Origin of the sequence: Xanthomonas hortorum (genome assembly GCF_011305375.1) — a bacterium.
GTDB classification, from domain to species: Bacteria; Pseudomonadota; Gammaproteobacteria; order Xanthomonadales; family Xanthomonadaceae; genus Xanthomonas; species Xanthomonas hortorum_E.
The window spans coordinates 57,672-223,992 of sequence record NZ_VCME01000018.1 but is presented as its reverse complement, the minus strand read 5'-3'; the positions used below and the strand labels follow the sequence as shown (position 1 = coordinate 223,992).

Sequence of the window (166,321 nt, the reverse complement as noted above, 5' to 3'; positions counted from 1 at the left end):
CGGTGGGCGGGCAAGGACCCGTCGAGATGGTCGGTGTGCATGGTTTTAAACAAAGCAACCGATCAACTCTCTGGTGCGGTGTCCTCGCCGATTGCGGGACCGTGTGGCGGCATGGATGCCGCTACCGAGCCTCCAGGGATGGATTCACGGCGTGTCCCGCGAGCGGTGAGGGCACTGCGCCCTCGGTGATGCGGGTTTGCTGGAGGGGCCTTGCCCGCATGGTCGCGAGCAGTACACGCCGCGAGACTGTCCGATGACGGAAGATCCGATTAGCTCCGTCAAAAAATTTGCCAGCCACTCAAGCCGGTTGAATCGCCACCGCTTTCAGCGCAGCTTGCAGCTTCGCGCGTAGTGCATCGTTTTCGCCCTGATCAAGGGCGTTTTGCAGCACTGCACGCGCCTGGTCATCGCGGCCGAAACGTTCGGCCAGTAGCAACCCTGCGTCGAGCGACCACACCGGTAGCATCGCATCGCGCGGCCATGCGCCGATGGCAGCTAGCAGGCCGTCGGTCGCCAGCTTGAATTGCCCGGCCATCTTGGCGCGCTCGGCCAGCAGCGTGGCTTGCTCAGGCGTCAGCGGTGTAAATGCGGGATTGCTGTCCAATGCTTCGCGTTGCAAGGCGAGCGCGCGGCGCTCCTGTTTTTCCTGCAGCAAGCGATTGATGTAGTGGCGCGTGTGTTCGTGCAGTTCGTCGTTGCGATGATGTTGCCGTAGCAGACGCTGATACAGCTCATGCACGGCAAGGCTCACTGCGCGTGATCGCACCGCGCCGCGCAACGCTTGAAAGGCTTCGTCGGCATGTCCGTCGCGCAGGTACTGCTCTGCTTCGTCTAGCAGGCGTTGATCCGGGTCTTCGCGCTCGACTGCCGCGCCACTGCTGGGCAGATAGCCGAGTTCTTCGTGGTACTGGTACACCAGATAGCCCATCAGATGGAAGCTGGCGAACAGGCTCCAGATCGAGGCAATCACAACGGTCGCTTCGCGCACGAGCGGTGGCAGATATTTCACCGCAATGAACACCGCTGCCGTGCCGCTGCCCTGGATCACATACAGCAGGCCGTAGGCGGCCAGGTACGGCCAGCCGATGCGCAGCGCCATGTCGATCGACACTGCCGGGTTGAGTGCGCGGCGCAGGCTGCCGTCGATGGCCAGCGCAATCATCATGCCTGGCAGCAACAGCTGCACCACCAGATACGCAATGGTCAGGCCGGGCTTGCCGGCCAGCACGCCGGCCGCAGCAATGACGATGCCCAGCGCAAGCGCCAGCAGAATCAGCCTGAGTACGGCGCTATCGAACGTGTTGTAGCCGAGTCGCGGTGCGTCGGCTTGCCCATCTGCGCTGTGGCGCAGGATGTCGAAGGCATAGGTGTAGGTCGCCATGCCCAGCACGCCGGCGATCAGCAGTTTCAGGATGCCTGGCAACACCAGCAGCGCGCTGCACAGGGTCAGCGCAATCAGCGCGTACAGCGCAGAGCCGCGTAGCGGATAAGTGGCGATGGCGGGAATGCGGGTCCAGAACGGTGCCGGCGCGGCCTGCGCCGCAACCTTGCGTGCGCGAAAACGGTCTTCCATGACGCTCCCCAAGCGTGTGATGTGAAGGGATTGTGCGGTGGCGCGCGTCGCCGTGCAATTGGGATGTAACGGCGCCTGCCTGTTGAGCCCGGTGGTGCACGGCAGCGGGTGGTGGCTTGGCGCGTAGCCGCATGTGGAACGGCACGAACTGCCCAAGGTCGGGCGTCGGTACCGACGGGTCAGTGGGCCGTGCGCTATCGAAGAAAGCGTCTGGCTCGATGAGCAAGTGATGGCAATTAGAGGTTTTGCAAAGCGATGCCGGCGTTGCGTATGGATATGTGGTCGCGACAAATTGCCGGTCACGCGAGCATTGCCGACGTCGCGGTTGTGCGGTTCGTCATCCTGATGACGTACGCGCTCCGTGCTTCAGTCGACCGTGCGGCGTCGCGATCTGAATAACCAGCAGCGTGGAAGTCATTGGCGTAATACGTATTGATCGCAATGCAAGCCTTTACGTATCGATATGCGACACCTGCAGTGCTTCAGTAGATGAAGTAATGCTCAGAATCTTGTTGATCGGTAGACTGTCTACCCGCCGCAGTCATTGCGGATCTTCCGAGCGACCAGACGCGCTACGTTCGTGGTACTACCGTCGCTCGCATCACAAGGAGTGTCGCTTGAATCCATCCGCCACCGGAAACCCGCAGGTTCGCATTCGCAGCATCGATGTGCTGTCGGACAACTGGTATGTGCTGCGCAAGGTCACCTTTGATTTTCAGCGCAAGGACGGCCGCTGGCAGACCTTGTCGCGCGAAGCCTACGACCGCGGCAATGGCGCCACCATCCTGCTGTATAGCCGCGCCAAACAGACGGTGATGCTGACCCGCCAATTCCGCTTGCCCACACTGCTCAACGGCAACGCCGACGGCATGTTGATCGAAACCTGCGCCGGCCTGCTGGATATGGATGATCCGCAGACCTGCATCCGCAAGGAAACCGAAGAAGAAACCGGCTACCGGATCGACAACGTGCGCAAGGTGTTCGAGGCGTTCATGAGCCCGGGCTCAGTCACTGAGCGCCTGTACTTTTTCGTCGGCGAATACTTCGACGGCGACAAGGTCAGTGACGGCGGCGGACTCGAAGAAGACGGCGAAGAGATCGAGGTGCTGGAACTTTCGCTGGATACAGCGCTGGCGATGATCGGCTCAGGCGACATCGCCGATGCCAAGACCATCATGTTGCTGCAATACGCCAAGTTGCATGGCGTATTGGGGTAGCACGGTGCGATTTGGCCGGAGCGGCTCGGAATCGTATGCCACAGATCGAGGGCGGTTGCACCTCAACGCACGCGTTTGAGGATTTTGTTCTGGTATTCGGATGCTCCGCCGCTCTGACAGTGGCCGCCATCCTGGGACAAGAGTCCAGCTACACCGAGCTTAGGGTTATCGGTTTCATCAATCCGGAAACCGTAGAGTGGAGAGGGATAGGAAAAGCGTGGGTCGGGCTCTGCTTCTAAAATCAAGCAGCTGCCCGCGATCTCATCCACCCACCACGTACTACGCAATGTCACTGTCCGTCTGTGATGGTTCGGGTCTTGTCCCGACAGACAGGTGTACTTCAACGTGTAGCGATGACTTTTCTGATCTCCGACGGCGGCTTCCAGCCATAATTCAGCGCGTGCACTTGCGCACTCGGTGCGTTCGACCTCTATCTGTAAGAGGCCTGAGTAATGGCCTGCAAGAAGATGCTGGCTGCGTAATGGCCACTTGATCGGGCCATAGCCAGGATCGTGGTAGTCATAGTTGGAGTTACGTGCTTTTTCCTGTGCTCCGCACGCTGCAGCCATAACAAGCAGTGCGAGCCCACCAAGATGTATCCATGTCTTGCGCATAGCGTTCGTCCCTGTGGTTATTCGTTTTACTCAGCGCTTCCCACCAAAAATACTGCCGAAAATACCGCGCACGATCTGCTGGCCGATCTTGTTGCCCACCGTGCGCGAGGTCTGCTTGGCCATCGCTTCGAGCATGCCCTGGCGGCGGCTGGTGCCGAACACCGCGTCCTTGACCGCCTTGCCGAAGCCGCTGTCTTGCGCGTCGTCATCCTCGCGGGTGCGCGCCGGTGGTGCGGCGTTGTGCTCGGCCACCTGTTCGACGCGGCGTGCCAGTCGTTCAGCGGCCGATTCGCGGTTGATCGCGGTGTCGTAGCGGGTGCCGACCGGGCTGGCGGCACGCACCTGCGCGCGTTCGGTCTCGCTGATGGCGCCCATGCGGCAGCGTGGTGGGGCGATCAGGGTCTGCTGCACCGGCGCGGGCACGCCCTTGCCTTGCAGCGGCGACACCAGCGCCTCGCCGGTGCCCAGGCTGGAGATCGCGGTGGCGACATTGAGTTTGGGATTGGTCACAAAGGTCTGCGCCGCGGTCTTGACCGCCTTCTGGTCGCGCGGGGTGTAGGCGCGCAGCGCGTGCTGTACGCGATTGCCGAGCTGGCCGAGGATGTTGTCCGGAATATCGTCGGGAAACTGCGAGCAGAAGTACACGCCCACACCTTTGGAACGGATCAGCCGCACCACCTGTTCGATCCGCTGCACCAGCGCGGCGGGCGCGTCGTCGAACAGCAGATGCGCTTCGTCGAAGACGAACACCAGCTTGGGGTGTTCCAGATCGCCCACCTCGGGCAATCGCTCGAACAGTTCCGACAACAGCCACAGCAAAAAGGTGGAATACAGTTTCGGCTTCAGCACCAACTGGTTGGCCGCCAGGATGCCGATCACGCCGCGGCCGTCCGGCGCCACGCGCATCAGTTCGGCCAGTTCAAGTGCGGGTTCGCCAAAGAACTGCTCGCCGCCGTCCTGCGCCAGACGCAGCAAGGAACGCTGGATCGCGGCCACCGATTGGCTGGAGACCATCCCGTAACTGGTGGACAGCTCCTTGCGTTCTTCCACCACCAACGCCAGCAGCGCGCGTAGGTCGTCCAGATCCAGCAACAGCAGTCCACGGTCGTCGGCCAGCTTGAACACGATATCCAGCACCCCGGACTGGGTGTCGTTGAGTTCCAGAATGCGCGCGAGCAGGGTAGGGCCCATTTCGCTGACGGTGGTGCGCACCGGGTGCCCGAGCTGGCCGTACAGATCCCAGAACACCACCGGGCTGGCGGCCGGCGCGTAATCGGCAATGCCCACCTCCGTGGCGCGCTGCAACACGCCGGCCGCGCCGTCGCCGGCCACTGCAAGGCCGGCCACGTCGCCTTTCACGTCGGCCAGAAACACCGGCACGCCCAGCCGCGAGAAGCCTTCGGCCAGGGTCATTAGGGTCACGGTCTTGCCGGTACCGGTGGCGCCGGCGACCAAACCATGGCGGTTGCCGAAGCGTCCTTCCAGCATCACCGCGATGTCGTCGGTGACGCCTTTGCCGAGCAGGAACGAGGCCATTGCGCAGATCCGGTGGGGAAAACGCGATTCTATCTGGCAATGCTCGCCGGCAATCCCGGTGGGTCATCGTGGTGGCATCTCGAGCCCGCACGCCGGAGCGAAAACGTCAGTCGGCCATGCCGCCGGGCAATTCGCACAAGCAACGGGCGCGCATCACGGGCACCAGCCAGCAGCCATTCCAACCACCCGAATCCATCGAACAATCTAACGGCCCACTGACCCTGCCGGCGGTGCCGCCTTGCCCCGGTGTCGCCCCGGCGGCTACCCTGCCTGCCTTTCCGCTGTACTGCCTACGATGCCGCTCGCTCATTTTGCTTTGCGCCCATGGCCGGTTCTGGCACTGGTGGCGCTGATGTCTGTCGTCCCCGCTGCCCATGCCATCTCCAAACGCGACACGGAGAAAGCCGCCGTGCTCGATACCCGCATGGCCGCCGCCGAAAAGCGCTACCGCGACGCGCTGGTGCTGGTGAACAACTCCGACCCCAAGGGCACTGCCGAAGGCGATGCCGCGCTGGAGGACATGGAAGACGTCATCGACGCCTGCATCAAGCAGCGCGGCTGCCTGGTCGCCAATCAGCTGGCCACCTACAAGCGCCTGCTGAAGGCGCGCGCAGACGCCGAGGCCCCGGCCGCCGAAGACCCGGAGGACGACGACAGCTTGCTGCAGGCCGACCCGGACCATCTCGGCCCGGCGAACAACGGCGTGCCGGAAGCCGCACGTGCGGCCACGCTGCTCAACGACCAGCGCCACGATTTCGACAAGATGGTGCAGTACAACCCGGCGGTGCAGGCCGGTATCCGCCGCTGGCTGACCGACATGCGCCCGGCGCTGCTGACCAGCTACGAGAACTACAGCAACCTGCGCGGGGTGATGTGGCCGGAATGGCAGAAGCGCGGCCTGCCCGAGGCGCTGCTGTTCGGCATCATGGCCAAGGAATCCAATGGCAAGGTGCACGCCAGTTCGCGTGCCGGCGCTGCCGGCTTGATGCAGTTCATGCCTGCTACCGGGCGTCGTTTCGGGCTGGGCCCGGACGGCACCGGGTTCGATACGCGCTTCGATGCACGCAGCGCCGCCGAAGCCAGTGCCGCGTATCTCAACGAGCGTATGGCCGGGCTCAACCGCAACATCGAATTGGCGTTGGCCGCCTACAACGGTGGCGAAGGCCGCGCGGCGCGCGTGTTCTCGCAGAGCGGCGGGCGCGGGTTCTGGGAACAGGACGTGTACAACCAGTTCCCGGCCGAAACCAAGGACTACGTGCCGATGGTGATCGCCGCGGCCTGGATCTTCCTGCACCCGCGCCAGTACGGCGTGGACTTCGCCAAGCTCGATGCGCAGCCGGCCACGCTCAAGCTCGCCAAGTCGACGACCATCTACGAGCTCACCATCTGCCTGGGCAGCATGGGCACGCGCGACGGCTATATGCGCGCGTTGCGCAACCTCAATCCGCGCTACGAATCCGATGGCTGGATTCCGGCCGGCACCGTCATCAATGCCACCAACCGCATCGCCAGCCTGTACACGCGCTACTGCGTCAACGGCCCGCGTGCGGACCTGGCGCGCACCTTGATCACTGCCGACCTCAACAGCGCGATCGTGCGCAGCAGCAGCGCCCCCGAGTACGTGCCCAGCGTGGCAGTGGGAGATGTCAGCCCGATGGCGGGCGTGCCGACCACCGTGGCCACCGGCCAGCCGGTCGTCGCCAAGCCCAAGGCCAAGCAGGCGCGCAGCTACACCGTCGCCAAGGGCGACACGCTCGGCCGCGTGGCGAATAAGTACCAGTGCGAGATCAAGACGCTTGCCAAGGCCAATGGGCTGAAGGCGCCGTCGTACGCGCTCAAGCCGGGGCAGAGCATCAAGCTGGCCGGCTGCGATCGCTGACCAGCGCGGGCGGTATCGCGTCGGCGAGTCGCGCGCTGGCCTCGCTCCTGTAGGAGCGGCCCCAGCCGCGATGAAGCCGTCCCGGTAGCTCCGCGGCGGGCGAGAGCGCGCTAAATCGGAGGCTGGGAGCACGAAACGCGCCTGCGCACGAAACGTCATCGAGAAGGCCTCATCGCGGCCAGGCCCCCTCCTACAACGGCATCGCTAGCCGCATTTGCTGATCGCTGCATCTGGAGTGCGGGCGGTATCGCGTCGGCGAGTCGCGCGCTGGCCTGGCTCCTGTAGGAGCGGCCCCGGCCGCGATGAAGCCGTCCCGGTAGCTCCGCGGCGGACGAGAGCGCGCTAAATCGAAGGCTGGGAGCGCGAAACGCGCCTGCGCACGAAACGCCATCGAGAACGCCTCATCGCGGCCAAGCCCGCTCCTACAACGGCATCGCTAGCCGCATTTGCTGATCGCCGCGTTGGGTGTGAAGCCGGGATCGTCGGCGCGCCGCTGTGATCAGCTCACCTGGCGACGTGCGAGTGTCTGGCCTAGCCGCACGGATGTCTCTGCAGCAAGTGCGCCATCGAGTTTTGCAACGCCTGGCGGGAGCAAGACAATGACGGTCGAGCCGTAATTGAAGCGCGCCATTTCCGCAAACCGCTCCAGCACGATGCCCTTGCCGCGATAATCCTTGCGCGTGATGCGATCGCCATAGCGCGGAATCTCCACGCCGCTCCACACCGTCTCCACGCCGGACACCAATAGCGCGCCCACCATCACCGAGGCCATCGGGCCGAAGTCGGTGTCGAAGTGGCACACCAGACGCTCGTTGCGCGCGAACAGGCGCGGCACATTGCGCACCGCATCCGGGCCTACGCTGAACAAGCGGCCGGGCACGTGCACGGTTTCGCGCAAGGTGCCAGTCCACGGCATGTGCACGCGGTGGTAGTCCTTGGGCGACAAATACACCGTGGCAAACAGCCCATCGTTGAACGGCAGCGCGGCTTCGGCATCGCCCAGCAGTTCGGCAGCGGTAAACGACTGCCCCTTGGCCTGGAAAATGCGGCCGTTCTCGATCGGGCCAAGCTGGCTGATACGGCCATCGGCCGGCATCAGCACGGCTGCGGGGTCGGCATCGGGCACGCGTGCGCCCGGCTTCAAGGCACGGGTGAAGAACGCATTGAAGGTGGGGTAGGCGCGCGGATCCGGCTCCAATGCCTCGCTCAGGTCCACGCCGAACTTGCGCGTCACCGTGTCGATCAACCATTGCTTGGTGGACGGCGTGTCGGAATAGGCCAACGCGCGCGCCATCGAGGACAACAGCCGATGCGGCAGCACGTAGGTCAGGGAAGTGACGAGACTCACGGAGCGGTTACCTTGGTCAGCTGTTGGAGGTCGGCGGCAATCGCCTTCGGGTCGAGCGGGGGGCGGATCAAGCCGGCCAGGCGGCCTTGTGGGTCGAGCACCGCGATGCCGGCCGAGTGATCCATGCTGTAGTCGTTGGGATTCTGCGCGAAGCCCTTGCCCGGCACCTTCTGAAACACGAAGCCCAGCGCGGTGGCGAAGCGCTCCAGCGCTGGCACATCGGCGGTGGCCGCCAACGTGTCCTTGTGGAAGGCATGCGCGTATTCGCCCAGGCGGGCGGGCGGATCGCGATGCGGGTCCACCGAGACGAACAGCACGCGCGGGCGCAGCCCATCCGGAATGCTTGCCCACTGCTGCTGTGCCACCGCCAGATCGGTCAAGGTGGTGGGGCAGACGTCCGGGCAAAAGGTGAAGCCCAGAAACACCAGCGTCCAATGCCCCTTCAGCTCACCGGGCACCAGCTGGGTACCATCGGACTGGCGCAGGCTGAACTGCGGCAGGGTGCGTGGCTGCGGATAGAAGGTGATGGTCTTGGTGGGCGGCCACGGCGAGCTGGGCGCGGCGCCGAGGAACTTCTGGCCCAGCAACAGCCCCAGGCCGGCGGCCAGCGCCACCAGCAGCACGATGCCGGTATTGCGATTGAACATGGCGGTTTCCACTGCAACGGACGCTCATGATACCGATCCGACCTCTATAATCGTGGGCCGATTCCTCTTTAGTTGTTGCCATGACTGCCGCCGCGGCCGACGAACTGCACACCATCATCGACCTGATCCGCTACGGCACCAGCCGTTTCAATGCAGCCGGTCTGACCTTCGGCCACAGCTACGACAATGCGCTGGACGAGGCCACCCAGCTGGTGCTGCACAGCCTGCATCTGCCGCACGATCTCGGCCCGGCCTACGGCCAGGCGCGTCTGCTGCGCTCGGAAAAAGAGCAGGTACTGGGCTTGTTCGAGCGCCGCATCAGCGAGCGCGTGCCGGCGGCGTATCTGACTGGCGAGGCCTGGTTTGCCGGCCTGAGTTTCAAGAGCGATGCGCGCGCATTGGTGCCGCGCTCGCCGATCGCCGAGCTGATCGAAGCCGGCTTCGAGCCCTGGCTGGGCGGCCGCGAAGTCACCCGTGCGCTGGACCTGTGCACCGGCTCGGGCTGTATCGCGATCGCCATGGGCCACTACAACCCGCAGTGGGACGTGGACGGCGTGGACATCAGCGACGACGCGCTGGCACTGGCGGCCGAAAACAAGGCACGCCTGCACGCCGACAACGTCACTTTGCTCAAGTCGGATCTGTTTACCGGGCTGGGCGGTCGCCAGTACGACCTGATCGTCACCAATCCGCCGTACGTCACCAACGACGAAACCGACGCACTGCCGCAGGAGTATTCCTACGAGCCGGAGCTGGGCTTGCGTGCGGGCGACGATGGCCTGGACCTGGTGCTGAAGATCCTGCGCGATGCGCCGCAGCACCTGAGCGAAGACGGTTTGCTGATCTGCGAAGTGGGCGAATCAGAGCAGCACCTGATCAAGCTGCTGCCGGAAGTGGATTTTGCCTGGGTCGAATTCAAGGTCGGGCAAATGGGCATCTTTGCGGTGGAATGCCGCGAATTGATCGCGCATGCTGCGCGTATCACCGAGTTGGCCAGTGCACGCTGAGTCGTCCACACCGCGGCCGCAGCTGAGCGATCTCCTGTTGCTGGTGCCGGTGTCGATCTTCGGTGTGGGCATTCCGCTCGGCTTGCTCGACGTGGTGTATCGCTTGTTCGACCCGATGTACGGCGGCCCCTCGCCACAGCGCTGGTTGAGCGCGGCGGCGGAGATTGGTTTTGGCCTGATGGCGTTTTTCGGCCTGGTGTCGGCATGGATCGTGGTGGTCAGTTCGGATGCGGCCTTGCGCGCGCATCGGCGCCGCACGCTGATCGTGGCACTCGGCCTGCTGGTCGGAATCGGCGTTGCGCTGTACCTGCTTGCAGATTGGCTGCTTAGCGGGCGTGACGAGCTGGATGTGTTTGTGCTGGTGTTCAGCGGCTTGTTGGCAGTGGCGCCGATGCTGGTGGCGGCACGTCATCTGCCGCGCATCTTGCGCGCCATGCCACCTGCTGCATTGTTGAGAGGATGCCGTCATGGGCAGTAACAGTTTTGGTCGCTTGTTGACGGTCAGTACCTTCGGCGAATCGCATGGGCCGGCGATCGGCTGCGTCATCGACGGCTGCCCTCCGGGCCTGGAGATCGCGCCGGAAGAATTCACCCACGATCTGCAGCGGCGTGCCAGCGGCAAGAGCCGGCACACCTCGGCCCGCCGCGAGGCCGACGAGATCGAGATCCTGTCCGGCGTCTATGAAGGCCGCACCACCGGCACGCCGATCGGGCTGCTGATCCGCAACACCGATCAGCGCAGCAAGGACTACAGCAACATCGCCCAGCAGTTCCGCCCCGGGCATGCGGACTACACCTATTGGCAGAAGTACGGCATCCGTGATCCGCGTGGCGGCGGGCGTTCGTCCGCGCGCGAGACCACCATGCGCGTGGCTGCTGGCGTCATTGCCAAGAAGTGGCTCAAGCAGCGTTACGGCGTGCTGGTGCGCGGCTTTTTATCGCAGTTGGGCGAGATCCGTCCGACCGGTTTCGACTGGAATGCGGTCGAAGACAATCCGTTCTTCTGGCCGCATGCCGAGCAGGTGCCGGAGCTGGAAACCTACATGGATGCGCTGCGCAAATCCGGCGATTCGGTCGGCGCGCGCGTGGACGTGGTGGCCGGCGGCGTGCCGCCGGGCTGGGGCGAGCCGATCTACGGCAAGCTCGATGCCGAACTGGCTGCCGCGCTGATGAGCATCAATGCAGTCAAGGGCGTGGAGATCGGCGATGGCTTTGCCAGCGCTGCGCAGAAGGGCACCGAACATCGTGATCTGATCACCCCGGAAGGCTTTCTCAGCAACCATGCCGGCGGCATCCTGGGAGGCATTTCCACCGGCCAGGCGATCACCGCTTCGATGGTGCTCAAGCCGACCTCGAGTCTGCGCCTGCCCGGCGCGACGGTGGATGCCGAGGGCGCCGTGGTGGATGTGATCACCACCGGTCGCCATGACCCCTGTGTGGGCATTCGCGCCACCCCGATCGCCGAGGCGATGATGGCGTTGGTGTTGATGGATCAGGCCTTGCGTCATCGCGCCCAATGCGGCGATGTGGGTGAGGTGTCGCCACGTATTCCCGGTCAACTCGATGTCTGAGTCGCGGCGCGCCAAGGTGTGGGTCAGCCAGCCCCTGTTCGACGACGTCGTCGCGCAGTTGGGCGAGCATTTCGAGCTGACCACCACCGAGCGCGTCACTGCCTATTCGCCGGCCGATCTGGCTGCGCAGCTGGCATCGCTGGATGGTGCGTTGATTACCCTCAACGAGCGTATCGGTGCGGCAGAAATCGCGTCCGCACCGCAGCTGCGCGCCATCGCCAACGTCGGTGTGGGCTACAACAATCTGGATCTCGATGCGTTGAGTGCGGCCGGCATTCTGGCCAGCAATACGCCGGACGTGCTGACCGAAACCACTGCCGATCTCGGCTTCGCATTGCTGATGGCCACCGCGCGTCGCATCACCGAATCCGAGCGCTGGTTGCGCGACGGGCAGTGGGGGCAATGGTCGTTCAAGACCATGCTCGGCGCCGATATCCACGGCAGCACGCTCGGCATCCTGGGCATGGGCCGGATCGGGCAGGGCATCGCCCGCCGCGGTGCGCACGGTTTCGGCATGCGCGTGCTGTATCACAACCGCAGCCAGTTGCCGGCCGAGACCGAACAAACGCTCGGCGCGCAGTACGTGGATTTCGACACCTTGCTGGCGCAGTCCGATCACCTGGTCCTGGTGCTGCCGTACACCAAGGCCTCGCACCACATCATCGATGCTGAAGCGCTGGGCAAGATGCGCACCACCGCCACGCTGGTGAACATCGCGCGCGGCGGCCTGGTCGATGAAATTGCGTTGGCCGATGCGCTCGCCAATGGGCGCCTGGCCGGTGCCGGCCTGGATGTCTACGAAGGCGAACCTGCAGTACGTCCCGAGTTGCTGGCCTTGCGCAACGTGGTGCTCACCCCGCATATCGGCAGTGCCAGCCTGGCCACGCGCCGCGCCATGGTGCAGCTGGCAGTAGACAACCTGATCGCCGCGCTGGGCCACGGCCCCAACGCCGGGCATCCCCCCAGCGCACTCAATGCCGATGCGGTGGCCGCTGCCAAACAGGGCGGTGCGCGCGTGGGCGCCAGCGATGGCGAAGCGATCAAAACCGGCGCCACCAAAACCACCACGACCAAACGATAGGGAACCTCCGCGGCCAGCTTTGGAGGTTCCCCGAACCCACTGCGCAAGCGCGTTCCCCACTTTCCTCTTTCGATAAAGACAATCTCATGAGCAACGAAAACCGTCGTTTCAACGTCGCGGTCGTGGGCGCCACCGGCGCTGTCGGCGAGACCATGCTGAGCATCCTGGCCGAGCGCAACTTCCCGGTCGCCACCCTGTATGCGCTGGCGTCGTCGCGTTCGGCCGGCGGGCAGGTGGAGTTCAACGGCGGCAAGGTCGACGTGCTGGATCTGGCCGACTTCGATCCCACCGGCGTGGACATCGCGCTGTTCTCCGCGGGCGGCAGCGTGTCCAAGGAATACGGCCCCAAGTTCGCCGCTGCCGGCGCGGTGGTGATCGATAATTCCTCCGCGTTCCGTTACGACGACGATGTGCCGCTGGTGGTGTCGGAAGTGAATCCGGAAGCGCTCAAGCAGCGCCCGCGCGGCATCATCGCCAACCCCAATTGCTCGACCATGCAGATGCTGGTCGCGCTCGGCCCGATCCACCGCAAGTACGGCATCGAGCGCATCAATGTGGCGACCTACCAGTCGGTCTCCGGCGGCGGGCGTTCGGCGATGGAAGAGCTGGGCAAGCAGACCAGCGAACTGCTGGGCTTCCAGCAGATCGAACCGCAGCGTTTCCCGGTGCAGATCGCCTTCAATCTGATCCCGCACATCGACGACTTTCAGGACAACGGCTACACCAAGGAAGAGATGAAGCTGGTCTGGGAGACCCGCAAGATCCTGGGCGACGAGACGATCATGGTGAATCCCACCGCAGTGCGTGTCCCGGTGTTCTACGGTCACTCCGAAGCGGTGGCGATCGAAACCCGCGACAAGATCACTGCTGTGGAGGCGCGCGCGTTGCTGGAGGCTTCGCCGGGCGTGGAAGTCGTAGACGAGCACAAGCCCGGTGGCTACCCGACCCCGGTCACGCACGCCTCCGGCAAGGACGCGGTATTCGTCGGACGTATCCGTGAGGACCTGTCGCATCCGCGCGGTCTGAATCTGTGGATCGTCTCGGACAACATCCGCAAGGGCGCCGCGCTCAACGCCGTGCAGCTGGCCGAGCTGGTCGCACAGGAAGGCTAAAGCACGGTCGTTCGGTAGGAGCGCGCTGGCGCGCGATGAAGCTTTCCCAGTGAAGCCTCATCGCGCACCAGTGCGCTCCTACCCATGCGCTGCCGATGGCCTGTTGCAGGAATGCCGCATCGCGACGGCCTGTGCACTCCGCGCGAGCTGGCCGACTTTTTCGCTCATTCAGCGGCTATATTGATGCCCATGAAACATAGGGGCGGGGGCGCGATGCGTCCGATACAAGCGATAGGTGCGTTGCTGCTGATGGTCTGCAGTGGCACCGCCATGGCGTTGGGGTTGGGCGATATCCGGGTGCTGTCCAAGCCTGGGCAACCGCTGGTGGCCGAGATTCCGGTCATCTCCAACGAACCGGGCGAACTCGACAACGCCCGTGTGGCGCTGGCATCGGCGACCACCTTTGCGCGGGTTGGCCTGGAGCGCCCGCAGGGATTGGTCAGCAGCCTGCAGTTCCAGTTCGCCCAGGACGCGCGCGGGCGTGCGGTGATCCGCGTAACCAGCAGCCAGGTCGTCGACCAGCCGGCGATCAACTTCCTGATCGAAGTGGAGTGGGGCCAGGGTCGGCTGGTGCGCGAGTATTCTGCGCTGGTCGATGCGCCCAACACCGCGGCTGCGATCGCCGGGCCGGCCATCGAGGCGCCGCGCGCCGGTGCCAACAATACGATCCCCCGCCAGTCCCCGGTGTCGACGCCGGCTGCCGCAGGCGCCGATCAAAACACTGCCGCTACCGCACCAACTGCACGCCGCAGTGCAAGCGCTGCCGCTGCCGCGCAGGCCGGCGATGCGTTGCCGGCGGTGCGCTCCGGCCAGACCTTGTCGGAAATCGCCGCCGCCGTGGCGCGCTCCAGCGGGCATTCGCTGGATCAGACCATGCTGGCGTTGTTGCGGACCAACCCCGACGCCTTCATCGGCGGCAACATCAATCGCCTGAAGCAGGGCGCAGTGTTGCGTACGCCGCAGGAAGAGGCGCTGGCACAGGTCGGTGCGGCCGAAGCGGCGGTGATGGTGCGCGAGCAGGCTGCGCAGTGGCGGCAGGCGCGTTCGGCGATTCCGCAGCCGGCCGAAGCCGGCGCGACTGCCGCGACACCGCCTACATCCGCAGCACCTGCTGCGCCCACCACTGCGGGGGCCGGCGCGCGGCTCGAGATCGCCCCGGCAGTGGCGATTCAGACCAACACCGCCGGCGCCACGTCCGGCACCAGTGCCGAAGGCGAGGGCGAGATGGCGGCCAACCAACAGTTGCAACAGGCCAAGGAAGACATCGCCACCCGCGATGCGGAATTGCAGGATCTACGCACGCGCGTGGCCGATCTGGAAAAACTCAAGCAGCAACAGCAAGCCTTGATCGCCATGAAGAACACCGATCTGGCAGCCGCGCAGAAGCGCCTATCGGAGACGCCGGCTGCAGCGGAGCAGGGTGGCGGTTTCCCGCTGTGGTTGATCGGCGGGCTGGTGTTGATCGTTGCGGCCGTGGTCGCATGGCTGGCTGCGCGTCGCCGCAAGCCCTCGCCGCTGCCGCCGTTGCCGCGTCGTCAGTTCGACTTCGTGCCTGTGGGTGCTGCAGCCGAGACGGACGAGTCGCAGGATGCCGAGCTCACCACGCAGCCCAGCGAATACGACGTGGTGCATGAGACCGAATTCGAGCAGGCCAATCTGCGCGAAGACGAGCGCGCTTACGATGCGCAGCAGCCGCTATCGGAGGTGTTGCGCCGCGAGCCGCTGCTGTCTGAGCCAGCGCCTGCGCCGGTCGTGGTCACCAGCGAGGATTGGCGGTCGTTGCGTGCAACGCCGCCGGCTCCGGCCCCGGTGGCTGTGCCGGAGTACGTCGAGCCTGCGCCTGCGCCTGCGCCGGAACTGGAGCCGGAGCCGGAGCACGCAATCAGCGATCTTCCGCCAGTCGCGCCGTCTGCAGCGGTTGCCACCCAGGACAGCCTGGATTTCGCGCAATCTCCGGTGGCTCCCATCGCTCCCGTCGCCGCGCCTGGCGTAGAGACGTACAGGGAATTCACGTCCGCAGGCCGCGATCGGCTGGAGCTGGCAGTGGCCTATATGGATCTGGGCGACAAGGACACCGCACGCGGCCTGTTGCTGGAAGTCGCCGCCACCGGCGATGAGGCCACCCGTGCCGAAGCGGCCGAATTGCTGGAGCAGCTGACATGAGCCCGGCCATGGACAGCCTTGCCGCAGACAAGCGTGGCGCACGCGAACGTCGCATCGATTACGTGGAGTTCGCCTCGATCGATCCGGACGCCAGCCGCGCGTTTTTCGAACAGGTCTTCGGCTGGCAATTTCAGGCCTATGGCCCGGATTACCTGGCCTTCAACGACGGGCGCCTGGACGGTGGTTTCTACCGTTCCACTACGCCGGCAGCGGCCGAAGCGGGTCCGCTGGTGGTGCTGTATGCCGACGACCTGGCACCAGTGCTTGAACGTGTCCGTGCTGCCGGTGGCGAGATCGTCAAGCCGGTGTTCGGCTTCCCGGGTGGGAGCCGATTTCATTTCCGCGAGCCCGGTGGCACGACGCTGGCGGTGTGGTCCGAGCGCGCCGCCGCGCAGGGCGACTGACAAACCACTGCGCTCAGCGTCAGGTGCGCGCGGTCGGTGCTCGGTGCGGCATCGCCACTCGGCACACTGAGGTGCTTGCGCGCGGTCGGTGCTCTCACTGACGATCGCTCGCGACGCTTTGCCGGCCGCACACTCAATCGATTCAACAACAGGCAGGTTCCGATGCGTTACGCGCTGGGCGTGGAGTACGACGGCAGCGAGTTTCAAGGCTGGCAGCAATTGGGCGAACACGGCGGGCCGACGGTGCAGGCCAGGTTGCAGGCGGCCTTGTCGTCGGTCGCCGATGCTCCGGTACAGGTGATCTGCGCAGGCCGCACCGATGCCGGCGTCCACGGCGAATGCCAAGTAGTCCATTTCGACAGTGACGCACGCCGCGACCCGCGCAGCTGGACGTTGGGTACCACCGCGCGGCTGCCGCCCTCGATCGCGGTGCGCTGGTGCGTGCCGGCGGCGGCCGACTTCCATGCGCGGTTTTCCGCACGTGCCCGTCGTTATCGTTATCGCCTGCTCAATCGTCAGATACGCCCCGCGCTGTATCGGCAGACCTTGAGCTGGGAGCGGCGCCCGCTGGATGCAGATGCCATGCACACAGCGGCGCAGGCCTTGTTGGGCGAGAACGACTTCAACGCATTTCGCAGCGTGCAATGCCAGGCGCCGCATGCACGCCGCAACCTGCAGGCCATCAGCGTGCAGCGGATTGGCGAAGTGGTGGAGATGCAGGTCCAGGCCAATGCATTCCTTCATCACATGGTGCGGAATATTGTTGGCTCGCTGATCCTGGTCGGAACCGGAGAACAACCGGTCGACTGGATCGCGACGTTGCTGGCCGGACGCGACCGCTCTGTGGCCGGGCCGACGGCGCCGCCACAAGGCCTGGTGTTTGTCGGGCCGTTGTATCCCGCAGAGTGGCATCTGCCTGCTGAGGTCACCCAATGAATCGATCGCTGTACCGCACCCGTATCAAGTTCTGTGGCATGACCCGCGCCGGTGATATTCGACTGGCAGGCGAGCTGGGTGTGGACGCGGTAGGTTTCATCTTTGCGCACGGCAGCCCGCGCCGCGTGGCACCGGCCGAGGCGCGCGCGATGCGTCAGGCCACCGCGCCGATGGTCGATGTGGTGGCACTGTTCCGCAACAATTCCAAGGAAGAAGTGCGCGAGGTGGTGCGCACCGTACGCCCGACCTTGCTGCAGTTCCATGGCGAAGAAGACGACGCGTTCTGCCGTAGTTTCAATCTTCCCTATCTCAAGGCCGTGCCGATGGGCAGCACCGGCGTCAATGGTGAAGACGCCAACGCGCGCACCTTGCAGCTGGCCTATCCCAATACAGCCGGCTTCCTGTTCGACAGCCATGCGCCCGGCGCAGGCGGCGGCACCGGCAAGACCTTCGACTGGTCGCGGTTGCCGACCGGCCTGCATCGCCCGTTCCTGCTGGCCGGCGGTATCAATGCCGATAACGTGTTCGACGCCATCGTGGCGACGCTGCCTTGGGGCGTGGACGTGTCCAGCGGCGTGGAGCTGGCGCCCGGCATCAAGGACGGGCACATGATGCGCAAGTTCGTCGAAGAAGTGCGCCGGGCCGATTGCCACGAGATGTCGTGAGTTTCGGGATTGGGAATTCGGGACTAGGGATTAGGCAAGCAGAGCTACGGGCTTGTGCCGCTGTTTTGGAGCGCTCGTCGCCGCTACACATTGCTCTTGGTCGCTCGCCTTTCCGGCTAACCATCGCTCAGCCGCTTGCTTCTTGAACGACGCGGTTGCTTGATGGCTGCACTTAGCCGTGCGCGATATCTATTGCAGGTGTCTGCACCTGATCTTCAGTCAGTGCACTGCGTAGCCAACCAGCAAGCCGCTCGATCCGCGGATCCGGATTGCGCTTTGCAGCGCACAGCACCCAGCGCCCGCGCGTCGGCGTGAATCCCCAGGGTGCCAGCAGGCGGCCGGCGGCCAGATCCGCTGCAACCAACGGTTGCGGTGCGATCGCAATCCCCAGGCCGGCGGCAGCGGCTTCCAGTAAATAGACCAGGTGTTCGAACTCGGTCCCGAAGTGCAGCGCCTCGGGCGCCACACCATGTGTTTGCGCCCACTCCGGCCACGCCTGCGGGCGCGAGCGGGTGTGCAGCAAGGCGTGATCGAGCAGGGCGGCAGGGTCGTTTCCGTCGAGCTGCGTCGTGGATGCAAGCTGCGGGCTCAGCACCGGGCCGATCCATTCCACGCCCAGCTCGTGCACCTGCCACTCGCCGGGCCAGGGCGGTGTGTCCAGCAGCAGTGCCGCATCCAGGCCATCCAGGTCCGGGCCTGGCGCTTGTTCGTTGGCCGACAGATGCAGGCGCACATCGGGTAGGTCCTGCTGCAGCCGGCCCAGGTGCGGAATGACCCAGCGCGCCAGCAGACTGCCCGAACAGCCCAGCACCAGCGGCGTCTCGCTGCCAGGGCGCCTTAACAGCCCAGCCCAGGTCTCGCCGATCAAGGCGAAGCCTTCACCGGTCGCATCGCGCAAACGCGTGCCCGCTGCCGTCAATACCAGGCCGCGGCCCTGGCGGGTGAACAGGGCAGTTCCAAGTGACTGCTCCAGGGTGCGCACATGCCGGCTGATGGCGCCATGGGTGACGTGTAGTTCCTGCGCAGCCCGGCTGACGCTCTGCAGGCGCGCGGCAGATTCGAAGGCGCGCAAGGCTGCCAGCGGCGGAAGCGGGTAACTCATTGTGTGAGTCCAGATCACAGGTTGCGGCAATCTTATCGATTTATCGCACCGGCTGGCTGCGCTAAAGTGCGTGCTTCTCGTATGACCGCATTGCTGCAGAGGATTCCCATGTCGGCCCAGCCCATCAGTGACTTTTACGCCTATCCGGACGCTGCCGGCCACTTTGGCAAATTCGGCGGCCGGTTCGTCGCCGAGACCTTGATCGGCCCCTTGCAGGAACTGTCCGCAGCCTACGACCAGGCGCGCCAGGACCCGGCCTTCATCGCCGAGTACGACAAGGATCTCAAGCATTACGTCGGCCGGCCCAGCCCGATCTATCACGCCGAGCGCCTGAGCCGCGAAGTGGGCGGGGCGCAGATCCTGCTCAAGCGCGAAGACCTCAACCACACCGGCGCGCACAAGATCAACAACACCATCGGCCAGGCGCTGCTGGCCAGCCGCATGGGCAAGACCCGCATCATCGCCGAGACCGGCGCCGGCCAGCATGGCGTGGCCAGCGCCACGGTTGCTGCGCGGCTGGGCCTGGAGTGCGTGGTCTACATGGGCGCCACCGATATCGAACGGCAGAAGATCAACGTCTACCGCATGAAGCTGCTCGGCGCCACGGTGATCCCGGTGACCTCCGGCTCGGCCACGCTCAAGGACGCGCTCAACGAAGCGATGCGCGACTGGGTCACCAATGTGCAGGACACCTTTTACATCATCGGCACCGTCGCCGGCCCGGATCCGTATCCGCGCATGGTGCGCGACTTCAACGCGATTGTCGGCCGCGAAGCGCGCGCGCAGATGCTGGAAGACTACGGCCGTCTGCCGGATGCGCTCAGTGCCTGCGTCGGCGGCGGCAGCAATGCGATCGGCTTGTTCCATGCCTTCCTCAACGACCCGGGCGTCAAGATCTATGGCGCCGAAGCGGCCGGTGACGGTATCGCCACCGGTCGCCATGCCGCCTCGATCGCAGCCGGTCGCCCCGGTGTGCTGCATGGCAACCGCACCTATGTGATCTGCGACGACGACGGCCAGATCACCGAGACCCATTCGATCTCCGCCGGCCTGGATTACCCGGGCGTCGGTCCGGAGCATTCGTTCCTGTCCGACAGCGGTCGCGCGGTCTACCAGGGCATCACCGACGACGAGGCGATGGCCGCGTTCCATCTGCTGGCGCACACCGAGGGCATTCTGGCCGCGCTCGAGTCCAGCCATGCGGTGGCGCAGTCGATCAAGCTCGCCCGCGAGATGCCCAAGGACGCATTGATCCTGTGCAACCTGTCCGGCCGTGGCGACAAGGACGTGCACACCATCGCCGCGCGCGAAGGCGTGCAAGTCTGATGCCGCTGCGGCGCGTCACGGTGACCGCGCTAGCCGACCAGCCAGGCGAACAGGACCTGCTGTTCGCCTGGCTCGACCGCTGGGCGCCGCAGATCCGCACGTGTTCGGAAAATACCGGCTGCGGCTGTTGTCTGGACAGTTTCGACGTCGAGGTGGACGCGCAAGCGTTGACCGAACTGCCCGCAGCCATGTACCAGGACATCCATTGATGCGGTCGTACCGCAGCTAACTTCTTCAAGGTCTTTCAATGCGTCGTATCGACGAAACCTTCCAACGTTTGCGTGCCGATGGCCGCAAGGCGCTCATCCCCTTCATCACCGCCGGCGATCCCTCGCTGGAAGCCACCGTGCCGGTGATGCACGCGCTGGTGCGTGCCGGTGCCGATGTCATCGAGCTCGGCGTGCCGTTTTCTGACCCGATGGCCGACGGCCCCACCATCCAACGCAGCTCAGAACGCGCGCTTGGTCGTGGCGCCGGCCTAGCCTATGTACTGGAAGCGGTGCACGAATTCCGCCGCGAAGACCCCACCACCCCGGTGGTGCTGATGGGCTACCTCAACCCGATCGAGATCCACGGCACCCGGCGCTTTGCCGAAGCCGCCGTCGCCGCCGGCGTGGATGGCTTGCTCTTGGTGGATCTGCCACCCGAAGAGGCCGCCGAGACCCGCGCCATCTTCACCGAGGTGGGCCTGGCCCTGATCGCGCTGGCCTCGCCGACCACCAGCGAGCAGCGTCTGGACATGCTGTGCAGCAGCGCCCAGGGGTATCTGTATTACGTCAGCTTCGCCGGCGTCACTGGCGCTTCGAATCTGCTCGACACCACCGCGGCGGGCGATCGCCTGCGCCAGCTGCGCCTGCGTGCCGGCGCTCCGGTGGTGGCCGGTTTTGGCATCAAGGACGCGGCCAGCGCCGCCGCAATGGCCGTGGATGCCGACGGCGTGGTGGTCGGCAGCGCCCTGGTCGCCGCCCTGGCCGAAGCCCCGGACGTCCGCACCGCCCGCGAATACGCCGAAGCGTTCCTGACCCCGCTCCGCCAGGCGCTGGATCACCCCTGAAACCAGGCCAAAGCCCCTCTCGCGTTCGTGCACGTGGCTTCGCCCTCACCCTCACCCCAACCCCCGCTCCGCGCCCCGGCCCGCGCTTGCGGCGCGGGCGCTCCAAGGCACGCGCGCCAGTGGCGCGCAAGCCGTGCCTTCTCGCCCCGCAGGAGAGGGGCTTTGATCCTTCTCCCGTCGGGAGAAGGTGCCCCGCAGGGGCGGATGAGGGTACGGGCGAAGCCACGTGCATCCCAACCACAGGTGCACGCCAACCAGAGTGAGGCGCAGCACAACAAACCGACCTTCACTCCAAACACCCGCGCAACCACCTAGAACCAAGCTCGCAGCCAGTCCTCCGAACTGCCACCAAGTCCCACATTCATCCCCCGCGCTACCTCGCTTTTCCCGCAGCGCGTTAGACTTACGCCCCTCTGCGGCCCGTAAGGCCGCCCTGCATGGATTGTCATACACGCATGAGCTGGCTCAGCAAATTGATGCCCTCCGGCATCCGCACCGAGAACACCCCGGCCAAGAAGCGCAGCGTCCCCGAGGGCCTGTGGGAAAAGTGCAGCAATTGCGGCAGCGCGCTGTACGGCCCCGAGCTCGAGGAGAACCTGGAGGTGTGTCCGAAATGCGACCACCACATGGCGATCCGCGCCCGCGCGCGCCTGGCCGCGTTGTTCGATGTGGATGCCCCGACCACCGAAATCGCCGCCCAGCTGGGCCCGGTCGACGTGCTCAAGTTCAAGGACCAGAAGCGCTACGGCGAGCGCATCAAGGCCAGCCAGAAGGCCAGCGGCGAGTACGACGCATTGATCGCCATGCGCGGCACGCTCAAGGGCAACCCGTTGGTCGCCGCCGCATTCGATTTCGCCTTCATGGGTGGCTCGATGGGCTCGGTGGTCGGCGAGCGCTTCGCGCGTGCCGCCGAAGTGGCGCTGGAAGTCGGCTGCCCGTTCGTGTGCTTCTCCGCCAGCGGCGGCGCACGCATGCAGGAAGGCCTGTTCTCGCTGATGCAGATGGCCAAGACCTCCGCCGCGCTCGGCCGCCTGCGCGAAGCCGGCCTGCCGTACATCTCGGTGCTGACCCATCCCACCACCGGTGGCGTGTCGGCCTCGTTCGCGATGCTGGGCGACATCAACATCGCCGAGCCGCATGCCTTGATCGGCTTTGCCGGCCCGCGCGTGATCGAACAGACCGTGCGCGAGACCTTGCCGGAGGGCTTCCAGCGCTCGGAGTTCCTGCTCGACCATGGCGCCATCGATCAGATCTGCGACCGCCGCGACATGCGCGACCGCCTCGCCGATCTGACCGCGATGATGATGCGTCAGCCGCATCCGCAAGAGGCGGTGGCGTGAGGTTGGTGTTCGTGCTGGCGGTCCCCGGGAAAAACGTGGTCTGCGACCTGTGGACTTCCGTCGATGGCTGCTCCTTCCAGGCCCCTGCTCCCTGGCCGCAGGTCCCGACGCTTCCGGTCACGGCTCCATGAGCGCCCGCAAGTATTTCGGCACCGACGGCATCCGCGGTCGGGTCGGGCAGGGCGTGATCTCTGCCGATTTCGTGCTGCGCCTGGGCAATGCGCTCGGCCGCGTGCTCACCGCCGGGCGCAGTAAGCGCCCGCTGGTGCTGATCGGCAAGGACACCCGCATTTCCGGCTATATGTTCGAAGCCGCCTTGGAAGCCGGCCTGGTCGCTGCAGGTGCCGACGTGCAGTTGATCGGCCCGATGCCGACCCCGGCCATCGCGTTCCTGACCAACACGCTGCGCGCCGATGCCGGCGTGGTGATCAGTGCCTCGCACAATCCGCATTACGACAACGGCATCAAGTTCTTTTCCGCCGAAGGCGAAAAGCTCGACGACGCCACCGAAGCGGCGATCGAAGCCGCGCTCGACGAGCCGTTCCACACCGTGGAATCGGAGCGTCTGGGCAAGGCGATCCGCACGCGCGATGCGATCGGCCGTTACATCGAGTTCTGCAAGGCCAGCGTGGCGCGCGGCTTCACCCTGCATGGCTTGCGGATGGTGCTGGATTGCGCACACGGGGCGACGTATCACATCGCCCCGATGCTGTTTCGCGAACTCGGTGCGGATGTGGTGGTCATCGGCGCTGCGCCCGATGGTCTCAATATCAACGCCGGTGTCGGCTCTACGCACATCGACAACCTCGCCGCCAAGGTGCGTGAGAGTGGCGCGCAACTCGGCATCGCCTTCGACGGCGATGGCGACCGCGTGCTGATGGCCGACGACCAGGGCAACCCGGTCGATGGCGACGATCTGCTCTACATCCTGGCGCGCTCCTGGCAGGCCAGCGGCCGGCTCACCGGCACCGTGGTTGGCACGCTGATGACCAACTACGGCCTGGAACAGGCGCTGGCTGGATTGAGCATCCCGTTCCAGCGCGCCAAGGTCGGCGACCGTTACGTGCACCAGGCGTTGGTGGAAGGCAGCGGCACGCTGGGTGGCGAAACCTCCGGCCATCTGCTGTGCCTGGATCGCGCCACCACCGGCGATGGCATCGTCAGCGCGCTGCAGGTCCTCGAGGCCCTGGGGCGCGATGGACAGAGCCTGCGCCAGGCCTTGAGCAGCCTGAGCAAGGTGCCGCAGAAAACAATCAACGTGCGTCTGGATGGCGGCGCTGCCAAGGCGATTGTGGAAGCCGCTGGCGTGCAGCAGGCGTTGCAGCAGGCGCAAGCCGCCGTGCAGGGGCGTGGCCGCGCGTTTCTGCGTCCTTCCGGCACCGAGCCGGTGGTGCGCGTGACGGTGGAAGCCGACGACGCCGGTCTGATGCAGGACACGCTGGACAGACTCTCGGGTGCCGTGCGTGACGCGGCGTGAGTCACTGATCATTGGCGTGTGCGTGGTCTTTGCCAAGGCCGCGACGTTCTACCTGTTGTATCGCCTGCTGTCCTGAACAGCAGGCCTTCCTTTTGACTCCTCGACTTCGACTGCAGATATCCGTATGAGCGCCCGCATCCCGACCCTGGACATCACCCGTTTCGACAGCGACCGCGACGCCTTCGTCGCCGAGCTCGGTGCGGCCTATCGGCAGTGGGGCTTTGCCGGCATCCGCAATCACGGCATCGCGCAGGCCGATATCGATGGCGCCTACGAGGTGTTCAAGGCGTTCTTCGCGCTACCGGAAGAGGTCAAGCAGCGCTACCACGTCAAAGGCAGTGGTGGCGCGCGCGGCTACACCGCGTTCGGTGTGGAAACGGCCAAGGATTCCAAGCATTTCGATCTGAAGGAGTTCTGGCATATCGGCCGCGAGATTCCGGACGATTCGCCGTATCGCGAGGTGATGACGCCGAACCTGTGGCCCGAAGAGGTGCCCGGTTTCCGCGAACGCGGTTACCGCCTGTACCAGCAGCTCGATCACCTGGGCTCGCGCGTGCTGTCGGCGCTGGCGCTGCATATCGGCCTGCCGCAGGACTATTTCGTCGACAAGACCAACAACGGCAATTCGATCCTGCGGCCGATCCACTACCCGCCGATCACCAGCGACGACATCCCCAACGTGCGTGCCGGCGCGCATGGCGACATCAACTTCATCACCTTGCTGGTCGGTGCCAGCGCGGCCGGTCTGGAAGTGCGTTCCAACGATGGCGAGTGGGTGCCGTTCACTGCCGATGCCGACACCATCGTGGTCAATATCGGCGACATGCTGCAACGCCTGACCAACCATGTGTATCCGTCCACCATCCATCGCGTGGTCAATCCGCCGGGCGAAGCAGCGCGCAAGCCCCGTTATTCGGTGCCGTTCTTCCTGCACCCGAATCCGGACTTCCTGATCGACGTGCTGCCTTCGTGCATCACTGCCGAAAACCCGAGTCGCTATCCCGAGCCGATCACCGCACACGGCTTCCTGGAAGAGCGTCTGCGCGAGATCAAGCTGAAGTAATCCAGCACGCGGTCCCTATCAGCGTGCGCAGCGAATAGTCGCGCTCGCAACACAGGGAATGACCGACACCACAGTTCTGTTCAAAAAATTCCGCTCGCGTCTGGTTAAAGCTTGCGTTCACCTCAGCCGATAACTCAGTCTGATCGCTAGCGCGACGTCGGATTCGCCTGGCGCCCGCTGCCGATTGCACTAGGTTTGGGGGGCGCATGCGGACGCAATGGTTCAAACGGATAAGTGTGGTTTCGGTGTTGCTGGCGTACTGCGCCGCAAGCGCCGTGGTGGCAACGCCGGTCAGCGTGACCGTGGCCGATGCCAACGGCATGTTGGTCGATGCGGTGGTCAGTCTGGAGCCGGCGCGTCCGGCGCCACCCACTGCTTCCAAGACCGCGGAAATGGATCAGGTCAATTCGCAGTTCGTGCCCGCCGTCCTGGCGGTGCGCACCGGCACCTTGGTGCGCTTTCCGAATAACGATCAGATCCGCCATCAGGTCTATTCCTTTTCGCCTGCCAAGCGTTTCGAATTGCCGCTGTTTCAGGGTACCAAGGCCACGCCGATCCGCTTCGATCAGGCGGGCCTGGTGACGATTGGCTGCAATATCCACGACTGGATGCTTGGCTATATCGTGGTGCTGGAGACGCCGTATTTCGGCAAGACCGGCAGCGACGGCCGCGTGCAACTGGATGCACCGGCAGGCACCTACACGCTGCGGGTCTGGCATCCGCGCATCAAGGGTGCCGTGGTCACCGAGCCGTTGCTGCTTGCGCGCGATGCAGTGCAGCGTCGCGTGACCCTGCAGACCACCGGCGCTGCGCCGATGGCAGCACCACCGGATGAGCGCGTGCGCGCGCTGCAGGACAAATTCCGTCGCGCCGACCCGAAGAAGCCGCATCCATGAAGGCGATGCGCCTGCATACCCGTATCGCGGCCTTGGTGGTCCTGGTCGTGCTCGCCACGCAAGTGCTGACCTTCATCGCAGTGCAGGTCGCCACCGAGCGCAGCGTCAAGGCGCAACTGGGCGAAGAATTGCAGATCGGCGAACGCGTCTGGCAACGCATCAATGTGCGCCGCGACGAGCAGCTGCTGCAGTCGGCCTCGGTGCTGGCCGACGATTTCGGTTTCCGTGCGGCAGTGGCCAGTGGCGATGTGCCGACCATGCAGTCGGCATTGCGCAATCATGCCGCGCGCATGTCGGCGCAGACTGCGGTGCTGTTGTCGCCGGATGGCGAGTTCCTGACCGGGCTGGCGGATCTGCCGCAAGCCGAGCAATTGCGCGCCGTGCAGGCCCTGCTGCAGCAGGCGCAACGCGACGGGCACGCGGTCGGGGTGGTGGCACTGGATCAACGCATCGTGCGGCTGGCGGTGGTGCAGGTGCTGGCGCCGAACCGGGTGGGCTGGATCGCGATCGGCAACGAGTCCGGCGATGGGCTTGCGCAGGACTTTCGCACCACCACCGGGCTGGATGCGACGTTTTTTACCGATGGCCCGCCGGTGCGCGTGCTTGCCTCCACCCTGGAGCCGGCTGCGCGTGCCGAGTTCCCGCAGCAGCTGCCCGCCGCCGAAGCGGGGCAGGGCGAAGCGATCCCGCTGACGCTGGCCGACGCGCGTTACCTGGTCAAACTGCAATCGATCCAGGGCGACAGTCATGTGCGGGTCGCCTTGCAGGCCTCGCTGGATCGTGCGGTCGCACCGTATCGCATCCTCAAGCTGCGCATTCTGTTGTTGGCCGGTCTGGCCACGGCCGCCGCACTCGGTGTGGCGATTTTTCTCGCGCGCAGCGTCAGCAAGCCGGTCGCGCAGTTGGTGCAGGCAGCACGACGCATCCAGCGCGGCGATTACCACACCGCGGTGCAGGTGCCGCCCGGACGTGAACTGGCCGAGCTGGCCGACAGCTTCGGGCGCATGCAGCAGCAGATCGCCAGCCGCGAGCAGCACATCCTGCATCAGGCGCGCCACGATGCCTTGACCGGCCTGCCCAATCGCATCTGGCTGCTGGAACGGCTGCAACAGGTGGTCGACCAGACCGTGGCCTCCGGCGGTACGGCCGCCGTGCTGATCCTGGATCTTGAGCGCTTCAAGGAACTCAACGACAGCCTGGGGCACGACTTCGCCGATCAGGTTCTGGTCGAAGCAGGGCGCCGCCTTGCCGAGGTCGTGCAGGAGCCCAATGTGGTCGGGCGGCTAGGCAGCGACGAATTCATGGTGGTGGTGGCGCAGGCCGATATGACCAGCGTGCAGCAGGATGCGCAGCGATTGCTGCTGCAGCTGCGTCGCCCACTGGCGTTGCCGCAGGCGCGCATCCAGCTGGAAGCCAGCATCGGCATCGCCTTGATCCCCGAACACGGCGCCGATCCGGATACCTTGCTGCGACGCGCCGATATCGCACGTCGCCAGGGCGGCAATGTCATCACCATCGGTGCCAGCAGCGTGTATCGCCTGGGCCAGGACGAGCAGCATCTGCGTCGTCTAAGGCTCACTGGCGATCTGCGCCAGGCGATTGCCAGCAACGAACTGACCTTGCGCTTCCAGCCCAAGATCTGTTTGCGCAGCGATCGCGTCGAACAGGTCGAGGTGCTGGTGCGCTGGCATCACCCGGTGCTGGGGCCGATCGGCCCGGACGAATTCATTCCGCTCGCCGAGCACTCCGGGGTGATCCACCCGCTGACCCGCTATGTGCTGGACGAAGCGCTGCGGTGCCAGGCGCAATGGCGCAGCCAGGGCCTGGAGCTGGGCATGGCGATCAATCTCTCTGCGCTCGATCTATCCGACCCCGGCCTGCCGGATTATGTGCGCGGTCGTCTGGAGCATCACGCGGTGGCGGCCGAGCGGGTCACGCTGGAATTGACCGAAAGCGCCTTGATGCGCGATGTCGAATTCGCGCTGCACATGCTGCATCAGCTGCGCAGCGTCGGCGTGCGCCTGTCCATCGACGACTTCGGCACCGGCTATTCTTCGCTGGCGCAGCTCAAGCGCATGCCGGTCAACGAATTGAAGATCGACAAGAGTTTCGTCATGCAATTGGCCGAAGGCACCGACGATGCATTCATCGTGCGCAGCACGATCGATCTTGGGCATAACCTTGGATTGAGCGTGATCGCCGAAGGCGTGGAAAACGCCACAGCGCTCGGGCTGCTGCGCAGTTATGGCTGCGACATGGTGCAGGGCTATCTGTACGCGCCGCCGCTGGAAGAAGTGCCGTTTGTGGCCTGGTGCATGCGTCAACTCGATCTGGGTCAACTCGATCTGGTGCCGGCCGCGCAAGCAGGAGCGCAACGATGAGCAAGTGGGTGCGGGCTGCGCGGTCTGCTGCAGTGTTGGGTTGTTTGGCACTCACGCCGACACTGGCGATTGCTGGAGAAGGGCGTCTGCTTGCCACCGGCGGTGTGTCGATGATCGAAGGCAGCAGCGGCGGCGGCATCGTGCCTTGGGCCACGCTGTCGGGCTACGGCACGCGCGATGAACTTGCCACCGTCGTGTTCGCCACGCACGTGGACAGCGGCGATTACCGATTGGATGTGCAGGGCGCCGCGCTCACCGTCGGCAATCGGCTGGAGCTGTCGCTCGCGCGGCAACGCCTGGATCTGGGCACGTTGCAGGACCGATTGGGCTTGCCATGGAATGCGCTGGGTCAGGACGTGTTCGGCGCAAAGCTGCGCTTGCATGGCGACCTCGTGTACGGGCGTGCGCCGCAAGTCAGTTTGGGCGTGCAGTACAAGCGTTTGCGCAACGGCACGCTGCCCCTGGCGATCGGTGCGCGCGACGACCACGGCACCGATGTGTACGTCAGCGCCAGCCGGCTGTTGCTGCAAGGCGTTGGCGGTTATCAGCTGTTGCTCAACGGTACCCTGCGCGCCACCCGCGCCAATCAGACCGGCTTGCTCGGCTTCGGCGGCGATCGTCGCAACAGCTACCGGCTGGTGGGTGAGGCCAGCGCTGCGGTGATGCTGTCGCCCTCCCTGGCAGTGGGCGTGGAATACCGAGACAAACCGAATAACCTGGGCTTCGCGCGCGAACAAGCCTGGGCAGACGCATTCGTCGCCTGGTTTCCCAGCAAGCATGTGTCGTTCACCGCGGCCTGGGCAGACCTTGGCGACATCGCCACGCTTACCGATCAACGCGGTCCCTATCTTTCCTTGCAGGTGGCGTTCTGATGAACCGATGGCTGCGCTGCTGCCTGCTTTGCGTGCTGGGCCTGGTGAGTGCCTGCGCCACCACGCCACCGCGCCAGACGCTCTACGACGAACTCGGCGGGCAAGCCGGGATCGAAGCGCTGGTGGAAACCATGCTCTCGCGCATTGCCGACGATCAACGCATCGTCGATAAATTCGCGCGCGTCAACATCGTCATGCTCAACGAGCGTCTGGTGCAGAAGTTCTGCCACGTCAGCGATGGGCCATGCCCGGATACCGCCAAGTCGATGAAACAGGCGCATGCGCATCTGGCCATCCGCGAAGGCGACTTCAATGCATTGGTCGAAGATCTGAACTGGGCAATGGATCAACGCAAGATTCCGCGCAGCACGCAGAATCGCCTGCTCGCACGACTGGCGGCAATGTACGGCGACATCGTCAATCACTGACATCCCGTGGGGCATGCTCATGCAGTCGTGCAGAGCCGTACGCACACACGCTGATCGACCGCCCAAGCGCCTCAATCCAGCGGGCGCACCCGGTGCGATCCGCGCGCCATCAACCACAAGGTGGTCGCGTGCGGCAGCAATCGTAACCCGGCATTGGCCAGGCGATAGCGCCAGCCCGGCACTGCCAGCACCTGTCCGCGCTCCAGTGCTTCGATGCCGTATTCGGCCACGGCATCGGCCTGCAGCCACGCCCAACCGGGCAGGGTAGACATCGCCTCGCGTGTGCCGGTGATGTCGTGAAATTCCGACCACGCAAAGCCCGGGCACAGCGCGCAGACCCTCACTGCACAATCGGCGTTTTCCAGCGCCAGCGATTCGCTGAAGCGCAGCAGGAAGCTCTTGCTTGCCGCATACAGCGTTTGCCCGTCGGCACTCGGCGTCAGCGCCGCAAACGAGGCCACGTTGAGAATGCGGCCCTGGCCACTGGCGCGGATCATCGGCAACAGCCGCCAGGTCAGCTCGCACACCGCGCCCACCATCACCTGCAGAAAGCGCGCATGCGTGGCCCAGTCGTTGTGCAGATAGCGGCCCGGCACACCGTAGCCGGCATTGTTGACCAGTGTGCTTACGGTCCAGCCATTACGCTGGATCTGCGCAACCAGCGCCTCTGCCGCTGCGGGGTCGGCCAGATCGGCCGGCAACACGTGGACCTGTACCAACGCGCTCAACTCGGCTGCCAGTGCCTCCAGCCTATCCACCCGGCGCGCAGTCAGGATCAACGGCACGCCACGCATGGCGTAAGCACGCGCAATCTCGCGGCCGATGCCGCTGGAGGCGCCGGTGACCAGCGCGAAGACAGGCGAAACGGACATGGCAGGTTCCTGCTGAAGAGGGGATGGGACAGGCAATGGACAGAAGTGTGCCGGCTGCCGACAGGGCATGGGCTATTCTGTCGCCTGTCTTCCACTCAGGAACCTGCGCCTGATGCGTCGAAAACTCGTTGCCGGAAATTGGAAGCTGCATGGCAGCCGCGCCTTCGCCACCGAACTGGTGGCCCAGATTGCCGCGCACATGCCCCTGGAGGGTGTCGATGTCGTCATCCTGCCGCCACTGCCTTACCTCGGCGATCTGATCGAGGATTTCGAGGAGCATCACCTGTGCTTTGGTGCGCAGGACGTCAGCAGTAACGAGAAGGGCGCCTACACCGGCGAGGTCTCGGCCACGATGCTGGTCGATGTCGGCGCCGAGTACGGCCTGGTCGGCCACTCCGAGCGTCGCCAGTACCATCAAGAGAGCAGTGAGCTGGTAGCGCGTAAATTCGCGGCCGCCATGCATGCCGGGTTGATCCCTGTGCTGTGCGTCGGCGAATCGTTGGAGCAGCGCGAAGCGGGCCAGACCGAGGCGGTGCTGCGCGCTCAGCTCGAGCCGGTGCTGGCCCTGGTCGGCAGCGAAGGCTTTGCGCGTGCCGTGCTTGCGTATGAACCGATCTGGGCCATTGGTACCGGCCGCACTGCCAGCCCGGAGCAGGCCCAGGCTGTGCACGCCTTCCTGCGTGGCGAAGTCGCAAAGGCGGATGCTAGAATTGCCGATTCGCTGCCCATCGTGTACGGGGGCAGTGTCAAGCCCGACAACGCCAACGAGCTGTTCGCACAGCCCGATGTCGACGGCGGGCTGGTCGGAGGCGCATCACTGGTCGCCGAAGATTTCCTGGCCATCGCACGTGCGGCGGCCGCTTGTTAACCCATTAAGTTTTGTCCGGGGACGGATTTCGAAATGCTGATGTTGATCCTCAATGTGGTCTACGTGCTGGTCGCGCTGGCGATGATCGCGCTGATCCTGATGCAGCGTGGCGCGGGTGCGGCAGCGGGCTCCGGTTTCGGTGCTGGTGCCTCGGGCACCGTGTTTGGTTCGCAGGGTGCGTCGAACTTCCTGTCCAAGTCGACCAAGTGGCTGGCGGTGGTGTTTTTCAGCATCAGCCTGTTCATGGCGTGGTACGCCACCCATGGTGCGCGTCCTACCGATCAGAATCTTGGCGTGATGTCGCAGTCGGCCACCCCGGCACCGGCCGCCGCCGGCGAGCTGACTCAGCCGTTGCCGCAGGCGCCAGCCGCGGGCGCAGTGCCCACCGCTCCGTCGCAGCCGTCGCCTGCCGCTGTTCCGGCCGCAGCGCCAGCGCAGTCCGCACCGGCGCAACAAGCGCCTGCGGCACGCGAAGAAAACGCTTCAGAACCAGCACAAAAACGCTGAAGCCGGTTACAATACGCTGCGCACTGGGATGCCCAGCGGCGCAACGTATGCCCAGGTGGCGGAATTGGTAGACGCACTACCTTGAGGTGGTAGCGATTTAGGTCGTAGGGGTTCGAGTCCCCTCTTGGGCACCATTGTTTGGCTGCAGTTCCTGCGCATCGTGGCGATACCACGCGCGGGTCCTGCTTATACCCCATGCCGGCACGCGGCGCGTGCGGGCAAAGGCAAGAGAGAATCGCTGTGCTGGCCGAATATTTGCCGAGTCTGCTGTTTCTGATCGTCGCCACCGGTATCGGCATCACATTGATGTTGATCGGCCGGTTCCTCGGTCCGCGTAGCCCCGATGCACGCAAGCTCTCGCCGTACGAGTGTGGCTTCGAGGCATTCGAAGACGCGCGCATGAAGTTCGACGTGCGCTACTACCTGATCGCGATCCAGTTCATCGTGTTCGATCTGGAAATCATCTTCATCGTGCCGTGGACGCAGGTGTTCATGGAGATCGGCGCACGTTCGCTGGTCACCATGGGACTGTTCGTCGGCATGCTGTTCCTCGGTTTTATCTACGTCTGGAAGAAGGGAGCGTTGGAATGGGAGTGATTCAGACCCTCGATCGTCTGATGACCAATCCGATGCCGGAAGGTCGGTTGGACGACATCCTGCGCCCGGAAGGCGAGAACCCGCTGCTCGAAAAGGGCTACGTGACCACCAGCGTCGATGCGCTGTTGAATTGGGCGCGTACCGGTTCGATGTGGCCGATGACCTTCGGTCTGGCCTGTTGCGCAGTCGAGATGATGCACGCTGGTGCGGCGCGCCTGGACCTGGACCGTTACGGCGTGGTGTTCCGCCCGTCGCCGCGCCAGTCCGACGTAATGATCGTGGCCGGCACGCTGGTCAACAAGATGGCGCCGGCGCTGCGCAAGGTCTACGACCAGATGCCGGATCCCAAGTGGGTCATTTCGATGGGCAGCTGCGCCAACGGCGGTGGCTATTACCATTATTCGTATTCGGTGGTGCGCGGTTGCGACCGCATCGTGCCGGTGGACATCTATGTCCCGGGCTGCCCGCCGACCGCCGAGGCGCTGGTCTACGGCATCTTGCAGCTGCAGAAGAAGATCTGGCGTACCCAGACGATCGCGCGCTGATACCCGTCTTCTTCTACCGAGAGCAGCCAAGCCCCCATGGCAGAGCAAGCATCCTCCTTCACTGACCGACTTGCGGCACGTTTCGCCGGTGCGCAGATTGCCGTGGCCTTGCCGCGCGGCGAAGTGACGCTGGAAGTCGCTGCGGCCGATTGGCACGCCACCTGTCTGGCCTTGCGCGACGAACTCGGTTTCGAGCAGTTGAGCGACCTGTGCGGCGTCGATCACCTGGGCTATGGCAGCGACGAGTGGGATACCGCGGACGTGTCGTCGCAGGGTTTCAGTCGTGGTGTCGAAGGCAAGGCGGTCGGTCGTTTCGCCTGGGGTGAATTTCCCAGCCAGGAAAGCTCCGATGGCGCCCACCCGCAGCACATGCCCAAGCAGCGTTTTGCGGTCGTCGCCCAGCTGATTTCCTACCAGCACAACCAGCGTCTGCGCGTACGTTGCTACGCCCCGGACGAGCAGGTGCCGGTGGTGGCCTCGTTGACCGATATCTGGCCGGGCGTGAACTGGTTCGAGCGCGAAGCCTTTGACCTGTTCGGCATCGTGTTCGACGGTCACCCGGATCTGCGTCGCATCCTGACCGACTACGGATTCGTCGGCCATCCGTTCCGCAAGGATTTCCCGCTGATCGGCAACGTCGAAGTACGTTACGACGAAGAAAAAAAGCGCGTGGTGTACGAGCCGGTCACCTCGGTCGAGCCACGCGTCGGTGTGCCGCGCGTGATTCGCGACGATGCCCGTTATGAGACTGCCGCTGGTGAAGTGGGCAAGTCGGAGACTGCCAAGTGAGTGAGTTCCACCAGGCGACTGCCGCCTTCGCTAGCAATCCTGTCGAAAGCAAGCAGGAAATCCGCAATTACACGATGAACTTCGGCCCGCAGCATCCTGCGGCGCACGGCGTGCTGCGCTTGATCCTGGAAATGGACGGCGAAACCGTGGTGCGTGCCGATCCGCATATCGGCCTGCTGCACCGTGGCACCGAGAAGCTGGCTGAGTCCAAGCCGTTCAACCAGTCGGTTCCGTACATGGATCGCCTGGATTACGTGTCGATGATGTGCAACGAGCATGCTTACGTGCGCGCGATCGAGTCCCTGATGGGAATCGAAGTGCCCGAGCGTGCGCAGTACATCCGCACGATGTTCGACGAAATCACCCGCATCAAGAACCACCTGATGTGGCTGGGCTCCAACGCCCTCGATCTGGGTGCGATGGCGGTGATGCTGTATGCGTTCCGCGAGCGCGAAGAGTTGATGGACGTTTACGAGGCGGTCAGTGGCGCGCGCATGCACGCTGCCTACTATCGCCCCGGTGGCGTGTATCGCGATTTGCCCGATCGCATGCCCAAGTACAAGGAATCGCGTTGGCACAAGGGCGGGGCGCTGAAGAAGCTCAACGCCGCGCGCGAAGGCTCGATGCTGGATTTCCTCGAGGACTTCACCAATACCTTCCCGTCGCGTGTGGACGAGTACGAAACGCTGCTGACCGATAACCGTATCTGGAAGCAGCGTACCGTCGATGTCGGCATCATCAGCCCGGATCTGGCCCGTGCCTGGGGCATGACCGGCCCGATGCTGCGTGGCTCCGGTATCGAGTGGGATCTGCGCAAGAAGCAGCCGTATGCCAAGTACGACGCGGTGGATTTCGATATCCCGGTCGGCACCAACGGCGACTGCTACGACCGCTATCTGGTCCGTGTTGCCGAGATGCGTGAATCCAACCGCATCATCAAGCAGTGCGTGACCTGGCTGAAGGCCAATCCAGGCCCGGTGATGGTCACCAATTTCAAGGTCGCTCCGCCAAGCCGCGAAGGCATGAAGGACGACATGGAAGCGCTGATCCATCACTTCAAGCTGTTCAGTGAAGGCTATTGCGTGCCGGCTGGCGAGACGTATTGCGCCGTCGAAGCACCCAAGGGCGAGTTCGGCTGCTACCTGATGTCCGATGGCGCCAACAAGCCGTTCCGCCTGCATCTGCGCGCGCCGGGCTTTGCGCATCTGTCCTCGATGGACGCAGTGGTGCGTGGCTATTTGCTGGCCGACGTCGTGGCGATGATCGGTACTTACGATTTGGTTTTCGGTGAGGTTGACCGATGAAGGCGACGGGTAATTTCGAAGCGGCGCGCGACGTCGATCCGCAGGTAGTGCTGAGCGAGAAGACGCGCGCGCACATCGATCATTGGCTGAGCAAGTTTCCGCCAGACCGCAAGCGGTCGGCGGTGCTGCAGGGCCTGCATGCTGCGCAAGAGCAGAACCAGGGCTGGCTCACCGATGAGTTGATCGTCGGCGTGGCCAAGTATCTGGAACTGCCGCCGGTGTGGGCCTACGAGGTCGCCAGCTTCTACTCGATGTTCGAGACTGAAAAGGTCGGCCGCCACAACGTGGCGTTCTGCACCAACATCAGCTGCTGGCTCAACGGCGCCGAGGATCTGCTGGCGCACGCCGAGAAGAAACTGGGTTGCAAGCTGGGGCAGTCGACGGCCGATGGCCGGGTCTACCTCAAGCGCGAAGAAGAGTGCCTGGCGGCCTGCTCTGCAGCGCCGATGATGGTCATCAACGGCCATTACCACGAGCACCTGACGAAAGAGAAGGTCGACGCGCTGCTGGACGGGCTGGAGTAAGACATGGCACATCATCACGCACCCTCAGGCCCGGTCGGTCCGGCGCCGTTGCCGCATCAGGTCGTCTACACGACCCTGCATTACGACACCCCGTGGTCGTACGAGAGCTATCTCAAGACTGGCGGCTACGCCGCGCTGCGCAAGATCCTCGAAGAGAAGATCGAGCCGGCCGACGTCATCGAGATGGTCAAGGCCTCCAATCTGCGTGGCCGTGGCGGCGCGGGCTTCCCGACCGGCTTGAAGTGGTCGTTCATGCCCAAGGGCACGATGCAGAAGTACATCCTGTGCAACTCGGACGAATCCGAGCCGGGCACCTGCAAGGACCGCGACATCCTGCGTTACAACCCGCATTCGGTGGTGGAAGGCATGGCGATCGCCTGCTACGCCACCGGCTCGACCGTGGGCTACAACTACCTCCGTGGCGAGTTCCACCACGAGCCGTTCGAAAACTTCGAGCTGGCGCTGGCCGATGCGTATGCCAATGGCTGGCTGGGCAAGAACATTCTCGGCAGCGGCGTGGATATCGACATCTACGGTGCGCTGGGTGCCGGCGCCTACATCTGCGGCGAAGAAACCGCGCTGATGGAATCGCTGGAAGGCAAGAAGGGCCAGCCGCGCTACAAGCCGCCGTTCCCGGCCAACTTCGGCCTGTACGGCAAGCCGACCACCATCAACAACACCGAGACCTATGCGTCGGTGCCGGCGATCATTCGCAACGGCCCGGAATGGTTCCTGGGGCTGAGCAAGACCAAGAACGGCGGCCCGAAGATCTTCTCGGTATCCGGCTGCGTGCAGAAGGGCGGCAATTTCGAAGTGCCGCTCGGCACCACCTTCGACGAACTGCTGGAAATGGCCGGTGGCCTGCGTCCGGGCCGCACTCTCAAGGGTGTGGTGCCTGGCGGCGTGTCGATGCCGGTGCTGAAGGCCGACCAGGTTGCCGGGCTGCAGATGGACTACGACACCTTGCGTGCGCTCGGGACCGGTCTGGGGTCGGGCGCGATCGTGGTACTGGACGACAGCGTCTGCTGCGTGCGCTTCGCCTGCCGCATCTCGCAGTTCTTCCACAAGGAATCCTGCGGTCAGTGCACCCCGTGCCGTGAAGGCACCGGCTGGATGCACCGCGTGCTCGAGCGCATCGTCGCCGGCAAGGCCACGATGGAAGACCTGCACCAGTTGCGCACCGTTGCCGGCCAGATCGAAGGGCACACCATCTGTGCGTTCGGCGAAGCCGCAGCGTGGCCGATTCAAGGCTTCCTGCGCCAGTTCTGGGACGAGTTCGAGTACTACATCGTCAACGGTCGTTCGATCGTCGACACGCACGTCGGAGTGGCCGCATGAGCGCCCAACCAGTGAACCCGAACGTGCCACCGGACCATGTCACCGTCGAAATCGACGGGCAGAGTTTGGTGGTGCCGAAGGGTTCGATGATCATCCAGGCGGCCGACAAGGCCGGCATCCCGATCCCGCGCTTCTGCTATCACGAGAAGCTGCCGATCGCGGCCAACTGCCGCATGTGCCTGGTGGACGTCGAAAAATCCCCGAAGCCGTCGCCTGCCTGCGCCACGCCGGTGATGGACGGCATGAAGGTCACCACGCGTAGCGAAAAGGCGCTGAAGTACCAGCGCAGCGTGATGGAATTTTTGCTGATCAATCACCCGCTGGACTGCCCGATCTGCGATCAGGGCGGCGAGTGCGAGTTGCAGGACGTTTCGCTTGGCTATGGCCGTTCGGTCAGCCGCTTCAACGAGCGCAAGCGCGTGGTGCCCGACGAGGACATCGGTCCGCTGGTCGCCACCGAGATGACCCGCTGCATCCAGTGCACCCGTTGCGTGCGCTTCACTGCAGACATCGCCGGCACCTACGAGTTGGGTGGCATGTATCGCGGTGAAAACCTGCAGATCGGCACCTACGACGGCAAGCCGCTGACCACCGAAATTTCCGGCAATGTCATCGACGTCTGCCCGGTCGGCGCGCTGACCAACAAGGTGTTCCAGTTCCGTGCCCGCCCGTGGGAGTTGATGGCGCGCGAATCGCTCGGCTATCACGATGCGATGGGCTCGAACCTGTTCCTGCACGTGCGTCGCGGCGAAGTGCTGCGTACCGTGCCGCGTGAGAATGAGGCGGTCAACGAGTGCTGGCTGTCCGATCGCGATCGTTATTCGCATCAGGGCCTGTACGCCGACGACCGTGCGGTCAAGCCGCTGAAGAAGGTCAACGGTGAGTGGACTGAGGTGAGCTGGGCCGAAGGGCTGGCTGCCGCCACGCAAATCCTGCGTGACAACGCTGGAGATCAGCTCGGCGTGCTGGTGCATCCGTCCACCTCCAACGAGGAAGGCGCGCTGCTCGCACGTCTGGCCGAAGGACTGGGCAGCGGCAATTTGGATCACCGTCTGCTCAACCGCGATTTCTCCGATGCTGCGGTGGCCGAAGCGTTTGCCACGCCGTTGGCCGAGATCGAGCAGGCCGATGTGGTGGTGCTGTTCGGCACCAACGTGCGCCACGAACTGCCGCTGCTGCATGCGCGTCTGCGCAAGGCCAACATCCAGAACGGGACCAAGATCCATTCGGTCAATCCGGTCGATTTCGATTTTGCCTTTACCCAGGCGAGCCGCACCGTGGTCGCGCCGTCGCAGCTGGCTGGCGCGCTGGACGATGCGGCATTGCGCGATGCGGTCAAGGGCGCCACGCGTGCCGTGATCGTGGTCGGCGCATTGGCCGAAAATCATCCGCAGGCTGCCGCATTGCGTGCTGCCGCACGTGACTTCGCTGCTGCAACCGGCGCTTCGCTGTGCCGTATTCCGCAGGGCGCCAATGCTGTCGGTTTGGTCTCGCAAGGTGTATTGCCGAGCGCACGTGATGTCACCGGCATGCTGGCGCAGCCGCGCCAGGCCTATGTGTTGTACGGCATCGAGCCAGGTCTGGACTTCGCCGATGCCGCCGCTGCCCGCAGTGCGCTGGCCGGTGCCAAAGTGGTGGCCTTCAGCCAGTTCGCCTGTGCTTCCACGCGCGATGTGGCCGACGTGATCCTGCCGATCGGCGCATTGCCGGAAATCGATGCATCGCTGACCAATCTCGATGGTCGCGTGCAGACCGCACGTGCCGCCGGCCGCTTGCCGGTGGAAGCGCGCGAAGGTTGGCGCGTGTTGCGCGCACTTGGCGGCGAGCTGGGTCTGGCCGGTTTCGAATTCATCGATCTGGTCGGCCTGCGTGCCGGCATGCAGAACCGCAGCGTGACGCCTGCAACCTCCGCACAGCCAGTGGCTGCGAGCGAGGGGCTGGAAGTGGCCGCGACCGCTGCGATCTATCGCACCGACGCAGTGGTACGCCGCGCCGCTGCACTGCAGTCGCATCCGCTCAACATCGCGCCGTGTGTGGCCATGCATCCGGAGCAGGCAGCGCAGTTGCAGATTGGCGCAGGTCAGATGGTCAAGGTCGGTACCGATGCCGGTAAGGCAACGCTGCCGGTGGTACTGGACAAGCGCGTCGCGCCGGGGACGGTGTGGATCGAATCCGGCCATGGCGCGACCGCGCCGCTTGGTGCCGGTCGGGTAACGGTGGTGGCTGCATGAACGAATTGCTGTTGAATCTGGTCAATCCTTTGCACCAGTGGTTCGTCGGACTGGGCGATGGCGGCGTGGTGTTGTGGACCGTGCTGAAGATCCTGCTGATCGCGGTGCCGGTGATCGTGGCGGTGGCGTTCTTTGTGGTCTGGGAGCGCAAGCTGATCGGTTGGATGCACGTACGCCACGGGCCAATGTACGTGGGCATGGGCATCTTTCAGGCCTTCGCCGACGTGTTCAAGCTCCTGTTCAAGGAGATCGTGCAGCCGAGCAGCGCGCACAAGGCGATGTTCATCATCGCTCCGCTGCTAACGCTGGCGCCGGCCTTCGCCGCCTGGTCGGTGGTGCCGTTCGATGCGCAGCTGGTGCTGTCCAACGCTAACGTCGGCTTGCTGTATCTGCTCGCGATGACCTCGCTGGGCGTGTACGGCATCATCCTGGCCGGTTGGGCCTCCAACTCCAAATATGCGTTTCTGGGTGCGATGCGCTCGGCCGCGCAGGTAGTCAGCTACGAAATCGCGATGGGCTTTGCGCTGGTCGGCGTGATGATCGCGTCGGGCAGCGTCAACCTGAGTCAGATCGTGTTTGCGCAGGGCGGTAGCTCGGGCGTAGGCGATTGGTTCCTGATCCCGCTGTTCCCGTTGTTCATCGTGTACTGGGTGTCCGGCGTCGCCGAAACCAATCGCGCGCCGTTCGACGTGGTGGAAGGCGAATCGGAAATCGTTGCCGGCCACATGGTGGAGTACTCGGGCGGTGCGTTCGCGCTGTTCTTCCTGGCCGAATACGCCAACATGATCCTGGTCAGCTTCCTGATCTCGATCTTCTTCCTTGGCGGTTGGTTGAGCCCATGGCCGCAGGCCTGGGGCAATCCGGATATCTCGCCGTGGGTCGATTGGCTGTGGAAGGGCGGTTGGCCGTGGCTGCTGATGAAGGTGTTCTTCTTCGCCAGCGCTTACATCTGGTTCCGTGCCAGCTTCCCGCGCTACCGCTATGACCAGATCATGCGTCTTGGCTGGAAGGTGTTCATTCCGCTGACGATCGTGTGGATCGCAGTGACGGCGTTGATGGTGTTTTACGGCGTGATCCAGAAGGGCGTGTAATTGATGAACAAGATCACCCATTACTTCAAAAGCTTGCTGCTGCTCGAACTGCTCGGAGGTTTGTGGCTGACGTTTAAATACACGTTCAAGCCCAAGTACACCGTGCTGTATCCGATGGAGAAGTTCCCGCAGTCGCCGCGCTTCCGTGGCGTGCATGCGCTGCGCCGTTATCCCAACGGCGAAGAGCGTTGCATCGCCTGCAAGCTGTGCGAAGCGGTGTGCCCGGCACTGGCGATCACCATCGACTCGGCCAAGCGCGAGGACGGTTCGCGTCGTACCACCCGCTACGACATCGATCTGTTCAAGTGCATCTTCTGTGGCTTCTGCGAAGAAAGCTGCCCGGTGGATTCGATCGTCGAGACGCACCTTCTCGAGTATCACTTCGAGAAGCGCGGCGAAAATATTCTTAACAAGCCGCAGCTGCTGGCGATCGGAGACCGGTTCGAAGCCGAGATCGCCGAGCGTCGCGCTGCCGATGCCGCCTTCCGTTGAGGTCATGATGGACTGGGTCAAAATTGCTTTCTACGCGTTCTCCGCCGTCGCGGTCGTCTCTGCGGGTGCGGTGATCAGCGTGCGCAATCCGGTGTACGCCGTGTTGTGCCTGATCCTCACCTTCTTCTCGATGGCGTGCATCTGGTTGCTGGTCGGCGCCGAGTTCCTTGGCGTGACGCTGGTGCTGGTCTACGTCGGCGCGGTGATGGTGCTGTTCCTGTTCGTGGTGATGATGCTGGACATCGACACCAGCCGCCTGCGCGAGGGTTGGGTCAAGTACATGCCGGTCGGCGTCATCGTGGCGGTCGCCATGTTTGCGCAGATGGTCACCCTGATCGGCGTCAAGGCACGTAGCGCCACGCCGTTCCCGGCAGACAACGCTGCCGCGCAGGCGGCCGACGTGTCGAACCTGACCTGGTTGGCCAAGAGCCTGTACACCGAGTTCCTGCTGCCGTTCGAATTTGCCGCGGTGATCCTGACCGTGGCGGTGGTGGCCGCCGTGATGCTGACCTTGCGCAAGCGCACCGGCATCAAGCTGCAGAACGCGGGTGATCAATCGCGGGTGAAGGCGGGTGATCGCCTGCGCATGGTCAAAATGGCGGTTGAAAAGCCGGTACAGGTCGCGCCGAAGCTCGATGCGGCCGACGGACAGGAGGCGAAGTCTTGATTACCTTGGGCCACCTGCTTGGACTGGGCGCGGTGCTGTTCTGCATCTCGCTGGCCGGCATCTTCCTCAACCGCAAGAACGTCATCGTGTTGCTGATGTCGATCGAGTTGATGCTGTTGTCGGTCAACGTCAACTTCATTGCGTTCTCGCGCGAGCTCGGCGACCCCGCAGGTCAGTTGTTCGTGTTCTTCATCCTGACCGTTGCCGCTGCGGAGGCTGCGATCGGCCTTGCGATTCTGGTGACTCTGTTCCGCACGCGCCGCACGATCAATGTGGCCGAAGTCGATACGTTGAAGGGCTGACCTGTAGATGGAAATCACTCTCTCCAAGAGTCTGTTGATCGCAGTGGTGCTTGCACCGCTGGTCGGCAGCATCATCGCCGGCCTGTTCGGTCGCCAGGTAGGGCGCAAGGGCGCGCAATACGTCACCATTCTGGGCGTGGCGGTCAGCTGCGTGCTGTCGTGCCTGACGCTGTACCAACTGGTGGAGCAGGGCGCCAGTCCGTTCAACCAGAACCTGTACACCTTCTTCGACGTCGGTAACTACTCGGCGCATGTCGGCTTCATGGTCGATCGCCTGACCGCGATGATGATGGTGGTGGTGACCTTCGTGTCGCTGCTGGTGCACATCTACACCATCGGCTACATGGAAGAAGATCCGGGTTACCAGCGCTTCTTCAGCTACATCTCGTTGTTCACCTTCTCCATGCTGACGCTGGTGATGAGCAACAACTTCCTGCAGCTGTTCTTCGGCTGGGAAGCGGTGGGCCTGGTGTCGTATCTGCTGATCGGCTTCTGGTTCAAGCGCCCGACTGCGGTGTTCGCCAACATGAAGGCGTTCCTGGTCAATCGCGTCGGCGACTTCGGCTTCATTCTCGGCATTGCCGGTGTGCTGCTGTGGTTCGGTTCGCTGGACTACTCCACCGTGTTCGCCAACGCGACCACCATGGCCGGTGCCAAGGTGCAGCTGTTCGCAGGCCACGAGTGGAGCGTGATGACGCTGATCTGCATCTGCCTGTTCATCGGTGCGATGGGCAAGTCGGCGCAGGTGCCGCTGCATGTGTGGCTGCCGGACTCGATGGAAGGACCGACGCCGATTTCGGCACTGATCCACGCCGCGACGATGGTGACCGCCGGCATCTTCATGGTCGCGCGCATGTCGCCGCTGTTCGAGCTGTCGGAAACCGCACTCAACTTCATCCTGTTCATCGGTGCGACCACGGCCTTCTTCACCGGCCTGATCGGCATCGTGCAGAACGACATCAAGCGCGTGGTTGCGTATTCCACGCTGTCCCAGCTCGGCTACATGACCGTGGCGCTGGGCGTGTCTGCCTACTCGGCGGCCGTGTTCCATCTGATGACGCATGCTTTCTTCAAGGCGCTGCTGTTCCTGGCAGCCGGCTCGGTCATCATCGGCATGCACCACGAGCAGGACATGCGCAAGATGGGCGGCCTGCGCAAGTACATGAAGGTGACCTACTGGACCAGCGTGATCGGTACGCTGGCACTGGTCGGGACGCCGTTCTTCTCCGGCTTTTACTCGAAGGACACCATCATCGAGGCAGCTGCGCATCATGCCCACGAGTCGCATAGCTGGATCGCGACCTATGGCTACTGGGCGGTGCTCGGCGGCGTGCTGGTGACCAGCTTCTACAGCTTCCGCCTGCTGTTCCTGACCTTCCACGGCAAGGAGCGCTTCCGCGACGCGCATGCGCATGCGCATGATGCCCATGCACACCACGACAGCGCACACACCGATGCCGAGGCGCAGGTCCACGCGCACGATAGTCATGCGCACGACGCCCATGCACACGATACGCATAGCCACGATGACCACGGTCATGGCCATCACGGTGCCCATGAGCCGCACGAATCCAAGTGGGTGGTGACGCTGCCGCTGATCCTGCTGGCGATCCCTTCGGTGGCGATCGGCTTCTTCACGATCGGCCCCATGTTGTTCGGCACCGATTGGCAAGGTCACCACGCGGCGCATGCCATCAAGGGGCAGGCGGTCTCGTTCTTCACCGGCATCGTCGATTTCTACGATCCGGCACGCGACACCGTCGGTGCACTGGCCGAAGAGTTCCATGGTCCGGTGGCCTTCGCGCTGCACGGCATGATGGCTGCGCCGTTCTTCCTGACCGTTGCCGGTCTGTTGCTGGCCGCGCTGTTCTATCTCTGGAAGCCGGAGCTGGCCACCAAGTCGCGCAAGGCGTTCGCGCCGGTCGTGTGGCTGCTGGAAAACAAATACGGCTTCGACAAGCTGTGGATCAATGGCTTCGCCGGTGGCGGCGTGGTCCTTGGCAAGGCGTCACGTGCCATCGATACCCATGTGGTCGACGGTGTTGTCGTCAATGGTTCTGCCCGACTGATCGACCTGGCTGCAAATCTGCTGCGTCGCACGCAATCCGGTTTCCTCTATCACTACGCCTTCGCAATGATCATCGGTTTGATCGCCTTGTTGGCGGTACTGATGCATTTCTGGCGTTGACCTGTACGGAATAAGAAAACGTGTCGAACTGGCCTTTACTGTCTATCTTGATCTGGCTGCCGATTATCGGTGGCGCCCTGATCCTTGCGTTGCGCAACGCCGAGACTGCCCGCTGGGCATCGCTGGCGGTGGCGGTGGCGACCTTTGTGCTGAGTCTGCCGCTGCTGGGCTACGACACGGCCAATGACGCCATGCAATTCGTCGAACTGCATGCCTGGATCCCGGCCTACAACATCGGCTACAACCTGGGCGTGGACGGCATCGCGGTCGCGTTGATCGTGCTGACCACACTGGTGACGGTGCTGGCCCTGATCGGCGCCTGGCGCTCGATCGACAAGCGCGTCAATCAGTACGTTGCCGCCTTCCTGATCCTGGAAGGCGTCACGCTGGGCATCTTCGCCGCCACCGACGCGATGCTGTTCTACGTCTTCTTCGAAGCCATGTTGATTCCGATGTTCCTGATCATCGGTGTTTGGGGCGGCCCGCGGCGTATCTATGCGGCGATGAAGTTCTTCCTGTACACCTTCCTCGGCTCGGTGCTGATGCTGGTGGGCCTGGTCTATCTGTATCTGAAGGGCGGCAGCTTCCAGCTCGCCGACCTGTACGCGCTGCAGCTGACCGCCAAGGAGCAGACCTGGATCTTCTTCGCGTTCCTGATCGCCTTCGCGGTCAAGGTGCCGATGTTCCCGGTGCATACCTGGCTGCCCGACGCGCACGTCGAGGCCCCGACCGCCGGTTCGGTGATCCTGGCCGCGATCGCGCTGAAGATCGGTGGCTACGGCTTCCTGCGCTTCAACCTGCCGATCGTGCCGGACGCCAGCCATGAGTTCGCCTGGTTGGTGATCACGCTGTCGCTGATCGCGGTGATCTACGTCGGCCTGGTGGCGTTGGTGCAGGACGACATGAAGAAGTTGGTGGCGTATTCGTCCATCGCGCACATGGGCTTCGTCACTCTCGGCACCTTTATCGCCTTCACCCTGGTGCGCGACTACGGCAGCACCGACGCCGCACGCCTGGGCCTGCAGGGCGCAATGGTGCAGATGATCTCGCACGGCTTCGTCTCCGGTGCGATGTTCTCCTGCATCGGCGTGTTGTACGACCGCATGCATACCCGCCGCATCGCCGATTACGGCGGCGTGGTCAACGTGATGCCGTGGTTTGCCACCTTCGCCATGCTGTTCTTCATGGCCAATGCTGGCCTGCCAGGTACCAGCGGTTTCGTTGGCGAGTTCATGGTGATCCTGGCCAGCTTTCAGAAGCACCCGTTGATCGCCTTCGGCGCTGCCACCACGTTGGTGATCACTGCGGCTTACACCTTGTGGCTCTACAAGCGCGTGTTCTTCGGTGAAGTGGCCAACGCACACGTGGCCGAGTTGAAGGACATCAATGGCCGTGAGGCATTCGTGCTGGGGGTGTTCGCCGCTGGCGTGCTGGCCCTGGGCCTGTATCCGAAGCCGCTGACCGATCTGATGGAACCATCGATCGCCAAGCTGGCTACCCAGATTGCCGCGACCAAGCTGTAACTGCTTGCCGTACGTACCGATTTTCAGGATTTGATGATGACCACGCCAACGCTCGCGCCGTTGACCACCGCTGACCTGGCTCCGCTCGCACCGGAGCTGGTGCTGATCGGCGGCGCCTTTGCTCTGTTGATGCTCGATCTGTTTATGAGCCAGCGGCACAAGGTCTGGACCCACCTGTTCTCCGTGGCCGTGCTGGCCGTGGTGTTCGCGTTGCTGGCGACCGGAACGGGCGGGCAGGGCGAAGCCTTCCACGGCATGTTCGTCCGCGACACCGCCGCCGACGTCATGAAGACGGTAATCGTGCTGGTCAGCGGGTTGAGCCTGGTTTACGGCTGGACCTACCTGCGCGAGCGCAATCTCTATCAGGGCGAAATCCCGGTGCTGGTGCTGTTCGCCACCGCCGGCATGATGCTGCTGGCCTCGGCAGGCAGCCTGCTGATGGTGTATCTGGGCCTGGAACTGCTAGCTCTGTGCTCGTACGCACTAGTCGCGTCCAATCGCGATAACGGCCTGGCCACCGAAGCGGCGATGAAGTATTTCGTGCTTGGTTCGCTGGCGTCGGGTCTGCTGCTGTATGGCATGTCGCTGGTTTACGGCGCTACCGGCACGTTGAGCCTGGCGGGTATCCATGACGCGATCGAAGGCTCCAACGAGCGCACGCTGCTGCTGACCGGCACTATCTTCATGATCGCCGGCGTGGCCTTCAAGCTGGGTGCTGCCCCGTTCCATATGTGGTTGCCCGACGTGTATCAGGGTGCGCCCGCACCGATCGCGTTGTTCATCAGTTCTGCGCCCAAGCTCGCTGCCTTCGGTATGGCCTATCGCCTGCTCGAAGTCGGCATGGGTCCGTTGTCGCCGCAGTGGCATCTGTTGATCGGCGGCCTGTCGGCACTGTCGCTGGTGATCGGCAACCTGATGGCGATTGCGCAGACCAATCTCAAACGCATGCTCGCGTATTCGACCGTCTCGCATATTGGCTTCCTGCTGATGGGCGTGGCCGGTGGCGGCGAAGAAGGCTATGCCGCGGCGATGTTCTACGCAGTGAGCTACACCATCATGTCGACCGCTGCGTTCGGCGCCATCATCGCGTTGTCGCGTAATGGCTTTGAAGCCGAGAACATCGACGACTTCAAGGGGCTCAACGCACGCAATCCATGGATGGCCGGCCTGGTGCTGTGCATCATGGCTTCGCTTGCAGGTATTCCGCCGTTCCTCGGCTTCTGGACCAAGCTGGCCGTGTTGGGCGCCGCGGTCAAGGGCGATATGTTGTGGCTGGCGTTGGTCGGCGTGCTCTGCGCGGTGATCGGTGCGTACTACTATCTGCGCGTCATCAAGGTCATGTACTTCGATGAGCCGGTCGGTGAGCCGTTGCCGGCCAACAACGACCGTGTGCTTGGCACCGTCCTCGGCGTCAACGCACTCGCACTGCTGGCACTCGGTCTGGCCTGGAGCCCGATCATGGTGTGGTGCCAGCGTGCATTTGCGGGCCTTGCGTAAGACTTACGTGCCTGCATACCGTTATGGGCGTGTGCGTCAGGCGCGTCCTTGACGCGTTACTGAAATAAAGTCGTGATTGCTGTTTCGTTTTTGTTGCAATGCGGTTATCATTTGCCGCGACGTTGAAGACCTCCAAGGTTTTCAATCGATGAAAAACTAGGGCTTGCAATTGCCGCTCAAGTTCTTCATAATTCCGCTTCTGCTGCGGGGTGGAGCAGTCTGGCAGCTCGTCGGGCTCATAACCCGAAGGTCGCAGGTTCAAATCCTGCCCCCGCTACCAAGTTTGAATTGCTGCTTTAATGCAGTTTGCCTTAGGGCAGCAGTTCATGTTCTTGGATCGCAAAGACGCATGTTCCCGTCTTTGCGCCGACCCTGAGAGGTCGGGCTTTTTTCACGCAAGGGGCCCATCGGGCCCCTTGTTTTTTCCGGAACCGGAAAGTTTGCTGCCGGTTGCCGGGGTTCTACTGGCAATCATTTGATCAGGGCAGTCTGTGAGCGAAAAAGCGACCGAAATCGCGAATCTGCTGAGTCCAACGGTTGAGTCCTTGGGCTTGGAACTGCTGGGTGTGGAATATCTTCCCGCTCCAGGTGGCGCCACGTTGCGTCTGTATATCGATGTGCCGCTGGCCGAACAGCCCGAGCGTGTGATCAACGTCGATGACTGCGAGCGCGTGAGCCGCGAAGTCTCCGCCCAGCTCGACGTCGAAGATCCAATCACCGGTAACTACACGCTTGAAGTGTCTTCGCCGGGTGTGGACCGTCCCTTGTTTACGCTCGAACAGTTCGCACGTCATGTCGGCGAGTCCGCAAAGATCGTGCTGAAGCTGGCGCAGGATGGTCGGCGCCGCTTTCAGGGCAAGATCCTGCGGATCGAGGCGGAGGCCGACGCCGTGGTGTTTGCCATCGACGGCAAGGACGTGCAGATCGGCTTCGACAACATCGACAAGGCGCGCATCCTGCCGGATTGGGTCGCTTTGGGCCTGGCGCCGCAAAAACCGAATAAGCCCGGCCCGAAAAAACCCGGGCACGAGAAGAAGAAACCATCCAACGAGTCGGCGGCTGGCAAGCCGCGCGCGGAGTGACTAAATGAGCAAGGAACTTTTGCTGGTAGTGGATGCGGTGGCCAATGAAAAGGGCGTGCCGCGCGAAGTGATCTTCGATGCGATCGAGGCCGCGTTGGCTTCCGCAGCGAAGAAGCGCTATCCCGACCAGGACGTGCTGGCGCGCGTGACCATCGATCACAAGGACGGTAACTACGAAACCTACCGTCGTTGGGAGGTGGTTGCCGACGATGTGGTGATGGAGTCGCCGGATCGCCAGGTGCGTCTGATGGATGCCATCGACGAAGCCGACGGCGTGGATGTGGGCGACTACATCGAAGAACAGATCGAAAACCCGGATTTCGGCCGTATCGCCGCGCAGGCCGCCAAGCAGGTGATCGTGCAGCGTGTGCGCGAAGCCGAGCGTCAGCAGGTTGTGGACGCATGGAAGGATCGCGTCGGCGAGTTGATCACCGGTGTGGTCAAGCGTGCCGAGCGCGGCAATATCTTTGTCGATCTGGGCGGCAATGCCGAAGCCTTCATTCCGAAGGACAAGGGCATCCCGCGCGATGTGCTGCGTCCGGGCGACCGCGTGCGCGGTTATCTGGCCGAAGTGCGCTCCGAACCACGTGGCCCGCAGCTGTTCATCAGCCGCGCTGCGCCGGAATTCATGATCGAGCTGTTCAAGCTCGAAGTGCCGGAAGTGGGCCAGGGCCTGGTCGAGATCAAGGCCTGCGCCCGCGATCCGGGCGACCGCGCCAAGATCGCGGTGATCGCGCACGACACCCGCACCGATCCGATCGGCGCGTGCATCGGTATGCGCGGTTCGCGCGTGCAGGCGGTGTCCAACGAGCTCAATGGCGAGCGCGTGGACATCGTGTTGTGGAACGAGAATCCGGCCAACTTCGTCATCAATGCGATGGCGCCGGCCGAAGTGCAGTCGATCATCGTCGATGAAGACAAGCATTCGATGGACCTGGCTGTGGCGGAAGATCGCCTGGCCCAGGCGATCGGCAAGGGCGGCCAGAACGTACGTCTGGCCAGCCGCCTGACCGGTTGGCAGCTCAACGTGATGACCGCCGACCAGGTGGCCGCCAAGTCCGAAGCCGAACAGACCTCCGCGCGCCAGTTGTTCATGGATCGCCTGGAAGTGGACGAAGAAATCGCAGCGATTCTGGTGACCGAAGGTTTCAATACGGTCGAAGAAATCGCCTACGTGCCGGTCGGCGAGTTGCTGGCGGTGGAAGGCTTCGACGAAGACATCGTCGAAGAGTTGCGTGCCCGTGCCCGCGATGCGCTGCTCAACGCCGCGCTGGCCGAGGAAGAAGGCCTGGAAGGAACTCAGCCCACCGAGGACCTGCTGGCGCTGGAGGGGATGGACGAGGAAACGGCCTTTGCTCTGGCCGAGCACGGCGTGCGCACCAGCGAGGACTTGTCCGACCTGGCAGCGGACGAGATCGTCGACTTCGGCATCGAGAGCTTGACCCAGGAGCGCGCCGCGGCGCTGATCCTGGCGGCCCGCGCCGAGGAGATCGCCCGTTTGGAGCGCGGCGAATGAGCCGGCAATGAACCGCGCCCTGACCCCATCAGGGCTTAGAATCAGCGCTTCCCTTGCTCTGGGCGAGGGGGCGCCAACCAGATCATAGGATCCGAATGTCGCAGCAAACCACCATCCGCAAGCTTGCCGAACTGGTCAATACGCCGGTCGATAAACTGCTGGTTCAACTGGCCGAGGCCGGAATGAAGTTCAGCGGTCCCGACCAGGTCGTGACCAGCACCGAGAAGATGAAACTGCTTGGCTTCTTGCGTCGCACGCATGGCAAGGCCGAGACGCCTGCCGAAGCGGCAACCGAAGCAGCCAAGAAGATCACGCTCAATCGGCGCAAGCTGCAGGAAGTCACGGTCAGCGCCGGCCGCACCAAGACCACGGTCAACGTGGAAGTGCGGCAGAAGCGCACCTACGTGAAGTCCGAAAATGAAGGCAGCGGCCGTGCCGCGCCGATGACGCCGGACGAAGAGCGCGCTGACATCCTGGCCAAGCTGGCCGCATCGCGTCAGCGCAACCTCGACGAGCAGCAGGCGCTGGCCGAAAGCGACCGCGTGCGCGACGAAGCGATTCAGCGCAAGCGCGATGAAGAGCAGGCCGCGAAGGACCGTATCGAAGCCGAGCGCAAGGCTGCCGAGGAAGCCGCTGCGGCTGCCAGTGCGCCGGCGCCGGTTGCCGCCGCGCCTACGCCGTCTTCCGCTCCTGCAGCACGTGCGCCGTCGTTGCCGTCTTCTGCACCGCGTCCGGCCCGTCCGGCTGGCGCATCGCCCGCCTCGCGTCCGGCCACGCCGGCACGTCCGGACGATCGCAATAATGCGGCCAAGCACAAGACGCGCGGTTCGCACGTCATGGTGGCCGGCGTCGAAGACGACGATGCGACCAAGCGCTTTGCCGGGCAGTTGCATCTGTCCGCTGCCGATCGCGCGCGTCGTTCCAATGTGCGTAGCAAGCCAACCGGTCGTCCGGGTTCGTCTTCTTCGCGCCGTGGCAACGACAGCGGGCGGGGCGGCAACCAGGGCAACAGCGGCCCGCACGGGTTCGAGCGTCCGACCGCACCGGTGGTGCGTGAAGTGGCGATCGGCGAAACGATCACTGTGGCCGATCTGGCGCAGAAGCTCGCGCTCAAGGGCGGCGATGTGGTCAAGGCATTGTTCAAGATGGGCGTCATGGCGACCATCACCCAGAGCATCGACCACGACACCGCGTCGCTGGTGACCGAAGAACTCGGCCACAAGGCCACGCGCGCCGACAATGCCGACTTCGAGGATGCGCTGCTGGCGCATGCCGAAGGTGCCGAAGGCGATGCCGTGCAACGTCCGCCGGTGGTGACCATCATGGGTCACGTCGATCACGGCAAGACCTCGCTGCTGGATTACATCCGTCGCACCAAGATCGCCTCGGGCGAGGCCGGTGGCATCACCCAGCATATCGGTGCGTATCACGTCGAAACCGGTCGTGGCGTCATCAGCTTCCTGGATACGCCCGGCCATGCCGCGTTTACCTCGATGCGTGCACGTGGCGCCAAGATCACCGATATCGTGGTGCTGGTCGTCGCTGCCGATGACGGCGTGATGCCGCAGACCAAGGAAGCGGTGGCGCATGCCAGGGCGGCGGGCGTTCCGTTGATCGTGGCGGTGAACAAGATCGACAAGGCCGGCGCGGATCCGCTGCGGGTCAAGAACGAATTGCTGGCCGAAAACGTGGTGGCCGAAGACTTCGGCGGCGACACCCAGTTCATCGAAGTGTCGGCCAAGCTTGGTACCGGTGTGGACACGCTGCTGGATGCGATCTCGCTGCAGGCCGAAGTGCTGGAACTGAAGGCGCTGTCGGAAGGCCGCGCCAGCGGTACCGTCATCGAGTCGTCGCTGGACAAGGGCCGCGGCCCGGTCGCCACGGTGCTGGTGCAGCAGGGTGCGCTGAAGAAGGGCGATTACCTGGTCTGCGGTATCCAGTACGGCCGTGTGCGTGCGTTGTTCGACGAGACCGGTCATCAGCCGACCTCGGCGGGCCCGTCGATCCCGGTGCAGGTGCTCGGCTTGTCCGGCGTGCCGGAAGCCGGCGACGACTTCGTGGTCGTCGACGATGAGCGTCTGGCCAAGGATGTGGCGCAGCAGCGCGAAACCAAGCGTCGCGAGTCGCGTCTGGTGGCCTCGGCAACCAACCGCATGGAAGACATCCTGGCTCAGATGGGCAAGGGCGAAGGTCAGCAGGTGTTGAACCTGGTGATCAAGGCCGACGTGCAGGGTTCTGTGGAAGCGCTCAAGCAGTCGCTGGTGGCGTTGTCCAACGACGACATCCGCATCAACGTGATCCACTCCGGCGTCGGCGGCATCACCGAGTCCGATGCGAATTCGGCCGCCGCTTCCAAGGCGACGATGATCGGCTTCAACGTGCGTGCGGATGCATCGGCACGCAAGATCGTCGAATCCAATGGTGTGGATCTGCGTTACTTCTCGATCATCTATGACGTGATCGATCAGGTGAAGCAGGTCGCCTCCGGTCTGCTCGGCGTGGAAATCCGCGAAGAGATCATCGGTATCGCACAGGTCCGCGACGTGTTCCGCAGCTCGAAGTTTGGTGCGGTTGCAGGCTGCATGATCATCGAAGGCATTGTGAAGCGCAGCAAGCCGATCCGCGTGCTCCGCGACAGCGTCGTGGTGTTCGAAGGCGAGTTGGAATCGCTGCGTCGCTTCAAGGAAAACGTCGAGGAAGTGCGCAACGGTACCGAGTGCGGTATCGGCGTGAAGGCCTACAACGACGTCAAGGCCGGCGATCAGATCGAGTGCTTCGAGCGTATCGAAGTCGCGCGTACGCTGTAACGGCTGCGGCTGTCATGGCTACCGGGGCCTGCGGGCTCCGGAGTCGGCAAGCTGGAGTCGGTAACGCCCGATTTTTGGACAGCACGTTTTGCAAGGCGAGGGCGGCATGGCCGCCCACGTTCGTTTTTGGCTTCGGTGCCATCTGGCCCTCCGAATCAACCAGGTCCACGACCATGCCAACCAAATCATTCCATCGCACCGACCGCGTCTCGGCGCAGGTGCGTCGCGACCTCGGCACGATCGTGCACGCGGCCGTGCGCGATCACGGCCTGCCATCGGTCAGTGTGTCCGATGTCGAAGTCACCCGCGACCTTGCGCATGCCAAGGTGTTCGTCACCGCGCTGCAGCAGGAGCGCTCGGTCGAAGCGGTCAAGGGGCTCAAGGAAATCGCCGGTCAGCTGCGCACGCAGTTGGCGCGTGCGATGAAGCTGCGCCACGTGCCCGAGCTGCACTTTCATTACGACGATTCGGTCGATCGCGGCGAACGCATCGACAATCTGCTGCGTGACCTGGACGACATCGGCCCCGAGGCCGCCTCCAGCGACGAAGACGCCGAGCAGCGCTGAGCGCTGTCTGGGCCGGCCGCCTCTTTCTATGCGGCCCTGATTTCAACGGGCGCGCATGGCGCCCGATTCGAGCACTGATCTTTTGAAACCCCGCATCGTCTATCGCCCGTTGCACGGCATCCTGTTGCTCGACAAGCCGGCTGGAGTCAGCTCCAACACCGCATTGCAGTCTGCACGCCGTTTGCTGCGCGCCGAAAAGGGCGGCCACACCGGCAGCCTGGATCCGCTGGCCACCGGCTTGTTGCCGTTGTGTCTGGGCGAGGCCACCAAGATCGCCGGCGTGTTGCTTGGTTCGGCCAAGGCCTACGACGCCGAGGTCGTGCTGGGCGTCACCACCGATACCGACGATGCCGATGGCGAACCGCTGCGTGAGCGTGCGGTGCCCGAGTTGAGCGAAGACGCCCTGCGTGCGGCGCTGGCGCCATTTGTCGGCCGTATCGCCCAGCAGGCACCGATCTACTCGGCCCTCAAGCAGGGCGGCGAGCCGCTATACGCCAAGGCACGCCGCGGCGAGGTCATCGAGGCACCGGTGCGCGAAGTCGATGTGCATGCGATCGAACTGATCGGATATGCAGCGCCACGCCTGCAGCTGCGCGTGACCTGCGGTTCGGGCACGTATATCCGCAGCCTGGCGCGCGATCTGGGCGAGGTGCTTGGCTGCGGCGCGCATATCGCCTCGTTGCGTCGGCTCTGGGTCGAGCCGTTCCGCAGCCCGCAGATGATCACGCTGGAAGCGCTGTCTGCGGCGCTGGATGCCGGCACCGATGCGCAGGAATTGTTGCTGCCGATTCGGGCCGGATTGGCCGATTTTGCGCGGATTACCCTGGACCAGGCACACACGGCCCGTTTTCGCATGGGTCAGCGCTTGCGCGATGCCGCATTTCCGGATGGCCAGGTGGCCGTGTTCGGACCGGACGGAATCCCCTTAGGTCTAGGCCTGGTGGACATGGAAGGGCGGTTGTCGCCTCAGCGCTTGTTCAATGGAATGAACGAAGCCCAGGCTTGTTAAGTTTTAGTCAACTTGTCCCCGGGCTCGCACGACGTTACAATTTCGCGGCCCCGTTCGGGGCACCTCCAGCGCCAAGCGCGCTCATCCCAAGCAAACGGCGAGTCCGGCGGTGCGTCATGCACGTTCCTGTCGACCACGCATCTATCGAGAAAACACATGTCCGTCGACACCCAGAAAGTTATTGAAGACAACAAGCGCAGCGCCCAGGACACCGGCTCCCCGGAAGTGCAGGTCGCTCTGCTGACCGCCCGCATCGAGCTGCTGAGCGGTCACTTCAAGACCCACAAGAAGGATCACCACAGCCGTCGTGGTCTGCTGCAGATGGTCAACCGTCGCCGCAGCCTGCTCGACTACCTGAAGAAGAAGGACAGCGAGCGTTACAAGTCGCTGATCGAAAAGCTCGGCCTGCGCCGCTAATCGAGTCCTACCACCGCGGTGCAGCGATGCGCCGCGGTTTTGTTTTGGTCATTCGTACTTTCGTTATTTGCACCAAGTAATTCATGGGCCGGAGCCTCCCGGCCGCCCGTTCTCGGCATGGGTCGACGACGGTCCAACGAAGACAGCAACACCTAAGGAAAAAACCTCCGTGGCAAAAATCACCAAAACCTTCCAGTACGGCAAGCACACCGTCACCCTGGAGACGGGCGAAATCGCTCGCCAGGCAGGCGGCGCCGTCATCGTCAAGTTCGACGACACCGTACTGCTGGTCACCGCCGTCGCCGCAAAGAGTGCGCGCGAAGGGCAGGACTTCTTCCCCCTGACGGTTGATTATCAGGAGAAGTTCTATGCCGGCGGCCGCATCCCGGGCGGCTTCTTCAAGCGCGAAGGACGTGCGACCGAGAAGGAAACGCTGATCTCGCGCCTGATCGACCGTCCGATCCGTCCGCTGTTCCCGGAGGACTACAAGAACGAAGTACAGATCATCGCCACGGTGATGTCGATGAACCCGGACATCGACGGCGATATCGCCGCGCTGATCGGCGCATCGGCCGCACTGTCCCTGGCCGGTACCCCCTTCAACGGCCCGATCGGCGCCGCCAAGGTGGGCTACAAGAACGGTGAGTACATCCTCAACCCGACCATCTCCGAGCTGAAGGATTCGCAGCTGGAGCTGGTGGTTGCCGGTACCGCCAATGCGGTGCTGATGGTGGAGTCGGAAGCGGCGCTGCTGTCCGAAGAAGTGATGCTGGGTGCGGTCACCTTCGGTCACCGCGAGCTGCAGAAGGTCATCAACGTCATCAACGAGCTGACCGTCGAAGCCGGCACCAAGCCCAGCACCTGGGTTGCGCCTGCCAAGAACACCGCGCTGATCAATGCACTGAAGGAAGCGGTCGGCGCGCAGCTGTCCGGTGCCTTCCAGGTGCGCGACAAGCTGCAGCGTCGCGACGCGATCTCCGCGATCAAGAAGGACGTGCTCGAGTCGCTGGCCGGCCGGGTTGCCTCGGAAGGTTGGAGCAATGCCGAGCTGTCGAAGGAATTCGGCGAGCTGGAATACCACACCATGCGCGACTCGGTCCTGGAGACCAAGGTGCGTATCGACGGCCGTGCACTGGATACCGTGCGTCCGATTTCGGTGCAGGCCGGCATCCTGCCGCGGACCCACGGCTCGGCGCTGTTCACCCGCGGCGAGACGCAGGCGATCGTGGTCACCACGCTGGGCACCGCCCGCGACGGCCAGGTGATCGACGCGGTCAGCGGCGAGTACAAGGAAAACTTCCTGTTCCATTACAACTTCCCTCCGTACTCGGTGGGCGAGTGTGGTCGTTTCGGTGCGCCCAAGCGTCGCGAAATCGGTCACGGCCGTCTGGCCAAGCGCGGCGTGCTCGCGGTGATGCCGAGCCTGGAAGAATTCCCGTACACCATCCGCGTTGTCTCGGAAATCACCGAGTCCAACGGTTCTTCGTCGATGGCTTCGGTGTGCGGCAGCTCGCTGGCGCTGATGGACGCCGGCGTGCCGGTCAAGGCACCGGTGGCGGGTATCGCCATGGGCCTGGTGAAGGAAGACGACCGCTTCGTGGTGCTGTCCGACATCCTGGGTGACGAAGATCACCTGGGCGACATGGACTTCAAGGTGGCCGGTACTGCCGAAGGCGTGTCCGCGCTGCAGATGGACATCAAGATCGAAGGCATCACCGAAGAGATCATGAAGCAGGCATTGCAGCAGGCCAAGGCTGGCCGTCTGTACATCCTGGGCGAGATGTCCAAGGCGCTGACCACCCCGCGTCTGGAGCTGAGCGACTACGCGCCGCGTCTGCTGACCATCAAGATCCACCCGGACAAGATCCGCGAAGTGATCGGCAAGGGTGGCTCGACCATCCAGGCGATCACCAAGGAAACCGGTACGCAGATCGACATCCAGGACGATGGCACGATCATCATCGCCTCGGTCAATGCCATCGCCGCGCAAGCTGCGAAGTCGCGCATCGAACAGATCACCTCGGATGTGGAGCCGGGCCGCATCTACGAAGGCAAGGTCGCCAAGATCATGGACTTCGGTGCGTTCGTCACCATCCTGCCGGGCAAGGACGGCCTGGTGCACGTCTCGCAGATTTCCAGCGAGCGCGTGGAGAAGGTCGGCGACAAGTTGAAGGAAGGCGATCTGGTCCGCGTCAAGGTGCTGGAAGTGGACAAGCAGGGCCGCATCCGTCTGTCGATCAAGGCAGTGGAAGAAGGCGAGGGTTTACCGGCTTCGGCGGAGTAATCGCTGCGGGTTGATGCATCACGTGCGTGATGCATGACGAAAAAGCGGGCTTCGGCCCGCTTTTTTGTTGTGTGCGATAGCAACACGTTCCTTCTCCCTCCGGGAGAAGGTGCCCCGCAGGGGCGGATGAGGGTACGTGCGAAGCCTCGTGCAGTTGGAGCGACGCGAGGGCTTCGCCTCGTACCCTCACCCCAACCCCTCTCCCGCAGGAGAGGGGCTTTGATTCCTTCTCCCATCGGGAGAAGGTGGCGCGTAGCGCCGGATGAGGGTGCGGGCGAAGCCTAGTGCGGTTGAAACGACATAAGGGCTTCGCCACGTACCCTCACCCCAACCCCTCTCCCGGCGGGAGAGGGGCTCTAATCCTTTTCACTGAGGCTGCTGCGTCGGCGTTGGCTGCGCTTCCGGGCGAGGTGGCACAACACGCGGAAAACCCGGCGGCATCGGTTGATCTGCGGGCAAAACGGAAGGCGTAGGCAACGGCTCACTCGGTGGTGGCGCAGTCATTACCGCATCAGGACGCAGCTTCAGCAAGGCCGCCCAGTCACGACGATTGAAATCGCACAGTTCTTCGTGCGCTGGCGTGCATTCGCTGGCGATGCCCAGGCTGTCTTCGTTCTGGTCCTGAGCCGTGTCGGACTGCGGCGTCGGCAACACCACGCGGCCAGCGCGATCCAGCGGCATCTTGCGCATCATCACCGTGTTGAACACATTGCCGCCGATCAGATACAGCGTGCGGTCGCCACCGACGTTGGCAGCCACCACCACATCGCAATGCGATTGCCACGGCATCGGTGCGCTACCGCCGAGCGCGGCCTTGAGGCCGGCATAGCCGAGCGACACAGTGCGTCCACGCAGCAGGCAAAGCATATCGCCGGGCGCGGGTTTTTCCACTGCAGGATCTGTGAACTGGTACGGCCCGCTGGCGCCGTCGTTGTAGGCGCTGCGGATGTAATCCAGATGACGCGCGGAGCGATGAAAGCCGCTCAAGCCGGCTTGCGTCATCACCCATGAAATGAAGGCCGCCGACCAGGGATTATCGACCACAAACGCGCGGCACTCGCTGGCGGTATAGCGCGTGCCATCCAACGCTGCGCAATTGGATGCGCCGGGGCGACCGCCCATCGATGCCAGCGTGCCGCTGTCGCGCCAGTAGCCTGCCACGCGTTGCCATGCGACCACGCCATGGTCGGCGAGATAGCCCGATTCGGCTTCGGTCACGCCAAGACTGGCCAGGCGACCTTTGGTATCGATGAAGGGGTGTTGCCACAAACGGTGTTCGTTGCAGGCGCTGCGCACGATGGCGATCGCTGCCGGGCTGGTGCCGAACCGTGGCGGCATGTCGCACACTTCCGCGGCAGCCGCGCTGCCGCCCCATCCTGCCAGCAACACGCAGATCCACGGCCAAGGTTTTACAGTCATCGCAGATCCTGTACTGAACAATCGCAGCAGGCTGACAGAGCTGCCTGCGGGCACACGTGAAATCAGTGTGGCGGCGGGCCGAGCTTGAGCGACAGATCCACCGCCTGCACGTGTTTGGTGAGGCCGCCGATGGAAATGCAGTCCACGCCATCGTTGGCAATCGCGGCAATGCCGGCCAGATCCACGCTGCCGGAGACTTCGAGCGGAATGCGTTGTGCCGCTGGCAGGGCCGCGACGATACGCACCGCTTCGCGGCGCATTGCCGGGTCAAAGTCGTCGATCAGGATGCGCGTGCAGCCCACCTGCAATGCTTCGCGCAGTTGCTCCAGCGTTTCCACTTCGACCACTAGGGGCAACTGCGGTTGCTGCGCACGCGCGGCATGCACGGCGGCGCTCAACGAGCCGGCGGCGCGGATATGGTTTTCCTTGAGCATCACCGTATCGAACAAGCCGATGCGGTGATTGTCGCCACCGCCGCAACGCACCGCGTATTTCTGCGCGGCGCGCAGTCCCGGTAGCGTTTTGCGTGTGTCCAGGATGCGCGTGCCGGTGCCGGCCACCGCAGCGACGTACGCAGCGGTCGTGGTCGCGGTAGCCGAGAGCGTCTGCATGAAATTGAGCGAGGTGCGCTCAGCGCTGACCAGGCTGCGGCTACGGCCATGCAGGATGGCCAATACCGTGCCGGCACGCACGTGCTGGCCTTCGTGCACGTGCCAGTCGATGCGTACCTGCGGATCGAGCGCGTGATGGGTGGCGTCGAACCATGGCCGGCCGGCAATCACCGCATCCTGCTTGCACAGCAGATACGCACTGTCGGCCTGATCAGGCAGCAGCGCGGCGGTCACATCGCCAGTGCCGATGTCCTCGGCCAGCGCGCGTGCCACATCGGCGTCCACCAGCGCGGCAGGTGGCGCGTCCGGCACGGTCGTGTGCGCGGAAGAACTCACTTTTCGGGGAAGTCTGCGATCTGCGCAGTGCCGATGGCTTCCTCGGCCAGCAGCACCGGAATGCCGTCGTCGACGCGGAAGATCTGCTTGCGGTCACGGGTGATCAGCGCCTCGCGCAGCGGCTGTGCCTGCACGGTGCCGTCGGCACGCTGCAGGTTTCCGCCGGCGATGGCGGTGTTGAGTGCTTCCAGGCCCTTGCCGTCGAGCAGCGAGAGCGGTTGGCGGGTGTCGGGCGAGCACAGCAGGTCGAGCAGTTTGCGATCCATCGAAGTCTTGTCTTGCGTGGAGATTGGCTAGAATACGTCTTTAACGCAGGGCAGGGCCATGACCTCCAACCACTCCGCGCCGCTGGTCGGCATCGTGATGGGCTCCCGTTCGGATTGGGAGACCATGCAACACGCGGCTCAAAAGCTCGATGCGTTGGGCGTGCCTTACGAAGTCAAGGTGGTCTCGGCGCATCGCACCCCCGATGTGTTGTTCACCTATGCCGAGCAGGCGGGTGAACGCGGCCTGCGCGCGATCATTGCTGGTGCCGGCGGCGCAGCACACTTGCCGGGCATGTTGGCGGCCAAGACGGCGGTGCCGGTGCTGGGTGTGCCGGTGCAATCCAAGGCGCTCAACGGCATGGATTCGTTGTTGTCCATCGTGCAGATGCCGGCCGGGATTCCGGTTGCCACGTTTGCCATCGGCAATGCCGGCGCCGCCAATGCCGCATTGTTCGCAGCCGCGATGCTGGCGCCGGAGCAGGCGCAGATCGGCCTGGCATTGGCGCAGTTCCGCGCCAAGCAGACCGACGATGTGATGGCCAGCGACGACCCGCGCCAATGAGCACGGTTGGCATTCTGGGTGGCGGCCAACTGGCACGCATGCTGGTGTTGGCCGGCGCGCCGTTGGGGCTGCGCTTTGCGGTGTTCGACCCGTCCGCCGATGCCTGCGCAGGGCAGGTGGCAGCGCTGCAGGTCGGTGCATTCGACGAGACGGCTGCGCTTGCCGCATTCGCCGCACAGGTGGATGTGATCACCTTCGATTTCGAAAACGTGCCGGCCGCCAGCGCGCAGCAGTTGGCCGAGCAGGTGCCGGTGTTTCCCAGTGCTGCCGCATTGGCGGTGGCGCAGGACCGGCTCAGCGAAAAAACCTTGTTCCGCGAGCTTGGCATTCCGGTTCCCGAGTTCGCTGCTATCGATGACCGTGCTGGACTCGATGCGGCATTGGCCCGCATCGGTACGCCTTGCGTGCTGAAGACGCGCCGCTTCGGCTACGACGGCAAGGGCCAGTTTCGCATCAGGACGCTGGCCGATGCCGATGCCGCGTGGGATGCGCTGGGTGCGCAGGCGGCGAACGTCGGGCTGATCGTGGAAGCCTTCGTGCCGTTCCAGCGCGAGGTCAGCGTGGTGGCGGTACGCGGCCGCGATGGCGAGTTTCGCGCCTGGCCGCTGACCGAGAACTGGCATGTGGACGGCGTGCTGTCGGCCAGTCTGGCGCCGGCAACTGTGGATGCCGGATTGCAGGCTGCCGCAGATGCGCATGCGCGCGCGATTGCCGAGCGCCTGGACTATGTGGGGGTGTTTGCGCTGGAACTCTTCGTGCGCGATGGCGAGCTGCTCGCCAACGAGATCGCGCCGCGCGTGCACAACTCCGGCCATTGGACCATTGAAGGCGCAGAGACCTCGCAATTCGAAAATCATGTGCGTGCGGTGCTTGGTTTGCCGCTCGGCAGCACCGCAATGCGCGGTCACGCCTGCATGCTCAACTGGCTGGGTGCGATGCCGGATGCGGTTGCGTTTCTTGCGGTGCCCGGTGGGCATTGGCACGACTACGGCAAGCAGTCGCGCGCCGGTCGCAAAGTCGGCCATGCAACGCTACGCGCCGATACGCCGTCGCTGCTTGCGCGCGCACTGGTCAATGCGGGCAGTGCCTTGCAGCGTGAGACGCAGGTTGGGCCGGTGGTTGCACGCTTGAGCGAAGCGTAATCTTCAAGGCGTATGAGCGGTGACGCGGCGAAATAGCGTCAAAACGCGTGACTCGTAAGTAAGCTTTGTCGAACAGATCGATGGCCGCCACGCGCGGCTCTGCAGCAGTCGATCGATCTAATAAACGCTGCGACTACTAATGAACGCCAAGACCAACTGCATGGCTAACCCAACCGGCTAGCCGCAAAATCCCAGTTGATCAGCTTCCAGAACGCGTCAAGGTAGTGCGCGCGATCCTGCTGATAATCCAGGTAGTACGCGTGTTCCCACAGGTCGCAGACGAGCAGTGGCGTGTCCGGCCCGGTCAGCGGCGTGGACGCATTGGGCGTGGCAACGACCGCCAAGGCGCCGTCCGGGCGCTGCACCAGCCACACCCAGCCCGAGCCGAACGTACCCAGCGCGACACGGCTGAATTCCTGCTTGAAGTGCGCGAAGTCGCCGAACGATCTGGCGATGCTGTCGGCCAGCCGGCCCAGCGGCTCGCCGCCACCGCGTGGGCGCAGGCATTGCCAGTAGAAATTGTGGTTCCACACTTGCGCGGCCAGATGAAACAGCGTGCCCTGCGCCCGTGCGATGATCTCTTCCAGCGTCAGCTCGGCGAACTCGCTGCCTTCGATGCGCGCATTGAGCCGTTCGACCTCGCTGCGATGACAGATGCCGTGGTGCGCCTCCAATGTTGCGGATGAGAGATGCGGCTCCAGAGCGGCGCGGGAGTAGGGCAGTGCAAGGTGTTCGATCGGCATGATGGCAAGGGCAGCGAAGGGAGTGCGGCGACAGGTCGCGCTGAAGGCTTACAATGCGCGCCTTTGCGGAAGTCTATCCGACCCGGCGGTCGGGCCTGCCGCTCCCAGTCAGGAGAGTCCAATGCCGGTGATGGAACGGATCCAGGCCGAAGTCGAACAACACCCGATCGTGTTGTTCATGAAAGGCACCCCGCAGTTCCCGATGTGCGGGTTTTCCAGTCGCGCAGTGCAGGCATTGGTTGCTGCCGGCGCCGACCAGCTGCGCACGGTCAACGTGTTGGAAGAACCCGAAGTGCGCGCAAATCTGCCGCGCTATTCCAACTGGCCGACCTTCCCGCAGTTATTTATTCATGGCGAGCTGATCGGCGGTTGCGACATCACGTTGGAGCTGTTTGAAGCCGGCGAACTCAAGCGCATCGTCAGTGAGGCCTATCAGCCGTGAGTGCGTTGCAGGGCCAGCCCGAAGTAGCTGCGTTGGCTGAGCGCGTGGTGCTGATCACCGGTGCTGCCGGTGGTCTTGGCGCTGCCGCTGCGCAGGCCTGCGCGTCTGCCGGCGCGACGGTTGTGCTGCTCGGTCGCAAGTTGCGCCCGCTGGAGCGGGTCTACGATGCGGTCGCCAGGCTGGGTTCGGAGCCGTTGCTGTATCCGCTGGATCTGGCCGGTGCTACGCCAGACGATTACATCGCACTTGCGCAACGGCTGCAGTCCGAGCTGGGTGGTCTGCACGGCCTGCTGCACTGCGCCGCCGACTTCGCCGGCTTGACGCCAGCCGAGCTCGCGGCGCCTGCGGATTTCGCACGCAACCTGCATGTCAACCTCACCGCGCGCGCCTGGTTGACCCAGGCCTGTCTGCCACTGCTGCGCCAGCAGGACGACGCAGCAGTGGTTTTCGTTGTGGACGATCCGGCGCGCGTTGGTCAGGCCTATTGGGGTGCCTACGGTGCGGCCCAGCATGCGCAGCGTGGCCTGCTTGCCAGCCTGCATCACGAAACCGCCTCCGGCCCGGTGCGCATCAGCGGGCTGCAGCCCGGCCCGATGCGCACCGCCTTGCGCGCACGTGCTTTCACCCATCAGGAAGATAGCGAGGCGGTCGACCCCGTGCGCTATGCGCCTGCCTGCGTCACCTTGCTGTCCATGGCGGGCGCTGCGCACCGTGGTGCGATCTGGAGTCCTTCCGCATGACCATCCTGTCGGCAGCCTTGCTGCTGTTCCTGATTCTCGACCCGCTGGGCAATATCCCGGTGTTTCTCAGCGTACTCAAGCCGCTGCCGCCGAAGCGCCAGCGTTTCGTGCTCGCGCGCGAATTGTTGATCGCCTTGTTCGTGCTGATGGCGTTCCTGTGGGGCGGCAAGTACGCGCTGGAGTTGATGCATCTGCGTCAGGAATCGGTGGCCATCGCCGGCGGCATCGTGCTGTTCCTGATCGGCATCCGCATGATCTTCCCGCGCCCGGAAGGCCTGATGGGCGAGATCCCCGATGGCGAACCCTTCATCGTGCCGCTGGCGATCCCGCTGGTGGCCGGCCCGTCCGGCATGGCTGCGGTGATGCTGATGGGTAGCAACGAACCGACTCGACTGTGGGACTGGAGCCTGGCGCTGATGATTGCCTGGATTGGTGCATCCACGATCCTGGCCTCGGCCCCGCTGCTGTACAAGCTGCTCGGCCACCGTGCACTGACCGCGATCGAGCGACTGATGGGCATGCTGCTGGTGGCCATTTCGGTGCAAATGTTTCTAGATGGCTTGGGCACTTACTTCAAGTTGCCGGTGTCAATTTAGGGCGAGGCGAGGCAGGACAGTTGGCATGCTTGGAAAGGAGTTGGCTGCGGCGTGTGGTTTGACTGGAACCTCAAGGGCGCACGATTGAACCTGCGGACTTCCCGTTTCCTAATGCTCAAGCCGAAATAGCTCGATCTAACGATCTAACGATCTTGGCCTAGCCCGGCTCGGTTGAAGGCTAGCAATGAGCGGTCCGCGATATGGCATGACTACCGCGCCAACTTGGTAGACGGCTTCACATCGCATCCGATGCGCAAAGCGACGCCCATTCGACATCGCAAGCGTCGAATCACCCGCGCGCTTCATCCGAGACCCGCGTCTCACTCCCTCTGCGACTTTGCACGATGGCGTTTGCTCCTTCACATGCGAAGTTCATGTTGCACTGCGCGAAGTTTGTCACGCCGCCGTCACAATCAGGCCTTAGCGTGTTAATCTGTTGTTAACCGTTGCGGCAGCAACCAGCCGCGCGGCGAGGGACCCCAGATCATCGGCAGCCCATCCCCGGGAACGGTTGGGCTGACTGCGCCTTTTTGTCACTGCCCAACCTGTATCGAGGCTACCGAAATGACCCACCCCCGTTGTCTTCGCATGTCCAAGCTGACGCTTGGCCTTGTTGCCGCACTTGCCGCTGCTCCCGTATTTGCCCAGAGCACCTCTGCCGGCGTCGCTGGCCTGGTCACCAGCAGCGGCGGTCAGCCGGTGCCGAATGCCGAAGTGACGATCACCCACGTCGAATCGGGCACCGTCAGCCGCGCCACCACCGATGCCAGCGGACGCTACAACGCGCGCGGCCTGCGTGTGGGTGGGCCGTATACGATCACCATCACCAAATCGGGTGAAGGCACGAAGACCGAAGAGGGCGTGTACCTGAACCTAAATCAGGTCAATAGCGTCGACGCTTCCCTGGGTGGTGACGTCACCACGCTGGGTGCTGTGCAGGCCATTGGCGGCGACTACGGCTCGGCCTTGTTCAGTGCCAACAAGATGGGCACCGGCACCAACGTGACCCGTGAGCAGATCGAATCGCTGCCGTCGATCAACCGCAACCTGCAGGACTATGTGCGCCTGGATCCACGTGTGGCGCAGACCGACAAGGCACGCAACGAGATCTCGGTGGGCGGTCAGAATCCGCGCTTCAATCTAATTCGCGTGGACGGTATCAGTACCAACGACGCGTTCGGCCTGGAATCCAACGGACTGCCGACTCCGCGCCAGCCGTTCTCGATGGATGTCATTGACGAAATCTCCGTCGATGTAGCGAACTACGACGTGACCATCACTGGTGCCACCGGCGGCGTGATCAATGCGGTCACCAAGTCCGGTACCAACGAGTTTCACGGTTCGGTCTACGGCACCTACCGCGAGAACGATTGGTCGGGTAAGAACCAGAACGATATCCGCCCGCAGCTGTTTGATAACGAGTCCACCTATGGCTTGACCCTCGGCGGCCCGATCATCAAGGACAAGCTGTTCTTCTTCGCGAACTACGAAAAGTACAAGGGCAAAGGCGTGTTTACCGGAGCCTCTGGCTACGGTCCGACTGGCTCGGGTGAGAGCAATATCGTTCCGATCTCGCAGGCACAAGTCGATGAAATTATCGACATTTCGCGTAATGTCTACGGATTCGATCCAGGTACTCTCGCACTGCCGGCACTGGATTCGGATTCGGAAGAAAAGGGTTTCAAGCTTGACTGGAATATTTCCGACAAGCACCGTGCGTCCTTCCGCTACGGCGAGACCGAGCAGAGCACTGCGAACCTCAACGGTTTTGGCAATCAGGCGCTGTCGCTGAATTCGTATCACTATGTTCGCGATTTCAGTCTCAAGACCTACACCGCGCAGTTGTTCAGCGATTGGACCGACACCTTCTCGACTGAAGCCAAGGTGTCGTACCGCGATTACTCTGCGGTGCGTACGGCTGCTTCGCAATTGCCGGCCGTGGCTGTGCGTATCGGCAACAACACCGTGAACCTGGGCACCGAGCAAAGCACCCAGGCCAATGAGCTGCGTACCGAAACGTGGAACGCCTTTTTCGCGGGCACACTGTTCTTGAACGACCACACCGTCAAGTTCGGCTTTGACTATGAAGACAACGATCTTTTCAATCTGTTTGGACAGCGCGTCTTCGGTTCTTACACGTTCAATTCGATTTCGGACTACCGTAACAATATTGCCCAGAACTATCGTTACTCGGAGTCCAACAGCGGAAATATCGACGATATCGCTGCCAAGTGGGGAATGCGCAACGTGGGCGTCTTTGTGCAGGACACCTGGGCAGTCAATAACAACCTGACGCTGACCTTCGGTCTGCGTTACGACGAGCCGATGGTGAAAAACAGTCCTGCCTACAATGCGACGGCATCCTCTGTGTTCGGCTTCCGCAACGACCAGACCATCGACGGGAATGGCCTGTTCGAGCCGCGTTTTGGTTTCAACTATACGTTTGATAGTGATCGCCCGACTCAGGTGCGTGGTGGCGTAGGCCTCTTCCAGGGCGCAGCGGCAACGGTTTGGTTGTCGAATCCATACTCCAACACCGGTCTGGCTTATACGGACTACAACTTCTCTAGCCCGGCACTGGTACGCGACAATGGCATCCGCTTTACTCCGGATATCAACAATCAGCCGCGTGGCACGACTGTCGCCGGGAGTACGCAATCTGTCGATTTCGTTGATGGCAAGCTGGGGCAGCCCTCAGTGTGGAAGGCGAACCTCGCCTTCGATACCGAACTTCCTTGGTATGGCATCGTTGCATCTGCCGAAGCCGTAGTTACCCAGGTCAACGAGGCTATCTACTACCAGCAGCTGAACCTAGGTGCGGCGAGTGCAATCGGACAGGATGGCCGTAATATCTATTGGAATGCAAATGGTCTCCGTCCTAGCAGCTGGGACAGGAATGGCCTGCAGCCGAGTGGCGTTTCGGTGGATGCACGCGGTAATCGTGACCGCCGGTACAACGATGCGCTCATCGCACGTCCAACCGACAAGGGTGGAAGCGAAAGCTTCACCGTTGGTCTGAACAAGCCGTTCAACGGCGGCGACTGGTCTTGGGGCCTTTACTACACGTACACCGATGCCGATGAAGTCAGTGGCCTGACCAGTTCGACCTCGGGTTCGCAGCTTGGCAACAACGCGGTGTTCCAGGCGAATGAAAACGTAGCCTCGACTGCGGCGTACGAGATCAAGAACAGCATCCTCGGTACGCTGAACTGGAAGCATGCGTTCTTCGGCGACTACGAGACCAAGGTCGGTTTGATCTACCAAGGTCGTAACGGTCGTCCATACAGCTACACCTTCGACAACGATGCCAACGGCGATGGTCGTCTGAACGATCTGCTATACATCCCGAATGGCCCCGGCGATGTGCAGTTCGGCACAGCTGCGGAAGCGCAGGCGTTCTGGGCTTACGTGGAAGGCAACGAGTATCTGTCTGCACGCCGTGGCCAGGTTGCCGAACGCAACGGCGCACGCAACTCCTGGATCAACCAGTTCGATCTTCATATCGAACAGGAAGTGCCGGGCTTCTTCAAGGGCAACAAGGCATCTGTGTGGCTCGACGTCATGAACGTCGGCAACCTGCTCAACAAGAAGTGGGGCCGCGTTGAAGAGTATGGCTTCCCGGGCATGCGTGGCGTTGTCGAGTACGGCGGTATCGATCAGACCACTGGAAAGTACGTCTACCGCTTCAACACCCCGGATCAGTCGACCGTTTACGACGATCGCGGCATCTCCCGTTGGGCGCTGCAGTTGGGCTTCCGCTACCAGTTCTAAAGCTGGCTAGAGTGTCGAAGTTTGCAAAAACGGCCGGGTTTTCCCGGCCGTTTTCTTTTGTGCGGGTGAGTACGCTAAAGTTCTGAGATACGACAGGAGCAAGCTATGGAACTCAGCAGTACGGCAGCACGGGCGCTGCCGGTGGTGGATGCGCGGATCTATCCGCGTGGCGGTCTGGATGTGTTGTCCAAGGCGGAAGTGGCGCGCTTGCGCGATGCCTCCAGTGGCGGCATGCACGAGCTGTTGCGCCGTTGCGCGCTGGCCGTGCTCACCAGCGGTAGCGCTTCGGACGACCCGCGCGCCGCGCGCGATCTGTATCCGGATTTCGATATCCAGGTGAACCAGCAGGATCGTGGCATCCGCATCGATCTGAGCAATGCGCCGGCGATGGCGTTTGTCGATGGCGAGATCATCCGAGGTGTGGCTGAGCTGCTGTTCGCCGTCGTGCGCGATCTGGCCTACATGGCGATCGAGCTCGAAGCGCAGCGCGCCGATCTCGATACCAGCGAAGGCATCACCAACGCAGTGTTCGGCCAGCTGCGCAACGCACGCATCCTGCAGCCGTCCGACCCAAATCTGGTCGTGTGCTGGGGTGGCCATTCCATCTCGCGCGACGAATATCTCTATACCAAGCAGGTGGGCTACGAGCTCGGCCTGCGCGGCCTGGACATCTGTACCGGCTGTGGCCCGGGCGCGATGAAGGGGCCGATGAAGGGCGCCACCATCGCCCACGCCAAGCAGCGCAAACACCACACCCGCTACATCGGCGTCACCGAGCCAGGCATCATCGCCGCCGAGTCGCCGAACCCGATCGTCAACCACCTGGTGATCATGCCGGACATCGAGAAACGCCTCGAGGCTTTCGTCCGTATCGGCCACGGCATCCTGGTGTTCCCCGGTGGCGTCGGCACGGCGGAGGAAATCCTCTATCTGCTCGGCATCCTGTTGCGCGAAGAGAACGCCGATTTGCCGTTCCCGCTGATCCTGACCGGCCCGACCATTGCCGCGCCGTATTTCGAGCAGATCGACCGCTTCATCCGGCTCACCCTGGGCGAAGCTGTCGCTTTGCGCTACGAGATCATCGTCGGCGACCCGGTCGCGGTGGCGCGTCGCATGGCCGAAGGCATCCATGAGGTGCGCGCGCACCGCAAGGACCAGAAGGACTCGTACTACTTCAACTGGTCGGTGCACATCCCGCTCGAGTACCAGCAGCCGTTCGAACCCAGCCACGAAGCCATGGCCGCCCTGGACCTGCACCACGGCCGCCCCGCACCCGCGCTGGCCGCGGACCTGCGCCGCGCCTTCTCCGGCATCGTCGCCGGCAACGTCAAGGAAGACGGCATGCGCCGCATCGAAGAGTTCGGCCCCTTCGAGATCCACGGCGACCCGGACATCATGCAGGCGCTGGACGAACTGCTGCGAGGATTTGTCGAGCAGCGCCGGATGAAGATCTCGGGGGATTACCGGCCTTGTTATCGGGTGGTTACTTGATCCGCTAGCTGCGGGACTGACGTTCGTCGGTCAAGAGAGCCGCCTGTCGGTAGGGCGCTTGTCTTTACCGTTATGGCCACTCATGCTCCTCAGCACTGACGCTGGGGAGCGTATTGATGTCTTTCTGCCGTGCCCGCGGGTTCACGCTGGTTGAGTTGATGACTACGGTTGCGGTCCTTGCGATCGTGGCCGCTATCGGTTACCCGAGTTTTCAAGGCGTCATTCGGTCGAATCGAGCTGTTACCGCAAATAATGAAGTGGTCGGGTTGCTCAACCTCGCCAGGAGCGAAGCATTGCGTTCTGGTCAGAGTGGGGCGATCTGCGGAAGCAGTAATGGCACTGCCTGCGATGGGAGCTGGGGCGGAGGCATCCTTGCATGGAGCGATGTCAATGCAAACGGTGCATTGGATGGCGGAGAACCGGTCCTGCGCTACTGGCTTGGCAATCCCAAGCTTGTTGTTCAAGGCCCGAGTAGCGGTCTAGTGGCTTTTGACGGCCGAGGACGCCGAATTTCAGCTGCCGACCAGCAGATCACTGTGCGTCCGGATCAATGTGCCGGCCAGCAATTGATGCGAACGCTGCTCATCAATGCAGCTGGGCAAGTCAGAAGCAGAAAGGACACCTGTCAATGAGACAGCACGGCACTAGGCGGGAAGCATCTGGGTTTACATTGATCGAGGTATTGATAGCGATCATTGTTCTCGCGTTCGGGCTGCTTGGCTTTGCGCTGCTACAAACGATGAGCGTGCGTTTCGTGCAAAGCGCCAACTATCGAACACAGGCGACCAATCTCGCCTATGACCTTATCGATCAAATGCGCTCGAATCGGTACCAGGCTAGTCAGTACACAGCGGCCAGCTTCGCCGCGGGTTCGGTGACCGCAAGAGGAGCCTGTAGTCGCCCGACCGGCGAGACCGTGTCCATCACCCAAAATATTACTCGCTGGAAATGTCAGGTTGCCAAGGCATTGGGAGACTCTTCATCGGCAAATGTTGTGGTCGCCAACGGACAGGTCACTGTGTCCATCTCCTGGGGTGATCAGAAGTGGAATGCAACTGATCCGGACACATCGACGACATTCGCATTGCAGACAGAGATTTGATCATGACCGCACGTACCAGGGCGGCGGGTCTGTCGCTTATTGAAATGATGATTGCGCTGGTCATTGGCCTTGTGCTGCTGCTCGGGGTGATCCAGGTCTTTTCCGCTTCGAGGACAGCATTTCAGCTGTCTGAAGGAGCGTCCAGAGCCCAAGAAAATGCACGGTTTGCCCTGGATTTTCTGGCGCGTGACATCCGGATGGCGGGCCACTTCGGTTGCGTCAACGATCAGGCGCATTTTGTGAAAGGCCAGGGGGATCCTCGCGTCAGCTTATCTGCGACAACCGGAAGTGGCAGCCCACTGGACTTCTCTGTATCGATTCAAGGGTATGAAGCGACGGGTACATCGCCGGGAGCCCAGCTGCGGCTCGGCGGAACGTTGTCCGCCGCCGCTGGTGTGCCTTCGCAAATTCAAGCACTCAATCCTGCTCCGTTGCCAGGCAGCGATATTCTTGTACTACGTTTTCTTTCCCCTGAAGGTGTGCCGGTTACTGGACTGGTACGTACAGGCAGCAACTCCATCGCCAGCTTTGATGCAGGGCGTTTGTCACGCTTAACCAGCGGAGGCGTTGGAACACCGACCTTATTTGGAATCGCCGACTGCTCGCATGCAGACGTGTTTACTGGGACATCTGCTGCGAGTTCTGTAACGACCAGCGTAGATCTGTCGCGCTATACCGCGCAGCCGACGGGGCAAACAATGCTCTACCGTGCCGAGTCACTGGTGTACTACGTCGGCACTGGAGCCTCCGGTGAGCCTGCGCTGCGTCGAGCACGCGCAGCGAGTGATGGCACATACGCTCAGAACGAGGAGCTCGTCGAGGGAATTGAGAATCTGCAGCTGCTATACGGGCTGGATTCCACAGCCAATATCTCAAGTGCTACTCCGCCAGTGGGGAATATAACGTCTCAATTGACGGCATCAGGGTTGGGAGCCAGTGCAGATGCGGCCGGCGCCAACCAGTGGCGACGGGTTGGGGCGGTCCAGGTAGGAATTTTGGCACGCAGTCCCAATACGGCGAACGCTATTGCCACGGCTAGTGACGATCCCGTGGGTGTACTGGGAGTCAGCATGCAACCGCCATCTGCACCTGACGGCCGCTACCGAGCCAGTTATGAACTATCCATCGCACTTCGCAATCGCTTGTTTGGCAACTAATCATGAATCGTCATCGCAACCTCGTGAATAAAGTACGTTTGTCCTCGCGCAGTCGGCAGAAGGGCGCTGTTCTGTATGTTGCCCTGATCATGTTGATTCTGCTTGCGTTGTTGGGTATCTCTGCAATGCAGGTAGCAGGGATGCAGGAAAAGATGGCATCCAACTACCGTGCTGTTAACCGTGCTTTCCAGCAAGCGGAGGGTGTCGTGCGTAACAGCGAGGCGTCAGTTGAGGCGATTTCCAACCGCACCACGCTACCGACTGGCAGCACGGTTACCTCTGCCAGCATAAAGCGTGGATGCGATGATGGTTTCGACCCGGTGCAGTGGGCCCGCGAGCAGACCTCGACCGAAGCCACGAATGTACGCCAAATAGACCAGTGCATCGAGGGCGAGGCGAGCATCGGGATGGGGCCGCCGATGGATTCGGCGTCACCAATTTTTCAAATCACAGGCGTTTCCGTGGACGATGAGACAAACGCCTCGTCGAGGTCCGCCATTGATACCGTCTTTAAGCTTTAAAGGCCAATGTTATGCTATCGCGTAAAGTAAAGCTCATTACTGGTTCCAGTATGGTCTGCCTTGTCGGGCTGGGCTTGGTCTATATGCTGGTTGCTGCACAAGGCCAAGGGCCGCTTGCGCAGGAGCCGCTCAATAATCAGCTGCCTATCCCGCCAGCCTTTATTATGGCCGTGGACGATTCGGGCTCAATGACGTTTCAGACACAGTTTCCCGGTGCTGATGGGCAGGGGTGCTGGAGTGAAGATCGACGAAGTTTCTTCTCATCCCCGGGTGTGCTCAATCGCTCTGGTGATGCGTGTGGGTATAATCATGTGATGATTGGTCCTCGTCTCGAATTGGGTCGGCTTGGGATACCGCCTCTTGATATCTATGGGTTTGCAAAATCGGCTGCCTACAATCCAACTTACTATAATCCTCAAGTCAAGTACGATCCCTGGATTGGTGCTGACCGAAAGGCGTATCCTGATGCGGATACTGGGTTAACAAAAATTGACCCGCGTCTGGATACGGCTACTAATCTTGTCAATTTGACTGATGATTTATTGGTAGCTAATTGGCTTGATGCAGGACTTATGCAGGACGGAATGGTTATTCCGAGCGGGACACGTTATCGGCGTGTTTTGTTGAATAATCGGGGTGCTGTGTCTGGGTATGGATCAGTCCAAACTGCTAATGGCACAGCATGGAGTGGCGGTGAAGTCCATATAGTGATTTCGCATAGACGAGCAGTGTTTTTTGTGCCTTATACGTCAAATAACGATCCACGTCCCGTTCTTCCCGGAGCGCCTAATGCCTATGATGGGGTTGCGCGCGTGCGTGTGGCCAATGCATGCGGGCAAGGGTGCGACCTTTGGAAGTACACGATTCCTGCAAGCGCGACAGCTGCTTTAAAAAACTTTGCCAATTGGTTCTCGTTTTATGGAAACCGGAACAGAGCGATGATTGCAGGGATGACACGCTCCTTTGATGCGGTAGAGGAAAATCTTCGCGTTGGTTATTTCCGAATTAACCAAAATACAAGTTTTGATTCGGTCGATGAACGCTTGGTGATGAGGAATATAGGCGTCACGGCGGACCGAAATTCCCTCAATAGTGAAATGATTAGTCTTACTGCATCGGGTGGTACGCCAAATCGGGAGGCAGTAAATGCAGCGGGAATTCAGTTCACGCGCTCGGATTCAGGAGCGCCAGTTCAATTGGCGTGCCAAAAGAATGCTGTAATGCTTTTTACCGATGGATTTAGTAACGACATCGATAATAATTTCGCTGCTGTCGATAATGCCGATGGCGATGGCGGAATGGGTATTCCGTTTGCTGACACTTATTCCAACACTATGGCGGATATCGCTGCGCGATATTACAATAATTTCAATGGCGCGTCGCCGCTTCGTCCAGACCTCACGGCTGGGCAGGTTCCTGTTCCCAGCGAATGTGCGTCGGCGCCAAGTGTAAGGCTTGATTGCCAGAAAAATCTGCATATCAATTTCTTCGGTATAACGCTTGGGGCGAGGGGTAATATTTTTAACCCCGATATAGTGCAGGATGCTTACGCGAATCCGACCATCTATCAGAATTGGCCGGCCCGCTCCGATAATAATCCCTCAACTGTTGATGACATATGGCACGCTGCCGTTAATACGCGAGGCGAGTACATCAATGCACGTACTCCTGCCGATATCACAGCCGCGATCGATCGCGTCCTTGCGTCTGTGACTCAGGGTGAGTCCCCATCGGGCACTGCCGCGCAGACTGGCGCGCGGATCGGAAATGGCTCGTTTGCTGTTACGCCTTCTTACCGGATCGCGACTGACGGCACTGACTGGTACGGCCGCCTGGAAGGTAATCGTGTGGCGATTGATCCTCAATCCCGTTTGGCTACGACGACGCTGGTCTGGGAGGCCAGCGCCCGTCTTGGTGGGACTAGTCAAGAAGCGCGAAACATTGTTGTGAACAAGGCGGGTAGTACGGTTAACTTCAATGCCACTAATGTTTCGCTCTCTGATTTGTGTACCAAACCTGCTGGACTCTATCCTGGAATTGCCAAGTGCACGGAGCTTGGTTTGACGCTGATTGGAGCAACTGCTCAGTCTGCCCTGTATTATCTCAGAGGAGATCGAGGGAATGAAGTTAAAAATCAGGGTAGGTTCCGTGATCGGACTTCCTTGCTTGGTGATATCGTCAACTCGTCTCCAGTCATCAGCGCTCCGACCGATGACTATGGCTATCGGGCGCTTCAGGGTGCATTAGGAACGACCTATGGCACTTACCTCGCTACAAAGACGACATCTGGACGTTATACGGTATACGTCGGTGCAAACGACGGTATGCTGCACGCGTTCGATGCGGGTATGACTGCAGATGGCTCAGTGGACGTCAATGGAGGAGCCGAGCGTTTTGCATATATTCCTGCAACTGCACTAGGACACATGGGGGATCTCCTCTTGCCTTCGGATCCCACAAATAGGAATGTCGAGTACGAGCATCGTTATTATGTAGATGGTCCCGTTGTGGTAGGTGACGCTAATTATGGTGGTGGCTGGAAGACGGTTGCCGTCGGAGCCGCGGGAGCGGGAGGGCGTAGCGTATTCGCACTTGACGTGACGAATCCCACGGCCTTCTCGACGTCTAGCAAGCTTTGGGAAATTAGTGACCTTGATACCAGCCTTTCGGCTGCTATCAGGAGCAATATCGGTCATGTGCTCGGAAAACCCGTCATCGTCCCGGTTAGAGGTGCTGCAGGAGCTGTCACTTGGAAGGCAATTTTTGGTAACGGCTACAACAGTCAGAGCGGGAAAGCAGTATTGTTCGTGGTGGATATCAAAGCAGGTGCGCCTGCCGTTACGATGATCGAAGCGACAGAGGCTGGTGCCGCAATTGCCGGCACCAATGGGTTAGGGAACATAGTTGTTGTGGATCGGTGGGGTGGGGTCTCTCAGGCTGACGCGGTTCGCGATGGGTTAGCAGACACTGTCTACGGCGCTGATCAAAAGGGTGCTATTTGGAAATTCGATCTTCGTAGTACGGCTGCCTCTATCACGGTGCCATTTTTTACTGCGAGAACCTCCGCAGAGAATGGGCAGACTTATCGCCAGCCGATTACCGGAGGGCTTGTAGCGACCGCTGGAGATGCCGGTGGCGTGATGTTGTTCTTTGGAACCGGGAGTTTTTCGTTCACGAGTGATCCCAGGGATGAATCGATCCAATCGCTTTATGGCATTAACGATCTCTCCAGAGGCGCACCGGTTGCCGCGCTCACTCGAGCAAACCTTCAGGGCAGTACGGTCGTTCAGAACGGTGATCGGACTCTGAGCCGTGCTGCAGCTCCTGCGAGTTCGCGGGGTTGGTACGTAGATTTACCAGCGAAGGAGCGGATGGTTGGCAACCCCTCGATTGCTTCGGGAATCGTGTTTATCCCAACGTATACACCGGCCGTGGTCAGTGCGGGTTGCGAACCAGCTGGTGCAAACTGGTTGTTCGGCTTGGATACGCGTACTGGAGATGGTGCTTTGATGGATGCACGCAAAGGATCTCCCACGGGCGCCAGCTTTGGCGCAAGAACGGCTGCAACACCGCTGACCACGGGCGGTACTGCTCCAGTCAAGGATGTTGGAGTCTCCGCGATTCCCCGGCTGTCCCCGGCTGAAAGTGGTAGTGTGCCTGGCGGGCAGGCCTGCTGGATGGTCGTCACTGCCGCAGGCTCTGGTCCGCTCTATATATCTTACCCATGCGGCAGGCAGTCCTGGAGGCAGGTCCAATGACAACTTTCTTGCAGGCATTTAGGGGGCGTGCGGCGTCAGTGCGTGAACAGGGACGAGCCGTTTCCGGGTTCACATTGATCGAGTTGATGATAGTTGTAGCGGTAATAGCGATCTTGTCTGCCATTGCGTATCCGAGCTACGCCGAGTACGTTCGTAAGTCCCGAAGGGCGCAGGCTAAAGCTGATCTCGTCGAGTATGCGCAGTTAGCGGTGAGGTTCTACACCGTACGAAATACCTACGTTGATTTTTCGCTGCCAACGCTAGTTTCGCCTCGGGAGGGAGGAACAGCCGCGTATCGGCTTGCTCTTCAAACCACCCAGTCGACCTTCTCGATCTCTGCAACTGCACAGGGCAATCAAGCGCAAGACAAGTGCGGGGATCTTGGCATTGATCAAGCCTCAAGGAAGTCCAATTCCAAGGGAACCAAATCCGACTGTTGGTGATGTAGAGACTGGTAGATTAGGGGTTGCATCTTCCGGGTAGCCTGTCTAGAATACGCCTCCCCGCCCGAATAGCTCAGCCGGTTAGAGCACTTGACTGTTAATCAGGGGGTCGTTGGTTCGAGTCCAACTTCGGGCGCCAAGATGTTAAAAGAGGCCGCGACTAGTCGCGGCCTCTTTGTTTTTTAGCTGCAGCTCAGCGCGTAGGGCAGCTGGTTGGCTGCCTATAGCGGACAGATCGCGTTCTTCCGGAGTTGTTTACCACGACGTCCGCTAGGTGCTGCGCGCGCGCGCATAGGCTGATCGTGATGTTGGTGCCGCCATTGCGGCCGTTCGGAAGAAATCTGACAAGCGATCTGCCAATCGTTCCAGTGATGCTGATGTTGTCGCTTGCCGCGTAGTGCTCAACCCGCAGGATCGAGGCTGCTTCTAAAGGCTGCTCGCTACGCACTGGATCTCTGAAGAGGATCCATCCCCTGCTCCAGTCCCCGTCGGGCCGACAGCTGTCGCCATCGCCTGAAGGGCAGACACTGACCGGGATGCGATGCGTGACAGCAAGACTCCTGGCCATCGCCAGATGGGCCGTAAGCAAGTGAACCCGTGTCTGTGCTCGCTGCCACTCGATCAGCGTTCTGAAGCTAGGCAGGCCAACGGCGGCCACAATTCCGACAATCGCCATCACGATCAGCAGTTCGACCGCCGTGTACCCTTTCGCGCACGAATGAGTTCCTGCTTGCATCGCGCTCCTCCTTGACCCGGAGCAAGCAGTCTCTACGGCGATCACATCTCAAGTAACGTCTTCCCCACTCAATGGGGTGTCAGACTTTTACCGGCAGTGAGTTCCGTTATTTCGTGCAGTCCTCCCCCGAGATCCGCTCCATGACCGACCTTTTTCAGCTCGTATCCCCGTACTCCCCAGCCGGCGACCAGCCCGCAGCTATCGACAAGTTGGTGGCCAATTTCGAGGCCGGCCTGGCTAAGCAGACCTTGTTGGGCGTGACCGGCTCGGGCAAGACCTACACCATCGCCAACGTGATCCAGCAGGTGCAGAAGCCGACCCTGGTGATGGCGCCGAACAAGACGCTGGCGGCGCAGTTGTACGGCGAGTTCAAGTCGTTTTTTCCAAACAACGCTGTGGAGTACTTCGTCAGCTACTACGACTACTACCAACCCGAGGCCTACGTGCCGTCGTCGGATACCTTCATCGAGAAGGACAGTTCGATCAACGAGCACATCGAGCAGATGCGGTTGTCTGCCACCAAGACCTTGCTGTCGCGTCGCGATTCGTTGGTGGTGGCTACGGTCTCGGCGATCTACGGTCTGGGCGCGCCGGAAGACTATTTGTCGCTGCGCTTGATCCTCTCAGTGGGCGAGCACATCGATCAGCGGAAGTTGATCCGTCATCTCAGCGATCTGCAGTACACGCGCAACGAATTCGAGCTGACGCGCGGCGCGTTCCGCGTGCGTGGCGAGGTGCTCGATGTCTTCCCGGCCGAGTCGGACACCGAGGCATTGCGTATCGAGTTGTTCGACGGCGACATCGAGCAGCTGACCTTGTTCGATCCGCTCACTGGCGAAACGTTGCGCAAGTTGCAGCGCTACACCGTGTATCCCAAGACGCATTACGCGACTACGCGCGAGCGCACGCTCAGTGCCGTGGACACGATCAAGGACGAGCTAAAGGAGCGGCTGGAGCAGTTGTATTCGCAGAACAAGCTGGTCGAGGCGCAGCGCCTGGCCCAGCGCACCCAGTTCGACCTGGAAATGATGGCCGAGGTGGGCTTCTGCAACGGCATCGAAAACTACTCGCGGCATCTCACCGGCAAGGCGCCTGGCGAACCGCCGCCGACCTTGTTCGACTACTTGCCGCCGGATGCGCTGCTGGTCATCGACGAGTCGCATGTGACCATTCCCCAGATCGGCGCGATGTACAAAGGCGATCGCTCGCGCAAGGAGACGTTGGTGGAGTTCGGTTTCCGTCTGCCTTCGGCGCTGGATAACCGGCCGCTGCGTTTCGAAGAGTGGGAGGCGCGCTCGCCGCGCAGCATCTACGTGTCGGCCACACCAGGTCCCTATGAGCTGCGCGAGTCTGCAGGCGAGATCACCGAGCTGGTGGTGCGCCCGACCGGACTGATCGATCCGGTGGTCGAGATCCGCCCGGTCGGCACGCAGGTCGACGATCTGATGTCCGAGATCCATGAGCGCATCAAGCTCGGCGATCGCGTGTTGGTGACCACGCTAACCAAGCGCATGTCCGAGAACCTCACCGAATACCTGGGCGAGCACGGCATTCGCGTGCGCTACCTGCATTCGGACATCGATACTGTTGAGCGGGTGGAGATCATCCGCGATCTGCGCCTTGGCAAATTCGACGTGCTGGTCGGCATCAATCTGCTGCGCGAAGGTCTGGACATGCCGGAAGTGTCGCTGGTGGCGATCCTGGATGCCGACAAGGAGGGCTTCCTGCGTTCGACTGGTTCGTTGATCCAGACCATCGGGCGCGCCGCGCGCAACCTGCGTGGCAAGGCCATCCTGTATGCCGACAAGATGACGCGTTCGATGCAGGCGGCGATCGACGAAACCGACCGTCGTCGCGAGAAGCAGGTCGAGTACAACCTCGAACATGGCATCACGCCGAAATCCGTGCAGCGCCCGATCTCCGACATCATGGAAGGCGCGCGCGAGGATGCCGCCGAGAAGAAAGCCGGCAAGGGTCGTTCGAAGTCACGTCAGATCGCCGAAGACACTGTCGACTACCGCGCGATGGGGCCGGCCCAGATTGCCGGCAAGCTCAAGAGCCTGGAGCAGAAGATGTACCAGCACGCCAAGGATCTGGAGTTCGAGGCCGCAGCGCAGATTCGCGACCAGATCCAGAAATTGAAGGCGGCGAGCCTGGCGTAGGGCGGGGCAGGGTGCTCACGTGCAGGGAGGGCTTGTGGCCCGCAAAACCCTGCGCTAGAATGCGCGCCCTGCACAGCGCAATGCTGACGCAGGAAACGGGCGGTTAGCTCAGCGGTAGAGCACTACCTTGACATGGTAGGGGTCACAGGTTCGAACCCTGTACCGCCCACCACTCCAAGTCCGGATACACGGCGACTTGAGTGGTTTGAACACAATCATCTTGCTGCGATCTCAATCTAGCCATCGACACGCGTCGTTTGCATAAGGCTGGTCTGCGGATCTGTCAGCGTTGTTGAAACCGCTTTCTCCATCACACGTCTTGCTTTAGCATCGCTTCCGCGCTGACGAAAGGAAGGCTGGCAATGGACGAGTATCAGCACACCGTGCTGACCAGAGGGGGATACCGTGTGGTGGCAATCACCCGGGAAGAAATCTACGCGCCTGACACGGTGGTGGCATATGCCGTTGTGACAGACGCCGGCACCCGGATAACGCCGGATCTCTCCCTGGATCAAGCCAAGGTCTGGATCGACTCGCTGGTCGAGAGCGAAAGCGGCGGGCGCAAGTCCGATCTGATCGATCACAAGCCGGTTGTCCGTCGCTAGACGGCCGTCGAGATGTAAGCCTAAGGAGTAGGGTCGCGTGTCCAAAGCTAAAATAATTGCAATCGCCACTGCGGTGACGTTGCTCGTTGGATATGCCCTGTCCGGGTATCTGACATTGCTGCTGTTGCGACTCGATACCGGGTTGTATTCCTGGGACACCTACTACCGCTACGTCAGCGCGTTGGGATTGCCGGAAGTGGCGCCTTACGCGACCAAGATCAAGATGTCTGGCGTGCTCGGCTTTGGTCTGCCGGGGATCGTCTGGGCCATTACGGTTGTGCTTGTGCTCAAGCCAAAGCCACGTGCGCTGCATGGTGACGCGCGCTTTGCCGGAGCCGCAGATCTTTCCAAGCACGGGTTGTTCAAGCCGAGTGGCAACGGCATCGTCGTCGGCAAGTTCAACGGCAAGCTGGTGCGACTGAGCGGGCAGCAATTCGTGATCCTTGCCGCGCCCACGCGCTCCGGCAAGGGCGTTGGTGTAGTCATCCCCAATCTGCTCGAATATCAGGAATCGATCGTTGTCCTGGACATCAAGCAGGAAAACTTCGACCTGACCAGTGGCTGGCGCGCCAGTCAGGGGCATGAGGTCTTCCTGTTCAATCCGTTCGCCGAAGATCGCCGAACGCATCGCTGGAACCCGCTGACCTACGTCTCCAACGATCCGGCATTCCGCGTCTCGGATCTGATGAGCATTGCGGCGATGTTGTATCCGGACGGGTCGGACGACCAGAAGTTCTGGGTCAGCCAGGCGCGCAACGCCTTCATGGCCTTTGCCTTGTACTTATTCGAAAATTGGGATGAGGAGCTGTCGCTCGGCTTCCCGGGCGGGGCAGGGGCGCCCACACTGGGCGGAATTTACCGCCTGTCTTCGGGCGACGGTACCGACCTCAAGAAATACCTGAAGTCGCTGTCCGAGCGCAGGTTCCTGAGCGGCAATGCCAAATCGGCCTTTGCCAACATGCTGTCACAGGCGGATGAGACCTTCGCGTCCATCATGGGCACCCTGAAAGAACCGCTCAATGCGTGGATCAACCCTGTACTGGATGCGGCCACCAGCGCCGACGATTTCATGCTGACGGATCTACGCAAGAAGAAGATGACGATCTACATCGGCATCCAGCCCAACAAGCTGGCGGAGAGCCGCCTGATCATCAACCTGCTCTTTAGTCAGATCATCAACCTCAATACGCGCGAGCTGCCGAAGTCCAACCCCGAGCTCAAGTACCAGTGTTTGCTGCTCATGGACGAATTCACCTCGATCGGCAAAGTGGACATCATCGCAACGGCAGTAGCCTATATGGCCGGCTATAACATCCGTCTGCTGCCCATCATCCAGAGCATGGCGCAGCTGGACGCGACCTATGGCAAGGACCTGTCGCGCACCATCATCACCAATCACGCCCTGCAGATCCTGTACGCACCGCGCGAGCAACAGGACGCGAACGACTACTCGGAGATGTTGGGCTACACCACGATCAAGAAGAACAACGTCACTAGGGGGCGCGAAACAACGCGCAGCGTGTCGGAGGAGCGGCGTGCATTGATGTTGCCGCAGGAGCTGAAGGCGATGGGAAACGACCATGAAGTGTTCCTCTACGAAGGAATCCCGCATCCGGTCAAATGCCAGAAAATAAAGTACTACCAAGATAAGCACTTTACTTCACGTCTCTTAGACAAAGTGGAAACCCCAATCCTCGATCTGAAAATGTGATGAATTGCACACTTTTATGATAAATTCTCATAAATTAGAGACTTGTATCACTTTCAGCTTGACTGTTGGTCGACAAGGAGGCAGATTGCACTACGTAGTGGCAGCCTGACGATAGTCTGATCTTCTGGTTGCTCAGGAATGGGGTTACATGGAGCGTAAAAGTGTTTATGTGTGACGAAACATTCTTGCCCGGATCTCTTAAATACGTTCGCCCTCTCGGCGAACGATTTGCTGTGCCTGAAATATTTCGACGATTACTGGTTTTTAGGCATGGTCCTTTGGGCGCTAAATGTAAGATGTCGCAGGCGCGAAAGAAAAATGGCTTATTAGTTATGGAGATTAGGGCGTGAAGAAGGGGCATACCTTGAAAATTACATGTCTTGTGCTGACCATGCTCGCGCTGGCTTCATGTGCAACAAAGCCTGCCGCAGATTTCGGCGGGCGATGGAAGCCGGTGAATCGTTTTGCAGAGACACCGATGGAGTTGCCGCTGCACGCTTCCTACGTCTATCAAGCTACTCCGATGGACGGTACGCTAAAAACAATGTTGGAGCGTTGGGTCAAGGACTCCAATATGACGCTTGCTTACAACATCACCTCTGATTACACGCTATACGCCGCAGTCGCAAAAATAGAAACAACTAGCGTAAAGCAAGCGGTGGATGAGCTCAGTGCGGTTTATGCGACACAGGGAGTACACGTAGCGATTGTTGGAAATCAGATAGTCGTTCAGCCTGTTTCTAAGTCGGCTGGTTGATGCTTTAGCCCTCGTCTCTGCGCTAATAAAATACGCAGCATTTTTGTAAAATAGGTGGAAGCGGATTACTTATGTTCCGTAAGAAAGAACCCAGTCACCAAGTTGATCAAGTGGTTGCGAAAGCGGTCAACTACGAGCTGACAATTGCAGATCTTGCGCAACGTAGCCAACGGCGTGCCTGGATGGTTGCAACTACTTCTTTGGCGGTATCTGTCATGTTGGCGGGTGGTTATTACTACATGCTGCCGCTTAAAGAAAAAGTTCCGTATCTTGTAATGGCCGATGCTTCCACCGGGACTGCTACTGTTGCCAGGCTTCAGGGTGACTTCTATAACCAGCAGATTACATCTAGTGAGGCGATCAATCGGAGTGATGTTGCGCAATATGTAACGGCACGCGAGTCCTATGACTCCGAGATCATGACATTGCGTGATTGGAATCTCGTTTTTATCATGTCTACTACGCAGGTCGGCGCAGGGCATAAGCAACTGTACATGGAGACTAACCCGGATAATCCTTTTCTAAAGTACGGAAAAGCAAAGTCGATCCGCGTTAAAATTCTCAGCATCACTCCTCTGGGGCAGCGAGCCTCCGGCGGATTTAGGGGGGCTGCTGTCAGAATACAGCGTAACCTGTATGAAAAAACGACTGGCATCTCGACTTTTATCGACAACAAGTTGATCACCCTTGCTTTTGATTACAATAATAATCTAAAGTTGGATGAGCAAGATCGGTTGCAAAATCCTTTAGGATTCCAAGTGACCGAATATCGCGTCGACAACGACTATGATAAGGCCCCGCCAGACGTCGGGTCGTCTGCCACTGGCCCCAGCGCGTCGGTTAATAGCGCCCAGCCTCAGGTTATTGCAAACCCGAATCCAGACTTGGCTGCTCCGGCGATTGGCGTTGCAGTACCCGCAACGACAGGGCCTGATGCGGCAGGGTCGGCCGAAGGGATCTCGATTGGAACTGACGGAGCAAGAGGTCAATGAAGTATAGGAATAAATTGATAGTGTGGCTCTTGGCCGTGATGTCAGCAGTCGGGTCGTCGGTTAGCGTTCATGCGCAAGCGGTCGACTATTACGATTATAAGTCTGATCAGATCTATCCGATCCGCACTGGCTTGGGGATTACAACTCAGATCGAGTTGAATCCTAACGAAAAGATTCTCGATTACAGTACTGGTTTCAGTAGCGGTTGGGAGCTGACTCGGCGAGATAATGTTTTTTATCTAAAGCCTAAGAACGTCGATGTTGATACCAACATGATGGTCAGAACCGAAACGCACTCATATATTTTTGAGCTCAAGGTTGTTGCTACTGACTGGCGCGAACTTGAGCAGGCGCGTCGCGCGGGTGTTCAGTACAAGGTGGTTTTCAATTATCCTAGCGACTCGCAGTTTTCGGTCGCAAAAGACACAGTTGAAGAAGATGCGAAGCCTTTGCTCAGTACTGAGCTATCCAAAGACAGACAGTACTATTTTGACTATTCCTACGCCACGCGTAGCCGTCTAGGGTGGCTTGTACCAGTTAGTGCATATGATGACGGTCGATTTACGTACCTAAAGCTTACTGATTCAAGTAAGTTCCAGACAGGAAATTTTCCGGCAGTGTTCGGTCGTGAGAAAGAGCATGGCGAAGATTTTGTAGTCAACACTACAGTTGAAGGAAATGTGCTCATTGTCCATGGTACATACCCCTATTTGGTTATCAGACATGGAAGTAATGTCGTCGGTCTTCGGAGGAATGTAAAGAAATGAGCCAAAATAATCCTCCCGAGAACAATGAGGGTCGCCAGGACAATGGCGATAACGATCGCCCGCAGGCTCCAAATAGCGGTCAGGATCCTAATAACCCCTATTTTGCTCGTACTCAAGCGCAGCCGCTGCCAAACCTGGATGCCTCAGCGCCTGAGCTTCGTTCGGTAGAAGATCAGCGGCTTAATAGAAAAGCGCTATTTTTCCTTGGTGCGATTGTGCTGGTTTTGCTTGTGCTCGCTTTTTTTCTTTATAAGAGCGCTACTAACCGAAATGAAGCGGAAGCAAAGAAGGAGCCTACTGCTACCGTGACCGCGCCCAGCCTTCCTAAAATGGCAAATGCTCCGGCGCAGGTCGAAGTTCAGCAAGACGTTCCGCCTATTTCGCTCGCGCCACCACCCCTTCCGCCCCCGCAAACTCCGGATTATCCGCAGTCAGTTTATCCAGCAAGCAATCGTCCAGCTGGTCCGACACTTGCTGAGCGGCGGATGGCCTCTGCTGGAGGTAGCGGCGCTGCGGGTTCTGGCGGCAGCGGTCCAATGAGTGCCGAGGAGTATTCCAATTCGATCTTGGCTGGTCTCAATCCAGCAGGTGAAGCAGGGGCAGCTGGCTCGGAAGACGGTAGCGAGGCTGACAAGCAGAAAGTAACAAGCGCACAATTCATTCGACATCCGGATGCGTTGCTCGTACGCGGCACTTATTTGCGCTGCATTTTGGAAACGAGGGTGATTACTGACATCCCCGGTTTCACGTCGTGCCTTATCACTGAGCCGGTTTATTCAATAAATGGTCGAACGTTGCTGCTGCCCAAGGGCTCAAAAATTTATGGTAGCTATAGTGGAGGTCCGACTGGACAGCGTGTTTCCGTTATCTGGGATCGCATCACTACACCAACAGGCATCGATGTATCTATGTCGAGCCCTGGGATAGACGGCTTGGGTGGTGCTGGACATCCGGGGCAGTACGATGCGCACTGGGGGCAGCGCTTGTCTTCTGCTTTGATGATTAGCCTGTTGGCGGATGCCTTCAAATACGCTGCTGCTGAATACGGTCCCGAACAGACCACGGTATCTCAGACTGGTGTTGAAGTTCAGTCCCCTTATGAAAGCGCTACCGCTAGAACAATGGAGCGTATTGCAAACGATGCGGCAACAGAAAGCATGAGGCGGCCAGCCACTGTCACTATCAACCAGGGTTCGCTGGTTAATGTTTATGTTGCCAAAGATGTCGATTTTACAAACGTATTGCCAAGAAGGTAACGAGAGCGCACGTGGACGTAGAAGTTTCGCCCGTCTCAAAGGCATCCAGCGAATTTCTTGAGTACCAGTACAGTGTGCTTGGTATTCAGGAATATATGCTGTCTTCAGAAGTGACCGAGATCTGCATAAATCGTCCGGGGGAAGTGTATCTGGAGACCCGCGGTGGTTGGGAGCGGGTAGAGGTGCCCAGCTTGACGTTCGAGCGTGCGCGTCAATTCTGCACAGCGGTGGTGAATGAAAGTAACACGGGTCAGCGCATCACCGACGCTGATCCGGTTGTTTCACTAACCTTCCCCACGGGTCAGCGCGCACAATTTGTGGTTCCTCCCGCATGTGATGCCGGTAAAGTCTCGATTACAATTCGCCTGCCCTCGAAACACACAAAAACGCTTTCTCAATATCAAGAGGATGGATTCTTCGATCAGATATTGGAGCACAGCGGAGAGATCAGTGAGCATGACAAAGAGCTTCTGATGCTTCGCCAATGCCGGCAGTATGCCGAGTTTTTCAGGCAAGCTGTTCTCTACAAGAAAAACATCGTTGTGTCTGGAGCGACCGGTAGCGGTAAAACGACCTTCATGAAGTCGCTGGTCAACCACATTCCCGGAAGCGAGCGTCTTGTGACGATCGAGGACGCGCGCGAATTGTTTATTTCGCAGCCGAATGTAGTTCATCTCCTCTACTCAAAGGGTGGGCAGAGCGCTAGCAACGTGACAGCCAAGAGCTGCATGGAGGCCTGTTTGCGCATGAAGCCTGATCGAATCATCTTGGCTGAGTTGCGCGGCGATGAAGCGTTTTATTTCATAAGAAATTGTGCATCTGGACATCCTGGATCTATTACCAGTTGTCATGCCGGTAGTCCAGAGCAGACTTGGGACCAATTGGCATTGATGGTGAAGGCTTCAGCCGAGGGTTCTGGTTTGGAGTTCAATGTGATCAAACGGTTGTTGATGATGACAATCGATGTCGTTGTCCACATTAAAGCGCACGAAGGTCGTAGATACATCACCGGCATTGATTTCAATCCAGAGAGGAGTTTTCAGTCATGATGAGAAAAAGGAGTTCGCCTTTTCCGGTCTCGACTGAATTCGCTTCAAATATTTCTTTGCGCGAATCGAAAGTCTGCTTAAATTTTGATGAAGAGAGAGGGGTGTAGCGTGCTCCCTGGAATTGAAATGATGGCATGTGGAGAAATGGCTGCTCCGCTTTCGGTGATGCAGCACGTCGTCCACGTCGAGTCCTCTCATAATCCCTATGCGATTGGGGTTGTGGGTGGCAGACTTATGCGACAGCCGAAGAATCTGGGTGAGGCGCTTTCCACTGTTCAGATGCTCCAGGAAAAGGGCTACAACTTTTCACTGGGGCTTGCTCAAGTAAATCGCTACAATTTGTCGAAATATGGTTTGCAGTCTTATGAGCAAGCGTTTCAGCAGTGCCCAAACTTGAAAGCTGGCTCCGCTATACTTTCAGAATGCTATCAGCGATCTGGGAAAGATTGGGGGAAAGCGCTTAGCTGCTACTACTCAGGAAATTTTGTCACTGGTTTTCGGCATGGCTACGTGCAAAAAGTGTTCAACTCGATGGCACAAGCCAATGCGCAGTCGAGCGCTGCTCCTATCCCTTTGGTAGGCGAAGCGCAGAGCCAGGTCCGTCACCCGGTGAAGTCAGTCAAAGCATCCCTCCAGTCGTTGCCGGATCGTCTTTTGTCACGTGTGATAGACGACCGTCTGCAGAGCGCTAACCCACTGTCTCAGCAAGATGCGGCTCAGGTTTTTCCTCAAGGCGCCGCGGGCATGGAAGCCGGGTCAATGCGTTCAGATCAAGGCGGGGCACTGGGCTCGATGCCCCAAGTTCCCCGAAGCGCGGGGAGAGATGCGCAATTGGCTGACTCAAGGCATGCAAACTCTTCACGATCGCCCAATGGCTCCCAAGCATCTCCAAATATCTCGAGTGACGGAGAAGTTGCCGTATTGATGAGTTCACGGGTACCGGTGATACTAGGTGCTCCTCAAAAGCAAGCCGCCCCAAACAAGCCTGCTCCTGCAGCCGCCCCTTCACAGCAGCAAAGCGTGAAAGTAGGGGATGCGGCGTTTGTTTTCTAGCCTCCGGCATGGCCGATCCGGTAGGTGCACCACCATGTTGGGCCTTAATAAGGAGATTTACAATGAAGCATGCCAAACTCACTTCCCCCGAGATCCAGCGCACAGCAAAAACCGTTTTCAAGTCTGCAATATTTGTAGCGGCCTTGTCTGCATCCTCAGCTTTTGCGCAAAATTTTGGTGGCACCGATACAAAGACCTGTGAATTTTTCACAAGTATCACTGGACTTCTTAACATCGCCTCCATTGCAGTGGTTACCATTGCAGTGATTTTTGCAGGTTATCAAATCGCGTTTGCACACAAGCGGATTGGTGATGTGGCGCCGATCTTGATCGGTGGTGTTCTGATCGGAGCAGCTGGGCAGATTGCCCGCATGCTCTTGGGTACGGGAGCTGGTGGCTCCTGCGGAGCGGTGAACGCTTTTGTCACCCACAGCCTGCCTTTCTTGACCGCCTGACATGAAGAAAAACGTCGTCTTCCGCGGTTGCACCAGGCCCGCAATGTTTTTGGGGGTGCCTTATGTTCCGTTTTTTATCGGTGCAGGCGGGACGCTGGTTTTTTCCATGTATACAAATTTGCTATATCTTTTTCTCATTCCCGTCATTATTTTCATAATGCGCCAAATGGCGCGGCGTGATGAGATGATATTTCGCCTGTTAGGGTTGCGGTGGCAGTTCAAATTCAGAGTCAGGAATGTGCGCGCCAATTCAGGAAAATGGATTTTTTCACCCAACAGTTATCGGAAAAGCCCGCCACCGTGAAATCGGTAGGCTTTTGATAGTCTAGGGGTCGGCGTCGCAAGACGCCGACTTCCTCGTATTTTCAGGATTACCCACAGGGGTCAGGTCAAGCTGATGTTCAACCCAGATACTTCCATAAGTGAATTCATTCCTTTCTCGTCTCACGTTGCGACGAATGTAGTCAAGACGACTGGGGGCGACTACCTGCTGACATGGCACTTGGAAGGTTTGCCGTTTGTTGGTCGTGATGAATGGGAGCTTGAACATCGGCACAATACCTTTAATAGGTTACTTCAGACATTGCGGGCGCCAGATTTCGTAAATGTTGCTTTCTGGGTGCATGACGTGCGGCGTAGAAGAAAGCTGACGCAGAAAGGCAGCTACAGTAATTTGTTCAACCAGCAATTATCTGAAAAATATTTTGAAATGTTGTCGTCGCAGCGGCTCATGCAGAATGAGCTCTACTTGACGATGCTTTATCGGCCCATGGTTGCCGGTAAGCGATTCGCAGAGAAGTCTAAAGACATCAAACGGTTGCAGGCTGCCCAGGAACAGGCAGTAGCGAAACTGATCGAGCTCGCTGGCAACGTCGAGGCGGTCATTCGTGACTATGCTCCTTATCGCCTCGGTATCTATGAAGCAAAGAACGGAGTGGTCTTTTCAGAGACCCTTGAATTCTTTGCTTATCTTATCAACAGAATTGATGAGCCGGTTCCCGTTCTGACGGCGCCGGTCAATGAATACTTGCCTGTCAGTCGGCACATGTTTTCGTCCAAAAGTGGCGATTACGTAATCAATACTCCCAACGGTATTAACCATTTTGGCGCGCTTTTGAATGTCAAAGAATATGCTGAGGGCACATATCCAGGGATCTTGAATGGTCTGAAGTACCTGGATTTCGAGTATGTGATTACGCATTCCTTTAGTCCGATTGGACGTCAGGATGCTCTGCGCGTACTAGACCGCACGAAGGGCATGATGATCTCCTCTGGAGATAAAGCTGTTAGCCAGATCATAGAGTTGGATATGGCGATGGACCAGATTGCCTCCGGTAATTTTGTCCTTGGCGAATATCATTTCACAATGGCTGTCTATGCGGACAGTCAGGACTCTTTGACGCAAAATATCGCTGCCACGCGCGCGGAACTGTCGAACGGTGGATTTGTTTCTGCCAAGGAAGATCTTGCAGTCGCATCATCGTTCTATTCGCAACTGCCGGGCAACTGGCGGTATCGCACACGCATTGCCAATGTCAGCTCGTTGAATTTTCTCGGTTTGTCTCCGCTTCATAATTTTGCGACGGGAAAGCGAAACAATAATCCCTGGGGAGATTGTGTCACCACGCTCCAGACCACGAATGGTCAGCCTTACTTTTTCAACTTTCACGCGACTCACCCAGGTGAAAACTCGCTCGGAGAGAAGGCGATCGCCAATACAATGGTGATTGGTAAGTCTGGTACGGGCAAGACCGCGCTTATCAATTTTTTGCTGAGTCAGGTGCAAAAATATGAGCCTGCGCCGACAATTTTCTTCTTCGACAAAGATCGCGGTGCCGAAATCTTTGTGCGTGCCTGCGGTGGTAATTATCTGGCGCTCGATAACGGAATGCCTACCGGTTTCAATCCATTTCAATGCGAGAGAAATGAAAGTAATGTTCAATTCTTAGCGGATTTGATCAAGGTGTTGGCGGGCAAGCGTGAATACAGTTCGCGAGAGGAGGAGGACATCTTCCGGGCTGTGGAAAACATGCTAGACACACCAATGCATCTGCGCAGCATGACTAATTTCCAAAAAAGCTTGCCCAATATGGGAGATGACGGCTTGTTCGCGCGTATGCGTCGATGGACCTCCGGTAACTCTCTTGGATGGGTGTTTGATAATCCTGTCGATACCATCGATTTGTCCCGAGCCAATATTATTGGTTTCGACTATACGGATGTCATCGATAATCCTGAAGTGCGTGTGCCAGTGATTAATTATTTGCTCCACAAGCTGGAGACGCTGATCGATGGGCGTCCGCTGATCTACGTCATGGATGAGTTTTGGAAAATTCTTGATGGCGGCGGTGCCTTGAAGGAGTTCGCTAAAAACAAGCAAAAGACCATCCGTAAGCAGAACGGCTTAGGTATTTTTGCGACTCAAAGCCCGGAAGACGCATTGAAAAGCGATATCTCGGCTGCGCTGATCGAGCAGACAGCGACGTTGATCCTTCTGCCTAATCCCAACGCGGATCGCGAGGATTACATCAACGGGTTGAAGTTGAGCGAGGCGGAGTATCAGGTTGTGATTGGGTTGGACGAGCGCTCACGCTGTTTTCTCGTCAAGCAAGGGCACGCTTCCAGCGTCTGCCAGCTCAACCTACGTGGAATGGACGATGCGTTGGCGGTTATTTCAGCATCCACTGACAATATTGAGATCATGCATACATCGGTTAACGATGCGGCCGCCCGGCTGCATGTGTCCGCGAACGATGTACCTCCAGAAGAATGGCTTCCGGCGTTTTACGAAAATAGAAAGGGTTCTGGTAAAAGAAAAGCAGTGGTTTAGAATGTGGTCTGTCGTTTGAAGCTTTATTTTGTCACTGTTATCGCAACTATGAATGTTAGGAGAACTTCCATGAGTCGTCAGTTGAAAGTTGGATTTCCAAAGCTAAAAGCCCGGATTTTGGCTGTTTCCTTGTATGCCAGTCTCGGCCTGACCTTGGTGCCGCTTAACGCTGGAGCTACTGGCGTTCCTGTTATAGACGTGGCTGCGATTGGAGAGTCCATTAGGAATATGCTTGCCACCGTACAACAGTGGGGAGTGGAGTACACCCAATACACCGAACAATTTCAGCTGCTTCAGCAAAACCTGGTTCAGTTGCAGTCTATGATTAATACGTTCGGACTTCCAAGTGGCGTCAAACTTGAGCCGGTGTCGCCTAATTTTGGATTCGAGCGTTGCGGCGGTGGTATCAGCTTTAGCATGTCGTCTATCACAAGTATGCTAAGTAGTTCAACCGGATTTGCGAATAATAATCCGCGTGAGCAACAAAAGCAGCTTTGCGTGGCTATTCAGTATATGAAGAATCAACGCTATAACTACGTTGTTGGTTTTCTGGCCGAAACTATGCCGACCATGGATCAGAGCTTGAACAAGCTGATGTCACTTCGCAATTTCAGTGCGAAGCCAGGTGATCTTAATGCTTCCATGTATTCTCTGAATGATACGAATACGCGCATGACCAAGACTTTTGAGCAAGTGAATAATCAAGTCAAGGGTTATGACACATATATCGCCGCGTTGGAAGATAACCAGCGCGCACTTACGCAAGATATGTTGCGTGGGAAGCAGAATATATTGGGTACTGTGGTGAAAACGGCCGCTCTTGCTAAAGCGCTTGAAGACTAGTGTGGAGTTGTCAGGATGTTCGTCGTTGCCCGAATCGTTGATTGAGGTGTTGTAATGGCAAATGGAATTTCAAATTTTGGGCAATGGATGAATAATCTGAGTGTGCAGGCACTCAGTCCTTATCCGGGTGTCTCGTCGGTCGGTGACTTCGTCTTCTATCGCCAGATCATGAGTTATCTGACGAATAGAATTTCCGACTTCGAAGCGGATCTTCTGGGGCGTTTTACACTCTGGGTTTCAGGCGTTGCAATGATCGTGTTGACGATCTGGGTGATGATCCAGGGCTTCAACATGATCACAGGCCGTAGTCGGGAGTCGATGGCCGCATTCATCGTGACGATGTGTAAGAGCGCATTGATTGTGACGATTGCGGCTTCGATCGGCATGTCCAGTCCCTTCATCCAGAAGTTCGTCAACGACGATGTGAAGAAGGAGATCGCCTATGCGATCACGGGCGAAAACAAGACGCCGGAAGACCAGGTAGACGAGAGCCTGGGATGGATGCAGGTCGCTCTGTCCAGCATCGACGTGCTCGACGTTGTACAAGATCCTACACTGGACTCGCAGAAGTCCCGTGCGATGTGGATGGTTGGTGTTGGGACTGGCGGCCCAGCCGTTGTGGCTGGTTCCATGATGCTGCTCTATCGCATCGCGATGGCACTGTTCGTTGGCTTTGGGCCATTGTTCATTCTCTGTCTGCTATTTGAACAAACGAAATCACTATTCCAACGTTGGCTCTTCTATGGAATTGGGACCTTCTTCTCCATGTCCGTGCTGGCAGTCATGACATCCATTGCTTTGGACATGGTTACCAAAGTGTCCATGGCCTTCTGGGGATCTTCGCTGCTGGGCTCGGTGTTGGGCCAGGATTTTACCTCGGGAATCAGTAGCCAAGCGTTGCAGCAAGGCGGCATGGGCTTGATTCTGACGACACTAATCCTGACTGCACCTCCGATGGCTGCGATGTTCTTCCAGGGCACGCTTGGCGCATTTACACCATATGCGGCAATGGGGGCGGCGACTGGAGCTTCTGGTGCTGCGAGCCGTCCGGGTCCGCAGGGGCAGCCGCCTGGATCTTATGGATACTCTCCGCCTACGCCAGTTGATGCCGGTAGAGAGAATGTTGGTGATTCCCGAGTTAATCTTCCAAGGTTCAGTGGTACCCCCTCCGGCGAGGTGCTCGCAGGTGCAAAGGGTGCTCATAAAGATCAAGGGGTTGCATAAATCGGTATCGGTATCGGTATCGGTATCGTTGGGTGCGTTTAACTGGAAATGATTATGAAAAAACTAGTTACTCCAATTCTAATTATTTTTCTCGCTATTATGGTTGTTTTTGATGCCTCTGCACAGACTGCCTGTCCAATTGGTACAGCTGCAGGCTCAGGTATGTGTGGTCCATCGCCCAGCTCGGCTGGGGGCTCCGCTGAGGAACTCCCACGACCCCGAGCTGTCCCGAATGGCGAATGGGAGTCACGATGGGGGTCGATATCAATCGACGGCAACACAGGTAGCGTCGGTACTTCTAGTGATTTGGCTAGTAAATCAGAGGCGGTGGCGCGTGCAAAAAAAGATTGTGAGTCTGATGGTTCTAACGACTGCAAGGTGATTACGACTTATAGCAATCAGTGTATTGCGTTGGCGTGGCCGTCTGAGAGGAATAAGAAATTCGCTACCGGCCTGAGTAACGAGAAAAATGTCGCTATAGAAAGGTCAGTGACGAACTGCGAAAAATATGGTGGGGAGTGCAGGGGGGTTTATTCGTCATGTAGCCTTCCGGTTTTTCATAGATACTAGGCGTACGGTGTTATCTGTTTGGGGAGTGCTTAAATTTTTGGATGGAAAAATCTATTCCAACGTTGGCTCTTCTATGGTTACCAAAGTGTCCATGGCCTTCTGGGGATCTTCGCTGCTGGGCTCGGTGTTGGGCCAGGATTTTACCTCGGGAATCAGTAGCCAAGCGTTGCAGCAAGGCGGCATGGGCTTGATTCTGACGACACTAATCCTGACTGCACCTCCGATGGCTGCGATGTTCTTCCAGGGCACGCTTGGCGCATTTACACCATATGCGGCAATGGGGGCGGCGACTGGGGCTTCTGGTGCTGCGAGCCGCCCAGGCCCGCAGGGGCAGCCGCCAGGTTCATATGGATATATGCCGCCTCAGAATGAGGTGGAGAGAAGTCAGCAAACTAGTCAACCCTCCTCAAGTTTACCAACAGTAAGAACGGGAGCTCCGCAAAGTTCTCCAACAGTGCTAGCAGGTACCAGAGGCCAAGCTTCTTCGGATAATACCTAAAGAATTCCACTTACTTGATGGTGACGCTGATGAGATTTTCTTTGGCTAAAAGCGGTGGTTTCGCTTTTCTCTTTTTGGTGTGCAATTTCACCTTCGATGGTATTGCTGAAGCTCAAACCGCTTGTCCAATAGGAACAGCTGCGGGTAGTGCAACATGTGGGCCAGCGCCTTCGTCTTCTACTGGTTATGCTTCGAGCCAAGAAATTCCTGCTCCTCGTGCTGTTCCCCTAGGCCGCTGGATCAAAACGTGGGGCGCGATTGCAAGTTCTCCCACTAGTGGTTCAGGTGCATCGGTTGGGAAGCTCTCAAAAAAAGAGGCGGAAATAGAAGCCTTGGCGCGTTGTTCCGAAGGTGGGGAGAAAGATTGTACTATCGCTCTTTCTTACAGGAATCAATGTGTTGCATATGCTTTTCCAAAATCTAGACTAGGCAAAAGTGCTGTCGTCAGCGAAAGATCTGTAGAAATAGCTAGTTCAAAAGCAATATCACTCTGCGAGAAAACACGCGAAAGAGGTGGTTGTAGTATAATTTATTCTGTTTGTTCTGAGCAGATTTTTGAAATATTCTGAAGCTTAGATAGGCTGGCTGAGGTTAGGGGCTTAGGTGGCCAGAATAGTCGAAGTGAAATTTTCTATTGAAATACATCCATGTTGGAGAGTGTAATGAAATTTTTCCTACTTTGCGTATTCTCATTAATGACTGTGAGTGCTTCAGCTGAAGCTGGTGATGCTTGTGCGACTCTAATGTGTATGTCTGGCAAGCTAGTAGGGGCCAACACTGGTAAAAGTTGCGCTGAACCGATGACGGATTACTTTAAGATAGTTCGTTTTGATCGTCACGGTTACAGTGCCAATAAGACCAGGGATGCCCGTCAATCGTATCTAGACTCCTGCAGCTCCGAGACTAGCGGTGAAGGCAAACGAATCAACGAAAAATTTGGCACAATGCGGTTGGGTTTCTAATTTACTTTCAGTTCGGATGGATTGGGTAAGAAGTCAATAGGTATTGCTACGTCCATCGGCTTCGGAGCCTAGGCTCCAAAGCCGATGGACGTAGCTCTTTGATAGCGCACCAGGTACGTTTGCTCCCTGCGCGGCAATGGGAGCAGCGCAGGGCGCTCGTGGGCACTGTTCGTGGGCTTTGGGCAATTGTTCATTCTCTGTTTGCTATCTGAACAAACGAAATCACTATTCCAACGTTGGCTCTTCTATTGAATTGGGACCTTCTTCTCCATGTCCGTCTTCTCCATGTCCGTGCTGGCAGTCATGACATCCATTGCTTTGGACATGGTTACCAAAGTGTCCATGGCCTTCTGGGGATCTTCGCTGCTGGGCTCGGTGTTGGGCCAGGATTTTACCTCGGGAATCAGTAGCCAAGCGTTGCAGCAAGGCGGCATGGGTTTGATTCTGACGACACTAATCCTGACTGCGCCTCCGATGGCTGCTATGTTCTTCCAGGGCACGCTTGGCGCATTTACGCCATATGCGGCAATGGGGGCGGCGGCTGGGGCTTCTGGTGCAGCGAGCCGTCCAGGCCCACAAGGGCAGCCTCCCGGTTCTTATGGATATACTCCACAACAATCTTCTGATGTGGGCAGGGAAGAACGTAACGTCAACTCCGGTATGAATTCTCCGCTTATAAGAGGCCAGCAGACCACGTCCGATATGCTGGCAGGTTCAAAAGGTGCTTACAATAACAGTAGTCAGGTTTAATCGGTTTAATAAAAATTTGGCGGTGTCAGATGAAGATAGCCTTTGTTATTTTTAGCATCATTTTCTTTTCGGGTGTTTCTGTAAATGGGGTCATTGCACAGACAGCTTGTCCAATTGGCACCGCGGCTGGTTCTGCAATGTGTGGTCCTACCGAAAGCAGTAGTGGTGGATACAGTAACGAGGTTCCTGCACCCAGGGCGATTCCCACCGGAAAATGGGAGTCGCGATGGGGAGCTATTGCCATCGATGATTCGACTGGTAGCGTTGGGACGTCCTCAGACTTGAAGAGCAAGTCCGACGCAGCTTCTAAAGCGATTAGCACTTGCGCGGTGGAAGATTCAAAGAAATGCAAACTCGTAACAACCTATAGCAATCAATGCATAGCTCTAGCGTGGCCCTCTATTAAGGGTAAGCCTGCTTCAACTGGTCTAGCTCAGGATGAAAACTACGCGAAAACGCGTGCGGTCAATAATTGCAATGAGGGCGGAGGCGATTGCAAAGCAGTTTATTCTGCGTGCAGTAGGCCTGCTTTTTTCAGATATTGAGATCAAAAGCCGTTCTATTACGAGTTCATATTCAATAAGTAATGATTTCCTGAGTGCTGGGGCGATTTGATAGGTTACGATAAGTGGATCTATTGCTAGCTGTAGTAAGTGTGGTGGTTAGCGTTGAAAATTTCATTCGTCATGTAGTAGGCTTATATTCCCAAAATATCGACGTCGAAGGGCTGGTGAGTGAATAAAAGTAAAAATTGGTTATGACTGCACTCGCGAATTTTAAGTGAAAGTTAGTTGGTTGAAAATAATTGGAGGGATTTATGCGATCGATTTCGCTGTTTGCGATGCTGTTAATGTTGGCTAGCGGCCCATCAATCGCTGGGGATTCTTGTACCACGCTGATGTGCATGTCTGGAAAACTAGCGGGCGTAAGTACAGGTAAAAGTTGCGCTGAACCGATGGCGGATTACTTTAAAATAGTTCGTTTTGATCGGCATGGTTACAGTGAGAGCAAAACTAAGAATGCTCGTCAATCGTATCTAGACTCCTGCAGCTCCGAGACTAGTGGAGAGGGTAAGCGAATTAACGAGAAGTTTGGCAAGATGCGGTTGGGTTTTTAAAAAGTTTCTACTTAGGCTTGGTTCTACAAAACTGGAAGCGTGTGGCGTGATGATGTGTAGGAGCGTTCGTTGTCATGATTGCGGCTTCGATCGGGATGGCGAGTCGCTTACGCGATCACGGGCGAAAACAAGACGCCTGAAGATCAAGTAGACGAGAGCCTGGGATGGATGTGTCGACTCCCCGTGATTCAATGCCAGCTAAAATTTGAGGTCTGCGGTGGATGTTGATCACGGAACTCGGCGGGCGTTAGTCCGCCCAGGCTGTCGTGCGGGATCTGCTAGTTATAGTCGGCAGCCAGTGTTCGGTCTGTTCGCGAACCTCGCTCAGCGTGCGGAAGATGTGCATGTCCAGCACACCGCGCCGGAAGCTGCCGTTGAGGCGTTCGATGAAACCGTTTTGCATCGGCCGTCCCGGCTCAATGAAATCCAATGCGATGCCTTTGCGCTTGGCCCACTCGGCCAAGGCTAATGCGACAAACTCCGGGCCATTGTCCAAGCGAAGTTTGGCGGGATAGCCGCGCCAGGCCGCGATGCGTTCCAAGGTGTGGATGACGCTGGCGGCCGGAAGATTCAAGTCCACTGCGATCGCCAAGGCTTCCCGACTGAAATCGTCGATGACATTGAACGTGCGGAAACGCCGACCATCCACATCGCATCGGACATGAAGTCGATTGACCATCCAGCATTGGGTCGCTCTCCGCATGCCAGCGGCTGTGGGTGACGGGTCGGGACCCGGCGCCTGCTGCGGCGACGTTGATTGAGTTTCATCAGGCAGTACACGCGCCAGACCCTTTTGTGATTCCGCACATGTTCGCGACGGCGGATGGTCTGAAAGAGTTTTCCAAATCCACGCTCGGGAAAGCGTTCGGCCAATTCGGACAACAGCGCAATGACCTCCTCATCCCGATCAGGACGGCGCTGATAGCACGCCGTCGAGCGAGCCACGCCAACCACCGCAAATGCCCGGTGCTCGCTCCAGCCATGCTGCTCGATGAGCCAGGCAAGAAGCGGGCGCTTATGCGCCGGGTCTACAGCTTCTTCGCGATGACATCCTTCAGTGCACTGTTCTCCATCGCAAGCTCGGCGTATATGCGCTTGAGCTTGCCGTGCTCGGTCTCCAGGTCGCGAAGGCGTTGCACATCAGCGGCCTCCATGCCGCCGTACTTGGATTTCCAGACGTAGTAGGTCGCATCGGAAATACCCAGCTCGCGACAGACATCCTTGACTTGGCGGCCGCCCTCGACCTGCTTCAACGTGGCGACGATCTGGCTCTCAGTGAACTGCTCTTGCGCATCGTTGGTCTCCTTGGTGGTTAGTGTGCCGGAGACCTCTAGAATTATGGCTGGATCAATTTTGCGGGAGGCTGACAAGCTTTACCCTTGATGATCATGCTAGGCACTGGCACGACAGGTGGCCGGCCTCATGCCAGGCGCCAGCCGGCCCCGTGCCGCAACGCGCAACGCCGCGCTGATTGGTTTACCATTCGTCTTCAAGACCACTTGCGAGAAGGTGGCCCGCGCCCCGCGCCGGCCTAGCGTGCGACATGAGCACTACCACCGCCCACTGCTGATTCCGGCCGCGCCAGTTCGCACGGCGCCCGCACGGCGTTCTTTCTGCACCACCTCTCGCCGCATCCCTATCCGAGCCTGTCCCGCAGTGGGCAGATCTCCCTTGCAGCCGTCGCGCTGCAGCCAGCACAGACCTCATTCTTGCCCATGATCAACATCACGCTCCCCGACGGCAGCCGCCGCGAATTCGAATCCCCCGTCTCGGTGATGCAGGTCGCCCAGTCGATCGGCGCCGGCTTGGCCAAGGCCACCATCGCCGGCCAGGTGGACGGCCAACTGGTCGATGCCAGTGACGTCATCGACCATGACGCCAGCTTGCGCATCATCACCGCCAAGGACGCCGAAGGCGTGGAGATCATTCGCCACTCCTGCGCGCATCTGGTCGGGCATGCGGTCAAGCAGCTGTATCCCGAGGTCAAGATGGTGATCGGCCCGGTGATTGCCGAAGGCTTCTATTACGACATCTACAGCGAACGCCCGTTCACGCCCGACGACATGGCCGCGATCGAGCTGCGCATGCAGGAGTTGATCGCGCAGGACTACGAGGTGATCAAGAAAGTCACCCCGCGCGCCGAGGTGATCGAGGTGTTCGCCCAGCGCGGCGAGGAGTACAAGCTGCGCCTGATCGAGGACATGGCCGACGACATCACCGCGATGGGCTTGTACTACCACCAGGAATACGTGGACATGTGCCGCGGCCCGCACGTGCCCAACACGCGCTTCCTCAAGGCGTTCAAGCTCACGCGTATTTCCGGCGCCTACTGGCGCGGCGATGCCAAGAACGAGCAGCTGCAGCGCATCTACGGCACCGCCTGGGCCGACAAGAAGCAGCTGGACGCCTACATCCTGCGCATGGAAGAAGCCGACAAGCGCGACCATCGCCGCATCGGCAAGCAACAGGACCTGTTCCATCTGCAGGAAGAGGCGCCGGGCCTGGTGTTCTGGCACCCCAAGGGCTGGTCGCTGTGGCAGGTGGTCGAGCAATACATGCGCAAGGTCTATCGCGACAGCGGCTATGGCGAAGTACGTTGCCCGCAGATTCTGGACGTGTCGCTGTGGCAGAAATCCGGCCACTGGGACAACTACCAGGACGCGATGTTCTTCACCGAGTCGGAGAAGCGCACCTACGCGGTCAAGCCGATGAACTGCCCGGGCCATGTGCAGGTGTTCAATCAGGGCCTGCACAGCTATCGCGATCTGCCGATCCGCTACGGCGAGTTCGGTGCGTGCCACCGCAACGAGCCCTCCGGCGCGCTGCACGGCATCTTGCGCGTGCGCGGCTTCACCCAGGACGACGGGCATGTGTTCTGCCTGGAATCGCAGATCGAAGCCGAAGTCACCGCCTTCCATCAGCAGGCCCTGGCGGTCTACACCGCATTCGGCTTCGACGATATCGAGATCAAGATCGCGTTGCGCCCGGAAAAGCGCCTGGGCGACGATGTGACCTGGGACAAGGCCGAAGCCGCGCTGCGCAGCGCGCTGGGCGTGTGCGGAGTGGAGTGGCAGGAGCTGCCGGGCGAGGGCGCCTTCTACGGCCCCAAGATCGAGTACCACCTCAAGGACGCCATCGGCCGCACCTGGCAGCTGGGTACCATGCAGGTCGATTTCATGATGCCTGGGCGCCTTGGCGCCGAGTACGTGGATGAGCACAGCCAGAAAAAGCATCCGGTCATGCTGCACCGGGCGATCGTCGGTTCGATGGAGCGTTTCATCGGCATTTTGATCGAACACCACGCCGGCGCCTTCCCCTCCTGGCTCGCCCCGGTCCAGGTCGTTGTCGCAAATATCACCGATGCCCAGGCAGACTATGTGGACTCGGTTCGGAAAACCCTTGCAAATCAAGGCTTCCGTGTAAACGCCGATTTGCGTAACGAGAAGATCGGATATAAGATTCGCGAGCATACGCTGCAACGCGTGCCCTATCTGCTCGTGGTCGGTGACCGCGAGAAGGAAAATGGTGCCGTCGCCGTGCGGACACGTTCGGGAGAAGACCTCGGGACCATGACGGTCTCGGCCTTCGTCGAACGTCTGCAGGCAGAGCAGGCAGCGTGAGCCAACCCCGGCCGGTCTGGATGATCCGGATGCGCCGGTTCGATTCCCCTGGGAGATTGCAATATCAGTACCCCTGACAACAAACAGAACCGCAAGAACCAAGAAATCCGCGTGCCGCGCGTCCGCGTGATCGGCAGCGACGGAGAGATGGTCGGCGTGTTGTCGCGCGACGAAGCGCTCGCCAAGGCCGAGGAAGAAGGCCTGGATCTGGTCGAAATCCAGCCGCAGGCCGATCCGCCGGTCTGCAAGATCATGGATTTCGGCAAGTTCAAGTTCGAGCAGCAGAAAAAGGCCAACGAGGCCAAGAAGAAGACCAAGCAGGTCGAGATCAAGGAACTCAAGTTCCGTCCGGTCACGGACGAGGGCGACTACCAGATCAAGCTGCGCAACATGCGCCGCTTCCTGGAAGAGGGTGACAAGGTCAAGGTCAACATCCGCTTCCGTGGCCGCGAAATGAGCCACCAGGAGCTGGGCCGCGAAATGGCGTCCCGGATCGAGGCCGATCTTGGCGAAGACATCGTCATCGAGTCGCGTCCGCGCCTGGAAGGGCGGCAGATGGTCATGATGATCGCGCCCAAGAAGAAGATCTGATCCCGCGTTGCGGCCAGCCCCGGCGGGGTCGGTCGCAGCGAGGACAGCAGCGATTTGCAAGAATTCCCGGCAACGGGCATACTGCGCGGCCCGGTTTTACCGTGGCGCCGTGCAAGCGGTACAGGACCTGTCCGGATCGTGTTCGATCACGGACTTACAAGCAGGCAAGGGCAAGGATGGAAAGCGTGGTCGCAAGACTGCCGCCCGGGTCAGTGACAAAACACCATCAAGGACATTGCAATGCCCAAGATCAAGACCAACCGGGCGGCGGCCAAGCGTTTCCGCAAGACCGCCTCCGGCAAGTACAAGTGCGGCCACGCAAACCGTAGCCACATCCTCACGAAGAAAGCGACCAAGCGGAAGCGCAACTTGCGGCAGACGAACCACGTCCGTCCCGAGGACGCAGGCCGTCTCGATCGTATGCTTCCCTATCTCTGAGGACTGAACCATGGCACGAGTAAAGCGTGGTGTGCAGGCGCGCCGCCGCCACAAGAAAATTCTGAATCTGGCGAAGGGCTACTACAACGCCCGTCGTAAGGTCTTCCGCGTTGCCAAGCAGGCGGTCATCAAGGCACAGCAGTACGCCTACATTGGCCGTAAGCAGAAGAAGCGCGTGTTCCGTGCGCTTTGGATCACCCGCATCAATGCGGCTGCCCGCATCAATGGTCTGAGCTACAGCCGTTTCATGAATGGCATGCTCAAGGCAGGCATCACCCTGGACCGCAAGGTGCTGGCTGATATCGCCGTGCACGATGCCGCCGGCTTTGCCGCGCTGGCTGAGAAGGCAAAGGGCGCGCTGGCGGCGTAAATGCAGGTCCCTCGCAGGAGCTCGCACATCGTTGGTGCGAGTCCTTCGCAAGAGCCCGCACATCCATGTGCGGACTGTTGCAAGGGGTAGATCATCTCGAGCAACCGCACATCCGTGTGCCCGCTTTTGGTGATGAAACGCAGATATGCAGGGGGGAAGGGCGCGAGTCCTTCCCCTTCTGCGTTTTAGACAGCCGGCATCGGTCGATTCGATGGCTGGCAAGATACGTGGCAATGCGTTCCGGTATGTCCGGAAACACCGTTCGGCTGAGCAGTTGAGGCGCGAGTGCAATGAGTGAGATTCAATCCCTGACCGAGCGCGCGTTGGCAGATGTCGCCGCCGCACAGACGCCGGACCAACTGGAGGCGCTGCGCGTCGCGTTGCTGGGCAAGAGCGGCAGTATTACCGCCCAGCTCAGGCAGCTCGGCACGCTGCCAGCCGATCAGCGCAAGGCCGCTGGCGAAGCGATCAACCTGTCGCGCGACGCGCTGACCGCTGCGCTGTCAGAGCGCAAACACACGCTGGAAAACGCTGCACTGGACGCACGTCTGTCCGGCGAGCGCATCGACGTCACCTTGCCGGGGCGTCGCAGCGAACGCGGTGGATTGCATCCGGTCACGCGCACGCTCGAGCGCATCGTCGAGATCTTTGCGCGCCTGGGGTATGAGCTGTCCGATGGTCCTGAGATCGAGGACGACTGGCATAACTTCGAAGCTTTGAATTTTCCGCCGCACCATCCGGCGCGCGCGATGCACGACACGTTCTATTTCGGCGATGGCCGCCTGTTGCGCACTCATACCTCCGGTGTGCAGGTGCGTTACATGGATGCACACAAACCGCCGCTACGCATGATCGCGGCCGGCAAGGTGTACCGCTCCGATTCGGACCAGACCCATTCGCCGATGTTCCATCAGGTCGAAGGCCTGCTGGTGGACGAGCATTCCAACTTCGCCGACCTCAAGGGCACCTTGTCCGAGTTCGTGCGTGCGTTCTTCGAGCGCGATTTCGAAATGCGTTTCCGCCCCAGCTATTTCCCGTTCGTGGAGCCGGGTGCGGAAGTGGACATCGCCTGGCAGCAGCCCGATGGCAGCACGCGCTGGCTGGAAGTGCTCGGCTGCGGCATGGTGCACCCGAACGTGCTGCGCAGCGTGGGCATCGATCCGGAGCGCTACACCGGCTTCGCGTTCGGCCTGGGCGTGGAGCGCTTTGCGATGCTGCGCTACGGCGTCAACGACCTGCGCGCATTCTTCGAGAACGATGTGCGTTTTCTCAGGCAGTTTGGCTGACGGCGGGGAATCGGGAATTGGGAATGGGGAATCGCAACAGCCACGCGCTCTGCAGGTCCCATTCCGAAGGCCCGGCATCCCCGCTTGTTCGATTCCCCATTCTCCATTCCCGATTCCTGGCTCCTCATGAAATTCTCTGAAAATTGGCTGCGCAGCCACGTTCCCATCCAGGCCAGCCGCGACGAACTTGCCGCGACGCTGACGGCGATCGGTCTGGAGGTCGAAGAGGTCACGCCGTTGGGCGAGGCCCTGGGTCAGGTAGTGGTGGCGCGCATCGTCGAGGCGGTGCGTCACCCGGAAGCCGATCGTCTGCAGGTCTGCAGCGTCGACGCAGGGCAGGGCGAGTTGCTGCAGATCGTGTGCGGCGCGCCCAATGCGCGTACCGGTCTGGTGGCGCCGTTGGCGCTGGTCGGTGCGCAGATCGGTGCGCTGACCATCACCGCAGCCAAGCTGCGCGGTGTGGCGTCTAACGGCATGTTGTGCTCGGCCAAAGAGCTGGGTCTGGACAGCGATGCGTCCGGCCTGTTCGAGCTGCCGGACGATGCGCCAGTGGGTCAGGCCTTGGCCGAGTATCTGGGTCTGCCCGATGCCAGCATCGAGATCAAGCTCACGCCCAATCGCGCCGATTGTTTCAGCGTGCGCGGCATCGCCTTCGATGTGGCCGCAGCGTGCGCCAGCGAAGTGGTGGCCTTCGATGCGGGCGCGGTGGCGCCGGTGTCGACGCGTACCTTGTCAGTGGAGCTGGAGGCCGGCAACGAGGCGCCGCGTTACTGCGGTCGCGTGATCGAAGGCATCGACCCGGCGGCAAAAACGCCGGTGTGGTTGGCGGAGCGGCTGCGTCGCTGTGGCGTGCGTCCGGTGTCGCTGCTGGTGGATATCACCCAGTACGTGATGCTGGAGCTCGGTCAGCCGATGCATGCGTTCGACCTGGACACGCTGCAGGGGCCGATCGGTGTGCGGCGTTCGCGCAGTGGCGAGCAGCTGGCGCTGTTGGATGGACGTCAGGTCACCTTGGACGATAGCTTCCTGACCATCACCGATGCAGGCCGGCCGGTTGCGCTGGCCGGTCTGATGGGCGGGCTGGATACGCGTGTCACCGAGGCCACGCGCAATGTATTTCTGGAATCGGCGTATTTCGACCCGGCCGCGATCATGGGCCGTGGCCGCAAGCTCGGGTTGCATACCGATGCCGGTCATCGCTTCGAGCGTGGTGTGGATCCGGCCTTGCCGCCACAGGCGATCGAAGTGGCCACGCGGCTGGTGCTGGAACTGGCCGGTGGGACGCCGGGCCCGGTGGTACATGCGCAATTGCCGCAGCATTTGCCGCAGCCGGTGCGCATCCTGCTGCGGCGTGCGCGGATCGCGCGCGTGCTCGGCATCCAGATCGACGATGCCGAGGTTGCGCGCATTCTCACTGCGCTCGGCATGCAGCTCGACGCGGTGGCCGAAGGTTGGCAGGTGATGGCGCCGAGCCGTCGCTTCGATATCGCCATCGAAGAAGATCTGATCGAAGAGCTGGCGCGTATCCACGGCTACGACCGTGTGCCGACCACGCTGCCCGGTGGCGCAAGCCGGATCGCGATGCCGAGCGAAACCCAGCTGGACGAACTCAGCGTGCGTCGCCAGCTGGTGGCGCGCGAGCTGCAGGAAACCATCAATTACGCCTTTGTCGATGCAAGTCTGTTGGAGCGCTGGCAGCTGACCGATGGCCTGGTGCCGCTGGCGAACCCGCTCAGTGCGGAGCTTGCAATCATGCGTCCGCGCTTGTTGCCGGGTCTGGTGGCGACGCTGGGCCGCAACGCCGCCCGCCAGGCCGGGCGGGTGCGCCTGTTCGAGCTGGGCAAGGTGTTCGCCGCGTCCGCCGAGACAGGCGCCGCACCCCAGGAAGCGCAGCACGTCGCCGCGGCAGTCTGTGGCGATGCCTTGGCGCTGCAGTGGGGCGAGCCCGCGCGCAAGGTGGATTTCCACGATCTGAAGGGCGATCTGGTGGCGCTGGCCGCGGCCAGTGGCGCGCTGCTGGATTTCCAGCCTTCCACGCAGCCGTTCGGACATCCGGGACGCTCGGCCGATATCTATCGCGACGGCGCCTGCATCGGCTGGATCGGGCAGGTGCATCCGCGTCTGGCCAAGTTGCTGGAGATTGATGTGGACGTGATCGCGTTCGAGCTGCAATTGACGCCGCTGGTGCAGCGTGCGCTGCCGCGTGCCGGCGAGCTGTCGCGGTTCCCCTCGGTGCGTCGCGATCTGGCCTTCCTGGTGCCGGAAGAGGTGAGCTGGGCGGCGCTGTCTGCCAGTGTGCGCACCACGGTTGGCCCGTTGTTGCGCGAGGTGCAGCTGTTCGATCGCTATGTCGGGCAGGGGGTCGAGCCAGGTTTCAAGAGTCTGGCTATGGGCTTGATTTTGCAGGATAACTCGCGCACTCTCACCGACCGGGACGTCGACGCAGTCGTTGCCGATGTGGTGGTCGTGATCGAGCGCGAGCACCGCGCCCGGATTCGGAGTTGAGGCGGTAACCAGGGGATTGGCATGGCATTGACGAAAGCGGAGATGGCCGAACGTCTGTTCGACGAGGTCGGTCTGAACAAGCGCGAGGCAAAGGAATTTGTCGACGCCTTCTTCGATGTGCTGCGCGATGCGCTGGAGCAGGGCCGTCAGGTGAAGTTGTCCGGTTTCGGCAACTTCGATCTGCGGCGCAAGAATCAACGGCCCGGTCGCAATCCCAAGACTGGCGAGGAAATTCCGATTTCGGCCCGCACGGTGGTGACCTTCCGTCCAGGCCAGAAGCTCAAGGAGCGGGTGGAGGCTTATGCTGGATCCGGGCAGTAATCGCGAGCTACCGCCGATCCCGGCCAAGCGCTACTTCACCATCGGCGAGGTCAGCGAGCTGTGCGATGTCAAACCGCATGTGCTGCGCTATTGGGAAACCGAATTTCCGAGCCTGGAGCCGGTCAAGCGGCGCGGCAATCGGCGCTACTACCAGCGTCACGACGTGCTGATGGTGCGGCAGATCCGCGGCCTGCTGTACGAGCAGGGCTACACCATCGGTGGCGCACGGCTGCGCCTGGAAGGCGATGGCGCAAAGAGTGAGTCAGCGTTGAGCAACCAGATCATCAAGCAGGTGCGCATGGAGCTGGAAGAAGTGTTGCAACTGCTGCGCCGCTAGGAAATTGTGTAGCAAAGCCGCTATAATCGCAGGCCGTCCTCGCGACGGAGTGCAGCATCTTCGGGGTATAGCGCAGCCTGGTAGCGCACTAGTCTGGGGGACTAGTGGTCGTCGGTTCAAATCCGGCTACCCCGACCAAACACATGAGCCCATGTCTTCACTGACATGGGCTTTTTTGTTGCGTCGCAACATGTGGATGTTGAGGCTAAAGCACGGGTTCTGCATATGTAGAACGGCATAGTGCGCTGCAGCGGGGAAAGGGCTGAAGAGCCCGCTTTACACGGTCCCGTCTGCTGTGGACCTGGGTCACAGAGCGGTGCTAAGTATCCGAAAATGCTCCAAATCATTACCGTATGATTAGTAACTGGATCACGTTTTGTTAACGTCGCAACGACGAACTTGAATCAATAGGCCAACGCCGTCAAAAAAATGGCGTGCAGCGTCTTGCGATGTTTTCTTTCTATGCCATAGTGCAGTGCAACACGTCACACCTGTCGTGATCCCGATGTCATACGGGATGAATTCCTCTGTCGTACGTTCGTGCTGGCGTGTTGGCCGGTTGAATGCTGCGCGGGTTCCTGTCCCACCAATCAAGGCAGCCAGCTACACGCATGAAAAAACTGATCGAACGATTCTGCCAAGGCCTCAGCCTGGCGTTGATCTGCTCGATGACACTGGGCGCTTGCAGCACCGGTCCGAAGATGGCGGACTCTCTGCCGCTCCCGGATCCGCTTGCGATGTCCGCAGTGCAGCCAGAGTATCGACTCGCGCCGGGCGACTTGCTGTTGGTCAAGGTGTTCCAAGTCGATGATCTGGAGCGGCAGGTTCGCATCGATCAGAACGGTCACATCTCGCTGCCACTGATCGGCGACGTCAAGGCCACCGGCCTGGGCGTGGGCGAGCTGGAAAAACTGGTCGCAGAACGCTACGCCGCCGGATATCTGCAGCAGCCGCAAGTGTCGGTGTTTGTGGAGGAATCCAACGGCCGCCGGGTCACGGTCACCGGTGCGGTGGACGCGCCCGGGATCTATCCGGTGATCGGCTCCAACCTGACCTTGCAGCAAGCGATTGCGCAGGCGAAGGGTGTCAGTACGGTGGCCAGCCGCGGCAATGTCATTGTCTTCCGCATCGTCAATGGGCAAAAGATGATCGCTAGATTCGACCTGACCGAGATCGAGAAGGGTGCCAATCCCGACCCGGAGATCTACGGCGGCGATATCGTTGTGGTGTACCGCTCGGATGCGCGCGTCTGGTTGCGCACCATGCTTGAACTGACCCCCTTGGTAATGGTGTGGCGCGCTTACCGATGAGTATGAATTCCGAAAATCGTTCCTCTTCTTCTCATCGTCACGGGCATCTCGAGCTGGCGGATGTGGGTTTGCTCGACTACTGGCGTGCGCTGGTCTCGCAGCGCTGGTTGATCATCGGGGTCACGTTGCCTGCAGTGCTGCTGGCTTTCGGCGTCACGCTGCTGATGCCGGAGAAGTACCGCGCCACCAGCACGCTGCAGATCGAGCGTGATTCGCTCAACGTGGTGAACGTCGACAACCTGATGCCGGTGGAGTCGCCGCAGGATCGCGATTTCTATCAGACCCAGTACCAGTTGCTGCAGAGCCGTTCGTTGGCGCGTGCAGTGATCCGCGAAGCCAAGCTGGATCAGGAGCCTGCGTTCAAGGCGCAGGTCGACGAGGCACTGGAGAAGGCCGCGGCCAAAAATTCGGAAGCCGGCAAGTCGGTCGATTCGCGCCAGGCGATCGTCGAGCGCACCTTGACCGACACCCTGTTGGCCGGATTGGTGGTCGAGCCGATCCTCAATTCGCGCCTGGTCTACGTCAACTACGACTCGCCGGACCCGGTGCTGGCCGCCAAGATCGCCAACACCTATACCAAGGTCTTCATCGTCAGCACGCAAGAGCGGCGGATGAACGCGTCGTCGTTCGCGACCAAGTTCCTGTCCGAACGTCTGGAGCAGTTGCGCGGCAAGGTCGAAGATTCGGAAAAGACGCTGGTCTCCTATTCGACCGAAGAGCAGATCGTGTCGATGGGCGATGACAAGCCGTCGCTTGCGGCGCAGAACCTGGGCGATCTCAACGCGATGCTTGCGTCTGCGCAGGACACGCGCATCAAGGCCGAAGCGGCATGGCGTCAGGTCAGCACCAGCGACAGCATGTCGTTGCCGCAGGTGCTGGGCAATCCGTTGATCCAGAGCCTGCGCGGTGAGCAGATCCGCCTGAACACCGAGTACCAGCAGAAGCTGTCGACCTTCAAGCCGAACTATCCGGAAATGCAGCGCCTGAAGGCGCAGATCGAAGAGTCGCGCCGTCAGATCAACGGTGAGGTCATCAACATCCGTCAATCGTTGAAGGCCGCCTACGACGCCTCGGTGCAGCAGGAGCGTTTGCTCAACGAGCGCATTGCCGGTCTGCGCAGCAACGAACTGGATCTGCAGAGCCGCAGCATCCAATACAACATGCTCAAGCGCGACGTCGATACCAACCGTCAGCTCTACGATGCGCTCCTGCAGCGCTACAAAGAGATCGGTGTTGCGAGCAACGTGGGCGCCAACAACGTGACCATCGTCGATACCGCAGACGTGCCTACGTCGAAGACTTCACCGAAACTCAAATTGAACCTCGCTTTAGGCTTCATCTTTGGCGTATTCCTTGGTGTGGCTGTGGCCCTTGTGCGCTACTTCCTGCGAGGCTCCATGCCGGAGACGCGGTTGAACTGACATCGTGATGTTGCAAAACGGTGGTTAATTTAAGTGACAACTGATTCAGCGTGGAAAAAGTTGGATTCCGTAAGTTTCGGGATCCCTCGTTTGAAAGTTTGTCTCTGTTGAAACAAAGGGCTGTCGTGCGATCTGGGGTCGGTAGGTATTACCGCGGTGATCGTACGACGGAGATGATTGAAAGCTCGCGTGCGTTTCGTATGTTCCCCCGCATGCGCCGTATCGAGTTTGGAGGACATCCCCATGCTTTTGGCAGACTTGAGTAGCGCGACCTACACGACATCCTCGCCGCGATTGTTGTCCAAGTATTCGGCTGCAGCCGACCTGGTTCTGCGCGTTTTCGACCTGACCATGGTCGTGGTCTCCGGACTGATTGCGTATCGCATCGTGTTCGGCTCCTGGGTGCCCGCGGCGCCCTATCGGGTCGCGATCGCCACCACCTTGCTGTATTCGGTGATCTGCTTTGCGCTGTTCCCGCTGTATCGCAGCTGGCGCGGTCGCGGGTTGTTGAGCGAGTTGTTGGTCCTGGGTGGTGCCTTCGGTGGTGTGTTCGCGTTGTTCGCGGTGCATGCGCTGATCGTGCAGGTGGGCGAGCAGGTCTCGCGCGGCTGGATCGGCTTGTGGTTTGTCGGTGGTCTGGCTTCGCTGGTGGCGGCACGCACGGTGCTGCGCGGCTTCCTGAACCATCTGCGTACGCAAGGTGTGGACGTGCAGCGTGTGGTGGTGGTCGGTTTGCGCCATCCGGTGATGAAGATCAATCACTACCTCAGCCGCAATCCCTGGGTCGGCATGAATCTGGTCGGCTACTTCCGTACGCCTTACGACATCGCCGTGACCGAGCAGCGGCAGTCGCTGCCGTGCCTGGGCGACCCGGACGCGTTGATCGAGTATCTGAGGGACAACCAGGTCGAGCAGGTGTGGATCTCGTTGCCGCTGGGCGAGCGCGATCACATCAAGCAGTTGCTGCAGCGTCTGGATCGTTACCCGATCAACGTCAAGCTGGTGCCGGATCTGTTCGACTTCGGCCTGTTGAACCAGTCCGGTGAGCAGATCGGCAATGTGCCGGTGATCAACCTGCGTCAGGGTGGCGTGGATCGCGACAATTACTTTGTGGTCGCCAAGGCGCTGCAGGACAAGGTTCTGGCTGTGATCGCGCTGATGGGGCTGTGGCCGCTGATGGCGGCGATTGCGGTAGGCGTCAAGATGAGCTCGCCCGGTCCGGTGTTCTTCCGCCAGCGTCGCCATGGTCTGGGCGGCCGCGAGTTCTACATGTTCAAGTTCCGCTCGATGCGCGTGCATGACGACCATGGCACCAGCATCCAGCAGGCAACCAAGAACGACACGCGTATCACCCGTTTCGGTGCGTTCCTGCGTCGCAGCAGCCTGGATGAGTTGCCGCAGATCTTCAACGTGCTGGGCGGCAGCATGTCGCTCGTTGGTCCGCGCCCGCATGCCGCGCAGCACAACACCCACTATGAAAAGCTGATCAACCATTACATGCAGCGTCACTACGTCAAACCGGGTATCACCGGTTGGGCGCAGGTGAACGGCTTCCGCGGCGAAACCCCGGAACTGCGCACGATGAAGAAGCGCATCCAGTACGACCTCGACTACATCCGTCGTTGGTCGCTGTGGCTGGATATCCGCATCATCGTGCTGACTGCGGTGCGTGTGTTCGGACAGAAGACCGCGTACTGATGATGGTGGGAAGTGTGCGACCTGGCGCGTTCAGCGCCGCGGGCGGCTGCATCGCAGCCGCCCCCTTCAAGCAGGCGTCTGCATGCTGATCCGAATGAGCGACGAGGCCCGCGTTCGCTGGCATAACCTGCTGATCGAACTGACGCTGTTGGTGGGCGTGGGTTACAACCTGGTGCTGGCGCTGATCAACGCGAACGTGTTCACGGTGCGTCCGGTGATCACCTACGCCGTCGAGTTCATCATCTACGCCGCGTGCTTCCTGCTTGGCCTGGGTTCGATGAGCCGCAAGCGCATCGCGTTGATCATCAGCGGGTTGGGGCTGATCGTCACCTTGATGTTCGTGCGCTTTCTGGTGAACTGGCAGATCGATCCCAAATTTTTCCGCGATGCCCTGGTGGTGTTTGCGTTTGTCGTGCTGGGTTCGGCCTATACCGGGTCGGTGCCCAAGCTGTTCGTGCGCATGACGATCATCGTCTCGCTGGTTGCCGCCTTCGAGCTGGCGATGCCAAGCGCCTACGGCGATCTGGTCAATCCGAAGAGCTTCTTCGTCAATGCGCGTGGCATGAGCGCGGAAGGCTTCTGGAACGAAGACAGCAATCTGTTCGTCAGCGCCACGCGCCCGGGCGAGCGTAACTTCCTGCCGGGCTCCAATCTGCCGCGCGCCTCCTCGATGTTCATCGAGCCGGTGACGATGGGCAACTACATCTGCTTCTTCACCGCGATCGTGTTGGTGTTCTGGCGTTGGATGCGGCCGTCGATGCTGATTCTGTCGGTGGGCTTGATCGGTTTCATGATCGTTGCCTCCGATGGACGACTCGCGGCGGGCACCTGTGTGCTGATGGTGTTGCTGTCGCCACTATTGAGACGCCTGGATCAGCGATTGGCGTTCCTGGTGTTTCTGGTGGTGATCATGACCGCGTGGTTGTTGGTGTGGATCACCGGGATCACCGCGTATCAAGACACCACGATGGGGCGGATATTCTTCACGGTGTATTCGATGAACAACCTGTCGTTCGAGTCCTGGATGGGCCTGGATTTTGCGCAGGCGTATCGCTACTTCGACAGTGGTATTGCCTACTTCATCGCATCGCAGTCGATCGTCGGCGTGCTGGCGTTTCTGTTGTCCTATTCGTTCCTGCTGCTGATGCCGAGCAAGGAAGGGCAGCTGTTCAAGAATCTGGCGATCTTTGCGTTCGCGCTGAGTCTGCTGGTGTCCAACGGCTACTTTTCGATCAAGACCTCGGCGCTGTGGTGGTTCGTGTGCGGCTGCATGTGGCACATGCTGCCGACCTGGTCTGCTGCAACGACGGCTAACCTGAGCAAGCAGGATCCAAACGACGATGGCGCGCAGTTGCCATTGCCTGCGGGAGGGGCGCGATGAGTCTGGCGGCGACGCAGGCACAGCAGCCGGTCTTGCCGACTGCCGGCGCACACGTCGCCACCCCGCAACGCGGTCGCGACTTGCGTATCGATGCCGCCAAGGCGATCGCGATTTTGCTGGTGGTGTTCTGCCACGCCAAGGGCGTGCCGCACGGCATGACCTTGTTCGCCTACAGCTTCCACGTGCCGCTGTTTTTTCTGGTCTCCGGCTGGCTGGCCTCCGGCTACGCCTCGCGCGCCACCGGGCTATCGCAGACAGTCAGCAAGCAGGCGCGCAGCTTGTTGCTGCCGTATGTGGTGTTCTATCTGCTTGGCTATGCGTATTGGCTGCTGACGCGCAATATCGGCGAAAAAGCTGCGCGCTGGGGCAGCCACCCGTGGTGGGAGCCGATCGTGGCCATGTTCACCGGGATCGGCCCGGACCTGTACGTGCAGCCTCCGTTGTGGTTTCTGCCGGTGATGCTGGTGACGGTAGTTGGTTATGTGCTGCTGCGCCGCTGGCTGTCGCCGGTGGTGATTGCGGTGGCATCGCTGGCCGTGGCCTGGTTCTGGATGTACTGGTTCCCGGCGCAGGGTGTGCGGATTTTTTTCGGGCTGGATGTGCTACCGGTGTCGCTGTGCTTCTATGCACTTGGCGCCTTGCTGATCCACCTCTCGCCGCACCTGCCGAAGTCATTGGTTGGGAGCGTGCTTGCGACGGTAGTGCTGGCGATTGCGGTTGCCTGGTTGGCTGATGTCAACGGCCGGATCGACGTCAACATGCTGGAATTCGGTCGCAATCACGCATTGTTTCTGTTGAGCGCGGTGCTCGGGTCGCTGATGGTGATCTGCGCCGCGCGGTTGGTGCAAGGCTGGGCATGGGTGCAGTGGATCGGGCGCAATACGTTGTTGATCCTGTGCACGCACATGCTGGTGTTTTTTGTGCTTTCCGGTGTTGCGGCACTGGCTGGCGGATTCGGTGCCTCGCGTCCGGGGCTTGGCTGGGCGTTGTTCGTCACCATCTTCGCGTTGGCCGCATGCGTGCCGCTGCGCTGGTTCCTGATGCGTTTCGCGCCGTGGACATTGGGTGCCCGCCCGGTGGCGGCATGACCGGCACCGCGCCATGACGACCGCGCCGTATTCCACTGCAGCCAGGCACGACAGCTCGGGGGCCAGGGCCGCGTCAGCACCGGCGTTGACCCGCGATTGGCAGATCGATGCAGCAAAAGCGTTGGCCATCGTGCTGGTGGTGTTGGGGCATGCCAGCGGCATGCCGGCGGCCTACAAGCTGTTCGCCTATAGCTTTCACGTTCCGTTGTTTTTTGTGCTGTCCGGCTGGGTGGGCGAGCGCTTCGGCCGCCGTGCAATGACGGTGGCGACGATCAAGAAGTTGGCGCGCACGCTACTCATTCCCTACCTTGCGTTCTTCCTGGTGGCCTACGCTTGCTGGATATTGATGGGAGTGACCAGCCGCGCGGCGCATCCATCGCACAGCCTGCCGTGGTGGGACCCGTTTGCGGGTCTGTTCTGGGCCAACGGCGCAAGCCTGTACGTGCTTCCGGCGTTGTGGTTTTTGCCGGCGCTGTTTGTCACCACGCTCGCCTACATTGCATTGCGCGCGCGCTTGAGTACGACGGTGCTGGCTGCAACCTGCCTGCCGCTTGCATTGGCATGGGCCGGCTGGTTCCCGTCGCTGCAGCTGCGGCTTCCGTTTGCGTTGGACGTGTTGCCGGTCGCGCTGTTCTTCATCGCCGTTGGCGGCTGGCTATCGCGCTACGCCGATGCGCTGCGATCGCTTGGCGCCATGGCGTGGGCATTGGCACTCCCGGTGCTGGCAGCAGCCTGGTGGTGGTTGGCGGCATGGAACGGGCAAGTAGATGTGAACAATCTGCAGTTCGGGCAGTCCGCTGCGGTGTTTTTGCTGGTCAGCCTGCTGGGCACGGCGATGACCTTGTGCGTTGCCTACTTCGTTCGGCAATGGCGTTGGCTGCAGTGGATTGGCGCCAACACCTTGCTGATTCTGTGCACGCATACGCTGGTGTTTCTGGTTCTCACCAGCGTGGTGGCACGTACCGGTGTGATCGCACCCAGCATGATCGGCACGCCAGCATGGGCGATGAGTTTGTGCACGGTGGCGATTCTTGCCAGTGTGCCGATGCGTGCAGTGTTGGTGCGCATTGCGCCGTGGATGTTGGGGTTGAAAGGTAAATGACGAGCTTCCAGAATCATCAGCCGTCGCAACACGCAGTTGCGCGTTGCGGGCACAGGAGATTGGCGTAATGAAAGTGGTGCATGTTGTCCGCCAATTCCATCCTTCGATCGGAGGCATGGAGGAAGTCGTTCTCAATGTGGCCCGTCAACATCAGGCCAACAGTGCCGATACGGTGGAGATCGTGACGTTGGACCGGGTGTTCACCGATTCAGGCGCGCAACTTGCTGCGCAGGAAACGCATCAGGGCCTGCCGATCCGGCGCATCGGTTACCGCGGTTCGTCGCGCTACCCGTTTGCGCCATCGGTGCTCGGTGCGATTCGCTCGGCGGATCTGGTGCATCTGCATGGCATCGATTTTTTCTACGACTATCTTGCGCTGACCAAGCCGCTGCATGGCAAGCCGATGGTGGTGTCCACGCATGGCGGGTTTTTCCATACCGCCTACGCCTCGCGGATGAAGCAGTTGTGGTTTCAGACGCTGACCCGCACCTCTGCGCTGGCGTATGCGCGGGTGATCGCTACCAGCGAGAACGATGGCGATCTGTTCGCCAAGGTGGTGTCGCAGGCGCGCTTGCGGGTGATCGAGAACGGCGTTGATGTGGAGAAGTACGCAGGGCAGGGCGCAACAACGCCGGGGCGGACGATGCTGTATTTCGGGCGTTGGTCGGTGAACAAGGGGTTGATCGAAACCCTGGAGTTGCTCCAGGCCGCGCTCAGGCGCGACCCGCAGTGGCGGCTGATCATCGCCGGCCGCGAGTACGATTTGAACGAGGCCGATCTGCGCAAGGCGATCGCCGAGCGTGGTCTACAGGACAAGGTGCAGCTGAGCATGTCGCCTTCGCAGGAGCAGTTGCGGGCGTTGATGCATCAGGCGCAGTTCTTCGTGTGCCTGTCCCGGCATGAAGGGTTCGGCATTGCGGCGGTCGAGGCGATGAGTGCGGGCCTGATTCCGATCCTCAGCGATATCCCCCCGTTCGTGCGTCTTGCCGGCGAGTCCGGTCAGGGCGTGATCGTCAATCGCGACAGGCTCGAGATAGCGGCCGATCAGGTGCAGGCGCTTGCGCTGCAGTCGGATGCGGATTTCGATACGCGTCGCGCGGCATCCATGGCGTATGTGAGCCGCTACGACTGGAAACATGTGGTGGGGCGCTATATCGACGAGTACCACACCGCGCTGGGCACGCGCCGCGCGCAGGAGGCGGTGCGATGAGTGCGCTTGCGTCTGCCTCGCTGACGCGTGCGGCCACGCAACCGCAGGTCACCGTGCTGTTCTCCACCGAGAAGCCCAACGCCAACACCAATCCGTATCTGACTCAGCTCTACGCTTCGTTGCCGGATGCGGTGCAACCGCGCTTCTTCTCGATGCGCGATGCGTTGTTGTCGCGTTACGACGTACTGCATCTGCATTGGCCGGAGTATCTGCTGCGTCATCCGAGTGCTGCCGGCACGTTGGCAAAGCAGGTGTGTGCGGCGCTGTTGTTGCTCAAGCTACAACTGACCGGCACGCCGGTGGTGCGTACCTTGCACAACCTGGCGCCGCACGAAGATCGCGGTTGGCGTGAGCGTAACCTGTTGCGGTGGATCGACCGTTTGACGCGTCGCTGGATCCGCATCAATGCGACCACGCCGCCGCGACCGCCGTTCACCGACACCATCCTGCATGGCCATTACCGCGACTGGTTCGCGACCATGCAACAGGGCAGTACGGTACCGGGGCGGCTGCTGCACTTCGGTTTGATTCGTCCGTACAAGGGTGTGGAAACGCTGCTGGATGTGATGCGCGAAGTGGACGATGCGCGCTTGAATCTTCGCATCGTCGGCAACCCCGCCACGCCGCAGATGCGCACGCTGGTGGAGGATGCCTGCGCGCAAGATCCACGTGTCACCGCGCTGCTGGCCTATGTGGAAGAGCCGGTGTTGGCGCGCGAAGTCAGCCAGGCCGAGCTGGTGGTGTTGCCGTATCGGCAGATGCACAACTCCGGCACGCTGCTGCTGGCGTTGTCGCTGGCGCGTCCGGTGCTGGCACCGTGGAGCGAGTCGAATGCGGCCATTGCCGAGGAAGTCGGCCCGGGCTGGGTGTTTCTCTATGAAGGCGACTTCGATGCAGCGCTGCTGACCGGCATGCTGGACAAGGTACGCGCCGCGCCACGCGGCCCGGCACCGGATCTTTCGCAACGTGATTGGCCACGGATCGGACAGTTGCACTACCGCACCTACCTGGAAGCGCTCGGCAAGGATGGAGACGCCGCGCTGTGACCGCAGAGATCCCAACGATGACATCCCCCACGCCGCCCCCACCACGCAGCCTCGGTTCGCGTGCCGCCGGTGGCGCAGCGGTGACCATGATCGGCCAGTCCGCCAAGATGGTCGTGCAGTTCGGCGGCATCATTTTGCTGGCGCGGTTGCTGACGCCTTACGACTACGGCCTGATGGCGATGGTCACCGCGATCGTCGGTGCAGCCGAGATCCTGCGCGATTTCGGTCTGTCCGCCGCTGCTGTGCAAGCCAAGCATGTCAGCCGCGAACAACGCGACAACCTGTTCTGGATCAACAGCGGTATCGGCTTGTCGCTATCGGTGGTGGTGTATGCGTCTGCTCACTTGATCGCCAATTTCTACAAAGAGCCGGCGCTGGTGATGATCTCGCAGGCGCTGGCGGTGACCTTCCTGATCAACGGCATGACCACGCAGTACCGCGCGCATCTGAGCCGTGGTCTGCGCTTCGGGCAGGTGGCGTTGAGTGATGTCGGTTCGCAGGTGCTGGGCTTGGTTGCAGCTGTTGCTGCGGCGTTGCTCGGTTGGGGTTATTGGGCGCTGGTGGTGCAGCAGGTGGTGCAAGCCAGCGTCAATTTCTTGATCGCCGCGAGTTGCTCGCGCTGGTTGCCGCGTGGCTACCAGCGTGCCGCGCCGATGCGCGATTTCATGAGCTTCGGCTGGAATCTGATGGCCGCGCAGTTGCTGGGATATGCCAGCCGCAATGTCGGCCAGGTCATCATCGGTTGGCGGACCGGCCCGGACGCACTGGGCCTGTACAACCGCGCCTTCCAATTGCTGATGATGCCGTTGAATCAGATCAACGCGCCGGCGACCAGCGTGGCGTTGCCGGTGTTGTCGCAGCTGCAGGACGACCGCGAGCGCTTCAACGCCTTTCTGCTGCGTGGGCAGACAGTGATGGTGCATTTGATCTTTGCACTGTTCGCCTTTTCCTGTGCGCTGGCGATGCCGTTGATCGTGCTGGTGCTTGGCGAGCAGTGGCGCGATGCGGTGCCGTTGTTTCAGGTGTTGACCCTGGGTGGAATTTTCCAGACCGCGTCCTACGCTACCTATTGGGTCTTCCTGTCCAAGGGATTGATGCGCCAGCAGCTGATTTACTCGCTGGTCGGGCGCATCGTGCTGATTGGTTGCATCTTTGCCGGTTCGCGCTGGGGCGCGATGGGCGTGGCGATCGGCTATTCGTTCGGGCTGCTACTGATCTGGCCGTTGTCGCTGGTCTGGATTGGCAAGATTTCCGACGCGCCAGTACGCTCGCTGTTTACCAACGCCTTGCGCCCGATGGTGGCCTACGGTGTGGCCGGTGGCTGCGCGTACTACGCCTCCGTCGTGGCCGGTGGCCCGTTGTGGCAGCAACTTGCCGCTGGTGCAGGGGCGATGGCAGTCGTCTGTCTGCTGGCTCTGGCGATCTGGCCGGCGTTCCGCCGCGATGTGCTGTCCATCGTCAACATCCGCAAATTACTGACCCAGGCCAAGGCACGCCGATGAGATCGACACTGTCCTCGCCTGCGTTTGTGCATGCTCTTTTCCATTCATCCATAGGACACGGCCCATGAGCGACACACCCGCCGCCGCTACCGGCATTGCCCGGCCTTGCTATCTGGTCTTGTCCGCACACGATTACCGTACGCCGCGTCGCGCCAATATCCACTTCATCACCGATCAACTGGCATTGCGCGGGACCACGCGATTTTTCTCGCTGCGCTATAGCAGGTTGTCGCGCATGAAGGGCGACATGCGACTGCCGCTGGATGAAACGGCGAACACTGTCGTCTCGCACAAGGGGGTCGACTGCTATCTGTGGCGCACCACAGTGCACCCGTTCAATACGCGCCGCGCGTGGCTACGTGCGGTCGAGGATGCGATGTTTCGCTGGTACGCCGCGCATCCACCGCGTCAGTTGCTTGACTGGATGCGCGAGGCGGACGTGATCGTGTTCGAGAGTGGCATTGCAGTTGCTTTCATTGAGCTCGCCAAGCGCATCAATCCTGCGGCCAAGCTGGTCTATCGTGCATCCGATGCATTGAGCACGATCAATGTCGCTTCCTACATCGAGCGCGAGTTCGACCGTGTTGCGCCAACGCTCGATGTGATCGCGCTGGTGTCGCCGGCGATGGCCGAGGAAGTGGCAAGCCGCGACAACGTCTATCACGTCGGTCATGGGGTAGATCACAACCTGGACCAGCTGGGCGACCCATCGCCGTATGGCGAGGGCATCCACGCGGTGGCAGTGGGCTCGATGTTGTTCGATCCGGAATTTTTCGTTGTCGCCAGCAAGGCCTTTCCGCACGTCACCTTCCATGTGATCGGCTCGGGCATGGGGCGTCATCCTGGTTACGGCGACAACGTGACGGTCTATGGCGAAATGAAACACGTCGAGACCATCGGCTACATCAAGCACGCCCGTTTCGGTATCGCGCCTTATGCATCCGAGCAGGTGCCGATCTATCTGGCCGACAGCTCGATGAAGCTATTGCAGTACGATTTTTTTGGGCTGCCGGCAGTCTGCCCGAACGTCGTCGTCGGGCCCTATCAGTCGCGTTTCGGCTACACTCCGGGCGACGCTGATTCGATCATTGCGGCAATCGGGCTGGCATTGGAAGCGCCGCACGTGCGCTATCGCCAGTGCCTGAATTGGTCCGATACCACCGATCGCGTGCTCAATCCCGGTGCGTATCCAGAGACCCGGTTGTACCCGCACAACACCGGCGCAGCCGCGCGCACCTCTGCGGAGGCTGCGCTCTCGCATTGATGCGGCGCGCTCATTCGTTTTTTAAAGGAGATCCCTCACGATGGCCAACGCTTTACTGCAGAAGTGGATAGAACATGCCGAACGTCGTGCATTGTTCTGGTGGCAGCCGAAAAACGCTGGCGTCAACATGGGGGATCACCTGTCCAAGGTGATCGTCTCCTGCGTGCTGTCCTTGCAGGACAAAACGCTGATTGAAAAGCGCGATCTCAGCAAGAAATTGATCGCGATCGGCTCGGTGCTGCACTTTGCCAAAGATGGCGACACCGTCTGGGGCAGTGGCATCAACGGCAAGATTCCGGCCGAACGCAACACCTTCAGTACGCTCGATGTGCGTGCAGTGCGTGGGCCGAAGACGCGCAAATTCTTGATGGAGCGCGGCATCGCGGTGCCCGAGGTTTATGGCGACCCCGGTCTGCTGACGCCGATGTTCTTTCCCGCCGATGCGCTTGGCGCGGTAAACAAGCGTCCGTTCGCCATCGTTCCGCACTTCAACGAGCCGGTCGAAAAATACAGCGCGTATGCCGACCATCTGGTGTTTCCCAACGTCAAGCCTGCGACCTTCATGAGCGCATTGCTGGGCGCCGAGTTGGTGATCAGCAGCTCGCTGCACGGGCTGATCCTGGCCGAGGCGTACGGGATCCCGGCGGTGTATCTGGACTGGGGCAACGGCGAAGACCGCTTCAAGTACGACGACTACTACAACGGTACCGGACGCACGCAGTGGCATTCGGGCAACAGCGTGGAAGAGTGCCTTGATCTGGGCGGCAACGGCGAGTTCGACCTGGCGAGTTTGCAGGCCGGATTGCTGGCCGCATTCCCTTACGACCTTTGGTGATTCGATGATGCAGGGCCAGCGCGTGGAAACCGAAACGACGACTGCCTCCAATGGCGCGCCACCCCAAGGCGTGGTGATTCCGCTTGGCGGGTTTCCGGTGTTGTCCACGACGCAAGAAGCCTTTGCGCTGGAGTTGTTCCATGCGCTGGCGGCGCAGCAGCGGCGTCGGGTGTTCTTTGCCAACACCAATTTCATCGTGCAATGCCAGGCGTTGCGCATGCGGATGCGCGAGCCCAGCGTGCGCATCGTCAATGACGGGATCGGCATGGATCTGGCCGCGCGGCTGATCCATGGCCGCCGCTTTGCCGGCAATCTCAATGGCACCGATCTGATTCCGTATCTGTGCCGCCACGCTGTGCATCCGCTCAAGTTCTTCTTGCTGGGCGGGCGCCCCAGCGTGGGCAAGACCGCGGCCGCCACGCTGACCGGCACGCTGGGGCAGCAGGTGGTGGGCATGTGCGATGGCTACGGCGAGTTTGCCGCGGCGGGCGAGGGCCTGACCGAGCGCATCAACCGCTCCGGCGCCGATGTGCTGCTGGTGGCCTTCGGCAACCCCTTGCAAGAGCGCTGGATCCTCGATCACAGCCAGGCGCTGACGGTGCCGCTGGTGTTCGGTGTCGGCGCGCTGCTGGATTTTCTGTCCGGCACCGCCAAGCGTGCGCCCGAGTGGGTGCAGCGTCTGCACATGGAATGGATGTATCGGCTGCTCCACGAGCCACGCCGTCTGCTCAAGCGCTATAGCTGGGATCTGCTGGTGTTCTTCCGCACCTGTCTGCGTGCTGGCAAGCATTTACCCTGATGCACGGCGGCGCGCGCTGTCTTAGCATGCAGGGATGCATCCAACCGCCGCTGATCTGATTCGCTCGTTAGACCTCGCCCCGCATCCGGAAGGAGGGCACTTCCGTCGTGTCTATGCGTCTGCTCGGGAGATCACCGATGGCGGGCACACGCGTCCCGCGCTGACCGCGATCCGCTTTCTGCTCAGTGCCGGCGAATGCAGTAGCTGGCACCGCGTGGACGCCGAGGAAAGCTGGCATTGGCAGCAAGGCGATGCGCTGGAGCTGCTGATTTACGACGAAGCCAGCAGGCAGTTGCGACGCCTGATCCTGGATGCGGCCGAGCGCGGTGAGCCGATGCACGTGGTGCCGGCCGGCTGCTGGCAAGCAGCACGCTCGCTTGGCGATTTCACCCTGGTGGGTTGCACGGTCTCGCCCGGGTTCGTGTGGGAAGGATTCGCGCTGCTCGACGATGCCTCGCCGCTGGCCGCGCAGTTAGCAGCCTTGGTCTCGCGCTGAGCCACGGTTGGGCCTGCAATGCCGAACGCTTCCCTAACGCGGCGGTGGCGGGCTTGGCGTAATGTCCGCGTCTCACACAGGGGCGACATGTGATGCGAGGCAAGGGGGCGGTGTGGGGAGTCGGATTGATGCTGGTGTCGCTGCTGGCGGCGGCCAGTGATAGCACCACGCCGAAAGTGGCTGCGCCATCGCCACCGGCGGTGGTCGATCTGGAAGCGATGGTGGTGCGCGGCGTGCAACCCGGCCCTGGCTTGTGGAAGGTCAGCAAGGGCGATCATGTGTTGTGGATCCTGGGCACCTTGTCGCCATTGCCGAAGCGGCTGCAGTGGCAGTCGACCGAGGTGGAAACGATCATCGGGCAGTCCCAGCAGGTCCTGATGGCGCCGACCGTGCAGATCGATGCGGAGATGGGATTTTTCGGCAAGTTGACCTTGCTGCCGTCCGCGATGAAGGCGATGAAGAACGAAGACGGCCGCGAACTGCGCGAGGTATTGCCGCCCGATCTGTATGCCCGTTGGAGCCTGGCCAAGGCACGCTATATCGGTGGCGATCGGGGCGTGGAGCGCAAGCGCCCGATGCTGGCCGCCGGTGAGTTGTATCAGGCGGCGATCAAGCGCTCTGGCCTTGCCCGTTCGCCGGTGATCTGGTCGGTGGTGGAGCGTGCCGCCAAGCGCGCAGGTATCAAGCCAACCCCCACAGCGCTGGACTACAAGATCAAGGACCCGCGCCAGGCCATCAAGGATTTCCGTGCCGGCGGCATGGACGATACCGCGTGCTTTCGCAGCATTCTGGTGACAGTGGAGCGCGATCTGCCCACGATGGTCGAGCGCGCCAACGCATGGTCGGTGGGCGATATCGAAGCGCTGCGCCAACTGCCGCGCGAAGATCCGCAGGCCGCCTGCATGAGCGCGATGGCCAGCTCCGGTGCGGCCAAGGCGCGTGGTATCGACGATCTCGAACGCCGCATGCGCGAGCACTGGCTGAGCATCGCGACCACGGCGTTGCAGCGCAACCGCAGCACCTTCGCGGTGCTGCCGATCAGCCGGCTGACGGCGCCGGATGGATACCTAGCACGGCTGCAGGCGATGGGGTATGCGGTGGAAGCGCCTTGATGTGTTGGCCGGAGTCCAGAGCGGCTTGGATGGCCGCTCCAGGGGATTGATCGGCCGCGCCATGGCCTTTTTCGCCTGCAGGCGATGCGCAGCGTGCGATCGATCGAGTCGGCCAACGCCAGCCACGTTATGCTGCGCGCCTTGTCCGATGAGACCTCCGCGTTGAACGCATTGCCGCTGCGCATTCTGGGCACCGGGCGCCATGTCCCCGCGACGGAGGTGACCTCGCAACAATTGGACGCGCGCTGGCAGTTGCCGGCGGGCACTACGTTCGCGCGCTCGGGTGTGGCCACGCGCCATTACGTGGATGAGGGCGAGACCGCATCGTCGATGGGCGCCGCCGCCGCGACCCAGGCGCTGGCCAGCGCAGGCATCGAGGCCGGCGACATCGATTGCCTGATCTCGGCCTGCAGCGTCATGGAGCAGCCGATTCCCTGCCAGGCGGTACTGATCCAGCGCGCGCTTGGCCTGGGCGATTCGGGTATTCCTGCGTTCGACGTCAATGCGACCTGTTTGAGTTTTCTGGTGGCATTGGACATGGCCGCGAACGCGTTGGCGCTCGGGCGCTACCAGCGCGTCTTGATCGTCTCCAGTGAGGTGGCATCGGGCGGGCTGGATGCATCGGCGCCGGCTACAGCCGGGTTGTTTGGCGATGGCGCCGCTGCGGTGATCGTGGGGCGCAGCGCGCCAGATGAAGGCTCGGCACTGCTGTCCAGTCGCCTGTCCAGTTATGGCAGTGGCGCCGATCTGTGCCGCATTCGCGGCGGCGGCACGCGCTATCCGCGTGGCGAAGAAAATGCGCCCGATGCTGCGCGCACCTTCAGCATGGATGGGCGCGGCGCCTACCGCTTCGCGGCGCGCTACCTGCCTGCCTTCTGGGAGCAATTGCTGCGCGAGGCGGGCACCACCACAGACGCATTGCGCTGCTTTGTGCCGCATCAGGCCTCCGGCGGCGGTCTGGATCATGTGGTGCAGGCATTGGGGCTGCGCCCCGACCAGGTGATTTGCATCCTGCATGCCACCGGCAATCAGGTCGCTGCGTCGTTGCCGCACGCCTTGCATCACGCGCGGATCGAGCAGCGTCTGCAGCGCGGCGATCTGTTCGCACTGCTCGGCACCGGCGCCGGGCTGGCGATCGGCGGCATGGTATTGCGGTACTAAGGCGTGGGCGCTCTTCCCGAACAGGACATGCCCTGATGCCAACGCGCGTGTCGCTCGAATTGTTGCGCATCGGCCACTGTCGCCATTGCGAGCGCATGGTGCGTGCGGACGGGCACTGGCATGCGGTGGAGTTCCCGGCATTGAGTGTGCTGATTCGGCATCCGCAGCGTGGGGCGCTGCTGTACGACACCGGCTATGCCGCGCATTTCTTTCGCGCCACCGATCCCTGGCCCGAGTGCCTGTACCGCTGGACCACACCGGTGAGCTTGCCCGCGCACGAAACGCTGGGCGCACAGTTGGCGCGTCGCGGCGTGCAGCTGGAGGAGATTGCCTGGTGCCTGATTTCGCACTTCCATGCCGACCATGTGGGTGGTCTGCGCGACCTGCCGAATGCGCGCTTCATTTGCTTGCGTGCGGATTATCAACAGCTGCGTAGTTGTTCGCGTGTTGGCGGCTTGCGCCGCGCTTTGTTGCCGCAGCTGCTGCCGGCCGATTTCGATCGACGGCTGCAGTTCGCCGAACAAGCTCCAGTGCGCGCGCTGACCGGTGCCTGGCAAGGGTTGGGTGAGGCCTACGATTTGTTCGAAGACGGCACCGTGCTGGCGGTGCCGTTGCCCGGACACGTGCCTGGGCAGATGGGCCTGTGGTTACGCGATCAACACGACCGCGAGGTGTTGCTGTGTGCCGACGCGGTGTGGTCGTCGGCGACGTGGGCAACGCTGCAGTGGCCTGCATGGCCCACGCGTTTGTTGATGCACGATTGGGCAGCATTTCAGCGCACCGTGCAGCAGTTGCACGGGCTGTCGCAAGCGCATCCCGAGCTGGCGATCCTGCCTTCGCACTGCCAGCCCAGCCTTGACCGTTATCAACCGGAGTGGCGATGAGCCTGCGCATTCTCGTGACCGGCGCGTCCGGTTTTGTCGGTGGTTCGTTCCTGCGCCGTTTCCAGGGCCAGCCGGGCGTGGAGATCCATGGCATCGGTCGCCGCGCCAGCGATCTACCTAATTACCACCGCATCGATCTGAGCCGGCCGTTCTCGCTGCAGTGGCAGCCGGATGTGGTGATTCATGCAGCGGCGCTGGCATCGCCGTGGGGAACGCGCACGCAGTTCCAGCTGCATAATGTAGAGGCCACCGCCAACGTCATCGAGTTCTGCAAGCGCAATGGCTGCCCGCGTCTGCTGTATGTGTCGTCGAGTTCGGTGTTCTATCGCGAGGCGCATCAATACGACCTCACCGAGGACAGCCCGATCGGGCCGGCATTCGTCAATACCTACGCGCAGACCAAATATCTTGGCGAAACCTTGCTCGATCACTATCCAGGCGAGAAATCCGTGTTGCGCCCACGCGCAGTGTTCGGGCCGGGAGATACGGTGCTGTTCCCGCGCGTGATCGCCGCTGCGCGCAAAGGCGCGTTGCCACGTTTTGTCGGCCAGACCCAGCCGGTGATCGGCGATCTGATCTACATCGATACGTTGTGCGATTACCTCTATCGCGCGGCCACCGCGCCGCGGTTGCAGTCGGCTTACAACCTCACCAATGCACAGCCGGTGGATCTGCAGCAGCTGCTAATGGACTTGCTGACGCGCCTGCAGCTGCCGTTGCCGCAGCGCGAGGTACGTATCGCAACCGCGCTGCGCATGGCAAGCGTGGTGGAAGCGGCCTACCGCCTGCTGCGGCTGCGCGGCGAACCGCCGATCACCCGCTTCGGCGTTGGCGCATTTGCCTATTCGAAGACCTTCGATCCGCGACGCACGCTTGCCGATCTCGGGCAACCCAGCGTTGGCCTGGAAGAAGGTATCGAGGCGTTCGTACGTTGGCAGGCGGCGCAATGGACGTAGCCGCACTGGCGTTGGCAGCGGCCTATCTGGCGGTGCTGATGGTCAAGACGGCTGCGGTGCTGTGGGTCGTGCGCGGCGCACGCGCGCGGCCATCGAGCGATGCCGCTGCAACCCAGGCCGAGGTGGCGATATTGCAGCCCATCCTCGGCGGCGACGCGCATTTGCAGCAGGTGCTTGCCGCCAACCTGCAAGCACTGCCGGATGCATACTTCATCTGGCTGCTGGATGCGGAGGATCGCGCAGGAAATATGGTTGCCGATGCATTGGTGATGCTGTATCCGCAGCGACGCATCGAGCGGGTGCTGGTGCCTCCGGCGCCACCTGGTGTAAATCCGAAAGCATGGAAACTCGACTACGCGCTGCCGCATGTGCGCGCACCGATCAGCCTGATCCTCGACGACGATGCGCAGCTGAGCAACAGTGCGCTTGCCCGGTTGTTGCAGGATCTGACCCACGCCGATGTCGTCACTGCGCTGCCGTATTACCAGGACAGCGCAACGCTGGCTGGCCGCCTGTTGTCGCAGTTCGTCAACAACAATGCGGCGCTCACCTATCTGGGCTGGCTGCCGTTCTCCGCGCCGCTGACCATCAATGGCATGTGCTATGCGGCACGCACCGAACAACTGCGCGCCTGGGGCGGGTTTGCCGCGTTGCTGGAGCAACTGACCGACGACCTGGCGTTCGCAACACTGGTGCGTGAGCGCGGTGGGCGCGTGTGCCAATCCACCGCGCCGGTGGCGATGCGCACTGCGATACCTGATCTTGCGAGTTACATGCGTCAGATGCATCGGTGGATGTTGTTCGCACTGATCCTGCTGCGCCGTCAGACGTTGGGCGTACGCAGCGCAATTTTCGTACTGCAGGGGCTGCCTCCGCTGTTGCTGACGTGCTTGCTGCTGTGTGTTTGCGTGCAGCCAACATGGCTGGCAATCGCGTGTGCGCTGACTACGTTGCTGCTGCGTGCCTTGCTGCTGTGTCTGGTGCAATGGCGCGTCAGCGGAGCGATTCGTCACCGGCCATTGCTGTCGATTTGCGCCGAAGTTCTACAGCCGCTGCATCTGCTGCATGCAGCTGTGGTGCGCACGATCCGCTGGCGCACGCGTCGTTACCGCGTATTGCCGGATGGGCGTTTCCGTGCCGATTGACAGCGCTACTCTGCAAATCGCCTTCCTTACCGGGCAAAGCGATCCGCAGCGCTGCGCATTGAGCATGGAACAGCAGCACTTCTTGCAGCAGCTGCAAGGCCCGGGCCGGCAACTGATCGACTGCAATTATCCGTATCGCCCTGATAGCGCTGCGCATCAACGCATGCCGCTATGGCGCGCCAGTCTCTCCAACGCGCGGCAGTACCTGGCCGCACGCGCCGCACGTATCGTGGACGCCGATCGCAAGCGTGTTATGGCGCTATTGGAGCAGGCGCCGATCACGGTAGTGCTGGCTGGTAGCTGCGGCCTGCAGTTACTCACCGCGCTGCAGCTTCCGCAGGAACTGCGTACGCGTCTGGCAGTGTTCGCCTACGGTCCGGTCTGTAACGCACCTGCCTCGTTCGCACAGTTGCGCGTGTTGCAAGGGCAGCGCGATTGGATCTCGCGCGCGCTGTTCGATGCTGCGATCGATCTGAGGCCCGCGTGCGGGCACATGAATTACTTGCGTAACGCGGCGGTGCTCGCCGATTGCCAGGCGTTCATCGCGACGGTCGAACACGCCGTGCAAGGGGAGGGTAGATGCGCATCGATCTGATCGCGCCGCCATATAGCGGGCACCTGCATCCGATCCTTGCGATCGCCCGTCAGCTGGCGCCGCATCACCAGGTGCAGGTCATCAGCACGCCAGCGGCGCAGGCGCGCATCCGTGCATGCGGGCTGAGCGCAGTCAGTGTGCTGGATGCGCAAGCCGATCGGCTGTTGCTGGAAATCGCCAACCCACCGCACGCGGTGGGCCACAACCCGTTGCGCTTGCGTCGACAACTGCACAACGCGCTTGGGTTGATGGCGCGGATGGGGGATGTGCTGGAAGCGCGCTGGCGCGAGCGCAGGCCGGACCTGGTGATCGTCGATTTCACCTTGCCCAGCGCAGGACTGGCGGCGCAGGCGATGGACATCGCGTGGTGGACCAGCATGCCGTCGCCGTGCGTGATCGAAACAGTCGACGGGCCTCCAGCGTATTTCGGCGGTCTGCTGCCGGCGACCACAGTAACGCAGCGGATCTGGCATGCGATCGCGCGGCGTTTGACGCGTGGATTCAAACGAAGCTTGCATGCCTGTTATCGGCGCCAGATGCATGCCTGCGGATTGTCGGCGATGTATCGCAGCGATCGCAGCGAGGCGGTGTATTCGCCACAGTGCATCCTGGCATTGGGTCTGCCGTCGTTCGAGTTGGCGCAGCGCTGGCCTGCGGCGGTGCGCTTCGTCGGGCCGCAGTTGTGTACGCCGCCATCGGTAGTTGCGTCGCCTGAGTTCGTCGCTGGGCAGCGGCATGTGCTGGTGACGCTGGGCACGCATCTGCACTGGGTCAAACACCGCATGGATGCGGTGCTGCGCGCGTTGGCGCCGCAGTTCCCGGAAGTGATCTTCCATTTCAGCGATGGCGATACCGCAGCGCCGCAGCAGCAGGCGCACGGCAACTATCAACGTCTGCCGTATGTCGACTATGCGCAGCACCTGCATCGCTACGCGCTGGTGGTGCACCATGGCGGCGCCGGCATTCTGTATGCCTGCCTCGCTGCCGGCTTGCCATCGATCGTGTATCCGCTGGACTACGACCAGTTCGACCACGCCGCACGCCTGCAGGTCGCCGGAGCGGCCTGGTGGTTGCGCGCGCTGGACGAATTGGCGGCACTGTTGCGCGAGGCGCTTGGCACGAGCGAGCTGCCGTCAGGCGTGCGTCGATTGCAAACGGAGCTGCATGCCATCGATGCGCAGGCACGCATCATGCGGTTGGTGAATACGTTTGCGCAGACCGGTGTGGTGCCGCAGGTCTGATGCGTCGCCACGCGAGATCGGTCGCGCATTGCGTCAGCGCAGCCGCGTCAACACGACGCTTGGGTCGCGGTTGATACGGGCAGGCGAATCTCCAATCGCCTGCCGGGACTGAATATCCAAGAGTGGCTCACAAAACTGCCAAGTGTGCGCAGCCGGCTGATCTGCAGCTTGGATGCAGGGCCCTTGCCCGCCCACCCTCGCGGGACACGCCGCAAGTACGTCCTTGTAAGCTCTTACGCGGCATCCATGCCGCGTAAGGTCCCGCGCCGGTTGACGGGCAAGGGCCAGTCTAGAGGGTCGGTGTGCGTGGTTGCGGGCAATGCGCGCGGCGCGACCGTCCGATGCGGTCATGCTCGGCTCCTGTCGATCCGAGCAATGGCATTGCCATTGCCGACATCGCTCCAGTATCCAACGAAGGCGAGTGCGACCATCACGTTGTCGCCATCGATAAAGCGTTCGAGAGGTTTTGTTAGCCGCCCCAAGTCACTCTACTGACCGCAAGCCTCAGCCCGCAGCAGCATTCAACGACGGCGTCTTGCTGACCATCAGCTGCGGCCAGCGCTTGAGCACGGCGGCACGGATACCGGCCTGATCGATGCCAGCGTCGGCCAGCAGGTCTTCGCGGCTGGCGTGGTGCTGGAAGCTGTCGGGCAGGCCCAGGTGCAGCATCGGCATGATGATCGCTTCGGCATTGAGCAGCTCTGCCACGCCCGAACCCGCGCCACCGGCGACCACATTGTCTTCGACGGTGACGAAGCCTTCGTGGCTCTTGGCCAGTTCCAGCAGCATGGCTTTGTCGAGCGGTTTGACGAAGCGCATGTTGACCACGGTCAGGCCGAGTTCGCGCCCGACCGCTTCTGCCGCATCCACGCTCGCGCCGAAGCCCAGCAGGGCGATGCGTGCGCCGCTATGACGCAGCTGCGCCTTGCCGATCGGCAAGGTGGTGAGCGATGTGTCGAGCGCACTGCCTGGGCCGGTGCCACGCGGGTAGCGCACAGCTGCCGGGCCTTCGTAGCGCACGCCGGTGGTCAGCATCTGGCGGCACTCGGCTTCGTCTGCCGGCGCCATCACCACCATATGCGGCACGCAGCGCAGGAAGCTCAGATCCAGATTGCCGGCATGGGTGGCGCCATCCGGGCCGACCACGCCGCCGCGATCGATCGCAAACAGCACGTCGAGCTTCTGCACCGCCACGTCGTGCACCAACTGGTCGTAGCCGCGCTGCAGGAAGGTGGAGTAGATCGCCACGACGGGTTTTGCGCCCTGGGTCGCCATGCCGGCGGCCAGTGTGACCGCATGTTGCTCCGCAATCGCCACGTCGAAATAACGCTGCGGATACTCCTTGCTGAAACGCACCAGGCCCGAGCCTTCGCGCATTGCCGGTGTGATCACCAGCAGCGTCGGCTCGGCGGCGGCCATGTCGCAGACCCAGTCGCTGAAGACATCGGTATAGGTCGGCTTCTTGGCGCCGGCCTTGGCAATCAGCCCTTTGCTCGGATCGAACGGACCCACCGCGTGGTAGCCGATCTGGTCGCCTTCGGCCAGCTCGTAGCCCTTGCCCTTGGTGGTGATGACGTGCAGCAACTGCGGGCCCTTGAGCGTCTGCAAAGTCTTCAGTGCGCCAACCAGGCTGGGCAGGTCGTGGCCGTCGATCGGGCCGGTGTAGTGGAAGCCCATTTCCTCGAACAGCGTGGAGGGCACGAACATGCCTTTCCAGTGTTCTTCCCAGCGCCGCACGAAGCGCGCGGTGGGGTTGTTCTTCTTGTCGCCGAGGATCTTCTTGCCGCCCTCGCGGATCGCGTTGAGCGTGCGGCTGCCGCTGGCACGGCCCAGCATCTTGGTCAGCCCGCCGACCGCTTCGGAGATCGACATGCGGTTGTCGTTGAGGATCACCAGCAGGTTCGGTTCCGGGTCCATGCCGCCGGCGTGGTTGAGCGCCTCGTAGACCATGCCGGCAGTCATCGCGCCGTCGCCGATCACCGCCACGACCTTGCGCTCGTCGCCGTTGCGCTGCGCGGCGATCGCCATGCCGAGCGCGGCCGAGATCGAGGTCGACGAATGGCCGACGCCGAAGGTGTCGTAGATGCTTTCTTCGCGCTTGGGAAACGGCGCCACGCCGTCCTTCTGCTTGACCGTGTGGATCTGGTCGCGACGGCCGGTGAGGATCTTGTGCGGGTAGGTCTGATGGCCCACGTCCCACACCAGCTGATCGACCGGGGTCTGATACAGGTAGTGCAGGGCGACGGTGAGTTCGATCACACCCAGGCCCGCCGCGAAGTGCCCGCCGCTCTTGCCCACCGACTCGATGAGGTAGGAACGCAGTTCTTCTGCGATCGCCGTGAGGTCGGCCTCGTCGAAGCGGCGCAGATCGTCGGGGGTCTGGATGCGCGACAGGCGCGGATAGCGGGTGGAATCGATCATCATCGTGTCAATGTTCTGAAGCCATATTGTCCTCCCCATGCGAAGGCCCGGCAAGCAAACCGGTTCAGCTGTCAGCGGGAAGTGATGGCTGCGCTCGCCGCCATTGCTGGCGGGCACGGTGGACGCCTGCGCATGCGGCAATCTGCCGCACCCGATTGGACGCGCAGATGCATGCTGGGCGCGCGAACTACAGCGACAGCTTGGAGCGCTTGGGCAACTGCGCGCGCAGGAACGCCATCTGATCGGAGAGGATATTGCGGTTGGAGAGGATCAGATGTTCGATCCAGCTCGGCCGATACGGCACCGCCAGCAGCGGCATATGCGCCTGCTGTGGCGTGCGGTTGGCCTTGCGCGAGTTGCACTGGAAGCACGCAGTGACCACGTTCTCCCAGGTATCGCGACCGCCCTTGGACACCGGCATGACATGGTCGCGGGTCAGTTGCGGGCGGCTGAAGTGCTGGCCGCAATACAGGCACAGCTGCGCATCGCGTGCGAACAACGCGGTGTTGCTGAGTGTGGGAGTCGGGTCCAGTGCGCGCGAGCGTGCGTGACCACGCGCGGCGATGATGGGATGCAATTCCAGCACGCTGCGCTCGCCGGTCAGCCGCGAGATGCCGCCATGGATCTGCATGCACGGTTCGCCCAGCGTCCAGGAGACCGCGCCGCGTGCGTACAGACAGGCGGCGTCTTGCCAGTTGATCCAGTCCAGCACCCGGCCGTGCGCATCGAGCGAGAGCAGGCGTAGTGCGGGAAGTTGCTGAAACGCAGCGACAGAGTTGCCCGCGACCGGGGCATCGAAGCCGCCGGGGACGATCACACCACGTGCGTGAGTGTCTGTCTCCATCGGGAAAACAGCTTATACCCGATCGTTGACAGTTTGTGTATCGCAGCGATCAGCCTTCGCCGAACAGCTCCGCTTCCAGCGTCATCAAGGGGACGGCGCCGCTGCGGATGGTGGCAGCATGGGTCAGCGTGCGTGGCAGCACGCGCGCGAAGTAGAAGCGTGCGGTCTCGCGTTTGGCGCGCTTGAAGTCCTCGCTGTGCGCGGAGGCATCGGCAGCGGCCACGCTGCGCGCCCACCAGTAGGCCAGCACCACGTAGCCGGAATAGAACAGATAGTCGTAGCTGGCGGCGCCGAGTTCGTCGGGGTTGCGGGCGGCGCGATCGAGCACGTCGCGGGTCAGCATCGCCCACTCGCTGGCCTTGTCGCGCAGCGGTTTGATGAACTCGGCCAGCGCGGGATTGCCTTGCTGCGCATTTGCAAAGGTTTCCACATCGGCCAGGAACAGCTTCAGCCCGGCGGCCTGGCTGCTGGCGGTCTTGCGGCCGATCAGGTCCAACGCCTGGATGCCGGTGGTGCCTTCGTAGATGGTGGTGATGCGGGCGTCGCGGGCCAGCTGCTCCATGCCGTATTCGCGGATGTAGCCATGGCCGCCGAAGCACTGCAGCGCGTGGTAGGTGTTCTCGATCGACCACTCGGTCTGGCAGGCCTTGGAGATCGGGGTGAGGAAGCTCACCAGCGTCTCGGCATCGGCGCGTTCCTGTTCGGTAGCGCCGTGGTGGCTGATGTCGACCAGGCTGGCCGCGTGGAGCGCCAGCAAGCGGCTGCCTTCGGTCAGCGACTTGATGGTCAGCAGCATGCGGCGCACGTCCGGGTGCACGATGATCGGGTCGGCCGGCTTATCGGGGAACTTGGCACCACTGAGCGCGCGCGATTGCAGACGCTCGCGGCTGTAACGCAGCGCGTTCTGATACGCGCGCTCGGACAGGCCGATGCCCTGCAGGCCCACGCTCAGACGTGCGGTATTCATCATCGTAAACATGGCCTGTAAGCCCTTGTGCGGCTGGCCGACCAGATACCCCTGCGCGCCCTCGAAGTTCATCACGCAGGTCACCGAGCCCTTGATGCCCATTTTGTGCTCGATCGAGCCGCAATGCAGCGCGTTGCGCTCGCCCACGGTGCCGTCGCGGTCCACCTTGAATTTGGGGGTGACGAACAGCGAGATGCCCTTGGCGCCCGCCGGTGCATCCGGCAGTTTGGCCAGTACCAGATGCACGATGTTGTCGGTGAGGTCGTGCTCGCCGGCGGTGATGAAGATCTTGGTGCCGGTGATGGCGTAGCTGCCGTCGGCGTTGGGCTCGGCACGGGTCTTGAGCAGGCCCAGGTCGGTGCCGCAATGCGGCTCGGTCAGGCACATGGTGCCGGTCCAGCGGCCGTCGATCAGCGGCTTGAGAAAGACGTCCTGCTGCCAGGTTTCGCCGTGCTGACGCAGCGCTTCCATCGCGCCGTGCGAGAGCAGCGGGAAGTTGCCCCAGGCCAGGTTGGCAGCGTTGATCATCTCGCTCAACGGCACGCCCAGCGTATGCGGCATGCCTTGACCACCGAACTGCGTCTCGGCGGTGAGCCCGTTCCAGCCGCCTTCGACGAACTGGTTGTACGCCGCACGGAAGCCCGGCGGGGTAGTCACCGCGTGGGTGCTCTTGTCGAACGCACAGCCGATCTCGTCGCCGATGCTGTTGAGCGGCGCCAGCACCTGCGAGGTGAAGCGACCGGCTTCTTCGAGCACGGCGTCGATGATGTCGGTGCTGGCATCGGTGTAACCGAGCCGGGCGAACAGGGCTTGCGCACCGAGTACGTCGTGCAGGGCAAAGCGGAAATCTGTCAGCGGGGCGGTGTAGCTGCTCATGCGGAGTCCTTCAAACGAGTGCGGGAAGGCGTGCGCGTCAGCGCAGCACGCCGTTGAGGCCGGGGGCCGGGCTGAGCGTATTGCGCGACTCGACGGTGAAATCGCGCTGCTTCTTGTCCTGCGGGGTCGCCCATACCGTGCCCTTGAGCGTGTACGGCAGCGAGCGCCCGCTGGCGAGCACGTCGGCGACGGTGAGGCGGCCCAGCGAGGTCGGCTGCAGGGTGACAGTCACCACGTCGGCGGTCTCCGGGCCGATCGAAATACCCACGGCCTGGTCGAGCTTGCCGGCCAACTGGTCGCCGGCGGAGATCTCCAGCGCCACGCGCTCGAACTGCATCGGGATGCTGCTGTAGTTCTGCAGCCGCAGGTCCACCGACCAGGCGCCATCCGGGCGCACGGTCAGCTGCTGTATGCGGGCTGCCGGCTCAGACACGCGGCGCACCGCACCGCCGCAGGCGCTCAGCAGCAGGGCGCAGGTCAGCGACACAATCACAAGGCGATAGGCACGACGCATGTACTCGGATCCTTGGCTGGGTAAGGCGGCGCCAAGAATACTACGCAGTACGGTTGCTGCCTTGCTGCGGCAACGGGGACTGAAGGCGTGCGGTCAGGGCGCTGCACTGACAGCAATGGCGCAGCCACGATCAGCGGCGACAGGTCGTAGCCCATCTGCGTGGCCTGAAGCTTGAGTTGCTCGAACTGCGCGCGCTGCATCTGTGGCGAGCGCGACAGGATCCACAGGTACTTGCGATCCGGCTCGCCGACCACCGCCCATTGGTAGTCCGGGTCGAGCGCGATTACCCAATAGTCGGCCCACACCAGCGGCAGCCAGCTCAGCCATTCCGGAGCGAAGCGTACCTGCAACTGGCCGGGGTGCCCGGCGACCGGCCGCGCCACACCCTCAGCCTGGGTCAGGGCGCCATCGGCGGTGCGGCAGCCGTTGCGCACGCCGATCAAGCCATCGTCGCGCAAGGTGTAGCTGGCGGTGATATCGCTGCGGCACTTCTTCTGGAACGACACCGGCAGATGCGCGATCTCGTGCCACTGCCCGGCGTAGCGGGAGATGTCCAGCTGCGGCACCGCGCGTATCGGCTGTTGGGCAATAGCGGTCAATGGCAGCAGCAAAGCGAACGACAGCAGCAGGCGGGGCAGGCGCATGACAATCTCCTCGGGACGCGCGCAGGCTAGGCCATGCCACCCGCCGCGCGGCGTGAACCGGCGCAAGAAACCCGGCTGCCGGCACCGGCCCGCAACAAAGTTGCGCGCAAGGCTTGCCCAAACTGCGCCTGCTCGCTATGATGCGCGTCCTCGCAACGCAGGTATCGTGTTGCAGGTAGTGGCCGAGTAGCTCAGTTGGTAGAGCAGGGGATTGAAAATCCCCGTGTCGGCGGTTCGATTCCGTCCTCGGCCACCATTTCCCAGCCTTCATTCGCAAGGCTTTCCGGCAATCGCCGGGTTTTCAGACTCTTGCTTGTGTTTCCTTTGAGCCAGACCTGCACACAGATTGGCGGGTGGTTTTGTCGTGTCTGTCGGAGAGTGATTTGACGATAAGGCTGTGTCGCGAGCCGTCTTTGCAAATCGGCTCGAATGACGCTGCAAGTTGCCGTCGCAGTCAATCTGCGCGGCGTCTTGCTCGGTCTCGCGATGAGTGCTTTGCTTCCACGTCGTCTTCAACTGCGCGTGGCGATACTTGCGGGCATGACGCACAAGACACTTCGACGCACGTTGATTCATGGCTATTGCGGTGAGTTCCGCGTGGAGACGTTGGAAAGCCAGGCGCCTGGCGCGACGTTGTGGCTCTCGACCGCGTTCGTCTACCACCGCGACCGCGCGTCGCCAGTGGCCACGATCGAGGGCGCCGGGCAGGGCGAGTATCGCGGCGATGCGCGTGAGCAGGCGCTGCGCGTTGGCTCCTGCCTGGCGGAGTTTCTGGATCCGAAGGAATACCGGGTTCGCGAGACCTAGCGCCGCCACAACAGTGTGTGAGTTGTTGGCTGTGCGCAGGTGGTGCTCAGTCGCCTGTGGTGTTGCAGCGCGTGGTACTCCGTAACGCATCACCGGTCGAGGAGCCTGCATGGCCGGGTATCCTTGTAGCCTTGATCGGACGAAGGAACGGCAATGACGAAACACCACTGGTGGTTGGCAATGGCACTGGCCGCGGCCGTGCCGTGTGGCGCGTCCACGCTGCCTGCCAATGCGGCAAGGTTGCTGCCTGCCGGGCAGACGGTGATCGGCGTTGCCACTGCGGATCTGACTGGAGACGGCCGGCAGGATTATGTGGTGGCCCTGCGCGCCTCGTCTGAAGGCACCTTGGATGCGTTGCGGTCCAGTGGGCGCGCTGCGCCTGCACGCACCTTGCTGGTGTTGGTGGCGAACGCAGAGGGTGGCTTTGTCGAAGCCGGGCGCAATACGCGGGTGATCTTCAAGGCCGACGAAGGCGGTCAGTGCGATCCGTTTCTGGATGGCGAAGAAGGCTTGGTGGCGAAGGGCGCGTATTTCACCGTACAGAATGGCGTGTCGTGCGGGCAGCATTGGACCGACTACATCAGCTTCCGCTACGACCGTGCGCGCGGTGGGTTCTTCTTCCACAAGCGGGTGACGGAAAGTTGGGAAATGAATACCGAAGACTCGCCTGACGCCGATGCGATGCGGATGAGCGAGCACACCGAGATCAAGGCCGATCCGCGCAAGCCGGTGTCGCTGTCGGCGTACACGCCGACGCCGTGATGGCACAGCGCTGCGATCAGCCGCCTGCCGGCCTCCAGTTGTCCATGTTGCGCCGATAGACGAACAGGCGCGGTGCCTTGGCCACCTGCACCGAGGCCTGGCGATCGCCGGCGATCAGTGAAAACCCGATGTCTGCGAGCATGCGCGACAAGGCATTGGCGTTGCCGCGGCCCGGGTCGCTGATGACGATCTCGCACGAGGGCTTTGCCAGCGCGGGAATGAGTTTTGCCAGCATGGTGGCGTGGCGGGTTTCGTAAAGCACGTCGCTGGCGATGATCATGTCGAACTGGCCCATGTTGAGCGCGCCGGTGTCCCAGTCCAGCCGCCGATACGGCACCGATTCCAGCGAATTGAGCGCAGCGTTGTAGGCCAGAAACACTTCGGCCAGCGGGTGGTGATCGCTGGCGACGACGTCGGCGCCGCGCCTGCGCAGCACCAGACTCGCCAGCCCCAAGCCGCAACCGAGTTCGAGGATGCGTCTGCCTTCGATCGGGCGCGTGGCCATCGCTTCGGCAAGCAGTTGCCCGGCCGGCCAGACCTGGCCGAACAGACTCCATTGCGCGGACGAAATGCCCGCCTCGGCAGCGCTTTCATCGGGATCGGCATACTGCTGCTTGTCGGCCAGTGCGCGAATGACGTAGGTCAGTTGCCCGAAGGTCAACTCGTGAATCTGGGTCTGGTAGCCCGGCATGGTGATACCGCATGGTCGCCAGACGAAGGCACTGGCGCGGGAAAGAATGCGCGCAACGGTGCCAGAACGGCCGGACGCGGCGCAGGAGCTGCTTGGTGCCCGCGCATGCTACGGCAAAACCTTGCCGATGCACGTCTGCGGATGTCTACGCATGGCAGCGTGTGGCACCACTTGGCTGGCTTGCAGCAAGCGACCATGTCTGCAATGGCTCACAGCTGCGCGCTTGCATGCAAGCCGGCGCTGGCGGTTATGGTCGCCGGATTGCGGACGACAGGGTGGCAGCGATGAAGAACTGGGTGTTCCTGGCGGTGGCAATCTGCGCAGAAGTCACCGCGACTTCGGCGCTCAAATCCAGCGAAGGCTTCACGCGCTTGTGGCCATCGCTGCTGACGGTGCTGGGCTATGGCATTTCGTTTTATTTTCTGGGGCTCACATTGCGTGTCATCCCGGTCGGCATCGCCTATGCCCTGTGGTCGGGCGCGGGCATCGTGCTGATTTCGCTGGTGGCATGGGCACTCCACGGGCAACGGCTGGATGCGCCGGCGATGCTGGGTATGGGGTTGATCGCGGCTGGGGCAGTGGTGATCAATGTGTTTTCCAAGGTTGCGCCACACTAGCCTGCACGGGCGAGCGCTGCCTTAGTGGCAAAACGTACGCAGCGCATGTGAGGAGTCAACTAACCGCCTCCAACTAGACTCCGGTCATGAACATTGCCCTGCGCAGAAGATGCACTTGAACGATCCCGGTCACGGAGCGCCATGTGCGCCCCACATCAGCGGATCTCGCGGTCCTCCTGTCGAGAAGCAACGCTCGGATATCTTTTTTGCCGCGGTGGAAACCACGCGGATGCCGATGACGGTGACCGACCCGCATTTGCTGGACAACCCCATCGTGTTCGCCAACCGCGCATTTCTGGAAATGACCGGGTATTCGTCGGAAGAGGTCATTGGCCACAATTGCCGTTTTCTGCAAGGGCCGGACACCGACCCGGCCAACGTCAACGAGGTTCGCGATTCCATCGCCAACCGTCGCGCATTCGCCACCGAAGTGATGAATTACCGCAAGGACGGTTCTTCGTTCTGGAATGCGCTGTTCGTCTCGCCGGTGTTCGATGACAAGGGCGAGCTGGTGTATTTCTTCGGTTCGCAGCTGGATGTGAGCCGTCGCCGCGATGCCGAGGATGCCTTGCGTCAGGCGCAGAAGATGGAAGCGTTGGGTCAATTGACCGGCGGTATCGCGCACGATTTCAATAATCTGCTGCAGGTGATGTCCGGCCATCTGGAAGTGATCCAGATGATGGCTGCGGACGGCGGTGGTAATGCCAAACGCATTGCGTTCAGTGCCGAGCAGGCGGCCGCTGCTGCGGCCAAGGCGGCCACATTGACCCAGCAATTGCTCGCATTTTCGCGCAAGCAGAAGTTGCGCGGCGGCGTGGTGAATCTCAACGGTCTGGTGTCGGGCATGAATAACATGGCCGAGCGTACGCTGGGCGGCGACATCAGCCTGCGGCAGTCGCTGGAAGAGGGGCTGTGGAATTGCCAGATCGACACCACCCAGGCCGAGATGGCGCTGCTGAATGTGTTGATCAACGCGCGCGATGCGATGGCCTATGCCGAGCGCAAGGAAGTCACGGTACAGACGCAGAATGTGGAGATCACCAGCCACGAGCTGGCGACCTATCACCAGTTGGCACCAGGGCGCTATGTGAGTATCGCCGTGCGCGACACCGGCTCGGGCATGCCGCCGGACATCGCCAGCCGGGTGATGGAGCCGTTCTTCACCACCAAGGAAGAAGGCCAGGGTACCGGGTTGGGGTTGTCGATGGTGTACGGCTTCGTCAAGCAGTCTGGCGGCACCGTGCGCATCCATAGCGAAGTGGGCGAAGGCACCACGGTGCGGCTGTATTTCCCGGCATCCAGCGAGTATGCGGACGACGTGCAGGCGGTCAAACAGCGCGTGATCGACCAGGGCGGTAGCGAGAACATCCTGATCGTGGAAGACAAGCCGGACGTGGCGGTGGTTGCCAAGCTCTTTCTGGAAGGTGCCGGCTACCGTGTCCTGTGCGCATCCAGCGGACGCGAAGCAATCGCAGTGCTGGAGCTGCATCCGGAAGTGGATGCGTTGTTCACCGATCTGATCATGCCGGGCGGCATGAATGGTGTGGTGCTCGCACGCGAGGCCTGCCGCATGCTGCCCAAGATCAAGATTCTGCTCACCACCGGCTACGCCGATGCCGGCATCCAGCGCACCGACGTTGATGGCGCGGAGTTCGGCGTGGTCAACAAGCCGTATACGCAGAAGGAATTGCTCAAGCGTGTCCGCTTGTTGCTGGACGGGCCTGTTGGTGTCTGTTGAGAGGTGTTTGCCGAGGCGATGCAGATGCCTGGTTGAAAGTGTTGCAGCCAAGAGCGACTAATAAAACGTAGAGCGCGGTCGCCTGGCGGTGAGCATAGTGGTTTTGTTGGTCGCCTCTTGTTGGATGCAGCCCAGCTCAAATGCTGAGTCGGTCGAGGGCGCGGTGCCCTCACCGCTCGCGGGACACGCCGCAAGTACGTCCATGTAGGCTCGGTGGCGGCATCCATGCCGCCACACGGTCCCGCAATCGGTGAGGGCACCGCGCCATAGAGTTGGTCGGCAGTGGGGTGAAAGCCTGCCTGCTGCTTGGTTTGCTTTGGGAAGCTGGAGTTATTCAAAAAACGCACGTCGTGCATTGCTTGCAACTAGGCACACCGACCATCTTGATTGGCCCTTGCCCGCCCACCCTCGCGGGACCTTACGCGGCATGGATGCCGCGTAAGAGCCTACATGGATGTACTTGCGGCGTGTCCCGCGAGGGTGGGCGGGCAAGGGCCCTGCAGCCAAGCCGCAGCCAAGCCGCAGCCAAGCCGCAGATCATCCGCCCTACAGCGAAGACCCAAATCATCCGCTCTGCAACGGACCGGCATGAAGTCGTTTTTAGCAGTTCTAAATCAGTGCTGCATTTAGAGCGGCTAACAAAACTACTGCGCAGCCGCCAGGCGTGTGCGGATGGTGCTCGGAATCCTCATGTACCACTCTTACACTCCGGTCCCTGCGCGCCGTCCACGCCGACCTGACGACCGCTCGCTACATTTTGTTAGCCGCTTTTAGTCGGCAGGCTGCGCGCCCGCCTGGTAGTGAGCGCAATGGTGCCCGATGGATGCGCTTACTCTTCGCTCATCGGCGCGACATAGCCATCCGGCTTGTCGGCATTGCGCTCGAACAGAAACTTCTGCAATTCGGCTTCGAGAAACGCGCGGTGCTTGGGGTCGCGTGGCGAGAGCCGGTTTTCGTTGATCAGCATGGTCTGATGCGCCAGCCATGCCTGCCATGCGGTCTTGCCGATATGTGCGAACACGCGCTGGCCGAGTTCGCCGGGATACGGCACAAAATCCAGGCCGTCGGTGTCGCATTGCTGGTACTGGCAGAACACGGTGCGTGACATGCAAATTCCCTTGGATGCGCGCTCAACGTGCGCGCTTGAAGTGTGAGTGCGCCTTACAGAGCGTCGAGCAGTTTGCGGATCGGCGCCGGCAGGCCCAGCGCTGCGAGATCGGCGCGGGCCACCCAGCGCAGATCGTCATTGTCGCGCACCGCTGTACGCAGCGCGACCTTGCGGATGCGCAACGGCTGCAGATGCAGGCGGTAATGGCTGAAGGTGTGCACGATCAGCGGCATCTCATCGGCGCGCTCGTAATCACCTTGGATATGGTTGGCGAACCATGCGCGCATGCCGCTGTCGGTCTCGGCCTGTGGCAACGTCCATAGCGAGGCCCAGATACCGGTTGGCGGGCGGCGTTGCAGCAGGATCTGGTTGTCTGCGTTTTCCAGCAGCAGCGCGGTGGCTTCGCGCTCGGGTAATTGTTTGCCGGGCTTGGGCGTAGGCAATGCTTCCACCAGGCCCTCGCGGCGCGCCACGCAATCGTCCTGCAACGGACACAGCACGCATGCCGGTTTTGCGCGTGTGCACAGCGTGGCGCCGAAATCCATTTGCGCCTGGGTGTAGTCGGCCAGGCGGCCGGCCGGTACATGCGCGATGTGCGCCGTGGCCAGCTGCCATAACTGCTTTTCGATCACCGGCAGGCCGGGATAGCCGGCAATGCCATGGAAGCGCGTCATCACGCGTTTCACGTTGCCGTCCATGATGGCAAAGCGGTCGTTCCAGGCCTGGCTGAGGATGGCGCCCGCCGTGCTGCGGCCGATGCCGGGCAGCGCGAGCAGCGCATCGAAATCACGTGGCAACTCACCGTCGTGCAAGGCGACGCATTGCTTGGCGGCCGCATGCAGGTTGCGTGCACGTGCGTAGTAGCCCAGCCCGGCCCAGTGCGCCATCACGGTGTCGTTGTCGGCCGCAGCCAAGTCGGCCAGGGTCGGGAAGCTGGCGACGAACTTCAGGAAGTACGGAATGACCACCGCGACCTGGGTCTGCTGCAGCATGATTTCCGACAGCCACACGCGGTAGGGCGCGCGCGGATGTTGCCAGGGCAGATCGTGACGACCGTGGCCGTCGAACCAGTGCAGCAGGCGGTGGACGAAAGCGTCAGCGGTGGGCGTGGCGTGGTCGGCTGGCATGGGCTCTGCTGGCGATGACTTCATAACGGCGGCAGACGCGTGCAGGCGTCTGCCGATCAGCTGCCCAACGCTTCCGGCAGCAACGCATCGACGAAGGCGACCGGGTCGAACACGCGCAGATCTTCCGGGCGCTCGCCGATGCCGGCAAAGCGGATCGGAATATTGAACTCGCGCGCCAGCGCGAACACCACGCCGCCCTTGGCGGTGCCATCGAGCTTGGTGACCACCAGTCCGGTGACGCCGACGGCGGCATGGAACTGGCGCAGCTGCGAAATGGCGTTCTGGCCGGTGGTGCCGTCGATGACCATCAGCACTTCGTGCGGTGCGGCGGCGTCGATTTTGCCGAGCACACGGCGGATCTTGCCGAGTTCGTTCATCAGGCCGGTCTGGGTGTGCAGGCGGCCGGCGGTGTCGGCGATCAGCACTTCGGTGCCGCGCGCCTTGGCGGCCTGCAGCGCGTCGAACGCCACCGATGCGGCATCGGCGTTCTGCCCCTGCGCGATCACGGCCACGCCGTTGCGGTCGCCCCAGGCCTGCAATTGCGCCACCGCGGCGGCGCGGAAGGTGTCGCCGGCGGCCAGCATCAAGCTGTTGCCTTCGTCCTTGAAGCGCTTGGCGAGCTTGCCGATGGTGGTGGTCTTGCCGACGCCGTTGACGCCGACGGTGAGGATCACGAACGGCTTGACCGAGCGATCGATGACCAATGGTTTGGAGACCGGCTGCAGCAGCGCGATGAGATCGGCGCGCAGCGCCTTGAACATCGCCTGCGCATCGACGAACTCGCGCGACTTCATGCGCTTGCGCAGGCCTTCGACCAATGCGGTGGTCGCGCCGATACCGACGTCGGCGGTGATCAGTGCGGTCTCGATCTCGTCGAGCAGATCGTCGTCGAGCTTGGGGTTGCGCGAGAACAAACCGCCGAAGCTGCGCGCGAAAGTGCTGTTGCGCAGACGATCGCGCCAGCCCGGCTTGCCGGCCGGGGCTGCGGGTAGCGCATCGCGCTGGCCGACGATGCTGTCGTTGTCCTGGGTACTCGGTAGCGGGGTGTTGACGACGACCGGTGGGGTGACGACGGGCGTGGCGACGGCTGGGGTTACGGCAACGGCCGGAGCTGCAGACGTCGGTGCAGCGGCAGGCGGTGCAACGACAGCTGGTGTTGCAGCCGGCGCAGCAGCAGGTGTGGCAGTCGTCGACGGAGCGGTAGGTGCGAGCGCAGGCGCAGCAGTCTGCGAAGGCGTTGCGGGCGTGGCCGGCTGCGCGGGTGCAGCAGCAGGCAGCACTGGAGCGGTGTGTGGCTGCGCGACAACCGGCGCCACCACTACTGGAGTGGGGGCTGCAGGCGTGAAAGGCGGTTTGGGATCAGGCAGTGCCTGCAATGCCGAAGGCGCGGGCGTTGCCGGCGGGGCAGGCGCGGTGGGCACTGCGGCGATGCTCTGAGCCTGACCGGTACGCGCGGCGATATCTTGCGCAAGCTGCTCGGCCGGAGCGGCAGCGGGCGTGGGAGTCGCCGGCTCAGCCTGTGCGGGAGCAGGTGTGGCAACCGGTACAGCAACCGGCACCGCTGCTGGCGTGCCGCTCGGCGCAGCAGCTGGCATGGCCTCAACCGGCGAAACCGGGGTGGCGGCAGAAGGTGCGGTCGGAAATGCGGCTGCCAGTTCTTCCAGGCTGTAGCGCGAGGTACGCGCGCTGTCGGGCGTGGTTGGCTTGTTGCGGCGAAAGAAGCTGGCCATTGGCAACGCAGTTGGGGAAACCCGAAATTCTACCATCCGGGCCCTGGCTCGCCTTGACGCGACCTTCAGCGCGGCCTCATCCGGGGCAGCATCCGACGCGCTGCATGGTCGCCGCAGGGACCGTGCAAACCGCATCGCAATGGCGACCCGAATCCTGCCGAATTCGGCATTTGTGCCAGCCGTATGTCAGCGCCGATTTTTTGCTTACAACTGACCTTTGAGCGCGCGGTAATCGCGCGGCGTCATGCCCACCGTGGCCTTGAATTGGCGTGCGAACGCGCTCTGGTCGGCAAAGCCGCAACGTTGCCCGATGCTGGCGATGCTGTCGTCGCCGTACAGCAGCCGCATCGCCGATTCGATGCGCAACTTGGTCAGCAGTTGCTGCGGCGTCACCTGGAATACGCGGCGGAAATGCCGCTCCAGCTGCGCCACCGACAAGCCGGCCAGGTCGGCCAGACTCTGCACGCGCAGGTTGTCGCCGAAGTTGGCCTGCATGTGCTCCATCACCTGGCTCAAGCGTTCGTAGGCCGAGTGGCGGCTGTCGGGCTGGCCCAGATCGCGCGAAATACCCACGATGCCGATCACTTCGTCGGCTTCGCACAGCGGGCGCTTGAAGGTCAGGCACCAGCCGGGCAGGCGATTGGGGTACAGATGCACCTCCAATTGATTGTCGATGAGCTCGCCGCACAGCACGCGGCGGTCCTGCATCATGTAGCTTCCGCCCAGCGGCAGCGGGAACACCTCCAGCGGCGAGCGGCCGATGATTTCGCTGCGCAGCTTGCGTCCCAGCCGGCGCACGAGCGTAAGGTTGCAGTGGGTGTAGCGGCCCTGGCCATCCTTGATGAAGAACACCACGTCCGGCAGTGCGTCGAACAGCGTCTGCATTTCCAGCGCGGGAAGGTTGAGGTCCATCGGCGTCATGGTGGCGGTCACGATTGACGGCTGCACGAAAGGCGCGGCCCAGCAATGATCCTAGCGCAAACGCGGGGCTGTGAACCGGGTTGTCGATTGTGCAGATTTCCGCATTTGCAACTCGCATTGGACGCTAGTCGCCTGCCAGCCCGCAGTGGGAGCATGAGCCATGCACACCATCGACGTCATCGACTCCCATACGGCCGGCGAACCTACCCGCGTGGTCCTCTCCGGCTTCCCCGATCTGGGCGATGGCGATCTGGCGCAGTGTCGCGAGCGCTTTCGTAACGAGTTCGATCAGTGGCGCAGCGCGATCGCCTGCGAACCACGCGGCTCGGACACCATGGTCGGCGCCTTGTTGCTGCCGCCACGCGACCCCAGCGCCTGCACCGGGGTGATCTTCTTCAACAACGTCGGCTACCTGGGCATGTGCGGACACGGCACCATCGGAGTGGTGCGCACGCTGGCCGCGCTTGGGCGCATCGCGCCGGGCCAGCACCGCATCGAAACCCCGGTCGGCACGGTGGGTGTGGAACTGGCAGAAGACGGCACGGTGTCGGTCGACAATGTCGAGAGTTATCGCTTTGCGACCGGCGTGGAGGTGGACGTGCCCGGCCACGGCCGCGTGCGCGGCGATGTGGCCTGGGGCGGCAACTGGTTTTTCATCACCGAACAGGCGCCGTGTGTGCTGGATCTGGCGCATCAGCGCGAACTGACCGCTTATACCGAAGCGATCCGGCTGGCCTTGGAAGCGGCCGGCATCACCGGTGAGGCCGGTGGCGAGATCGACCATATCGAAGTCAATGGCCCCGCGCCCGACGGCAGCGGCCTGGCACGTAATTTCGTGCTGTGCCCGGGCCTGGCCTACGACCGCTCGCCGTGCGGCACCGGCACCAGCGCCAAACTGGCCTGCCTGGCCGCCGACGGCAAGCTGGGCGAGGGCGAGCATTGGGTGCAGCAAGGCATCCTGGGCAGCACGTTCGAAGGCAGTTATCGGTTGAGTGGGCGTGGCATTGCGCCGCGCATCAGCGGGCATGCCTACATCACCGCGCGCTCGCAGTTGTCGATCGACCCGGCCGACCCGTTCGCCTGGGGCATCGTGGCCTGATGCACCAGCCGCCGCGCGCGCAGGGAAGTGCCGGCGCAGCGCCTGCTGCGTCAGCCGCCGTGTCCGCGGCCGCGCAGACTGGTGATGCGGCGGCTGCATACGCCGCTGCACGAACAGACACGCACACATGGCCGACCGCTGCGTCCACGCGACGCAGCTACGACCTGATTGTGATTGGCGCAGGCATTGTCGGCGCGGCCTGCGCCGAGGCGGCGGCTGGCGAAGGGCTGCGCGTGGCGATCGTCGAGCCGGGGCCGATCGGCGGCGGCTCCACCGCTGCGGCGATGGGGCACCTGGTGGCGATGGACGACGACCCGGCCGAGTTGGCGTTGTCGGCGTACTCGTTACGGCTGTGGGAGCGGTTTGCGCAACTGAGCGAGGCCGAATTCAGCCGCTGCGGCACGCTGTGGGTGGCTCGCGATGCGCGCGAACTGGCGGCGGTGCCGGCCAAGATTGCGCGCTTGGCGGCGGCCGATCTGCATGCCGAGGCCATCGATACGAGCCAGTTGTACGCGCTGGAACCCCAACTGGCGCCGGGCCTGGCCGGCGGCATGCGCGTGCCCGGTGAGGCCGTGGTGTATCCGCCGCGGGTGGCGCGGCATCTGGTGAGCCTGGCCTGCAAGGCGGGCGCGCAGCTGTTTGCCGGCCGCAAGGTGGAGCAGTTGCAGGCGCATGGGGTGCGTCTGGACGACGGCCAGCTGTTGGCCGGCCCGGTGCTGGTGGCCAGCGGTGTGGCATTGCCGCAGTTGCTGCCCGAGCTGGCATTGCGCCCACGCAAGGGCCATCTGGTCATCACCGATCGGCATCCGGGCTTGATCCGGCATCAGTTGCTGGAGTTGGGCTACGCGGATTCGGCGCATGGCGCCGACGACACCAGCGTGGCGTTCAATGTGCAGCCGCGACCGACCGGGCAGATCCTGATCGGCTCTTCGCGCCAGTTCGGCGAGCACGATCGCGCGCTGTCGATGCCGGTGCTGCAGCAGATGCTGCAACGTGCGTTCGCCTATCTGCCGGTGTTGCGCGAGTTGCAGGCGATCCGGGTGTGGACCGGGTTGCGCCCGGCAACACCGGACGGGCGGCCGTATCTTGGGGCGGTGCCCGGCCGGCGGGATGTGTGGGTGGCCGCCGGTCACGAGGGGCTGGGTGTCACCACGGCGCTGGGGAGCGCACAGGTGATCGTGGACAGCCTGCTCGGGCGTACGCCTGCGATAGACCCGGCGCCTTATGCACCGGCACGCGCCGTGCACGGTGCGGCCGCATGAGCGCGACGGTGCGTTTGCATGTGGATGCGCAACTGGTCGAAGTGCCGGCCGGCGCCAGCGTTGCCGCAGCGGTGGCGCTGGCGACGCTGCAGTTTCGGCAATCGTGCAGTGGCCAGCCGCGCGCGCCGTTGTGCGGCATGGGCGTGTGTTTCGAATGCCGGGTGCGTATCGATGGCATCGGCCAGCAACGCGCCTGCCTGGTGGATGCGCGCGACGGCATGCAGGTACGCACCGATGGCTGAGCGCGTGCAGCATTTCGATGTGTTGGTGATCGGTGCCGGCCCGGCCGGCCTGGCGGCGGCGCAGGCGGCGGCCAGTCACGGCGTGCGCGTGGGCGTTGTCGACATGCAGCCGCGTGCCGGTGGTCAGGTCTGGCGCAGCGATGTGCAGTATGGTGCGCCGGCCGATGCGCGCGCGCTGTTGCAACAGGTGCAGGGCGATGCATCGATCACGCTGCTGACGCGCACGCAGATTCTGTTGGCGCAGCCGGGTTGGCTGTTGGCCGATGGCCCGGACGGCACGCTGCAACTGCATTACGCAGCCCTGGTGCTGGCCACCGGCGCGCGCGAATTGCTGCTGCCATTCCCGGGCTGGACCTTGCCCGGCGTGACCGGCGCCGGCGCGGCGCAGGCGCTGGCCAAACAGGGCTGGCCGCTGGCCGGCAAGTGCGTGGTGGTCGCCGGCAGCGGCCCGCTGCTGCTGGCCAGTGCGGCCACCTTGCAACGGCATGGCGCACAGGTGCTCGGCATCCACGAACAAACTTCTGCAGCTGCGTTGCGGCAGTTCGCATTGCAGTTGTGGCGCTGGCCGGGCAAGGCGGCGCAGGCGGTGTCGTTGCGCTTGCAGTTGCGCGCGGTGGCGTATCGCGCCGGTAGTTGGGTGGTTGCCGCACACGGCGACACGCAACTGCGCGAAATCGAAATCGAAGGGCCTGCCGGTCGTACGCGTGTCGCCTGCGATCAACTGGCCGTTGGCTATGGCCTGGTGCCCAATACCGAACTCGCGCAACTGCTGGGGTGTCAGCTGGAAGCCTGCGGCGCGCATCAGCAAGTACGCGTGGATGCGTTGCTGCGCACCAGCGTCACCCAGGTCTTTGCAGCGGGCGAAGCCTGCGGCATCGGCGGGCGCGATTGCGCGCTGATCGAAGGCGCGATGGCCGGACATATGGCCGCCGATGCACCTGATGCCGCGCTGCGCTTGCAGCCACGTCGGCGTGCCGCGCGTGCGTTCGCGCAGTTATTGCAGCAGCAGTTTGCACTGAATCCACGCATCCGCACGCTGGCGCAGCCCGACACGCTGGTGTGTCGCTGCGAAGACGTGCCGCTGGGCGCGTTGGACAACTTCAACGATGCACGCGATGCCAAGCTCGCTTCGCGCTGCGGCATGGGCGCTTGCCAGGGCCGTATCTGCGGTACTGCGCTGGCCGAACTGGGGCGCTGCCCGCCCGAGCTTTCCACCGACGCCGGCCGCCGGCCGCCGTTGTTCCCGGTCCGCCTCGCGGCGCTGGCCGACCCGTTCACTTCCGACTCGCAAGGGAATCATCCATGAGCATTGCTGCGTTCTGGCACGGCGTGTTGCCGGCCATCACCACCCCGTTCACCGCCTCCGGTGAGATCGACCACGACTTCCTGGCCAAGCACGCCAATCAGCTGGTGGACGCCGGTTGCACCGCGATCGTGCCGCTGGGCTCGCTGGGCGAAGCGGCCACCCTGAGCGTGGACGACAAGCTGGCCGTGCTCAAGACGCTGATCACTGCATTGAACGGCCGCGTGCCGGTGGTGCCCGGCATCGCAAGCCTGGCGACCGGTGAAGCGGTGGCGCTGGCCAAAGCCGCAAAGGAACTCGGTTGCGGCGGGCTGATGGTGTTGCCGCCGTACGTGTATTCCACCGATTGGCGCGAGATGGGCGCCCATGTGCGCGCGGTGATCGCCGCGACCGATCTGCCGGTGATCCTGTACAACAATCCGGTGGCCTACAAGACCGACTTCGGCCCGGCGCAGATCGCCGAGCTGGCCGCCGAATTCCCCAATCTGCAGGCAGTGAAGGAATCCTCGGGCGATGTGCGCCGCTTCGCCGCGTTGCAGGAATTGCTGGGCGATCGTCTGGCGCTGCTGGTCGGCATGGACGATGCCATCGTCGAAGGCCTGAGCATGGGCGCCAAGGGCTGGATCGCCGGTCTGGTCAATGCATACCCGAAGGAATCGGTGCGCCTGTTCGAACTCGCGCGCGATGGCGGGTATCCGGCGGCCAAGGAACTCTACGACTGGTTCCTGCCACTGCTGCGCCTGGATACCGTGCCCAAGTTCGTGCAGTTGATCAAACTGGTGCAGGAAAAAGTGGGCCTCGGCAGCGAGCGCGTGCGCGCCCCGCGCCTGGTGGTCGAAGGTGCAGAGCGTGAGGCCGCGCTCAAGGTCATCGATCACGCGATCGCCACTGCGCCGACATTGTCCTGACGATGATGTCTTGCTGCACGCGACTGGCTGAGCGCCGCGCACGGAGTCACGCGCTGACGTGGCGGCCGGTGTAGCGAGACTGGTGTAGCGAGACGTTTGTCGATGAGGATGTCGCATTACCGCGACATCCTCATCGCTCCTGGTCGGCCGCTGCCGCACGGTGCGCAGGGTCCGTCCTCATGCAACTGTTCCATGCAACCGAAGGTGCCGCAATGAACGACACGATCCACTCCATCCCCTTGCAGCAGGCCGAGGTATTGCTGGCCGGCCAGTGGCAAGCCAGCCGCGATGCGACCGGCAGCTTCCGTGCGGCCGACCCGACCACGGGCGAGGCGATCGGGCCGCAATTCCCGGTCAGCGGTGCGGACGACATCGAGACGGCGATTGCGGCGGCGCAAGCGGTGGCAGCAGAGCTTGCGGCAGCGCCGGTCGAACAGATTGCGGCGTTTCTGGACGCCTATGCCGACGCGCTGGACGCCGATGCCGACACGCTGGTGGCGCTTGCGCATGCTGAAACCGCATTGCCGGCGCCCACGCGCTTGCGCGGCAACGAACTGCCACGCACCAGCGGCCAATTGCGCCAGGCCGCACAGGCAGTGCGCAGTTACAGCTGGACCCAACCCATCATCGATACCGCTGCCGATCTGCGTTCGCATCTGGCGCCGCTGGGCAAGCCGGTGTTGGTGTTTGGCCCGAACAATTTCCCGTTCGCCTTCAATGCGATCGCCGGCAGCGATTTCGCCTCGGCCATTGCCGCGCGCAACCCGGTGATCGCCAAGGCGCACCCGCTGCACCCGGCCACCAGCCAGCGCATGGCGCAGCTTGCGCATGCAGCGTTGGTCGCGGCGGGCCTGCCTGCTGCGGCAGTGCAGTTGCTGTATCACTTCGACAACGCGATAGGTGTGCGACTGGCCGGCGATGCCCGGCTGGGCGCGATCGGCTTCACCGGTAGCCGCGCAGGCGGGCTTGCGCTGAAGGCCGCCGCCGACGCGGCCGGCGTGCCGTTTTATGCAGAGCTCTCCAGCGTCAACCCGGTGTTCCTGTTGCCGGGTGCGCTAGTCGAACGCGGTGCCGCCTTGGCGCAGGAATTCTTTTCCTCGTGCACCTTGGGTAGCGGCCAGTTCTGCACCAATCCCGGTGTGGTGGTGGTGCCGCACGGCGAGGCAGGCGATGCGTTCGTTGCCGCGACCACGGCGCATTTCGACGCCGCCATGCCGATGGTGCTGTTTTCCAGCTCAGGCGTGGAAGGTGTGCAACGCGGTGTGGCGGCCTTGCGCGCTGCCGGCGCCGCGCTGCTGGCCGGTGGGCACACCGGCGAAGACGGGTATCGCTATGCGCCGACCTTGTTGAGCGTGGAGGCGCAGGCATTCATCGCAAACCCGCAGGCGCTGCAGACCGAGGCCTTCGGCCCTGTGAGCCTGCTGGTGCGTACGCGCGACGTTGCGCAGATGCAACAGGTCGCCGCCGCATTCGAAGGCAATCTCACCGGCACCTTGTATCGCGCGGCCGATGGCAGCGACGATGCGGCCTGGCAGGTCATCGCACCGGTGCTGCGTGCGCGGGTGGGGCGGTTGATCAACAGCAAGATGCCGACCGGCGTAGCGGTAAGCGCTGCGCAGAATCATGGCGGGCCGTTCCCCAGTACCGGGCATCCGGGGTTCACCGCAGTGGGCATGCCCGGTTCGATTCGCCGTTTTGCTGCCTTGCATAGCTACGACGCGGTGCCCGACGCCTTGTTGCCGGCCGAGTTGCGTCAACGCAATCCGGGCGGTGTCGCACGTCTGGTGGATGGGCAGTGGAGCACTGCCGATCTCGGAGCGGGCACATGAGCAGCCAGATCGGCGGGGTGTCGTTGGAACAGGCACGCGCGCAACTGACGCCGTGGACGCAACGCGCCGCGCCGATCACCGCGGAGGAATACCAACAGCGCATCGAACGCGCACGCCGCCTGATGCGCGCGCACGGCGTGGATGCGCTGTTGATCGGCGCCGGCACTTCGCTGCGTTATTTCACCGGCGTGCCGTGGGGTGCAAGCGAGCGTCTGGTCGCGCTGCTGCTTACGCTGGATGGTGACCCGGTGTTGATCTGCCCCGCGTTCGAAGAAGGCTCGCTGGATGCGGTGCTGAAGATTCCAGTTGCCAAGTATCTGTGGGAAGAACACGAGGACCCGTACGCGCTGGTGGTGCAGGCCATGGACGAGCGCCACGCGCATGCATTGGCGCTGGATCCAGGGATTGCGTTTGCCGTGCACACCGGCCTGCGCGCGCACCTTGGCACGGCGATCCGCGATGCCGGCTCCATCATCGATGGCTGCCGCATGTGCAAGTCGCCGGCCGAGCTGGCGCTGATGCAGCAGGCCTGCGACATGACCTTGCTGGTGCAGCGGCTGGCGGCCGGCATCGCACAGGAAGGCATCGGGACCGATCAATTGGTGCGCTTCATCGACGAAGCGCATCGCGCGCTGGGCGCGGACAACGGCTCCACCTTCTGCATCGTGCAGTTCGGTCATGCCACCTCATTCCCGCACGGCATTCCCGGTGTGCAGCACCTGCGCGAAGGCGAGCTGGTGCTGATCGACACCGGCTGCACCGTGCAGGGCTATCACTCTGATATCACCCGCACCTGGATCTACGGCGCTCCCAACGCTGCACAACAGCGCATCTGGGACCTGGAGCAGGCTGCGCAGACGGCGGCGTTTGCGGCGATACGCCCAGGCATCGCCTGCGAAGCAGTGGACCAGGCGGCACGCAAGGTACTGGAGGCGGCAGGGCTTGGCCCCGACTATCGCTTGCCCGGCCTGCCGCATCGCACCGGTCACGGCTGCGGGTTGGCGATTCATGAGGCGCCGTATCTGGTGCGCGGCAACGCGCAGCCGCTGCAGCCGGGCATGTGCGCCAGCAACGAGCCGATGATCGTGGTGCCCGGCGAGTTCGGCGTGCGCCTGGAAGACCATTTTTATGTCACCGATGCCGGCGTGCAGTGGTTTACGCCGCCATCGCTAGCGATCGACCAACCGTTTGCATAAGCCTGCACGGGCCAACGCTCACGCACGTGTAGGAGCGCACCCGGCGCGACGGGCATTCCCGATAAATCCGTCGCGCTCAGGCGCGCTCCTACGGCCGTCCTCGCATCTTGGAGTGAATGCATGAACCACCTGCGTCCTATCGCCATCGGCCTGCTGGCCGCCGCACTGTTCACTGCCTGCAAGCCGGCGCCGCCCGCAGCGGAGACAGCGACTGCGGCCACTTCCGCGCCGAGCAGCGAACAGGCCGCCAAGGCCTTCGATACGCTGCTGGACAAACAATGGCAGTACCAGCTGCAACACAACCCGGAGTTCGCCAGCATCATCGGCGACAAACGTTACAACGATCGTTGGAGCGACTATTCGCTCGACGCCGTGCAGGCCGAGCGCAGCGCTACTGCCGAGCTGCTCAAGCAATTCGAAGCGATCGACAGCAAGACGCTGGACGAACAGCGCCAGCTCAGCCTGCAGATGATGCTCGGCCAGCTGTGCGACAAGCTGGAAGGCATCGACCTGAAGACCTATGCGATGCCGCTGGAGCCGATCGGCGGCATCCAGTTGGGGTTGGCAGGCTATGGCGATGCGTTTCCGTTCGAAAACGCCAAGGATTATCAGGACTACATCAAGCGCCTGCAGACGATTCCCTCGGTGATCGATCAGGTGATCGCGGTGTCGCGCCAGGGTGCGAAGGAGGGCCTGGTGCAGCCGCGTTATTTGCTGGAGCGCCTGCCCGAGCAGATCGACAAGATCGCCGCGTTGACCGGTGAGCAAAGCCCGTTCGCCTCGCCGCTGAAAAAACTCGATGCCGCGGTGCCGGCCGACCAGCGCGACGCGCTACGCAAGCAACTGCTCGCCGCGATCGCGCAGCAGGTGCGCCCGGCCTACGGCAAGTTGGCCGCCTTCGTGCGCGATGAATACGCCGCGCAAGGGCGCGCGCAGGAAGGTCTGTGGTCGCTGCCCGATGGCGAACGCCGCTATCGCTACGCCATCCATACCCAGACCACCACCGACATGGCGCCTGAGGAGATCCATCAGATCGGCCTGAAGGAAGTCGCGCGCATCGAAGGCGAGATGACGGTGATCGCCAAGGCGCAGGGCTTTGCGGATCTAGCCAGCTTCCGCAAGGCGGTGGAGACCGACAAACGCCACTTCGCCACCTCCAGCGAGCAGATCCTGCAGCAATACCGCCAGTACATCGCCGCGATGCAGCCAGAGCTGCCCAAGCTGTTCGGCCACTTGCCGAAAACACCGCTGGACGTACAGGCGATGCCGGCGTTCCGGCGCAGCGCACCTGGCGCCGAATATTGGCAGAGCAATCCGGAAGGCACCAAGCCGGCGATCGTGAAGGTCAATACCAGCGACTTCGCCAGCCGCACCCTGATCAATATCGAAACCACCGCGTATCACGAGGGCGTGCCGGGCCATCACCTGCAGATCTCGCTTGCGCAGACGCTGCCGTTGCCGCCGTTCCGTCAGCAGGCCGGCTACAACGCTTACATCGAAGGCTGGGCGCTGTATGCCGAGCGCCTGGGCAAGGAGATCGGCTTCTTCAAGGACCCGTACAACGATTACGGTCGCCTCTCCGGCGAGTTGTTGCGGGCCAACCGGCTGGTGCTCGACACCGGCGTGCATTACAAGCACTGGAACCGCCAGCAGATGGTGGAGTTCTTCCACGCGCATCCTTCCGACGACGAGCCCAGCATCCAGTCCGAAACCGACCGCTATATCGTCTGGCCGGGTCAGGCACTGGGTTACAAGTTGGGGCAGCTGCAGATTCTTGCGCTGCGTGCGGAAGCCGAAAAAGAACTCGGCGCTCGCTTCGACGTGCGCGCCTTCCACGATGCGGTGCTGGGCGGTGGCGCGATGCCGCTGGCGATGTTGCAGCAACGCGTGCGGCAGTGGATTGCACAGGCCAAAGCTGCGCCGGAGGCACGCGGATGAAGACGAGCAGCGCTTTACGCGCGAGCGCATTGAGTCTGTTGATTGCGGCAAGCGTGAGTGGCGTTGCCGCGGCCGCCCAGGCTGCCGAGCCGGTCGCCGCCACGCAGAACACCGCCACGCAGAACGCGGCAGCCGCACGCTTCAAAGCGCTGTACACGCGCGAATGGCGCTGGCGGCAGGCGCAGCTGTCCGGCGCGGTGGATGAAGACAATCAGGCCACGCAAGACAAGCAGTCCGACCATCTGCCCAAGGTCGATGTGGCCACGCAAAACCTGCGCACCGCGTACTGGCAACAGGCCTTGAAGGAACTGGATGCGATTCCGGCAGCGCAGTTGCCGGCCGAAGATCAGGTGAGTTATCAGGTGTATCGGCAACAGTTGCTGGTGCTGCTGGATCAGCAGCATTTTCGTGCCTGGGAAATGCCGTTCAACAGCGACTCGGCGTTCTGGAGCGATCTGGGTTTCAGCGCCGAGGCCAAGTTGCGCACGCGCGAGGACTACCAGCGCTATCTGAAGATGCTGGCCGATATCCCGCGCTATTTCGCCGAGCACACCGACAATATGCGTGCCGGCCTGGCGCGTGGGTTCAGCCAGCCCAAGGTGACACTGACCGGACGCGATCAGTCCATCGCCGATGTGGTGCAAGCCAAGGGCGAGGCCAACCCGTTCTACGCACCCTTCAAGCAGATGCCGGCGACGCTGCCGGCCGAGGTACAGGCGCAACTGCGGCAACAAGCAGTGCAGACCATCGATGCGCAGGTGCTACCGGCCTACGCCAAGCTGCTGGACTTCATCCGCAACGAGTACCAGCCGCGCGCGCGCGCCACGCTGGCCGGCGAGGCATTGCCGGATGGCCAGGCCTACTACCGCGCGCAGATCCGCGAGTTCACCACGCTCGAGTTGAGCCCCGATCAAATCCATCAGATCGGTTTGCAGGAAGTGGCCAAGCTGCGCACGCAGATGGATGAGACCATCGTCGCCAGCGGCTTCAAACCGCCGGCCGGGCAGGCGGTGTTTCCTGCGTTCCTGCATTTCCTGCGCAGCGACCCGCAGTTCTATGCCAAGACGCCGGAAGAATTGCTCAAGCAGGCCGCATGGATCGCCAAGCGCGTGGATGCCAAGGTGGGCGATTACATCGGCCGGCTGCCGCGCCGACGCTTTGCGATCGAGCCGGTGCCGCCGGAATTGGCGCCGTTCTATACCGGCGGCCGTGGCGGTCCCGGCATCTATCTGGTCAACACCTACAATCTGCCATCGCGGCCGTTGTACAACCTGACCGCATTGACGTTGCACGAGTCATCGCCCGGCCACGCACTGCAAATGCCGCTGGCGGCAGAAGCGCAAGGGCTACCGGAGTTCCGCCGCTATGGGTTCATCTCCGCCTATGGCGAGGGCTGGGCCTTGTACTCGGAGTATCTGGGCCAGGAAATGGGCATGTACGACACGCCCTATGATCGCTTCGGTTACCTGACCTACCAGATGTGGCGCGCCTGCCGTTTGGTGATCGACACCGGCATCCACCACAAGGGCTGGACGCGCGCGCAGGCGCAGGCCTATCTGCGCGACAACACTGCCTTGAGCGAACACGAAGTCACCACCGAGGTGGATCGCTATATCGCCTGGCCGGGGCAGGCGTTGTCGTACTACCTGGGCGAGCTGAAAATTCTTGAGTTGCGTCGCAAGGCCGAAGCCGCCTTGGGCGAGACATTCGACCTGCGCCATTTCCACGACGCGGTGCTGCAGACCGGCTCGGTGCCGTTGCCGGTGCTGGAGGCGCGCATCGACCGGTTCATTGCCGACGGTGGTGTCTCGCCGTATGCCGCCGAAGACGCTGCCGAGTCACCGGCGGCAGATGCCAAGGCGGCTGCCAGCGACTGATCCACGTAAGACCCGCCGACGTTTTTCGCAACAGCAACCGCGCTTTCCACTCTTCGGGGCGACGAATGACCACACACGGTGCGACCACGCAAGGCAAGTTCCACAAGCGACTCAGTCTGACCGACCTGACCTTTATCGGGCTGGGGTCGATCTTCGGCTCGGGCTGGTTGTTTTCGGCCAGCCATGTCTCTTCCATCGCCGGGCCGGCCGGCATCCTGTCGTGGATACTCGGTGGCATCGCAGTGCTGCTGCTGGGGCTGGTGTATTGCGAACTAGGCGCGGCATTACCGCGTGCCGGCGGGGTGGTGCGCTACCCGGAGTATTCGCATGGCGCCTTGCTCGGTTCGTTGACCGGCTTCATCACCTTGATCGCGTTTTCCAGTTTGATCGCGATCGAAGTGGAAGCCGCGCGCCAATATGCGGCGGCGTGGTTTCCCGTGCTCAATCAGGCCAGTGGCTCGCACCCAAGCATCTGGGGTTGGTTGGTACAGCTGGCCCTGCTGCTGCTGTTTTTCCTGCTCAACTATTTCAGCGTCAAGACCTTTGCGCTGGCCAACAACATCGTCAGCGTGTTCAAGTTTCTGGTGCCGATCCTGGTGATCGTGCTGCTGATGAAGCACTTCAATCCGGGCAACCTGACCGTGCACGGGTTTGCGCCTTCTGGCATGGCCGGGGTGGAAGCGGCGATCTCGGCCGGCGGCATCATCTTCGCCTACCTGGGCCTGACGCCGATCGTGTCGGTGGCCAGCGAGGTGCGTGACCCGCAGCGCAATATTCCGATCGCCTTGATCCTGTCGGTGGCCTTGTCCACGGTGATCTATGTGCTGCTACAGCTGGCGTTTCTGGGCAGCATTCCGGCTGCGCAACTGGCGCCGGGGTGGAGCGGTATCGACAAGGTGTTTGCACTGCCGTATCACGACATCGCGTTGGCCCTGGGCATGGCGTGGTTGGCCGCGTTGGTGATCTGCGATGCGATGGTCTCGCCCAGCGGCACCGGCAATATCTACATGAATGCCACCCCGCGCGTGGTGTACGGCTGGGCGCGTAGCGGCGGGTTCTTGCCGGTGCTGACGCGGGTGGATCCGCAATCGGGCATTCCGCGACCGGCGTTGTGGTTGAGCCTGGGCCTGTCGATCTTCTGGACGTTGCCGTTCCCGTCGTGGGAGACCTTGATCGGCGTGGTCTCGGCCGCGCTGGTGCTGAGCTATGCGGTGGCACCGGTCACCGTGGCCGCGTTACGCCGCAGCGCGCCGGACCTGCCGCGGCCGTTTCGAGTGCGTGGTTTTGCGGTGCTGGGTCCGTTGTCGTTCATTGTCGCGGCCTTGATCATCTACTGGTCCACCTGGCCCACCTTGTCGTGGTTGCTCGGTCTGCAGGTGCTCGCGTTCGTGCTGTACGTGCTGTATCGCTTGCCCTCACGCGAGGGCCGTGCACGCTTGCTGCGGCAGGTGCGTGCATCGCTGTGGTTGATCGTGTTCTTCGTGCTGGTGATGGCGGTGTCGTGGGCGGGCACGTTCGGCGGTCACGGTTGGATCGCGCATCCGTTCGATACCCTGAGCGTGGCGGTGATTGCGTTCTTCATTTACCACTGGGGCGCGCGTAGCGGCTTGCGCAGCGATGAGCTGGCGCTGGAGGAGGACGATGGCGAGTGAGCTGCGGCGTGACGCGCGCGTGTCGCACTGGTTGCGTAGCTGCTTGAATGGGTTGGCTGCGTGCATCGTGGTGCTATCGACTGCTGCGCAGGCGGCGCCAAGCGTGGCCGATTACCAACGCTCGCTGGGGTTGCGTGAACAATGGAGTACGTTGACCGAGAACGTGGCGTGGCCTGCGCAATGGAAGGACAACGGTGCGTTTTACTACCGCAAGACGGTGCCCGGGGGATTCGCCTTCGTCAGTGCGGAAGTCGCCACGTTGCAGAAAAGCCCGGCGTTCGACCAACTGCGCGTGGCGCAGGCCTTGAGTGCGGCGACCGGCAAGACCTACACCGCGTTGCGCTTGCCGTTCGAGCGCTTCGCTTATGCACAAGAGGGCGAGCGCGGCGACGGGGCGATCCGCTTCGCGCTTGGCGAAGAGATCTGGCGCTGCACGCTGACGAGCTACCGCTGCGCACGCGATGACGCAGGAACACAGCCGCGCCCCCGCGGCTTCGGCGTAGTGCGCGACCCTGCAGTGCCAGCCGACAACACGCCACGTCGTTCGCCCGATGGCCGCTGGGAAGCGCTCGCCGATGGCTGGAATCTGCTCCTGCGTCGTGTCGCCGATGGCTAACTCACCCGGCTCAGCAACGATGGTCGTGCAGACGATTACTTCGATCCGGAGAGCATCGCCTGGTCGCCGGATTCGCAGCGGCTGGCGGTGTATCGCGTGCGTCCCGGCCTTGCACGCCGCGTGACCCGTGTGGAGGCTGCGCCTGCGGGCGGCGACCAGCCGGTCGTGCGCACCCAGCTGTATCCCAAGCCCGGCGATGCGGTGGATGTGGAGCGGCCGGTGCTGTTCGACGTGGACGGCACGCGCCGCGAGGTGGATGCGGCTTTGTTCGCCAACCCGTATTCGCTGTCGCCGCTGCAGTGGCGCAGCGATGGCCGCAGCGTGGCCTTCGACTATGTGCAACGCGGCTTTCAACGCATGCGGGTGATTGCGGTGGAGGCGCAGACAGGTCGCGCGCATGTTGCTGTCGGCGAGGACATGTCTACATTCGTGTATGCCGACCGTAGCTTCCGTCACGATGTAAATGGGCGCGGCGATGAACTGCTGTGGATTTCCGAGCGCGACGGTTGGCGGCATCTGTATTTGATCGATGGCCGCAGCGGCAAGCCCAAGCGGCAACTCACGCATGGCGCGTGGATCGTGCGCGATGTGTTGCGCGTGGACGATGCGCAGCGGCGCATCTGGTTCACCGCCAGCGGCATGGATGCCGGCAAGGACCCGTACTACCGGCAGCTCTACAGCGTGGATTTCGACGGCCGCCAGTTGACCCGGCTGACCCACACCGACGCCGATCACGATGTGGCGATTGCAGAAGACGGCCGCCATTACGTCGATGTCTATTCGCGTCCGGATCTGCCGCCGGTGATGGAACTGCACGCCATCGATGGCCGACTGCTGCAGCAAGTGGAACAGGGCAACATCGACAAGTTGCTGGCAGCCGGCTGGCGCGCACCGGAGACCTTCGTGGCCAAGGGCCGCGATGGGCGCACCGATATCTGGGGCATGGTGGTGCGCCCGCGCGATTACGACCCACGCAAGAAGTACCCGGTGATCGAGAACATCTACGCCGGACCGCACGACTCCTTCGTGCCCAAGACATTCTGGCCGTTCGGCTATCACTCCGGTGGCGACAAGCAGATCGGCATGCAGGCGCAGGCCGATCTGGGCTTTATCGTGGTGATGATCGACGGCATGGGCACCGCCAATCGCTCCAAGGCCTTTCACGATGTCGCGTGGAAAAACCTCGGCGATTCCGGCTTTCCCGATCGCATTGCCTGGCATCGCGCGTTGGCCGCAAAAGATCCGTCCTACGATATCGGCCGGGTCGGCATCTATGGTGCTTCGGCCGGTGGGCAGAGCACGCTGGGTGCGCTCGAGCGGCATCCGGATTTCTACAAGGTGGGCGTGGCGTTTGCCGGTTGCTACGACAACCGCATGGACAAGATCAGCTGGAACGAGCAGTGGATGGGCTGGCCGGTGGATGCTGGTTATGCGCAGGCCTCGGGCGTGGTCAATGCGAGCAAGCTGCAAGGCGATCTGCTGCTGATCGTCGGCGAGCAGGACAGCAATGTTGACCCTGCTTCCACGGCGCAGGTGGTCGATGCGTTGATCAAGAGCGGCAAGGACTTCGACCTGCTCAACGTGCCCGGCGGCGAGCATTCGGTGGGCCGGTCCAGCGGGCCGATCGACTATGTGCAGCGCCGCCAGTACGACTTCTTCGTGCGCCATCTGCGCCATGAACCCACACCGCATTGGAACTCACTACCGTCGGAGGCGCGATGATGCGTTTGTTTGCCCTGAAAATGGCGCAACCGCGCGGCCGTATCGCAGGCCTGCTGTGGTCGCTCGCAGTGTTGGCAGGTAGCACGCCGTTGCTGGCCAGTGCAGAAGACCTGCCGCGCTTCGTTACCCAAAACGGTCGCCATGCGGTGTTCGTCGATGGCGCGCCATATACCGTGCTGGCTGCGCAGCTGCACAACTCCAGCGCCTGGCCGGCGGTGCTGCCGAAGGCGCTGGACGAGGTGGTCGCGCTGCATGCCAACACGGTGGAAGCACCGGTGTATTGGGAGCAGTTCGAACCTGCGCCGGGCCGTTATGACACCACCAATGTGGATGCCTTGATCGCTGGCGCGCGCAAGCGTGGTCTGCGTGTGGCGTTGCTGTGGTTCGGCAGCTGGAAGAACGGTCAGATGCATTACGTGCCGGAGTGGATCAAGCGCGACGAGGCCACCTACCCGCGCATGCGCGATGCCAACGGCGAACCGGTGGACGTGTTGTCGCCGCATGTAGCCGCCAACGTACAGGCCGATGCGCGTGCGTTCACCGCGTTGATGCAGCACCTGCGCAAGGTCGATGGCGAGCGCCACACGGTGATCCTGGTGCAGGTGGAAAACGAGCCTGGTGCGATCGGCACTGTGCGCGATCATGGCCCGGCCGGTGAGGCGGCGTTCGCGCAGCCCGTGCCTGCCGCAATCGCGCAAGCGCTGGGTAAACCGCAGGGCAGCTGGCAGCAGCTGTTCGGTGCCGAAGCCGCCGAGGCCTTCAATGCGCATGCCACCGCGGCGTATATCGAACAGGTGGCTGCGGCCGGCAAGCGCGCCTATCCGCTGCCGCTCTACGTCAACACCTGGCTGCGCTACAAGGGCAAACGCTATCCAGGGCTGGACTACCCGTCCGGTGGTGCGACGGTGAACATGTTCGCGCTGTGGCGCGCGGCCACGCCGTCGATCGACTTCATCGGCACCGATATCTATACCAACGATTACACCGAGTACACCAAGGTCATCGGCCAGTACGCGCGGCCGGACAACCCGGCCTGGGTCTCGGAGACCGGCTTCGAGGCGGCGACGGCGCCGTATCTGTTCCATGTGCTGGGGCGGGGGGGAATCGGTTTTTCGGTGTTCGGCATGGACGGCAACCAGGACAACGCCGCCAACCGCGCCGCGGTCGCTGCGCATGCGGCCAACTTCAAGTTGCTGGCGCCGTTGCAGCGGCTCCTGGCCCAGGCGGCTTTCGACGGCCGGCTGCAGGCGGTGGCCGAACAGCCCGGCGCGGCGCAACGCACGCTGCGCTTCGGCGACTGGGAGGCCAAGGTGTCGTTCGGTGCGCCGATGTGGGGCGATGCGCCGGCGATCCTGCCCGGTAACGACGACCATGCCGGCCGGCTGCTGGTAGCGCAGTTGGGGCCGGCGGAGTTCCTGGTCACCGGCATGGCCGCGCGCATTGAATTTTTCCGCGAGGCGGCCGATACCCGTCATGGACAACTGTTGCGGGTGGAGCAGGGTCGGTATGTGGACGGGCGCTGGCAGGTTGAAAGACAGCTCAACGGCGACCAGACCGACTACGGCCTCAACTTCGGTCGTGTGGATGCGGCGGGCGAGGTGCCTGTGGTGCTGCGTGTGCGGGTCGGCACGTATTGAGAGTGCGTGAGGCGACTGCGCAGCCGTGTGGCGGGTGTGGTCGGAATCGGTGAGTGGGAGACGTAATTGCGGTTCCTGTTCGCTGGTTCCACCTCGTGAGAAACGCTCGCCACGGGCATTGGTTGCCTTGAGAGCGACAGCAGCACAGCGCGTTTGCCAGCAGCGATTGTTTCGATTGGTCGGTAAACAAACATCATTTTTTTTCTCAGTTTCTGCACCGGAGCCACCATGAGCATCAGTCCCATCGCCAGTTCCGGAATGCAGGTCGCCGCGCTGCGTCAGCAGGTGGCCGCCAGCAATGTGGCACGCCAGCCGGTGGACGGCAGTCCGCGTCAGGCCGTTGCGGCCAGCACGCAAGCCAATGGTGGAGTGGCGGCCAGCGTGGTCGATGCCAGCTCCGATCCTTCTGCGCCAGCCACTGATCTGGTCGAAGGGCTATCGGCACGCAACGATTTCCAGGCCAACGCCACTGCGCTACGGCGCTCCGACGAGATGTTGGGCAGCTTGTTGGACGTATTGAGCTGAGAGCTCGGAGTGGACGACGGCCGTTGTCGATCTAATGCACGGCTGTCCGTTTGATGCCGTGCTTGGCGACACTTGTCTGCCACTTCACTGCAGGGCCCTTGCCCGCCCACCATCGCAGGACACGCCGCAAGTACGTCCGCGTGTTCCATGCCGCGTAAGGTCCCGCGACGGTGGGCGGGCAAGGACCAGTCGAGAGTGTCGGTATGCATGGTTGCAAGCAGTGCAGGACGCATTTTTTTGGTGACTGCGCATCCGATCAGCATTGCAACGCACACCAAATAACAGGCAGGCTTTCAACGAAGCGACCTACAAACTTTCTGGTGCGGTGTCCTCACCGATTGCGGGACCGTGTGGCGGCATGGATGCCGCCACCGAGCCTACACGGACGTACTTGCGGCGTGTCCCGCGAGCGGTGAGGGCACTGCGCCCTGGACTGACTAGGCTCCTGACTTGGAGCGTCATGCTGAAGTCGTTGTACTCACTTCCCGTCACTGCCCGTCAGTGCCTAATACCTGCGCCGCATCGACGATATCCACGCCCTGCAGTTGTCCTAGCCAGTTTTCGAACCAGGGCTTGTGCATGGCGCCGACCACTGCCAGCACGCGCGCGCCAGGTTGTTCGGCAAAACTGGCGCGCACGTTCGAGACCATGCGCAGGTTGCGGATTTCCCAGCCGGACATGTAGCGGTAGCCGTAGCGTTGCGGTGAGCCCTCGCTCAGTGCGGCGCGAAAATCCACTGCGATGGCCAACTGCTGGCTGGCCGGCAGGTTGATCGCGCGATAGAGCTCCAGCAATTTGCCTTCGCTGGCCAGTTGGTCTTCGCGCTCACGCATGGCGTTCGCACGCGGTGCGGCCTTGTCCCACGCCGCCTGGATGGCCTTGCCGTATGCGACAGGGTCGCCCAGGTCCACGTTGTCGCCGGTGTGATCGTCGGCCGGGTAGACGCGCTGCAAGCCGAGCTTTGCGGCCAGTCGCGCCGCGATCTGGTCGCTCTCGTTCGGGCGAGTTTCCATGGCGCGCAGTCGCGTCACCAACGCCGCATCCAGGCCATCGCCGCTGCGCTGTTCGGCCTGCGCAAGCTGCAACCATTGCACCAGTGCAGACGACGGATCGCCGGAGGCCAGAAACAGCGCGGCCAGGTGTCGACGCTGTGCCGGTATGGGCGCGCTCGGCAAGGTGCCGAGCGCTGCGCGTACCTGGCCTAGCGCGGTGGGAACGTCCAGCCCGGTGGCACGTGCCGCATCGCTGGTGTCAGGGCAATAGGTCGCACTGTCTTCGGGTAAATAGACTGCAGGATGGCGCCGCATCAGATCGCAGGTTTCTCCCGAAAGATTCTCTACGGTGATGATGGTCGGCTTGTAGGCGGCCAGCCGGTCCATCAACGGTTGCAAGCGCGCCGCACCGATGTCGCTGCCCTTGGGCAACTGTGACAAGTGCACGCTGCCTAGGACCAGTATCTGGGTGCGTGGGGCGGCCATCTCGGCATCCAGCTGCGACAGATCGACCTGCGCGTGTGCGATGCAGGGCGCGATCAAGGCCAGCCACAGCCAGTCACGCGCTGAACGTTTCAACAGCTTGGCGGAGTGCGCACTGGTGTCAACAACCCGTGCTGCCGCGCGGGCAATGTGCGAGATGCGAGGTGGCTGTGGCTGCATGACGTTCCTTGTGTACGGGTGATGGCTGCGCGGCTGTCTGGCGACGATGCAGCTTGGGTCTGTGCTGCAGTGTGGCGGTCACCGCACACTCGGGCGTGGCCGAAAAGTCACTTGGCCAAATGGCAGGGGCGACAAGCAGGCGCTGCACGTGGCTGCTACGGCAGCGCGCCAACCGGTGCAGCCGACATCCTGCGTGTTTGAGCAATGCTGGCAGGCGCGCACCGTCGGGTACGCCGAGTCCGGCGTTGGCATCCCGTCCGTCCGACGCACGCAAGCCGCCGTTGTCGCCATCGCCGCTGTCGCGGAAGGTATCGGGTGGGCCAGACAGGTGCGGCACCACAACGCTGGGTTGGCTGCGATTGACGCGAGATCCGTGCCAATCACGCAGCCCACGCCGGCAGGGCGGCGCTGGTGCCGCCATTACCGCCGGTTGTGTATCAAACTGCAGACAGCAGGCTCGGCATCGCAGCAGGTACAACTGTGAGTCGATCGATGCCCGCTTGTGTGCAGATTTCCGCACAGGTGCCGGACACGTGCCACAAGACGCCGGGCGCGTTGTCCCGCACGATGGGGCAGAGATCACTTCGGGGCGCAACGATGGACCGTAGAACGTTTTTGCGTCAGGGCATGGCAGCGACCACGGTGGTGGGTGCAGGTGCTGCGATCGCAATGCCGGGGACACTGCAAACGCCGACGACGCTGCCACCACCGGCCCTGCCACGCCTGGAAGCACTCCCCTCCGCCGCGCATGTCGGCAGCACGCTGTGCCGCTTTCGGCATCTGCAGCAGGACTGGACCGTCTACGAGCATCTCGACAATCCGCAGGGCCAGCTGACGCTGTGGACCGAGGCCGGCATGCTGCGCCTGGACAAACGCACCGAGCCTGCCTATCCGGCCGAGGGCAAGCCGTACTTCGGCATGTCGCTGGCGGAGGTGGCGATGGCCGAAGCGGATCTGCTTGCCGACCGCTTGCTGCGCGATGGCGACCCGGACGAGGCGCAGGTGCGCGATATCGCGCCGCCACCGGCCTCGCTGCTCGACCCCAAGGACAATGGGGGGCGCTGGCCGTGGACCACGTTTGTCGGCACGCGCGAAAGCCTGGACACCATGCCGATCCTGCCAAACGGCCGCAGCCGCACCTCGCGTCCGGAGCAGGCCTTCGCCGAGTTGGGCGAAGAAGCGCTGATCAAACGGCGCGAGGAAGGCATGCTGGGCGGGTGGATGCCGGCAGTGCGCAAGGTGATGCGCCGCGAGGGCGAGGCCGATGCCTGGTACGACGTACTGGTCTTTGCCGACGTGCGTGCCAGCGATCGCTTCGTGGTGCAGACCTGGCATCGCACGATGCATGTGCGCGGCGGCGAGATCGTTGGCGTGCATTACACGCACAGCTATCCCGCGTTCGCACCTTCGCGAAAAGAGGCCACCGCCGAACAGTTCTACGCCGCGTTGATCGATTTCGCCGCGTACTGGCAGCAGGCCCTGGATGGTACGGTGCAGGCGCAGCTGCCCGATGCCAGCTGGAACGACATGGCGCAGTTCGCCTTCGCGCGCGAGCTGGTGGTGCGGCCCGGTGGCGATTACCCCAAGTACGGTGCGGTGGAGCGCGACTACTACGGCAACGAGTACGACGGCTTCCAGGACACCTTTACCAGTTCGTTCTACGCCAACCTGGAGTGGGGCCGCTTCGCGCAGGCTGCGGCGGTGCTGGACAATTACTTCGACGACTTCGTGCAGGACGATGGCTTGCCGAACATGCGCGGGCCGGAGGTCGGCCAGTTCGGGCTGACCCTGTCGCTGTTGGCGCGCTATCTGCGTTACACCGGCGATGCGGCGCGGCTGCGGCGTTTGTTGCCCAAGATCGCGGCTACCGCGCAGGTGCTGTGCGACTTGCACGACCAGGCGTTGGCGTTACCGCGCAGCGCGCATGGTCATGGCCTGCTGCACGGCTGGAACGAATCCGATGCCTGTCTGTTTCCCGATCCATCGCTGTGGTGGAAACCGTACTACGCCAATAGCGCACTGACGATTCGCGGTTGGGAAGACATCGCGCAGGTCTGGAGCACGCTCGGTGGCGATGCCGGTTTGGCCAACCAATGGCAGCGCCGTGCCAAACAATTGCGCACGCGGTTGGAAGCCAGCCTGCGTGCCAATGTGCGCCGCGATGTATCGCCGCCCTATGTCGGCCCATTGCCTGGCGCCAAACTCACCTTTCGCCAATCGCTACTGCAGGAAAAACCCAGCGAACAGCAATGGCCGCACCGCGCCTACGCTGAACTGTTGCAGGCCGATGTGTTGCCGGACGCGTTGGCTCACCTGGTGATCGATTGTCTGCGCGGCCATGGCGGCACCAGTATTGGCGTGGTGGCCAATATCGCGCCGCCGGAGCCGGGCAGCCGCGATCTGCTTGGATTCATTTCCTACGGTTATGCGCAACAGCTGCTGCGGCTGGATCGCATCGAAGAGTACCTGTTGTTCGTCTATGCACACCGCTACCAGGTGCATACGCGCGGCAGCTGGACAGCGGGCGAAGTCAGCGGTATCACCGGCGGCATGCCGTTGTTCTGCATTCCCGCGCAGATGACCATCCCGCTGCTGCTGCGCTGGATGCTGGTCAGCGACGACAGCGCCGGCGAGCAGTTGTTTTTGGCGCGTGCGTTGCCGCGTGCCTGGTTGGGCAGCGGTGCAACAGTCGGCATCACCGCAGCGCCGACGCGTTGGGGCAAGGTCACGCTGACGCTGCGTACGGATGTCGATGCGCAGCGTATCGATGCACAGGTGCAACTGCCGGAGCAGGCGCCCAAGCGCACCTGGCTGACCTTGCGTGCGCCACAAGGCACGCGGCTGGAGCGTGTGCTCGTGGACGGCAAGCCTGCACGCCTGCAAGGCCCACATGCGGATCGCGTGGCGTTGTCTGGCAGCGCTGCCGTGGTGGCAGTGCAGGCGTGGTACGTGTGACGCACCGTGCCGCAGTGCCGGAATCGGCACGCGGCGCGCGCTGGGTACAGCGTGGCGTCGGTGGCGTCGATCGCAGGATCTTGTGCGCTCGGTAAGCTGGTTACTTCCCATGTCAGCTGCGCTGATCGCGCCACGGTGTTGGCCGTGATGTCGACACATCGACACAAGCATGTGAATTTCCGCATGGCTGCCGGATAAATTCGTCAAGACGGCGCCGAGGCGTTGCCGCAAGATTTTTTAACGTGATCTGTCATCGATTGGTCATGTGCTCTCAGGGG

The 166,321-nt window shown here is 61.9% G+C and carries 142 protein-coding genes, 6 tRNA genes, 1 other RNA gene and 4 pseudogenes; 128 read left to right on the top strand and 25 right to left on the bottom strand.

Annotated elements, in window-relative coordinates; translation table 11 throughout:
• Nucleotides 1-298 precede the first annotated feature (298 nt).
• Entirely contained in the window at nt 299-1,573 is a 1,275-nt protein-coding gene (locus tag FFY45_RS16645; protein ID WP_176341256.1) for a hypothetical protein, read from the bottom strand.
• 617 nt (nt 1,574-2,190) lie between these two features.
• Between FFY45_RS16645 and nudK the strand changes: the two genes are divergently transcribed.
• Complete coding sequence (nudK, locus tag FFY45_RS16640) at nt 2,191-2,790, top strand: GDP-mannose pyrophosphatase NudK (protein WP_176341255.1); 600 nt, start codon at nt 2,191-2,193, stop codon at nt 2,788-2,790.
• A gap of 62 nt (nt 2,791-2,852) precedes the next feature.
• On the opposite strand, the gene FFY45_RS16635 is transcribed toward nudK, so the two are convergent.
• Complete coding sequence (locus FFY45_RS16635; protein ID WP_176341254.1) at nt 2,853-3,404, bottom strand: hypothetical protein; 552 nt, start codon at nt 3,402-3,404, stop codon at nt 2,853-2,855.
• 30 nt (nt 3,405-3,434) lie between these two features.
• Complete coding sequence (locus tag FFY45_RS16630) at nt 3,435-4,940, bottom strand: helicase HerA-like domain-containing protein (RefSeq protein WP_176341253.1); 1,506 nt, start codon at nt 4,938-4,940, stop codon at nt 3,435-3,437.
• A gap of 295 nt (nt 4,941-5,235) precedes the next feature.
• On the opposite strand from FFY45_RS16630, the gene FFY45_RS16625 reads away from it, so the two are divergent.
• On the top strand, nt 5,236-6,819 hold the full coding sequence (locus tag FFY45_RS16625) for a transglycosylase SLT domain-containing protein (protein WP_176341252.1): 1,584 nt from the start codon (nt 5,236-5,238) through the stop codon (nt 6,817-6,819).
• A gap of 499 nt (nt 6,820-7,318) precedes the next feature.
• Here the strand turns inward: FFY45_RS16625 and asd are convergent, their stop codons facing one another.
• Both asd and FFY45_RS16615 read right to left on the bottom strand, forming a co-directional pair.
• Nucleotides 7,319-8,167, bottom strand: coding sequence for an archaetidylserine decarboxylase (asd, locus tag FFY45_RS16620; protein WP_176341251.1), 849 nt, complete (start codon nt 8,165-8,167; stop codon nt 7,319-7,321).
• The gene (locus tag FFY45_RS16615; RefSeq protein ID WP_176341250.1) at nt 8,164-8,814 is read right to left on the bottom strand and encodes an SCO family protein; all 651 of its coding nucleotides are present in this window, start codon (nt 8,812-8,814) and stop codon (nt 8,164-8,166) included. The genes asd and FFY45_RS16615 overlap by 4 nt, the downstream gene beginning before the upstream one ends.
• An 80-nt stretch (nt 8,815-8,894) precedes the next feature.
• Between FFY45_RS16615 and prmB the strand changes: the two genes are divergently transcribed.
• The 9 genes from prmB to FFY45_RS16570 all read left to right on the top strand — a co-directional run bounded on the left by prmB (nt 8,895) and on the right by FFY45_RS16570 (nt 17,753).
• Nucleotides 8,895-9,821, top strand: coding sequence for a 50S ribosomal protein L3 N(5)-glutamine methyltransferase (prmB, locus tag FFY45_RS16610; RefSeq protein ID WP_006450475.1), 927 nt, complete (start codon nt 8,895-8,897; stop codon nt 9,819-9,821).
• A complete protein-coding gene (locus tag FFY45_RS16605) occupies nt 9,811-10,299 on the top strand; it encodes a hypothetical protein (protein WP_176341249.1) in 489 nt (162 codons plus the stop codon). The genes prmB and FFY45_RS16605 overlap by 11 nt, the downstream gene beginning before the upstream one ends.
• On the top strand, nt 10,289-11,392 hold the full coding sequence (gene aroC / locus FFY45_RS16600) for a chorismate synthase (protein ID WP_074057116.1): 1,104 nt from the start codon (nt 10,289-10,291) through the stop codon (nt 11,390-11,392). The genes FFY45_RS16605 and aroC overlap by 11 nt, the downstream gene beginning before the upstream one ends.
• On the top strand, nt 11,385-12,473 hold the full coding sequence (locus tag FFY45_RS16595; protein ID WP_176341248.1) for a 2-hydroxyacid dehydrogenase: 1,089 nt from the start codon (nt 11,385-11,387) through the stop codon (nt 12,471-12,473). The genes aroC and FFY45_RS16595 overlap by 8 nt, the downstream gene beginning before the upstream one ends.
• Before the next feature lie 86 nt (nt 12,474-12,559).
• A complete protein-coding gene (locus tag FFY45_RS16590; protein ID WP_104551449.1) occupies nt 12,560-13,585 on the top strand; it encodes an aspartate-semialdehyde dehydrogenase in 1,026 nt (341 codons plus the stop codon).
• Between the two features lie 213 nt (nt 13,586-13,798).
• Nucleotides 13,799-15,748: a motility hub landmark protein FimV gene (locus tag FFY45_RS16585; protein WP_255172006.1), complete on the top strand. Its 1,950-nt coding sequence runs from the start codon at nt 13,799-13,801 to the stop codon at nt 15,746-15,748.
• Nucleotides 15,745-16,152, top strand: coding sequence for a VOC family protein (locus FFY45_RS16580; RefSeq protein ID WP_176341246.1), 408 nt, complete (start codon nt 15,745-15,747; stop codon nt 16,150-16,152). Before FFY45_RS16585 ends, FFY45_RS16580 begins: the two co-directional genes overlap by 4 nt.
• Before the next feature lie 162 nt (nt 16,153-16,314).
• On the top strand, nt 16,315-17,088 hold the full coding sequence (gene truA / locus FFY45_RS16575) for a tRNA pseudouridine(38-40) synthase TruA (RefSeq protein ID WP_104551445.1): 774 nt from the start codon (nt 16,315-16,317) through the stop codon (nt 17,086-17,088).
• Nucleotides 17,085-17,753, top strand: coding sequence for a phosphoribosylanthranilate isomerase (locus tag FFY45_RS16570; RefSeq protein ID WP_006449444.1), 669 nt, complete (start codon nt 17,085-17,087; stop codon nt 17,751-17,753). Before truA ends, FFY45_RS16570 begins: the two co-directional genes overlap by 4 nt.
• A 172-nt stretch (nt 17,754-17,925) precedes the next feature.
• Here FFY45_RS16570 and FFY45_RS16565 read toward each other — a convergent pair whose 3' ends face one another.
• The gene (locus FFY45_RS16565; RefSeq protein ID WP_176341245.1) at nt 17,926-18,855 is read right to left on the bottom strand and encodes a LysR family transcriptional regulator; all 930 of its coding nucleotides are present in this window, start codon (nt 18,853-18,855) and stop codon (nt 17,926-17,928) included.
• 108 nt (nt 18,856-18,963) lie between these two features.
• On the opposite strand from FFY45_RS16565, the gene trpB reads away from it, so the two are divergent.
• The 10 genes from trpB to FFY45_RS16515 all read left to right on the top strand — a co-directional run bounded on the left by trpB (nt 18,964) and on the right by FFY45_RS16515 (nt 29,692).
• Complete coding sequence (gene trpB, locus FFY45_RS16560; protein WP_043889309.1) at nt 18,964-20,181, top strand: tryptophan synthase subunit beta; 1,218 nt, start codon at nt 18,964-18,966, stop codon at nt 20,179-20,181.
• Entirely contained in the window at nt 20,181-20,390 is a 210-nt protein-coding gene (locus FFY45_RS16555; protein ID WP_023904473.1) for a hypothetical protein, read from the top strand. The genes trpB and FFY45_RS16555 overlap by 1 nt, the downstream gene beginning before the upstream one ends.
• Before the next feature lie 38 nt (nt 20,391-20,428).
• Nucleotides 20,429-21,235 carry a tryptophan synthase subunit alpha gene (gene trpA, locus FFY45_RS16550; protein WP_046933005.1) on the top strand — a complete coding sequence of 269 codons (807 nt, stop codon included), beginning with the start codon at nt 20,429-20,431 and terminating at the stop codon, nt 21,233-21,235.
• 455 nt (nt 21,236-21,690) lie between these two features.
• On the top strand, nt 21,691-22,575 hold the full coding sequence (accD, locus tag FFY45_RS16545) for an acetyl-CoA carboxylase, carboxyltransferase subunit beta (RefSeq protein ID WP_006450578.1): 885 nt from the start codon (nt 21,691-21,693) through the stop codon (nt 22,573-22,575).
• 127 nt (nt 22,576-22,702) lie between these two features.
• Nucleotides 22,703-24,052 (top strand): phosphoglucosamine mutase, encoded by a 1,350-nt coding sequence (gene glmM, locus FFY45_RS16540; RefSeq protein WP_176341244.1) that lies wholly within the window; start codon nt 22,703-22,705, stop codon nt 24,050-24,052.
• 124 nt (nt 24,053-24,176) lie between these two features.
• Nucleotides 24,177-25,115 carry an isopenicillin N synthase family dioxygenase gene (locus FFY45_RS16535; RefSeq protein ID WP_023904468.1) on the top strand — a complete coding sequence of 313 codons (939 nt, stop codon included), beginning with the start codon at nt 24,177-24,179 and terminating at the stop codon, nt 25,113-25,115.
• Nucleotides 25,116-25,321: 206 nt separating this feature from the next.
• Nucleotides 25,322-26,011: a methylamine utilization protein gene (locus FFY45_RS16530; protein WP_176341243.1), complete on the top strand. Its 690-nt coding sequence runs from the start codon at nt 25,322-25,324 to the stop codon at nt 26,009-26,011.
• Complete coding sequence (locus tag FFY45_RS16525; protein ID WP_176341242.1) at nt 26,008-28,392, top strand: putative bifunctional diguanylate cyclase/phosphodiesterase; 2,385 nt, start codon at nt 26,008-26,010, stop codon at nt 28,390-28,392. The genes FFY45_RS16530 and FFY45_RS16525 overlap by 4 nt, the downstream gene beginning before the upstream one ends.
• On the top strand, nt 28,389-29,264 hold the full coding sequence (locus FFY45_RS16520) for a DUF3034 family protein (RefSeq protein WP_176341241.1): 876 nt from the start codon (nt 28,389-28,391) through the stop codon (nt 29,262-29,264). Before FFY45_RS16525 ends, FFY45_RS16520 begins: the two co-directional genes overlap by 4 nt.
• Nucleotides 29,264-29,692 carry a group I truncated hemoglobin gene (locus FFY45_RS16515; RefSeq protein ID WP_176341240.1) on the top strand — a complete coding sequence of 143 codons (429 nt, stop codon included), beginning with the start codon at nt 29,264-29,266 and terminating at the stop codon, nt 29,690-29,692. The genes FFY45_RS16520 and FFY45_RS16515 overlap by 1 nt, the downstream gene beginning before the upstream one ends.
• A 71-nt stretch (nt 29,693-29,763) precedes the next feature.
• On the opposite strand, the gene FFY45_RS16510 is transcribed toward FFY45_RS16515, so the two are convergent.
• Nucleotides 29,764-30,564 carry an SDR family NAD(P)-dependent oxidoreductase gene (locus FFY45_RS16510; RefSeq protein WP_176341239.1) on the bottom strand — a complete coding sequence of 267 codons (801 nt, stop codon included), beginning with the start codon at nt 30,562-30,564 and terminating at the stop codon, nt 29,764-29,766.
• A gap of 112 nt (nt 30,565-30,676) precedes the next feature.
• Here FFY45_RS16510 and tpiA point away from each other — a divergent pair, with 112 nt between their 5' ends.
• From tpiA to pnp, 25 genes are all read left to right on the top strand, one after another.
• Nucleotides 30,677-31,432, top strand: a complete 756-nt coding sequence (gene tpiA, locus FFY45_RS16505) for a triose-phosphate isomerase (protein ID WP_006450569.1) — start codon at nt 30,677-30,679, stop codon at nt 31,430-31,432.
• A gap of 33 nt (nt 31,433-31,465) precedes the next feature.
• A complete protein-coding gene (gene secG, locus FFY45_RS16500; RefSeq protein ID WP_023904461.1) occupies nt 31,466-31,939 on the top strand; it encodes a preprotein translocase subunit SecG in 474 nt (157 codons plus the stop codon).
• A 49-nt stretch (nt 31,940-31,988) separates the two neighbouring features.
• Nucleotides 31,989-32,073, top strand: a tRNA-Leu gene (locus tag FFY45_RS16495).
• Between the two features lie 106 nt (nt 32,074-32,179).
• A complete protein-coding gene (locus FFY45_RS16490) occupies nt 32,180-32,536 on the top strand; it encodes an NADH-quinone oxidoreductase subunit A (protein WP_006450567.1) in 357 nt (118 codons plus the stop codon).
• Nucleotides 32,527-33,081: a NuoB/complex I 20 kDa subunit family protein gene (locus tag FFY45_RS16485; RefSeq protein WP_006450566.1), complete on the top strand. Its 555-nt coding sequence runs from the start codon at nt 32,527-32,529 to the stop codon at nt 33,079-33,081. Before FFY45_RS16490 ends, FFY45_RS16485 begins: the two co-directional genes overlap by 10 nt.
• 36 nt (nt 33,082-33,117) lie before the next feature.
• Nucleotides 33,118-33,870, top strand: a complete 753-nt coding sequence (locus FFY45_RS16480) for an NADH-quinone oxidoreductase subunit C (RefSeq protein WP_104549219.1) — start codon at nt 33,118-33,120, stop codon at nt 33,868-33,870.
• Nucleotides 33,867-35,174: an NADH-quinone oxidoreductase subunit D gene (locus FFY45_RS16475; RefSeq protein ID WP_023904458.1), complete on the top strand. Its 1,308-nt coding sequence runs from the start codon at nt 33,867-33,869 to the stop codon at nt 35,172-35,174. Before FFY45_RS16480 ends, FFY45_RS16475 begins: the two co-directional genes overlap by 4 nt.
• A complete protein-coding gene (nuoE, locus tag FFY45_RS16470; protein WP_006450563.1) occupies nt 35,171-35,698 on the top strand; it encodes an NADH-quinone oxidoreductase subunit NuoE in 528 nt (175 codons plus the stop codon). Before FFY45_RS16475 ends, nuoE begins: the two co-directional genes overlap by 4 nt.
• A gap of 3 nt (nt 35,699-35,701) precedes the next feature.
• Nucleotides 35,702-37,036 (top strand): NADH-quinone oxidoreductase subunit NuoF, encoded by a 1,335-nt coding sequence (nuoF, locus tag FFY45_RS16465; RefSeq protein WP_176341238.1) that lies wholly within the window; start codon nt 35,702-35,704, stop codon nt 37,034-37,036.
• On the top strand, nt 37,033-39,267 hold the full coding sequence (gene nuoG / locus FFY45_RS16460; protein ID WP_176341237.1) for an NADH-quinone oxidoreductase subunit NuoG: 2,235 nt from the start codon (nt 37,033-37,035) through the stop codon (nt 39,265-39,267). Before nuoF ends, nuoG begins: the two co-directional genes overlap by 4 nt.
• Nucleotides 39,264-40,358, top strand: coding sequence for an NADH-quinone oxidoreductase subunit NuoH (gene nuoH / locus FFY45_RS16455; RefSeq protein ID WP_023904455.1), 1,095 nt, complete (start codon nt 39,264-39,266; stop codon nt 40,356-40,358). The genes nuoG and nuoH overlap by 4 nt, the downstream gene beginning before the upstream one ends.
• A 3-nt stretch (nt 40,359-40,361) precedes the next feature.
• Nucleotides 40,362-40,850: an NADH-quinone oxidoreductase subunit NuoI gene (nuoI, locus tag FFY45_RS16450; RefSeq protein WP_176341236.1), complete on the top strand. Its 489-nt coding sequence runs from the start codon at nt 40,362-40,364 to the stop codon at nt 40,848-40,850.
• A 4-nt stretch (nt 40,851-40,854) separates the two neighbouring features.
• Nucleotides 40,855-41,517 carry an NADH-quinone oxidoreductase subunit J gene (locus tag FFY45_RS16445; RefSeq protein ID WP_172839317.1) on the top strand — a complete coding sequence of 221 codons (663 nt, stop codon included), beginning with the start codon at nt 40,855-40,857 and terminating at the stop codon, nt 41,515-41,517.
• Nucleotides 41,514-41,819 carry an NADH-quinone oxidoreductase subunit NuoK gene (nuoK, locus tag FFY45_RS16440; RefSeq protein ID WP_006450557.1) on the top strand — a complete coding sequence of 102 codons (306 nt, stop codon included), beginning with the start codon at nt 41,514-41,516 and terminating at the stop codon, nt 41,817-41,819. Before FFY45_RS16445 ends, nuoK begins: the two co-directional genes overlap by 4 nt.
• 7 nt (nt 41,820-41,826) lie before the next feature.
• Nucleotides 41,827-44,007, top strand: coding sequence for an NADH-quinone oxidoreductase subunit L (gene nuoL, locus FFY45_RS16435; protein ID WP_176341235.1), 2,181 nt, complete (start codon nt 41,827-41,829; stop codon nt 44,005-44,007).
• A 20-nt stretch (nt 44,008-44,027) separates the two neighbouring features.
• Nucleotides 44,028-45,530, top strand: coding sequence for an NADH-quinone oxidoreductase subunit M (locus FFY45_RS16430; RefSeq protein ID WP_176341234.1), 1,503 nt, complete (start codon nt 44,028-44,030; stop codon nt 45,528-45,530).
• Between the two features lie 36 nt (nt 45,531-45,566).
• Nucleotides 45,567-47,027 (top strand): NADH-quinone oxidoreductase subunit NuoN, encoded by a 1,461-nt coding sequence (nuoN, locus tag FFY45_RS16425; RefSeq protein ID WP_043908815.1) that lies wholly within the window; start codon nt 45,567-45,569, stop codon nt 47,025-47,027.
• Nucleotides 47,028-47,230: 203 nt separating this feature from the next.
• Nucleotides 47,231-47,307, top strand: a tRNA-Met gene (locus tag FFY45_RS16420).
• Between the two features lie 211 nt (nt 47,308-47,518).
• On the top strand, nt 47,519-48,109 hold the full coding sequence (gene rimP, locus FFY45_RS16415) for a ribosome maturation factor RimP (protein WP_006450553.1): 591 nt from the start codon (nt 47,519-47,521) through the stop codon (nt 48,107-48,109).
• Between the two features lie 4 nt (nt 48,110-48,113).
• Nucleotides 48,114-49,625, top strand: coding sequence for a transcription termination factor NusA (gene nusA / locus FFY45_RS16410; RefSeq protein ID WP_176341233.1), 1,512 nt, complete (start codon nt 48,114-48,116; stop codon nt 49,623-49,625).
• Between the two features lie 95 nt (nt 49,626-49,720).
• Nucleotides 49,721-52,432 carry a translation initiation factor IF-2 gene (infB, locus tag FFY45_RS16405; RefSeq protein WP_176341232.1) on the top strand — a complete coding sequence of 904 codons (2,712 nt, stop codon included), beginning with the start codon at nt 49,721-49,723 and terminating at the stop codon, nt 52,430-52,432.
• A 173-nt stretch (nt 52,433-52,605) separates the two neighbouring features.
• On the top strand, nt 52,606-52,998 hold the full coding sequence (gene rbfA / locus FFY45_RS16400) for a 30S ribosome-binding factor RbfA (RefSeq protein ID WP_006450550.1): 393 nt from the start codon (nt 52,606-52,608) through the stop codon (nt 52,996-52,998).
• An 82-nt stretch (nt 52,999-53,080) separates the two neighbouring features.
• The gene (truB, locus tag FFY45_RS16395; RefSeq protein ID WP_176341231.1) at nt 53,081-54,007 is read left to right on the top strand and encodes a tRNA pseudouridine(55) synthase TruB; all 927 of its coding nucleotides are present in this window, start codon (nt 53,081-53,083) and stop codon (nt 54,005-54,007) included.
• A gap of 156 nt (nt 54,008-54,163) precedes the next feature.
• A complete protein-coding gene (gene rpsO, locus FFY45_RS16390; RefSeq protein ID WP_006450548.1) occupies nt 54,164-54,424 on the top strand; it encodes a 30S ribosomal protein S15 in 261 nt (86 codons plus the stop codon).
• A 169-nt stretch (nt 54,425-54,593) separates the two neighbouring features.
• The gene (pnp, locus tag FFY45_RS16385) at nt 54,594-56,708 is read left to right on the top strand and encodes a polyribonucleotide nucleotidyltransferase (protein ID WP_168957702.1); all 2,115 of its coding nucleotides are present in this window, start codon (nt 54,594-54,596) and stop codon (nt 56,706-56,708) included.
• A gap of 366 nt (nt 56,709-57,074) precedes the next feature.
• On the opposite strand, the gene FFY45_RS16380 is transcribed toward pnp, so the two are convergent.
• The 3 genes from FFY45_RS16380 to FFY45_RS16370 form a co-directional block, all read right to left on the bottom strand.
• Entirely contained in the window at nt 57,075-58,127 is a 1,053-nt protein-coding gene (locus FFY45_RS16380) for a DUF2272 domain-containing protein (protein ID WP_176341230.1), read from the bottom strand.
• A 62-nt stretch (nt 58,128-58,189) separates the two neighbouring features.
• A complete protein-coding gene (gene nadC, locus FFY45_RS16375; protein WP_176341229.1) occupies nt 58,190-59,074 on the bottom strand; it encodes a carboxylating nicotinate-nucleotide diphosphorylase in 885 nt (294 codons plus the stop codon).
• Nucleotides 59,071-59,340, bottom strand: coding sequence for a Trm112 family protein (locus FFY45_RS16370; protein ID WP_023904445.1), 270 nt, complete (start codon nt 59,338-59,340; stop codon nt 59,071-59,073). Before FFY45_RS16370 ends, nadC begins: the two co-directional genes overlap by 4 nt.
• 58 nt (nt 59,341-59,398) lie before the next feature.
• Between FFY45_RS16370 and purE the strand changes: the two genes are divergently transcribed.
• Both purE and FFY45_RS16360 read left to right on the top strand, forming a co-directional pair.
• The gene (gene purE / locus FFY45_RS16365) at nt 59,399-59,902 is read left to right on the top strand and encodes a 5-(carboxyamino)imidazole ribonucleotide mutase (RefSeq protein WP_006450542.1); all 504 of its coding nucleotides are present in this window, start codon (nt 59,399-59,401) and stop codon (nt 59,900-59,902) included.
• Complete coding sequence (locus tag FFY45_RS16360; RefSeq protein WP_176341228.1) at nt 59,899-61,044, top strand: 5-(carboxyamino)imidazole ribonucleotide synthase; 1,146 nt, start codon at nt 59,899-59,901, stop codon at nt 61,042-61,044. Before purE ends, FFY45_RS16360 begins: the two co-directional genes overlap by 4 nt.
• A gap of 164 nt (nt 61,045-61,208) precedes the next feature.
• Here the strand turns inward: FFY45_RS16360 and FFY45_RS16355 are convergent, their stop codons facing one another.
• A complete protein-coding gene (locus FFY45_RS16355) occupies nt 61,209-61,787 on the bottom strand; it encodes a superoxide dismutase (RefSeq protein ID WP_176341227.1) in 579 nt (192 codons plus the stop codon).
• Between the two features lie 121 nt (nt 61,788-61,908).
• Here FFY45_RS16355 and grxD point away from each other — a divergent pair, with 121 nt between their 5' ends.
• The 12 genes from grxD to FFY45_RS16295 all read left to right on the top strand — a co-directional run bounded on the left by grxD (nt 61,909) and on the right by FFY45_RS16295 (nt 75,947).
• Complete coding sequence (gene grxD / locus FFY45_RS16350; RefSeq protein ID WP_006450539.1) at nt 61,909-62,229, top strand: Grx4 family monothiol glutaredoxin; 321 nt, start codon at nt 61,909-61,911, stop codon at nt 62,227-62,229.
• Complete coding sequence (locus FFY45_RS16345) at nt 62,226-62,969, top strand: SDR family NAD(P)-dependent oxidoreductase (RefSeq protein WP_176341226.1); 744 nt, start codon at nt 62,226-62,228, stop codon at nt 62,967-62,969. Before grxD ends, FFY45_RS16345 begins: the two co-directional genes overlap by 4 nt.
• The gene (locus tag FFY45_RS16340) at nt 62,966-63,565 is read left to right on the top strand and encodes a YhgN family NAAT transporter (protein ID WP_006450537.1); all 600 of its coding nucleotides are present in this window, start codon (nt 62,966-62,968) and stop codon (nt 63,563-63,565) included. The genes FFY45_RS16345 and FFY45_RS16340 overlap by 4 nt, the downstream gene beginning before the upstream one ends.
• Before the next feature lie 564 nt (nt 63,566-64,129).
• On the top strand, nt 64,130-67,336 hold the full coding sequence (locus FFY45_RS16335; protein WP_176341225.1) for a TonB-dependent receptor: 3,207 nt from the start codon (nt 64,130-64,132) through the stop codon (nt 67,334-67,336).
• 105 nt (nt 67,337-67,441) lie between these two features.
• Nucleotides 67,442-68,827 (top strand): nucleotide 5'-monophosphate nucleosidase PpnN, encoded by a 1,386-nt coding sequence (gene ppnN, locus FFY45_RS16330; protein ID WP_074057147.1) that lies wholly within the window; start codon nt 67,442-67,444, stop codon nt 68,825-68,827.
• Nucleotides 68,828-68,943: 116 nt separating this feature from the next.
• Nucleotides 68,944-69,459, top strand: coding sequence for a GspH/FimT family pseudopilin (locus FFY45_RS16325; RefSeq protein ID WP_176341224.1), 516 nt, complete (start codon nt 68,944-68,946; stop codon nt 69,457-69,459).
• Nucleotides 69,456-69,929 (top strand): type IV pilus modification protein PilV, encoded by a 474-nt coding sequence (pilV, locus tag FFY45_RS16320; RefSeq protein ID WP_176341223.1) that lies wholly within the window; start codon nt 69,456-69,458, stop codon nt 69,927-69,929. Before FFY45_RS16325 ends, pilV begins: the two co-directional genes overlap by 4 nt.
• Before the next feature lie 2 nt (nt 69,930-69,931).
• Nucleotides 69,932-71,086, top strand: coding sequence for a PilW family protein (locus tag FFY45_RS16315; protein ID WP_176341222.1), 1,155 nt, complete (start codon nt 69,932-69,934; stop codon nt 71,084-71,086).
• Nucleotides 71,087-71,088: 2 nt separating this feature from the next.
• Nucleotides 71,089-71,607: a pilus assembly PilX family protein gene (locus FFY45_RS16310; protein WP_176341221.1), complete on the top strand. Its 519-nt coding sequence runs from the start codon at nt 71,089-71,091 to the stop codon at nt 71,605-71,607.
• 11 nt (nt 71,608-71,618) lie between these two features.
• A complete protein-coding gene (locus FFY45_RS16305; RefSeq protein WP_176341220.1) occupies nt 71,619-75,365 on the top strand; it encodes a pilus assembly protein in 3,747 nt (1,248 codons plus the stop codon).
• Nucleotides 75,362-75,808 carry a type IV pilin protein gene (locus FFY45_RS16300; RefSeq protein ID WP_176341219.1) on the top strand — a complete coding sequence of 149 codons (447 nt, stop codon included), beginning with the start codon at nt 75,362-75,364 and terminating at the stop codon, nt 75,806-75,808. Before FFY45_RS16305 ends, FFY45_RS16300 begins: the two co-directional genes overlap by 4 nt.
• A 62-nt stretch (nt 75,809-75,870) precedes the next feature.
• Nucleotides 75,871-75,947: transfer RNA gene (locus FFY45_RS16295), tRNA-Asn, on the top strand.
• Nucleotides 75,948-76,001: 54 nt separating this feature from the next.
• Here the strand turns inward: FFY45_RS16295 and FFY45_RS16290 are convergent.
• Nucleotides 76,002-76,544, bottom strand: coding sequence for a GspH/FimT family pseudopilin (locus tag FFY45_RS16290; protein ID WP_176341218.1), 543 nt, complete (start codon nt 76,542-76,544; stop codon nt 76,002-76,004).
• 140 nt (nt 76,545-76,684) lie between these two features.
• Between FFY45_RS16290 and uvrB the strand changes: the two genes are divergently transcribed.
• The 19 genes from uvrB to FFY45_RS22380 all read left to right on the top strand — a co-directional run bounded on the left by uvrB (nt 76,685) and on the right by FFY45_RS22380 (nt 95,574).
• A complete protein-coding gene (uvrB, locus tag FFY45_RS16285; protein WP_176341217.1) occupies nt 76,685-78,706 on the top strand; it encodes an excinuclease ABC subunit UvrB in 2,022 nt (673 codons plus the stop codon).
• Between the two features lie 97 nt (nt 78,707-78,803).
• Nucleotides 78,804-78,878: transfer RNA gene (locus FFY45_RS16280), tRNA-Val, on the top strand.
• A 190-nt stretch (nt 78,879-79,068) separates the two neighbouring features.
• Entirely contained in the window at nt 79,069-79,311 is a 243-nt protein-coding gene (locus FFY45_RS16275) for a hypothetical protein (protein ID WP_115040421.1), read from the top strand.
• A 37-nt stretch (nt 79,312-79,348) separates the two neighbouring features.
• On the top strand, nt 79,349-81,022 hold the full coding sequence (locus FFY45_RS16270; protein ID WP_176341216.1) for a type IV secretory system conjugative DNA transfer family protein: 1,674 nt from the start codon (nt 79,349-79,351) through the stop codon (nt 81,020-81,022).
• A gap of 391 nt (nt 81,023-81,413) precedes the next feature.
• The gene (locus FFY45_RS16265; protein WP_046963988.1) at nt 81,414-81,779 is read left to right on the top strand and encodes a hypothetical protein; all 366 of its coding nucleotides are present in this window, start codon (nt 81,414-81,416) and stop codon (nt 81,777-81,779) included.
• A gap of 71 nt (nt 81,780-81,850) precedes the next feature.
• Nucleotides 81,851-82,771 carry a VirB8 family type IV secretion system protein gene (locus tag FFY45_RS16260; RefSeq protein ID WP_176341215.1) on the top strand — a complete coding sequence of 307 codons (921 nt, stop codon included), beginning with the start codon at nt 81,851-81,853 and terminating at the stop codon, nt 82,769-82,771.
• Between the two features lie 38 nt (nt 82,772-82,809).
• Entirely contained in the window at nt 82,810-83,538 is a 729-nt protein-coding gene (locus FFY45_RS16255) for a TrbG/VirB9 family P-type conjugative transfer protein (protein WP_245879373.1), read from the top strand.
• A complete protein-coding gene (locus FFY45_RS16250) occupies nt 83,535-84,794 on the top strand; it encodes a TraB/TrbI/VirB10 family type IV secretion system protein (protein ID WP_176341213.1) in 1,260 nt (419 codons plus the stop codon). The genes FFY45_RS16255 and FFY45_RS16250 overlap by 4 nt, the downstream gene beginning before the upstream one ends.
• Nucleotides 84,795-84,805: 11 nt before the next feature.
• Entirely contained in the window at nt 84,806-85,843 is a 1,038-nt protein-coding gene (gene virB11, locus FFY45_RS16245; protein WP_176341212.1) for a P-type DNA transfer ATPase VirB11, read from the top strand.
• Nucleotides 85,844-85,951: 108 nt separating this feature from the next.
• Nucleotides 85,952-86,896, top strand: a complete 945-nt coding sequence (locus tag FFY45_RS16240; RefSeq protein WP_176341211.1) for a transglycosylase SLT domain-containing protein — start codon at nt 85,952-85,954, stop codon at nt 86,894-86,896.
• 62 nt (nt 86,897-86,958) lie between these two features.
• Nucleotides 86,959-87,351 (top strand): TrbC/VirB2 family protein, encoded by a 393-nt coding sequence (locus FFY45_RS16235; RefSeq protein WP_084725978.1) that lies wholly within the window; start codon nt 86,959-86,961, stop codon nt 87,349-87,351.
• A gap of 1 nt (nt 87,352) precedes the next feature.
• The gene (locus FFY45_RS16230) at nt 87,353-87,655 is read left to right on the top strand and encodes a VirB3 family type IV secretion system protein (RefSeq protein ID WP_084725979.1); all 303 of its coding nucleotides are present in this window, start codon (nt 87,353-87,355) and stop codon (nt 87,653-87,655) included.
• 93 nt (nt 87,656-87,748) lie between these two features.
• Nucleotides 87,749-90,181 carry a VirB4 family type IV secretion/conjugal transfer ATPase gene (locus FFY45_RS16225; RefSeq protein WP_176341210.1) on the top strand — a complete coding sequence of 811 codons (2,433 nt, stop codon included), beginning with the start codon at nt 87,749-87,751 and terminating at the stop codon, nt 90,179-90,181.
• Between the two features lie 69 nt (nt 90,182-90,250).
• A complete protein-coding gene (locus FFY45_RS16220) occupies nt 90,251-91,024 on the top strand; it encodes a hypothetical protein (RefSeq protein ID WP_176341209.1) in 774 nt (257 codons plus the stop codon).
• 54 nt (nt 91,025-91,078) lie between these two features.
• Nucleotides 91,079-92,248, top strand: coding sequence for a TrbL/VirB6 family protein (locus tag FFY45_RS16215; protein WP_255172004.1), 1,170 nt, complete (start codon nt 91,079-91,081; stop codon nt 92,246-92,248).
• A 48-nt stretch (nt 92,249-92,296) separates the two neighbouring features.
• Nucleotides 92,297-92,818 (top strand): DUF4189 domain-containing protein, encoded by a 522-nt coding sequence (locus FFY45_RS22385; protein ID WP_369333974.1) that lies wholly within the window; start codon nt 92,297-92,299, stop codon nt 92,816-92,818.
• A gap of 528 nt (nt 92,819-93,346) precedes the next feature.
• A complete protein-coding gene (locus FFY45_RS16205) occupies nt 93,347-93,886 on the top strand; it encodes a DUF4189 domain-containing protein (protein WP_176341207.1) in 540 nt (179 codons plus the stop codon).
• A 663-nt stretch (nt 93,887-94,549) separates the two neighbouring features.
• Nucleotides 94,550-95,029 carry a type IV secretion system protein gene (locus tag FFY45_RS16200; protein WP_439333547.1) on the top strand — a complete coding sequence of 160 codons (480 nt, stop codon included), beginning with the start codon at nt 94,550-94,552 and terminating at the stop codon, nt 95,027-95,029.
• Between the two features lie 29 nt (nt 95,030-95,058).
• Entirely contained in the window at nt 95,059-95,574 is a 516-nt protein-coding gene (locus tag FFY45_RS22380) for a DUF4189 domain-containing protein (RefSeq protein WP_176341206.1), read from the top strand.
• A gap of 760 nt (nt 95,575-96,334) precedes the next feature.
• Here FFY45_RS22380 and FFY45_RS16190 read toward each other — a convergent pair.
• Nucleotides 96,335-97,483 (bottom strand): annotated as a pseudogene (locus FFY45_RS16190) (IS3 family transposase).
• A gap of 378 nt (nt 97,484-97,861) precedes the next feature.
• Between FFY45_RS16190 and thrS the strand changes: the two are divergent.
• The 29 genes from thrS (at nt 97,862) to FFY45_RS16045 (ending at nt 127,860) form a co-directional block, all read left to right on the top strand.
• Nucleotides 97,862-99,766: a threonine--tRNA ligase gene (gene thrS, locus FFY45_RS16185; protein WP_176341205.1), complete on the top strand. Its 1,905-nt coding sequence runs from the start codon at nt 97,862-97,864 to the stop codon at nt 99,764-99,766.
• A gap of 48 nt (nt 99,767-99,814) precedes the next feature.
• Complete coding sequence (gene infC, locus FFY45_RS16180) at nt 99,815-100,357, top strand: translation initiation factor IF-3 (RefSeq protein ID WP_080639730.1); 543 nt, start codon at nt 99,815-99,817, stop codon at nt 100,355-100,357.
• Between the two features lie 240 nt (nt 100,358-100,597).
• Nucleotides 100,598-100,795 carry a 50S ribosomal protein L35 gene (gene rpmI, locus FFY45_RS16175; protein WP_006449141.1) on the top strand — a complete coding sequence of 66 codons (198 nt, stop codon included), beginning with the start codon at nt 100,598-100,600 and terminating at the stop codon, nt 100,793-100,795.
• Between the two features lie 10 nt (nt 100,796-100,805).
• The gene (rplT, locus tag FFY45_RS16170; protein ID WP_006449140.1) at nt 100,806-101,165 is read left to right on the top strand and encodes a 50S ribosomal protein L20; all 360 of its coding nucleotides are present in this window, start codon (nt 100,806-100,808) and stop codon (nt 101,163-101,165) included.
• Between the two features lie 290 nt (nt 101,166-101,455).
• Nucleotides 101,456-102,451 (top strand): phenylalanine--tRNA ligase subunit alpha, encoded by a 996-nt coding sequence (gene pheS / locus FFY45_RS16165; RefSeq protein WP_176341204.1) that lies wholly within the window; start codon nt 101,456-101,458, stop codon nt 102,449-102,451.
• A 126-nt stretch (nt 102,452-102,577) separates the two neighbouring features.
• Complete coding sequence (gene pheT / locus FFY45_RS16160) at nt 102,578-104,956, top strand: phenylalanine--tRNA ligase subunit beta (protein WP_176341203.1); 2,379 nt, start codon at nt 102,578-102,580, stop codon at nt 104,954-104,956.
• A 21-nt stretch (nt 104,957-104,977) separates the two neighbouring features.
• Nucleotides 104,978-105,277, top strand: coding sequence for an integration host factor subunit alpha (locus FFY45_RS16155; protein ID WP_002811076.1), 300 nt, complete (start codon nt 104,978-104,980; stop codon nt 105,275-105,277).
• Nucleotides 105,258-105,614: a MerR family transcriptional regulator gene (locus FFY45_RS16150; RefSeq protein ID WP_005995911.1), complete on the top strand. Its 357-nt coding sequence runs from the start codon at nt 105,258-105,260 to the stop codon at nt 105,612-105,614. The genes FFY45_RS16155 and FFY45_RS16150 overlap by 20 nt, the downstream gene beginning before the upstream one ends.
• 61 nt (nt 105,615-105,675) lie before the next feature.
• Nucleotides 105,676-105,752: transfer RNA gene (locus tag FFY45_RS16145), tRNA-Pro, on the top strand.
• A gap of 473 nt (nt 105,753-106,225) precedes the next feature.
• On the top strand, nt 106,226-106,924 hold the full coding sequence (locus FFY45_RS16140) for a polysaccharide biosynthesis/export family protein (protein ID WP_176341262.1): 699 nt from the start codon (nt 106,226-106,228) through the stop codon (nt 106,922-106,924).
• Nucleotides 106,906-108,345, top strand: a complete 1,440-nt coding sequence (locus FFY45_RS16135) for a GNVR domain-containing protein (RefSeq protein WP_176341202.1) — start codon at nt 106,906-106,908, stop codon at nt 108,343-108,345. The genes FFY45_RS16140 and FFY45_RS16135 overlap by 19 nt, the downstream gene beginning before the upstream one ends.
• A gap of 243 nt (nt 108,346-108,588) precedes the next feature.
• Entirely contained in the window at nt 108,589-110,043 is a 1,455-nt protein-coding gene (locus tag FFY45_RS16130) for an undecaprenyl-phosphate glucose phosphotransferase (protein WP_176341201.1), read from the top strand.
• A gap of 94 nt (nt 110,044-110,137) precedes the next feature.
• Nucleotides 110,138-111,424: a polysaccharide biosynthesis protein GumE gene (locus FFY45_RS16125; RefSeq protein WP_176341261.1), complete on the top strand. Its 1,287-nt coding sequence runs from the start codon at nt 110,138-110,140 to the stop codon at nt 111,422-111,424.
• Entirely contained in the window at nt 111,421-112,512 is a 1,092-nt protein-coding gene (locus FFY45_RS16120) for an acyltransferase family protein (protein ID WP_176341200.1), read from the top strand. The genes FFY45_RS16125 and FFY45_RS16120 overlap by 4 nt, the downstream gene beginning before the upstream one ends.
• 13 nt (nt 112,513-112,525) lie before the next feature.
• Nucleotides 112,526-113,614 (top strand): acyltransferase family protein, encoded by a 1,089-nt coding sequence (locus tag FFY45_RS16115; protein WP_176341199.1) that lies wholly within the window; start codon nt 112,526-112,528, stop codon nt 113,612-113,614.
• A gap of 67 nt (nt 113,615-113,681) precedes the next feature.
• Nucleotides 113,682-114,824, top strand: coding sequence for a glycosyltransferase family 4 protein (locus tag FFY45_RS16110; RefSeq protein WP_176341198.1), 1,143 nt, complete (start codon nt 113,682-113,684; stop codon nt 114,822-114,824).
• Nucleotides 114,821-115,870, top strand: coding sequence for a glycosyltransferase (locus FFY45_RS16105; protein WP_168958440.1), 1,050 nt, complete (start codon nt 114,821-114,823; stop codon nt 115,868-115,870). Before FFY45_RS16110 ends, FFY45_RS16105 begins: the two co-directional genes overlap by 4 nt.
• A 17-nt stretch (nt 115,871-115,887) precedes the next feature.
• Nucleotides 115,888-117,372, top strand: coding sequence for a lipopolysaccharide biosynthesis protein (locus FFY45_RS16100; RefSeq protein ID WP_176341197.1), 1,485 nt, complete (start codon nt 115,888-115,890; stop codon nt 117,370-117,372).
• A gap of 64 nt (nt 117,373-117,436) precedes the next feature.
• Complete coding sequence (locus FFY45_RS16095; RefSeq protein ID WP_006449128.1) at nt 117,437-118,636, top strand: GumK N-terminal domain-containing glycosyltransferase; 1,200 nt, start codon at nt 117,437-117,439, stop codon at nt 118,634-118,636.
• Nucleotides 118,637-118,676: 40 nt separating this feature from the next.
• The gene (locus FFY45_RS16090) at nt 118,677-119,471 is read left to right on the top strand and encodes a polysaccharide pyruvyl transferase family protein (RefSeq protein ID WP_006449127.1); all 795 of its coding nucleotides are present in this window, start codon (nt 118,677-118,679) and stop codon (nt 119,469-119,471) included.
• A 4-nt stretch (nt 119,472-119,475) separates the two neighbouring features.
• Nucleotides 119,476-120,270, top strand: coding sequence for a WecB/TagA/CpsF family glycosyltransferase (locus FFY45_RS16085; RefSeq protein ID WP_176341196.1), 795 nt, complete (start codon nt 119,476-119,478; stop codon nt 120,268-120,270).
• Nucleotides 120,271-120,304: 34 nt separating this feature from the next.
• Nucleotides 120,305-120,766, top strand: coding sequence for a cupin domain-containing protein (locus FFY45_RS16080; protein ID WP_176341195.1), 462 nt, complete (start codon nt 120,305-120,307; stop codon nt 120,764-120,766).
• A 92-nt stretch (nt 120,767-120,858) separates the two neighbouring features.
• On the top strand, nt 120,859-121,878 hold the full coding sequence (locus tag FFY45_RS16075) for a TraB/GumN family protein (RefSeq protein ID WP_176341194.1): 1,020 nt from the start codon (nt 120,859-120,861) through the stop codon (nt 121,876-121,878).
• A gap of 129 nt (nt 121,879-122,007) precedes the next feature.
• Nucleotides 122,008-123,039: a 3-oxoacyl-[acyl-carrier-protein] synthase III C-terminal domain-containing protein gene (locus tag FFY45_RS16070; RefSeq protein ID WP_176341260.1), complete on the top strand. Its 1,032-nt coding sequence runs from the start codon at nt 122,008-122,010 to the stop codon at nt 123,037-123,039.
• A gap of 35 nt (nt 123,040-123,074) precedes the next feature.
• Entirely contained in the window at nt 123,075-123,923 is an 849-nt protein-coding gene (locus FFY45_RS16065) for an MBL fold metallo-hydrolase (protein ID WP_176341193.1), read from the top strand.
• Nucleotides 123,920-124,879: an NAD-dependent epimerase/dehydratase family protein gene (locus tag FFY45_RS16060; protein WP_115040684.1), complete on the top strand. Its 960-nt coding sequence runs from the start codon at nt 123,920-123,922 to the stop codon at nt 124,877-124,879. Before FFY45_RS16065 ends, FFY45_RS16060 begins: the two co-directional genes overlap by 4 nt.
• Nucleotides 124,870-126,024, top strand: coding sequence for a glycosyltransferase family 21 protein (locus FFY45_RS16055; protein WP_176341192.1), 1,155 nt, complete (start codon nt 124,870-124,872; stop codon nt 126,022-126,024). The genes FFY45_RS16060 and FFY45_RS16055 overlap by 10 nt, the downstream gene beginning before the upstream one ends.
• Entirely contained in the window at nt 126,002-126,619 is a 618-nt protein-coding gene (locus tag FFY45_RS16050; protein WP_176341191.1) for a hypothetical protein, read from the top strand. The genes FFY45_RS16055 and FFY45_RS16050 overlap by 23 nt, the downstream gene beginning before the upstream one ends.
• Nucleotides 126,604-127,860 carry a glycosyltransferase gene (locus FFY45_RS16045; protein WP_176341190.1) on the top strand — a complete coding sequence of 419 codons (1,257 nt, stop codon included), beginning with the start codon at nt 126,604-126,606 and terminating at the stop codon, nt 127,858-127,860. The genes FFY45_RS16050 and FFY45_RS16045 overlap by 16 nt, the downstream gene beginning before the upstream one ends.
• Nucleotides 127,861-128,364: 504 nt before the next feature.
• On the opposite strand, the gene dxs is transcribed toward FFY45_RS16045, so the two are convergent.
• From dxs to FFY45_RS16020, 5 genes and pseudogenes are all read right to left on the bottom strand, one after another.
• Entirely contained in the window at nt 128,365-130,281 is a 1,917-nt protein-coding gene (gene dxs, locus FFY45_RS16040) for a 1-deoxy-D-xylulose-5-phosphate synthase (RefSeq protein WP_176341259.1), read from the bottom strand.
• A gap of 187 nt (nt 130,282-130,468) precedes the next feature.
• Entirely contained in the window at nt 130,469-131,125 is a 657-nt protein-coding gene (locus FFY45_RS16035; protein WP_176341189.1) for an HNH endonuclease, read from the bottom strand.
• A 49-nt stretch (nt 131,126-131,174) separates the two neighbouring features.
• Nucleotides 131,175-132,968, bottom strand: coding sequence for an acyl-CoA dehydrogenase C-terminal domain-containing protein (locus FFY45_RS16030; RefSeq protein WP_176341188.1), 1,794 nt, complete (start codon nt 132,966-132,968; stop codon nt 131,175-131,177).
• Nucleotides 132,969-133,005: 37 nt separating this feature from the next.
• On the bottom strand, nt 133,006-133,482 hold the full coding sequence (locus tag FFY45_RS16025) for an LEA/WHy family protein (RefSeq protein WP_023904379.1): 477 nt from the start codon (nt 133,480-133,482) through the stop codon (nt 133,006-133,008).
• 110 nt (nt 133,483-133,592) lie between these two features.
• Nucleotides 133,593-134,126 (bottom strand): annotated as a pseudogene (locus tag FFY45_RS16020) (lipocalin family protein); the annotation flags it as partial.
• A gap of 180 nt (nt 134,127-134,306) precedes the next feature.
• On the opposite strand from FFY45_RS16020, the gene FFY45_RS16015 reads away from it, so the two are divergent.
• The 3 genes from FFY45_RS16015 (at nt 134,307) to FFY45_RS16005 (ending at nt 135,695) form a co-directional block, all read left to right on the top strand.
• A tRNA-Phe gene (locus FFY45_RS16015) sits at nt 134,307-134,382 on the top strand.
• A gap of 284 nt (nt 134,383-134,666) precedes the next feature.
• The gene (locus tag FFY45_RS16010; protein WP_043889283.1) at nt 134,667-134,933 is read left to right on the top strand and encodes a hypothetical protein; all 267 of its coding nucleotides are present in this window, start codon (nt 134,667-134,669) and stop codon (nt 134,931-134,933) included.
• Between the two features lie 153 nt (nt 134,934-135,086).
• A complete protein-coding gene (locus tag FFY45_RS16005) occupies nt 135,087-135,695 on the top strand; it encodes a hypothetical protein (protein ID WP_255172002.1) in 609 nt (202 codons plus the stop codon).
• 16 nt (nt 135,696-135,711) lie between these two features.
• Here FFY45_RS16005 and FFY45_RS16000 read toward each other — a convergent pair whose 3' ends face one another.
• Nucleotides 135,712-136,386: a class I SAM-dependent methyltransferase gene (locus FFY45_RS16000; protein ID WP_176341187.1), complete on the bottom strand. Its 675-nt coding sequence runs from the start codon at nt 136,384-136,386 to the stop codon at nt 135,712-135,714.
• Nucleotides 136,387-136,670: 284 nt separating this feature from the next.
• Between FFY45_RS16000 and FFY45_RS15995 the strand changes: the two genes are divergently transcribed.
• From FFY45_RS15995 to FFY45_RS15985, 3 genes are all read left to right on the top strand, one after another.
• Entirely contained in the window at nt 136,671-137,003 is a 333-nt protein-coding gene (locus FFY45_RS15995) for an SMR family transporter (RefSeq protein ID WP_043889818.1), read from the top strand.
• 115 nt (nt 137,004-137,118) lie between these two features.
• Complete coding sequence (locus FFY45_RS15990) at nt 137,119-138,741, top strand: hybrid sensor histidine kinase/response regulator (RefSeq protein WP_176341186.1); 1,623 nt, start codon at nt 137,119-137,121, stop codon at nt 138,739-138,741.
• A 690-nt stretch (nt 138,742-139,431) separates the two neighbouring features.
• Nucleotides 139,432-139,507, top strand: a non-coding RNA gene (locus tag FFY45_RS15985) — sX9 sRNA.
• Between the two features lie 63 nt (nt 139,508-139,570).
• Here FFY45_RS15985 and FFY45_RS15980 read toward each other — a convergent pair.
• The 4 genes from FFY45_RS15980 to FFY45_RS15965 form a co-directional block, all read right to left on the bottom strand.
• The gene (locus FFY45_RS15980; RefSeq protein WP_006451832.1) at nt 139,571-139,849 is read right to left on the bottom strand and encodes an oxidative damage protection protein; all 279 of its coding nucleotides are present in this window, start codon (nt 139,847-139,849) and stop codon (nt 139,571-139,573) included.
• 53 nt (nt 139,850-139,902) lie between these two features.
• On the bottom strand, nt 139,903-140,976 hold the full coding sequence (gene mutY, locus FFY45_RS15975; protein ID WP_176341185.1) for an A/G-specific adenine glycosylase: 1,074 nt from the start codon (nt 140,974-140,976) through the stop codon (nt 139,903-139,905).
• Between the two features lie 56 nt (nt 140,977-141,032).
• The gene (ftsY, locus tag FFY45_RS15970; protein WP_176341184.1) at nt 141,033-142,706 is read right to left on the bottom strand and encodes a signal recognition particle-docking protein FtsY; all 1,674 of its coding nucleotides are present in this window, start codon (nt 142,704-142,706) and stop codon (nt 141,033-141,035) included.
• 204 nt (nt 142,707-142,910) lie between these two features.
• A complete protein-coding gene (locus FFY45_RS15965) occupies nt 142,911-143,627 on the bottom strand; it encodes an AraC family transcriptional regulator (RefSeq protein WP_006451835.1) in 717 nt (238 codons plus the stop codon).
• A gap of 160 nt (nt 143,628-143,787) precedes the next feature.
• Between FFY45_RS15965 and FFY45_RS15960 the strand changes: the two genes are divergently transcribed.
• From FFY45_RS15960 to FFY45_RS15900, 13 genes and pseudogenes are all read left to right on the top strand, one after another.
• Nucleotides 143,788-144,726 carry a proline racemase family protein gene (locus FFY45_RS15960; protein ID WP_176341183.1) on the top strand — a complete coding sequence of 313 codons (939 nt, stop codon included), beginning with the start codon at nt 143,788-143,790 and terminating at the stop codon, nt 144,724-144,726.
• Entirely contained in the window at nt 144,726-145,988 is a 1,263-nt protein-coding gene (locus FFY45_RS15955; protein ID WP_176341182.1) for an NAD(P)/FAD-dependent oxidoreductase, read from the top strand. The genes FFY45_RS15960 and FFY45_RS15955 overlap by 1 nt, the downstream gene beginning before the upstream one ends.
• A complete protein-coding gene (locus FFY45_RS15950) occupies nt 145,985-146,230 on the top strand; it encodes a 2Fe-2S iron-sulfur cluster-binding protein (RefSeq protein WP_055825951.1) in 246 nt (81 codons plus the stop codon). Before FFY45_RS15955 ends, FFY45_RS15950 begins: the two co-directional genes overlap by 4 nt.
• On the top strand, nt 146,223-147,536 hold the full coding sequence (locus tag FFY45_RS15945; RefSeq protein WP_176341181.1) for an NAD(P)/FAD-dependent oxidoreductase: 1,314 nt from the start codon (nt 146,223-146,225) through the stop codon (nt 147,534-147,536). The genes FFY45_RS15950 and FFY45_RS15945 overlap by 8 nt, the downstream gene beginning before the upstream one ends.
• Nucleotides 147,533-148,441 carry a dihydrodipicolinate synthase family protein gene (locus FFY45_RS15940; protein WP_176341180.1) on the top strand — a complete coding sequence of 303 codons (909 nt, stop codon included), beginning with the start codon at nt 147,533-147,535 and terminating at the stop codon, nt 148,439-148,441. The genes FFY45_RS15945 and FFY45_RS15940 overlap by 4 nt, the downstream gene beginning before the upstream one ends.
• Before the next feature lie 212 nt (nt 148,442-148,653).
• Nucleotides 148,654-150,270, top strand: coding sequence for an aldehyde dehydrogenase family protein (locus FFY45_RS15935; RefSeq protein WP_176341179.1), 1,617 nt, complete (start codon nt 148,654-148,656; stop codon nt 150,268-150,270).
• A complete protein-coding gene (locus tag FFY45_RS15930; RefSeq protein ID WP_176341178.1) occupies nt 150,267-151,466 on the top strand; it encodes a M24 family metallopeptidase in 1,200 nt (399 codons plus the stop codon). Before FFY45_RS15935 ends, FFY45_RS15930 begins: the two co-directional genes overlap by 4 nt.
• A 120-nt stretch (nt 151,467-151,586) precedes the next feature.
• The gene (locus tag FFY45_RS15925) at nt 151,587-153,404 is read left to right on the top strand and encodes a DUF885 domain-containing protein (protein ID WP_176341177.1); all 1,818 of its coding nucleotides are present in this window, start codon (nt 151,587-151,589) and stop codon (nt 153,402-153,404) included.
• The gene (locus FFY45_RS15920; RefSeq protein ID WP_176341176.1) at nt 153,401-155,281 is read left to right on the top strand and encodes a DUF885 domain-containing protein; all 1,881 of its coding nucleotides are present in this window, start codon (nt 153,401-153,403) and stop codon (nt 155,279-155,281) included. The genes FFY45_RS15925 and FFY45_RS15920 overlap by 4 nt, the downstream gene beginning before the upstream one ends.
• A gap of 65 nt (nt 155,282-155,346) precedes the next feature.
• Nucleotides 155,347-156,933, top strand: coding sequence for an APC family permease (locus FFY45_RS15915; protein ID WP_176341175.1), 1,587 nt, complete (start codon nt 155,347-155,349; stop codon nt 156,931-156,933).
• A pseudogene (locus tag FFY45_RS15910) lies at nt 156,923-159,271 on the top strand (S9 family peptidase). Before FFY45_RS15915 ends, FFY45_RS15910 begins: the two are co-directional and overlap by 11 nt.
• Nucleotides 159,268-160,908, top strand: coding sequence for a DUF5597 domain-containing protein (locus FFY45_RS15905; protein ID WP_176341174.1), 1,641 nt, complete (start codon nt 159,268-159,270; stop codon nt 160,906-160,908). The pseudogene FFY45_RS15910 and the gene FFY45_RS15905 overlap by 4 nt, the downstream one beginning before the upstream one ends.
• Before the next feature lie 228 nt (nt 160,909-161,136).
• The gene (locus tag FFY45_RS15900; protein ID WP_115040378.1) at nt 161,137-161,433 is read left to right on the top strand and encodes a flagellar basal body rod protein FlgC; all 297 of its coding nucleotides are present in this window, start codon (nt 161,137-161,139) and stop codon (nt 161,431-161,433) included.
• Nucleotides 161,434-161,921: 488 nt separating this feature from the next.
• Here the strand turns inward: FFY45_RS15900 and FFY45_RS15895 are convergent, their stop codons facing one another.
• Both FFY45_RS15895 and FFY45_RS22200 read right to left on the bottom strand, forming a co-directional pair.
• The gene (locus FFY45_RS15895) at nt 161,922-163,004 is read right to left on the bottom strand and encodes a DUF5694 domain-containing protein (protein ID WP_255172000.1); all 1,083 of its coding nucleotides are present in this window, start codon (nt 163,002-163,004) and stop codon (nt 161,922-161,924) included.
• Between the two features lie 280 nt (nt 163,005-163,284).
• Nucleotides 163,285-163,507 (bottom strand): annotated as a pseudogene (locus FFY45_RS22200) (peptidase S53); the annotation flags it as partial.
• Nucleotides 163,508-163,685: 178 nt separating this feature from the next.
• Between FFY45_RS22200 and FFY45_RS15890 the strand changes: the two are divergent.
• Nucleotides 163,686-166,043 carry a glucosidase family protein gene (locus FFY45_RS15890; protein ID WP_176341173.1) on the top strand — a complete coding sequence of 786 codons (2,358 nt, stop codon included), beginning with the start codon at nt 163,686-163,688 and terminating at the stop codon, nt 166,041-166,043.
• Nucleotides 166,044-166,321 lie beyond the last annotated feature (278 nt).

Coding starts and splice junctions, on each gene's coding strand:
- FFY45_RS15890 (WP_176341173.1), top strand. CDS start 163,686: ATGGACCGTAGAACGTTTTTGCGTCAGGGCATGGCAGCGACCACGGTG.
- FFY45_RS16025 (WP_023904379.1), bottom strand. CDS start 133,482: ATGCGTCGTGCCTATCGCCTTGTGATTGTGTCGCTGACCTGCGCCCTG.
- FFY45_RS16230 (WP_084725979.1), top strand. CDS start 87,353: ATGAAGAAAAACGTCGTCTTCCGCGGTTGCACCAGGCCCGCAATGTTT.
- FFY45_RS16220 (WP_176341209.1), top strand. CDS start 90,251: ATGAGTCGTCAGTTGAAAGTTGGATTTCCAAAGCTAAAAGCCCGGATT.
- uvrB (WP_176341217.1), top strand. CDS start 76,685: ATGACCGACCTTTTTCAGCTCGTATCCCCGTACTCCCCAGCCGGCGAC.
- truA (WP_104551445.1), top strand. CDS start 16,315: ATGCGTTACGCGCTGGGCGTGGAGTACGACGGCAGCGAGTTTCAAGGC.
- FFY45_RS16150 (WP_005995911.1), top strand. CDS start 105,258: ATGCTGGATCCGGGCAGTAATCGCGAGCTACCGCCGATCCCGGCCAAG.
- FFY45_RS16515 (WP_176341240.1), top strand. CDS start 29,264: ATGAACCGATGGCTGCGCTGCTGCCTGCTTTGCGTGCTGGGCCTGGTG.
- FFY45_RS16580 (WP_176341246.1), top strand. CDS start 15,745: ATGAGCCCGGCCATGGACAGCCTTGCCGCAGACAAGCGTGGCGCACGC.
- FFY45_RS16565 (WP_176341245.1), bottom strand. CDS start 18,855: ATGAGTTACCCGCTTCCGCCGCTGGCAGCCTTGCGCGCCTTCGAATCT.
- FFY45_RS16235 (WP_084725978.1), top strand. CDS start 86,959: ATGAAGCATGCCAAACTCACTTCCCCCGAGATCCAGCGCACAGCAAAA.
- FFY45_RS16035 (WP_176341189.1), bottom strand. CDS start 131,125: ATGGAGACAGACACTCACGCACGTGGTGTGATCGTCCCCGGCGGCTTC.
- FFY45_RS16215 (WP_255172004.1), top strand. CDS start 91,079: ATGGCAAATGGAATTTCAAATTTTGGGCAATGGATGAATAATCTGAGT.
- FFY45_RS16360 (WP_176341228.1), top strand. CDS start 59,899: ATGAGCACGGTTGGCATTCTGGGTGGCGGCCAACTGGCACGCATGCTG.
- FFY45_RS16585 (WP_255172006.1), top strand. CDS start 13,799: ATGCGTCCGATACAAGCGATAGGTGCGTTGCTGCTGATGGTCTGCAGT.
- FFY45_RS16300 (WP_176341219.1), top strand. CDS start 75,362: ATGACAACTTTCTTGCAGGCATTTAGGGGGCGTGCGGCGTCAGTGCGT.
- FFY45_RS16530 (WP_176341243.1), top strand. CDS start 25,322: ATGCGGACGCAATGGTTCAAACGGATAAGTGTGGTTTCGGTGTTGCTG.
- FFY45_RS16255 (WP_245879373.1), top strand. CDS start 82,810: ATGTCAGCAGTCGGGTCGTCGGTTAGCGTTCATGCGCAAGCGGTCGAC.
- FFY45_RS16120 (WP_176341200.1), top strand. CDS start 111,421: ATGAGTCTGGCGGCGACGCAGGCACAGCAGCCGGTCTTGCCGACTGCC.
- FFY45_RS16005 (WP_255172002.1), top strand. CDS start 135,087: ATGACGAAACACCACTGGTGGTTGGCAATGGCACTGGCCGCGGCCGTG.
- FFY45_RS15925 (WP_176341177.1), top strand. CDS start 151,587: ATGAACCACCTGCGTCCTATCGCCATCGGCCTGCTGGCCGCCGCACTG.
- FFY45_RS16310 (WP_176341221.1), top strand. CDS start 71,089: ATGAATCGTCATCGCAACCTCGTGAATAAAGTACGTTTGTCCTCGCGC.
- FFY45_RS15955 (WP_176341182.1), top strand. CDS start 144,726: ATGCACCAGCCGCCGCGCGCGCAGGGAAGTGCCGGCGCAGCGCCTGCT.
- FFY45_RS16115 (WP_176341199.1), top strand. CDS start 112,526: ATGACGACCGCGCCGTATTCCACTGCAGCCAGGCACGACAGCTCGGGG.
- rbfA (WP_006450550.1), top strand. CDS start 52,606: ATGCCAACCAAATCATTCCATCGCACCGACCGCGTCTCGGCGCAGGTG.
- FFY45_RS16615 (WP_176341250.1), bottom strand. CDS start 8,814: ATGTTCAATCGCAATACCGGCATCGTGCTGCTGGTGGCGCTGGCCGCC.
- FFY45_RS16105 (WP_168958440.1), top strand. CDS start 114,821: ATGAGTGCGCTTGCGTCTGCCTCGCTGACGCGTGCGGCCACGCAACCG.
- nuoE (WP_006450563.1), top strand. CDS start 35,171: ATGAAGGCGACGGGTAATTTCGAAGCGGCGCGCGACGTCGATCCGCAG.
- FFY45_RS15945 (WP_176341181.1), top strand. CDS start 146,223: ATGGCTGAGCGCGTGCAGCATTTCGATGTGTTGGTGATCGGTGCCGGC.
- thrS (WP_176341205.1), top strand. CDS start 97,862: ATGATCAACATCACGCTCCCCGACGGCAGCCGCCGCGAATTCGAATCC.
- FFY45_RS22385 (WP_369333974.1), top strand. CDS start 92,297: ATGATTATGAAAAAACTAGTTACTCCAATTCTAATTATTTTTCTCGCT.
- rpmI (WP_006449141.1), top strand. CDS start 100,598: ATGCCCAAGATCAAGACCAACCGGGCGGCGGCCAAGCGTTTCCGCAAG.
- FFY45_RS16250 (WP_176341213.1), top strand. CDS start 83,535: ATGAGCCAAAATAATCCTCCCGAGAACAATGAGGGTCGCCAGGACAAT.
- FFY45_RS16370 (WP_023904445.1), bottom strand. CDS start 59,340: ATGGATCGCAAACTGCTCGACCTGCTGTGCTCGCCCGACACCCGCCAA.
- trpB (WP_043889309.1), top strand. CDS start 18,964: ATGTCGGCCCAGCCCATCAGTGACTTTTACGCCTATCCGGACGCTGCC.
- FFY45_RS16445 (WP_172839317.1), top strand. CDS start 40,855: ATGATGGACTGGGTCAAAATTGCTTTCTACGCGTTCTCCGCCGTCGCG.
- FFY45_RS16075 (WP_176341194.1), top strand. CDS start 120,859: ATGCGAGGCAAGGGGGCGGTGTGGGGAGTCGGATTGATGCTGGTGTCG.
- FFY45_RS15940 (WP_176341180.1), top strand. CDS start 147,533: ATGAGCATTGCTGCGTTCTGGCACGGCGTGTTGCCGGCCATCACCACC.
- FFY45_RS16065 (WP_176341193.1), top strand. CDS start 123,075: ATGCCAACGCGCGTGTCGCTCGAATTGTTGCGCATCGGCCACTGTCGC.
- FFY45_RS16090 (WP_006449127.1), top strand. CDS start 118,677: ATGGCCAACGCTTTACTGCAGAAGTGGATAGAACATGCCGAACGTCGT.
- FFY45_RS16480 (WP_104549219.1), top strand. CDS start 33,118: ATGGCAGAGCAAGCATCCTCCTTCACTGACCGACTTGCGGCACGTTTC.
- FFY45_RS16205 (WP_176341207.1), top strand. CDS start 93,347: ATGAGATTTTCTTTGGCTAAAAGCGGTGGTTTCGCTTTTCTCTTTTTG.
- FFY45_RS16355 (WP_176341227.1), bottom strand. CDS start 61,787: ATGCCGATCGAACACCTTGCACTGCCCTACTCCCGCGCCGCTCTGGAG.
- rpsO (WP_006450548.1), top strand. CDS start 54,164: ATGTCCGTCGACACCCAGAAAGTTATTGAAGACAACAAGCGCAGCGCC.
- grxD (WP_006450539.1), top strand. CDS start 61,909: ATGCCGGTGATGGAACGGATCCAGGCCGAAGTCGAACAACACCCGATC.
- aroC (WP_074057116.1), top strand. CDS start 10,289: ATGGGCAGTAACAGTTTTGGTCGCTTGTTGACGGTCAGTACCTTCGGC.
- FFY45_RS16100 (WP_176341197.1), top strand. CDS start 115,888: ATGACATCCCCCACGCCGCCCCCACCACGCAGCCTCGGTTCGCGTGCC.
- FFY45_RS22380 (WP_176341206.1), top strand. CDS start 95,059: ATGAAGATAGCCTTTGTTATTTTTAGCATCATTTTCTTTTCGGGTGTT.
- FFY45_RS16265 (WP_046963988.1), top strand. CDS start 81,414: ATGCTCGCGCTGGCTTCATGTGCAACAAAGCCTGCCGCAGATTTCGGC.
- FFY45_RS16635 (WP_176341254.1), bottom strand. CDS start 3,404: ATGCGCAAGACATGGATACATCTTGGTGGGCTCGCACTGCTTGTTATG.
- FFY45_RS16510 (WP_176341239.1), bottom strand. CDS start 30,564: ATGTCCGTTTCGCCTGTCTTCGCGCTGGTCACCGGCGCCTCCAGCGGC.
- nuoF (WP_176341238.1), top strand. CDS start 35,702: ATGGCACATCATCACGCACCCTCAGGCCCGGTCGGTCCGGCGCCGTTG.
- FFY45_RS16645 (WP_176341256.1), bottom strand. CDS start 1,573: ATGGAAGACCGTTTTCGCGCACGCAAGGTTGCGGCGCAGGCCGCGCCG.
- FFY45_RS16290 (WP_176341218.1), bottom strand. CDS start 76,544: ATGCAAGCAGGAACTCATTCGTGCGCGAAAGGGTACACGGCGGTCGAA.
- FFY45_RS16305 (WP_176341220.1), top strand. CDS start 71,619: ATGCTATCGCGTAAAGTAAAGCTCATTACTGGTTCCAGTATGGTCTGC.
- FFY45_RS15935 (WP_176341179.1), top strand. CDS start 148,654: ATGAACGACACGATCCACTCCATCCCCTTGCAGCAGGCCGAGGTATTG.
- FFY45_RS16590 (WP_104551449.1), top strand. CDS start 12,560: ATGAGCAACGAAAACCGTCGTTTCAACGTCGCGGTCGTGGGCGCCACC.
- FFY45_RS16260 (WP_176341215.1), top strand. CDS start 81,851: ATGTTCCGTAAGAAAGAACCCAGTCACCAAGTTGATCAAGTGGTTGCG.
- mutY (WP_176341185.1), bottom strand. CDS start 140,976: ATGCCAGCCGACCACGCCACGCCCACCGCTGACGCTTTCGTCCACCGC.
- FFY45_RS16315 (WP_176341222.1), top strand. CDS start 69,932: ATGACCGCACGTACCAGGGCGGCGGGTCTGTCGCTTATTGAAATGATG.
- nuoN (WP_043908815.1), top strand. CDS start 45,567: ATGACCACGCCAACGCTCGCGCCGTTGACCACCGCTGACCTGGCTCCG.
- FFY45_RS16630 (WP_176341253.1), bottom strand. CDS start 4,940: ATGGCCTCGTTCCTGCTCGGCAAAGGCGTCACCGACGACATCGCGGTG.
- FFY45_RS15900 (WP_115040378.1), top strand. CDS start 161,137: ATGAGCATCAGTCCCATCGCCAGTTCCGGAATGCAGGTCGCCGCGCTG.
- ftsY (WP_176341184.1), bottom strand. CDS start 142,706: ATGGCCAGCTTCTTTCGCCGCAACAAGCCAACCACGCCCGACAGCGCG.
- glmM (WP_176341244.1), top strand. CDS start 22,703: ATGAGCGCCCGCAAGTATTTCGGCACCGACGGCATCCGCGGTCGGGTC.
- pheS (WP_176341204.1), top strand. CDS start 101,456: ATGAGTGAGATTCAATCCCTGACCGAGCGCGCGTTGGCAGATGTCGCC.
- nuoH (WP_023904455.1), top strand. CDS start 39,264: ATGAACGAATTGCTGTTGAATCTGGTCAATCCTTTGCACCAGTGGTTC.
- FFY45_RS16275 (WP_115040421.1), top strand. CDS start 79,069: ATGGACGAGTATCAGCACACCGTGCTGACCAGAGGGGGATACCGTGTG.
- FFY45_RS16130 (WP_176341201.1), top strand. CDS start 108,589: ATGCTTTTGGCAGACTTGAGTAGCGCGACCTACACGACATCCTCGCCG.
- FFY45_RS15965 (WP_006451835.1), bottom strand. CDS start 143,627: ATGACGCCGATGGACCTCAACCTTCCCGCGCTGGAAATGCAGACGCTG.
- FFY45_RS16140 (WP_176341262.1), top strand. CDS start 106,226: ATGAAAAAACTGATCGAACGATTCTGCCAAGGCCTCAGCCTGGCGTTG.
- ppnN (WP_074057147.1), top strand. CDS start 67,442: ATGGAACTCAGCAGTACGGCAGCACGGGCGCTGCCGGTGGTGGATGCG.
- FFY45_RS16570 (WP_006449444.1), top strand. CDS start 17,085: ATGAATCGATCGCTGTACCGCACCCGTATCAAGTTCTGTGGCATGACC.
- FFY45_RS16110 (WP_176341198.1), top strand. CDS start 113,682: ATGAAAGTGGTGCATGTTGTCCGCCAATTCCATCCTTCGATCGGAGGC.
- trpA (WP_046933005.1), top strand. CDS start 20,429: ATGCGTCGTATCGACGAAACCTTCCAACGTTTGCGTGCCGATGGCCGC.
- infB (WP_176341232.1), top strand. CDS start 49,721: ATGTCGCAGCAAACCACCATCCGCAAGCTTGCCGAACTGGTCAATACG.
- FFY45_RS15980 (WP_006451832.1), bottom strand. CDS start 139,849: ATGTCACGCACCGTGTTCTGCCAGTACCAGCAATGCGACACCGACGGC.
- FFY45_RS16225 (WP_176341210.1), top strand. CDS start 87,749: ATGTTCAACCCAGATACTTCCATAAGTGAATTCATTCCTTTCTCGTCT.
- secG (WP_023904461.1), top strand. CDS start 31,466: ATGCTGATGTTGATCCTCAATGTGGTCTACGTGCTGGTCGCGCTGGCG.
- FFY45_RS16200 (WP_439333547.1), top strand. CDS start 94,550: ATGTCCGTCTTCTCCATGTCCGTGCTGGCAGTCATGACATCCATTGCT.
- accD (WP_006450578.1), top strand. CDS start 21,691: ATGAGCTGGCTCAGCAAATTGATGCCCTCCGGCATCCGCACCGAGAAC.
- FFY45_RS16070 (WP_176341260.1), top strand. CDS start 122,008: ATGCTGCGCGCCTTGTCCGATGAGACCTCCGCGTTGAACGCATTGCCG.
- FFY45_RS16060 (WP_115040684.1), top strand. CDS start 123,920: ATGAGCCTGCGCATTCTCGTGACCGGCGCGTCCGGTTTTGTCGGTGGT.
- prmB (WP_006450475.1), top strand. CDS start 8,895: ATGACTGCCGCCGCGGCCGACGAACTGCACACCATCATCGACCTGATC.
- FFY45_RS16555 (WP_023904473.1), top strand. CDS start 20,181: ATGCCGCTGCGGCGCGTCACGGTGACCGCGCTAGCCGACCAGCCAGGC.
- pheT (WP_176341203.1), top strand. CDS start 102,578: ATGAAATTCTCTGAAAATTGGCTGCGCAGCCACGTTCCCATCCAGGCC.
- purE (WP_006450542.1), top strand. CDS start 59,399: ATGACCTCCAACCACTCCGCGCCGCTGGTCGGCATCGTGATGGGCTCC.
- nuoI (WP_176341236.1), top strand. CDS start 40,362: ATGAACAAGATCACCCATTACTTCAAAAGCTTGCTGCTGCTCGAACTG.
- FFY45_RS16095 (WP_006449128.1), top strand. CDS start 117,437: ATGAGCGACACACCCGCCGCCGCTACCGGCATTGCCCGGCCTTGCTAT.
- FFY45_RS16595 (WP_176341248.1), top strand. CDS start 11,385: ATGTCTGAGTCGCGGCGCGCCAAGGTGTGGGTCAGCCAGCCCCTGTTC.
- FFY45_RS15960 (WP_176341183.1), top strand. CDS start 143,788: ATGCACACCATCGACGTCATCGACTCCCATACGGCCGGCGAACCTACC.
- FFY45_RS16335 (WP_176341225.1), top strand. CDS start 64,130: ATGACCCACCCCCGTTGTCTTCGCATGTCCAAGCTGACGCTTGGCCTT.
- pilV (WP_176341223.1), top strand. CDS start 69,456: ATGAGACAGCACGGCACTAGGCGGGAAGCATCTGGGTTTACATTGATC.
- FFY45_RS16030 (WP_176341188.1), bottom strand. CDS start 132,968: ATGAGCAGCTACACCGCCCCGCTGACAGATTTCCGCTTTGCCCTGCAC.
- FFY45_RS16010 (WP_043889283.1), top strand. CDS start 134,667: ATGACGCACAAGACACTTCGACGCACGTTGATTCATGGCTATTGCGGT.
- dxs (WP_176341259.1), bottom strand. CDS start 130,281: ATGATCGATTCCACCCGCTATCCGCGCCTGTCGCGCATCCAGACCCCC.
- FFY45_RS16535 (WP_023904468.1), top strand. CDS start 24,177: ATGAGCGCCCGCATCCCGACCCTGGACATCACCCGTTTCGACAGCGAC.
- FFY45_RS16125 (WP_176341261.1), top strand. CDS start 110,138: ATGAGCGACGAGGCCCGCGTTCGCTGGCATAACCTGCTGATCGAACTG.
- FFY45_RS16085 (WP_176341196.1), top strand. CDS start 119,476: ATGATGCAGGGCCAGCGCGTGGAAACCGAAACGACGACTGCCTCCAAT.
- FFY45_RS16325 (WP_176341224.1), top strand. CDS start 68,944: ATGTCTTTCTGCCGTGCCCGCGGGTTCACGCTGGTTGAGTTGATGACT.
- FFY45_RS16155 (WP_002811076.1), top strand. CDS start 104,978: ATGGCATTGACGAAAGCGGAGATGGCCGAACGTCTGTTCGACGAGGTC.
- nuoG (WP_176341237.1), top strand. CDS start 37,033: ATGAGCGCCCAACCAGTGAACCCGAACGTGCCACCGGACCATGTCACC.
- nuoL (WP_176341235.1), top strand. CDS start 41,827: ATGGAAATCACTCTCTCCAAGAGTCTGTTGATCGCAGTGGTGCTTGCA.
- FFY45_RS16525 (WP_176341242.1), top strand. CDS start 26,008: ATGAAGGCGATGCGCCTGCATACCCGTATCGCGGCCTTGGTGGTCCTG.
- nusA (WP_176341233.1), top strand. CDS start 48,114: ATGAGCAAGGAACTTTTGCTGGTAGTGGATGCGGTGGCCAATGAAAAG.
- rplT (WP_006449140.1), top strand. CDS start 100,806: ATGGCACGAGTAAAGCGTGGTGTGCAGGCGCGCCGCCGCCACAAGAAA.
- FFY45_RS16055 (WP_176341192.1), top strand. CDS start 124,870: ATGGACGTAGCCGCACTGGCGTTGGCAGCGGCCTATCTGGCGGTGCTG.
- FFY45_RS15950 (WP_055825951.1), top strand. CDS start 145,985: ATGAGCGCGACGGTGCGTTTGCATGTGGATGCGCAACTGGTCGAAGTG.
- FFY45_RS16045 (WP_176341190.1), top strand. CDS start 126,604: ATGCGCATCGATCTGATCGCGCCGCCATATAGCGGGCACCTGCATCCG.
- FFY45_RS16485 (WP_006450566.1), top strand. CDS start 32,527: ATGGGAGTGATTCAGACCCTCGATCGTCTGATGACCAATCCGATGCCG.
- FFY45_RS16050 (WP_176341191.1), top strand. CDS start 126,002: ATGGGCGTTTCCGTGCCGATTGACAGCGCTACTCTGCAAATCGCCTTC.
- tpiA (WP_006450569.1), top strand. CDS start 30,677: ATGCGTCGAAAACTCGTTGCCGGAAATTGGAAGCTGCATGGCAGCCGC.
- FFY45_RS15915 (WP_176341175.1), top strand. CDS start 155,347: ATGACCACACACGGTGCGACCACGCAAGGCAAGTTCCACAAGCGACTC.
- FFY45_RS16380 (WP_176341230.1), bottom strand. CDS start 58,127: ATGACTGTAAAACCTTGGCCGTGGATCTGCGTGTTGCTGGCAGGATGG.
- FFY45_RS15905 (WP_176341174.1), top strand. CDS start 159,268: ATGATGCGTTTGTTTGCCCTGAAAATGGCGCAACCGCGCGGCCGTATC.
- FFY45_RS15920 (WP_176341176.1), top strand. CDS start 153,401: ATGAAGACGAGCAGCGCTTTACGCGCGAGCGCATTGAGTCTGTTGATT.
- FFY45_RS15995 (WP_043889818.1), top strand. CDS start 136,671: ATGAAGAACTGGGTGTTCCTGGCGGTGGCAATCTGCGCAGAAGTCACC.
- FFY45_RS16080 (WP_176341195.1), top strand. CDS start 120,305: ATGCATCCAACCGCCGCTGATCTGATTCGCTCGTTAGACCTCGCCCCG.
- FFY45_RS15930 (WP_176341178.1), top strand. CDS start 150,267: ATGAGCAGCCAGATCGGCGGGGTGTCGTTGGAACAGGCACGCGCGCAA.
- FFY45_RS16520 (WP_176341241.1), top strand. CDS start 28,389: ATGAGCAAGTGGGTGCGGGCTGCGCGGTCTGCTGCAGTGTTGGGTTGT.
- FFY45_RS16000 (WP_176341187.1), bottom strand. CDS start 136,386: ATGCCGGGCTACCAGACCCAGATTCACGAGTTGACCTTCGGGCAACTG.
- FFY45_RS16625 (WP_176341252.1), top strand. CDS start 5,236: ATGCCGCTCGCTCATTTTGCTTTGCGCCCATGGCCGGTTCTGGCACTG.
- FFY45_RS16340 (WP_006450537.1), top strand. CDS start 62,966: ATGACCATCCTGTCGGCAGCCTTGCTGCTGTTCCTGATTCTCGACCCG.